Genomic DNA, 230,686 nt, shown 5'->3' on the forward strand with positions numbered 1-230,686 from the left:
ATGACACAGGAACAATGGGGCGCGTTGCAGGATGATCTGGCAAGGACTCTGGGCGAGAACAACTACAAGACGTGGATCAAACCACTGAAATTCAACGGCTGCGAAGGCGAGGTCGCGGTGCTTCAGGCGCCCACGAACTTCTTCGGCAGCTACGTGTCCCAGAATTTTGGCGATGCGATCCTGGCGCGGATCTCTACGGTCGAGCCCGGTGTGCGCCGCGTGCAGTTCCGCGTCGACACGGCGTCGCGTCCGGCCAATCAGCCGACATCCCACAGCCAGCCGCGTCCGGCCAAGGCACCGTCCCCTGTCTCGGACATCGTTCCCGACGGTCCGCTCGATGAGAACTTCACCTTCAACACCTTCGTTGTCGGCAAGCCCAACGAGCTGGCCCATGCCGCCGCGCGCCGCGTAGCCGAAGGCGGAGCAGTGACCTTCAACCCGCTCTTCCTGCATGGCGGAGTCGGCCTCGGCAAAACGCACCTGATGCACGCCATCGCTTGGGAGCTGCGCTCCCGCAATCCCGAGCTCAACGTGCTGTATCTGTCCGCCGAGCAGTTCATGTACCGCTTCGTCCAGGCGCTGCGCGACCGGCGGATGATGGATTTCAAGTCCCTCTTCCGCTCCGTAGACGTTCTGATGGTGGATGACGTGCAGTTCATCGCGGGCAAGGATTCGACGCAGGAGGAGTTCTTCCACACGTTCAACGCGCTGGTGGACCAGAACAAGCAGATCATAATCTCCGCTGATCGCGCACCCAACGATATCAAGTCGCTCGAGAACCGCATCGTCTCGCGGCTGCAATCGGGCCTCGTCGTGGATGTGCACCCGACCGATTACGAGCTCCGCCTCGGCATTCTTCAGTCGAAGTTCGAGAAAAACCGCAAACACTACCCGGATGTTCAGGTCGATGAAGGCGTGTTCGCCTTCCTCGCGCATCGCATCTCGACGAATGTGCGGGTGCTCGAAGGCGCACTCAACCGCCTCTTCGCCTTCGCATCCCTCGTCGGCAAGACCGTCGACATCTCGATGGCGCAGGAATGCCTGACCGACGTGATCCGCGCCTCCGAGCGCAAGATCAGCATCGACGAGATCCAGCGAAAGGTGGCCGAGCATTACCACATTCGTTTGTCGGACCTGATCGGTCCGAAGCGCGTACGTAATTTCGCCCGTCCGCGTCAGATCGCGATGTATTTGTGCAAGCAACTGACGGCCCGCTCCTTTCCGGAAATTGGTCGCCGCTTCGGAGGCCGGGACCACACGACCGTTCTTCATGGCGTCAAGCGCGTCGAGGATTTGATGCTGAGCGACGCGCAGATCGCGGAAGACGTGGAACTGCTGCGCTGCGCGCTTGAGGAATGAGTCCGCACCACCACAATCGCCAGCGTCCGGTGCGTGCCACGCGCACCGGCCTTGACGCTCTGACGTAGACGTCGGACAAAACGGGAAAACCAACGGTGTCGGGCCCGGCCCGAGGCCGCTTGGCGAGTCTCGGAGGGATAGGTCATGAAATTCAGCATGGAGCGCGCAGCGCTGCTCAAGGCGGTCAGCCGGGCGCAATCGGTCGTTGAGCGACGCAACACGATCCCGATCCTCGCAAACGTTTTGATCGAGGCGGAAGGCGACACGGTGCACTTCCGTGCCACGGATCTCGATATCGAGGTGGTGGACAAGGACGCCGCGCAGGTCGAGCGCGCTGGCGCCACGACCGTTTCGGCGGTGACCCTGCACGAGATCGTCCGCAAGCTGCCCGACGGCGCACTGGTCACGCTTAGCGAAGACGGGGCAGCGGGTCGCCTCACCGTCGAGGCCGGGCGTTCCAACTTCTCGCTGGCGACGCTGCCGAAAGAGGACTTCCCGGTAATGGCGTCTTCTGAGTATTCGGCCAATTTCAGCGTGAAGGCACAGGTGTTGCGCCGGCTCTTCGACAAGTCGAAATTCGCGATCTCGACAGAAGAAACGCGCTACTATCTGAACGGCGTCTACATGCACGTGGCCGAAACCGCCGACGGGCGCAGTCTGCGCTGCGTCGCGACCGATGGGCACCGCCTTGCGCGGATCGACTCCGCGCTTCCCTCGGGCGCCGAAGAGATGCCGGGCGTCATCGTGCCGCGCAAGACCGTCGGCGAGCTCCGCAAACTTCTCGATGACGACGATATGGACATCGCCGTCTCTGTTTCAGAGACCAAGGTGCGCTTTGCCACGCCTGAAATCACGCTGACATCGAAGGTGATCGACGGGACGTTCCCCGATTACACCCGCGTCATTCCGCAGAACAACACCCGCCGTCTCGAAGTCGATGCGTCCGAATTCGCCCGTGCGGTGGACCGCGTCTCGACCGTGTCTTCGGAGCGGTCCCGCGCGGTGAAACTCCAGCTCGACGAGGATCGTCTGATCCTCTCGGTGAACGCGCCCGATAGCGGGGCTGCCGAGGAAGAGCTCGCTGTGGCGTATGGAGACGAGCGGCTAGAGATCGGCTTCAACGCGAAATACCTTCTGGAAATCGCGAGCCAGGTCGATCGCGAGAACGCGGTCTTCATGTTCAACTCGTCGGGTGACCCGACGCTGATGCGCGAAGGCTCTGACGAGAGCGCCGTCTATGTCGTGATGCCGATGCGGGTGTGATGCAGCACCTCACGCAACGTGAAAGGGCCCCGCGATGCGGGGCTTTTTTGCGTGTGGCAGGCATCGCATCGCTTGGTTAGGTCTGGCTCATGGCTCTCGCGCTCGAAACCCTGACGCTTTCCCACTTCCGCTCCCACAGGCGCGCGGCGCTGCGCGTCGATGCGCGGCCGGTGGCAATCTACGGGCCGAACGGGGCGGGCAAGACGAACCTGCTCGAAGCCGTATCCCTGTTCTCGCCCGGCCGGGGGATGAGACGCGCCTCGGCCGAGACGATGACCCGCCGTCCCGAGGCCATCGGCTGGAAGATCGAAGGGCTTCTGAACGGCCCGGGCGGGCGGAACGAGATCGCGTTTTTGTCTGAGAACGGCCAGCCGCGCCAGGTTCGGATCGACGAGAAGCCGCAGCCACAGACGATGCTCGGACGCATGGCGCGGGTTCTCTGGCTCGTGCCGTCGATGGACAGACTCTGGATCGAAGGGGCCGAAGGGCGACGCCGGTTTCTCGACCGGATGACGCTGAGCTTCTTTCCCGATCATGCCGAGGCGAGCCTTGACTACGAAAAGGCCATGCGCGACCGCAACCGGCTCCTGAAGGACCAGGTGCGCGACGCGCATTGGTATCGCGCGCTCGAGGCGCAGATGGCGCGCACGGGCGCGGTGATCGATGCGAACCGACATGCCGCCCTGTCCAGGATCGCAGCGGCGCAAGAGGGCGCGGAAACAGCGTTCCCCGCAGCCGATCTGGTGCTGACCTATGCCGAAGAGCCCGCGCCCGAGGGTGAAGATGCCTTCGCCACGGCTCTTGCCGAAAGCCGCCCGCGTGACCTCATGGCCGGTCGCACGCTCGTCGGCCCTCACCGCGCCGACCTTCTGGGCACCTATGCGGCAAAGGGTGTTCCGGCCTCGGATTGCTCCACGGGCGAGCAGAAAGCGCTCCTGATCTCGCTGATCTTGTCCAATGCGCGTGCGATCGCGGCCGATTTCGGCGCGCCCCCCATCCTTCTTCTCGATGAGGTGGCAGCGCATCTGGACGCGGACCGCCGCGCGGCGCTTTATGCCGAAGTGACGGCGTTGGGCGCGCAGGCCTGGATGACAGGCACAGGGGCCGAGCTCTTCGAGGAGCTCGGAGACAAGGCGCAATACGTGGAAGTCACCGACGACAGCGGCGAGAGCCGTACGATACAGAAAGACGCACCGTGACGCTCACTGCCTCCGATCTTCTTCTTTATTCCGGCGCGCTCCTGATCCTGTTCCTGACGCCCGGTCCGGTGTGGGTGGCGCTGGTCGCGCGTGCGCTCTCGGGTGGGTTCAACGCCGCCTGGCCACTGGCGCTGGGTGTCGTCGTGGGCGATGTCCTCTGGCCTTTCCTCGCGATTCTCGGCGTCTCCTGGATCGTCTCGGTCTATGGCGGGTTCATCGACGCGCTGCGCTGGATCGCGGCGGCGACCTTCCTCATCATGGGCGCGCTGATCCTCAAGAATGCCAATGCCGATCTGTCGCGCGACAGCCGCCTCACGCGCCCCGGCATGTGGGCCGGATTTCTCGCGGGCCTTGCTGTCATCATCGGCAACCCGAAGGCGATTTTGTTCTACATGGGCATGCTGCCAGGCTTCTTCGATGTCAGCCGCGTGACCTGGGCCGACATGGCGGTGATCTCGCTCATCTCTGCCGCAGTTCCTCTGTTCGGGAACCTGATGCTGGCGCTGTCCATCGACCGGGTGAAGCGGCTTCTGTCGAGTCCGGAAGCCGTCCGGCGGACGAATATCGTCGCGGGCTGCCTTCTGATCGGCGTCGGTTTCCTGATCCCCTTCACCTGACCCGGCCTGTCGCGGCGAACGCCGCGAAGCCCCACAAAATATGGTGTCTGGATCGTGACATCCCTGCCCGGAAACCTTATAAATCCCGAGGCAATAACGAGGATAAATTCCATGGCAGAGAACGCAGGCGCTCCCGAAGAATATGGCGCGGGATCCATCAAGGTTCTCAAAGGCTTGGAAGCCGTGCGCAAGCGGCCCGGCATGTATATTGGCGATACCGATGACGGCTCCGGCCTGCATCACATGGTCTACGAGGTCGTGGATAACGGCATCGACGAGGCATTGGCCGGCCACGCGACGCATGTGCGCGTGAAGATCCATGCGGATTCCAGCGTCTCCGTCGCCGATAACGGGCGGGGCATCCCGGTCGATATCCATGAGGAAGAGGGCGTCTCTGCCGCCGAGGTCATCATGACCCAGCTCCATGCGGGCGGGAAGTTCGATCAGAATTCCTACAAGGTTTCGGGCGGTCTGCATGGCGTCGGCGTCTCGGTCGTGAACGCGCTGTCCGATTGGCTGGAGCTGCGGATCTGGCGGAACGGGCGCGAGCACGTCGCGCGGTTCGAGCGCGGCGAGACCGTCGAGCATCTGAGGGATGTCGGTGATGCGAACGGGCAGCAGGGCACCGAGGTGCGGTTCCTCGCATCGCTGACGACGTTTTCGAACCTCGACTACGATTTCCACGTTCTCGAGAAGCGCCTGCGCGAGCTCGCCTTCCTCAATTCCGGCGTCCGTATCCTTCTGGAAGACGAGCGCCCCGCCGAGCCCCTGAAATCGGAGCTCTTCTACGAAGGTGGCGTGAAGGAGTTCGTGAAGTATCTCGACCGCTCCAAGCAGCCGATGATGCCGGAGCCGATCTACATGACCGGCGAGCGGGACGGGATCGGCGTCGAGATCGCGATGTGGTGGAACGACAGCTACCACGAGACGGTGCTGCCCTTCACCAACAACATTCCGCAGCGTGATGGCGGCACCCATATGGCCGGTTTCCGTGGCGCCCTAACGCGAACGCTGACGCGCTATGCGACGGATAGCGGGATCGCCAAGAAGGAGAAGGTCAGCTTCACCGGCGACGACGCCCGCGAAGGTCTGACCTGCGTTCTGTCGGTAAAGGTGCCGGACCCAAAATTCTCGTCCCAGACCAAAGACAAGCTGGTCTCCTCCGAGGTACGCCCAGCGGTCGAGAGCATGATGAACGAGAAGCTCTCGGAATGGTTCGAGGAGAACCCCAACGAGGCGCGTATGGTCGTCGGCAAGATCGTCGAGGCCGCGCTCGCCCGCGAGGCGGCGCGCAAAGCGCGGGAGCTTACACGCCGCAAGACCGCGATGGACGTGAATTACCTCGCCGGTAAGCTCAAGGATTGCTCCGAGAAGGATCCGTCCAAGACCGAGCTGTTCATTGTCGAGGGCGATAGCGCAGGTGGCTCGGCTCAGACCGGCCGCGATCGGGGCACGCAGGCGATCCTGCCGCTCAAGGGCAAAATCCTGAACGTCGAGCGCGCGCGCTTCGACCGGATGCTATCAAGCCAGGAGATCGGCAATCTCGTCATGGCGCTCGGCACCGGGATCGGCCGCGACGAGTTCAACATCTCGAAGCTGCGCTACCACAAGATCGTGCTGATGACTGACGCTGACGTCGACGGCGCACATATCCGCACGCTTCTGTTGACGTTCTTCTACCGCCAGATGCCCGAACTCATTGACGGCGGATACCTCTACATCGCGCAGCCGCCGCTCTACAAAGTGTCGCGCGGCAAGTCGGAGGTTTACCTCAAGGATACGCCGGCTCTCGAGGATTACCTGATCCAGATGGGCACGGAAGGCGCGATCCTGCAGCAGGGCAATGGCGAGGAAATCACTGGCCAGGACCTCGTGCGCGTGGTCGAGGAAGCTCGGCAGCTCAAGCGCGTGCTCGAGGCCTTCCCGACGCATTACCCGCGCCGCATTCTCGAACAGGCGGCCATCGCCGGTGCCTTCGTGCCCGGTGCGGTCGACCAAAACCTGCAAGGCGTCGCGAACCGTGTGGCCGAACGGCTCGATCTCATCGCGCTCGAATACGAGCGTGGCTGGCAGGGCCGGATCACGCAGGATCGCGGCATCCGCCTGGCGCGAATCCTGCGGGGTGTTGAGGAAGTCCGTACCCTCGACGGCACGATGCTGCGCTCGGGCGAGGCGCGGCGCACGGGCTCCTTCACTCAGAGCCTTCAGGCCGTCTACGGCGCGCCTGCAGCGCTCCAGCGCAAGGAGCGGCGGCAGATGATCTATGGCCCGCTCGACCTCCTGAACGCTATTCTCGAAGAGGGCGAGAAGGGGAACCAGCTCCAGCGCTACAAGGGCCTAGGTGAGATGAACCCCGACCAGCTCTGGGAAACGACGCTCGATCCCGACGCGCGCACGCTTCTGCGGGTAACGGTGGACGACATGGCCGAAGCGGACGACCTTTTCACCAAGCTCATGGGCGACGTGGTCGAGCCGCGTCGGGATTTCATCCAGCAGAACGCGCTGAGCGTGGAGAACTTGGACTTCTGAGTTTTTGTAGGATTGCGCATAACCTTGCGCGGCACCCATAGTTTTGCGCGATTTTCGCAAAGGTTTGCGCTCGACACTTCCAAGCGGAGGACGGTCGCTTTCAAGGACGAACCGGCTCAAGCTTTTTCATTTGAGAAATTTGAGCCATCCAAGGCGTGGCGCCGTGATAGAAGCAGCAAGAGAAGCGCTTTGAGCTATTTTCTATACACACGCGCTTATGGCAAAACGATTAAACTGGGCGGGAAGCGGTCGTTGGCATGGTCATCGCAGCCTTGGACGGAAGCTTGGAACCGGACATTCTGCGATGTTGCACCTGTAACTATCGGACGGCAGCACTGCCTAATCTCGGCTTCACGTACCGAGGGTCCTACCTGAACGATGGCCGAGAAACTGAGCATTTGCTGACCAAAGCGGGCGCATAGTGAATAGCCCCGTGTATCGTGGACGCCTTCTTCGCTAATTTTGAGGCAAGGAGGCCATGATGAGCAGCAGCAAGTTCAGCGATGAGTTCAAGCGGGACGCGGTCGCGCAGATCACCGAGCGGGGCTACCCGGTTAGGGAAGTATCGGAGCGTCTCGGGGTCAGCCCGTATTCGCTCTACGCATGGAAGAAGAAGTTCGCGCAGGCGTCGTCTGGTGAGGCGGAGAAGGACACGGAGATCCGTCGGCTCAAGCGTGAACTCGTGAGAGTGACGGAGGAGCGGGATATCCTAAAAAAGGCGACCGCGTATTTCGCCAGGGATGCAAAGTGAGATACGCGTTCGTGGCCGAGCATCGCGGGCAGTTCTCCGTCCGGGCGATGTGCCGGTGTCTGCGCATCCAGCCGAGCGGCTTCTATGCGTGGTTGAAGGCGCCGCCCCGCAAGCGTGCCCAGGAAGACGCCCGCCAGACCGAACTGCTGAAGGAGGCCTGGGTCGAAAGCGGCAAGGTCTATGGGCACCGCAAACTTCACGACGATCTTCTCGAACAGGGCGAAGACGTCTGCCTGAACCGCGTCGCGCGCCTGACCAGGCTGGCCGGGATCACAGCACAGATCGGCTACAAGCGCCGACCCGGGAAGTATGGTGGCAAACCCTCGGTCGTGGTCGACAACACTCTGGATCGGCAATTCGACGTGGAGGCGCCGGATAAGGTCTGGGTGACCGACATCACCTACATCTGCACCCAGGAAGGCTTCGCCTACCTCGCTGTCGTAATAGACCTGTTCTCTCGGCGCGTGGTCGGATGGTCCATGCAGTCGCGCCAGACGACCGACGTCGTGCTCCAGGCTCTGCTCATGGCCACATGGCGGAGGAAGCCGAAGGCTAAGGTGCTGATCCACTCCGATCAGGGAAGTCAGTTCACCAGCATGGACTGGGCCGCTTTCCTGAAAGCCCATGACCTCGAGCACTCCATGAGCCGTCGAGGCAACTGCCACGATAACGCCGTCGCCGAAAGCTTCTTCAACCTGCTCAAGCGCGAGAGGATCAGGCGGCGCAGCTACCGCACCCGAGAGGAAGCCAGGCGAGACGTGTTCGACTACATCGAGATGTTCTACAACCCGAAGCGCAAGCACGCGCGGAACGGAATGCTGTCGCCCCTCGAGTTCGAGCGGCAGCAGAAACTGAGGAACGAGGGCGTCTAAGAAATTCGGGGCTATTCAGACCTTTCAGTCGTTCGCTACGTGCGCTCAGCTTTCACCGCGACCGCGAAGGCCACCGGCCGTGATGCCGGAAGCGGTTGTTAGGAGCTGTGTCGCGCAGTGATCCGGGCAGCGGATGCGGAACTTTGTCTCGTGCGTTAGCACATCGCGAGGGGCACCGGGGTGGCACTTCGTCGAACACCGTTCTTTGGTGCCTCGACTGCCGGATTTCGCTGTCTCAGCGCGCGAAACCTAATCTCAGCAAAGGACGTCGCGAGCTACAGCCTATGACGGCCGATTGGCGCCAGCCGGGTGGATGAACAGGGTTTAAGGGTCAGTCTGTCCGACGACTTCGGCAACGTGGCTGGAAGAGCCATCGGCGCTCAGGTTCCGCCTACGTGGGTGCGAGCGCCCGCACCGCGCATCGGATATTGGAGTTGGCCTCATCGACGATCTCGTCGAGAGTGATCTCATTTCCTGCCGTCCATTCCTGGAAAGAAAGCACGATTGCGTGTGAAACCAGGTGAGAGATCAGGTGAGCTGCGGGTTCCTGTCCGTTCCCGAAGCGCTGCGACAGAAGCGGGGCCAATTCGTGAGTGAAGTTCGTGATCATGGCGCTGAATGCCGGCTGGAGATCGGGCGTATCCCCCAGAACCGCGCCGATGGTCCGGATCACCAAGGGGTCTGGTGACGCATCGGTGATGACCTGGCGAACGAGGCATTGCAGGTCATGTAAAAGCGGCTTTTCGGAGGTCGCGAACCAATCGTAAGCATGTCCAAGCCGGTCAATTTTCGGACCGACGATAGCGTCCTGCTTGTTCTTGTAGTGATTGAAGAACGTGCGACGGCTGATCCCGGCATGCTTGGCGATCATATCGATGGTTACGGCTTTGTATCCATGATCCACCGCAAGCTGCAGGGTCGCGCGTTGGATCGCACGCGCTGTCTTTGTCCGCTTGTTGGAAGTGGCCGGTGTTTTTTGGGCGCCCATTGCGACACTCCATCACGTTTGCTTCAGATTATTGCACAGAGTGCAATTTTATGGAAGTGACGCGGCAAATCAGGGCGCGCTCGTCGGCCCGCACGAGGATTAGACATGGCCTTTCGCTTCCTGCACCTACTTACCGTCGTTTTTATTGCAAGCGCCGCGCATGCCCAGATGCCACCGCCGACCGTCGGCGTGATTGAACTCGAGGCCCAAGCTGTTCCCCGTACCATCGTTGAGCCCGGGCGCGCGATCGCTTCGGCCGAGGTGGATATCCTCCCGAGGGTCGAAGGCACCATAACGGAGATTGCCTACCAAGCAGGGCTGCCGGTCGAGGCAGGCGATGTCCTCTTCCAGATTGATTCGTCGACATACGAGGCCGATTTGCGCGCGGCAGAAGCCGACCTTGCCGCGGCCCGAGCGTCGGTGCAGGAGGCCGAAGCCGCCCTGCAGCGTTCTGAACAATTGCTCGGGACCGGAACGTCGCAGGCGCAGGTAGACACAGCCCGCAGCACGCTGGAACAGGCCAGAGCGACACTGCAATCGGCAACCGTGACCCGCGACCTCGCCCGGACGGACCTGGAGCGCACGACAGTCACCAGTCCCATCACGGGGGTCGCCGGTTTCGCGACGGTTTCGGTGGGCGATCTGGTCGCAGCCAAGCAGGCGGATGCCCTTGCGACCGTCACGCAACTCGACCCGATCGATGTCGAGATCTGGGCACCGTCGGCCCGCATTCTGTCGCTGATCGAAGATGTGTCGAGCAATCGTGTGGAGATCGCGGAGTCAATTACGGCGACCCTAACACTCGAGACGGGACGCACCTTTGACGCGGATGGGCAGATGATCGCGACGAGCCAGAGCGTCTCTGAGACAACCGGATCCCGCGCGACCAGATTTCGTTTCGAGAACCCTCGCCACGTGCTGCTGCCAGGCATGTTCGTGCGATCGGAAGTCATGCTGGGATCGACCCGGGCAATCCTCGTGCCGCAATCGGCCACCGAGCGTGCTCCAACCGGAGAATTGACAGCTTGGATCGTCGTTGACGAAACGGCCGAGCAGCGCAGCCTGCAGGAAATCGGCACGCACGAACACGGCTGGATCGTGACCGACGGCGTCGCGGCCGGAGAGCTTCTGGCCATCGACGGACTGGCGAGCCTCACGCCCGGCGCCGAGGTCCGGACGGTTCCGGCGATGCTGGACGAGGACGGCGTGGTCCGCGATCTCGAGGGCACGGATGCGCCCAGCGACGTCGAAGCGGAATAACGGCGCATCATGGCTCAGTTTTTTATTCACCGGCCCGTTTTTGCCTGGGTCATCGCCATTCTCGTGATGATCATGGGGGCGATCAGCCTTTGGCGACTGCCAATCGAACAGTACCCCCAGATCGCCCCAACAACGATCAATGTCAGTGCCAATTACGGCGGCGCCAACGCCGAGGTTGTCGCCAACTCGGTCACCACGGTGATCGAGGATGCGCTGACCGGGATCGAGGGCGTGATCTACATGACCTCATCCTCCTCTGCCGGAAGTGGCAGCGTTGTTTTGACCTTTGAGGACGGTGTCGATCCGGACATCGCGCAGGTGCAGGTGCAGAACGCGATGCAGCGCGTCACGGCGCAGCTTCCGTCAATCGTACAGCAGAACGGCGTTTCCGTACGGCGCTCGACCAGCTCGACGCTGCTGGTCGCCGCATTGGTCGACCGCGCCGGCAACAGCACCTCGCTGGAGCTGGGCGACCTGGTGACGGGCCGGATCGTGGGCCCGGTACAGCGCCTCGACGGTGTTGGCTCGGCGCAGCTTTTCGGGGCCGGCTACGCCATGCGGATCTGGATGGACCCGCTGCGGATGAACCAGTTCGGCGTGACCCCCGCCGACGTGACCGCCGCGATCTCCGATCAGAACTCCAACGTCACCGTGGGCGAGCTTGGCAGCGAGCCCATCGCCAAGGGCCAGCAGATCACGGTGGCCCTGTCGGCGCAGTCGCAGCTGAGCACCGCCGAAGAGTTCGAACGCATCCTGCTCAAGACCTCTCGGGACGGATCGACGGTTTTCCTCGGCGATGTCGCCGACATCGCCATCGGGCAGGAGGCGTACGGGACGGGCGGGCGTTACAACGGTCAGCCCGCAGCGGGCTTTTCGGTGTCGCTGGCACCAGGCTCGAACGCCGTCGCAACCGCCGATCTCGTCCGCGAGACGCTGGCCACCCTGGGTGCGGCGCTGCCCGAGGGGGTCGAGGTCGTCTATCCCTACGATACCCCACCCTTCATCGAGGAATCCATCAACCAAGTCTATCACACGCTGATCGAGGCGGTGGTTCTCGTCTTCCTCGTGATTTTCGTCTTCCTGCAAAGCTGGCGGGCCACGCTGATTCCCGTGGTCGCTGTGCCCGTGGTGCTTCTCGGGACCTTCGGCGTGCTGCTGCTCTTCGGCTACACGATCAACACCTTGACGATGTTCGCGCTGGTTCTCGCCATCGGCCTTCTGGTCGACGACGCCATCGTGGTCGTCGAGAATGTCGAACGGATTATGGACGAGGAAGGGCTGGGCCCCGTCGAGGCGACCGAAAAGAGCATGAGGGAGATCACCTCGGCGCTGATTGGGATCGTACTCGTCCTCTGTGCGGTCTTCCTGCCGATGGCCTTCATGACGGGCTCCACCGGGGCGATCTACCGCCAGTTTTCGATCACGATCATCACCGTCATGGTCCTTTCGCTGGGTGTCGCGGTCATCCTGACACCGGCCATGTGCGCGACCTTGCTCAAGCAAAGCAGCCACCGCGCCCGTTTCGCACCCGCGCGCTGGTTCAACACCTCCCTCGAACGCACCACGTCCGGCTATGGCCGCGCGGTCGGCGTTCTGATCAGGCGGCCCTTTGCCATGATGGTGGTGCTGGCCGCGATCACCGGGGGTGCGCTTTACTCCTACGACCGCCTTCCCAGTTCGTTCATCCCGCAGGAGGATCAGGGCGTCCTGCTCGTCATGGTCTCGACCCCCGACGGGTCCACGACCCCCAAGACCGAAGCGCGCGTCGCAGAGGTCGAGGACTACCTTCTGAACACACAGGGCGAGGCGGTCGACTCTGTCTTCGGCGTGATGGGCTTCAGCTTCAGCGGCTCGGGGCAATCGGCGGCCATGCTCTTTGTCAAGCTGGCCGACTACGAAGAGCGCGAGGGCACGAGCGCCGCCGATATCTCCGGGCGGATCAACCAGCACTTCTACCTCAACAACCGGGCGGGCACCGTCTACGCTTTGCAGCCGCCGGCGATCCAGGGCATGGGGGCGACGTCGGGCTTTTCGATGTACCTCGTTGACCGGGGCGGCCAAGGTGCGGAGCGCACGGCGCAGGCGGCCGACGAGGTCGTGGCGACAGCTCAGCAAGACGGACGCGTGACCAACTTGCGTGGCAACGACAACCCGATCCAGTCTTCCTTGCGCATTGACATCGACCAGCAGAAGGCGGCCGCCCTTGGCCTGGCCGTCAGCGACGTCAATGCGATGCTATCGGTGATCTTCAGTGGACGCGAGGTCGGTGATTTCCCGATGGCCGACGACCTGCGCCCGGTGATCGTGCAAGGACAGGCCGAGGCCCGCTCGCAGCCCGAGGATATCGGACGCTGGTATGCCCGCAACGACTCCGGCGAGATGGTCTCGCTCGATGCGTTCACCTCGCTGGTCTGGGACGAGCAGCCGCAATCCATCGATCGCTTCGCCGCCACGCGGGGGATTGAACTGACCGGCACTGCGGCCGAAGGCGTGTCCTCAGGCGACGCGATGCTGGTGATGGAGGAGTTCGTCTCCGACCTGGACGAGGGCTTCGGCGTCGAATGGACCGGGCTGTCGTATCAGGAGCGCCTGTCGGGCAACCAGGCACCGATGCTCTACGCTCTGTCGGCGCTCGTCGTCTTCCTCGCGCTCGCCGCACTCTACGAAAGCTGGGCCCTGCCGCTGGCCGTGATGATGACGGTCCCTGTCGGCATTTTCGGAGCCATCGGCGCGGCGCTGTTCTTCGGCCAGCTGAACGACGTGTACTTCAAGGTCGGCCTCCTGACGACGATCGGTCTGGCAGCAAGGAACGCGATCCTGATCGTCGAATTCGCTGAAGAGCAGCGCCGCGTGGGCAAGGGCCTATTGGACGCAGCGATCACCGCCTGCCGTATGCGCCTGCGTCCGATCCTGATGACGACGCTCGCCTTCATGTTCGGCGTGCTGCCCTTGGCAATCGCTTCGGGTGCAGGCGCGGCCGCACAGCAATCCATCGGCATCGGCGTGCTGGGCGGCATGACCGCCGCCGCCGTGATCGGAATCTTCCTGGTGCCGGTTTTCTACGTGGCCGTCCTTGGAGCGGTGGCTCGCGTGCGTGAGGGGGCAAAGAAGCCAGCAAAGTTGTAGGTCTGCCGCGCGGTCGCTCGCGGAGCCGAATAGCCAAAAGGGCGTGGGCTGGCGCGTCCCTTCAATTCTGTAATTGTCAACTCAGGCAGGATCGACGTCGCCGTTTTGGCCTCCGGGCAGCCATTCGTGCAGCGCTCCCTTGGCAAGATCGCCCTGCGGACATGATGTCGGTGTTGCGAATGAGGGGGCGGATCACAAACCTCCCTGCCATCCGCCTTCGGAGACCAGCCATCACCGATCATGCAGCAATTTGATGAGCGCAAGATCAGCATTGCGCGGTGTCTTTCCGACCCCTGCGCTTGTCCGATCTAAACCGTCTGGCCGGTGGTCATCGGCACCTTAGCCAGAAAAGCGAACGTTTGCGGAAGATGACAGCGAGGGCGTTCGCGAAACGTGAACGCTGACCGTTCGCCGAGCATCCAGGCATCCCTCAACTCTGACGCTTGGCGAAGGCTGCGCGGTTCTTGGCGATGGTTTCCAGATTGCGCGCCGACCAGTCGCAAAGTGCAAAGAGCGGCTCCACGAGGCTTTCGCCAAGGTGCGTGAGCGCATACTCGACCTGCGGCGGTGTCGTGGGTTTCACGGTCCGCACCACAAGGCCGTCCTCTTCCAGCGCACGCAACGTGGTCGTGAGCATCTTTTGCGATATGCTCTCGATCTCACGGCGCAACTCGTTGAATCGCTTTGGTCTTTCCGTGAGAACCAGCACGACGAGCGCCGACCACTTGTTGCCGACCCGCGACAGGATGGGCGAGATTTCGTGACAATCGCCAGGAACTTCGAGGTGACCAAGTCGCATAAACGTGCCGTCTTGTCCAAAAAATGGGAGGTGCTAACTCGCAGTCGCTAACACACTTTTCGATACTTGGATACGGAGATATACCATGTGTAGAGCCTGTGGCGATCCTACTCACCAGCCGTCACGCCGCCAGTTCCTCAAAGGGTCGGCGCTGGCCGCAACTTCCCCGCTCCTTTTCGGTGGCGGACAGGCGCAGGCGCAATCCGGCCCTCGAAACAACGTGCCCGGCGAGACAGGGCGGCGCATCCTGCTGCGTGGCGGGCATGTGATGTCCATGGATCCGACCGTGGGCAATTTCGAGACCGGCGACGTGCTCATCGAGGGGCGGCGGATCGTGGACGTGGGGGCCTCCATCGACGCAGGCGACGCCGAGGTGGTCGATGCCACAGGGCGCGTCGTCATGCCGGGCTTTATCGACACCCACCACCACCAGTTCGAAACCGCGCTGCGCGGCTGGCTGGCGGACGGCATCATGTATGATGATGGCACCGAGGCGGGCAGCCCGAATTACCTCGACGACATCCTCGGGCGCTTCGCGATGGCCTACCGTCCGGAAGATGTCTACGTCTCGGAGCTTTTCGGCGGCCTCAGCCAGCTCGATGCGGGCGTCACGACCGTTCATGACGTCTCCCAGATCCACCATTCGCCGGAACATTCCGACGCGGCCATCTCGGCGTTGTTCGATGCCGGGCGTCGCGCGGTGTTCGGCTATTTCGAGGGCTACGGCCCGCAGACGCGCTATCCAACGGACGCCACGCGCATTCGCGAACAATTCTTCGCGTCCGACGATCAGCTCTTGACCATGAGCATGGGCGCGGAGATCTACCTTGAGGATGTCGACCCCGCCGAATTGCGGCGTATCGCCGGCGATCTGGATCTGCCGGTAGCCTACCACGTCGTCGGCAGCCTTGGGATGGCGGAGTCGATGCAGGCCCTCGCACGCGAGGGTGTGATCGCGGAAAACCACATGCTCATCCACATGACGGGGATGCCAGATGATGTCTGGCGAGCCGCAGCGGATGCCGGCGCCCATGTCTCGCTGGCGGTCCCGATCGAGATGACCATGCGCCACGGAACGCCGCCAATGCTCAAAGTGTCGGAATTCGGAATGGCCCCATCGCTGTCCGTGGACGTCGAATGCACCCTCACGGCGGATTTCTTCACCCAGATGCGCGGCGCGATGACGATGCAGCGCGCGATGGTCAACGAGATGGCGCTGGATGGCGTGGAGGATCGGCCCGCACTGCTCAGAGCGCGTGACGTGATCGAATACGCGACCGTGAATGGCGCCGAGGGCCTTGGGCTGTCGCGGAAGGTCGGATCGCTCACGCCGGGCAAGGAAGCGGATATCATCCTGCTCGACGCAACCGCACTCAACGTCGCGCCGCTCAACAACGTTCCGGGGGCCGTTGTCGGTCTCATGGAGCGCACGAATGTGGAGAGCGTGATGGTGGCAGGCGAATTCCGCAAGTGGCGTGGCCAGCTCGTTGGCCATGACCTCGATGCCCTTCGCAGCCGGATCGAGGCCTCCCGCGACTACCTGTTCGACGCCGCCGGGATCGAACGTGATCTCTTCCCCCTCGATTGAGGCCCGGTCTTCAATCGGCTGCCCGGCGGAACGCGTCCGCCGGGCAGACAATGTCCTAAACCGAGAGGAGACGCCTCCGGCTACCCGACATATCGAGGACCTGCGATGATGCGATCCAGGTGATCACCGAGGCAGAGCAGCACGTCCATTCTTCCTGGGCTCGACGAATTTAGGCGAATGGCCCACAACGGCAAAAATGCTCCTCAGGCTCAGCATACATGAAGAGGGATGCCGAGGGTGCTGTCGATCGGAAGTCCGTCAATATCCCAACGCGGACACGGGACGGGATTTGGATACCCGCAAACGATTGAGATACCTTTTCGGAACCTTGCTGCTCGATCACTACCGCTTCTATTGAAATCGATCTTTCGGCACGTCGTTGTGCGCGGTCGCTCAAGAAATACAGCGGCATGCTCTGGGCATCGCGCATTCTTCCATCACCTCGGGTGCAAGCCGTAACGCACCCGAAAACCCGACACGTCGCCACAACACGTCGACATGCCGTTCAAAGGCTCTTTGTTGACGGCCTGAGCGCTATGAAGGCGATATCACACAACGAGCGCGTCAATGATCATTCGAGACAGCCCCAGCCATCTTGGCCTGTTCCTTGTCACCCAAGGCTCGATCGTGCCGCGGATCGCGCCGCTGATCGGGCTCGTTTTCGTGTTTGCTTTCACGATTTGGCTTGTTGACGGGACGCTGTTCACACTGCCGCATATCCCTCTTCAGGCCACGAGCATCTTTGGCATCGCATTGTCGCTGTTCCTCGGTTTCCGCAATAACGCCGCCTATGAGCGTTGGTGGGAAGCACGTCGCCTCTGGGGTCAGTTGGTGGCCGATTTCCGGAGTTTTGCGCGCGAGAGCGATCTTTTCGTCGAGAATGCGCAAACACGGGAGGCGCTGATCCACGAGGCTTTGTGTTTCATCCACCTGCACAAGCGGGATCTGCGCGGCGACGATATTTCGGCCGATCTGGCGCGCTGGGGCGGGCCCGGCACGCAGTTTGAACGGGCCAAGGCTTGCGATGCCTTGAACAGGGCCGCGCGCCACATTCGGGATGCGGCCCGGCGCGGCGAGATCGACGGGTTCGGATGCAAGGCGCTGAGCGAACGGCTGGCGGCGATCGCACTGGCGCAGGCGGGGTCCGAACGGATCCGGAATACGCCGCTGCCCTTCGTCTACTCGCTTCTCGTTCTGCGCACGACGTGGCTCTACTGCTTCGCCGTGCCCTTCGCGCTGATCGAGACCACGGGCGTTCTGACGCCCCTTTTTGCAGCCGTCATCGCCTACGTCTTCTTCGGTCTCGCGGCGGTCACCGACGAGCTCGAGCATCCCTTTGGCACGGCGGTTCATGCGCTGCCGCTGAATGCGATGTGCCGCACGATCGAGATCGCCCTCGCACCGCGCCTCGGTATGACCCCGCCCGATCCGCTTGTGCCCGAAGATCACGTCCTGACCTGACCGCCTCTCGGATGCGAGCGTCACGGCAGGCAACGAGGGTTTCTCGCCGGGAATGTCCTGCGGGACGTCTGTGCCGCATTCCGTGATTGGCAATATCTTGCATTTGACTGCAAAATTTCCCGAAGTCATTATTTCCCGGAGCAAGAGGCTGTGGCGGCGCATGTTCATGAGCGGAGTGGCACAATGCGGGTATCGATATTGCCTTTCATCGGGGTGGCCGTCCTGAGCGTGGGTCCGGCGGTAGGGCAGGACACGGTTTCGCTTGTCGCGGCGGGGAGCCTGCGCGCGGCGCTTGAGCAGGTCGCATCCGACTACGAAGCAATCAGTGGAACGTCGGTCGAGGCGAGGTTTGGGCCCTCCGGGCTCATGCGGCAGGACATAGAGGGCGGCGCACCGGCGCATGTCTTCGCGTCCGCGAACATGGCCCACCCCCGCCGTCTGGAAGACGCAGGTCTTGGCGGGCCGGTGGTCCTCTTTGCCCGGAACCGTCTTTGCGGGCTCGCGCAGCCGGATCTCGATGTCACGTCCGATACACTTCTCGACGTCATGCTGTCCGAGGAGACGCGCCTCGGCACGTCGACGCCCGGCGCCGATCCGTCGGGCGACTATGCCTGGGAGCTTTTCGGCAAGGCCGAGGACCTGGCTCCGGGCGCGCAGGAGATGCTCGAGCGGAAGGCAATGCCGCTGACCGGAGGCCCGGAGAGCGATCCCGCGCCAGAGGGTCGCAACACCTATGCCTGGGTGATGGAAAATGGCCGCGCGGATCTGTTCCTGACCTATTGCACCAATGCCGTACTGGCGCAGCGCGAGGTGCCGGATCTGCAAATCGTGCAGGTGCCCGAAGCGTTGTCCGTGGGTGCCGATTACGGGCTGACAGTGCTCGATGGCGCGCCGGACGCTGCGTGGCGCTTGGCGTTCCAAATCCTCTCGCCCGCTGGGCAGGCCGTTCTCGCCGAATATGGCTTCGATGCGCCGGGCTTACCGAAGGAGTGACAGAATGATCTTGCGAGCCCTCATCGCCCTTGCACTGCTTGCCGCACCCGCTTCCGCGCGGACCGTGACCGACAGCGCCGGCCGAACCGTGGAGATCCCGGACGAGATCGAGACGGTCTTTGCCGCGGGCCCGCCGGCCTCTGTGCTGGTTTACGTCGTCGCGCCCGAGACGCTCACCGGATGGCCGCGCGCCCTCAGGCCCGAGGAACGCGACTACATCGCCGAGCCTTACCGCGACCTGCCCGAGACGGGCCGCCTGACCGGGCGCGGCGGCGAGGCCAACCTCGAACGGGTTCTCGAGATCGCGCCCGACCTGATCCTCGATTTCGGATCGGTCCGGGACACGTATGTCGATCTTGCGGACCGCGTGCAGGAACAGACGGGCATTCCTTACATCCTCATCGACGGACGGTTCGAGAACACGCCGGAGGCGCTGCGCCTCCTCGGCGATGTCCTCGGCAAGCCCGAGCGCGGCGAATTGCTGGCGCAGGATGCCGAAGCGACTTTTGCCCGGATCGACGCGATCCTGGCCGAAGTCCCCGCGGACGCGCGGCCGCGCACCTACCTTGCCCGCGGGCCGGACGGGCTCGAGACCGGGATGAAAGGGTCGATCAACACCGAGATCATCGAGCGGGCGGGTGGCGCGAACGTCGCCGATGACGGCGGGCGGACGCAAGGCCTCGTGCAGGTCTCGCCCGAGCAGGTGATCGTCGCGGACCCCGAGATGATCGTGACCTGGGATCCGACATTCTACGAGCGCGTCTGGTCCGACCCGCTCTGGGCTGGCGTCGGCGCGGTCAGAAGCGGTGAGGTCTACCTCTCCCCGACGGCGCCCTTCGGCTGGATCGACCGCCCGCCCTCTCTCAACCGTATGATGGGGCTCAAATGGATGGCGAGACTTTTTTATCCCGACCGATGGGAGGGCAGCTTGCGCGATGAGACGGCTGAATTCTACGAGACGTGGTACCAGGTCGATCTCGGCGATGCAGAGCTCGACCGGCTGCTCGAATGGGCCGAGGGCCGTCCGCCCGAATGAGGGCGGGATGATGCGGACCGGGCTGAACGGCGCATTGGCGGCCGCTCTTGTCGCGCTCGCCTTCGGTGCGCTTCTCGTCGGCCCGTTCGGACTGACGCCAGCGCAGACCGTGGCGGCACTCTTCGGACGCGGTGACGCGCAGGCCCAGATCGTCGTCTGGAACATTCGCCTGCCGCGCGTGGCGGCCGCTTGCCTCGTTGGCGCCGCGCTGGCCGCGGCCGGGGCGAGCTACCAAGCGCTCTTCCGCAATCCTCTTGTCTCTCCTGATATTCTGGGGGTCTCTGCCGGGGCCGGTCTTGGCGCCGTCGCCGGGATCTTCCTGTCGCTGCCCGTCGTTCTCATCCAGCTCTCGGCCTTCGTGGGCGGACTCGCAGCGGTTGCCGTGGTCATGGCCGTCGCGTCCGCCGTGCGCGGGGGCGACCGGGTGCTGACGCTCGTGCTGACGGGCGTTGTGATCGGCGCGCTGGCGGGTGCTGCAACGTCGCTTCTCAAGGTCTTCGCGGACCCCTATGACCAGCTACCTGCAATCACTTTTTGGCTCCTTGGCTCGCTCGCCTCCGTCACGTCCGACGACATCCTGCCGGCGCTACCCGTCGTCGCACTTGGGCTGGTGCCGCTGGTGCTTCTGCGCTGGCGCATCAACGTGCTGTCGATGGGCGACGAAGAAGCGCGCGCCCTCGGCATCGAGGCGGGCCGCACGCGCCTTCTGGTCATCGCGGCGGCGACGCTGGTCACGGCCTCCGTCACCGCGGTCGCGGGCGTCGTCGGCTGGGTCGGGCTCGTCATCCCGCACATCGCACGAATGCTGGTCGGTCCGGGCTTCGGGCGCTTGCTGCCAGCATCGGCTCTTATCGGGGCGGGCTATCTTCTTCTCGTCGATACCGCCGCCCGGACGATCGCCGAGATCGAGGTGCCGCTCGGCATTCTCACTGCCGTCATCGGTGCGCCAGTCTTCGTCTGGCTTCTGGCCTCAGGCCGCAGAGGCTGGACATGAGGATCGAGGCCGAGAATCTTGCCATCGGATACGGGCGGGCGCGTATCGGCGAGGATCTGTCACTCGCGCTCGGACCCAGTGAGATCGTCTGCCTGCTGGGCCCGAACGGATGCGGCAAGACCACTCTCTTCAAGACGCTGCTGGGTCTGCTCCCGCGGCTGGGCGGCGCGCTTTCACTGAGCGGACAAGACGTCGCGGGCCTGTCCCGGCAGGACATCGCTCGCGCCATCGCCTACGTGCCGCAAGCGCATGCCCCGCCATTTCCTTTCGACGTGATCGAGGTCGTTCTGATGGGCCGGACTGCGCGGATCGGCACCTTCGCGCAACCGTCTGCGCGAGACCGCGAGATCGCAGAAGCGGCACTTGCCACGCTCGGCATCTCAGAGCTTGCCGGACGGGACTATGCACGGCTGTCAGGCGGCCAAAGACAACTGGTGTTGATTGCCCGTGCGCTGGCGCAAGAGGCACCGCTCATCGTCATGGACGAGCCGACAGCGAGCCTCGATTTCGGCAACCGCCTCGCGGTGCTGGACCGCATCTCGGCGCTGGCAGGGCCAAGCAGCGGTCGCGGCATCATCCTGTCGACCCACGATCCCGACCAGGCGCTTGCGCTATCGGCGCGTGTCCTCGCGATGTCGCACGGGAAGATGATAGCCGAAGGACAGGCGGCGGATGTGCTGACGCCTGCGCGTCTTTCGGAGATTTACGGCGTTCCGCTGACGGTCGAGCGAACCGCCAGCGGACGCCGCGTCTGTTTGCCCGAGCTTCAATCGTCGGCGGCGACCATCACATGAGACGCCTTGATGACCGCATAGGCCTCCTTGCCCTTCACGAGCCCAAGCTCCTCGACGGAATCGTTCGTGATCATCGAGGTGATGATCGTCCCGCCACCGACGTCGATCTTCACCGTGGCGTTCACGGCGCCTTTTTCGACATCGACGACCGTACCCTTGAGCGTGTTGCGTGCGCTGAGTTTCATGGAAACTTCCTCCTGGCTTGCCTCACTCTTCAAGGTCTGTTTCCGGAACCGAAGTTCAAGTCCGAAATCGCGGGAGTGGCGCAGTGACCGGTGTGCGGCATCGCTGGACGCTGTCCGAGTTCAATGGCGCACTCGGCGATACAGGGACGCTGCTGCCGCTGGTGATCGGGGCGATCACGGTCGGAGGATTGTCCGCGACACCGGTGCTGATCGGCTTTGCGATCGCATATCTTCTCACCGGTCTTGTCTACCGCCTGCCTGTCCCGGTCCAACCGATGAAAGCCATCGCGGCGCTCATAGTGGTCGGGGAGATCTCGCCCGATGCGGTTGCCCTATCCGGCGTCATGATGGGTGCTGTGCTGGTGATCCTCGGCGCCACCGGAGCGATCAACCGGCTCGCGCGTCTCGTGCCACGGTCGATCATCGCGGGCCTTCGGCTTGGCCTCGGCGCGAGCCTCGCCTGGGTCGCTACGGGCCTGATGATGGGCGAGTTCGGTCTTGCAACTGCGTCCCTCGCGCTCCTGACGATTGCGCGCATCGTCAAGGCTCCCTCTGCGCTTCTCCTGCTGGTTGCGGGGTTTGGCATCGCTGCATTTTCGGGCGCCTCCACAGTTCATGTGGAGGGGCCGCAGACACTCCTCTGGATCCTCTCGCTGGACCTTTCGCTTGTCTCGGACACATTGACCGACCTCGTCCTGCCGCAGCTGGCCCTGACGCTGACGAACGCTGTCATCCTGACGGCCCTCGTTGCCGGTGATCTCTTTGGGAACAACGCCGCACATGTGACGCCGAGACGGCTTTGCCTGACGTCCGGCGCGATGAACTGCGCGCTGGCTCCGTTCGGCGCGCTTCCGATGTGCCACGGCGCGGGCGGGCTGGCCGCGCATCATGCCTTCGGTGCCCGAAGCGGCGCGGCGGCGCTTATGATGGCGTGCCTGCTGGTGCTCGCCGCCCTTGCCGCGGACACAAGCACCAGCCTTCTTTCACGCTTTCCTGACAGCGTGCTCGGCGTCATGCTCCTCGTCGCCGCGATCGAACTCGCCAAAGATCGTCGACTGACGGACAGCCGGCCATCCTGCTATCCGGTCATCGCCATCACCGCCTTGACCTGCGTCGTTCTCGACCCGTTTGCCGGCTTGCTTGCCGGCACGGTGACCGAGGTTCTTCGCAAACTGGTTCTTCGGCTCATCCCGCTTCGCGAACCATAGCGGCCAGCGTATCGAGGTCCGCTTTTGCCTGCGCCTCCGGAACCGTTGGCACAAGCGGCGAAGGTCCGGTCTCCGCCGATTCTGTGGAAAAACACTCGTTTGCTGGCGCAGAATATCGCCGCATGGAAGGGGCACGAGCGCCTTTCGTGTCAGGCTTTTCGCGGTTGCTGCGGTGCAGGAAGGATCTTAGCCAGTTTGCGGAGGTTCTTGGCGGCTGCGGCGAGTAGGAATTCGTCGTTTGCGCCGTATGGCCCGCGTAATCGGAGCCGATTGAGGCCGAGGATTCGCTTGAGGTGGGCAAACAGCATCTCGACCTTCTTCCGTAGCTTCATCGAGATTACGTATTGGTCGGTCTTGGCGATCTCGCGGGCGACCTGGCGGGCGTCTTCATGTTCTTCACGAGTGATGGATCTGGCATCAGCGTTCGGGCAGCATTTTGCTTTGGATGGGCAGGCCTGGCAGGTCAGTTTCAGGGCACGGTACTTCGCTCTACCCTGTCCGGTCGGCCCCCGGTTCGGGTCGGAATAGTTCCTTCGGAATTGCTTCAGTTCTTGCCCCTCAGGGCAGATGTATCGGTCGTTCTCGGCGTCCCACTCGAAGTCCGCTCGGCTTCAGGTGCCGTCGGTGCGCTCGGACTTGTCCAAGACGGGAATATGCGGCGCGATCTCGCGGTCGACCAGCCAGCCCAGCATGGGCCCAGTGCCGTAGGCCGTGTCCGCGATCAGCCGTTCAGGATGCAGATCGAACCTGGCCTTCACCCGGTCCAGCATGGTCTTGGTCGAACCGACCTCGGCTTGCCGGATGGACCTGGTGGCTTCGACATCCACGATCACGCCATGATCCGTGTCGATCAGATAATTGTCGGAATAGCTGAAGAATGCCGGGCCCTTGCGGGCTGCCGTCCACTGGCTGGCGGGGTCGGAATGCGACGTGAACTTGGGCTGCACCTCGCTGGCGGCACCGAACGCTACCTCGTCCAGGGTGTCGAGATACTCGCGAACGGCCCGCGATGCGTCGGCGGGATCTGCCTGCGCCGGATTCCATTCTTCCTTTGGCGTCGAGTTCTGCTTGTTGGCATCCGCCTCGATGAGGCTTGCATCAACGGCCATGCGCTGGCCGCTGACGAGGCCTTCGTCGATGCAGCGGGCAACGGTCGTTTCGAACAGGTGGCGAAGCAATTCGCTGTCGCGGAATCGCCCGTGCCGGTTCTTCGAAAACGTCGAGTGATCCGGGACCCTGTCACTCAGATCGAGGCGGCAGAACCAGCGATATGCCAGGTTCAGATGCACCTCTTCGCACAGCCGCCGCTCTGACCGAATGCCGAAGCAATAGCCGACCAGCAGCATGCGGATCAGCAACTCGGGATCGACCGAGGGGCGGCCAGTGTGGCTGTAGAAATCTGCAAGATGGGCGCGGATGCTGCTCAGGTCGACAAAGCGGTCGATGGATCGAAGCAAGTGGTCTTGCGGGACGTGATCCTCAAGCGAGAACTCGTAGAACAACGCCGGTTGCACCTCCTGCCGCGGTCCCATCATCGCCGATCCTCCCACCCTTCACAGGAATTGAAACAGCCAGATGCCCCCCGATCAAGGACGAGTTTTTCAACGGAATACGCCCAACTCGAGCTTTGCAAGAAGCGCGGTACAAGTTGGCTTACAATAGAAAGCGTTGCGCCTGACCTGCGCGCTGCAAGCTCCTCATTCTGTGGTCAGTCTGTTGCTCCACTGAGGTATGGATGGGCAAGTGCAGCAGATTCGTCAGAGAATAGGTCGACGGTTTAGCGGCCAACCTCGGTGCACGGCGACGACGATACGCTGTAGCGGCGCCCGAGCGAATCACTGTCGAAAAGGTGGCGCGTGGAGTGCCCGACGAGGCAATCACGGCCGACTTTATGGCCGGCCGTGATTAGGCGGATTTTCAGACTTGCTTCATTCGACGCCGTAGGTCGCCGGATCGAGATTGTCGTAGATCTCGGTGCGGGCCAGTTCTGCCAGGGCTTCGATATCGGTGTGATCGACATCAGCCAGCAATTCTGCCCAACGATCCACGATGCGCTTGTAGTCTGTCAGGATCTCTTCGGGGTTCTCGACACCGCGCGATCTGGCGTTCTCGATCAGGACCGCTTCGTCCGCCTCCACGAAGGTAGCGAGTTCATCGCGCAGCTTCTGGTCAGGCTCGAAGACCTCCATGCCGCTCGCGACGGCGCTGGAGACGGCCTGCTCCACGTCAGCATCGAATGCGACGCGGTGCTGTGCGAGGTAATAGGCCATCTGGTCGAAAAGAACGGCGCGCTGCTCGGGGGGCAGGCCCTGCCAGAAGGCCTTGTTGTACCCCCATTCAAAGCCGGAGTAGTAGTTGCCTACCGCAAGTGTGTTCATAGATGTCACCACGTCCGACAGCGAGAAGCTGTCGAGCGCGTCGGCTGCAGCGACAGCGCAATCGAGCGATCCGGTGTCGAGACCGGTATACATCTCCGAGGACGGGATGGACACGGGCACGGCACCCACAAACTCGGCGAAGCGGGACCATGCGCCGCCGGCCATGCGCAAGCGTTTGCCCTGGATGTCTTCGTAGGTCTCGACAGGTGTGTTGCACATCATGACGTATTCCGAAGTGGAATAGCCGCCGCCGAACACGATGCCGTTCTCGCGCCACTCGTTCAGGGCGGCTTCATTCGTGAGACCGAATTCGGTCGAGGCGAAGGCCATGACCATGGGATCGGTGTTGTAGAATGCGGCGTTGCCCACAAGGTTGGCGATCGGCAGTTCGGACGGGGTATATGTGCCAGCGTGATAGCTGACCTGTGCGACCCCGTCGCGCAGACCTTGCAACGAAGCTGCCGGAGGTAACAGTGAGCCGCCGGAAAAGACGGTGAAGGTCAATTCTCCATCCGTCGCGTCGGCCACTTTTTCGGCGAACTCGACGTATGGTCCGCGCACCATAGAATGCCGCTCGGCAAAGAAATGGTTAGCGTTCTGGGCAGCGCTCGCCGAGCCCAGAGCGCTCGCGCATAGCACGATCATGGCGGTTTGTATCTTCATGTTATCCTCCCTTGGATTGATTTTGCCTCACTGCATCAGCGATGGCAGGAACAGGCTGATGGCCGGGAAGGCGATCAGCAGCAGCAGGGTCACGATGTCCATTGCAATGAACCAGGATGTGCCCGAGATGATGTCACGCAGCTTGACCTCTCCCGAGAGGGCGCTGTGCAGAACATAGAGGTTCAGGCCGACCGGCGGCGTCACCAGTCCGATCTCGAGAAGCTTGATGCAGATGATGCCGAACCAGATGAGGTTCACATCCGCCGCCTCGAGCACCGGCAGTAGCACCGGCAAGGTCAATAGGATCAGGCCGATCGAGTCGATGACCATGCCGAGAACAATGAAGAGCATCGCGATCATGAGGATGATGACGATCTGGTTGTCCGAAACCGCCAGCATCGCGTCAGCGAGGTATCCAGGTACACCGGAGAGGCCCATGTATCGGGTAAACATGACCGCGCCGATGGAAAGGAAAAAGATCGATGAGGTGGCCAGGGTCGTCTGTCGGATCGCAGTCTTGAGCGCATCCAACGTCAGCGATCCACGCAGGAGCGCGACGCAAAGGGCGAGGAAAGCCCCTACTGCGCCGGCCTCAGTCGGAGTAAAGAAGCCGCCGAAAATACCACCCAGAACGCCCAGCACAAGAACCGGAAACGGCCAGACCGACAACACGAGCCGTCCCAATTCGGCGCGGTCGACACGGCGGCGGACGGGCGGCGCCAGATCAGGCTGCAGCGCAGAGCGTGTCGTGATCATCGCCATGTAGACAAAAGCAGACAGGACGCCCGGAATGAGCCCCGCGACGAACAATTGCCCGATCGATTGCTCGGTGAAGATTCCGTAGAGCACCATGAGGATCGATGGCGGGATCAGTGACCCGAGCGTTCCCGACGCCGCGACCACCCCGGTCGCGAGAGAGGGGTGGTATTTCGCCCGCAACATTTCAGGGACGGCGATGCGCGCCATGGCGGCCGTTGTCGCGATCGAAGACCCCGAGGCCGCCGCGAACAGCCCGCAGGCTCCGACACTGGCCGAGGCAAGTCCGCCCGGTACGCGCGACAGAAGCACGCGAAGAAGGTCGAACGCGCCCGCCGTAAGCCCGGTATTCGCAGCAACGAACCCCATGAAAAGGAACATCGGGATCGCCGTGAGCGACCAGTCCCCGATTAGGTTGAAGGGCATCGCGCTGACGATGCCGAGTGCCGCTTGGAGGTTCAGCATCACGGTGATGCCGACGAACGAGACGATCATGAGCGCTGCCCCGATGGACATCCGCATCGCCAACAGGGCGAAGAGGACGCCAACGCCAGTCCAGCCGATTTCCAGGTTGGTCATGATGCGCCTCGCGTGTGCACCGTGCGCGCAGTAGTTCCGCCGCGAATGGCAAGCATAGCGCGTAGGAGCGAGGCCAAGGCAGCCAGCCCGAATCCAAGAGGCAGAACCATGCGCGCGGGCCAAACCACCACTTCGCGACTCCCCATCACTACCTCGCCAACACGGATGGCGCGCAGGGCGTCGAGCCCGGTGCGCCATGCCATCACCGACAGGATCATCGCGGCTCCGCATCCGGTCAGCACCAGCAGGATCCGCTGTGCCGGTTGCGGAAAGCGATCGAACAACAGGTCGACGGAAATCTGTTCGTCTTGCATTTCGACAAAGGCCATCGGCAGCATGACGAGCGCGATCATGTAATAGTAAGAGGAGATCTCGACAGTGCCCTGAATGGGCGTGTTCCAGAGAAGTTTCGACACTACATCCGCCACGATGGTGAGCATCATGAGAACGACGCCAACGCCGCCGAGCAGCATGAGCGCCGCGGTTATGCGCTGGAACAATCCGAGCATGTCTCCTCCCGCAGACAACGCGACCCTGTCGCATCAACAGTCAGCCTTCCGGATGGACGCCGTGTTGACAAATAGTGTTTCATGATCGCTTGATCGCGAACTGTTATCGCTTTGATCATGGATTGAGACATGAAGCCATCGCGCCTTGACGTAAGGCATCTCCGATATGCGATCGCGGTTGCGGATGCCGGCGGCTTCCGCCGTGCGTCCGAAGCTTTGAACGTTGCACAGCCCGCCATCTCGAAGAGCGTGAAAGATGCCGAGACCGATCTTGGCTTCGCGATCTTCGAGCGTTTCGGAACCGGGGTTGGTGTCACCGATGCGGGCCGAACCTTCCTCGAAGATGCGCGGCTGGCTGTAGCGCAGTTCGAACGCGCGATACGTGCCTCACGGCGGAACGCCGAGGGTGCGCGGGGACACATCATCGTCGGCTATTCTGCGCTCGCCACCGCTCCCCAGATATCAGAGGGGTTGGATGCGTTCCATGCGGCGGCGCCGGGCGTCCAGGTCGAGATGCATGTCATGTCGACAGATAACATCCTGAAATCCCTTCGAAGCGGCACCATCGACGTGGGTTTCCTGCTGTCCCATCCAACGGCGCAGAACCCGGCAATTCAGCAGGTGCCGGTCTGGCGGTCGCGGATTGGCGTGGTGGCACCGCACGGGGCGCTTCCGACATCGCTCGAGGCCCTCGCCGAGGCCGAGCTTATCCTGGGCGTGCGAGAGAATTGGCGATCCTGGCGGCTCTTGCTGGACGAGGCTTTCGTCCGCGCAGGGATAATGCCTCACGTGATCGAAGAGGTCTGGGACATCCAGGTCATTCTTCAACGTGTTGCCGAGGGCAGGGGGTTTACGCTTCTTCCCATGAGTTCGGCGGACAGCTTTCCGGCAAGTCTGGGTGCCCGGCAAGTGGAGGATTTTTGCGAGGAGGTCACCATTGCCATGGCGTGGGGCGCAAAGGCCGACACAGGCCTGCTGCACGCCTTTCGACGGCACTTTCTGCCGAGGTGATATAGTTTCGCTATCAGGTGATCGCGCAAGTCTATTTGTCTCTTGTGGCGCCTCCAGGCCAGATAAGGACATGACCAAGATCGAGCGATCCCGTTTCGAGGAGCCAGACGCGCAAGCCTTCCTCTTCGAGGGCAGCACGCTCGGTGTTCTTTTCCTGCATGGCTTCACCAGCACGCCCCAAAGCGTCAGGACCGTCGCGCGCCGCCTGCATGACGTCACTAACGCCACAGTGCTCGGGCCGTTGCTTTCGGGGCATGGGACGACCCCGGAAGATCTTGCGCGCACCGGGCATCTCGACTGGGTCCGCTCAGCGGAACTCGCGCTGGAGGACCTGCTCGCTCGTTGCGATCGCGTGATCATCGGCGGGCTGTCTCTCGGCGCGACGATCGCGCTGAATATCGCTGCGCGCAGACCCGACGAAATCGATGGTGTGTTCAGCATTAACGGCTCGACTGGGCTCTACCGGCCCGAAGTCGTCGCACCACTTTACGCTGAGGGCGGGCCGGATTTTGTCCCGGGTATCGGCAGCGACATCGCAAGACACGGCGTGCGCGAGATTTGCTACGACCGCATCCCGCGCGGCACCCTACAACACCGGTTTCTATTGACCAACGCGACCGGCGCGCTGCTGCCGCTTTTGCGCGCGCGCCTTCTGATAGTGCAGTCGCGAACAGACAACGTGGTAGCCCCGGCAAACGCCACGCATATCGCGAGTTCGGCAGGTTCCAACGATATCCGGATGGTCTGGCTGTCGCGGTCCTTGCATGTTGCGACGCTCGATCACGATGACGGCGTGATCGCGCAAGTCCTGTCGCAGTTCGTCACTCATGAGAACACGGAAAATGATCAACCTATGGTTGGCTGTGGAGTGCTTGGCTGCGACGTTGACCCCGTCAGGGGCCGACCCCGATGAGGTCGGTCCTTTTCGCGTTCGGCGCTGAACCGGCATTGCCACTGCCGACCCATGCCGAAAACCCGATCGACCGGATCCGGCCGGACGCCCCGGAGCGGGCCGCCAATGGCAGCTATCCGGTGGGTGTCGTAACGCACGCCCATCGCGCCGGCGTCGTCGCTGCGCAGGGGAACGAGGGCTAAATCCCCAGCACCGACCGAAAGTTGACCTCCGAAGTCTGTTATCTTGCCGCCGACGGCACTGCGGGTGGCACCACCTACGAGACCGTGCTGCACGATGGCGAAACGCCGGTGCGGCTCTCGGGGCGCGCGGCATAAACAGAATCCCGAGCGAGCCAGGCCTTCCGTTCCCAGTCAGGCCTTCGAGTTCCAAATCATCTGACGACGGACAGTCGAACTGCTGATGCCGTGCCTGCGGCCGACGTCGGCGCTCTTCGCGCCCGCTTCCTACTCCCGCAGGATCGCGATGATCTGTTATTCGCTGAAGCCCGTTCTCTTCATATTCGCGTCCTCTCGTTGGGCCGGACTCTATTATCAGATGGAGGGAAAATCGGGGGGTCACAGCAGCGCGTCTTCTCAATCCTGACTTGCCGTTTGAAATCTGGGCCGGTCAAAGCGGGAGTTTCCTTCCAAGCTCTTGACGGGAAGCGATCCGATGAGCGGTTCAGGCGCCTCGGCGTGTTCCGTCGTCCAGGCCCTCGAGGTCCATTCGCGAGCGCGGCCTGGCATCCGGGTCGTCGTCGAGCACGCCGTGCCATTGTTCCATCACGCGGAAGACGGTCGCGAGGTCTTCGGGGGCGATCGCGTCCAGAAGCCGCCGCTCGACGGCATGGGCCTTGGGAACGATATCGGCAAATATGCCGCGGCCCTTCTCCGTCAGGGAGATAGCCACCAGCCGGCCATCGAGGTCGACCGGGGCTTTGCTGACCAAGCCCTGCGCCTCGAGGCGGCTGACGGCGCGGCTCACGCGCGGCTTATCGAGGTTCACGCAGCCATGGATCTCGCGCACCGACACCGCGCCGCAGCGGGACAGATGCGCCAAGACCCGCCACTCGGCGACCGAAAGATCATGACTGCGCCCGTATTCGAACGAAAGCCGGCGGCTGACCCGCTCGGACAGAACGGCGAGGCGATAAGGCAGGAAGGTCGACAGGTGGAAGTCCGTCGGCATACTTGGTCCCAAATTCGTTGCAGACGCAACAATATTGACTTTAGCCATGGGTGCAACGATAACCGTATCGTTGCAATCGAAACGAGTTCAGCAAGAGTGCAATGACGCTCAGGAAGGAGCTGCGATATGGCCAAGGCATTCGCATCCCAGGGGGACATGACGGAGAAGAAGACCTCCTTTACCGAGATCGGCGAGGGGCTTTACGCGTTCACCGCCGAGGGCGATCCCAATTCCGGCGTCATCATCGGCGACGACAGCGTGATGATTGTCGAGGCGCAGGCCACCCCGCGTCTCGCGAACAAGGTCATCGACTGCGTCCGCAGCGTGACGGACAAACCCATTAGCCACGTGGTGCTGACCCATTATCACGCTGTGCGAGTGCTGGGGGCTTCTGCCTTCGGGGCGGGCCAGATCATCATGTCGGACACCGCCCGCGCCATGGTGGTCGAGCGAGGACAGGAAGACTGGGACAGCGAGTTCCAGCGCTTTCCGCGCCTTTTCGAAGGGCATGAAAGCATCCCCGGCCTGACTTGGCCGACCACGACCTTCAGCGACGAGATGACCGTGTACCTTGGTAACCGCAAGGTCGAGATCAAGCAGATTGGCCGTGCCCACACCGCCGGTGACGCGGTGATCTGGGTGCCCGATGCGCAGACAATGTTTACCGGCGATATCGTCGAATACCACTCCGCCTGCTATTGCGGTGACGGGCATTACGAGGATTGGGGCGGCACGCTCGACAACGTGAAGGCCTATGACCCGCAGTTCATCGCGCCGGGCCGCGGCGACGCGCTGGTTGGGCGCGAGATGGTGGATGCCGCGCTCGAGAACACTCGCGATTTCGTCGAAAGCACCTATCGCCCGGTCAAGCAGGTCGCCGCGAAAGGCGGCAGCCTCAAGGACGCGTGGGACGCCGTGCGCGAGGCCTGCGATCCGAAGTTCAAGGATTACGCCATCTACGAACACTGCCTGCCGTTCAACGTGGCCCGCGCCTATGACGAGGCGCGCGGCATCGACACGCCACGGATCTGGACCGCCGAACGCGACATCGCGATGTGGGAACAGCTACAGTCCTGACGGTCGACTGGGGAGGAGGCCAATGACATTGCAAGACCGCTATCCGCTGGCGTTCCGGCTCTACCCCTATGCCCGGTCGCCCGATCAGGACGCCGAGGCGCCCGTCCGGCACCCGGTGGTCATCGTGGGCGCGGGTCCGGTGGGGCTCTCGCTTGCTCTCGATCTTGGGCTGCGCGGCACGCCGGTCGTCGTGCTCGACGATCACGAAGGCGTCGGCCTCGGCTCGCGAGCGCTGTGTTTTGCCAAGCGGACGCTCGAAATCATGGACCGGCTTGGCGCCGGCCGGGACATGGTGGGCAAAGGGATTGTCTGGCAGAAGGGCCGTGTCTTCCGCGACCGCGACGAGATCTTCGACTTCGATCTGCTGCCCGAGGCGGGGCATGAATACCCGGCCTTCATCAACCTTCAGCAGCCGCATTTCGAGCGGTTCACGATGGAGGCGATCGCGCGAGCGCAGGCAGGCGGAGCGCCGATCGAGGTCAGGGGCAAGAACCGCGTCGATGCCGTGACCGTCACCGAGGACGGCGCGACGATCGACCTGATGACGCCCGACGGCCCCTACCGGATCGCCGCCGATTACCTGATCGCCTGCGACGGCGCCCGTTCGCCGGTGCGCTCGATGCTCGGCCTAGGCTTCGAGGGCCGCGTCTTCGAGGACAACTTCCTCATCGCCGACGTGAAGATGACGGCCGACTTCCCGACTGAACGCTGGTTCTGGTTCGAGCCGTGGTTCAAGTCGGGCGACAGCGCGCTTCTGCACAAGCAGCCCGACGATATCTGGCGCATCGACTTCCAGCTGGGCTGGGACATCGACCGCGAAAAGGAACTCAAGCCCGAGAACATCCGCGCCCGCGTCGACAAGATGCTGGGCCATTCCGACTATGAACTGGACTGGTGCTCGATCTACACGTTCCAGTGTCGGCGGATGGAGCGGTTCCGGCATGGCCGCGTTCTTTTCGCCGGCGACAGCGCGCACCAGGTCTCGCCCTTCGGGGCGCGGGGCGCGAATTCGGGCGTGCAGGACGCCGACAACCTCGGCTGGAAGCTGGCGGCGGTGCTGGCTGGTGCGCCCGATGCGCTGCTCGACAGCTACGATGCCGAGCGGGTGATGGCGGCCGACGAGAACATCCTCAACTCGTCCCGTTCGACCGATTTCCTGACGCCGAAGACGGAGGTCTCCCGCCTGTTCCGGAACGCCGTCCTCGACCTTGCGCCGCACCACGCCTTCGCCCGGCCACTGATCAATTCGGGGCGCCTCAGCCTGCCGTGTATCTACGACGGCTCGCCGCTCAACACCGCCGATGCGCTCGACGGACCGGCGGGCAGCCGTCCCGGCGCGCCTTGCCCGGACGCACCCTTTGGCGATGGCTTCCTGCTCCAGTCGCTCGGCGGCGGTTTCACCTTGCTGGCCATCGGCTGCGACGCGCCCGACAGCCTCGAGGAGACCGGGGCGAAGGCCACCCGCCTGTCTGTCGAGCGGACAGCCGAAATCCGGGATCGTTATCTCGGATCGGCGTCCGCGGCGCTTTATCTGATCCGGCCTGACCAGCACGTCGCAGGGCGCTGGCCGGAATTCGACGAAACAGCACTCCGCGCCGCGATGCGCCGCGCCATGGGATACTGACAGATGCTGAACGACACCCCGAACATCCCAGACCCCGACGGGTTCTACGCGGAGCTTCTAGGCACCCATGAGGGTCTTACGCCCGAGGAAAGCCACGCTCTCAATGCGCGGCTGATCCTCATCCTCGCCAATCACATTGGCGACCGCGAGACGCTTTCGGCCGCGCTCGAAGCCGCCCGCACATCGGGCCAGACCACAGGAGAAGCATCATGACCAAGTTCGAATCCGGCGTCACGATCCAAGCTGACGGTGGCACGACGACGCCCGGCTACATGCCCGGCTTCGGCAACGATTTCGAAACGGAGGCGCTGCCCGGCGCTTTGCCCCAAGCCATGAACTCTCCGCAGAAATGCGAATACGGTCTTTATGGTGAGCAGCTTTCCGGCACCGCTTTTACCGATGTGCGCCCCGAGCGAACGTGGTGCTATCGTATCCGCCCTTCGGTCAAGCACTCGTCCCGCTATACGCGCATCGACCTGCCCTATTGGAAGACCGCGCCGCATGTGCCGGAGAGCGTCACCAGCCTTGGGCAGTACCGCTGGGATCCGGTGCCGCATGAGGACGGGCTGACCTGGCTGACGGGCATGCGAACCATGACCACCGCCGGCGACGTGAACACGCAGATTGGCATGGCGGCGCATGTGTATCTCGTCACCGAGAGCATGACCGACAGCTACTTCTACTCCGCCGACAGCGAATTGCTGGTCGTGCCGCAGGAAGGCCGCCTGCGCTTTGCGACCGAGCTCGGCATCATCGACGTCGCGCCGCAGGAGATCGCCATCCTGCCGCGCGGCCTCGTCTACCGGGTCGAGGTGCTGGACGGCCCCTGCCGCGGCTTCGTCTGCGAGAATTACGGCCAGAAGTTCGAGCTGCCCGGCCGAGGGCCGATCGGCGCGAACTGCATGGCCAATCCGCGCGACTTCAAGGCGCCGGTGGCCGCCTTCGAGGACCGCGAGGTGCCCTCGACCCTGACCATCAAGTGGTGCGGCCAGTTCCACGAGACCCACATCGGGCACTCGCCCCTCGACGTTGTGGCGTGGCACGGCAATTACGCGCCCATGAAATATGACCTCAAGACATATTGCCCGGTCGGCGCGATCCTCTTCGACCATCCCGATCCTTCGATCTTCACCGTGCTGACAGCGCCCTCGGCGGTGCCAGGGACGGCCAACATCGACTTCGTGCTGTTCCGCGAGCGCTGGATGGTAGCCGAGAACACCTTTCGCCCGCCGTGGTACCACAAGAACGTCATGTCCGAGCTGATGGGCAACATCTACGGCCAGTATGATGCCAAGCCGCAGGGCTTTGTCCCCGGCGGCATGTCACTGCACAACATGATGCTGCCGCACGGGCCGGACCGCGAAGCCTTCGAGAAGGCGTCGAACGCCAATCTCGGGCCGGACAAGCTCGACAACACCATGTCCTTCATGTTCGAAACGCGCTTCCCGCAGCACCTGACCGAGTTCGCGGGCAAGGAGGCGCCGCTGCAGGACGATTACATCGACTGTTGGGACAGTCTTGAAAAGAAGTTCGACGGCACTCCTGGCCGGAAATGAAGCTCTACGGATACCGGCGGTCCGTCACGTCCAGGCGTGTGCGGATTGCCTGGGAACGAAGTCGATGATCGTCCGTCCATCGGCACCGCTGTCGCTGCCGAAAGGGCCGATCGTTATATTGAGCGCAATTCCGAAGCCGCTGAATTTCTCGACTTGCCGGTCTTCGATGCGACCCGAACACGACGCCAACTGGAAGGCACCGACATGACCGATCTGCTCCGCTCCTGGGTCGAAAGCGCCAACACACCTGAAACCGACTTCCCGCTGAACAACCTGCCCTACGGCGTCTTTTCGAGCGGCGAAGGCACCATGCCGCGCTGCGGGGTCGCAATCGGCGAGAAGATCTTCGATCTCTGCGCCGCCGAGGGCGACGACCTCGTGACGCCTGCCGGTCATCCGGTCTTCGACGTGCCCTTCTGGAACGACTTCATGGAGCTTGGTCCCGAGGCCTGGGGAGAGTTGCGCGCCCGGCTGACCGAGCTCTTGGCGGAGGGCGCCGAACCTTTGCCCGGCTATTTGGTCGATCAGGCAGCCGTGCAGATGCACATGCCGTTCAGGGTGTCGGAATACACCGATTTCTATGCCAGCCGAAACCACGCCTTCAACGTCGGCTCTATGTTCCGCGGGCCCGAGAACGCGCTGCCGCCGAACTGGCTGCATATCCCGATCGGCTACAATGGCCGGGCCTCATCCGTCGTGGTCTCTGGCACTCCGATCATCCGGCCGCATGGCCAGCTGAAAGGTCCGGACGACGACGCGCCACGCTTCGCCGCGTCGCAGCGTTTCGACATCGAGCTGGAGATGGGCGCCATTGTCGGCCAGCCGTCGGAAGGTCCGATCTCGGTCGAACAGGCCTTCGAGAACATCTTCGGCTACGTTCTTCTCAACGATTGGTCCGCCCGCGACATCCAGGCCTGGGAATACCAGCCGCTGGGGCCGTTCCAGTCCAAGGCGACCGCCACCACGATTTCGCCCTGGATCGTGACCGCCGCCGCGCTCGAGCCCTTTCGAACCTCCACCCCGGAGCGCGAACGGGAGCTTCTGCCCTACCTCGCCGAGCCAGCGCCAATGCTCTACGACATAGCGCTCGAGGTTGGCCTGACACCCGAGGGCGGGCGGGAAACGGTGCTCTCGCAAACGAACCTCAAAGAACTCTATTACTCTGCCGCGCAGCAACTGGCCCACCACACCAGCAGCGGTTGCCCGATGCGCGTCGGTGATTTGCTCGGCTCGGGCACGATCTCGGGTGCAGAGTCGCACGCGCGCGGCTCTCTGCTCGAGATGAGCTGGGGCGGCAAGGAGCCGGTCACGCTCGATACCGGCGAAACCCGATGCTTCATCGAGGACGGTGACACGCTGACGCTGCGCGGTGCCGCCCAGGGCAAAGGCTATCGCATCGGCTTTGGCGCCTGCATGGGTCAGATTCTGCCCGCCCGCGAGATCGGCGGCTGATAGCCGCATCCACGCATCCATCTCCGGCAGTGGTGAGGGCTTGGGCCGCGTGTGCGACTTGCTGACAATTCCGTGTTATATCGAGCTAATTCCGATCCGAAACTTGCACGACCGCGTAGCTTCCACACTCCAGAAGCTACGGAAGGCAGCGCAATTCGGTCGCTGAACACCATGGAAAATATCAATCAATCCGACGACATGACGGTCCTCATCGCCGACGATGACATTGAATTTTCGGAACGTCTTGGCCGGGCACTTGCCAGACGCGGCTTCGTGCCCACCGTGACGCAAAGCTGCTCGGACGCAAGGCGCATCGCTTCGGCCGAAAAACCTGCCTTCGCCGTCTGCGATCTGCGTCTGCAGGATGGAAGCGGTCTCGACATCGTCGAAGCTTTGAAGAAAGCGCGGCCTGATGCGCGATCGATCATTCTCACAGGGTACGGCGACACGCCGACAGTGGTTGCGGCGATCAAGCTCGGCGCATTCGACTACCTCGCCAAGCCCGCATCGGGAGATGAAATCGCTCATGCGCTGTTGGCAGACCCGGCGTCATCCAAGGGTCTGCCCGATACGATCGTCGAGCCCGAGCAGGCTCGGCTGACACATATCGCCCGGATCTTCGAGGAGGTGGACGGCAACGTCTCCGAAGCCGCGCGGCGACTTGGCATGCATCGGCGGACGCTTCAGCGCATCCTTCAGCGTGCGCGCGCCAAGGGCCACGCCAGTTTCTAACTCGCTGCGAACGCCGCTTGGGCCGAGAGCTTGGGATCAGGCGTTGAACAAGGGCGTCGAGGCCGCGATGGCCCAGGCAAGAACGATCCCGGACCCCAGACCGGCACCGTTGGGGCCTGACCGCTCTTCGACCCACCTCGCCATCGTGCCGTAAACTGCCCAGAACAGGACCAGCACGGGAAGCACGGTAAAGGTCAGGCCGAGCTCTGCCGGATGCACCGTCATCGCGAGCACCAGTGCCAATAAAAATGGCACGCGCAGCCCGATCCGCGCGAGCAAACCGCGCCCGCGGACCATGTGGCGATCCGCCAGTCCGAAGAGAAGCATTCCGGGCAGCAGAGAGAGGAAAAGGATCGCTCTCGGGCCGGTCGGAACGAATGCGGCACCATAGCGGTCGAGCGCCAGCGCGAAGGCGCCAAGTCCCCAGGCGACCATCACCAGCGCTCCACCAAGATCGCGCAGGGCCAAACGGAGATCGGCTTGCAGAAGCAGGAGCACCAAGACCCCCCAGCTTCCAAAGCTGAGCGCGAGCGCCCCGAACGCGGCCAATCCGTTCAGTGGCAGGCCCGTCATCGCCAGACCACTTGCAGGGACCGCTGATAAAGACGCCGCGATGATGGCAGGACGCAGATCCTGCGCTGTCTGCCTCCTGGCCTTGGGCAAGACGGATACGATCGGCTTGAAGAGAAGCGTGATCGACAGAAGCAACGCGAGAATCCACGGTCCCGTCGACTTGGCATCTGTCGCCCTTCCGAGCCACGCGGACACTTCGTTCAGCGTTCGTGTCGACCACAAGACGCCCACGTGCCCGACCCAAGGCGCAACGACAGCGCGTCGCGACACGCTCCCGTCCCGAGCGGTAAAGCCTTCTTCGGCACGGCCGACCTGAGCGACCGTTTCCAGTGCGACATCGCGCAACCGTCCCTCGAACATTCCCGACACGATCAACAGGCGTTCGGGATGCGACGAAGTGACTGCCTCGGAATACATCGAGATCGCGACAACAGCCTCGACCGAGGGATCTCGCTGCGCGGCGCGAACGATGACGTCGGTCGCCATCGAATGCCCGACAAGCGCGACCCGGTTCTGACCCGTCCGTGCCCTTGAGCGCTCCGTGACCTCGAGTGTCTGCCTGACGAGATCTTCGGTCGTTCCGGTCACGTTCCCGATTTCAGGCGAAAGCGCCTCCTCGTGGCGTCCGTGACCGATGTAGTCGAACGCGACCACCGAATGACCCTCCCTCGCCAATGTCAGGGAAATGGCGTCCATCATCTGGCGCGATCCTGCAAAGCCGTGGGATACGACGACAAGCATGTCGCTCGCGCCTGATGGCTCATATATCGTGGCGGGCGTGCGCCCGAGCATGACGTCTTCGGTCGCGACCGAGCGTCGCGCGCTCTCGAGTTGCAAGACCGACACGGCGCCAAGCGCGAGCGCGATAAGAGTGATCAGAACGGTCAGTCGAGAGGCGGTCATGCAGTCGTATCTGGTGTCAGACGCAACAAAGGCGATGGTTGCGGCTGTTTCTGAATGGTCCTTCTAGCAGCGCGGACTCGGGCGGATCGTCTGGAAGGCGCAGTGTCGCGCCTCTGCCGCTTGGGAAAACGTCGCCTCCAAAGGCTTGATGCCGGTTCTCGCGCGTATCACGTCGCACTTGAGATGAGTATTTGATCACGTGGCCCACAGATTGGGCGCTGCGCGAACCAGTCGCGCGCGTTGCTGCAAGCCCTCACACATGGATGGCGCAAGCCCTGCTTGCTCTCGATCCGTCAGAGAAGGGCGGCACCGCATCACCCGGACAGAGGAGAGTCCATCGATGTTGTTGTCGCAGACCATCACGCCGAACCGCTTCGGGTTTGGCACGCAAATCCGCAAATCGCCGTTCTTCGACGCCACCGTGCGCTGGGGCGCGCAGAACTTTTCCGTCTACAATCACATGTATATCCCGCGGGACTTCGGCGATCCGGAGCAGAACTTCCGGAACCTCGTGAACACCGCGATCCTGTGCGACGTCGGCGTTGAGCGTCAGGTGGAGATCACCGGACCCGACGCGGCGCGGTTCACGCAGATGCTCACACCTCGCGATCTGTCCAAGATGGCGGTCGGCCAGTGCAAATACGTGCTGATCACCAATGCCGAAGGCGGCATTCTGAACGATCCGATCGTCCTGAGGCTGAACGAGGACCGGTTCTGGCTCTCGCTGGCTGACAGCGACATCCTGCTCTGGGCTCAGGGGCTGGCGGTCAATTCCGGAATGGACGTGACGATCCGCGAACCCGACGTCTCGCCGCTGCAGCTGCAAGGCCCGAACTCCGGGCGCATCATGCAGGCATTGCTCGGAGACGAGATCCTCGATCTGCGTTACTTCTGGCTGCGTGAACTCGAGCTCAACGGGATACCCGTGGTCGTGTCGCGGACGGGCTGGTCGAGCGAGCTTGGATACGAGATTTACCTGCAGGACAGCACACGCGGTGATGAGCTCTGGGAGACGATCATGGCCGCGGGTCAGTATCATGGCCTGCAACCGGGGCATACCTCGACGATCCGCCGGATCGAGGCAGGTATGCTGTCCTACCATGCCGATATGAACGCACAGACCAACCCGTTCGAGCTTGGCCTCGATCGTCTGGTGAACCTCGATATCGATGCCGATTTCATCGGCAAAGAGGCACTCAAGCGGATCAAAGAGACGGGGGTGACCCGTCAGCAGATCGGACTGGTGCTGGAGACGACGCCGCTGCCCGGACCGAATACGGTGTTCTGGCCGATCCTCAAGGACGCGGCACGGATCGGCTATGTCACCTCGGCGGTCTATTCGCCGCGTCTTGAGAAAAACATCGCTCTCGCGATGGTCGACGCGACATACGCCGGTATCGGCAACGACGTGCAGGTGATGGTCGACAATTTGATGGTCCGCGGAGACGTGGTCGAGCGCCCGTTCTTCGATCCGAAAAAGGCACTGGCGACGGGCGCGTCGCAATTGGGATAACCGGTCATTCCGGAGAGTACGAGTTCTCCCGGACCGGGGTCACGAGGCGGCTTGGAGCGCGCGTTGACTGCGCGCGCTCACGTTTTGACCACGGACGGCTCCGCGAGCTTTTCAGGCTGAGCGGAGGGGACGGCCTCCCATCCGAGGAGCTGGGTGATCTTCAACCGTTGCCCGTAGCCAAGCAGAAGCAGGATGAGCGCTGTGCCGATAATGGGCATGTGCCCGATGAACTCCACCAGCGCGGCCTCGTTCTCGCCTTGAAGAATGAAGGCTACGTTGGAGATCGCCATCATGATCGACAGGGCGAGAACGGCGAGCCGAACAGTGACGCCCAGGATCAAGACGACGCCGATCACGGCTTCGATCATGCCTGCGGACAGAACGAAGAGCTGGTCGGTGAACACCGTGAAGCCCAACGCCTCCATGAAGTTCCACCCGTAAGCGGCGACAAACGACTGCCCGAGCGCCGACGGCGCAAGCTTCTCCCCGATCGCGAGCGCCACGAGCGAAATGCCGGTCCAGATTCGCAAGGCGGCAACCGAGTAGAGCTTGGCAATCTCGCGCCTTTCGGGGTCGTTTAGGTTGTTGAACAGGATGAAGAGCGCGATGCCGATAAAGATCGAATATTCCAGTGCCGCGCGCAGCCCGCAGGTGACCAGAACGCCCGCGTGCAACACGAGCATCAGGACCGCTGTCCATTTGAGCCATCGATTGGCGATCAGGAGAATCCCGATCCCTGCCTGCAAGAACAAAAGCGCGGTAAAGACAGGGCCTTCCATGACGTGATGCGGCGCAAGCAGAGCGCCCTCATAGGCAGTGAGCAGAAAGCTCATTCCGGTGAATACGCGGAGGATTTCGATGAAATCATGCCGGGTCTTGCTATCGACGATCCTCAGAACCGGCAGCTTCAAATCGAGCCAGACCGCGAAGAGGATGAGTCCCAAGGCGAGTGCCGACCAGACAAGAAAGGCGGGATCGGTAAAGGCATAATTCGGCGCCACGTCGCCGGGCGTATCGACGAACCAATTCACATGCCCAAGCGCTGGCGACGCAGCAAGAAACGTGGCCGCGACCAACGAGGCTCGAAACGCATTTTGCATCGTCGTCGACATCCTTTTCGTCCAGGGCGGCCTGCCACAAAACTGGCCAGAGAGGGTCGGGAGGAACAAACACCCGGCGATCGGGATGATATCTATGCGGGCAAATCGCCTTTCCCATAACAGTCGGGCGAGCGCTGCAATGTGCCGCAGGACAGACCCGCGATGCGGGGTAAGTGGCGTCCTGTAAGTCTTTTATGGGCCATTTGCCTTTGAGAGAGAGCGCCACGAGCCGCTCTTGAGACGAGGGGCAAGCCCCGCAAACGCGCAGATACGCGACACCGCCTTGCACGGCGGTGGCGGTGGACGCTGCGGCAGACTTGCGCTAGGCGCCTTCGCGAACGCGATGCGGAGGAGAGTGCATGCCCCGACTGAGGCTGCGCCGGAACGCCCCTTTCGAGGTGGTCACCCTTGGTGAGATGATCGGTAGCGCCGAGGAGATGGCGCTCGTCAATCCGAATGCTAAGTTCCCGCTGGACCCGCTGGAATGGCAGGAAAAATGGCTGAACGAGCCGGACGACAAATCGTTCTATCTCGTCGATGCCGACGGAAGCGACGTCGGCTTCTTCGCGCTTCGCGTCGGTATCGGACCCGAGGTCCGGCATCTGACCTATGCGTTCGTTGTGCCCGAAGCGCGAGGGGGCGCGGGAGAGCAGATGGCCGGACTGGTGATCGAGGCGGCGCGCAGCCTCGAGGCGCTGACCGTGACGCTGAAATGCGAGACGGACAACCTGCCCGCGCTCAACGCCTATCGCTCGGCCGGGTTCGCGACCCTGTCGGAGCGCGGCGGCATGGCGACGATGAAGCTCGATCTGGGCTAGCCAGGGGCGGACCGGAACCGGCATTGAGCCGGTCCCGGTCCGGGCGAGGGCGCGGCCCTCGCGCTCCCGCGGTATTTCCGCCAACCCAAAGAGGGGAGGTCAGACTGTCAGACCTTCCGGCTCGTCGAGGTCATGGGCCCGGCAACATGCTGTCAGGGTATTGGCCAGCAGGCAGGCGATGGTCATCGGACCGACGCCGCCCGGAACCGGGGTGATCGCGCCCGCGACCTCGCTGACCTCGTCGAACGCGACGTCGCCGAGGAGCTTGGTTTTGCCCGGTTTGTCAGGATGCGGGATGCGCGTGATCCCGACATCGATCACCGTCGCGCCGGGTTTGACCCAATCGGCCTTGACCATCTCGGCGCGGCCGACGGCGGCCACGACGATGTCGGCGCGGCGGACCGTCTCGGCGAGATCCTTCGTGCGGGAATGGGCGATGGTCACCGTGCAGTTCTCGCGCAGGAGGAGCTGGGCCATCGGTTTGCCGAACAGGTTCGAGCGGCCGATCACGACCGCGTCCAGACCCGAGAGATTGGGAATGCGGTCGCGCAGCAGCATCAGGCAGCCGAGTGGCGTGCAGGAGACGAGGCCTTTCTCGCCACTGGCCAGAAGCCCTGCATTCACGACGCTCAGCCCGTCAACGTCCTTTGATGGATCGATTCGCGCGACGATCGCACGCTCGTCGAGGTGATCCGGCACGGGGAACTGGCAGAGAATTCCGTGTACCTCTGGATCGGCGTTCAGCTTGTCGATCAGCGCGAAGAGATCTGCCTCGGAGGTGTCGGCGGGCAGCGCATGCTTGAACGAGCGCATTCCGACCTCTGTCGTCTGCTTGTGCTTGGCGGCGACGTAGACCTCGCTGGCCGGATCCTCGCCCACGAGGACGACGGCGAGGCCCGGGATGATCCCGTTCTCCTCGCGCAGACGCGTCACATGGTCCGAGATCTTCTCGCGGATGTCGGCGGCGAAGGCCTTGCCGTCGATGATGGTGGCGCTCATTTTGTTCCTTTCCCGGTCATGCCCAAGGCGTCGCGGGGCGGGGATATACCCCGCCCCCGTCGATGAACAGTCTCAGAACAGCCCTTCGATCTCGCCGGCTTCGTTGAGGCGGATGTTCTGCGCCGCAGGTGCCGAGGGCAGGCCAGGCATCGTCATGATCTCGCCGCAGATCGCGACGATGAAGCCCGCGCCGGCGGACAGGCGCACTTCGCGGACGGGGATCGTGAAGCCGGTCGGCGCGCCGCGCTGGGTCGGGTCGGTTGAGAAAGAGTACTGCGTCTTGGCCATGCAGACTGGCAGCTTGCCGTAGCCCTGATCTTCCCATTCCTTGAGCTGGGCGCGGATCTTGCCGTCCATCACCACGCCGTCGGCGCGGTAAATGCGGGTTGCGACCGTCTCGATCTTGTCCGCAAGGCCCATCTCGTCTTCGTAGAGCGGGGCGAAATCAGACACGCCGCTGTCGGCGATCTCGGCGACCTTCGTGGCAAGTTCGGTGACGCCTGCAGAGCCGTCGGCCCAGTGCTTGGCGAGGATCGCCTCGGAACCCTGCTCGGCCACGAAATCCTTCACCGCCTGCACCTCGGCATCGCTGTCGCCCGCGAAGTGGTTGATCGCGACCACGACCGGAACGCCGAAGCTTTTGACGTTCTCGATATGGCGGCCGAGGTTGGCGCAGCCGGACTTCACCGCCTCGACGTTCTCTGCTCCGAGGTCGGCCTTGGCGACGCCACCGTTCATCTTCATCGCGCGCACCGTCGCGACGAGCACCACGGCGGAGGGGGCGAGACCCGCCTTGCGACACTTGATATCGAAGAACTTCTCGGCACCGAGGTCGGCTCCGAAGCCGGCTTCCGTCACCACGTAGTCCGCCAGCTTGAGCGCGGTCTTGGTCGCGATGACCGAATTGCATCCGTGCGCGATGTTGGCGAAGGGGCCGCCATGCACGAAGGCGGGGTTGTTCTCGAGGGTTTGCACGAGGTTTGGCTGCATCGCGTCCTTGAGGAGCACGGTCATCGCGCCTTCCGCACCGATGTCACGGCAATAGACGGGGCTCTTGTCGCGGCGGTAGGCGACGATCATCGCGCCGAGGCGCGTTTCGAGATCTTTGAGATCGGAGGCCAGGCAGAGGATCGCCATCACCTCGGAGGCGACGGTGATGTCGAAGCCCGCCTCGCGCGGGAAGCCGTTCGCGACACCGCCGAGCGAGGCAGTGATCTGGCGGAGAGCGCGGTCGTTCATGTCGAGAACGCGGCGCCAGACGACGCGGCGAATGTCGATCTCGGTCTCGTTGCCCCAGTAGATGTGGTTGTCGATCATTGCCGACAGCAGGTTATGCGCGGAGGTAATCGCGTGGAAGTCGCCGGTAAAATGGAGGTTCATGTCCTCCATCGGCACGACCTGTGCGTAGCCGCCGCCTGCCGCGCCGCCTTTCATGCCGAAGTTCGGCCCGAGTGAGGCTTCCCGGATGCAGATCGCCGCCTTCTTGCCGATCGCGTTTAGGCCGTCGCCGAGGCCAACGGTCGTCGTGGTCTTTCCCTCGCCCGCAGGGGTCGGGTTGATGGCGGTCACCAGGATCAGCTTGCCGTCGGGCTTGCCCGCGAGGCTGTTGATGAAGTCCTGTCCGACCTTGGCCTTGTCATGGCCATAGGGCAGGAGCGCATCGCCGGGAATCCCGAGCTTTTCGCCGATTTCCTGGATGTATTTCTTGTTCGCCGCGCGGGCGATTTCGATATCGGTCTTAGGTGCCATTGTCCCTCGCTCTCCCGTGCGGGCGCTTCATGCCTGTGCAGGGCCGGATGACGCCCTTGCGTGTTCTGAACAATCGCGAATCCGCGCGCTCATGGCGTCTGTAAGCGACTACGGGTTTCCTTTTCGCGGCAACGGGTGCGGAAAGGGGTGGTTGCGAGCCCGTGATGGGCGCTACCTCTGGGGCAGACCCGGGAGGACGAGATGGCGAAACCGAGAATACTCATCACGCGCAAATGGCCTGACGCCTGCGAGGCCCGCGTCCGGCGCGACTACGATGTCGTGCTGAACGAGACTGACGAGCCTCTCTCTCAAGATGATCTGCAGGAGGCGCTGGGCAGGTTCGACGCGGTCTGCCCGACAGTGACAGACAGGTTCTCGGCCCACCTTCTGAGCAAAGCCGCCAAGACAAAGCTGATCGGGAATTTCGGGGTCGGCTTCAATCATATCGACGTGGACGCAGCCGAAGAGGCCGGGATCACCGTCACCAACACACCCGGCGTGCTGACCGATTGCACGGCGGATCTGGCGATGACGCTGATGCTGATGGTCACGCGCCGCGCGGGCGAGGGCGAGCGACTGGTGCGGGCGGGAGACTGGCATGGTTGGAAGCCGACGCAGCTCGTCGGCGCGCGGCTCACGGGCAAGACGCTCGGTATTGTCGGAATGGGCCGGATCGGGATCGCCACCGCGCGGCGGGCGCAAGCAGGTTTTGGCATGAACGTGGTCTACTACAATCGCTCCGAGGTCTCGCCCGAGCGTCTTGACGGGCTCAAGGCGGAGCGACTGGACGATATCGACGCGGTCTGCGAGGCGGCGGACATAGTCTCGCTGCACCTGCCGGGCGGTGGTGCGAATAGTAAGGTTCTCGATGCAGGGCGCATCGCGAAGATAGGCCCGGAAGGGTTCCTCGTGAACACCGCACGCGGCGATGTTGTCGACGAGCCAGCCTTGATCGACGCGTTGCATAGCGGCGCGCTCGGCGGTGCGGGTCTCGATGTCTACGCGGCGGAGCCGCACGTCCCCGAGCCGCTCCGCGCACTCGACAACGTGGTTCTGCTGCCGCATCTGGGATCCGCCACCGCGGAGACACGCGAGGCGATGGGGCACATGGTTCTCGACAATCTAGATGCGTTCTTCGCCGGGCGGGACGTGCCGAACCCGGTTCGCTGATCAATTCCCGGTATTCATCCGCTTGGGTTCGCCAGACGCGAAATCCGTGCCAATGTAAGGCTTTTTCGCGTCCTTCCAGGCCTGGAAGCCGCCTTCGAGATGGGCGATGACATCAAAGCCCGCTTCGATGGCGATTTTCCCCATACGCTCGGACCTGAGACCCGAGCCGCAATGCAGAACGAGACGGCGGCCTTGTTGCGGCGGCAGCGCGGTCGCATCGAAATAGGCCATCGGGAAATTCAGTGCCCCCTCGATCCGCTCGAGCCCGAATTCCTGAGGTGTCCGGACGTCGATCAGCACGATCTCGCGGGCCTCGAGTGCGGTGGCGACCTCCTCGGGCGTCCAGCGCTCGAACGTGGCCGAGCCAATCTTCTCGCTGTCCATCGGGTATCCTTTCAGAACTTGTTCGCGGGGATCTTGAGGTAAGCGCTGCCGTCGCTTTCGGGTTCCGGCAGGCGGCCGCCGCGCAGGTTCATCTGCAAAGCAAACAGCATCCGGTCAGGCAGGCCGAGGGTTGCGTCGCGCTCGTCGCGGATCTTGCGATAGTCCGCTTCGGAGATGCCTCCGCCGAGGTGCTTGTTATGTGCGCGATGCTCGGCGACACTCGCCTCCCACGCGGGGTCTGTGCGGTCGCCGACGGGCGGGTAATCGTGACCGACGAAGAGACGCGTCTCTTCGGGAAGATCGAGGATCGCCATCAGCGAGCGGTAAAGCTCCGCCGAGGAGCCGCCCGGAAAGTCGGCGCGCGTCGTTCCGGCATCTACATGCATGAACGTGTCATGCACGAAGGCCGCATCGCCCATGACATAGGTGATCGAGCCGAGCGTATGGCCGGGCGAGAGCATGACCTGCACGTCGATATCCCCAAGCCGGAAGCTGTCGCCATCCGCGAGAAGCCTGTCGAAATCGCGCGCCGGATCGAAGGCATCCGGCATGTTGTAGATCTTTCGCCAGAGGACGGCGATCTCGCGCACCTTTTCCCCGATCGCGGTCGGAGCTCCGAGCTTTTCCTTGAGATGGGCCTGCGCCATGACGTGGTCGGCATGGGGATGCGTGTCGAGGATCCATTCGACCTCGAGACCTTCACGCGCCACGAATTCGAGCACTTCGTCCGCGCTTTCGGTCGACAGTCGCGCCGAGGCGGGATCGAAATCCAGCACCACGTCGATCAGCGCGGCTTTCCGCGTCGCAGGATCTGTTGCCACGTACATGATGGAGCCGGTCGCTTGGTCATAGAATCCCGTGACCTCGGGGCTTCGGGGGCCTGTCGACGGGGATGTTCTGGTAAACATTGCGGGCATGTCCTCATTCGCTTTTGTATTCAGATAATGGAATGTGTTGGTGATGCAAGGCCCGCGGGCCGATCCTCTGGCAATCTCTGGCGCAGGCTGAAATCGTCATTTCAGAATCGCGGGCTGGCATGCTAGATATCGCGTCATGAACTCGCACAGCCCCAAGATCCGGCCCACAATCCGACAGCTTGACGACGCGGCCATCAATCGGATCGCGGCGGGCGAAGTTGTGGAGCGCCCGGCTTCCGCGGTCAAGGAACTGGTCGAGAACGCCATTGATGCGGGCGCAACCCGGATCGGGATCGACATCGCGGATGGGGGCAAGACCCTTATACGGGTCAGTGACGATGGCTGCGGGATGACCCCCGAAGAGCTGCCGCTCGCGCTGTCGCGGCACGCCACCTCGAAGATCGACGGATCGGATCTCTTGGACATCCGCTCCTTCGGGTTCCGGGGCGAAGCGCTGCCTTCGCTCGGCGCGGTGGGGCGGCTGACGATCCAGAGCCGCGCGGAAGCGGCTGACGGGGCCGAACTCTCGGTCTCTGGCGGCATCGCGGAGCTGGCGCGACCTTCCGCGCTGCGACCCGGCACGATCGTGACCTTGCGCGATCTCTTCTTCGCCACGCCCGCGCGTCTGAAGTTCCTGCGGACCGACCGGGCCGAGGTTCAGGCGGTGGGCGAGGTGGTGCGCCGTCTTGCGATGGCAGAGCCGTCCGTGGGGTTCACCCTGCGCGATGTCTCGGGCGGCTGCGAGGGGCGCGTGACCTTCCGCGCCGATCCAGTCACCGGCGATCTTTTCGAAGCATTGACCGGACGGCTGGCCCAGATCATGGGGCGCGACTTCACCGATAACGCGATCCGCGTCGATGCCGAGCGCGAGGGCACGCGGATGACCGGTCTCGCTGCGCTGCCGACCTATTCGCGCGGCTCGGCCGTGGCGCAGCATGTCTTCGTCAATGGGCGTCCTGTGAAAGACAAGCTGCTGATCGGCGCACTGCGCGGAGCCTATTCGGACTTCCTGTCGCGCGACCGGCATCCCGCTGTGGCGCTGTTCATCGATTGCGATCCGCGGCGCGTGGACGTGAACGTGCATCCGGCGAAATCCGAAGTCCGCTTCCGTGATCCCGGCCTCGTGCGCGGCCTGGTCGTGTCGGGGCTGAAACACGCATTGGCAGAAGCCGGACACCGTGCGTCCTCGACCGTGGCGGGGGCCGCGCTCGGTGCGATGCGGCCAGAAATCGTCGGACCGCGCGTCTACCAGATGGACCGGCCCTCACCGCAGGCGCTGTCCTCGGCTCGGGCGGCTCAGGCGCCGGGTTTTGCCGAGATGGAGACCGCCTGGTCCGGCCGTGTGGAAGACACCACACCCGAAACGCCGGAAACCGATCCCGCCGTCCTGCCGCTCGGCGCGGCGCGCGGACAGGTCCACGAGAATTACATCATCGCTCAGACTGAAACCGGCATGGTCATCGTCGATCAGCACGCCGCGCATGAGCGTCTCGTCTACGAAAAGCTCAAACGTCAGATGGCCGAACGCGGTGTCGCGGCGCAAGCGCTTCTGATCCCCGAAGTGGTGGATCTCTCCGCCTCCGATTGCGCGCTTCTCCTCGAGGCCGCGGACGACCTGGCGCGCATGGGCCTCACGATCGAGCCATTCGGCGGCAGCGCCATCGCGATCCGCGAGACGCCCGCGATCCTTGGTGAGGTCAATGCAGAGGCCTTGATCCGAGACGTGCTCGATGAGCTGTCCGAAGGCGGCGGCTCGCGTCTTGTTCAGGACAAGCTCGAAGCGATCCTGAGTCGCGTCGCCTGTCACGGTTCGATCCGCTCGGGCCGCCGGATGCGCGCAGAAGAGATGAACGCGCTTCTGCGGGAGATGGAAGCCACGCCGCACTCGGGCCAATGCAACCACGGCCGGCCCACCTATATCGAGCTGGGGCTCGCGGATATCGAAAAACTCTTCGGACGGGCCTGATGGACGCTTTCCTCACCGATCTGCAAACGGGCGACCCTCTCGCGCTCGGCATCGCCGCGGCGGCTGCTGTCGCCGTGTTGCTCGTGCTTCTGATGGTGCTCGCGATCCGCCGCGCCGGGCGCTCGGCGCGCGTGACCGAAGATCTGGCGCGGCATCTCTCGCGCCTTGGGCAGGACGTGCAGCAACTTGGGCAAGGGCAAACCCAGCTTGCCGGCAGCTTGCAGACCGTCTCCGAAACGGCGAGCCACGCGCAAATGCAGGTTCTGCAAACGATGGAGAGCCGGCTTGCAGAAGTGCAGCGGCAGATGGCTGACCGTCTGGCGGATAGTCAGCTCAAGCAGGCGCGCTCCATGTCCGACATGCAGGAGAAGATGGGCGAGGTGCTCAACGGGCAGGCGACCAAGACGGCGTCCTCGCTCACTCAATTGCAGGAACGCCTCGCGACAATCGACAAGGCGCAGGAGAACATCACCAAGCTCTCGGGCGACGTGCTATCTTTGCAGGACATCCTGTCGAACAAGCAGACGCGTGGGGCGTTCGGAGAGATCCAGCTGACCGATATCGTCGGCAAGGCGCTGCCGTCGGACAGCTACACGCTGCAGGCGACGCTCTCGAACGGCAAGCGCGCCGATTGTCTGATCCATCTGCCGAACCCTCCGGGGCCGATCGCGATCGACTCCAAATTCCCGCTGGAGGCCTACGAGGCGCTCCGCCGCGCCGAGACGCAGGAGCAAGCGACGCGCGCGGCGCAAGCGCTGCGGCTGGCAGTGCGAAAGCATATCCGCGACATTGCCGAACGCTACATCATCGAAGGCGAGACTGCCGAGGGCGCGATCATGTTCCTGCCATCTGAAGCGGTTTACGCGGAGTTGCACGCCAACTTCCCCGATACCGTCCGCGAAGGCTTTGCCGCGCGGGTCTGGATCGTCTCGCCCACGACCTGCATGGCGACGCTGAACACGATGCGCGCCATCCTCAAGGACGCGCGGATGCGCGAGCAGGCGGGGGCGATCCGCAAGGAGCTTTCGCTGCTTTACACCGATGTCGACCGCCTCGGCACCCGGGTCGAGAACCTCGACCGGCATTTCGGGCAGGCCTCGAAAGACATCGCCGAGATCAAGATCTCGGCCGACAAGGCGGGCCGGCGCGCGAAGCGGCTCGACAATTTCGACTTCGAGGAGTTGGCCGAAAGCGCCGAGCCGCGCGTCCTCGAGCTGAAAGACGGCCACTAAGGCCGGAAATCGGCGAAATCCTCCTGAAAAGGTTGCAAGATCGTCCGGGCCGTGGTGCGCTTCTCTTGAAGTGAGCGGTAACGGAGACACCATGTATCCGGAACCAATCATCGGGCACCGAGGTTTTTCGGTGCATCCGCGAACAGCCCCAAGGGCGGCGCGACAGGGAGGATGGCGATTTGCGAGACGTGCAGCCGCGTCATTGCGCGTTTTTGTTCAACGATGAACTAAAACGGCATGTCCTGGACGCATATCAAACTTGCGTCTCTCCGCGTATCCATGAAAATTCTGCAATGCTACATCCGGCGCTGACTATGCCGCAGCGTCAAATCGCGTCCGACATTAATGCTTCGCTTAGCGTTAAGCGAAAATATGACGACGCAGTCGCGCTCGATGAGGGAGATGCCAGATGAAAGATACCCCGAACGATATCGATCCTGTCGAATCGAAGGAATGGCAGGAGGCGATTGAAGACGTCATCCAGCGCGACGGCCCGAACAGGGCGCATTTCCTTCTCGACAAGGCCGTCAGCCAGGCTCGTGCCGCCGGCGCCAACCTCCCCTTCACGGCGACCACGCCGTATCAGAACACCATCTCCCCCGATGACGAGATCGACGTTCCGGGCGATATGGAAATGGAGTGGCGCATTCGGACCATCAATCGCTGGAACGCGATGGCGACGGTCGTGCGCGCGAACAAGGAGAAGGACGGGATCGGTGGTCATATCGCCTCCTTCGCCTCCTCGGCCGCGCTCTACGACGTCGGCCTGAACCATTTCTGGCGGGCGAAATCGACGATGCATGGCGGCGATCTGGTCTTCTTCCAGGGCCACGTGATCCCAGGCATCTACGCGCGATCCTTCATGGAAGGGCGTCTGTCCGAGGAGGATCTGAAATCCTTCCGCTCCGAAGTGGATGGTGGTCTGTCCTCCTATCCCCACCCCTGGCTGATGCCGGATTACTGGCAGTTCCCCACGGTCTCGATGGGGCTTGGGCCGATGATGGCGGTCTACCAGGCGCGCTTCATGAAATACCTGCACAATCGCGGCCTCATCGACATGGGCGACCGCAAGGTCTGGGCCTTCCTTGGCGATGGCGAGATGGACGAGCCCGAAAGCCTCGGCGCGATCTCCATCGCGGCGCGGGAAGGTCTCGACAACCTGATCTTTGTCATCAACTGTAACCTGCAGCGGCTCGACGGTCCGGTGCGCGGCAATTCCAAGATCGTGCAGGAACTCGAGGGCAATTTCCGCGGCGCGGGCTGGCAGGTGCTCAAGCTCCTCTGGGGCCGCGGCTGGGACGAGCTTCTGGAGCGCGACACCTCCGGCAAGCTGCGCCAGCTCATGGACGAGACGATCGACGGCGATTACCAGACCTTCAAATCGAAGGATGGTGCCTATATCCGCGAGCATTTCTTCGGCAAGTATCCCGAGACGGCCGAGCTTGTGAAGGACTGGACCGACGACGAGATCTGGGGCCTGCGCCGGGGCGGGCACGACATCAAGAAGGTGTACAACGCCTATCACCGCGCGACCCATACCGAAGGGCAGCCGACCTGTATCCTCGTGAAGACCGTGAAGGGCTATGGCATGGGCACGGCGGGCGAGGGCATGAACATCGCCCACCAGTCCAAGAAGATGCAGGTCGATCAGCTGAAAGCGATGCGCGACCGCTTCCGCATTCCGATCGAGGACAACGACCTCGAGAAGGTGCCGTTCGTTACGCTGAACAACGCGCAGAAGAGCTACCTTGCTGATCGCCGCAAGGAACTTGGCGGCGAGTTCCCCAAGCGCAGCGCGGACGCACCGAAGCTCGAGGTGCCCGGTCTCGACAAGTTCAAGAAGGAACTCCAGTCATCGGGCGACCGCGAATTCTCGTCGACGATGGCCTTCGTGCGGATCATGACGACGCTCCTGCGCGACAAGGAGATCGGCAAGTACGTCGTGCCCATCGTGCCCGATGAGAGCCGTACTTTCGGGATGGAAGGGCTGTTCCGGTCCGTCGGCATCTACAACCCCTTGGGGCAGAACTACACGCCGCAAGACGCCGACCAGATGGCCTATTACAAGGAGAGCAAGGACGGCCAGGTGCTTCAGGAAGGCATCAACGAGGCCGGCGCCATGTCCGACTGGATCGCGGCGGCGACCGCCTATTCCACGCACGGCGTGCCGATGATCCCGTTCTACATCTTCTACTCGATGTTCGGCTTCCAGCGGATCGGTGACTTCGCCTGGGCCGCAGGCGACAGCCGTGCGCGGGGCTTCATGCTGGGCGGCACGGCGGGCCGGACCACGCTCAACGGTGAGGGACTTCAGCACGAGGACGGGCACAGCCACATCCTCGCCGGCACGGTTCCGAACTGCATCTCCTACGATCCGACCTTCTCTTACGAGGTGGCGGTGATCGTTCAGAACGGGCTCCAGCGCATGTACGCGGACCAGGAGGATGTCTATTACTACATCACCCTGATGAACGAGAACTACGCCCATCCCGAAATGCCGACGGGCGCGGAAGAAGGGATCATCAAGGGTCTTTACCGGATGCAGAAGACCTCGCGCCCGGGCAAGAAGCACGTGAACCTCATGGGCTCCGGGACGATCCTCATCCAGGCGATCCGCGCGGCGGAGATGCTGAAGGAAGACTTCGGCGTCAGCTCCGACATCTGGTCGGCGACCTCGTTCAACGAGCTTGCGCGCGACGGTCAGGATGCGATGCGCCATAACCGGCTGAACCCGCTCGGCGAGGAGCGCGTGCCTTATGTCACGCAACTGCTCGACGGCGTGAAGGGCCCGGTCATCGCGGCCACGGACTACATGAAGAACTTCGCCGAGCAGATCCGCGCTTTCGTTCCCCAGCGTTACACGGTGCTTGGAACCGACGGGTTCGGGCGCTCGGACAGCCGCGAGAACCTGCGCCGCTTCTTCGAGGTCGACGCCAACCACATCGCGGCGGCCGCGATGGCCGATCTCTACCGCGAAGGCGCGGTGAGCGAGAAAGACCTTCAGAAGGCGCTCGACAAATACAACATCGACGGCGGCAAGCCGAACCCGCGCCTGAGCTGACACGCGGAACGAGGAGACAGACGACATGACGACCGAAGTGAAAGTTCCCGATATCGGCGATTTCTCCGATGTGCCGGTAATCACGGTTCTCGTAAGCGTGGGCGATACAATCTCGGAAGAAGATCCGCTGATCGAGCTTGAAAGCGACAAGGCGACGATGGAAGTGCCATCCTCGCATGGCGGCACGGTGAAGGAGATCAAGATCTCCGAAGGCGACAACGTCAACGAAGGCGACGTGATCCTCATCATCGAGGAAGCGTCGGGCGGCTCGGACGAGGGATCGAACGGATCCGAAGAAAAGGCCGCGCCCAAGGAGGAACCCAAGAAAGAGGAGCCCAAGGCCGAGGAAGCCCCGAAAGCGGCGGAGGCCCCCGCGCCCGTGACCGACAAGGGTTTCGGCAAGGTTCATGCCTCGCCTTCCGTCCGGGCCTTCGCCCGCCGGGTCGAGATCGACCTAGCATCGGTGAACGGCACTGGCCGGAAGGGCCGGATCCTGCGTGAGGATGTCGAGAAGGCGCTTGCTTCCCGTTCGACGCCCGCCGCATCGGGCGGCGCGCAGGCGCAGGGCGGAATGGGCATTCCGCCGATCCCGCCGGTCGACTTCTCCAAGTTCGGCCCGGTCGAGGATGTGGAGATGTCCCGGATCAAGAAGCTGTCGGGCCCCGCGCTTCACCGCTCCTGGCTCAACATCCCGCATGTGACCAACAACGAAGAAGCCGACATCACCGAGCTCGACAAATACCGCAAGGAGCTCGACACCGAAGCGAAGGAGCAGGGCTACCGCGTCACGCTTCTGTCGTTCATCATCAAGGCCAGCGTCGGCGCGCTGAAAAAGCATTGGGAGTTCAACTCGTCGATTCATCCCGACGGCGACAAGCTGATCCGCAAGCACTTCTACAATATCGGCTTCGCGGCGGACACGCCGAACGGCCTCGTCGTGCCGGTTCTGAAGGATGCGGACCGCAAGGGCATCGTCGAGATCTCGAAGGAGCTCGGCGATCTGTCCGCGGCAGCGCGCGACGGCAAGCTCAAGGGCGACCAGATGCAGGGCGCGACCTTCACGATCTCGTCCCTCGGCGGGATCGGGGGCACCGATTTCACGCCCATCGTCAACGCGCCCGAAGTGGCGATCCTGGGGCTGTCACGCTCCAAGATGGCGCCCGTCTGGGACGGCGAGCAATTCGTGCCCCGCAACATGCTGCCGCTGTCGCTGTCCTACGATCACCGGGCTATCGACGGTGCGCTCGCCGCGCGGTTCAACGCGCATCTGAAATACCTTCTGGCCGATCCGCGCCGGATCATGCTGTAAGCGAGAGGCCCGAACCCCATGGATATCAAGGTTCCCGATATAGGCGACTTCTCCGACGTGCCCGTCATCACCGTTCTGGTGAGCGTCGGGGACACCGTCGAAAAGGAAGATCCGCTGATCGAGCTTGAAAGCGACAAGGCGACGATGGAAGTGCCGTCCTCGCATGCCGGCAAGATCACGGAAATCAAGGTGGCTGAGGGCGATACCGTCTCCGAAGGCGACGTGATCATGGTGATCGAGGCCGCCGACGCGGATGCGGCCGAAGACAAAGCGGACGACGCCAAGGGCCAGGGCGGCCAGCAGGGCGGCGGCTATGGCGATCGGGGCGCGGATGCGCGCGCTGCGCCGGAAAAGGTCGAACCCGCCGGCTCTGCCTCGGGCCAAGGCGACAAGCACGCGGAAGTCGTGGTGCTGGGCTCCGGCCCCGGCGGCTACAGTGCGGCGTTCCGCGCCGCTGATCTCGGCAAGAAGGTCATCCTGATCGAGCGCTATCCCTCGCTGGGTGGTGTCTGTCTGAACGTGGGCTGCATTCCTTCCAAGGCTCTTTTGCACGTTGCCAAGGTCATCACGGAGGCGGACGAGATGGGCAGCCACGGTGTCAGCTTCGGCAAGCCCAAGATCGATCTCGACGAGCTGCGGTCCTTCAAGGACGGCGTCGTGCAACAGCTGACAGGCGGACTCGAGGGGCTCTCTAAGGGCCGAAAGGTCGAGGTCGTGCGCGGCTTCGGTAAGTTCACCGGCCCCAACATGATCGCGGTCGAGGGGGATGACGGGACGACGAACGTCTCGTTCGATCAATGCATCATCGCGGCAGGCTCGGAGCCCGTGGAACTGCCCTTCATTCCCAATGACGACGACCGGGTGATCGATTCCACCGGCGCGCTGGAGCTCAAGGACATTCCGAAGCGGATGCTGATCCTCGGTGGCGGCATCATCGGTCTCGAGATGGCCTGTGTCTATGACGCGCTCGGCAGCCAGATCACCGTCGTCGAACTGATGGACCAGATCATCCCCGGCGCGGACAAGGATCTCGTCAAGCCGCTGATGACCCGGATCAAGGGCCGCTACGAGAACATACATCTCAAGACCAAGGTGACGAATGTCGAGGCGCTGAAAAAAGGACTCAAGGTCACGTTCGAGGACGACAAGGGCGAGAGCTTCACCGACACGTTCGACAAGGTGCTGGTCGCGGTCGGGCGCAAGCCCAACGGCAAGCTCATCGACGCCGAGAAGGCCGGGGTGAAGGTAGACGAGCGCGGCTTCATTGCCGTGGACGAATTCCAGCGCACCGGCCAGAGCCACATCTTCGCCATAGGCGACGTGGTCGGCCAGCCGATGCTGGCGCACAAGGCCGTGCACGAAGGCAAGGTCGCGGCCGAGGTCGCCTCGGGCGAAAAGCGTGCCTTCGATGCCCGCGTGATTCCCTCCGTCGCCTATACCGATCCCGAAGTCGCCTGGTGCGGCCTCACCGAGACGCAGGCGAAGGAGCAGGGCATCAAGGTCGAGAAGGGCGTGTTCCCCTGGGCGGCGTCAGGGCGGTCTCTGTCCAATGGACGCTCAGAGGGCATGACCAAGCTTCTCTTCGATCCCGAGGATGACCGCGTGATCGGCGCGGCGATCGTCGGGACCAATGCGGGCGATCTGATCTCCGAAGTGGCTCTGGCCATCGAGATGGGCGCCGATGCGGTCGATCTCGGGCACACGATCCACCCGCATCCAACGCTGTCGGAAACAGTGAACTTCGCCGCGGAGATGTTCGAAGGAACGATCACAGACCTGATGCCGCCCAAGAAGAAAAAGGCGTCCTGATCCAGCGGTCCCGCGCGCATCTGCGCGCGGGTCATCTTGACCAAAGGCCCCGCGTTGCGGGGCCTTTGCCGTTTCAGGGGCGTGGCCCCTCTTGGCAGCAAGCTGCCAATTCACCCCACGGTATTTGGGCCAACCCAAGACTGAAGAGCGGGATCAGATCCCGAGGAAGGGCTGCGCGATCCGGGGCAGAAGCGCCTTGAACTGCAGGGGCGCATCGGTGACGGCAAGGCAGATGCAATCCTCGGCGATGTCGGCCACGGGCATATGGTCGAGCTCATCGGTCGCGACCTCGACATCGCCGCGGGCGAAGGTGCCGTCGGCATCTGTGAAGGCACCTTGCAAAACCAGCGTGATCTCCGTGCCGCGATGGCCGTGATCCGGCACGGCGGTCCCGGCCGGGATATGCAGAAGGCGCGCGGTGGCGGATTTGTCGGTGAGGGGGATCATTGCCTGCCGGACGCCGCGCCCGACGGGACGCCAGCGGGCCGCTTCGAGCCCGCCACCGACATAGGAGGCCAGGGGCTCGGGCAAAACCGGATCACGCGGTCGGGTTGCGACGGGTTCCGGCGCGGGGCTTTCGTCGAGGCGCGCCATCAGCGCTTCGAACGCGCCCGATGTCATCTCGACCTTGTCATCGGTCTCTTCCAGAAGCGCACCGCCGAGTGCATCGTAGCTTTCCGCCGCGGCGCGGCAGGCATCGCAGAGCGACAGATGCGTTGCGATGGCGAGGTCGAAGGCTTCGGGCAGCGTGCCCGTGGAATATGCCATCAAGAGGGAGTCTGGCAGGTGGTGACGGATCATCGGGACACTCATGAGGACATCGCATGACGCAGCCGATCGAGCGCCAGACGGATACGGGACTTGATCGTGCCGAGGGGCAGGCCGGTTTCGGCGGCGATCTCGGTATGAGTGAGATCCCCGAAATAGGCCTTCTCGACGAGCACGCGCTGCTTCTCGGGAAGTTCGCGCAGCGCTTGGCGAAGCACGTCGCTTTCCTGTTTGAGGCCGATCACCTCGGCCTGATCGGGTTCGGCCTCGGGGCCCCAGGGTAAATTTTCGGGCTCGGGGCGCGCGTGCTTTCTGAGAAAATCGATCCGGCGGTTACGTGCGATGGTGAAGAGCCAGGTCGCGACGCTCGCGCGGCGCGGGTCGAACATGTCTGCCTTCCGCCACACGGTCTGCATGACATCCTGCACGAGATCTTCGGAAACGGCAGGGGTGAGACCGGAGCGGATCAGGAAGGCTTTGAGGCGCGGTGCGAAATGGCCGAAGATCGCCGCGAAGGACGTCTGGCACCTGTCGTCACGGATCAAGAGCATCTCGGCCACCCAGTCATCGGCGCCGACTTTGTGCCCGGTCTCGGGGCGCGCGCGGAGCACGCGCGTGCCATTCGCTCTCGGCGGCTGCCGAAAAGCGGGCTCGACTTCGGCGGGAGCGGCGTCCACATAACCCATCATGAGCGGGTTACGGGGCGGGGCATCTCCCGGATCACTAATTTTTGCGATCTGGATCTTTTTCATCCGCGGATCCGTGCATCACGTAACCCAATAAGACGCACAACACCGGAGAAGTTCCCGAATGCCATTCGAATATCGACCGGCCGAGCCGAAAAAGATCGCGATCATCGGTTCGGGGATCTCCGGTCTGGGTGCTGCCGAAGCGCTGTCTGGCACGCATCGTGTCACGCTGATCGAGGCCGAGCCGCGGCTCGGAGGACATGCGCGCACGATCATCGCGGGAAAGCGCGGCGACCAGCCGGTCGATACAGGCTTCATCGTCTTCAACTACGCCAATTACCCTAATCTCGCGGAGATGTTCGCGCGGCTCGACGTGCCGGTGGTCGAATCCAGCATGAGCTTTGGTGCGTCCCTTGGCGGCGGGCGCATGGAATACGGGCTCGCGTCGCTCTCCGCCCTCTTCGCGCAACGCAAGAACGTGACCAACCCGCAGTTCTTGCGGATGATCCGGGATATCTTCCGCTTCAATGCGCGCGCCTCCTCCTCGGCGCATGATCGCTCGCAAAGCCTTGGGGATTTCCTGGAGGCGCTGCGCGTCGGGCCGTGGTTCCGCGACTATTACCTTCTGCCGCTCTCGGGCGCGATCTGGTCGACGCCGACCGAAAAGATTCTCGACTTTCCCGCCCACGCGCTCGTGCGGTTCTTCGAGAACCACGCACTTCTGAGCACGTTCGGCCAGCATCAATGGTACACGGTCGAGGGCGGGTCTGCCCAGTATGTGCGCCGCCTCGAGGCTGCCTTGCGTCGGGCAGATGTCGACATCCGGCTCGGCACGCCCGTGGCCGGAGTTCGGCGGGGTGAGATCGGCGCGGAGCTGCGTATGGAAGGCTGCGAATGGGAGCACTTCGACGAAGTGGTCTTCGCCACTCATTCCGACGACACTCTTGCGCTACTGGCGGATGCAACGCCCGAGGAAGAGGCCGCGCTCGGCGCGATCCGCTACCAGCCGAACCGCGTCGTGCTGCATGGCGATTCCGGCATCATGCCCAAGAACCGGCGCGTCTGGTCCTCGTGGAACTATACCGAGGATGCGCCCGGAGCGATGAACGCCATTGACCTGACCTATTGGATGAATTCGCTGCAGCCGATCCCGAAGGACGATCTGTGCTTCGTCACGCTGAACACGACACGCCCGATCCGCGAGGATCTGATCTGGGACGAGACGGTTCTGAGGCACCCCGTCTACGACCTCGAGGCGCTGGCCGCGCAAGGTGACGTGGCGGCGATGAACGGCCGGAACAATACCTGGTTCTGCGGGGCGTGGATGAAGAACGGCTTCCACGAAGACGGCCTCTCCTCCGCCCTCGACGTGGCCAAGGCGATCCAGCGTCGAGACCGGGTTTCCGAGGCCGCATGAGCCGCGTCGAGCATATCCAGGGCCATACGTGGCATGGCCGGAAAGGCGAAACGAAGAACGATTTTCGCTACGGTATCGACTATGTCTGCCTCGATGCCGAAGCGCAGACCGAGGGGCCTCGCTTCTTTTCCCGGAATGCTCCGAACATCCTGTCGCTTCGCGATCTCGATCACGGCGGACCTCCGAAAGAGGGACGCGGCGCGGCCTGGGCGCGCGATGTTCTGAGCCAATACCAGGTGCGCGCGGATGGCGAGCTCCTGCTCCTGGCGCAGCCGCGCATGCTCGGCCATGTCTTCAACCCGGTGAGCTTCTGGCTGGCGCATGACGCGAGCGGTGCGCTCGTCGCCGTGATCGCCGAGGTCACAAATACCTTCGGCGATCGCCATTCCTATCTCGCGCAGCGGCAGGACGGTGCGCCGATCGCGGCCAGCGACCGTCTGACCGCGCGCAAGATCTTCCACGTCTCGCCCTTCCAGCCCATCGGCGGCGGCTACGAGTTTCGCTTCGACATCCGCCCGGACCGGATCGGCATCTGGATCGATTTCGATACCGGCGACGGTGGCGGCGTGATCGCGACGCTCACGGGGCGACGCGCGCCGATGACGAATGGCTCGATCCTGCGTGCGCTCCTGCGCCGTCCCTTCGGTTCTCGCCGGGTTCTGGCGCTGATCCATTGGCAGGCGCTCAAGCTCTGGTGGAAAGGCGCACGCTATCGGCCGCGTCCCGAACCGCCGGTCGAGGACGTCTCGCGATGAGCGAGGCGCCGCGCAATCTTTGGGGATATGCGGTCTTTGCCGGGACGCTCTCGGCGGCGGGGCTGCCGATCTACATCCACGCACCGAAATTCTATGCCGACAGCTACGCAGTCGGGCTGGGCACGCTGGGCACGATCCTTTTCGCGCTGCGGCTACTGGATCTCGTGCAGGATCCGGCCTTCGGGTGGCTGGCGGAACGCTTGCGAGGTGTCAGGGGTCTGGCTGTTGCCGTGGCCGCGGCGATCATGGGCTCTGGCATGATCGGGCTTTTCGCCGTGACGCCGCCCGTCCATCCGACGCTCTGGTTCGCGATCACGTTGACGATGGTGTTCTCGGCCTTCTCTTTCATGACGATCACCTTCTACGCGCGCGGCGTGGCGAAAGCCGAGGATCTGGGCGAGAAGGGCCACCTGAAGCTTGCGAGGTGGCGAGAGACGGGCGCGCTTCTTGGGATCTGCGCAGCATCGGTCATGCCAACGGCTTTCGCGGCGGCTGGGCTGCCTGAATTCGCGGTCTTCTCTCTGGTCTTTGCCGGGCTTTGCCTTCTTGCCGTTCTCCTGATGAGGACGGAGTGGCGCGGCGGCCTCGCGGTCGGCTCGTCGGGCTTCAAGGTGATCCTGTCGGATCTTGTGGCCCGCAAGCTGCTGCTCGTCGCCTTGGCCAATGCCGCGCCGGTCGCTGTGACATCGACGCTGTTCCTGTTCTTCGTGGAAGCGCGGCTCGATGCGCCGGGCTGGGAAGGGCCGCTCCTGCTCTTGTTTTTCCTTGCCGCGGCAGCATCGGCCACCTTCTGGTCCCGTGCGGCCGAAAGGTTCGGCGGCCGGCGGACGCTCATGGCCGCGATGGTCGCGGCGATCATCGCCTTCTCTTTCGCGCTGTTCTTGCGTGAGGGCGACGTCTGGGCCTTCGCGGTGATCTGCCTCGCCTCGGGTGCGACGCTTGGCGCGGACCTGACGCTTCTTCCGGCGATCTTCGCGCAGCGGATGGAAAAGATCGCGCCCAACGCGACGGAGGGTTTCTCCCTCTGGTCCTTCGCTCAGAAATTCACGCTGGCATTCGCGGCCGCGGCGCTCCTGCCGCTTCTCGAAGCGTCGGGCTTCGAGTCGGGACAAGAGAATTCTTCTGACGCGCTGTGGACCCTCAGCCTGTTATACGCGTTCGTCCCGTGTCTCTTGAAACTTATCGCACTCGCCCTCCTCTGGGCGACCCAATTGGAAGAGTGAGGACATGGCGGCACTGTCCTTCATCATCGGCGCGTTCGTCGCGCTCATGGCAGTATGGTTTGTTCGGCGCAGGATCGGTTTCCTCGGTCAGCGTCCGGAACATTACGCAGAAGGTGGACCCACCTTCGATCTGACCCGGCACCTGAGCGGAGAGATGTTCTGCGACGGTGTCATATACGGCCCGTCAGGCCGGGTGGTGTCGCGGTTCGCGGCGGACTTCAACATCGTCTGGAACGGCGCGAAGGCGATCATGTCGGAGCATTTCCGCTACGACAGCGGGGAGACGCAGGACCGCGCCTGGCATCTTGAGCTCCGCGAGGATGGACGGTTCACCGCCAATGCGGACGATCTCATCGGTGAGGGCAGCGGCGTGCAATCGGGCCCTACGGTGTGCCTGTCTTATCGGATCAAATTGCCGCCCGATGCGGGCGGTCACGTGCTTGATGTGGTCGATTGGATGTATCTCACGCCCGACGGAACCATCATCAATCGCAGCCAGTTTCGGAAATACGGTTTTAAGGTCGCCGAGCTCGTGGCGACGATGCGTCGGAAGGAGCCTGCATGATGGAATGGACCGGAAAACGGTATTGGATCGTCGGCGCGAGCGCCGGTCTTGGCTCCGCGATCGCAGAACAGCTGAGCCGCGTCGGCACCGAGGTCGTTCTTTCGGCCAGAAGCACCGACAAGCTCGAGGAATTGAGCCAGCGCCTCGACGGGCGCACGAAGATCGTGCCGCTCGATGTGACGGATGACGAATCCTGCGCGAAGGCCGTCGAGGAGGTTGGCGATGTCGATGGCGTCATCTTCTGCGCCGGTGTCTACTGGCCGTTTGGTGCAGACGAGTGGAACGCAGAGCAGGCCGTCGCGATGGCGGAGGTCAATTACGTCGGTGCGGTCCGGTTTCTCGGACATGTCGTCCCGCGCATGATCGAGCGCGATCACGGCCATGTCGCGCTCGTCGGCTCATTGACAGGGTATCGCGGTTTGCCGGGCTCCTTTGCCTACACGTCCTCGAAAGCGGGTGTCATGTCGCTGGCCGAATGCCTCTACGCGGATTTGCACAAGACGAACGTGAAGGTGCAGCTTCTCAGCCCCGGTTTCGTCAAGACGAGGCTCACTGAAAAGAACGATTTCAAGATGCCGCAGATCATGGAGCCGAAGGACGCGGCGCGGATCGTGTTCGAGCATCTGAACTCGGACAACTTCGCACGGGCTTTCCCCAACCCCTTCGCCTGGGTGTTCAAGGTCGGACAGATTCTGCCCGAGGGCCTTTATTACCGGCTCTTCGCGCGCTGATCAGCGCAACGCACGCCCCTTGAGAATGGCGTCTGGACCGAACCGCGCGCGGATGCGATCCGTGGCGCGTTCGGCCTCGCTGCGTTTTGCGGCATCGGGATCGAGAAGGTCGGGTGTCCGATCGGCTACCTCTGCGCTGCAGAGGTCGGACAGACCGACGCCCAACAGCCGGTAGGCCCGCGCGCCTTCGACGTTATCGAACAAAGCGCGGGCTTCGCGATAGATCCGGTCCGCGATCTGTGTCGCGTCACGCAACGCATGCCGCCGCGTGATGAGCGAGAAATCGGCGCGCTTGAGCTTCAACACGACGACACGCCCCGCCAGATCCTTGGCCTTGGCGCGGTCGGCCACCTTTTCCGCCATACGCCAGAGATGTCCGTCGAGGAGGTCGGGATCGGCGGTGTCCTCGTGGAACGTGGTCTCATTGGAGATCGACTTCACGGGATTCCGGGCCGAGATGCGTCTCGCGTCCTCTCCGCGCGCGAGATGGAAAAGCCGCGTGCCCATCGATCCGAATCGGGCCGTCAGATCCCGCTCGTCCCATCGCAAGAGATCCTCGAAGGTGCGTATGCCGGCGCGATCCAGCGCCTCCTGCGTCGCGGTGCCGACGCCCCAGATCAGACGGACGGGCTTCGGCCTGAGAAAAGCTTGCGTCTCCGCCTTGCCGATCACCGCGAAGCCGAACGGCTTGTCGAGATCGGACGCGACCTTGGCGAGAAACTTGTTGTGGCTGAGCCCGATCGAGCCGGTGATGCCAAGCTCGTCCCGCATCCGCCGAACGAGCCGCGCGAGCATCACCGCGGGCGGGGCGCCGTGCAGTCGCGCGGTGCCGGTCAGATCGAGGAACGCCTCGTCGAGCGAAAGGGGTTCGACCGCAGGCGTCAGCTCTTCCATCATCGCGCGGATCCGCTGGCTGATCTCTGCATAGAGCTGCATCCGTGGTTTGATGACGATTGCGTCGGGGCAGAGGTCGAGCGCCTTGAACATCGGCATGGCGGATCGCACCCCCTTGATCCGCGCGACGTAGCAGGCGGTCGAGACGACCCCGCGGCGCCCACCGCCGATGATGACGGGCTTGTCCGCCAGCTCCGGATTGTCGCGCTTTTCGACGGAGGCGTAGAAGGCGTCGCAATCCATATGCGCGATGGAAAGATCGCGCAGCTCCGCATGAGCCACAACCCGGCGCGAGCGGCAGGACGGGCAGCGTGGCCCCGCGTCGAACTCGGTCAGGCAATCGCGGCAGAGGGCGGGCATTTCAGGAGCTTCGGGCTGTATGGATCCCTGCGAAGATGAGCGATCCTTCGCGCCGCTTCAATGGCTCGTGCGGCAGACAAAGAAGAGCCGGAGCCGGGGGAAGGGCCGGCTCCGGCAGGGGGAGGTCAAGGGACAGGGAAAAGACCTCCAAGGGAACAAGATCGAAACTCGCGGTCAGGCCGCTTTGTTCCATGCATTTCCGATAAATCTTTTGGCCGAAGTGAACAGGCTCGCGACTTCGCTCCCGTCGCTGCCGTCACCCATCGGGTGCGCCACGTGGCTCCGTAGTTCGCTGCCGTTTCGCATCTTCCGTGTTGCATCGGCGACAAGGCCCTGGCGGACCAACTGCTCCGGCGCGTCGAGCGGCGCCTCGAAACTGGCAGGCAGTCTAATCTGGCCGGTCTGCGTGTCGCAGGTTGCAAGCGCTTCGAAGGATTGGGAGGCGGCGTTGTAGGTCACGTCGCCCAATTCTGGAATCTGTGTCATGTCGTCTGCCTCGTTGCTGTTCTTGCCACAATAACGAGGAAAACCTGTGGATAGTTCCAGAAAGCCCTTGTCAGGCAATCTCTTGCAAGATGTCAGCGGCGGCGCCCCGAGGATTTGAGGCCTGCCAGATCGGACGGCCGACCACGATATGGTCGGCTCCGTCGGCGATGGCTCGAGTCGGTGTCGCGATTCGTTTCTGGTCGCCATGCGCTGCGCCGTCGGGCCGGACGCCTGGCGTCACGATGAGACGTCCGGCGGACTCTCCGAGCCCACGGATGCGCGCGGCCTCCTGCGGGGACGCGATGACGCCATCGGCCCCTGCCTCGAACGCGCGGCCCGCCCGTTCTTCGACGAGATCTGACATATCGCCGCTCTGCATCATGCACTCATCGAGATCGCCCCGGTCCAGCGAGGTCAGGATGGTCACGGCGAGGATCTTCGTCCTGGTGCCTGACGCGCCTTCCATCGCCGCGCGAACTACGTGCGGATCGCCATGCACGGTCAGGAAGTCGATGTCGAACTGCGCGAGGCCGCGTACGGCATTCTCGACGGTCTGGCCGATATCGAACAGCTTCATGTCAAGGAAGATGCGCTTGCCGTGCTCCTGCTTCAGCTCGTTGGCAAGGGCCAATCCGCCGCCTGTCAGCATCCCGAGGCCGATTTTGTAGAAGCCGACAGCATCGCCAAGCGTTTCGGCCAGTTTCAGCCCAGAGAGCGCATCCGGCACATCGAGCGCAACGATTAGACGGTCATCCGACATGACAAGGAACCTCTCTGGACTAAGTTATGCCCGGTTAAAGGGGATCGGGAACGGAATCCACCCGGCTTCGTTCCATTCATTAGGTCACAACAATTCGTTATTGGGAGTGTGAGGATGGCTGACGACAAGTCTGCAGGGAAGACCGACACCGGTCCGGCAGAGAACAAGCCCAAGGGAACACCTGCGAAGAAACCGATGAGCGTCGCACCGATCACCATCGGCGCGGGTGTCGTTGTCGCCGCTGGTATCGCGTTGACGCTCGGCCTGACCCAGGGCGGCGGCGAAGAAACGGCAAGCGCTGACGAAATGCAGATGGCCTCCGCCGACATGAGCGGCGAAGGCGACACGAGCGGCGGCGCGGCCGAAGGGAGCTCCGAGGGCGAGGCGTCTGGCGAAGCCGCATCCGCCGAAGGTGCCGGGACCGATAGCGGCGGGTCCGCCGATGCATCTGGCGAGGACACTGCATCCGCCGAAAGCGATGGCGCTTCGGAATCCGAAGATGACGCGGCGAGTGCCGAGGGCGATGCAGCAAGCACCGAAGGTGATGCGGCAGGCTCCGACGCGGAAGGCTCCGACAGCGCGGCAGCATCCACGGAAGGCGAAACGTCCTCCGAGAGCGATACGAGCGCCGAAGGCTCCGAAGACGCCAGTGCGTCGGACGGCTCCGAGACCGCAACCGCATCTGCCGACAGCGAGAGCTCCAGTGAGAGCGGTGCAGCTTCTGAAGACGCGACCGGTTCTGAGACTGAAACCGCAGCTTCCGAGGGCGATGCCTCCGGTGAGGCCGCGGAAGGCTCTGAAAGTAGCGAGGGCGGCAGCGACTCTGACGGATCTGACGCAGCAGCAGCGTCCGACAGCTCTGGTGAAGAAACTGCATCCGAAGAGAACGCATCCGACGCGAGCAGCGCGGACGGCTCCGATGCCGCGGCAGCCGAAGGCAGCTCTGAGACCGGCTCGTCCAACGAGAGCACGTCTGAGGCCGACAGCTCCGAAGCTTCGGAGACTGAGGCGGCATCTGCCGATAGCGGCTCCTCCGAGGAAACTGCCTCGTCTGACGAGGGGAGTTCTTCCGAGGAAACCGCGTCCGAGGGTGACGCGGCCCAAAGCGCGGAGAGCGGCGGTGACACCGAAGCTTCGGGCACTGAGATGGCGGCGGCCAACAGCCAGTCTTCCAGCGAAGAGAGCGGAAGCTCCGAAGGTTCGGACTCCGAGGCCGCATCCTCCGAAGGTGACACCTCCGGCGAAAGCGAGACTGCCTCGGAAGGCAGCGAGAGTTCCGAAAGCAGCAGCGACGAAGCTGAAGGCTCAGGTACTGAAACCGCATCCGCCGAAGGCGCAGCGTCGGGGCAAAGCGACTCGGGCAGCGAAGGTGGCGAAAGCACCGAAGGCCAGTCTTCCGAAGGCGATGCGTCGAGTGAAAGCGCTTCGGACGGTGGTGAAGGCTCCGAGACCGAGACCGCTTCCGCCGAAGGTCAAAGCTCGGGCGAAGGTGAAGCGGCTTCTTCCGAAGGCGAGACGTCGGACAGCGAAGGCTCGAGCGACGAGGCTGCCTCGGAAGAGACTGCAAGCGGCTCTGAGGATGAGTCCCAGCAGGGGTCCGAGACGGCCTCCGCCGAGGGCGATTCCGAAGGTCAGAGCTCTGACGGCTCCTCTGAGGAGAGCTCGGAGACCGGCAACGCGATGGCAGCCGACCTCAGCGACGAAGACCTTCAGGAGCTGACCGAAACCGCGACGCAAGCGGCACAGGCCGCCCGGTCCGCGCAAGCCGCCGCGGAAGACGCGCGCGCAGCAGCCGCGGATATCCAGGCCGCTGCCGATCAGGCCGCGCAAGCCGCAGAGCAAGCTGCGAATGCGGCAGCCGAAGCGTTCGAGCGGCTGCGCCAAGCCAGCGAGTCCATCGGCCAAGGCGGCAGCGGATCGTCGGAAGGCGGCTCCGGCTCGTCGGATAGCAGCAACTGATCGCTGCCCCTGCAAAGCTTGAAGGGCGTCTCTTCGGAGGCGCCCTTTTTTGCGTGTTGCATTCTTGCACCAACCGAAGCCGACCCCATCTATCTCTTGAGGCTCCGAAAAATTGATGTGCCGCATGACGGGCATCGCAACAGTCGGAGCGCTTTACCAAGGAGAGACCCATGAACCTAGAGAAGTTCACGGAACGTGCGCGCGGCTTCATTCAGGCCGCACAGACCATCGCGATGCGGGAAAGCCATCAGCGCATCGCACCCGAGCATCTGCTGAAAGCCTTGCTCGACGACGACCAGGGACTGGCGTCCAATCTCATTTCCCGCGCCGGCGGCGCTCCGGACCGCGTCCGGCAAGCGCTTGATCTTGCGCTCGGCAAGGTGCCGAAAGTTTCGGGTGATGCGGGCCAGACTTACCTCGACGCCGCGACTGGCCGGGTTCTTGCCGAAGCCGAGAAGCTCGCCAAGAAGGCTGGCGACAGCTTCGTGCCGGTCGAGCGGATGCTGACCGCGCTCGCGATGGTGAAAAGCCCTGCGAAAGAAGCATTGGACGCGGGTGCGGTGAACGCGCAGAACCTCAATGCCGCGATCAACGACATCCGCAAGGGCCGGACCGCTGACAGCGCCAATGCCGAAGAAGGCTATGATGCGCTTAAGAAATATGCGCTCGACCTCACCGCGCGGGCCGAGGAAGGCAAGATCGATCCGATCATCGGTCGCGACGAGGAAATTCGCCGCGCGATGCAGGTTCTGAGCCGCCGCACCAAGAACAACCCGGTACTCATCGGTGAGCCCGGCGTCGGCAAGACCGCGATCGCCGAGGGCCTCGCCCTGCGGATCGTCGATGGTGACGTCCCCGAAAGCTTGCGGAACAAGCGTCTCATGGCGCTCGACATGGGCGCGCTTATCGCTGGCGCGAAATATCGCGGAGAGTTCGAGGAACGTCTGAAGGCCATCCTGAAAGAGATCGAGGCCGCGGCCGGAGAGATCATCCTCTTCATCGACGAGATGCACACGCTGGTCGGCGCCGGCAAAGCCGATGGCGCGATGGATGCCTCGAACCTGCTGAAGCCTGCTCTGGCGCGGGGTGAGCTGCATTGTGTTGGTGCGACCACGCTCGACGAGTACCGCAAGCATGTCGAGAAGGACGCGGCCCTTGCCCGGCGGTTCCAGCCGCTCATGGTGAATGAACCTACGGTCGAGGATACGATCTCCATCCTCCGTGGCATCAAGGAGAAATATGAGCTGCACCACGGCGTGCGGATCTCGGACTCCGCACTCGTTTCGGCTGCGCAGCTTTCGCACCGCTACATCACCGACCGTTTCCTGCCCGACAAGGCGATCGATCTGATGGACGAAGCCGCCTCGCGGCTGCGAATGGCGGTCGATTCCAAGCCAGAGGAGCTCGACGCGCTCGACCGGCAGATCCTGCAGATGCAGATCGAACAGGAGGCGCTTCGGAAAGAGGACGATGCCGCGTCGAAGGATCGGTTGACCAAACTCGAGAAGGATCTCGCCGAGCTGCAGGAACGCGCCTCCGAGATGACTGCCAAGTGGCAAGCCGAACGCGACAAGCTCAGCAAGTCACGCGAGCTCAAGGAGCAGCTCGACCGGGCGCGCGCCGATCTCGAGATCGCCAAGCGCAACGGCGATCTCGCAAAGGCGGGTGAGCTCAGCTACGGCGTGATCCCGGGTCTCGAGAAAGAGCTGAACCAGGCCGAGGATGCCGGAGAGGACGTGATGGTCGAAGAGGCCGTCCGCCCCGAGCAGATTGCCCAGGTCGTCGAGCGCTGGACGGGTATCCCGACCTCCAGGATGCTGGAAGGGGAGCGCGAAAAGCTGCTGCGGATGGAAGACGGTCTGCACAAGCGGGTCATCGGACAGGATCAGGCTGTCCGTGCCGTGGCGAATGCCGTGCGGCGCGCCCGTGCGGGTCTGAACGACGAGAACCGCCCCTTGGGATCGTTCCTGTTCCTCGGGCCGACCGGCGTCGGCAAGACCGAACTGACCAAGGCTGTTGCCGAGTTCCTCTTCGATGATGATGGCGCGATGGTGCGAATCGACATGTCGGAGTTCATGGAGAAGCACGCGGTGGCCCGGCTCATTGGCGCGCCTCCGGGGTATGTGGGCTACGACGAGGGCGGCGTTCTGACCGAGGCAGTCCGGCGCAAGCCTTACCAGGTCGTGCTCTTCGACGAGGTGGAGAAGGCGCATCCGGACGTGTTCAACGTGCTTCTGCAGGTTCTCGACGATGGTGTGCTGACCGATGGTCAGGGCCGCACCGTCGACTTCAAGCAGACGCTCATCGTACTGACGTCGAACCTTGGCAGTCAGGCGCTCAGCCAGTTGCCGGAAGGCGCTGATAGCGGCAAGGCGAAGCAGGATGTGATGGACGCGGTGCGTGCGCATTTCCGTCCTGAATTCCTCAACCGGCTCGACGAGACCATCATCTTCGATCGCCTGAAGCGCGAGGACATGGGTGGCATCGTGGAGATCCAGCTGGTGCGCCTCCTGAACCGCCTTGCGAGCCGCAAGGTCACGCTCGAGCTGGACGATGCCGCGAAGGATTGGCTGGCCGACGAAGGCTATGATCCGGTGTTCGGTGCGCGGCCACTCAAGAGGGTGATCCAACGCGCTCTTCAGGATCCATTGGCCGAGATGATCCTCGCGGGCGACGTGACCGATGGCAGCGTCCTGCCGGTCTCGGCGAGTGCGGATGGACTGGTGATCGGGGACAAGGTGGCGTCGTCGAATCGCCCGCGCCCGGACGATGCCGTCGTGCACTGAGACGGATGCAAGGCAGCCCAAGCGGTAATTGACCGCAAACGCACCCGCGAAAGTTCATTTCGCGGGTGCGCTTCATTTATATTTTGAGCAGATGGCCAAACGCGACTGAACAAAGGTCGTTTTGTCACGCGAACGTCGATCATTCGATGTATGTTAAGCAAATTCGCAATAGCCGATTTGCACTACGGCTGCACAGTGAGGGGTTGCTGTGGCAAAACGTATTTTCAAATGCTCGTATTGTTCTCACCGACTCCGGTTCGGTGCGACGGAATGCTCAATCTGCGGAAGCGGAACGCCAATACTAAACCGCTCTTGGGCTCACGTACTGACGGGAACCATGCTCGTCTCGGCGATGGCATTGTTGCTTCTTTCTTTAAGGTGAAAATGCATTGTCGGCTTGGCGCGATACCTTCATGTCCGTCTCGCGGACGCATGAACGTTGCGCCGAACGGATCGGGGCGGCTTGGGGCCGCCCCGACGCCTGAACTCACTCGGACGGCATCAGCACCGAGTCAATGACATGGATCACGCCGTTCGATGCCTCGATGTCGGCGCTGGTGACGGTCGCGTCGTTCACCATGACGGTGTCGCCGTCGATGGAGACGGTCACTGTGCTGCCTTCGACGGTTTCTGCTTCCATGCCGTCGGACAGATCACCGGACATCACGGCACCCGAGACAACATGGTAGGTGAGGATCGAAGTCAGCTGATCCTGGTTCTCTTCCATGAGCAGCTCGTCCACGGTGCCTTCCGGCAGCGCCTCGAAGGCTTCGTCGGTCGGCGCGAAGACGGTGTAGGGGCCTTCTCCGGTCAGCGTCTCGACAAGACCCGCTGCCTCGGCTGCGGCGAGGAGCGTGGTGAAGTTGCCCGCATCCTGCGCGGTTTCAACAATGTTCATCTCGTCCTGAGCGAACGCGGCGGTGCCGAGCGACGTGGTAGCAGCCAACGTCAATGCGAGGTAAGTTCTGCGGAACATCAAACTCTCCTATTTTGGTGTCCGATGCAGGATCTGCATCTGGCTGACCTACGTAGCCGGACACGAAAAAGATCACCTCACGGGGCGGAGAGACGGCGGGGATCCGCGCTTGACGGAAGGGCCCGGCTCGCTAAGCCACGGCCTATTTGGTTTTCCAATGAACTCATCGTTACCCTGCGTCACTCTGGACGCGGCAAACGCGAAAGATTTCACCGAAACCACGGCAAGTTGAGCCAGCCGTGCTTGGCGTTCAAGCCGGGCCGCGCGTAGCATCGGCGAAACTTCCGGAGGTTTCATGGCGCATCGCTGGACGAACACTTTCACACGGGCCGACGCAACACCCGAGCCGATTTTCCTCAATCGCCGGCAGATCATCGCGGCCCTGGCTGCCGGCTCGGTCGCGGGGGGTCTTTTCCCCACGCGGGCGCGCGCGCAAGCGGAAGGTCTCGAGCCGAACGACTGGGAGGAGATCACCCAGTACAACAATTACTACGAATTCGGCACCGGCAAGGACGACCCGGCGCGGCTCGCCGGTCAGCTGACGACGTCGCCTTGGGCGATCGAGATCGATGGCATGGTCGAGCGTCCCGGCACCTACGACTTCGAAGATATCCTGTCCGAGATGACCATCGAGGAGCGCATCTACCGCTTCCGCTGCGTGGAGGCCTGGTCGATGGTCGTGCCTTGGAACGGCTTCGAACTGGCTGATCTTCTGGACATGGCTGGCGTTCAGGACGGCGCAAGGTACGTGGCATTCGAGACGCTGCTGCGTCCCGAAGAGATGCCGGGCGTTTCGCGCCCGGTTCTCGAATGGCCGTATGTGGAGGGTCTGCGGCTCGACGAGGCGCGCCATCCGCTCACCATTATGGCGACCGGCATATATGGGCGGGACATTCCGAACCAGAATGGCGCACCGATCCGGCTGGTCGTGCCGTGGAAATACGGGTTCAAGTCGATCAAGAGCATCGTGCGGATCACGCTCACGGACAGCGAGCCGCCGACGAGCTGGAACAAGGCCAATCCGCGCGAATACGGCTTCTATTCGAACGTGAACCCGAACGTGGATCATCCTCGCTGGTCACAGGCCACCGAGCGCGAGATCGGCGGCGGGCTCTTCAGCCCGCGCAAACCGACGCTCATGTTCAACGGTTACGAAGACGAGGTCGCCGCGCTCTATGAAGGCATGGATCTGTCGGTGAACTTCTGATGGCGTGGCGCGACAGGGTAAATGGCTGGGCTCGGCGCATTCCGACCTGGGCCGTCTACCTTGTCTACGCGTTGCCCGCGCCCTGGTTCTTCTATCTCGGGCTGACCGGCGGACTTGGCGTCGAGCCCATAGAAGCGCTGGAGCATGAATACGGCGAGATCGCGCTGCAGCTTCTGATCATCGGTCTCTGCATCACACCTCTGCGGCGTCATGCAGGTCTGAACTTCATGAAGTTCCGGCGCGCCTTCGGCCTGCTCGCCTTCTTCTACGTGGTGCTGCACCTGAGCGTGTGGGCGATCCTCGATGTGCAGGCGCTTTCGGCCGTCTGGGCCGATATCGTGAAGCGCCCCTATATCACCGTGGGCATGGCGGGCTTCCTTTTGCTCCTGCCGCTCGCGCTCACATCGAACGCTTTATCCGTCCGCAGGCTCGGCCCGCGTTGGCGCAAACTGCATCGGCTCGTCTATCCGGCGGTGCTGCTCGGTGCGATTCACTTCGTGATGCTCCGCAAGGGTCTGCAGATCGAACCGCTGATCTACCTTTTGGTGGTCGTCGCACTGCTCGCTTTGCGACTCGAAGTGCGTTCGATTCCCGGATTTGCGCGCTCACGCGGCTGAACTTGCGCTCTTCCGCTGGCTTGCCCTGTTAGCGCGGCGAGTACCGCGAAAGATCCTTGCGATCGGACGTAGGGTCCGCGACAGAATTTTCCCACAACTTACTGAAAACTAGACTGAAACCGGAAATCTGAAGAAAAATTGGATTTTCTCGTATTTTCTTCTTGCGGGTTTGGAGAGGTATCCGTAGATAGCGCTTCACCGGCGGCGCTGAGGCGCGGTTGGGGCGCCAGACGGGGCGGCGGCGAGGGCCTGAGGGTTCGAGCGGATCGCAGACGAGGCGGATAACATCTGAGGCATTGCTGGGCGGGCGCGTCGTAGGAATAGGGCGCACTGGTCTGGTTTTTGTCTCTGGCTCTTTGACATTATTGGTATCTGAAGAGATATGCGGGCGGTTTGGTCGATCAACTCGACAGACGTCCAGGCATATCGGCCTTCTAGGGTTTCGGCCCGATGATGAAGGTGTCAGCTTCACTGTTTGAGCGGCTTCGTTTCTTTTGGAGACGTAAGCACGTGAGAACAGATGGCCTTTCACTTTTAGTCGAGTGGAAGGATGTGCTTGGGTTCGAACGTCAAGAACACCTTAGGGTGTTTCAACTTGAGAGTTTGATCCTGGCTCAGAACGAACGCTGGCGGCAGGCTTAACACATGCAAGTCGAGCGAAGCCTTCGGGCTTAGCGGCGGACGGGTGAGTAACGCGTGGGAACGTGCCCTTCTGTGCGGAATAGTCCCTGGAAACGGGGTTTAATACCGCATACGCCCTTTGGGGGAAAGATTTATCGCAGAAGGATCGGCCCGCGTCTGATTAGGTAGTTGGTGGGGTAATGGCCTACCAAGCCGACGATCAGTAGCTGGTTTTAGAGGATGATCAGCCACACTGGGACTGAGACACGGCCCAGACTCCTACGGGAGGCAGCAGTGGGGAATCTTAGACAATGGGCGCAAGCCTGATCTAGCCATGCCGCGTGAGTGATGAAGGTCTTAGGATCGTAAAGCTCTTTCGCTGGGGAAGATAATGACGGTACCCAGTAAAGAAACCCCGGCTAACTCCGTGCCAGCAGCCGCGGTAATACGGAGGGGGTTAGCGTTGTTCGGAATTACTGGGCGTAAAGCGCACGTAGGCGGATCGGAAAGTTGGGGGTGAAATCCCGGGGCTCAACCTCGGAACTGCCTTCAAAACTATCGGTCTAGAGTTCGAGAGAGGTGAGTGGAATTGCGAGTGTAGAGGTGAAATTCGTAGATATTCGCAGGAACACCAGTGGCGAAGGCGGCTCACTGGCTCGATACTGACGCTGAGGTGCGAAAGTGTGGGGAGCAAACAGGATTAGATACCCTGGTAGTCCACACCGTAAACGATGAATGCCAGTCGTCGGGCAGCATGCTGTTCGGTGACACACCTAACGGATTAAGCATTCCGCCTGGGGAGTACGGTCGCAAGATTAAAACTCAAAGGAATTGACGGGGGCCCGCACAAGCGGTGGAGCATGTGGTTTAATTCGAAGCAACGCGCAGAACCTTACCAACCCTTGACATCCTGTGCTACATCGGGAGACCGATGGTTCCCTTCGGGGACGCAGTGACAGGTGCTGCATGGCTGTCGTCAGCTCGTGTCGTGAGATGTTCGGTTAAGTCCGGCAACGAGCGCAACCCACATCCTTAGTTGCCAGCAGTTCGGCTGGGCACTCTAGGGAAACTGCCCGTGATAAGCGGGAGGAAGGTGTGGATGACGTCAAGTCCTCATGGCCCTTACGGGTTGGGCTACACACGTGCTACAATGGTGGTGACAGTGGGTTAATCCCCAAAAGCCATCTCAGTTCGGATTGTCCTCTGCAACTCGAGGGCATGAAGTCGGAATCGCTAGTAATCGCGTAACAGCATGACGCGGTGAATACGTTCCCGGGCCTTGTACACACCGCCCGTCACACCATGGGAGTTGGTTTTACCTGACGACGGTGCGCTAACCTTCGGGAGGCAGCCGGCCACGGTAAGATCAGCGACTGGGGTGAAGTCGTAACAAGGTAGCCGTAGGGGAACCTGCGGCTGGATCACCTCCTTTCTAAGGATGACCTGGCAGATCGTCACGACGATCTCGAGGGTCACTTAGCAGTCCTTCATGGACATATAAGACCGAACCGTCCTCATATCTCTTCAGAACGCTGGGTCCTGCACGGATCGCCGTGCGGGGTTCCATAGCACGGGGCCTTAGCTCAGCTGGGAGAGCGCCTGATTTGCATTCAGGAGGTCAGGAGTTCGATCCTCCTAGGCTCCACCACGGCTTCTTGCGCAGCAAGGATGCCGAGTGCGCGGCAGGGCATTGCGAAGCAATGTCCCGAGAGCGTCACCCGGTAGCCATTCAGGCGCATCGGCCCCGCTGGACAGCCCTTTCGGCAGCTTTTGCTAGCAAAAGCGCCTGTCGGGCGACGCCGATTTTGCAAAGCAAAATCAGCTGGGTCGGTAGCTCAGGTGGTTAGAGCGCACGCCTGATAAGCGTGAGGTCGGAGGTTCAAGTCCTCCTCGACCCACCACTTCCTCCTGACGGGGGATTTGGTCCCAGAACTCGTCCCGATTAGATCGATCAGCCGTTTGCGAACGTCTGTTCCGTCCAATCGGACGCCTCAATGACATCGTTAAGAGAGATACAATCAACATTGCTTGGTTGCCATAAGTGTTTGGCGACCTCAGTTGGTCTCACCTCGAGTGAGCGGTATGCGCCGGGTCTAGCCGACCTTGTTCATATACCCCTTCTGAAACGAGCAATCGTTGTCCAAGTCAAGTACACTAACCACTCACTGTCTTTGCATAGAGGCAGTGAGACAAGTGCTTTATTGCGACGAAACCTTTGGTCTTGAGCGGCAATCGTCCTCAAGTAGCCGAAGGCGGTAGGACACAATAAAGCGCGGGAAAGTATGCTTTTGATCGGTAGGATACGGGCTGTGTCGCCTTGCCTTCGCGCAGGGACGGCAGAGATCCTGTCTCTTACTGGATCAAATCAAGCGCGAGAAGGGCGTTTGGTGGATGCCTTGGCAGCAAGAGGCGATGAAGGACGTGATACTCTGCGATAAGCCGCGGTGAGCCGAGAATAGGCTTTGATCCGCGGATCTCCGAATGGGGCAACCCACCTGATACTCAGTTATTATTAGCCGCAAGGTTCTTGATAATTGGGTAAAACAGGGACTTATGACCTGAATATATAGGGTTATAAGAGCAAACCCGGGGAACTGAAACATCTAAGTACCCGGAGGAAAGGAAATCAATTGATACTCCCCTAGTAGCGGCGAGCGAACGGGGACCAGCCGAGCCTTTAGAGTGACCGGAACATGGTGGAAAACATGGCCGTAGCGGGTGACAGCCCCGTACGGGAAGCTCGAGAGGACGTATTAAGTAGGGCGGGACACGTGAAATCCTGTCTGAAGATCGGGGGACCACCCTCGAAGGCTAAGTACTCCTTGCTGACCGATAGCGAACCAGTACCGTGAGGGAAAGGTGAAAAGCACCCCGACGAGGGGAGTGAAACAGTACCTGAAACCGAGCGCCTACAATCAGTCGGAGCTTGACTGGACTCTTATGACAATCTGCGGTCATGGTCCTGCCTGAGGAATTGAGCGGCATAAAGCCCTCAAGCAAAGACAGGTAGGGACGAACATGGCCGACGGGACGTTTGCAGTATTGTTGCTGGTGGCGGGATTGACCGACATGAGCGCGAATTACTGCGGAACGGGAACGGGTTGCCTTGGCAAGACGGAGACGTCGCCGCGACTGGCCTTGTCGGCCGGCTCGGTGATCGAACGCAATGCCGAGGAAAGCCCGGAGATCTATCTTCGCTACGATCCGGGATACCGGCTCGGGCCGTTCGGCACGAGCCTGGGTCTGTCGACGGGCGAGGCGGGATCGTGGATCGGTCTCGGGGCCACCTACACGGTGCCCTTCGGATCGACGCCGTTCTATGCCGAACTGCATGCGATGCCGGGTCTATATGTGGAAGACGAGTTCGATCTCGGCGGGCCGGTTGCGTTCCGCTCGGGGGTGGAGCTCGGCTACGAGATGCGGAATGGCTGGCGCGCGGGCGTCAGCTATGACCATCGCTCGAATGCGGGGATCTACGACGACAATCCCGGGATCGAGACGGTGCAATTCCGGATCTCGGTGCCATTCTAGGCGAGAGCAGATGTTATAAGTGTCCAGTCTTGTGACGGCGTACCTTTTGTATAATGGGTCATCGACTTGGTCTATCTAGCAAGCTTAAGCCGTTAGGTGTAGGCGCAGCGAAAGCGAGTCTGAATAGGGCGCCTGAGTTAGATGGATCAGACCCGAAACCGAGTGATCTAGGCATGACCAGGATGAAGGTTAGGTAACACTAACTGGAGGTCCGAACCCACACCTGTTGAAAAAGGTCGGGATGAGTTGTGCCTAGGGGTGAAAGGCCAATCAAACTCGGAGATAGCTGGTTCTCCGCGAAATCTATTTAGGTAGAGCGTCATCCGAATACCCCGGGGGGTAGAGCACTGGATGGGTAATGGGGCCCCACAGGCTTACTGATCCTAACCAAACTCCGAATACCCGGGAGTACTAGATGGCAGACACACTGCGGATGCTAACGTCCGTAGTGGAGAGGGAAACAACCCTGACCTACAGCTAAGGCCCCCAATTCATGGCTAAGTGGGAAAGCAGGTGAGACGGCCAAAACAACCAGGAGGTTGGCTTAGAAGCAGCCATCCTTTAAAGATAGCGTAACAGCTCACTGGTCTAAACAAGCTGTCTTGCGGCGAAGATGTAACGGGGCTCAAGCCATGAGCCGAAGCTTAGGATGCCGTATGGCATGGTAGCGGAGCGTAGTGTGACATAGGTTCATTCCTCCTTAGTGGGTTCGCCCACATTGGAGGAGAGAGCTTTACTGTGAAGCCGGGGCGTAAGCCATCCGGTGGAGTGATCACTAGCGAGAATGATGACATGAGTAGCGACAAAGAGTGTGAGAGACACTCTCGCCGAAAGTCCAAGGGTTCCTGCTTAAAGCTAATCTGAGCAGGGTAAGCCGGCCCCTAAGGCGAGGCCGAAAGGCGTAGTCGATGGGAACCAGGTTAATATTCCTGGGCCAGGAGATGGTGACGGATCCCGGACGTTGTCGATCCTTATCGGATTGGATCGGCAGCCAAGGGGTCCCTGGAAATAGCCCTCCATGAGACCGTACCCTAAACCGACACAGGTGGACTGGTAGAGAATACCAAGGCGCTTGAGAGAACGACGTTGAAGGAACTCGGCAAAATACCTCCGTAAGTTCGCGAGAAGGAGGCCCAGTTTCTACGCAAGTATTGGCTGGGGGCACAAACCAGGGGGTGGCGACTGTTTACTAAAAACACAGGGCTCTGCGAAGTCGCAAGACGACGTATAGGGTCTGACGCCTGCCCGGTGCCTGAAGGTTAAAAGGAGGGGTGCAAGCTCCGAATTGAAGCCCAGGTAAACGGCGGCCGTAACTATAACGGTCCTAAGGTAGCGAAATTCCTTGTCGGGTAAGTTCCGACCTGCACGAATGGCGTAACGACTTCCCCGCTGTCTCCAACGTCGACTCAGCGAAATTGAATTGCCTGTCAAGATGCAGGCTACCCGCGGTTAGACGGAAAGACCCCGTGCACCTTTACTACAGCTTCAGACTGGCATCAGGCATGTGATGTGCAGGATAGGTGGTAGGCTTTGAAACCGGAACGCCAGTTCCGGTGGAGCCACCCTTGAGATACCACCCTTCGCCTGCTTGATGTCTAACCGCGAACCGTTATCCGGTTCCGGGACCCTCTGTGGCGGGTAGTTTGACTGGGGCGGTCGCCTCCTAAATCGTAACGGAGGCGCGCGAAGGTTGGCTCAGAGCGGTCGGAAATCGCTCGTTGAGTGCAATGGCAGAAGCCAGCCTGACTGCGAGACTGACAAGTCGAGCAGAGTCGAAAGACGGCCATAGTGATCCGGTGGTCCCAAGTGGGAGGGCCATCGCTCAACGGATAAAAGGTACGCCGGGGATAACAGGCTGATACTGCCCAAGAGTCCATATCGACGGCAGTGTTTGGCACCTCGATGTCGGCTCATCTCATCCTGGGGCTGGAGCAGGTCCCAAGGGTACGGCTGTTCGCCGTTTAAAGAGGTACGTGAGCTGGGTTTAGAACGTCGTGAGACAGTTCGGTCCCTATCTGCCGTGGGTGTAGGATACTTGAGAGGAGTTGCCCCTAGTACGAGAGGACCGGGGTGAACGATCCACTGGTGGACCTGTTGTTGCGCCAGCAGCAGTGCAGGGTAGCTATGATCGGACAGGATAACCGCTGAAGGCATCTAAGCGGGAAGCCCCCCTCAAAACAAGGTATCCCTGAGGGCCGTGGAAGACCACCACGTCGATAGGCCGGAGATGTACGCGCAGCAATGCGCTCAGTTGACCGGTACTAATGGCCCGATAGGCTTGATTTGATCCAGTAAAAGGCAGGATTGCCAAACACTCGGACCAAAAGCACACAAACCCGCAATACAAAACTCGGACAACAAAGGTTGATCCCCTTCATTCCAGAAGGACACCAAAGCGCAAACGCGCTGCGGGCTTTCCTCGGTTTGGTGGTCATAGCGCGAGCAAAACACCCGGTCCCATTCCGAACCCGGCCGTTAAGTGCCGCAGCGCCAATGGTACTGCGTCTCAAGACGTGGGAGAGTAGGTCGCCGCCAAACCTAGTAAAGCCCGATCAATAACAAACGTATCTCTCATAACGATAAAATATAACAAATACCGCGGGATGGAGCAGTCCGGTAGCTCGTCAGGCTCATAACCTGAAGGTCGTAGGTTCAAATCCTACTCCCGCAACCAGTTCGAATTTAATCCAAACCGATGCAAATGCCGCCCCTTCCGGGCGGCTTTTTCGTGTTCAATCATGACTTCCATACCCAGTCGGTTCGCCGGATTCCGGCAGACCTCGCGATGATGTCTTTGCCTGACGGATATTGCCCTGTTTCGGCCTTTGAGCGCGCTTCCGGCCCGAGCCAGGACTTGCCGCCGCGGCAATCCAGCGCTTTCCTTGCGACTGCGGCGCGCTTCGTTATCATCGTAGGTTCAAACGGGGACAGGAAGCCCCGGACCAGACACAGGGAGATATCCTATGAAATCGACCGGCATTCTTGCCGTGGCGCTTCTGGCGTCCACCGCTCTGACCGCGCAGGCAGAAACGCTGCGTTGGGCGCGTGCGGGCGACAGCCTGACGCTCGACCCGCATGCTCAGAACGAAGGGCCGACGCACACCTTGTCGCACCAGATTTACGAGCCGCTCATCATCCGCGACACGTCGGGTGAATTCGAGGCGGCGCTGGCGACCGACTGGGCGCCGAGCGAGGACGACCCAAACATTTGGGTGTTCAACCTTCGCGAAGGCGTCAGCTTCCATGACGGCGCCGACTTCACCGCCGAGGATGTGGTCTTCTCGATCAACCGTGCGAAGTCCGAAGATTCGGACATGAAGGAGCTGCTGAACTCCATCACCGAAGTCCGCGCCGTGGATGACTACACCGTCGAGTTCGTGACCGATGGGCCGAACCCGATCCTGCCGGCGAACCTCACCAATCTGTTCATGATGGACAAAGGCTGGGCCGAGGCGAATGACGCCGTGGACGTTCAGGACATGGAGGGCGGCGAGACAACCTACGCCGCCACCAACGCCAACGGCACCGGCCCTTTCACGCTCGTCAGCCGAGAGCCCGACGTCCGCACCGTGCTCGAGCAGAACCCTGACTATTGGGGAATGGACCAGTTCTCGATGGAAGTGACCGAGATCATCTACACTCCGATCCAGAACGCCGCGACCCGCGTTGCCGCGCTCTTGTCGGGCGAGGTTGACTTCATCCAGGATGTTCCGGTCCAGGATCTCGGCCGCGTGAACGACACCGATGGACTCGTGGTGAAGACCGCGCCGCAGAACCGGACGATCTTTTTCGGGCTCAACCTGGGCGCGGACGATATCGCCAATGACGATGTCGAGGGCGAAAACCCGCTTGCGAACGTCAATGTGCGCCGCGCGATGAACCTCGCCATCAACCGCCAGGCCATCCAGCAGGTCGTGATGCGCGGCCAAAGCGAGCCTGCAGGCGTCATTGCACCACCCTTCGTCAATGGCTGGACCGAGGAGCTCGACGAGGTCACGACCGATCTCGAGGAAGCGCGCAGCCTGATGGAAGAGGCCGGCTACGGTGACGGTTTCTCGATCCAGCTCGACTGCCCGAACGACCGCTACGTCAACGACGAAGCGATCTGCCAGGCTTCGGTCGGCATGCTGGCGCAGATCGGCATCACTGTGAACCTCGATGCCAAGCCCAAGGCGCAGCACTTCCCGCTCATCACGAATGACGAGACCGATTTCTTCATGCTCGGCTGGGGCGTTCCGACCTACGACTCGGAATACGTGTTCAACTTCCTCGTGCACACGCGCGGCGACGAGCGTGGCAGCTGGAACGCGACCGGCTATTCGAACCCTGAGCTCGACGAGAAGATCGTCAGCCTGGCGTCGGAGACCGATCTCGAGGCACGCAACGCGACCATCGCCGAAATCTGGAACACTGTTCAGGACGAGCAGCTTTACCTGCCGCTACACCACCAGGTTCTGAACTGGGGCATGACTGACAGCGTCGGCATCGAAGTGAGCCCCGAAGATGATCCGAAGTTCAAGTATTTCGAGATGAACTGATGGGCCCGTGCGCGCAGATACGCGCGCACCGACGCTAGATACAGCCCGGCGCGGAATTCCCGCGCCGGGTCTTCCCAATCAAGAGGATTGTCGCCATGAGGACCTCTCTCGTAATTGCTGCGCTTGGCATGTTGGCCGCTCCGGCTTCGGCCGAAACCTTCCGCTGGGCGGGGCAGACGGATCCCAACACGATGGATCCTCATGCCGGAAATTCCGCGCCTGTCCTGGGTTTTCTAAACAACGTCTACGAAGGGCTCGTTCGGCGCGATCGGAACATGGCGATCGAACCAGCGCTCGCGACCGAGTGGGAGCCGCTCGAGGACGGTGCCGGCTGGCGGTTCCATCTGCGCGAGGGCGTGACCTTCCACGATGGCGCGGACTTCACCGCCGATGACGTGATCTTTTCCTACGAGCGTGCGTCTTCCGCGGAGGCCGATACGGCAAGCTGGTTCGCCGGTGTGACCGAGGTCACCGCGCCGGACGAGTACACCGTCGAGATCCGCACCGACGCGCCGAACCCGATCTTCCCCGATTCCATCGCCAACTGGATGATGATGGATCGCGGTTGGGCCGAGGCGAACAACGCGACCCGGCCCAATATCGAGCAGGGCAATTACGCGACTCTCAACACCAACGGCACCGGCGCCTACCGGATCATGGAGCGAGAGCCGGCTCTGCGTACGGTCCTTGCGCCGTTCGAAGAATGGTGGGGCGACGATCGCGGTAATGTCACCGAGGGGATCTTCACGCCCATCGAAAATTCCGCGACCGGCGTCGCGGCGCTTCTGTCGGGCGAAGTCGACATGATCGAACCCGTGCCTGTGCAGGACGCCGAGCGGATCGACAACGCAGAAGGCGTCGATCTTCAGCGTGGCGTCGAGGCTCGGGTGATGATGTATGGCTTCAGCCAGGACAAGGACAGCCTTGTCGGCGGCGACGGAGTAGAGGGAAATCCGTTCCAGGATCCGCTGGTCCGCCAGGCCGTGGCCCATGCGATCAACGTCGATGCCATCCGCCAGACGATCATGCGCGGCTCGGCCGAGCCCGCGGCGCAGCTCGTGAGCGCTGCGATGCGCGGCTATTCCGAGGGTCTCTCCGAACGCCCCGCCTATGACCCCGAACGTGCCCGCGAACTTCTGGCCGAGGCGGGATACGAGGACGGTTTCTCGTTCCTTCTGAAATGCCCCAACGATCGTTACATCAACGATGAATCGGTGTGCCAGGCCACGGTCTCGATGCTCGCGCAGGTCGGCCTTGACGCGCAACTCGATGCGATCCCGGTGCGGAATTACTGGCCGGAACTGCGCGCCGACGAGTACGACATGTATCTCCTCGGTTGGTCGCCGGGCACCTTCGATGCGGAACATCCGTTCCGCTTCCTGGTCCACACGCCGCAGGAAAATATCGGAACGTGGAATTTCGGCGGCTATTCCAACCCGCGCGTTGACGAGCTGATCCCCGCGATCCAGTCCGAGATCGACGACTCGGCCCGGCAGGAGATGCTCGACGAGATCGCTGGCATCGTGCAGGACGAGATGGTTTACGTGCCGCTCTACGTGCAGCCGCTCCTCTGGGGGACGGCCGAAAATATCGAGCTCACCCAACGCGAGGATAACTTCTTCATCCTGCGCTGGGTCACGGTGAACTAGGGAAAACATGCTCGCCTACATCATCAGACGGGTCGCGCAATCTGTCCTCGTGCTTCTGGTCACGGGATTCGTTGCCTTTTCCATGTTCAGCTTCGTGGGCGATCCGATCGACAACATGCTCGGTCAGGAACGCACGCAGGCCGACGTGGAGCGGCTGCGAACCCAGCTTGGCCTCGATCAGCCGTTCCCGGTCCAGTACTACAAGTTCCTCGAACAGGCGGTGCAGGGCAATTTCGGGCTGAGCTACCGGCAAGGGCGGCCCGTCTCCGAGATCCTTGTCGAGCGCCTGCCCGCGACGCTGGAACTTGCAGCCGTGTCCGGACTTCTGGCGCTTGCTGGCGGGATCGGATTCGGCATCTTCACGGCGATCCGAAGGCGCGGCCCGTCGGCGAGCACGATCATGACGCTCTCGCTGATCGGGGTCTCGCTGCCGACCTTCCTGATCGGGATCCTGCTGATCTACCTTTTCTCGGTGGAGCTTGGCTGGCTGCCCTCCTTCGGACGGGGGCAAGTCGTCGATCTCGGCTGGTGGAGCACGGGTTTTCTGACCGAAAGCGGCCTCAAGGCCCTCATCCTTCCGGCGATCACGCTTGGCCTTTACCAGATGACGCTTATCATGCGGCTGGTGCGGACCGAGATGCTCGAGGTTCTCAGGATGGACTATATCCGCTTCGCCCGCGCGCGCGGCATCCGCGAGAAATCCATCAACTTCCGCCATGCGCTCAAGAACACGCTGGTGCCGGTCATCACGATCACGGGCTTGCAGCTCGGCTCGATCATCGCCTTCGCGATCATCACCGAGACGGTGTTCCAATGGCCGGGCGTCGGGCTTCTCTTCATCAACGCGATCCAGTTCGTCGATATCCCGGTGATGGCCGCCTATCTGATGATGATCTCGGTCATGTTCGTCGGCATCAACCTCATCGTCGACATGCTTTACTTCGCGATCGACCCGCGTCTGCGCGTCGACCGCACGGCAGGAGGACACTGAGATGTCCGAGCTTCAGACAGAAATCGAGACGAAAGCGAAGACGAGTCCCAGCCGGCTGGCCCGAGCCTGGGATAGCGATCTGGCCTATTCGTTTCGGAACAATCCCGTCGCGATGGTCTCTGCCTTCGTCGTGTCCCTCCTGATCCTCGCGGCGATTTTCGCGCCTTTGATTGCGCCGCACGATCCGTTCAATCCCGCGACGCTGAACCTGATGAACGGCTTCACACCTCCGGGGCAGGCAAACCAGTTTACGCAAGAATATTTCCTCCTCGGCACCGACGATCAGGGCCGGGACGTGTTCTCAACAATCCTCTACGGGATGCGGATTTCGCTCTTCGTTGGCTTTGCCGCTGTCATGCTGGCGCTGGTTATCGGTGTGCTGCTGGGGCTTCTCGCAGGCTATCTCGGCGGCTGGGTCGAGACGATCATCATGCGGATCGCCGATATTCAGCTCACCTTCCCGGCGATCCTTGTCGCGATGCTGATCTTCGGTATCGCCAAAGGGATTACGCCGCCCGAATACCGCGACCAGATGGCGATCTGGGTTCTGATCCTCGCCATCGGCCTGTCAGACTGGGTGCAGTTCGCCCGCGTCGTGCGCGGTGCAACACTGGTCGAGAAGAACCGTGAATACGTTCAGGCCGCACGGCTGATCGGGCGTTCGCCCTTCTCGATCATGGTGCGGCATATCCTGCCGAACGTGCTCAACCCCGTGCTCGTGATCGCCACGATCAGCCTAGCGCTCGCGATCATCGCCGAGGCGACGCTGTCCTTCCTTGGGGTCGGCGCGCCGCCGACGAAGCCCTCGCTCGGCACGCTCATCCGGATCGGGCAGGAATTCATGTTCTCCGGCGAGTGGTGGATCCTCTTCTTCCCCGCCGTCACGCTTCTCGCGCTGGCCCTGTCGATCAACCTTCTGGGCGACTGGCTGCGCGATGCGCTCAATCCGAAACTGAGGTGATCCGATGACCACCCCCGTCCTGTCCGTCCGCGATCTCGTGGTGGAGATCCCGACCCGACGCGGTGTGCTGCGACCCGTCGACCAAGTGAGCTACGACATCCATGCCGGCGAGATCCTCGGCGTTGTCGGCGAGTCCGGCGCGGGCAAGTCGATGACCGGAAACGCGGTGATCGGACTTCTCGATCGGCCGGCCCGGATCGTCTCGGGCGAGGTGCTTCTGTCCGGCGAGCCGGTGCATGCGCTGATAGGCGAGCGGCTGCGCAAGCTGCGGGGCAAGAAGATGGGCATGATCTTCCAGGATCCGCTGACCTCGCTCAATCCGCTGCTGACCATTGGCGAACAGCTCACCGAGACGATCCTCGAGCATCTCGATGTCACCCAGTCCGAAGCGCGCGAGCGTGCGATCGCCGCGCTCGACGAGGTGGGTATCCCGGCGGCGCGGCAGCGGATCGGCTCATACCCGCACGAGTTTTCCGGCGGCATGCGGCAGCGCGTGGTGATCGCGCTCGCCCTCTGCGCCGAGCCTGACCTCGTCATCGCCGATGAGCCGACCACCGCGCTCGACGTCTCGGTTCAGGCGCAAATCGTTGCGCTTCTGAAACGGCTTTGCCGCGAGAAAGGCGTCGCGGTTATGCTCGTGACGCACGATATGGGCGTGATCGCGGAGGCTGCCGACCGCGTCGCGGTGATGTATGCGGGCCGTCTTGCAGAGCTGGGCCCGGTCCGCGAGGTCATCACCAACGCGCGGCATCCCTATACGGCGGGGCTCATGGCCTCGACGCCGGTTGCGAGCCAGGGCCATCGCCGCCTCAGGCAGATCCCCGGCGCGATGCCGCGTCTCGACAACCTGCCTTCGGGCTGCGCCTTCCATCCGCGCTGCGACCGCGCTGAGCCGCGCTGCCGCGAAGAGCCGGGGCCGAGCCTCGAAGCCTGCGACGGCCGCGCCGCCTGCTGGTTCCCCCTGACCGAAAAGACCGAGGTCTCCGCATGAGCGCCATCGTCAAGGTCGAGGATCTCACGCGCATCTTCGACGTCTCCAAACCCTGGCTGAACCGGGTGATCGAACGCAGCCCGCGCGCGCTTCTGACCGCCGTCTCAGAGGTCAGTTTCGAGATCGAGGAGAACTCCGTCTACGCGCTCGTGGGCGAGTCTGGCTCCGGCAAGTCGACCATAGGCAAGATCATGGTCGGGCTGGTTCCGCCAAGCCGCGGCCGCGTGGAAGTTGATGGCGTGGATCTTGCCACCGAGACCGACCGCGCCAAGGTCGATGCGGTTCGGGCAGATATCCAGATGATCTTCCAGGATCCCTACGCCTCGCTCAATCCTCGATGGACGGTCCGCGACATCATCAATGAGCCGGTCTCGATCAAGGGCGGCGACACCAAGGGGCTCGCCGAACGGCTGCTTGAACAAGTCGGCCTCTCGGCGGTCGATGCGGGCAAGTATCCCCACGAATTCTCGGGCGGGCAGCGCCAGCGTATCTGCATTGCGCGCGCGCTGGCGGCCGGACCGCGTATCATCGTCTGCGATGAGCCGACATCGGCGCTCGATGTCTCGGTGCAGAGCCAGGTTCTCAACCTCATGTCCGACTTGCGCGAAGAGCTCGGGCTGACCTATCTCTTCATCAGCCACGATCTAACCGTCGTGCATCACATGGCTGACAAGATTGGCGTGCTCTATCTCGGCGGTCTTGTCGAGGAGGCGCCGCGCGACCGGCTCTTCGATGCGCCGAAGCATCCCTACACCCAGATGCTGTTCGATGCCGCACCGCGCATGGACGCGTTCGGGCGTGAAGTCGATCCGCCGAAAGGCGAGATTCCGGACGCGATCAACCCGCCGCCCGGCTGCCCCTTTCATCCGCGCTGCCCTATCGCGGTCGACCGCTGCCGCGAAGAACGTCCCCGCCTGCGCCCCATCGGCGAGACCCGCGTGGCGTGCCACTTGGCGGAATAGACCTCTGCAACGCGCGGATTGGTTAACGCGCGTTAACCACCGCACGCGAGCCTGATCCTCGATGTATCCGTCGATGAGGTCTCGCGCATGTTCACGTCCGCCGCTCTCGGGCTGCCTTTCATGGCACCGTCCCAGGCTCAGAAACACGTCACGTTCAACGAAGCGCTCCGGCGGCTTGATCTTGTCGTGCAGCTCTCCGTTCAAGGCCGCGACGACGCGCCTCCGGAAGCGCCTTCGGAGAATACTCGCTTTATCGTCGGTGCGTCCCCCTCGGGCGCATGGATCGGCCACGCGAATGACATCGCCATTTTCGAGCCAGGCGGTTGGACCTTCACCGCGCCACAGCAAGGTTGGCAGGCTTGGATCGCGTTGGAAGGACGCTTCGTCGTATGGACCGGCGGCACATGGCAGGCGCTCGAGCCCGAGCTTCAAAATCTGCCCGGTCTTGGTATCAACGCGACGAGCGATGCGAATAATCCGCTGATCGTGGCGGGGCCGGCTTCGTTGTTCAACAATGTGGGCGGCGGCCATCAGGTCAAGATCAACAAGGCGGCACCCGGCGAGACTGCGAGCCTCTTGTTCCAGACCGGTTGGGGCGGCCGCGCAGAGATGGGAACGACAGGGTCGGACGCGTTCACCATCAAGGTCAGCGCCGATGGCGGCACGTGGCACGACGCGCTGGTCTTCGATCCGGCGACAGGCCATGCAGGCGGTGCGGCGGTTCAGTCACAGCCGGATGATACGACGCCGGGTAGGCTGATGAGGGCCGATTGGGGATATGGTCCGGGCACTCTTCTCGGGCAGGTCGCGCAGGCCTCCGGCAAGCCGACTGGAGCGGTTCTTGAGGCAGGCGTGACCTACCTCCGTCTCGCCTGCGGCACGCAGATCGTCTGGGATACCGTGGCCCTCACGCGGAGCGATGCCGCGACCCTGTCCGCGCACTGGACCTTTCCGCAGATGTTCGCCGGGCCGGCCTTCGTGTCCGGCAGCCTCGATCCGGGCACCGCGAACATCACTCCCGGTCTCGATGCACTTGGCGCTGTGACCTGCACTGGCGGCGATGGAGCGGGCACCACGATTTCGCTGCGCCGCATTGCCGGACAGACCGATTTTGCCGCCGTCGATACCTGCACGCTGCGGATGACGGCGATTGGTCGCTGGTTCTGACTTCGTGGTAAACGAGCGCTTGCCGGACTCCTGACGATTGGCCCGAAACGCCCGGTTTCAGCCAGGATCGCGCCCCGCCGCTTCCCTCGTTCGACCAGAGCTTCAGAGCTCGGGTTGAGTGGATAAAGGGTGCGCCGATGCAGGCGGTCTTTTCGCATGACGGTACGGTCTTCGCCTCCAGCGCGGGGCAACTCGATGGAGTGCGGAGTCTCGCGCTGCACCAAGGACCGGACGGGGTCACTGTCCAGGTCCTCTCCGGTGAAGATGGCGCAACCCGTTTGACGAGCTGGGATCTGCGGGGCGGCGCGCCGATAGCCGAGGCGACATCGATGCTTACCGCCGGACCGGTGGCAGGCGTTGCGCCGGACATCACGCCTGCCGTGCTGCCATCAGGTCAGGAGGTCGCGCTCTTGACCGGTGTGGCCGGCGGTCTCGCGATGGTTCGCATCAATGCCGACGGCTCGTTTGGGGCGCCCGTTGCGATCAACGCCGCCGCGGCTGGCGTGCCGGCTGACCTGTCCGATATCGCCGTCATGGACAGCGGGGAGGGGCTCTTTCTTTACGGGATCGCGCCGGGCAGCCGCAGTCCGATGGTCTGGGAAATCGGACCGACCGGGACGCTGACGGTGCTGTCCTCGGGGTCTCGCGGCAGCGCGGACGGGCCAGGTTTGACCGATATCGAGATCGCGAATGGCATGCTTGTCGCCGCTGGATCCGACGCGACATTCTTAACGATCTACGACATCCAGCCCGACGGGCGGCTTTCGATGGCGGCGCAGCTTGGCGAAGCCGACAACCCCGGCATCGCAGGGTCAATCACGCTCGAGACCTTGCAGATCGGAGAAACCTCCTTTGCCGTATTGGGGGCAGCCGGGTCGGGCACGCTCACGGTCTATGGCCTCGAGAGCGGGAGGCCTCGACTGACCGACCATGTCATTGACACGCGAGACAGTCGGTTCGCGAATGTGACCACACTCGACAGCGCCGTTTTGCAGAACGATGCATTTCTCGCTGCTGCTGGCTCCGACAATGGCGTGAGCCTGTTTCGCCTGACCGCTGACGGCCAACTCGTTCACCTCGGCGTCGTGGCGGACAGCGTGTCGACGGCGGTGTCAGGCGTTTCGGATCTCGAGCTGTATATCGAAGGCGGCTCCCTGCATCTTGTGACGCTTGGCGTGTCCGACCAGGGCCTCAGCGCCTTTTCAATCGCTCTGAGCGGGATATCCCACATGGATGGGACCGGTGCCGACACGCTGATCGGGCAGGCGGGAGCGGACCTGTTCGTGATGATCGCGGACGCCGATCCCGACCGTATCGTTGCATTCGATGCGAGCGAGGACCGGCTCGATCTATCCGGCTGGGCGTTTTACCGCGATCCGTCGCAACTTTCGATCAGCCCGACCGCAAGCGGTGCAGAGATCCGGTTCATGTCCCTTGTCGGCGTGGAGGTCCTCGTGCTGGAGAGCGCTGGGGGCGGCCCGCTTTCGGCTGATGCCGTGATCGCGGCGATCCTTCCTCAGCCGGACCGCTTCCTGCCTGACTGGCTGACGCCGGTTCTGACCCTCGAGCCCGCCGATCCGCCGCAGGAGCTGTCGGGAACGCCCGGAAACGACAGTATCGAGGGCGGCTCTGGTAACGATACGATCACAGGGCGCGGCGGATCGGACCTGATTTCGGCTGGGGCGGGCAATGACACGATCAATGCCGGGATCGGCGCGGATACGATCTTCGGCGGAGCGGGCGCCGATACGGTCACGGCGCTCGACGGCCATGACTGGATCGAGGGAGGAGACGGCGATGATCACTTGTCCGGTAATGCGGGCTTCGACACGATCTTCGGTGATGCCGGAGACGATCACATTCTGGGTGGCAACGCGCCCGACTTGCTGAATGGCGGTGGCGGCAATGACCGGATCTCCGGCGATGACGGCGCAGACACGCTGCAAGGGGGGGAGGGCGACGACTTTCTGACGGGCAATGCCGGCACGGACCTCGTAATGGGCGAGACCGGATCGGACACGATCTGGGGCGGGATCAACCACGACACGCTGGATGGCGGGGAGGGCCGTGATTTGCTTTACGGCGAAGGCGGCAACGATGTCTTGCTGGGTTCGGGTGACGCGGATGAGCTGTGGGGGGGTGGCGGCCAGGATGACCTCAGTGGCGGAGGCGGTGACGACACGCTTGATGGCGGGCTCGGTCATGACACGCTTCAAGGCGATGCCGGCAACGACCGGCTGATCGGGAAAAACGGCTCTGACATTCTCGATGGTGGCGCCGGGGATGACACGCTTTTCGGAGGCTCCGGAAACGATACGCTGTCGGGTGGCGGCGGCAACGACATCCTCGACGGTGGCGACGGCGCCGATGTCTTCATCTTCGCCGAAGGTGTCGCGGTCGTGACTGCATTCCAGAACGACGTCGACATGCTGCTTCTGGATCCTGCGCTTTGGGGCGGAGCGGCGTATGATGCGGCGGCGATGCTGTCTTTTGCAGAGGCAGTCGATGGCGCAACGGTATTCACTTTTCCCGGCGGCGAACGCCTGGTGATCGAAGGTCTGGTCAATCCGGACGCGCTGCTGAACGACATCGGGCTTTTGTAAGCTAGCGCTCGAAGAGGTCCCGTTGCATGAGGCGCAGGAGCACAAGCCCGAAAAGACAAAGACACCCCGAGACCGCCAAGACGTAGCCCGGATTGACATAGGCTGCACTGTAGCCGGGATAGGCCGCCTGCCGCGCAAGACCGGTCGCATGAACGAGCGGGTTCCATTCCAGCCAGCTGCGCCACGGATCGGGCAGTTTCTCGTGCAAGAGGATCACGCCCGAGACGATGACCAAGGGACGGGTCAGTACGGACCAGATGCTTTGCCACATGGGATGCGCGGTGACCGGCACCGCCAGCGCGACACCGGTCGCAAGGCCGAAGCTCATCGCCAGAACGTAGGACATCCCGAGCGGTAGAATGTCGATCCGCGTCATCGGGGCGAGCGAGATGACGAGCGCGCCCAGGATAATCACGCCGACGATGAGCTGTGTCAGTGCGGCAAGGCAAGCTGCACTGATCAGCGGATCCAACAGGCTGACCCTCGGATAGCCGAGGAGCGGCCGGGAGCGGTTGAGTGCTTGTGCGACTGCGTTGCTGACCGTCAGGAATGCAAAGAACGGCAAGATGCCCGTCGCGTAGAATAACGCAAAGCTCGTTCCGAGCGGCGGCGCACGGAAGCCAGCCTGAAATACGAGGCAGAGAAACGCAATCCCGGCGGCTGGTTCGAGCACAGCCCAGAGATAGCCGCCCGGATTACGACCATATCGCGTTGCCATCTCGCGCAGCATGAGCGCGCCGATGGATCGGAACGTCGCGGAGAGAAGCGGTGGATGCGACCCAAGAGTGGCTGTGGAGATTTGATCGACGCTTCGGTTCATGGCTCGTTATCCACTGAAAATGCTAACGTTTGCTTTCCCAAGCCACGGCAGCAGCATCAGATCAGCACGAAATCCGCCTCGATTTCGGTGAGCGTTCGTATCCCGTCAAAGGTGATTTCGCCGCCATCCGCGAGTATTAACACAAGATCATTGCCCACGGTTTCGGCATCGAGGTCGGCGACGCCGCCCGGTGCGAGGCTTGCCTCGAGGTGAATGACGTCGATGCCCGGCTGGTAATGCACGATCACATCCTGTCCTCCACCCGGTGCGAAGACGAAGACATCGGTACCGATACCGCCGTGCAAAAGATCGTCGCCGTCACCGCCGACCAGCGTGTCGTTCCCTGCTTGCCCGAGAAGCGTGTCGTTGCCTTCGCCGCCATCGAGTCGATCGAAGCCGTCCCCGGCTTCAAGCCGGTCGTTTCCCGCCCCGCCCAGCAGCACGTCGCGATTGATCCCGCCTTGCAGCAGATCGTGCCCCGGCCCGCCATCCAGCGTGTCTGCACCTGCCTGGCCCGAGAGCGTGTCCGAACCATCGTGACCTTGAAGAAAATCCGCTCCATCACCTGCCTCCAGCCAATCATCGCCGCTGCCGCCCATCAGCGCGTCCGGGCCTATGCCGCCTTTCAGCACGTCGTCCCCTGTGTTTCCCGATAATGAATCCGCACCTGCCTGCCCCAGGATCGTGTCATCGCCCGCACCGCCCGAGACGGTGTCGAAGCCGCCCGCGGCCTCGATCCAGTCCGCCCCGTCGCCGCCGTGGATCTCGTCGAACCCTGTGCCGCCGAAGATCGTGTCATTCCCCACTCCGCCCGAGAGGCTGTCATTTCCGCCGCGTCCCTCGATCACCTCGGCGCGCGCGTCGCCTGCCAACAGGTCCGCACCGCCACCGCCCATCAGGGCCGCGGGTCGCAGCACCGCATCGTCCGCTTCCACGTCGAGCCCGACATTGCTGGCCGCGATCGTGACCGTTTCGGTGATCTCGCCTTCGAGCCCGCCGCCTGAGAAGGTGACGACATAAGTTCCGGGCGGCAGCTGCATCTGGTAGCCGCCGGACGCCCAACTGGTCGTCACGTAGGTTTCGCCGCCGCCGCTGGCCGTAACGGTCACGCCGCCCAGTCCCTCTCCCGGATCGTAGAAGTCGTCACCGTCCCGATCGTCGATCACGACGCCGACGATCTGCGCCTCCGGCGACCAGGTTGTTCCGAAATGCTGGGTGACGATCTCGGTTCCGACGCGCGTGTCTGAATCGGCATCCGTCACGATCCCGATCCCGATCTCCGTATAGGTCGGGCTGAGGATCGCGATGCGATGTCCTGCGGGCGATTGCATGCCGCCCGGACCATAGCCCCAGTCGATCAGGAAGGCGGCATGCCCGTGAAGCGGCCCGTCAGAATAGGCATAGACATTTTCGGCCAAGGCGCGGGCATCGTCATAGCCCGCCTCCACGATCCGTTGATAAAGCCCTGGCTCCCCTGGCAGGTTGTGCGATTGCTCGTCGTATTCGACGATGAGAAGCGAATGCCGCTCAGCCGAGATGGCGAGCGACGCGTTCCAGGCCAAGGGCGGTACGGGAGGAAACGCGGCAAGCTGATCCTCGAGCAGTGACAGGGACACGCCGAAGTAAGCGAGCGCCGCCTCGGTGCCGGGAGTCGCCTCTGCAAGGAGGCGGTCATAGGCGCCGGCGGGGTCGGCCCGATCGCGGTTGATCAGGCACAGGTAATATTGTTCCGCCACGCTGGGCGTCACGTCGGGTTGCGGAATGTAGATCGGCATCGCCTTCGCACCTGGACAGATCCCGCGAAGGCTAGCGTACTACGATCTAACGCCCGGTTGAGAAAACCGTTTCCGTTTTACTCAAACCGGGCGCGGTTTCAGTCCGGATAGCCGGGGCGGCCGATCGCGGAATAGGCCTCGAAGCCCGCCTCTCGGGCATCCTCGGCCGAGTAGATGTTACGCAGATCGCCGAGGCGGGGCGTCTTCATGCCGTTCGCGATCTGCTTGAGATCGAGGGCGCGAAACTCGTTCCATTCCGTCAGGATCACCAGAAGATCGGCGTCTTTCGCGGCGACATAGGGATCGCTCTCCCAGGTGACGCCGGGCAGAAGCGCCTCGCCCTCGCGGCGACCTTGCGGATCGACGACACTGACCTTGGCGCCACCTCCGACCATCGCTGGGATGATCGTGAGCGACGGCGCATCGCGCATATCGTCCGTATTGGGTTTGAACGTCACGCCCAGAACGGCGATCTTCCGGTTGTTGAAGCTGCCATCCGACAGGTCCAGCAACTTGTCCACCATCCGCCGCTTGACCTCGTCATTGATCTTGATGACGGCTTCGGTGATCTGCATCGGCATGGCGTGATCCTGGCCGATCCGTGCCAACGCCTTGGTATCCTTCGGAAAGCACGAGCCGCCATAGCCGGGACCCGCATGCAGGAACGTCTTGCCGATCCGCCCGTCGAGACCCATTCCCTTGGAGACCTGTTTCACATCCGCGCCGACCTTTTCGCACAGCGCGGCGATCTCGTTGATGAACGTGATCTTCGTCGCGAGAAACGCATTGGCCGCGTATTTGATCATCTCCGCGGATTCGAGATCCGTCACCACGATCGGGAAATCGCGCAGATAGAGCGGGCGGTAGATTTCTTCCATGACGCGGCCCGCGCGCTCGGACTCGACGCCGACGACAACGCGGTCGGGCTTCATGAAATCGTCGATTGCCGCGCCTTCGCGCAAAAATTCGGGGTTCGAGGCCACATCGAACTCAAGATCGGGATTCGCCGCGGCCATCGTGTCGCGAACCTTGGCGTTGGTCCCGACCGGCACGGTCGATTTGGTGACGACGACGATGTAGTGATCTGCCGCTTTCGCGATCTCCTCGGCAGCGGCCATGACGTAGGTCAGGTCCGCATGTCCGTCGCCGCGGCGCGTGGGCGTGCCCACGGCGATGAAGACCGCATCCGCGCCGTCGATGGCAACCGCGATGTCGCGGGTAAAGGACAGCCGTCCTGCATCGACGTTCTTGGCCAGAAGGGTTTCGAGGCCGGGCTCGTAAATCGGCACTTCGCCGCGCTCGAGCATCTCGATCTTGCGCGAATCCTTGTCGACACAGACGACTTCGTGTCCGAAATCCGAAAAACAAACCCCCGAGACCAGACCAACATATCCCGTCCCGATCATCGCGATTTTCATGTGCAATGCCCTTTGTCTAAAAGCTTTGAGGTCTTCCTTGCGGCAGCGGACCAGTGCTGTCAACGAAGGCGCAGCGACTGCGCCGCGCTCACAAGCGATATGTCGCGTTCGCCACGCAGAGCTGCCATACGCCTCGGGCGGCTGGACGGGCTCGAGGCGCGCGCAGTAGCGTCCGGCCAATCTTTTGCTCGTCTGTCTCTCGCACGTCCAAGGAGTTTCCCATGCAGATCGATCATACCGCGCTCGACGGCGTTTTGATGCTGACGCCTCGGCGTTTCGGCGATCATCGCGGCTTTTTCGAAGAGACCTGGAACAGCCGACTGCTGGCGGACGAGGGAATCACGACGAGCTTCGTGCAGGACAATCACTCGATGTCCGCGATGCCCGGAACGGTGCGGGGTCTGCATTTCCAGGGGCCGCCCTCCGCTCAGGCCAAGCTCGTGCGCTGCGGGCGCGGCGCGCTCTTTGACGTGGCCGTCGATATTCGCGAAGGCAGCGCGACCTACGGGCGATGGGTCGGCGTCGAGTTGACCTTCGAGAATGGCCGACAGCTCTTGATCCCTGAAGGCTTCGCTCACGGGTTCATGACACTGACCACTGACACCGAGATCGTCTACAAATGCTCCGATTACTACGCGCCCGAGACTGAGGGGAGCCTGCGATGGAACGATCCCGATATAGGCATCGACTGGCCGGATGCGGGTCATGCGCCCACGCTATCCGAGAAAGACGCGGCCGCACCGGGTCTTGTGGAGTTCGTTACACCCTTCAAGCGGTGAGCGGCGGTGTGTCTGCCGATGGCTCCTCATTCGTCACCGCGGCCACGCTGCGCCACGCGTCGGGTACGCGCGCGCCGAAACGTTCGCGAACAAAGGCATATTGCGGTGCGAACGCTTCGCGGAACGCGTGATCCAGATCGGGGGGGATCGCGATGGGGATGCCTTCGTTGACACGGCGAGAGAGATCCGGATCGATCCGGTCGATACCGAGGAATTCGGAAAGCGCATGAATGGGCGCAGGGGACGAGACCATCTCTTCGTAGAACATGACGTGCAGACGGTCCGGCGCGACGGCTTGATCCAGGTTGCCAAAAGTCCGGGCGTAATCGGCGCGTTCGACCTTGGGGAGTCGGCCGGTCGCGATGAGCGACTCCGCCTTGGCGCGCGCGAGCGCCAGTATTGCCTCGCTTGAGGCAGCGGTCCCAGCCTCGACCTGCGCCGCCATGCGAAGCTGCGACCACATCCGCGAGACGGGATCGCGAAGAATGAAGATGAAACGCGCGTCTGTGAATGCGGCCATATCGGCAAAATCGCGGGCGGGCAGGATGGCGTAGGCGGGGGTGACATCCGCGATGAGCGGCTCGCCCTGCCAGCCTTGAAGTAGGTACGTCGTGTAGGCTGAGTGCCGCGACGGTCCCGTGGCCCCGAGCGGTTCAGAGTTCTGCATCCCGACAAGATCGGTGGCGCGGCGCAGGCGGGCGCAGCGATCGGGTGAAGGCCCATTTGTCGCCAGCGCTTCCGCCGCGCGCGACACTTCCCGGCAGCGCGCAGCGAAGGCCAGCTTCCCCACGCCGCGTCGAATGTCGAAATAGTGCAGCTCTTTGACATTCGGCAGGAAAACCTCGGCACTTTTACCGAATGCCTTGTGCAGGAAGGTCGTCCCCGCCTTTTGCGCGCCGATCACGAAGACCATGCGCGCCGTTTTCGGAAACGCAACGGATGCAAACTCGGGCTGAGGCTGAGCTCTCATGCTGCCGCTCCTCTCTCATAGATCGCGATGGCGTCCTCCAGATCGTCGTAGAGACGAAGCTGTCCGTTTTCGAGAACGGCACCCATGCTGCAGAGTTTGCGTACCTGGCCCATTGCGTGACTGACGATGATCGCGCCGGCGCCCTGCAGCCGTGACGACAACAGCGCGCGCGATCTGCGGATGAACTCGGCATCCCCGGCTGCCAGCGCTTCGTCGAGCAGGTAGGTGTCGAACTCCATCGCCATGTTGATTCCGAAGGCGAGACGCGCCTTCATGCCGCTGGAATAGTGCCTGACAGGTTCATGAAATGCTGCACCCAGCTCTGCGAAATCGGCGACGAACGCGCAGACATCCTGACTGGAGGTGCCGTACAGGCGTGCGACGAAACGGGCGTTCTGCGCGCCTGTCAGATCCCCGTGCAGCGCGCTCGCAAGGCCCACGGGATAGGAGATCCGGCCCGATGTCAGGATCCGTCCGCGATCGGGTCGCGCGGTACCGGCGATCATACGCAGAAGCGTCGACTTGCCGGCACCGTTTCTGCCCAGAAGCGCGATGGAAACACCCCCCGGCAGGGTCGCGTTGATGCAATTCGCCACTCTGACGCGGCAGTCTTTGCGCAGATAGGATTTCTCGACATTCTCGAGCACGATCATCAGCGGCGATCCCGTAGGGCCGCGACGACCATCGCGAGCAGCGACCAGATCAGACCAAGCCACGAGGCGATGAGCGCGAGCGTTTCCCATCGGGCCGGGCGGAGCGCGGCCTCGGGCAAGGTGGGCGCGATATGCAAGGCGAGGTATCGGTCCCGGCGGTCCGCTTCAGCCAGTGCAGCTTCCAGATTGGCGCGGGCAAGCGTATAATTTTCCTCGGCAAAACGCAGATCCGTCGCCAAGGTCTCGAACATGCCCATAAGGTCCGCGAACGCCGGATCGGTGCCCGGCCCGTTTGCGCCTGCTCCAAGTCGGGCCTGCTCTTCCGAGATCCGCGCCGCGATCACCGCGACGCGGCCTTGTGCCGCCTCGATCCGGAAGCGTGCATCCGGGGCGGATTGGCGCAGAAGGTCGAGCTCGATCAAGGCCTCGGCAAGTTGCTCCTGAAGCGATGTCATGACTCCCATCCGAACCGCCAGCGCGGTCACCGGGTCGACAATTTGCGTTTCGTTGCGAAACCGCGTGAGTGCGACCCGTGCCGCGACAAGCTGGGCCTTCGCGCGATCGCGTTCGGCCCGCGCCTGACCGATCCGGTCCTCTCGCGCCAAGGCCGAGAGGCGATTGATGAGATCGGAACTCTCCGCGACGATGGCGTTCGCGACCGCTTGTGCCTCCGCCGGAGAGAAGGCTTCGACCGTCAGCGACAGAAGGCCGGTGCCAGCCAGTCTGTCCACTCGAACACGCCTGTTCCAGTAACGCCTCAGGGTCTCGATATCGCCCGGTCCGGCGAAGGCGAAGATCGGATCGCTATCGGGATCGGACCAATCCGCCCCCGGCCCCGCCCAGAGACGGCGCAAGTCGAGCGCCTTGTCGACCCGGGCCACCAGGTCCGGGCTCGTGATGAAGTCATGCAGGATATCGGTATCCGAGGAGGATGAGGTCGACAGATCCGCCATACCGCCAAGGAGTTCAACGGCGCTGTTCGCCTCCTCGGTTCGTACCGAAAAGCCCGTCTCGGAGAGAAAGCGTGGCGCGGCGCGGTTCCAGAGATACGAGGACGCGAGCAGAACGGGTAAAGCGATCATCAAGGCGGCGGATAGGCCGAGGGCTGCCATTCGCGGAAATCTGCGCGGCGTGCTTGTCTTGGGACGCATGATCCGAGGGGCGGGCACGCCCTCGCTCTCGCTCTCACGAAGCCGTGCGAACAGGGCGGCACGGCCTTCGTGTCTCGGCGTCAGGCTGATGTCGGATAGGGCGCTCATGCAGCGGCTCCTCTGGGCGTGGCGGAGATCTTTGGTGGCGCGAGGCCGAGGCGGGCCATCAACGCCTGGTCCGGCGCGACCCAATCGGCGAGCCGTGCTGCGCCATCCGGTGAGAGGACCGCGGCGAGATCCGGCCAGCGCGGACCCGTCCCCGGCCCGCGGTTGACCTCCGTGAGACGAATTTCCGTGCCCAGCCAAAGGGACAGATCGACCTCGAGAGTGCCGAGGTCGCGCTGATCGTAGACACCGTCGAGCTGCCGCGCCGCAAGCACTGCGCGGCTGATGAGATCGGGCCGAAGGAGATGCGCGATCTGAGAATGGCCCCGGATCCGCCGGGTCACGAGGTAGCTGCAATAGGGTGCGCGATAGTGATCGGCGATGAAGCGCCGCCACTCTTTGTCACCGCCGAAGAAATACGCCTCGGCTGACCAGCGCAGGGCGCGCGAGAGTCCCGTGTGCTGCCCGTGCTCGAGCGCGCTTGCGTCCATCTGCGATGCCTTACGCCGCAGGTAGAAATAGAAGGACGCAATCCGTTCGAGCGGATCACGCAGAACCGTGAACGTGCGTGTCCCGGGCCCAAGCATTTCCAGCGATTCCCAGTCGATATGGCCGCTATAGACCCGGTATCCGGGTGGAAACTGAGCCCGCCCGCGGCCCGCTTGGCTATGCACCCGCACTGGAGATATCGCGGGTGCGCCGACCGCCTGCGCGATCGCTTGATGAACGGCCTGTCCCGCCGTCTTCGGAATATGCAGGAAAACGAGTTTGCGCGCGGTCTGATCGGCGTGGAGGCTCATTCGGGTACCTTCGAAAGATCAAGGACATCGCAGTCGAACGGGGGCTCTGATGTCATTGCACCAAGCCCCTCAAGGAACGTGCGAGGATCCGAGGGGTCGAGGTGCGACAGCTGCCACGGCGCCCATTGCCACCATCGATGTTCGAGAAGACCTGCAACGATTTCCGGCGCGTGTCGCATCCGGATCAAGCGCGCAGGTGCGCCGGCAACGATGCCGTAGGCGGGAACGTCGCGGGTCACGACGGATCCCGCCCCGATCACCGCCCCGTCGCCAATCGTGACCCCCGCGGTGATGATCGCGCCATGTCCGATCCAGACATCATTGCCGATCATCGTGATCTCGAGGCGGGTCGGCGGGCCGTTGGAGCAGCGCGGCGGCGTGGAGTTGCGAAATTCTTCGGCACCGCTGAAGCCGCGCTTGAGGTCGAAGAGGCGAGAGCCGAGATAGAAGGCGGGGCTCGTCGACACCCAATCCAGTGGATGGTTCTGCCGGCCGATCTGAACGTCCTCGCCGATCGAACAATAACGGCCGATCCGAGCGGCGCAGGCATATCCCGACACTTGGTAGGAAAAGGCACCGAGTTCGAGCATCTGCTCGAACCGGGTCCATTTCAGGCTGGACGGCGCTTCGATCCGGCCGGTATCTGGAAGACGAACTCGGCCGCCCGGTCGCGGCAGCGCCTCTATTCCGCGCGCGGCGAGCCAGTCTATGCCGACCTCGCTCATCCGTCTGTTCCGGTCGCCGCGGCACGTGGCAGCTTGTGCCGTAGCGCGGCGGGAGAGCGATGCATATGTGTGATGCCGGCGTGTCGTTCAGCGAGGGCGCAGGTCGCAAGCGCGGATATAACAGCACGCGCCATCGCTTGAGGGTCATCCGGAAGGAACGGCAAGACATGCCCGTTCCAGGCAGAGGCGAGGGTCTCGCCCTGCGCTCCGAGGTCGAACCCGTAGACCGGGCGGCCCGTGGCAAGCGCCTCGTGCAAGGCGTAGCAGAACGTCTCCGGCCAGATCGACGGGATGAGCCAATGGGTCACGCCGTGCTGTTCGGCAAGACTTTGAATCTCTTCGGGGCGATAGGGGCCGGTCTGTAGAATGTCCGGCGGCAATGAGAAACCGGGTGCGATCCTGCCGATCATGACGAGACGCGGATGCCCGGTTTCGGCACACAGACTTGCCAGGGCCGAGACGATGGCCGCACCTTTCTGAGGTCCGATCGCGCCGAGGATACCGAGGGTGGGCGGCCTGTTCGGATGCCTGACCACCGGCACTTGTGACGGCAGCCGAAGCCCGTGTGGCGCAACCGTGATCGCCGGTACCAGGTCCGGCCATGCGCCGCGCACAAGTTTTGCCGAAGCTTCGGAGAAACAGGTAATCGAAGCTTGTTTCGCAAATCCATGCCAAGCCGCGCGCCATGCGGCAAGCGACACGTCGCAACCGTCCGGCCGCCGAATGCGATGGGCGCGATCGCGGGAGGTGAGGCTCGGCAGGCCGTGAAAGACGCCGTGGCTGTCCAGAAGCGTGTAGGACGGCGAGAGAGGAAAGTAGTCGTGAACCTCGAGCTCGGCGGTATCTGCAGGCCCGATCAAACTCCTCAGGATGGCAGGCAGCTCCACCGGGTCGCGGTCGCCGACGCCGCAGGCATAGACGATGTGCTTGCGGGGCAGGATCGACAGCAGTTCGGTGATGGTGGACGTGTCATCGCATGCACCCTCGCTCTCTCCCCAGGGTGTGATAAGCCTCAGCGTCCACCGCTGCGCGCCGCCGACGTCGAGCCGTATCACGGCCCGCCCCGACGCAAGACCGCGCGCCACCCGGTCTCTTATGGCGCGCTCGACGCCGCCGCCGAGGCTATGCCCAAGGATGACCTCCACTGGCGCCAGCGGTGTCGCTGCGCCCGCCCAAGCCAGCCCCAGCGCAAGCCGTGCCGTGCGTAGCGGATCTGTGCTTTTGAAGGCGGCGACCGCGGCTTCATAGCCGGGATAACGCACACCGAGGCGGACATTGTTCCGCCTCAGCAGCGAGGCCTTTTCGGCGCCGAAGCTTGCGCCGCCCTGGTGTTCCACGAAGACCCCCATATGCCCAAGGTGCCGCCCCCCCATCGCGAGGATGCGGCGGCACCAATCGACTTCCTCGCCATAGCCGCGCCCGAAGGTTTCGTCGAAGCGCGGGCAACGCGACAGCCAGGCCCGTGAAATCGCCATACAAAAGCCGATGCCGGTCGGCAGATCAGCCAGCGCCCCATCTGGGTCGAGCCGCGCGGCGACCTGGTCGATCGCCTCTGCCATGTCCGCGCGCAGGGGAACGTCGCGGCAGATGACGGGGGCCGACAGGATCTCCGCGGCATTCGAGGCGGGCGTCACGCTCGCGACGCGTTCATGGGCGGCGAAGGGACGCAGCAGCCGTGTGGCCCAATGCGCCGGCAGCATCGCGTCCGAGTTCAGCAGGAGGATCGGTCCGGTCTCCTTCCGGGCCAAAGCCGCGCGGAAGCCGCGATTCACCGAGCGGATAAATCCGACATTCTCGCGGTTCTCCAGCAAGGTGACGCGTGAAAGGCGCGCTGGCTCCGTCGCCCAGTCCTGCAGAAACGGCCGCACGCGCACATCAGTCGAGCAATCCTCGATCAAGATGAGATGCCAGGGAATGTCGGTATGCGCCTCGATTCGCGTCAGCACGTCGAGCAAGAGATCGAAGCCGTTATACACGGGCAGCACGATGGTCACGTCGGGCGCCGTGATCGGGGGATCATGCGGTTCGGACCGGATCATGCCGGGGAGAAGCGGCCCGGGGCGCGCCACCTCCGAAAACCCGAGCAACGCTTTCACGCGCGCACGCTGATGGGGATTGCGGGTCAAACGCCAGCCGATCGCGGCGGGCATGGCACGCAGAAGGCGCAGCGCAAAGCCTGGGACAAGGTGCCAACGTCCAAGCGGCGGTCTGGGCAAACTGAGATTATTGATGCCCGCCTCGAGCCCGCCGGTCTCGAAGATCAGGCCGGGCGGTGCGCTGCGCCGGAGATTGCCCGGCATCGCCGGAACGGACAGGCAAAAGCCAGCTCCCGACAGACCGGAGGCGGCGACATCGGCCCGTTGCAACGTTGCCGGGCAGGACACGCTGGCTGCGCCGTGAACGAGCCGAACCGCTTCGGCTGCGACCCAGCCTTCCACCACGAGCCGCCCGTCCGCATAGGCAATTCTGTCGACATGTCCGACCCGTGTCCCACCGCGATCGTGTATTGCGGGTCCATCGCAGCTGGCTTGCAACTGCCGCGCCGCATAGAGATCGAACAAGGCCGCTAGTCGTCGCAACATGGCGTTCTGCCCCCGGCAAGAGAATCTGACCGGACCACCAAAACGCACGGAGCCTTAAGCCCCGGTTTATGCGGATCACATCGCCTGCAAAAACCGCCTGCGGCACGTGGATTGGAACGTTCGCTTGGGCATCCTGTGCCAAGAGCGGGGATTTTCACGCAGAGAACTTCTACCAAACGCACCAGCGCGCCAGACACGCAAGAAGCGTGCAGCGCCGGTCTGCTGACGTTCCTCAGGGTCAATCCCGTGCGGGATTCCGTCCGAAGGGTCGCCCGGATCGGTTCAGAAGGCCCGCCGGCGATGCTGATCTTGGTCGCAACCCCGTGCGTCCGGTCTTCAAACGGGCGAAAACGGTGCCCTTATTCGGCTCAGCGCGCCTTGGTCAGCCGGTCGATCGCGGCGAGGCCCTCCAAAAGCGGTTGCAGCTTGTCGATCGGGACCATGTTCGGCCCGTCGCTCGGGGCATTGTCAGGGTCTTCATGCGTTTCGATGAAGACCGCCGCGCAGCCGACGGCGATGGCCGCGCGCGCCAGAGGCTCCACGAATTCGCGCTGTCCGCCCGTGGAGGTGCCTTGCCCGCCCGGAAGCTGAACCGAATGCGTCGCATCGAACACGACCGGGTAGCCGGTCTCGCCCATGATCGGCAGTGACCGCATGTCCGAGACCAGCATGTTGTAGCCGAAACTCGCCCCCCGCTCGCAAAGCATGATGCGCTCGTTGCCCGTCGAGGCGATCTTGTCGGCGACATTGCCCATGTCCCAGGGCGCAAGGAACTGACCCTTCTTGACGTTGATCGCAGCGCCGGTCTCTCCTGCGGCGAGGAGAAGGTCGGTCTGCCGCGACAGGAAGGCGGGGATCTGGAGGATATCGACCACCTCGGCCACCGGCGCGCAATGTTCGGGCGCATGAACGTCGGTCAGGACGGGCACGTCGAATTCCGCTTTGATCGTGCCTAATATCTCCAGCCCGGCCTCCATGCCGAGCCCGCGCTTGCCACCAAGCGAGGAGCGGTTCGCCTTGTCGTAGCTCGCCTTGAAGATCCAGGGCACGCCTGCCGCATCCGCCGCGTCGGCGATCCGGGACGCCAGCATCCGCGCGTGATCGAGGCTCTCGAGCTGGCATGGCCCGGCGATCAGGGCGAACGGCGCCGAATTGGAGAGTGTTAGCTTGCCGACAGAGACGTCTTTCATGACAGACCTTCCTTGGCGAGCACGGCTTCGATCCGTGCCACGTCGATGGGGTTGTTGAGTTCCCAGAACACCCGGCCCCGCGCCTCGACCTCGACGCAGGTCACGGGCCAGCCATTCTCGAGGAATCGTAATTGTTCGAGCCCTTCGGCTGCCTCGAGCGGGCCTTCCGGCCAGCCGGCATAGGCGTCGAGCGCGGCGGGCCGGTAGGCGTAGACGCCCACATGGTGCCAGACCTCGGGCGGCGCTTCGAGACTGGCCACGTAGGGCAGCACCTCTTTGGAGAAATAAAGCGCGGTGCCGTCCGCGCGCATGACCGCCGTCGTGCCGCCGACGCGGCCCTCTTTGCGGTCGGTGACGAAATTGGCGAGCGTGTCGGCCTCCGTGCGCAGGACGGGCGTTGCCATCTGCACCCGCTCGTCCGCCATCGCCGCGATGAGCGCATCGAGGAACCAGACGGGCGTCAGCGGCGCGTCGCCTTGCAGGTTCACCACCACGTCAGGCGGCGTGCCAAGCTGGGCGAGACCCTCGGCGCAGCGTTCGGTGCCGTTCCGGGCAGCCGAGCTCGTCATCAGCACCTCGGCCCCGAACCCTTCCGCCGCATCGCGGATGCGCGCATCGTCGGTCAGGACATAGACCGCATCGACCCCGGCGACGCCCTGTGCGGCCTCCCAGCTGCGCTGGATCAGGGTCTTTTTCTCACCCGTCGCACCCGTCAGCTCGACCAGCGGTTTGCCGGGATAGCGCGAGGAGGCGTAGCGCGCGGGAATGAAGACGACGGTCTTCATGCGACCCCCGCCCGCAGCGCGTCATGGATATGGACAAGACCCTGGAGCGCGCCGGTCTCATCGACCACGAACAGCGCCGAGATCTTGCGTGCGTTCATCACGCCCAAAGCCTCGACCAGAAGCGCGTCGGGCAGGATCGTGGTCGGCGTCTTGGTCGCCACCTCGCCGGCTTTGCGGGCCATCAGCCCGTCGAGATTGCGGCGCAAGTCGCCGTCGGTGATGACGCCCTTCAGAGCGCCGTCCTCGACCACGGCCGCAACGCCGAAGCCCTTCGCGGTCATCTCGATCAACGTCTCGCCCATATCCGTATCGGGCGCGACGACCGGCAGCTCGGTGCCTTTGTGCATGACCGCGGCCACGCTCAGAAGCTGCGCGCCGAGGGTTCCGCCGGGATGGAACGAGTGGAAACTATCCCGGTCGAAGCCGCGCGCCTCCATCAGCGCCACCGCCAGCGCATCGCCGAGGGCCAGCGTCATGGTCGTCGAGGTGGTCGGGGCGAGCCGCAGCGAGCAGGCCTCGGGCGCGTCCGGCAGCACCAGCAGGAAGTCCGATTGCCGCGCCAGCGTCGATTGCGCGTTGCGGGTGATCGCCACCATCGGCACGGCGAAGCGGCGCGTATGGGCGATGATATCCACAAGCTCGCGCGTCTCACCGGAATTGGAGATCAGGATCACCGCATCCTCGCGCGTGATCATGCCGAGATCGCCGTGACTGGCCTCTCCGGGATGCACGAATTGCGCGGGACTGCCCGTCGAGGCGAGTGTCGCGGCGATCTTCGCGGCGATATGGCCCGATTTGCCCATGCCGGAGACGATGATCCGGCCCGGTATCTCCAGAAGCCGCGCGACCGCCGGGGCGAAATCCGCCGACAGCTCGTCGGCAAGCAGCGACAGGCCGGCGCTTTCGGTTCGCAGCACGTCGCGCGCGATCTCCGCTGAGCAGCGGGTCAGGTCCGCCGGGTCTCGGGAAGCTGCTGTCATCTCGTGGCCTTTCGCGATCCCGCTCTCTTGCGCTGGTGATAACCCTGCCGCAAGCGGGTGTCCACGCGCGGGGCCCGATGCCTCATTCGTGATGCCTCGGCCCGATTGCGGCAGGGCGGGCGATCAGCCTAGAGTGCGGCTTGGTTTACTGCCAGTCTGGAGTTCCCTGTGTCCGTCTCGTCCCGTCTGATCGCCGCCCTTTGCCTGGCATTGCTGGCCGCGCCGTCCCTTGCCGCGCGCGACACTGTATTCGGACAGGAACCGGGGCCGATCCCCGCGACCCTGTGGCTCGCACAGGCGCAGACCGAGACCCCCCGCGAGGTTGCCGCAGAGGCTGCGTCCCGGGCACCGGCGCTGGCGATGGGGCTCAACGGGATACACGATTGGTCGCCTCAGCAGCCCTTCCTCGACATCTTCAAGACCTCGCGTCCCTGGATCGGACATCTGCCCGGCCAATGGGGCGGGATCGAGACGGATGTCCTGCGGGCCGGTGGTCACATCGATGCGCGTGGCTGGCCGCTCTCCATCCCGGACGAGGCCGAGCGGATCGAGGCGCTTGTTCTCACTGACAGGCCCGAAGAGGCGCAGGAACTGCGCGGCGCCTACGTTCTGACTTACGAAGGGGAGGGCGAGATTTCCGTGACGGGTCTCGCACGCCGCGTCGATGCCGCGCCGGGACGCATCCGCTTCTTCTACGAGCCGGGTCCGGGTGCGGTCGGCGTCTCGATTGCCGCCCTAGATGCGGACAACCCCATCCGTGACATCCGGCTATTTCGGGAAGAACACGAGCCGCTTCTCGAGGCCGGCGCGCTCTTCAACCCGGCCTGGCTTGCGCGGATCGCGGATATGCGCGTTCTGCGCTTCATGGACTGGATGGAGACGAACAATTCGCCCGTCACCGATTGGGACAGCCGCCCGCGCGTCGAGGATGCCACCTATGCCGCCTGGGGCGTGCCGCTGCCGGTGCTCCTGCGGCTGGCGAACGAGGTCGGCGCCGATCCCTGGTTCACGCTGCCGCACATGGCGGACGACGCTTACGTCCGCGCCTTTGCGGAGTCGGTACGGGACGGGCTCGATCCGCGCCTGAAGGCCTATGCGGAATACTCGAACGAAATGTGGAACGATATTTTCGAGCAGGCGCGCTGGGCCGATCGGCAGGCCGAGGAGCTTTGGGGGCCAGGCGACGACCTGCGGATGCAGTTTTATGGAAAACGCGCCGCCGAGGTCATGGATATCTGGGCTGATGTCTTCGACGATGCCGCCGAGGCGCGGCTTGTCCGGGTCTTCGCGACCCATACCGGCTGGGCAGGCCGCGAGGCACGGGCCCTGGCCGCGCCGCTGGCGTTCCTGACGCTCGGCAAGATGCCGCAGGACAGTTTCGACGCTTATGCCGTGACAGGCTACTTCCTGTTCGACTTCGAGGCGCAGGGCGATGCGCTCCTCGCGGATCTCGACGACGCCGAGGCGGCGGCGCAAGAAGCGGGGGAAGCTCAGGGCCTTGCCCGCGTCGCCTTGCGCGAGCATGTGCGCGAGACGCGTTTCAACGAGGCTTTCGGGCCGTTCGCGGAGCGTCTGGAGCCCAATGTCGCGCGCCTCACCGACGAGGTATTTCCCTACCATGCCCAGGCTGCGGAGCAGGCAGGGCTCGACCTCATCATGTATGAAGGCGGCGCGCATCTCGTTCCGGCAGGCCATCCCGAAGCCGAACGTCTGGCGGAATTTCTCAGCGCCTTCGGCTACTCGGATGCGATGGCGGGTCTCTATGATCAGCTTCTCTCCGGCTGGTCTGCGGCAGGCGGAACCCTCTTCAACGCCTTCGTCGACATGGGCCGGGCTTCGCAATGGGGCATCTGGGGCCATTTACGCCATCCTTGGGACGACAATCCGCGCTGGCAAAGCCTCGTGTCCTACAATGACGCGGCTCCTGTACCGGATGCGCGCGGGGCCGCCGTCTTCGCGAACGGCGCTGTCGCGGCGGGAACCAACGGTGATGACGAGATTCGCGGATCTGGCGAGGAGGATCTCATCCTTGCCGGTCCGGGCGACGATCTGGTGATCTCGGGCGGCGGTGCCGACCTTCTGCACGGTGGGGCGGGCGAGGACGAGGCGCGTCTGCCGGGCGTTCAGAGCGACTGGACGATCAGCCGCGACGCAGCCGGGCGCACGCTGGTGCAGTCAGGCTGGCTGATCGTGCGCCTGACCGATTTCGAGCTTTTGAGCTTCGAGGGCACGACCGGCGAAGCCATTTCCTTGCCGTGACGCGCAACCTTCTTTTGGCCATTTTTTCGTGCTTCTGGACGAGTAGCGCGGGACAAGACCCAATCGCCCGCGACCGAGCAGGACCATGAGTGCGACCGACCTGAGCATCATCATACCGGCCAGCAACGAGGCCGCACGTCTCGGCGCTTGCCTCACCGCACTGGCCCGTTCGGACTGGACGCGAGAGGCCCGGCCCGAGGTGATCGTGGTCGAGAACGGCTCCGTCGATGCCACGGCGGAGGTGGCGCGAACCTCCGGGGCATCGCTGTCGAAAAGAGGCTGGTCGTTCGCGGTGATCGAAAGCGCACCGGCCGGAAAGCCGACAGCCCTCAACGCGGGCGATAGGGTCGCGGGGAGCGCCCGGCGCGTGTATCTCGATGCCGATGTCACGGTGTCGCCCGCGCTCCTGTCCGAGATCGCCGAGGCGCTCGATACCCCGGAACCACGGTTCGTTACCGGCACTCTCAGGATCGCCGCGCCTGATAATGCGATCAGCCGGGCCTATGCGCGCTACTGGGCGCGTGTACCGTTCATGTCCGATGCTGTTCCGGGATGTGGTCTGTTCGCGGTCAACTCAGCGGGCCGCGCCCGCTGGGGCGCCTTCCCCGACATCATCTCGGACGATACCTTCGTGCGGCTTTCCTTCGCGCCGCATGAGCGGATCGCCGTCCCCGCGGCTTACGATTGGCCGGTTGTCCGCGGCTTTGGCGCGCTTGCGCGGGTCCGCGCCCGTCAGGATCGCGGGGTCGCCGAGGTGGCACGGCTCTACCCCGCACGCATGGACAACGACGATCATCGCCCGTTTCCCTTGACGCGTAAGCTGCGCCTCGCCTTGCGCGATCCTTTCGCCTTCGCCGTCTATTCCGCCGTGGCCGCCTCGGCACGGCTCAGGCCCGGACAGGGCTGGAGCCGCGGGCGATGACGACATTCGGCCTCTCCCGTCTGCGCGGCGCATCGCTTGGCGCGCGGGCGATCCGCTCTTCGATCTGGACGACGGCGGCCTTTGTCGCCGGTCAGGCCATCCGGCTTGGCGGCAATCTCGTCCTGACCCGGTTGCTCTTTCCCGAGGCCTTCGGCCTGATGGCGCTGGTGGCGGTCATCATGCAGGGCCTGACGAATTTCTCCGATACCGGCGTGCTGCAATCCATCATGCAGCATCGGCGGGCCGAAGATCGGCGGTTTCTCGACACGGCCTTTACCATTCAGGCGATCCGGGGCGTACTTCTCTGGCTCGCCGCCTGCCTTCTGGCCTGGCCCCTGTCGCTCCTCTTCGGCGCCCCACAACTGACCGCGATCCTGCCGGTCGCGGGGCTCTCACTGATTCTCCTGGGCCTCAATCCGATGCGGATCGCTTTGGCGCATCGCAACCTCTTGCTCGGGCGGGTCGCGGGACTTGAACTCGCGGCGCAGACCGGGGGGCTGGTGATCGGCATCGTCCTTGCGTGGCTCACAGGTTCGGTCTGGGCGCTGGTCGTCAGCGGGGTTCTCGGAACCGCGCTTCAGGTCGGTCTGAACTGGGCGCTTCTGCCCGGCGAAGGCGAGCGGCTGAGCTGGGACGCCGAAGCTGCGCGCGAGCTGACCTCCTTCGGAAAATGGATTTTCCTCGCCACGATATGCGGCTTCATCGCAGCGCAGGGCGACCGGATCCTGATCGGTCGTTTCCTCGCGCTGGGCGCATTCGGCGTCTACAATATCGGCTACTTCCTTGCGTCATTTCCCAACATGCTGGGGCGGTTGGTGGCATCCAAGGTGCTGATCCCGATTTACCGCGAAGCGCCTCCGTCCGAGAGCCGCGCCAACTTTCTCAAACTGCGCCGGATGCGCATGATCGTCAGCGCGGCGCTTGTGGGCATGGTCGCGATCATGGGCCTCATCGGTGTCTGGCTCGTCGAGCTTCTATATGACGTGCGCTACGAGCAGGCCGGGCCGGTCACCGTGTTGCTCGCGATTATGTGGATTCCGCAAATCGTGACGCTGACCTACGATCAGGCGGCGCTCGCCCGGGGAGACAGCCGGAACTTCTTCTTGCTGACGCTCGTGCGCGCCGTCGCGATTCTTGTCTGCGTCAGTCTCGGGCTCGCTTTCGCGGGGCTGCCCGGTGCCATCGTCGGGCAGGGCGTTGCGGGACTTCTGACATACCCGGCCGAGGTCTGGCTGTCCCGGAAATCGGGCGCGTGGGATCCGGTGCATGATGTCGTCTTCGGCGGCGTCGGACTTGCCGTTGCCGGAGGGGTGATATGGTTTCACGCCGGTGACATCGCCGCGCTTGCGAGCGCCACGATGTGACGCAGCCGGAAAGGCAATTTGACACGGGACATGTGATAAACTCCGTTTGCCTCAATTTGCCCCAATTCCGGGGCTACAGGATGAGGCCAGGAAAGAGCAGGACGATTCATGACAGACCCGGCCGATCTCCACGGAACCGGCGAAGCCGACATTGCGATTGTCGGCATGGCCGCGCATTTGCCCGGTGCGAACTCTGTCGAGCGGTACTGGTCGAACCTGCGCGCGGGCCTCTCGTCGATCCGCCGTCTCAGCGAGGATGAACTTCTCGAAGCGGGCGAAGCGCCCGGCATGATCCGCCGGAAGGATTACGTGCCATTCGCGGCCCCGCTCGACGGCTACACGATGTTCGATGCGGAGTTCTTCGGCTTCTCGCCGAAGGAGGCCGCGATTCTCGATCCTCAGCACCGCCGCTTCCTCGAGGTCGCATGGGAGGCGATGGAAAGTGCCGGCCACGTTCCGCAGAATTTCCCCGGCGCGGTCGGCGTCTATGGCGGCTGCGGGATGGGGTCGTATTTCTATTTCAACATCTGTTCGAACCCGGATCTCGTCGATCAGACCGGAATGTTCCTTCTGCGCCATACCGGCAATGACAAGGACTTCCTGACCACCCGCGCCAGCCATGTGTTCGACCTGAAGGGTCCGTCGATGTCGTTGCAGACGGCCTGCTCGACCTCGCTCGTGGCCACCCACTACGCGGCGCAGGCTCTTTTGGCGGGCGAGTGCGACATGGCGCTCGCGGGGGGCGTGACGATCGAGCTGCCGCAGGGTCGCGGCTATGTCTTCAAGGAAAACGAAATCCTGTCACCCGACGGTGAATGCCACGCCTTTGACCATCGTGCCGCGGGCACGGTCTTCGGATCGGGCGCTGGCGTCGTGGTGCTGCGCCGCCTCGAGGATGCGCTGGCCGACGGCGATTACATCTGGGCGGTCATCAAGGGCACGGCTGTCAACAATGACGGGGCGGACAAGGCCGGCTATCTCGCGCCTTCCGTGGGAGGGCAGGCCGCAGCGATCTCCGAGGCGCAGGCCATCGCGGATATCGACGCGCGCAGCATCGGCTACGTCGAATGCCACGGCACGGGCACCTATCTTGGCGATCCGATCGAGGTGTCGGCCCTGACGCAAGCGTTCCGCGAGACGACGGATGAAACCGGCTTCTGCCGGATCGGTTCGGTCAAGACCAATATCGGCCATCTCGACACCGCAGCGGGCGTTGCGAGCCTGATCAAGGCCTCCCTTGTGCTGCACCATGCCGAGATCCCGCCCAGCCTTGGCTACGAGGCGCCGAACCCGGCCATCGATTTCGATCACTCGCCATTCCGCGTCAACGACCGCCTGACCCCGTGGCCCGAAACCGGGCATCCGCGCCGCGCCGGGGTCAATTCGCTGGGCGTCGGCGGCACGAATGCCCATGTCGTGCTGGAAGCTGCGCCGGAACGTCCGACCTCGGACGAGGCGGAGTTCCCGTTCCAGATCCTGACGCTCTCGGCGCGGAAGAAAGCAGCGCTCGACGGCAATGCCGCACGTTTGACGGAGTGGTTGCGGACCCATCCCGAGGTGCCGCTCGCCGATGTGGCCTACACGCTCAAGGAAGGCCGCGCGGCTTTCGCAGAGCGGCGCATCGTCGTCGCCGAGAGCCACGAAGAGGCTGCGCGACTTCTCGAAAGCGGTGACCGTCGGCGCGTTCATAGCCACAAGGCACTGAGCGATCCCGACGTCGCTTTCCTTCTGCCGGGTGGTGGCGCGCAATATCCGCAGATGGCAAAGGGTCTCTACGAGACAGAGCCGGTCTTTGCCGAATGGATGGACCGGGGTCTCGATCATCTCTCTGCACTTACCGGCAGCGATCCGCGCGCCGCGTGGCTTGCCGCGCCGGGCGCTGAGGCGGAGAAGACCCTTCTTGTCCCGTCGGTGCAGCTGCCTCTTATCCTCGTGACCGAGATCGCCCTCGCGCGGCTCTGGGAAAGCTGGGGCGTCGTACCCTCGACGCTGATCGGCCATTCGATGGGCGAGAACGCGGCGGCTTGCCTCGCGGGCGTCATGACGTTCGAAGAGGCCATCGGCCTCGTTCACAAGCGCGGCTCGCTCTTCGATACCGTGCCCCGCGGGGGAATGCTTTCGGTCGCGCTCTCCGAGGCGGCGCTTGTCCCGCATCTCGGAGGAGATCTCGATATCGCCTCGATCAATGGCGCGCAGCTCACGGTGGCAACCGGCCCCGATGCCGCGCTCGACGCGCTTGAGAAACGACTGACGACCCAGGGGATCGAATGCCGGCGTATCGGGATCGACATCGCAGCGCACAGCCGGATGCTCGACCCGATCCTGCCGGAGTTCCGCGCGCATCTTGAGACGCTCGACCTGCGCCCGCCCGAGATTCCGATCCTGTCGAACCGCACCGGAACCTGGCTCACCGACGAAGAGGCGACGGACCCTGAATATTGGGTCGGACATCTGCGCAATACGGTGCGCTTCGCCGATGGCGTCGCGCGCGTGGCAGAGACCGAGAACCGTGTCCTTTTGGAAGTCGGGCCGGGTCATGCGCTCTCGGCGCTCGCCCGCCAGCAACCCCAGATCGGCGGCAACCGCGTCGTTGCCAGCTTGCGTCATCCCGACGACGCCATCGCCGATGACCGCTACTTCCACGAAGTGCTTGGCCGCCTCTGGGCGCTCGGTGTCGAGGTCGATTGGGATCAGGTCTGGGGCGAGGCACGGCGGCACCGCGTGCCATTGCCGACCTACGCCTTCCAGCATGCCTCCTACTTCATCGAACCGGGGCAGGCGGCTTCGGCCGATATCGCGGATCGCTATCCCGCACGCCGGGACGATATGGCCGAGTGGGGCGCGGCCCCTGTCTGGCAGCCGCGCGCGGCGGAAGTGCCGGTCGATCCGCACTACGACCTGCACCTACTCGACCCCGAAACCTGGCTCGTCTTCGTGGACGATGCAGGTCTCGCGGCGGCGTCGCTGGCGCCGCTTCGCGCCGCGGGCCATACGGTCGTGGAGGTTCGCCCCGGTGACACCTTCGCAAGACGGGGTGAGCACGAGTACATCCTCGCGCCGGAACGCGGGCGGGAGGGGTATGATCTTCTCCTCGCCGACCTCTCCGCGCGTGGCCTTGTCCCGACGCGCATCGCCCATTTCTGGCTGGTGACCAACGACGAGGCGCACCGTCCCGGTTCCAGCTTCTTCCACCGGCTGCAGGAGCAGGGTTTCTATTCGCTGTTGTTCCTCTCGCAGGCGCTCGTCGATGAAGGCATGTCGGGCCTGCATCTGCAGATTTTCACGAACGGGGCGGTGCAAGTGCGCGATGAGCCCGTGCCATGCCCGGTCAAGGCGACCATCGCCGGCCCTGTCCGAGTGATCCCGCGCGAAGTGCCGGGGCTGACCTTCGGCACGCTCGACGTGACACTTCCCGCCGCTGGCGGAAGCCGCGCCATGTTCGGACGCCGAAAGGTGGATCAGAACAGCATCGCGACGCTTGCAAGCTTTGTCACCGAGGAGCTTCTGATCCCGCCGGGCGCCCGCGAGGCCGCCCTGCGCGGCGGTCGCCGGTTCGAGCGCGCCCTCGCGGACAGGCTCTTGCCTCATACGCCGGACGTGAGCCTGCAAGGCACCATCCTGATCACGGGCGGCTTTGGCGGGATCGCGCGAACGCTCGGCCTGGCTGCCGCGAAGAACGGCGCGAAGCTGGTGCTGGTCTCGCGCACCGTATTGCCGGATCGGTCTGACTGGTCCGAATACCGCCGCCGGCACGCGCCGCACGATCCCGTGAGCCGCGCCATCGCGCATGTGGAGGCGCTCGAAGCGGTCGGGGCCGAAGTCATGGTCGCGACCGCCGATATCTGCGACCTCGCGGCGATGCAGGATCTCGTGCGATCCGCCGAAGACCGGTTCGGCCGCATCAACGGCGTGATCCATGCCGCGGGCCGCCTGTCGGACCAGCCCTTTCTGGCGCTTGGTCCCGCGGATGTGGAAGACACCTTCGCGCCCAAGCTTCACGGGGCCAACGCGGTCAATACGCTGTTTCCGGACGGCTCGGTCGATTGGATCGCGCTCTTCTCCTCGGTCTCGACGATGGCCGCGGCGGCGGGCCAGCTCGATTACGTGGCGGCGAACGAGTATCTCAACGCGATGGCGGCCGCGCGGTCGGGCGGTGCAACGCGTGTCGTGGCGTTGAACTGGGGGATATGGGCGGAAACCGGCATGGCCGCCGACGCCTTGGCCCGGCGAACCGGAGCGACCGAAGAAAGCGCGCCCGAGCCTGCGAACAGACCGCTCCTCGACACGATGCGCTTCGATGCAGCCGGTCGGCGCGTCTTCGCGAAGACATTCTCGACATCGGATTGGATCATCGACGAGCACCGCACCCGCAATGGCACGGCGCTTTTGCCGGGTTCTGCCGTGGTCACGCTCGCCGCTCATGCGCTCGATGCGGCGGGCGAGGGGCACAGTTTCGAGATCCGGGATCTCGCCTTCCTGCGCCCCTTCATCGTGACATCCGGCCAGGGTCGCAAGATGACGTTGCGCCTGTCCCGGACCGAGGCGGGCTATGAGATGTACCTTCTCGAAGATGCGCGCGTGCAGGGCAAGGAGGGGATGCTTCGCTTTGCCGAAGCGGACATCGCGCTCCGTGCGCCCGGGTCTGCGCCGCGTCTCGACCTGGCGGCAATCCGGGCCCGCATGTCGAAGCGCGAGACCGCAGCACCCGGCGAAACGCTCGTCACCGGCCAGGAGACGCATCTTGAGTTTGGTGCCCGCTGGCGGGTCCTTGAGGCGCGCGGGCTCTCGTCGGAGGAAGGACTTGCGGAGCTTGCGCTCTCGCCCTCGGCCTCAGAGGATGGATGCCTCGTTCATCCCGCGCTCTTCGACATCGCCACCGGCTGGGCGATGGATCTCATCTCGGGCTACGAGGCGCGCCACCTCTGGGTGCCGCTGTCCTATGCGAGCATCAAGGTTTATGGCCCCTTGTCGGACAAGGTTCTGAGCTGGGTCCGGCCTAGCGGCGAGGCCCGCGCCGACAGCGAGAGTGCCAGTTTCGACATCTCGCTCGCGTCGCCGGACGGCACGGTGTTGGTCGACATCCGGGGCTTCGCGATCCGCCGGCTCGACGATCCCGCGCAGCTTGCCCGCGCGCCCCGCGCGACCGCGGCGGAGCTGATTTCCGAGGAAGGCGAGGCAGCCGCGCCGCTGTCTCCGGGTGAAGAGCTGTTGCAGCACAATCTCTCCCAGGGGATCCGACCGGAAGAGGGCGCGGAGGCGTTCGCGCGCGCGATGGCGACAGGCGTCCCCGTTCTGGCGGTGAGCCCGATCCCGGTCCATGCACTGAAGGCGCAAGCCGATACCGCCGCACGGGCGGAGACGAGCAACCAAAGCTTCGAGCGCCCGGATATGGACGGCGAGTTCGCAGCGCCCGAGACCGAGGTTGAAAAGCGACTTGCCGGGTTCTGGGCCGAGCTTCTGGGCGTGCGGAATGTCGGGATCGACGACAGCTTCTTCGATCTTGGGGGGCATTCGCTGATCGCGGTGCGGCTGTTCTCGATGGTCAAAAAGGCCTACCGCGTCGATTTTCCGATCTCGATCCTCTTCGAGGCACCGACAATCCGGCAATGCGCGGCGTTGATCGCGGAACGGGCGGGCATCTCGGATGGCCCGGTGGCGGAGGTGCCGGACCGCCCCACGCAAACGCGGCCGGAGCGGCGCTTTTCGCATATCGTCCAGATGCACGAAGGCGGGGCAGGGTCAAAGACTCCGTTCTTCCTCGTGGCCGGCATGTTCGGCAACGTGCTGAACCTGCGCCATCTGGCCTTGCTGCTTGGACGGGACCGGCCGTTCTACGGCCTCCAGGCCAAGGGTCTCTACGGTGATGAGGCCCCGCATGGCACCATCGAGGACGCCGCGCGTGACTACATCGCGGAGATGAAGCAGGTGCAGCCGGACGGCCCGTATCTGGTTGGCGGCTTCTCGGGCGGCGGCATCACCGCCTACGAGATCGCCCGGCAATTGACCGCTCTCGGTGACGAGGTCGCGCTTGTGGCGATGCTCGACACGCCGCTGCCGCAGAAGCGCCCGCTCGCGGCGATCGACCGCGCGGTGATCCAGCTGCACGAAGCGCGGCGCAAGGGGCCCCTCTATCCGGTGATCTGGGCGCGCAACCGTGTGCGGTGGGAGATCGAGAAACGCCGCGACAAGGGCGCGACCGAAAGCGCGGAGACGTTCCACAACGTCGAGATCGAAGCGGCGTTTATCGAGGCGATCGGCCGCTACCAAGTCGCACCATATGGCAGGCGCGTCGCGCTCTTCCGTCCGCCGCTCATGGCCAAATGGCGCGTCGCCGGTGGCCGCCTCGTGAACCATGAACGCGCCTATCTCACCCATGACAATGAATGGGGCGGCTGGGCATCTGAGCTCGAGGTCGTCGAGGTGCCGGGCGATCACGATTCGATGGTGTTGGAGCCCAATGTCCGGGTGCTGGCCGCGGCGCTGAAAAGGATCATCGAGGATGCGGAACGCGGAAGCGCGACCAGTCATGTGACACCTTTCAAGCGCACCGAGGCCGCGGAATGAGCCAGCCGATCGAGACGGTTCTCGCTGTCGTCCTGAACTGGCGCAGCGCCGAGATGACGGAGCGCGCCATGCGTGCCCTGGCCCGGGCGCTGGACGGTCTCGATGCGGAGATCGTCGTGGTCGACAACGACAGCCGGGACGGCTCCGAAGAGGCGCTGCGCCGAGCGGTTGAAAACGGGCAGTGGCCGGTTCCCGTGCGCGTCGTGCAGTCGGGCCATAATGGTGGCTACGGCTTCGGGAACAATGTCGGTATCCGCGCGGGTCGCAGTGACGGCAAGCGCCCGGATGCGGTGTATATCCTCAATTCCGATGCGTTTCCCGACAAAGACGCGATCCGCGCGCTCATCCACTATCTCGATGCACATCCCGAGGTCGGCCTTGCGGGATCTCAGCTTTACAACGATGAAGATCCGCACCATTCGAGCGCGTTCCGGTTCCCGACCCTCGCGGGCGAGTTCGAGCAGACCGCGCGCACGGGTCCGATCTCGAAGCTCCTCTGGGAAAAGCGGATCGTGATCGCCGATCTCACGCGGACGCGGCAGGTCGACTGGCTGGCCGGCGCCTCGGCCATGATCCGGCAGGACGTTCTCGATCAGATCGGCCTCTTCGACGAGGATTTCTTTCTCTATTACGAGGAAACCGAGCTTTTTCTGAGGGCGCGACGGGCCGGCTGGGCGACGATGTACGTCACCGAGAGCCGTGTGCGGCACCTCGGGTCGGTCTCGACCGGCATGAAGGACTGGCACGAGTTCCCGGATTACTGGTTCGAAAGCCGCTGGATGTATTTCGAGAAGGCACATGGGCGCGGCTATGCCGCCGCCGCGACGCTGGCGCGTGGCGCGGGCCTTCTGGTCTGGAAACTGCGCCGCCTTCTGGGTGCGCCGCGTCTCGATGCGCCGGGCATGTTTCGGCGCCTCATGGTGCACGGTCTGCGCCGGTTCTTCGGCACCAGCGCGCGCGGCACCCATCCCCTTACCGCAGAACCTCGAAGGAGCGAGCCATGAGCTTCACGGCGATCCTGATCGGCAACGACCGTCTCACCCGCGAGGCCGGGGTCAAGTTGCGCGCTGCGGGTCACACGCTCACCGCCTGCGTGACGCGCGATGGGGATGTCGCGGACTGGGCGTCGAAGGAAGGCGTGCGGGTTATCGCACCCGGTCCAGGTCTTGCCGAGCGGCTCGAGGGTTGCGCGGCGGACTGGCTCCTGAGCGTCGCCAACCTTGATCTTCTGCCTCCCGAGATCCTGCGGCTCGGACGCAAGGGCGGCGTCAATTTCCACGATGGCCCGCTGCCCGCCTATGCCGGCGTCAACGCGCCGGTCTGGGCTATCCTGAACGGCGAGACGCGGCATGGCATCACTTGGCACATGCTCGACGAATGCGTCGATCGCGGTGACATCCTCGTCGCGCGCTCGGTCGAGATCGCGCCCGAGGATACCGCGCTGACGCTCAACACCAAGTGCTTCGCCGCCGCGCTGGACAGTTTCGACACGGTGATTGCCGAACTCGAGGCGGGTGCCCAGAACCGCGCGCCGCAAACCTCGGACCAACGGAGCTATTTCGGGCTGAAGGATCGCCCCGCGCATCACGGAACGCTCGATTTCTCGCAGACCTCGGCGCAAATTCTGCGGCTCGTCCGGGCGCTCGACCACGGCGGCTATCCCAACCCCGTCGCTCTGCCGAAGCTCCGGACGGACGGTGCGCTCTTCGCCATCGGGCAAGCGCAGACTGCCGAAGGGCGCGGCCAGCCAGGCGAGGTTCTCTCGGTCGCTTACGAAACGATCACCATTGCCACAAGCGACGGCGCAGTGCGGCTTTCGGGCCTGCAGCGCCTCGACGGATTAGGCGAGCTGCCCAACGCTGGCACGGTTCTGCCTGAACCGCCTGAGGACGATCTGTCGGATCTCGCGCGCGGAGAGTTTCACTGGCGGCGTGCGTTGAGCGGCTACATTCCGGCGCGGCTGCCGGGCTTCGGAGCGCCGACCGGGGAGACGGCGCAGATGACGGTGTCGGACATCCCGCCTCATGCGCTGGCGGCGCTCGCGGCGCGCCTTGCTCCCGAAGGACGGGCGGACATCGCTCTCGTGACCCTCACGAGCGTGCAGCGCGCGGCTTCGGGCCTCGCGCTGCCCTGGATGCCGATTGCCGCGCATGCCGAAGGACCGGCGGATGCGTTCCGGGAGCAGATGACGGTCAAATTCAACGCGGCGCGCAACGCCGGTCCGCTTGCACGCGATCTGGGGCACCGCCTATCGCCAGCCATGTCGCTCGCGACGCCCGCGTTGGCGTTAAGCGAAGGCGCCGGGCCTCTGCCGGGTGCGCTTTTGACGTTGGAGACCGGCGCGGTTCAACGCTTGCATTATGACGCTGGGGCGATGACCGCGTCTATGGCGGAGCTCCTCGCGGCACGTCTGAACCAGCTTGCCGAATGGTCCGGCGACATGGCCGATGCGCCGCTTCTGAGCGAAGCGGAGCGCGCGCTTACGCTGGAGACCTGGAACGCGACGGAGACGCCGCTTGCCGACCGGACGATGCTCGACCGCTTCGAGGCAACGGCGCAGGCGCACCCCGAACGCGTGGCCGTTGTCTTCGAAGATCAGTCGCTGAGCTATGCCGACCTCGACGGGCTCGCCAACCGGATCGCGCACCTGTTGCAGGGTGCAGGCGCCGCAGAGGGCGCAATTGTCGGGCTGCATCTGGAACGCGGACCGCGCCTCGTGGCTGCGGCTCTCGGCGTTCTGAAGGCCGGCGCGGCATATTTGCCAATCGACCCCGCCTATCCCGCGGAGCGGCAGGCGCATTACCTCTCCGACAGCGGCGCGGCGATCGTTCTGACCGAAAGCGCGATCGCGCGGTCACTCCCTCGCCATGCCGCGAAGGAAATCCGTCTCGATATCGAGCCCAAGCTGTTCTCGGTCCCCGCCACGCGGCCCGATCCCGGCCCGGACGCCGAGGCGCTCGCTTATCTCATCTACACATCCGGCTCTACCGGCACGCCAAAAGGCGTGATGGTCGAACACGCGCAGGTCGCCAATTTCTTCACCGGCATGGATGCCGTCGTGCCGGACGCGGGCGGCACATGGCTCGCGGTGACGAGCCTCAACTTCGATATCTCGGTGCTGGAGCTCTTCTATGCACTCTCGCGCGGCTACAAGGTGGTCATGGCCTCCGAGAACGTGGCGAGCGGCGTATCCTCCGGCGCGCGGCGCGCCTCGGGCATGGCGATGTCGCTCTACTACTGGGGCAACGACGACGGGACAGGGCGCGACAAATACCGCACGCTCCTCGAAGGCGCGAAATTCGCGGACGCGCACGGGTTTACCGCCGTCTGGACGCCGGAGCGGCACTTTCACGCGTTCGGCGGTCCCTATCCGAACCCCTCGGTGACAGGCGCGGCGGTGGCCGGCGTCACCAGCCGGATCGGCGTGCGTGCCGGCTCCTGCGTCGCACCGCTGCACCATCCTGCCCGCGTGGTCGAGGAATGGGCGGTGATCGACAACCTCACCGAAGGCCGCGCGGGCCTGGCCATCGCGAGCGGCTGGCAGCCCGATGATTTCGTGCTCCGCCCCGAGAACGCGCCGCCGGACAACAAGCGCGCGATGATAGAGTCGATCGACCAGATCCGCCGGCTCTGGCGCGGTGAAGCGGTGGCCTTCCCGCGGGCCGACGGCTCCCTGCACGAGGTCGTGACGCAGCCGCGTCCGATGTCGAAGGAGCTGCCGCTCTGGATCACGACGGCGGGCAATCCCGAGACCTGGAAAGAGGCTGGGCGTCTCGGCGCTAACGTGTTGACGCACCTTCTGGGGCAAAGCATCGACGAGGTCGCCGAGAAGATCGCGCTCTACCGACAAGCGCGGGCAGAGGCAGGGTTCGATCCGAAAACGGGTGAAGTGGCCCTGATGCTGCATACCTACCTTTCCGAGACGCGAGACGCGGCACGCGAGATCGCGCGCGAGCCGATGAAAGATTACCTGCGTTCGGCGGCGGGTCTCATCAAGCAATATGCCTGGGCCTTCCCGGCCTTCAAGAAGCCCGCGGGCGTCACGAACCCGATGCAGCTCGACCTTGGCGCGCTCGAGCCGGATGAGCTCGAGGCGATCCTCGATCATGCCTTCGAGCGCTATTTCAACGAAAGCGGCCTTTTCGGCACGATCGAGGATGCCGAGGCACGCGTCGCCGAAGTGCAGGCCATCGGCGTGAGCGAGATCGCCTGCCTCATCGATTACGGCATCGCGCCGGACACGATCCTAGAAGGGCTGCATCCCTTGGCCGAAGTCGTCTCGCGCGTGACGGGGCCGGACCTTCCGGCGGAGGACGATTTCTCCGTCGCGGCGCAGATCCGGCGGCACGATGCGACGCATCTGCAATGCACGCCGTCGCTGATGCGGCTGATGCTGGCAGATGACGGCGCCCGGGCGGCGCTCGGTAGCCTCAGCCATGTCTTCCTCGGCGGTGAGGCGCTTCCCGGACCGTTGGTTGCGGCGCTGGGCAAAGCGACGGATGCGTGCGTCACGAACATGTATGGCCCGACCGAGACGACGATCTGGTCGGCTTGCGGCCCTGCATCACCTGGGGACGGTGTGGTGCCTGTAGGCGCGGCCATCGCCAATACGCGGCTCTACGTTCTCGACGACGCGATGGAGCCGCAGCCTATTGGCGTGCCCGGCGAGCTTTGGATCGGTGGCGCCGGCGTTGCGCGCGGCTACTGGAAACGCGCGGCGCTGACCGAAGAGCGCTTCCGCCCGGACCCGTTTCACGGGGGACGCATGTATCGCACCGGCGATCTCGTCGCGCGCCGGGCCGATGGATGTCTCGACTTCCTCGGCCGCGCCGATGGCCAGGTCAAGCTGCGCGGCATGCGGATCGAACTTGGCGAAGTCGAGGCCCGTCTCGAGGCATTGGAGGGCGTGCGGCAGGCCGCCGCCGTGGTCCGCGACAACCGGCTTCTGGCGTTCGTCACGGGGGATGCGGGCGATGAAATCCAGATGAAGGCGACGCTCGAAGCACGGCTGCCTGCCCATATGGTCCCGGCGCGGATCGTAACGCTCGACGAGCTGCCGCTCACCCCGAACAAGAAAGTGGATCGCGCGCGGCTGCCCGAACCGACAGAGCCCAAAACGACCCGGCCCGCGCCGATACCGAAAGACGCACGCCCCGTGCGCCCCGCTCAGGCGGGAGACGCGGCAACGCTGGCAGAGCTGGGCGAGGTCTGGTCAGCAGTGCTCGGTGTCTCGCAGATCGGCGGGTCCGACAATTTCTTCGCCCTTGGTGGTCATTCGCTTCTGGCGGTCGAGCTCTTTCGCGCGGTCCGGGACCGTTTCGGCGTGACCAGCTTCGCGATCACCGATGTCTTCCGGTTCCCGACGCTGGGCGGCATGGCCGGACGCATCGGCGAGTTGCGGGGCGATGTTCCGGCACCGGCGGTGCGGGCCGCCGAGACGCCCGCAAGCCCCGCCCGGAATGCGCGGGCGGAAGCTCGCCGCGCGGCGATGGCGCGGCGACGGCAGATGCGCGCGCGGCAGGACGGGTGACCCCATGCCCGCAGCGGTTCTGGAGAAGATGATCGCGGGGCTCGGCTCCGCATGGCCGGCCGGAGTGGCTGTGGCGATCTGTCCGCCGCAGTCCGAGCCCGGCGATCTCTACCCGGTCGAGGAAGCAGCGGTCAGCCGGGCTGTCACCGGGCGGCGCGCGGAATTTGCGGGCGGGCGCCGAGCTGCCCGCCGCGCCCTTGCCGCACTCGGCCACCCGGAGGTGGCAATTCCCATGGCGGAGGACCGCAGCCCGATCTGGCCCGAGGGCATTGTCGGCAGCGTCTCGCATTGCGATACGGCCTGCATCGCCGTGGTCGCGCGGCAAACCGATTACATGGCGCTTGGTGTCGACATCGAGCCTTTCAACCCGCTGCCCGAGGACATCCTGCCAGAGATCGGCCTCGCATCCGAGCTCGACGCGGTCGGTCCGGACCGCAGGCTTGCCGGACGTCAGCTCTTCTCGGCCAAGGAGGCGGCCTACAAGGCGCAATATCCGCTTTCGCGGACGCTATTCGGGTTCGATGCGCTGCGCTATGACGGGGCCGTGCGGGCGCTGCGTTTCGCCCGTCCGGTGCCCCCCTTCGCGAAGGGCCAGACGATCCCGGTCAGTCAATGGACCGGCGACGGCCTCTGCCTGTCGCTATCGGCATTATCCCGCACCTGACCTGCCCAATTGCGGCGAAAACATGGCCGTGATTTCCGAAATCGGGATGGTTTGTTTCGCCACCTGAAGGGTCGCAAAAGTGGCAACATTCGGGCGAAGCGTCTAGATTGTGTCGAGGACGGGCCGCGCCCCAAGTGCGATTCGTCTCTGTGCAGTGGGGGCCCAACTGCCGGAGTGACGACATGTTGCAGATCCAGAGCAAGGACGAGCTGTTCGCAGCGTTGCGTCGCCGTATGCCGATCATGGCGGGCATCATCCTCCTCGGCTGCGTGCTGTCGGTGCTGTTCGCGCTGGGACAGCAGAAGCTTTATATGGCAACGGCTGTCGTTCAGGTCGAAAATGCACGCATATCCGCGCCCGAGGAGGGGATCGGCGTGACGTCCGACGCCGTGCGCCGGATCGAGCTGATCAAGCAGCGGATGACATCCTCCAAAAACCTACTTCGCATCGGCGAGCAGATCGGTATGTTCGACGTTGAGGACTCCTCCGAGGAGCTCAGCCGTACTTCGCGGCTGATCATCATGCGTGAGGCGATCCAGATCCGTGAGATCGCCGACGACCGGATCAACCAGCCGCGCACCGCGCCTTATGCCCTCATCATCGAGGCGACAACGGACGATCCGGTTCGCGCCGCGGCGCTTGCCAACGAGGTGATGCAGGCGGGAATAGAAGAAGCGCGCCAGCAGAACCTGTCGCGCGCCGAGGACGCCTTGGCTTTCTTCGACGAGGAAGCCGCGCGGCTCGAAGCGGCCATCGAAGAAAAAGAGGCTGAGCTTGCTGTCTTTCGCCGGGAGAACGACCAGGCGCTTCCCTCCTCTGTCGGAGCGCTTCGTACGCGGCTGACCTCTCTGGAGGAAACAGCCTTCGGCATCGACCGCGATATCGCCGAGTTGCAAACCACGAGCACGCGCCAGCGCGATGAGGTGCGCCAGCAGGAGATCGCCCTTCTCGAGGACCAGAAAGCGCTCGTGGAGACGCGCATGGCCGAGATCGAAGAGGCCATCGCGCGTGCGCCGCAAGTGGCGCAGGAGCTGGCGCTGATCGAACGGCAGATCGGCAACCTGCAGGAGCAGTACCGCACGGTCGTGAGCCAACGCTCCGATGCGGAGCTCGAACAGGTGCTGGAGGCGCGCGATCAATCCGACCGGCTGACCGTTCTGGAACGGGCCGTGCCTGCGGACGAGTCTATCTCGCGCAGCCGCCGCTCGATCGCGACCATCGGCGCAGCGCTCAGCGTGGCTCTTGCACTTGGCGTCGCCTATGCGGCAGAGGCGTTCAATCCCGCGATCCGCACTGCCGCGCAGCTCGAGCGTCGCCTTGGCATCACGCCGGTCATCACGGTTCCGGTGGTTGAGCGCCGCAAATCGGGTTGGGGCAGCCGCCTCGGCATTCTCGCCGCGCTTGCAGCCTTGGCAGCCGCCGTCGCGGCGGCGGTTCAGTTCTTCGGAACTCGGCTGCTCGACCCGGCGCTCTGGGAGCGGTTTCTGCCCCGAAGCCTCGCGGACTAATCTCTAGTAGGTGTATTTTCGCGCGGTGGAGCCTTCCGCGCGATTGAGTACGACGCCCAGCAGCGGGGTCTCGGTCCCGAGGCGCGCTTCGACTTCGCGGATCTCGCGCTCGCTTGTCAGGCCGCCGCCGACCACAAGGATCACCGCGTCGATATGCGGCCGCATTGCGATCACGTCGTCACCGTAGAGGGCAGGCGGCATGTCGAACAGCATCACGTCGGGCCTGTAACGTTCCTGAACGTGGTTCAGCGAATGACCCGTGCGCGGATCCTGCAAGAGCTCCGACGCGTAGGTCTCCGGCGCATCGTTGAACGCGATGGCGAGGTTCTGCGAAGCGTGGATGGCGTTCGGTCCGAGCCGCAGCAGATGGTCTTCGGGGCCGCTCGCGCCCCGCAAAAGGTTGCCGATCGGACCCATCCCGCTCAGTCCGAACACCTTCGACAGAGAGGGATTCCGCAAATCAGTGTCGAACAGGATCGTGCGGCAGTTTTCCTGTCGCGCGAGGCTTATCGCGAGGTTCGCGGCGGTGAACGTCTTGCCGCATCCCTGTGTCGGTGAGGTGATGGCGATACGGGTCCATCCACGCTCCGCAAGCGCCTGCAGGAGCCGTGTACGGAGAACGTCGAACGAGGAATGCGCCGGGTCGTAGCGGCTTGCCGTAATGATCCGGTTGCGATCGAGAAGGCGCTCGTCCACGCGAAACGTGTCGAGCGCGCGCCAGTTGGCGTCCTGATCCGCGGCGCTCTCGGAAAGGCTTCGCGTCACGGGCGTTGCCGTCCGTTCCGCCGGAGGTGCCATCGCCGGAGCGGTTGCCGGACCGTCATTCAACTCGTCAGCGCGCGTCAAGGCAGCCGGCTCCTGAGCCTCGGCCATAGACGGCGGCGTCTCTTCCGGCGCTGCGTCTGTCGGCGCGTCCTGGCGCATCTCGGGCTCAAGGCGGACTGGCGGTTTGGTCAGCGTTTTCCGGGGAACGTCCGGTTCCTTGTCAGCCGGGTCCGGCCGCGCTTCGGGCGCACCCGCAGGGCGCTGTGCCTCCGGCGTTCGGCGCGGCGGATTCTTGCGGCGAAAGGTGCGCGGCTTGTCCCTTGCCTCGCCACTCTCCACGGAAGCGGGGGGCGCCGCATCTTGCGGGACACGATCCTTCGGACGCTCCAGTGGCGCGACGGGGCGCATGTCATCCTCTTCGCGGGCGCGCACCGGGCGGTTCTTCCGGCGGAAGGTCCGGTCAGCACTCATCGCGCGCTCCATTCGGGACGGAACGCGGTGCTCGGTGGCTGCTGCCACGCTGAGGATAGGCCTGCCTGCATCAATATGCCTGGTCTCAAGTTTGGTGTCTTCTGCTCCACGTTGGTTAAAGACGACGATTCTGTCGAAAATTGGGTCGAAAAGCGGGGATTGTTTACGGGCCGCATTGGGTGCGGGTGCCGCTACGCCCGATCTTTTCGATACTCGATCAGCCGCATGTCTCGCCGCAGCATCGACCGAAAATAAAAACGGAGCATTCCGACCAGAACCGGCGCTTTCGCCAACGTGAAGAGCGTGGCGAAGGCGCGGGCGTCGGCAGGTCGTGTCCCGGTGTTGCGGAGTGTGCGGTAGCCGCTCAGCCAGCTGCGTCCGTAGATCGCGGGCGGGAGGATGACGAGCGGCCACCAGAGCACCGCGAGAACCAGCGTTGCGACGGGGAGCGCCAATCCGTAGAGCCATGCGCGCCAGCGTTCCGTGTGCCTGCGGCCCGGATGTTTCGCGCCCAGCTGCGCGAGCCCATGACCCGCCCGTTCAGTGCGCCGCCACCATTCCGAAAGCCGGGTCATGCCGGCGTCGTGTGTGACCATCTCTTCGGGCAGCCGCTCTAGGGCCCACCCATCGCTGGCAAGCCGGGCACAGAGGTCTTCCTCCTCCGAGGCGATGAAGCCCCGATCGAAGCCGCCGACCGCATCGAAGCTCGACCGGCGCACCATCAGGTTTCCAGAGCAGGCGTCGATAGGGCCGGCCGGCGCGCGCCATTCCCAGTCGATGAGACGGTTGAAGACAGAGTGGTCCGGCTGCTCTTCCCGTGCCCACCCGGTCACGAGGGCGTGGCGCTGGTGCTGAGCGAGAAAGTCCTTCGCAGTCTCGATCCAGCCTGGCGCCAACACGCAATCGGTATCGACGAATTGCAGATACGGGGCGGGATCGTGCAAAGCGGCTGCGCCGGCATTGCGCGCGCGGGCTGCGGTGAAGGGACGGGACATGTCGAGCCGCACAACCTCCGCCCCCATCTCCTGCGCGATCTCCGGGCTGCCGTCGCTGGAGCCCGAATCCACGTAGACAAGTCGCGCGCCGCTCCTCTTGGCGGCAGCAAGTGCCGCCGGCAGGCGTTGGGCTTCGTTGCGCCCGATCAGAACGATATCCACGTCGCTCATCGGGCGGCCTCGATATGCGCCGAAAGCTTGCGTGCTTCGATGCGCGCGTCGAACTCCGCCGCGACGCGCGCACGGGCGGCCTCTCCCATGCGGCGCGCTGCATCCCGATCCGAGAGGCACGCCTCCAGCGCATCCGTCAACGCGCCGAGATCGCCCGGCGGCACCAGCCGGCCGCTGACACCGTCCTCGATAAGCTCTGGGATGCCCGCGATGCGCGAGGTGACGACTGCACGCCCGGCGGCCATCGCCTCCATGAGCACGACGGGCACGCCCTCGGCGAAGCTCGGCAGGCAGAAGACATCCGCGTCCGCCAGTGCCTCGGCCACCTTCTCGGGCGGCTGATATCCCAGAAACCGAACACGCTCCGCGAGGCCCGTCTCGCGCGCCAGCGTCTCGAGCGCCACGCGGTCCGGGCCATCGCCCACATAAGTCAGTGTCGCGTCCGGATGCGTCCCGGACAGCTGCGTCAGCGCACGCAGCAAAAGGCGCGGCCCTTTCACCCCGACAAGTCTGCCGACAAAGAGGAGGCGGGCCCCTTCTGTCTCTGGAGCCGTGTAAGCCTCTGGATAGACGCCGCAATGCACGATCTTCAGCTTGTCCCAGTCGGCGGGATCGGCAAAGCACATCAGCTGCGAGCGCGCGAAATGCGAAATGCACGAGACGAAGGCTGCACGGCGCGTCTTCTCGGCAAGATGCCAACGGGGCGCTTCGAAGAACGTATCCGGCCCATGGATCGTGAAAGAGTAGGGGATGCCGGATAGCGCCGAGGTAAGCATTGCCACGTTGCAGGATTGCGATGCGAGGTGGTTGTGCAGATGTGCCACCTTTTCGCGTTCGAGATGCCGGGCAAGGACGGCAGCCTCAAGGAAATAGAACAGCTGCCAGAGCAGGGCGCGCGGTCCGTCAGCGGAGGTGCGGACTGCGAGGTGGAGCGTCTGCCACCAGCGTCTCGGATGATGTCTCAGGTAATGCCAGTGCGCGCCGAGAAGCGTTGCAGGGCGCTTTGCAGCTTCGATCACATGCCAGGTTCGCGCTTGCTCGGCCTCTTGTGCGGGGCCGGACAGCTCCGACCGGGCGGTGCGCCGTATGGAGCAGGTCTGGACCTCGTGTCCGACCGCGCGCAAACCCTCGATCTCGCGCTCGATGAAGGTATGCGAGACGCGCGGATAGTGTCCGGTGAGGTAGGCCACGCGCTTCATCCTGGGCACCTCGCGGGCAGACAGGACACGGGCGGCATGCACCGAAGTCGAGCGACGCGCATTTGTCCTGCACGCCGCGGGCCACTGATGCTATGAGCGCAGCGATGGGACAGGACATGACATTCGAATACGCGGGCACGCGCGTTGCCGTGAATGTCGCGGATCACGACGCGCTGTCGGCCGCCGTCCGCGACCGTCTCTCCGAGGGACGGGGCTTTGCCGTGGCGACGCTCAATCTCGATCACATGGTCAAGCTCCGAAGCGATCCCGAATTCCGCGCGGCCTATGCGAGCCATGACTTCGTGACGGCCGACGGCAACCCTGTCGTTTGGCTCTCGCGTCTTGCCTCGCGTCCCGTCGACTTGGTGCCTGGCTCGGATGCGATCCTGCCGCTCTGCCGTGTCGCGGCCGAGCTTGGCGCGGCAATCGGCCTTTATGGCAGTACGGAAGAAACGCTCGGTCGCGCAAAAACCTATCTCGAAGCCGAGGTGCCGGGCCTCAGGATCGCCTTTGCCGAAGCCCCGCCGATGGGGTTCGATCCTGATGGCGACGCCGCACGCGATGCGCTCGGACGTATGCAAGCCGAAGGAGCGCGCCTTGTCTTCCTGGCTCTTGGCGCCCCGCGTCAGGAGTGCTTCGCTGCACGCGGACGCGAGATCGCGCCGGATATCGGCTTCGTCTCCATCGGCGCGGGTCTCGATTTCTTCGCCGGTCACCAGAGACGCGCGCCGAGACTCGTCCGGAAGCTGGCGCTCGAATGGCTCTGGCGAATGCTGAGTGACCCGCGACGATTGGCCCCGCGCTACGCGAAATGCGGCGCGATCCTGCCTCTGGAGGTCATACGCGCGCTCAGGCAACGCCACTCTCCGTGATCCGGTGCGGGCGCAGAGTTTGGCAAGGGCGGGGTCGCCATCCATCTTGCCAGTGTGTAGGCACCCGCGCCCGCCTTCAATCAGCGCGCGTTCGAACGTGCCGCCGACCACCACCGCGTCCCGGTCTTCCTGCAATGAGGGATAGGTCATGACCCTGCCTCGTAGGATGAAGGCGTCTCTGCGAAAAAGTTCGGCGCCGGGCCCTCTCTGCCCGCCAGCACCCAGCGATAGACCTCGTCGATCTGTCGCGCCTTCGCCGGCCAGGTGAAATGCCGCGCGACCTTCGCCGCAGCCCGAGCGCCCTTGGCGGCGAGGACGTCAGGCTCCGCGACGATGCGTTCGAGCGCTTCGCGCAGCGCAGGCACCAAGCCCTCGGGCGGAAGGCAGGGCACCTTGTAACCGGTGGTCTCGTCCACGAGCTCTCCGGGCCCGGCATAATCGACCACGAGCGGTGGCAATCCGAGGGCCATCGCCTCAAGTACCACGCCGCCGCCGAACTCACGGATCGACGGGAAGGCGAGGACGTCGCCTCCGAGCAGGATGTCCTGCACCGCGCCATGCGCCTGCCAGCCGTGGAAGGTGATGCCAGCCCCGAGAGGGTCGGCAAGGGTTTTGAGGCGGGGCATTTCGGGGCCGTCACCGACGATATCGATGACCAGCTCTCCGCGTTCGATCAGGGGGCGTGCGGCCTCGATCAGCATGTCGACACCCTTGAGCGCGACGAGTCGCCCGACAAACACCGCGCGGAAGGGCGCACCACGCTTGCCCGGGCTCGCGCGACCCGAGAAGCGTGTCGTGTCGATCGCGTTCTCGGGCAACCAGATCGTCTTGTTCGCAACCGACTTCGGCAGCTCCGCCGCGGTCAGGCGCGAGCCCGTGAGGATGACGCTGGCATGTTTGAGCGTGGCGGACCGGCCCGGCACGAGCTTGTGCACATCGCGGATGTAACCCAGCCATTCGCGTTCCGCGCGGCGCACATGGCCGTAGCCTTCCGGCCAGGGCACGCCGCCATTGATGGGTCCGACGACGAACGGCACGTCAATCGCTGCGAGCTTGGCAGCCAGGGGCGATGTCGCGGTCGGCGACAATGGCGTGATCCTGTGCACGAGGTCATAGCGCCCCGCCTTGAGATCCGCGCCGAACCGCTCCCAAACCTTGCGCTCGAACCATGGATAGGTGAGCGCCTGCGCGGCCTGGATCATCGTCCAGCCTTTGCCCTCGCCCATGCGAAGCATCTCGGCGACGCGGTACGCGGGTCGGGCGAGCGCCTCTGTGTCGATCGCGGTGAACTCGTCACCTTCGATCATGCCTGCCCGCAGGATCGCCTGCCGGTTGCGGATCTGCGTGACGAGGTGGACATCAGCGACCTCCCGCAGCGCCTGGGCCATCGACCAGCCGACAAGCGGCACCGACACCCATTCGGGATTGGCCGCCTCGGCGATGGCGAGGACGCGCGGGCGGGATGCTTCAACGCTCAAAGGATCGGCTTCCAGCGCAACGGCGCAGGCCCTCTTGGCGTCGCATCAGGTGAATCGGTTGTGCTCCGCCGCTCGGGCCGCTCCGCATGCGCGAGGAGCACACCGGCCAAAAGCCAAGTGATCGGTGTAAGCGTGGCGTTCGGAATGAGGTCGAAGATATTGAGCGATAGCAAGAGCGCGAGCGGCGGCGCATAGGGTGAGAAGCGCTCGGGGTCGCGCGCGATTCCAGCGGAAAGGAGCAGGAAGATCGGCATGAGCAAGAGGCCGAATTCCGCAACCAGTCCGACCGCGCCCAGCACGCCCAGGGTTAGAACCCAGCGGCCATCGGTGATCGTCTCCCATTCGCCGCTGGCGGAGTTCATCACGTGATTGCGCCCCCAGCTGCCCCACCCGAAAAACGGCCGCTCGAGCGCGCGTTCCATCAGCACATTCTCGTTCGCCATCCGGAATTCGAGCGAATATGCTCGTTCGGCATCGATCTCGGCTATATTGGCGAGAAGCTTTTCTTCCGGCACGATGCCGCTCGTCTTCGAGAGCGGATAGGCCAGCGCGAGACAGGCAATGAGTATCGCAGCGCCTGTCTGGATGCGCCGGCCGGTCAGGACAAGAAGCGGGACCACCGTGAGCGCCATAAGAAGCGCGCCGAAGGATTTCATTGCCAGAAGTGTTCCCAGAAGAAGAAGCGCGGCGAACAGCAATTTCGTGCGCCCGCTCGACTCGCTCCGCCAAAGCGTGAAGGCACATAGCGTGGCCGACAGCGTGAAGAACGCCACCCAAAGGCCGTGCTGTAGAAAGACGACGGGGCGATACGTGTCTCCACGTTCCGCCTGGCTCTCGAGCGCCTGCTGGAATCCGTAGAACCCTTCGTTAAGGATCGGGCCGAGCGGCACCTCGACCAGCATCAAAGGCACGTAGGCGAGGCCGCCAAGCGTCACCACCAAGGCGACGTCCCGCAGCGCGCCGCCTGAGGCGAGATGCTGACGCGCCAGCAGGAATGGCAGGATGGTGAGCGCATGTCGGAGGGCTAACCCCACTCCGTCCTTCAGGCTCATTGCCGGTACCTCGAAGCGGCCCCAGCGCACGGGATCGAGGTTCATCACTGCGGTCATGAGCGGGGTCGCGAGATAGAGGGTCAGCAGAAGGCCAACCAGGGGCGATTCAGGCCAGAAGGATCGGGCCGATTGGTTGCGGAACGCGACGAGGCAGGCCAGGCACACCACGCCGGGCAAGGTGACCTTGTCGAGACCCGGCAGAAGCGGCAGATCGAATGCGGCGGGTTCGGGAGGCAGCAGAAGGTATCCTCCGATCACCGACACCAGCAGCGCCCGGCCCGGCGGAAGGAGCCGGAACGCCGCAAGCGTGACAATCGGCCAGAAGCCGAGCATCAGATATGCGATGGCGTTGGGCATGTTGCGTTCTGCCGACCTCGATCTTCTGCGCCTGCGCCGCGAGCTTACCAGCCGCGTCCTAGCCTGTCGCGCGCTGCCGCGCCATCGTGATACCGGACCCCGTCAGAGGCCAAGCTGCGCGCGGGCCTCGCTTTCGGACATGAAGTCGAAATTGGCGGCGTCCATCTCACCCGGCGCGACTTCGGGCAGGAAACAGACGCAGCGCTCGCCCTGAGGCGTCTTCAAGGTCACCTCGGTCTCATCGTGCTCCTCGTCATAGGCAAAGCTCAGATCCGAAAGGCTGGCGCTGCCCATGCTGTCCGGGAAAACGACGACAACCTGGTCGACCATCGGGTCGAAGTTCTCGAACCAGGGCTCCTCGGCGCTGATGACGGGAAGTCGTGGCGCATCGGCGGGATCGGCCGCGGCCGCTGCCTCGGGGCCGGCCTCCTCGAGGTCGTCAGCCTCGTCCAGACCGGGAAGAAACGCACTGAGCGTCCCGCCCAAAACGGCGACGCCCAGAGCCGCAATCGTCTCAAACATCGAAACTGCCCTCTTGCTGACCGTTGCGGCCCCGGTCTGATCGCCAGGGTCCACACTTGAGCAGAGTAGAGGGGGATTTCGGCCCGTTTATGGCAGAATTGGCAACAAAAGCGGCGCGGTCAGCGCCCGCGCACCCAGTCCGTCACCCGCTTGCGCCGGGATTTGAGGCCATGTGCCGCGTCGTCGAAACTGTCCGCGGCTTCGCTCAGGACCGGATCGATCCGCGCCGCGCGAAAGCGCCGCCAGCGAACCCAGATGGCCCAGAACACCGCGAAGAGGACGATGAGAATGAAGATCGCGCGCCAGGGAATGATGCGGACATCCGGGCCCTCCACCGACTTCAGCGCCACGGCGTTCGGGAAGATCGACAGGAACTCCGCGCGCCAGCCGTAATGGCGGATCGCGACCCAGTTGGGCTCGCTTCCGGTCGAGCGCAGATCAGCGGCCTCGGCCTGCAGGTTCGAGCTGTTGAACTTGAAATAGGGCGGCCAGCCCCAGCCGGTATCCTCGTTGCGATAGACCATGATGTCGTCGCCCGCGCGCCGCGTCTGGATGAAGAACACATCCCGGCTGTCATTCGGGCTCGCCCCGGCATCGCCGCGCGTCCAGAACAGGCTGTTCGCGCCGATATCCTCGCGTTTTTCGTAGGTATCGGTGATCCGCACGATATCGTTCTGCGGCAACGTATAGTGCAGGAAGGACAGAAGAACCGCCCAGAAGAGGATGATGAAGGTCCATTTCACATAGGCCATCGGGCGGGCACCTCGTTACCTTGTTCTGCGCGGTGACATTGCCCCAACCGCGGGGGCGATCCAAGGCCTCACTCTGTCTTCGGAAGAAGCGCCGAGCGCAACTGCCTAAGGCCATTTTGCAATTCGCCGATCTCCCGCTGCGACATGCCGAGCGCCTCGGTGATGCAGGCAGGCACATGCGCGGCCTTGGCACGAAGCGCGCGACCCTCCGGCGTCAGGTACAACAAAACGCGCCGGTCATCTGCCGCGTCCCGGTCGCGCCGGATGCGCCCGGCGTCTTCCAGCCGTTTCAGCAGAGGCGTGACCGTGTTCGTCTCGAGCCCCAGCCGCTGCCCGATCTGTCCGACGCTGAGCGGCTCTCCGGCCCAGAGCGTCGTCATGACCAGATACTGCGGATAGGTCAGGCCCAGAGGTTCCAGCAGCGACTTGTAGAACCGCCCCATCGCGTTCTGCGCGGCGTAAAGATCGAAGCAGAGCAGGGCCTCGAGCCCCGTTTCCGGAAGCGTATCGGTCATTCCTTTGAGGTAGGAGCGCGATAGGGGAACGGCAAGCGCACTCTCCTTAGCCCAAAAGCGCTTCGGTTATCCGGCTGTCCTCGCTCTCGAGCCCCGCGATCACATCGAAATGGTGCTTGCCGGGTTCGATCACGTGCTCGGCATCCCAGGCTTCGGCAAGCCAGCGCGCCTGATCGAGGAAGGCGGGCCGCTCGTCCGCGCCGACCCAGACGGTCACGCGGGCGCTCGGTTTCGGCTGATGAATCGGGCTTTCGGCGCGAGCCATCTCTGCATCGAGTTTGAGATCCTCGTTGATCGAGGTTCGCAGAAGCGGCTCCAGGTCGGACACGGGTGAGATCGGCATGACGTGATCGATCCGGCTTGCGACATCCTCCGGCAGCCGGCCGGGCTCCAGCATTCGGGCCACGAGATGCCCGCCTGCCGAATGCCCCGCGAGTCGGATCGGCACCTCCGTCACTTCCCGCGCGGCCGTGGTCACCGCATCGGTGATCTGCCGGGTGATGTCCGCCACGCTGACACGCGGGCACAGATCATAGGACGGCATGGCGACCGCCCAATGCCGCCGCAGCGCGCCTTCGGACAGATGCGACCAGTCTCCGCGGCCGAAGCGGCGCCAATAGCCGCCGTGAACGAAGATCAAGAGGCCCTCGGCCCGCCTCAGCGGCAGGAACAGATCGAAGACGTTTCGCGTTCCGTGTCCGTACATGAGACCAAGCCGTGCCCGGTTCGCCGCCCCCAGTCTTTTACGCAAATCTTGCGCCTTCTCCGCCCAAAACGGCGGGAAGCTCGCGGCGTCGGGAATGTGGTCCTGATTGTTGTAGTCGTCGTCCAGATCCATAAGCTCTCTCCGGGGCGTTTCTGGCGACAATATCGAGATGAATCCGCGGGTCCAACCGGATTGCCCGCATCAGACAGGAGAGAGACATGCTGGATCGGACGACGGACCTGAAGGCGATGCTGAGCGACCCGTCGCTCCTTGAGGCACGCGCCTATGTGAACGGGCAGTTCATCGACGGCGACGACGGGACGTTCGAAGTGACGAACCCCGCGCGCGGCGACGTCATCGCGGAGGTGGCTGACCTGTCGCGCGCGCAGATCGGCAAGGCCGTGGACCACGCTTTCGAAGCGCAGAAAGAATGGGCCCGCTGGACCGGCAAGGAGCGTTCGCAGGTGCTGCGCAAATGGTTCGACCTGATGATGGAGAACCAGGACGACCTTGGGAAGATCATGACCGCAGAACAGGGCAAGCCGCTGGCCGAAGCCAAGGGCGAGATTGCCTATGGCGCGTCCTTCGTCGAATTCTTCGCGGAAGAGGCCAAGCGCGTTCTCGGTGAGCAGATTCCGGGTCATGCGCGCGACAAGCGCATCCTGGTGATGAAGCAGCCCATCGGGGTCGCGGCCTCGATCACGCCGTGGAATTTCCCGAATGCGATGATCACCCGCAAGGCCGGACCTGCACTGGCAGCGGGCTGTTCCTTCGTCGCGCGTCCCGCCTCCGAAACGCCGCTCTCGGCGATCGCACTCGGCGTTCTGGCAGAGCGGGCCGGACTTCCGGCGGGTGTCTTCAATGTGGTGCCGACCTCGTCTTCCTCCGAGGCGGGCAAGGAGTTCTGCGAGAACCCCAAAGTCCGCAAGCTGACCTTCACCGGATCCACCGAGGTGGGCCGGATCCTATTGCGTCAGGCCGCGGACCAGGTGATGAAATGCTCGATGGAGCTGGGTGGCAACGCGCCCTTCATCGTCTTCGATGACGCCGATATCGACGCGGCCGTGGAAGGGGCGATCGCCTGCAAGTTCCGCAACAATGGCCAGACCTGTGTCTGCGCGAACCGCCTCTACGTGCAGGACGGCGTGTATGACGAGTTCGCCGAGAAGCTGAAGGCGCGGGTGCAGCAGCTCAAGGTGGGCGACGGTCTTGCCGAGGACGATGTCGATCTCGGCCCGATGATCACCCGCGATGCCATAGACAAGGTGCAGGCGCATATCCGCGACGCCAAATCCAAGGGTGCGAAAGTCATTCTCGGCTCCGATCAGGAAGATCTCGACGGCAATTTCTTCAAGCCCGCCATCGTCACCGGCGCGACGCAGGAGATGGATTTTGCCACCGAAGAGACATTCGGTCCCCTCGCGCCGCTCTTCCGGTTCACGGATGTCGACGACGTGATCGCAATGGCGAACGACACGATCTTCGGGCTAGCCTCGTATTTCTATGCCAAGGATCTGAGCCGGGTCTGGAAGGTCGCCGAAGAGCTCGAATACGGGATCGTGGGCGTGAATACCGGCCTCATCTCGACCGAAGTCGCGCCCTTCGGCGGCGTCAAGCAATCCGGCCTCGGTCGCGAGGGCTCGCATCACGGGATCGATGAATATCTCGAGATGAAATACGTCTGCCTGACGGTATAAGACGAAAAACGCCCCGGCCATCGGGCCGGGGCGTTCGCGAGGTCATCCAGTCTTGGCAGGCAGGATCAGTTCACCTTGTCAGCATCGACGACGTCTTTCGCCTTCGCTGAGTTCTCGATCTTGCGGATCTCGACCCGGCGCGGTTTCAGCGCTTCGGGGATTTCGCGCTCGAGATCGATATGCAGCATTCCGTCTGCATAGCTCGCTCCGATCACGCGCACATGGTCAGCGAGATGGAAGCGACGCTCGAACGCACGGGTTGCGATGCCGCGATGGAGGTACGTGCGGCCATCATCTTCGTCGGCCTTGCGAGCCGAGACGACGAGCGCATGGTCCTTGACGTCGACGGACAGGTCGTTTTCCGAGAAACCGGCGACCGCGATCGAGATGCGATATGAATCGTCGGCGGTCTTCTCGATGTTGTAGGGCGGATAGGTGGGCTGGGTGACATCATTGGCGAGCACCCTGTCCATCATGTCGGCGATTTGGTCGAAGCCGACGGTGGCTCGGTAGAGCGGTGCGAGATCGAAACTACGCATGGATTATCCTCCTTTGAGCGATACCATATGTTGTATGCCTTCCCGTTTCGGGACAGACAGCGTTCAGTCAATCGGGACCCATAGAGGCGTCCCAGGCAGAAATTTGGGGAGCGTGTTCAGCGCTTTCAAGATCTCTCAGGGCCGGACGAATTTCGCTCCTCCGGCACGCGCGCCGTCGCTGACCCGCAGCCGCCGCGCGCCTTCGGAAACCGGCGGCCGAGCGCCCTCGTTCCGCAGCTCGCGCATCAGGTCCGGCACCTTGGCCGACAGGTCCATCCCGTAGGCGGCGCCGCCGCCCCCGCCCGAGACGAGCGAGACGATATGCCGACTGCCGAAGCTCGTTTCGAAAACAGGCGCGCCCGATGAGCCGAAGGTCACGTCGCAATCGAAGGCGAAGATGCCGCCGCGATACGCCTCGGTCATCTGGCAAATGGCTTGCCGAGAGAGGGTTGTCTCCCGGCCTCGCCCGTAGGACAGGACGCTGAGGTCTGTGCCGCGTCCGGGCGGCGCGCCCACGCGGAAGGGGCTGGCCTCGGCCGACGTGATGGGCGTTTCAAGTTGAAGCAGGGCAATATCGCTGCTGATCTTTTCGGCGCTTTGCCCGCCATCCCCGGCCCCCGGATAGGCGGGATCGAGCGCCATACGCGAGATCCGTCGAGCGGCGATTGCGTGATTTCCCGTGAGACCGGCGCGGAACGTGACGCCAGCGGACGAGGCAAGTTCGGAGACGCAATGCGCGGCGGTCAGGACAATGTCGGAGGCGATGAGGGTCGCTGTGCAGAACCCCTCAGGCGTATCGAGCCGGCCGACCCCTTCCCAGCTCAGCACTTCGTCCCTGCGGTCGAGCGCGTCCAGCGGCGTCGCGCCCTGAGCTGCGGCGAGACAGGGCAGCAGGAGGAAGGCGAGGGCCGCACGGATCATGGCCGGAGGAACTTCGCGTCGGAGTCCGCGGAGCCCGATTGCGTGACCGTCTTCACCCCCGGCAAGCGGGCATTGAGGCTGTCGGCCTCAAGCGCGTCACGCAGCGTCGGCAACGCGGCTTCGACAGAAACGCCAAGGGAGACCGGCACGCCGTCAGATTCGGCCTTTGCAGAGACGATGGACACCACGCGCGGCGTGCCTGTCTCGAAGGAGAAGACGGGCGAGCCCGAGGCGCCGAAATCCACTTTGCAGGACATCACTATTACGCCGTCCTGCAAGGATAGCACTTCGCAGCGCTCTTGCAGCGACGGCGCGTCCTCGCCATCGGCGGCATAGGACACCGCGCCGATCCGGTCGCCGCGTGCGGGGTCGGTATCTGTCTCGAAGGGCGTAATCGTGGTGTTCTGGATCGGATGCTGCAGCTTGAGCAGCGCGATGTCACGCTCGACCCGCTCCGGGCTCGAAGGGCGGTTCGGGTCGTAATCGGGATGCGCCACGGCGCGGCGCACATGGCGGTAGGCGGCCGCCCGGCCGTTGCGCCAGCCGGCGAGGAACTGCACCTCGTCAACGGGAACGCGCGCGCCGGTCTCTCGGTCGAAGAGGCAATGGGCGGCTGTCAGAACGAGTTCCGGTGCGATCAACGCTCCCGTACAGAACGCCTTGCCGCCGACCTCGAGCCGACCCACCCCGTCCCATGCGCCGCCGGAGGCCGATGAGCCGAGCGAAAAGATTCCCTGGGCGGGGCTCTGCCCGGCGGCGAGCATGAAAAGGGCGGCTAGGATAAGACGACGCGGCACTCAGGTCTCCTGCAGGTTCGGATCAGTCCGATCTAGCGATGCGGCATGACGGGAATGCGGCACCGATGGGGCAATGGGTCGCCGTCCTGCGATCAGAGTGTTTCCATGAGTTTCGCCGGTTTCGGCCCGCCTGTCGCCCAATCCAGTAGCTCGACCGTGTGCACGACCGGGATCTCCGTGCCCGAGCCGATCTGCATCATGCAGCCGATATTGCCGGCTGCGATGATGTCGGGGCTTTTGGCCTCGAGCGTACGCACCTTGCGCGTCTTGAGCTGACCCGAGATCTCGGGCTGCATCAGGTTGTAGGTGCCTGCAGAGCCGCAGCAGAGGTGGCTGTCGGCAGGTTCGACCACTTCGAACCCCGCCTGTTTCAACAGTGCCTTCGGATGCGTCTTGATCTGCTGTCCGTGCTGCAGCGAGCAGGCCGCGTGATAGGCCACGCGGAACGCGCCACCCCGCGTGGCCTGTGGCGGCGCAAAGACGCCGTGACCGGGCGCGGCATCGATGCCCGCGATCCCGTCGCGCGCTTCCTGCGCCGTCTGCGTGGGCGGCTCGTTCATCAACTCGGCCAGCACCTCCGAGACATCGCGCGCAATGGCGGACACTCGCGCGGCATCTGCCGCCAGCGGCTCGGTGCGGAACATGTGCCCGTAATCCTTGACCGTCGTACCGCAGCCCGAGGTGTTGATGGCGATGGCGTCGAGCCCGTCCCCGTCCATCTCGCCGCACCAGGCGCGGATATTGCGCGCCGCCGTGCCGTGCGCCTCGTCCGTCTTCCCCATGTGATGGGTCAGCGCGCCGCAGCAGCCCATGCCGCGCGCGATCACCACCTCCGCGCCAAGCCGAGTCAAAAGCCGGATCGTCGCGTCGTTGATATCGGTATCGAGCGCCTTCTGCGCGCAGCCGGTCATCAACGCGACCCGCATCCGGCGCGCGCCCTCTGCCGGAAAGACCTGGGGGTCGTCGTTGCGGCTGACCGGCGGGATCGTGGCCGGCGCCATGTCCAGCATCGCGCGCAGCCGCTTGTCCGGCATCAGCCCCTTGAAGGGCCGCCCGATCTTCGCGCCGAGCAGCGCAAGGCGGAACCGCGCCGGATAGGGCAGGATCCGCGCCAGCACCCAACGCAGGGCACGGTCCTGCCATGGGCGCTGGTAATTTTCTTCGATATAGGTCCGGGCGTGATCGACGAGATGCATGTAATGCACGCCCGAAGGGCAGGTCGTCATGCAAGCGAGGCAGGACAAGCAGCGGTCGATATGCTTGACCGTCTTCTCGTCCGGCACGCGCTCGTTCTCGAGCATGTCCTTGATGAGATAGATCCGCCCACGCGGCGAATCGAGCTCGTCGCCCAGCACCTGGTAGGTCGGGCAGGTCGCGGTGCAGAAACCGCAATGCACGCAAGCGCGCAGGATCTCGTTCGATCGCTCGAAATCGGGGTTCTGCAATTGCTCGGGGCGAAATTCGGTCTGCATGATGGTCCTTGATCGGGTCAGGAAGTGAGGAATTGCGCGGTGGCGAGGCCGAACCACGGCAAGGTGGTCGCAAGGCTTCCGGTCACGCGGGCCCATTTGCGGAGTGGCGCGGACCTCATCGCGCGCATCGCCGCATGGGCCGTGAAGGCGACAGCACTGACCCAGGCGAGCCAGAGACACGCCACGGCCGCGAACGGCGCGCGATCCACAAGGCTCGACCCCGCGACCATCAACGCCAGCGCACCGATGGCCAAAGCGGCCATAAGCGCGACCGAAGGTTCGGCCCGCGTCAGGATGAGAAACAGGAGGGGTCCGGCGCCAAAGGAAATCGCGAAGGCCAGAAGAAGCTCTGTCGTCATGCCGTCACGGGCTCCGACCGGAAGAGGCCTCTGGGGTCGAATTTCCGGCGCAGCCCATCGGTCAACTTCGCGATGGCCGGCGGTTCCGGCTGAAAGCGCGGGAGCTTTGCAAGGTCGGCGGGATCTGCGCGCACCAATGTCGCGTGACCGCTGATGCCGGTAAGCGCATGGCGGGCATCGTCGCCGCGCCGCAGGCACGCCCAGACGAGACCGCCGCCCCAATCGAAGAAATGCGCCTTCGCGCCAAGCCGCTCCGCGACGACCGGGCCCTCGCTCGGCTTGACCGAGATCCGCCAGATATTCCCCGCGCTTTCGGCGAGGTGTTCGGCATCCCGGATCGCTTGCCAGAGGATCGCGTTCTCGGCCGAATCGACAATCCGGTCCTGCGCCGCCTCGGCAAAGAGCTGGCCGAGCGCCTCAAGGCGATACTGCACCGAGCGTTCGAACCCCTCGATCCTGAGACAGGTGCGCCCGCTGGCGGGCAGATGCGCGGCTCCCGTCACCTCGTAGGGCGAGCCGAGCGCGCGCGACATCGCCGCAACGGCGTCCCTGTCGTTGAGTCCGTGAAGCACCAGTGTCGCTTGCATCTCGGGGACCGGCAGCACCTTGAGCGAGATTTCAGTCAGAACCCCGAGCTGGCCCCAGCTTCCCGCCATCAGCTTCACGAGATCGTAGCCGGTGACGTTCTTCATCACCCGCCCGCCATTCTTGACGATGGTCCCGTTGCCATCGACGAAACGCACGCCCAGCATGAAATCCCGCGCCGCCCCCGCCTGGATCCGCCGCGGGCCGGAAATATTGCCCGCCGCAACGCCGCCCAAAGTCGGCTTGCCGCGCGTGCCCAGAAGCGCGCGATGGTCCATCGGCTCGAAGGCAAGTCGCTGGTTCTCACGGGCCAGCGCGTCCTCGATCTCCGACAGCGGCGTGCCGGCGCGCGCCACGAGCGTCAGTGCGCCCGGCTCGTAGAGCGTGATTCCCGACAGGCCACCGGTCTCGATCACCTCGCCGGTGCCAAAGCCGCCCCGAGTTCCGCCCCCCACGATCCTGACCGGGCCGGACGCCGCGCGGATCGCCTCGCTCATCTCCTGTTCGCTGCCGGGTCTCATCGGGCGGCCTCATGCTCTTTGGGTTGGGACAAATACCGTCGGGGGAGCGCGAGGGGGCAGACGGCCCCCTCGCTCATTCGGCTGCGATCTTCACGCTCCGCCTGGCATCCGAGGCGTCGAGCGGGAAGACCTTGGCCGGGTTCAGTAGCCAGCCGGGATCGAACACGTCCTTTACCGCCATCTGCGCCTCGAGATCCTCCGGCGCATATTGCGTGTGCATCAGGTCGCGCTTCTCGATGCCGACGCCGTGTTCGCCGGTCAGGCAACCGCCGACCTCGACGCAAAGCTTCAGGATATCGGCGCCGAGCGCTTCGCACTTTTCCAGCTGACCGGGTTCGTTGGCATTGAAGAGGATCAGCGGGTGCATGTTGCCGTCGCCCGCATGGAAGACATTCGCCACGTCGAGCCCGTACTCCTTCGACATCTCGGCGATGCGGCTCAGAACGCGGGGCAGTTCGGATACCGGGATCGTGCCGTCGAGACACATGTAATCGTTGATCTGGCCCATCGCGCCGAAGGCCGATTTCCGCCCGAGCCAGATCCGCCCGGCCTCGTCGGCATCCTTGGCCTCGCGCAGCTCGACCGGGTCGTGCCGACGCGCGATCTCCATGATGAGGCTCAGCTGGTGATCGATCTCGGCATCCGATCCTTCGACCTCCACGATCAGAAGCGCCTCGCAATCGGGATAGCCGGCCTTTGCGAACGCCTCGCAGGCGCGGATGCAGGGCCGGTCCATGAACTCGATCGCGACGGGCAGGACACCGGCCTTGATGATATCCGACACGCAGGCTCCGGCCACCTCATTCGAACCGAAACCCATCAACACCGGCCGTGCGCCTTCGGGTTTGCGCAGGATCCGCAATGTGGCCTCAGTCACGACGCCAAGCTGCCCTTCGGATCCGCAGATCACGCCCAGAAGATCGAGCCCGCCCGCATCGAGATGCGCGCCGCCGAGTTCGACAACGGTCCCATCCATCTGCACCATCGTGACGCCGAGAAGGTTGTTCGTCGTCACGCCGTATTTGAGGCAATGCGCGCCGCCCGAATTCATCGCGATATTGCCCGCGATGGCGCAGGCCAGCTGCGAGGACGGGTCGGGGGCGTAGAAGAACTGCTCTTCCTCGACGGCGCCCGTCACCGACAGGTTGGTCCGCCCGGTCTGCACCCGGATGAAGCGGTTGTCGTAGTCGGTTTCGATCACTTCATTGAGGCGCGCGACGCCGAGGATCACGCAATCGGCAGTCGGCAGCGCGCCCCCGGCAAGGGAGGTGCCCGAGCCACGCGGCACGACCGGCACGTCCATCTCGTGGCAGATCCGCAAGACGTCCGAGACCTCTTCGGTGGAAGCGGGCAGCACGGCTGCAAGCGGCGGGCATTTATAGGCGGTCAATGCGTCGCATTCGTAGGCGCGTGTTTCGGCCACATCCGCGATCACGGCATCCGCAGGCAGAACCTTTCGCAGTCGCGCGACGATCTCGTCCTTGCGGGACAGAACGGCACTGTCGGGTGTCGGCATATCCATGGCGCGGCCCTCCTCTGACGCGCGGGAAACATCTAGCATACGGGGCCTCAAGTCCAGTGCGCCGCATCTGTCATCTCGCCGCATCGCCCGCGCGACATTAGCCTTGCGCGGACCTGTCCGATCGCTCAAACGAGAGACATGACCTGGATCAAGATCGTCCATATTCTCTGCGTGATGGGCTGGATGACCTCCATCTTCGCCGTGCCGCGCGCGCTCATCTACTGGAAGCGCGAATATGCACGCCTCGGAGAGTTCGGTCCTTTGGGCGACCTGACGATCCGGCTCTACCGCTTTTCGCTGGGCCTTGGAGTGATCGCGCTCATTACCGGGCTCTGGCTCGGCGGGCTTCTGGCCATGCCGGACTGGGTCTGGCTGAAGCTCGCGCTGGTGATCCTTCTGGCCGCGCATTACGGGTGGACCGGCCGCATGGTCCTGCGCGCACGCAAGGGCACCTTCACCGAGAGCGACCGCTTCCTGCGGATCTTCAACGAGGCGAGCGTGTTCGGGGTCATCGCGATCCTCTGGGTCGTCGTCGCGAAGCCGTTCTGACCCATGCCGAGCGTCCTCGACCTTCTGACCTGGCTCGACTGGCTCGCTCTCGCGCTTTTGCTGATCGCCTGGCTCGCTACGACCCGCGCGGTCGAACATCCGCCTTCACGGCGGCCCTCGACCTCGTCCTTGATGGCTTCCTACCGGCGTGCCTGGATGGTGCATTTCGTGACGCGTCAGCCGCGCATCTTCGACAGCCAGATTGTCGGTATCCTGCGGCAGGGCACGGCGTTCTTCGCTTCGGCCAGCATGATCGCGATCGGCGGCGGGCTCGCGCTGATCGGCAATGCCGATCAACTGCGCGGGCTGGCGAGCGATCTTGCGCTGGGCACCGATCCGGTCGTCCTGTGGGAGCTGAAGGTGATCCTGATGCTGCTTTTCGCGATCAATGCCTTTCTGAAATTCGTCTGGTCGCACCGGCTGTTCGGCTATTGCGCGGTGCTTATGGCTGCGGTGCCGAACGATATCGCCGATCCGGGCACGTTCGAGAGGGCGCGGCAGGCAGGAGAGATCAACGTGACCGCCGCGCGCAGTTACAATCGCGGCCTCAGGGCCGTCTATTTCGGGATCGCCTCCACCGCATGGCTGGTCGGGGCCTGGGCGCTGATCCTCGCCACGGCTCTGACGACGGCGGTGATCCTGCGACGCGAGTTCCTGTCGGACAGCCGCGAGGTGCTGTTGTCGAACCTGCCGAAAGACACGGAAAAATGAGCCCCGTTTCATCGCGTCGGTGCTAGCTAGAGACACATGAAATCACTGCTCCTGCCACTCCTCCTCGCCACCACCGCTGCTCAGGCCGATCCGGTCACGATCGTCGATGCGTCGATGGAGAAGACGGGCATGGATTGGCGTGTCTCCGTAACGCTTGAACACCCCGATACCGGCTGGGATCATTATGCCGATGGCTGGCGCGTGGAGACCGAGGACGGACAGGTTCTCGGAACCCGGACCCTTCACCATCCTCACGTGACCGAGCAGCCCTTCACCCGGTCCTTGTCATCGGTTCAGGTGCCCGATGGCGTCTGGACAGTCTTCATCCGCGCGAAATGTTCGGTCGACGGTTGGGGAGAGGAGCGGCTGGCCGTGAAGGTGCGCCCCGAGCTGTAAGCCCGGAGCGCTTGGGGTCGTCTCGTTTTCGTGCCCAGCCCTTAGCGCCGTCCCTCGCGAAGCCACGCGCCCAGGATCAGCGCCGAGGCCAGCAGCAGCGTCAGCCAAGCCGGCAGCAAAGGCACGTTCCGCACATCCAGCGTCTGATAGGCGTCACGCGGCGTGATACCGATCCAGCCACGTCCCGCTGCCGGGCGCCCCTCTGCGACTTCGCGAATACGCGGCAGACCTTCTTCGAGGCGGAGGATTCCGCCGTCCCGGCTGTCGATCACCGGCTGCATGGCCTCGCCCGAAGCGATGGTTTCCTCGAATTCGCGCGGCGCGGCGGGGCCGAGGCCGACCACGGCCTCCTGCTCGCCTTCCGCAAGCCGGTAGAGCCCGATCTCCGGCCCTTCGTAAAGGGCCTCGAACCGGCCGGGGCTGACCTCTTCCAGCGTGATCTCCTCGGTCTCTCCGTTGGGTCGAGTGACCGTCACGGCACCAACTTCGTCACCCAGGGTCCGGCGGATGATCCGCATGGTCTGGCCGGTCGCCTCGGCGTAGAGCGTCTCTTCCTCGAGCTCGGGCTCTTTCATCATCCAATGGGCGAGACGGCGCAGAAGCTCGAGCTGCGGGCCGCCGCCCTCGTAACCGCGCGACCAAAGCCAGGCCTGATCGGACGCCATGAGCGAGATACGCCCCTCGCCGACTCGGTCGAGCACCAGAAGCGGGCGGTCGCCCACGCCGGACATCAGGGTATCCCCCGCATCGGCACTCGTTTCGATCTCGATCTGCCTGAGCCAGCGTCCCCAGGTCTCCTCACCCAGAAGGCCCGCCGTCACCGGATGCTTGTCGCCGAGATCCGTGATCTGCGGGCGGAAGCTCTCATCGATGACCCGAGCGGTCGGCGTGCCTGGCACGATGTCCCCGAGCGGCGATCGGAAGAGCGAATCCGCCGAGGCGAAATCCGGCCCGGCCGAGATCAGAACCGCGCCACCTTCCTCGACATAGTTGCGAACGTTGTCGAGATAGATCGCCGGCAGGATGCCGCGCCGCTTGTAACGGTCGAAGATTATGAGGTCGAAATCCTCGATCTTGTCGAGGAAGAGCTCGCGCGTCGGGAAGGCGATCAGCGAAAGCTCGTTGACCGGCACGCCGTCCTGCTTCTCCGGGGGGCGCAGGATGGTGAAGTGAACAAGGTCGACCGAGCTGTCGGATTTCAGAAGATTTCGCCAGGTCCGACCGCCCGCATGCGGCTCGCCTGAGACAAGCAGCACCCGCAGCCTGTCGCGCACGCCGTTGATCTGCACGAGCGCGGAATTGTTGCGGTCTGTGAGCTCGCCCTCTGCGGTGGGCGTCGTGAACTGGATCACGTTGAGCCCGCCGTGGGGCAGGGTGATCGGCAGCTCGATATCCTCGCCCACTGGAACGGTGAAGGTCTGCGGCTCGGCCCCGTCGACCGAGATGTCGAGCGGCACGGTCCCCGCATCGGGCGCCGCGCCGTCATCCTCGAGCCGCACGGTCAGTGTCACCGGCTCGTCGAGGATCGCGAAGGCGGGCGCGTTCTTGACGATGAGACGTCGATCCCAGTCGTCCTCCTGCCCGGTCAGCAGAAGATGCATCGGTGCGGGCAGGTCGGGCGCACGATCGAGATCGTGCAGACGTCCGTCCGACGCGGTGATGATCCCCGCGATCCGGCCGCGCGGCTCTTCGGCGAGCGCCGTGTTGAGCGCCGTCATCAGGAGCGTGCCCTGATCCTCCTGGCCGTCGCCGACTGCGACGCGGCGAACCTCTGTATTGGGACGATCGGCAAGCTCGGCCTCGATGGCGTCAAGCGCGCTTGCGGTCGTACCTTCCCGTTCGGCCAGCCGCTGCGAGGCTGACCGGTCGTCAAGAAGGATCACGATATCCGACAGCGGCGCGCGGTCCTCGTCCTGCAGCGAAGGCTGCGTCAGCGCGGCGATGAGGACCAGTGCGGCGAGGCCCCGCAAGGCCCATCCCGCCAGTCCCCGGAACACCGCGACGACGAGGCCGGCAAAGGCGATTGCGGCCAGAACGCCGATGGCGATCCAGGGCAGAAGCGGGTCGAAGATGATGCCGTCGATCATTGGCCAAGCCTGTCCAGAAGGGCGGGCACATGCACCTGGTCGGATTTGTAATTGCCGGTCAGCACATGCATCACGAGGTTGACCCCGAAGCGGTAGGCGATCTCGCGTTGACGCTCACCGGAGAAGCCGCTGCCAATCGGGCGCAGGGGCTGCCCGGATTGATCGACCGCCCATGCGGAGGCCCAGTCATTTCCGCCGATCACCACCGGGGTCACGTTGTCGTTGAGGTTGCGGAAGGGCATTCCCTCGATCTGTTCGGCATCGGGCGGCGCGGCCTCGACCCAGACATCGCGGCTTGCGTAGCGCCCGGGGAAATCCTGCAAGAGATAAAAGGTGCGCGTTAGAACATGGTCCTCGGGCACTGGCTCGAGCGGCGGCACGTCGAGCGGCTGCGCGAGTTCCTGCAGCTTGCGACCGTTGGGCGAGGAAGCTCCGAAACTCGCGATATCCGCATCGCGCGTATCGAACAGGATCATCCCGCCAGAGCGCAGGTATTCGTTGAGCTTGGCATAGGCGGCGGGCGAGGGCGTCGCCTGATCCGGCGTGACCGGCCAGTAGAGCATCGGGAAGAATGCCAGCTCGTCCTCTTCGAGATTCACGCCCACCGGATCACCGGGCTCCACCGAGGTGCGATAGAACAGCGTGTCGGAGAGGCCGCGCAAACCGGCCTGAGCCACGCGGTCGATCTCCTCGTCGCCGGTCAGAATGTGCCCGAGAGTCAACTCGGCGGTCACATCGATTGCAAAGGCGGTCTCGCCCTGAGGCTCGCTGCTCTCCTGAGCGCGCGCTTGCGGCACGGCAAGCGTCATCGCGGCAAGCACGACAGCCGCGGCCCGCGCCGCTATCAGGCGGCCCGAGAGCGCGAGAGAGGCGAGAATGTCCGCGACCAGTAGCAGCGTCGCGAGGGCCAGAAGATACCCTGCGAGCGGCGTCTCCTCGGCGCGGTCCAGCCCCTCCACGGTGATCCGGTCGGGCCAGGCCGCCGGTGTCAGCTCCGCATCGCGTGGCGTCACGTTGCGCGACAGGCTGCGCTCGTCGCCTTGGTAGAGGCCGGGTCTCAGATCGGGGCCGAGCGGATCCTCGATCAGGGTCTCGCCGGATACGCCGGGCAGGTTCCCGGCCTCGCCAAGCCCGCCGAATGCATCGAGTACGCGCACCGGCTGCCAGGTCGTGCCCTCTAGCTCGCTCGCCTCCGGCTCGGCGGGCATCGAGGACACGGCGAGCCGTTCAAGCATCTGCACGAAGAGGCCCGAGAGCGGCAGGGTCGACCATTCTGCATTCGCCGTGACATGGAAAAGCACGACCTGCCCCTGGCCTTCGCGCTTGCGGGTCACGAGCGGCGTGCCATCTGTCAGCTGCGCGATCACGCGGGAGGCCAGCGTCGGGTCGGGCTGCGCCATCACCTGCGCGGTGACCGTGACATCCTCGGGAAGTTCAAGGCCGAAGAACGGGCTTTCAGCGTCAAACGGCGCGAGCGTCTTGGGCTCGCCCCAACTCATCGCGCCGCCCACCGTGCGGCCCCCGGCGCGCAGTCGCACCGGCATCAGCGCGTCTTCCGTCGCGCGGCTCACCTCGCTTGCGGCAAGGCGGGGACCGGCAAAGCGCAGGAGCATGCCGCCGCCCTCGACCCATTCGAGCAGCGCCTCTTTTTCGGCCTCGCTGACCGTGGCGACATCGGCAAGCACGATCACGTCGGGATTGGCGGGCAGGACATCGAGAAGTCCGCCGTCGATCAGGTCGGCGGTCGGCTCAAGCGCGCGGTTGAGATAGTGCAGCGGCGAGAGCAGCTCGAGCCCCTCGCGGTTTTCCGAGCCCGCGATCAGCGCGACCTCGCGGCGGCGCAGGCTGTCGTCGGGCAGCGTGACCGCCCCGGCGGACGACGAGGCTTCGACCTCGAACCGCTCGACGCGGGCGCGAAGCTCGGCGGGCAACGACAATGCGCCCTCGGCCGTGGTCGCGCCATCCTCGAAGGTCATCGGCAGGCGGGCCAGCACGGCAGGGTTGCCAGACGGATCCCGCCCCTCGGCCACGATGCCGACTTCCGCTTCTGCGCCGGCACGCAGACGATGCAGCGTCAGCGCGACCTCGCCATCTTCGAACCGGGCAGGCTCGAGCGCATAGACCGGCGCGGGACTCTCGAAGACTGTCACCTGCCCGCGCGCCTCGAGTGCGTCCAGCACGTCGCTCCGGCTGTCGCGGGCGAGCCCGTCCGAGAACCAGAATGTGTCGAAATCGCCCTCCGGCAACGAGGCCAGCGCGGTTTCTACGCGCGCTGTATCCGGCTCCCAGGGCTGCGGCGTGAGGCCCGACAACCTGTTGCGCAAGGTTTGCGCGCCTTGAAACGTTGCGGCTTCCGGGCTCGCGAGGTTCAGCGTCGCCACAGGCCTGTCGTTCCGTCCCGCCTCGGCCAAAAGCCCATCCAGCGCCAGCATCTTCGCGCGCCAGTTCTGCGCCGACGCCCAGGAACCGTCAAAGAGAACGAGAAGCGGCGCGTCGCCATCGGCCGCCGTCTCTTCGTCCGGATTGAGGATCGGCCCGGACAAGCCGATGATGATCGCCGCCACGGCAAGCATCCGCAGCAGGAGAAGCCACCAGGGCGTGCGGTCGCTGACCTGCTCGTCGTCTTTCAGGCCCATCAGCAGCACGACGCCGGGGAACATCCGCCGCACCGGGGCGGGCGGGACAGCGCGCAGGATCACCCAGAGGATGGGAAGGGCCAGAAGACCCAGAAGCAGCCACGGCGTCGTGAAGCCGAGGATCCCGAACAACGTCATGCGGCGCCTCCGTCAATCGCGCGCCAAAGCCACAGAAGCGCGGATTGCGCCGTCGACGAGGTGTGATGGCATTCGTAGTGCCACCCTGTCAGCCGCGCGAGATGGGACAGACGGTCTTTCCGCTCGGCCAGCCGCTCAAGGTAGCGATCGCGCAGATCGTTGGCCTTGAGCGTCTCGTGCGCCATCGCCCCGCCGACCGATTGAAAGATGGTGCGCCCGCGATAGGGAAAGGCTTCTTCGGCGGGGTCCAGAACCTGCAGGAGCACGCCCCGCACGCCGCGATCCGCAGCCTTTGTCAGCGCTGCCTCGACACCTTCGAAATCCCCCATGAAATCCGAGATGAAGACGGCCCGTGCATGCGGGATCATGCCCCGCGCCTCCGGAGCGGCATATTCCTCGGCGTCCTCGTCCGAGAAATATTCGGCAAGCCGCAAAAGCTGTTCCGACCCGCGCCGGGGCGGCAGTGTGAAGCCGGTCAGGCCCACGCGCTCCCCGCCGCGATTGAGCAGGATCGCGACCGCGAGGCCGAGAAGGCGCGCCCTGTCGGCTTTCTGGGGCAGTTTTTCCTCGGAGGCGAAGCGCATGGATGCCGCGCGGTCCACCCACAGAAGTACGCTCTGCGCGATTTGCCATTCGCGGTCCTTAACGAATTGCGAGTCCCCGCGCGCCGAGCGCCGCCAGTCGATCGAGCGGTAGCTGTCGCCCGGCATCAGCGGGCGGTACTGCCAGAAATCGTCGCCGAGCCCGGCGCGCCGGCGACCGTGATCGCCCAGGAGGACCGTTCCGGCGAGCTTTTCGGCGCGCGCGAGCAGCGGCGGGAGCCGCGCGGCCTCGGCCTCGGCGCGGGCGCGGAGGGCGAGTTCTGGTGTCAAGCGGCGGCCTCGCTCCGCAGGAGCCCGCCTGCAACCTCTTCGATGAGCGCGCCGAGATCCTCGCCACGTGCCCGGGCCGAGAAGGTCAGCGCCATCCGGTGAACAAGCACCGGCCGTGCCAGCGCCGTCACGTCCTCCATAGAAGGAGCGAGCCGACCTTGCAGAAGCGCGCGTGCCCGCACCGTCAGCATCAGCGCCTGCGCGGCGCGCGGTCCCGGCCCCCACGCCACGATATCGCGCACACGCTCGGGCGAGGACGGGTCCGCAGGCCGGAACGCGCGGACGAGATCGAGGATCGTCTCGACCACGGTGTCACCCACGGGCATCCGCCGCAGAAGGCGCTGCGCCGCGATGAGGCTCGCGGGATCGAAGACCTGGTAGGCCTCGGCTTCCTCGGCGCCGGTCGTGGCCAGAAGGATGTCCTTTTCGGTGTCCCGATCCGGGTACGCCACGTCGATCTGCACCAGAAAACGGTCGAGCTGCGCCTCGGGCAGGGGATAGGTGCCTTCCTGCTCGATCGGGTTCTGCGTGGCGAGAACGTGGAACGGTGCTTCGAGCGCGCGGGTTTCCCCGGCGACAGTCACGACTTTTTCCTGCATGGCCTGAAGGAGCGCCGATTGCGTGCGCGGCGAGGCGCGGTTGATCTCGTCCGCCATCAGGAGCTGGCAGAAGATCGGACCTTCGATGAACTTGAACGCGCGGCTGCCATCCGCGCCCGTCTCGAGCACTTCGGAGCCGAGAATATCGGCGGGCATGAGGTCGGGCGTGAACTGCACGCGATTCCCGTTGAGGCCCATCACGGTCGAAAGCGTCTCGACGAGTCGCGTCTTTCCGAGGCCCGGCAGACCGATCAGCAGCGCATGCCCGCCGCAGAGCATGGACGCGAGAGTAAGGTCCACAACCTGCTCCTGGCCAATGAAACGGCGGGTGATCGCGGCCTTGGCCTCGGAGAGCTTCGCCTCTAGCACTTCGATCTCGGCGACAAGGTCTTCTGCGTCGGCCATGGCATTGCTCCTCGGTGCGGCTACGTTTGTGCTGAGAGTATCCTTCGACACGGAAATGGCAAAACCAATGACGTCACAAAATCGCGGGCAACCGTCGGCGGACGGGATCGCGGCTTCTGCGAAGGCAGCCGCCAAGGGCAAGGGCCTGCCGCCCGTTGAGACGTGGGATCCGCCCTTCAGCGGCGATCTCGACATGCGTATCGCGCGGGACGGGACATGGTTCTACAACGGCTCGCCCATCAATCGCCGGGGGCTCGTGAAGCTCTTCTCCTCTATCCTCAAGAAAGAGGGCGACGCCTATTTTCTGGTCACACCGGTGGAGAAAGTCGGCATTACAGTCGAAGACGCGCCCTTCGTCGCCGTCGATTTCGAGGCGGAGGGCGAGGGCGAGTCGCAGATCCTGACCTTCGTGACCCATGTCGACGATACGGCCACGGCCGGACCTGATCACCCGATCCGCGTCGAACGCGACCGCGAGACCGGAGAGCCTGCCCCCTATATCCTCGTGCGCCGGAATCTCGAGGCGCTGATCGACCGCAAATCGTTCTACCGCTTGGTGGAACTTGGAGCGGAGCGCGAGGTGGGCGGCACGGCCTGGTTCGGCCTCTGGTCCTCGGGCGAGTTCTTCCCGATGATCCCCAGCAGCGAATTGCCCGGCTAGGTCAAATCCCTATTGAAAAGCGAAAAAAGTGCTACGCTGATAAAATGAGGATCGCAGCGAACATCACCTTTCTGGACTTCGGCGTGCCGCTTGCCGGCCGCGCCCGGCTCGCGCATGAGGCTGGTTTCGACGGTGTGGAGTGCCTGTTCCCCTATGCGCTCAGTACCGGAGAGATGAGCCGTGCGCTCGACGAGATGCCGCTCGCACTGATCAACACGCCGGTCGACGATTGGGAGGATGGCGCTCGCGGCCGGGCCGCGGTGCCCGGCGAGATGGCGACCTTCGCCGCCGAGATGCAGCGCGCGCTCGACTACGCGAAGGCGCTCGGCGTGCCGCGCATCCATGTGATGGCGGGAAAGGCGAGCGGCGCGCGGGCGCGGGACCGGTTCGAAGCCAACCTTCGCGCGGCCTGCCTTGCCGCGCCTGAGGTCACGATGCTGATCGAACCGATCAATTCTCATGATGCGCCGGGCTATTACCTGAACGATTTCGACCTGGCAGCGGATATCGTCGAGCGGATCGGGCTGCCGAACCTGAAGCTGCAATTCGACACTTGGCACGCCCGGCGCATTCACGGCGATCCCCTGGCCGTCTGGCAGCGTCATGCGCGGCTTGTAGGCCATGTGCAGATTTCCGGCTTCGAGAACCGAGGCGCGCCGCGTCCTGACACCGCCGAGGAGGCGGCGTTCTACGAAGCGGTGACCGCGTCGGGCTACGAGGGCTGGCTCAGCGCCGAATATCACGATCGCGGCGAAGGGTTCGGATGGCTTTCGGAGCTGCGAGACAGGCTTGGCCGGGTGACGATGGCCGAAGCGTAAGGCGACCTAGTCGCCGAGCTTGGCGTGCACTTCATCAAGATCGATCTCACCCGTGGGCATCTTGTTGCCGGGGTTCTCGAAATCGTATTTGAAGAGCTCGAAGTCGCGTTTGTAGATCTCATAGACAAGGTGCATCGACAGATCGTCGAAATAGTCTTCGACCGGATGCGCGCGCTTCGGCCCGTGTCCCTCGCTCTCGTTGAAGCGGGGCACGTCCTTGAGCTTTACCTTCTTCGGAGTTTCGATGTCGTTCAGAACCTGCTGCATGCCGTCGTTGAAGGCTTCGGTCCAGAAGATGCGATCGTAACGGCCGCCATTCACGATGAAGGTCGAGACATGGCCCGACATGGCCGACCAATGGATGTCGGGCTCCATCGGGCGGCGCCAGCGGATCGTGTCGCGGGCGAACAAGAGGAAGCGGCGGAACGACCTGATCTGGTCGAACTCCTCCGTCCCGTCGTCGCCGCCGACCTCGATTCCGTATTTCTGGATCAGAAGCGGCACCAGATTGCCGCGGTACCGCTTCCCGTTGCGCTGGATGCCGCAGATCTTGTCGAAGAAGGACGACAGGATGCGCGTGTAAGGGTTCCGCACGCAGGTAAACGCGTAGGAGGAGCGGGTCTTCACGTTGGCACGGATGAGCGGCTGGCTTTCCTCGCGGGCCCATTTGTGCAGCCCTTCGGTCGCATCGTGGATGTCCCCGTCGAAGAATTTACCGTGGTCGGAATAGTACATGATCTGACCGATGGTCGAGCAGGCGCATTTCGGCACCACGCGATAAACCACGCTTTCGCTTTCGGTCATCCAGGTTCCGGGAAAGCCCATATTTCTGCTCTGCCTCTTGATCGCGCGCTTGCCTCGCGCGCCGGGTTTGAGCCAAACAAGCAAACAAACCGTGTTCTTTCAATCTAAGTTTAGGGTATCAACCTAGACAATCGGGCAAAAAATGGGCGCTGTGTTTCCTTAATGGCAAAGATCGCCTTCATTCTGCTGTGTCACAAGGACCCCGAGGCGATTGTCCGTCAGGCGCAATCGCTCACAGCCGTGGGCGACTACATCGCGATCCATTTCGACCGGAGCGCCTCGCCGACCGCCTATCGCCAGATCCGCGCGGCGCTGGCCGACAATCCAGGCGTCGTCTTCGCCAAGCGCCGCGTGCGCTGCGGCTGGGGCGAATGGAGCCTCGTGGAAGCCACGCTCGAGGCGCTGAAAGCCGCGGTCGATGCATTCCCGCGCGCCACGCATTTCTACATGCTTTCGGGCGATTGCATGGCGATCAAGACCGCGGAATACGCGCATGATTTCCTCGACCGGCGTGAATGCGACTACATCGAGAGCTTCGACTATTTCAAATCCGACTGGATCAAGACTGGCTGGAAGGAAGAGCGGCTGATCTACCGCCACTGGTTCAACGAGCGGACCCAGAAAAAGCGCTTCTACGCGATGTTCGAGCTGCAAAAGCGGCTCGGCATCACGCGGCCGATCCCGCCCGACCTCGATATCATGATCGGCAGCCAATGGTGGTGCCTGCGGCGGCGCACTGTGGAATGGGTGCTCGACTTCACGCGGAGGCGGCCCGACGTTGTCTCTTTCTTCCGCACGACCTGGATCCCGGACGAGACCTTTTTCCAGACGCTGGTCCGCCATCTCGTGCCCGAACGGGAGATCGACAGCCGGACGCTGACCTTCCTGATGTTCACCGACTACGGAATGCCGGTCACGTTCTACAACGATCATTACGACGTGCTCTTGAGCCAGGATTTTCTTTTCGCGCGCAAGATCAGCCCCGAGGCGGCTGACCTGAAGCGCCGCCTCGGCGCGCTCTACTCGGCGGAGGGCGTGAAGTTCGACATCTCGAACGAGGGCCGTCAGCTCTTCAAGTTCCTGACCGAACGGGGCCGGATCGGGCGCAGGTTCGCGCCGCGATTCTGGGAGACGGAAAGTTCGCTCGGCCGGGAGCGCGAGCTTCTGATCGTCGTCTGCAAGAAGTGGCATGTGGCCAAACGGCTCCTCGACCGCATACGGCAGATGACCAACATTCCCTGCATCGAGTACCTCTTCAACGAGGACAACACGGCGCTGCCCGATCTCGGCGGAATTCAGGCCACGATGTCCAAGCGGCATCGGCACCGTCGCGCGCTGATGCGGATGCTGTTCGAATATTTCGAGAGCGAACGCATGATCATCTGCATGGACCCTGGCAATCTCGACCTTCTTGAGGATTTCTGCCGCGACCGCGCGCTGACGCGAATCCTCGAGGTAGAATGCCATTTCTCCGACGAATACCTGATCGGCCACGCGATGCGCGTCGGCCTTGCCGGGGACAACACCCCGCCCGAGACATTGCAGCGGCTGTTACCGACTATCCGCAACGACATGCTGCACGAAAGCGACCGGATCCGGGATGCCGAGTTCGACAACCATTTGCGTATCCGCGAGACCGATCCGCCCGAAGTGAACGCCCAGGCGATTGCGGCCTTTCTCTCGGTCGGGCAGGACAAGGCGCGCGAGATCGCGCGCACCGATCACCTATTCGCCGACTGAGGAGCCGCCATGCCCTTCGACTACGATGACCAGAACATCTTCGCCAAGATCCTGCGAGGCGAGATCCCGAACGACACGGTTCTCGAGACAGAGCATTCCCTCGCGTTCCGAGACATCCAGCCCCAGGCGCCCGTCCACGTGCTGGTGATCCCGAAGGGGCCGTATGTGTCTTACGACCATTTCGCGCAGGAAGCGACCGAGGCGGAACTCGTCGATTACGTCCGCGCCATCGGAGAAGTCTGCCGCATGGAAGGCGTCGAAGAGGATGGCTTCCGGCTGATCTCCAATGCGGGACGGAATGGCGTGCAGGAAGTGCCGCATCTGCACGTGCATATCCTTGCAGGCCGTCCCCTGGGCCGAATGCTCGCCAAAGCCTGATCCGGCGGAGCGGGCGGCAGGGCCGCCCGCGCATCTTGTGTCGTCCGGGGCCGGTGGCCCCGGCCTCCGGTATGCCTCCGGCGGGAGTATTTACGGCCGGCTCATACCAGGGGCGAGCGCCTCAGCCATGCGCGCCTTTCGTGAGGGCGAGGAAGACATCTTCGAGGTCCGGCTGCTCGGTTCGCACGTCGGAGATGCGGATGCCTGCGGCGCGGACCGCATCGAGCACATCCTCGGCCCGCATCTCGCGGGCATGATAGGTCAGCGCAAGGATGCCGCCGCCGCGCTCTTCCACCTCGACCCCTTCGAGGTCGGGGAGGGTTTCGGGCGTCGCCTCGGGCTCGATCACCATCGTACGCGCGTCAAGTTCGCCCAGAAGCGCCGATGTCGTGTTGCGGGCGACCAGTTCACCCTCGTTGATGATCGCGATCTCGTCGCACATCTCCTCGGCTTCCTGAAGGTAATGCGTGGTCAGGATGATCGTCATCCCTTCCTCGCGATTGAGGCGTCGCACATTGTCCCAGAGCATCTGGCGCAGCTCGATATCGACGCCCGCCGTGGGCTCGTCGAGCACGAGGATGTGCGGGCGATGCACGAGCGCCTTGCCGAGAAGAAGCCGCCGGCGCATGCCGCCCGAGAGCGTTCGCGCATAGGCTTCGGCCTTGTCGGCAAGGCCGACCATCTCGAGAATCTCGTCCGAGCGCCGCTCGCCTTTCGGCACGCCGTAGAGGCCGGCCTGCACTTCGAGCGCGCCGCGCGGCGTAAAGAACGGATCGAGGTTCAACTCCTGCGGCATCACCCCGATTGAGGCGCGCGACTGGCGCGGATTGCGGTCCTGATCGAAGCCCCAGATCTCCACGCTGCCGGCGCTTTTGAGAACGAGGCCCGCGAGTATATTGATGAGCGTCGACTTGCCTGCGCCGTTGGGGCCGAGCAGCCCGAAGACGGAGCCTTGCGGGATGGTCAGATCGATCCCCTTGAGCGCCACTTTCTCGGGCGCTTTGCCTTGCCCCCCATAGGTTTTCCTGAGGCCCTCTATCCGGATCGCGTCGCCTGCCATGCCTGCCTTGCTCCTTGGTCTGTCATCGGACATAACGCGCATAAGGCAAAGGCAACCGAATGGGAATTCGCAGCATGGCTCCGGACGCGCCAGAAACGAAGATCGTGGACAGCTACCGTGTCGCCTGCGACGGCGGCGAAGGGGCGCTCGGCCATCCGCGCGTCTGGCTCTCGATTCCCGAAGATCGCGGCTGGGTCGAATGCGGCTATTGCGATGCGCGGTTCGTCCATCGCGATTTCGCGGAGACGGACGGGAAGTAAGCCCCCGTAGCCCCGCGCGCTCGCGATATGAGCGTTCTACGATACCCCTCCGACCTTTTCAGAGACGGACGGGCGCTGGTCACCGTGCCTGCCGCGCGATATGTCCTCGGGCAGAAACGACTCCGGTAAGGGAAGGCGGCGCCCATGAGTTTCGGCAAAGGCTCTCATCTGCATCTGATCGACGGCTCGGCCTTCATCTTCCGCGCCTTCCATGCCCTGCCGCCGCTGACGCGCAAGTCGGACGGGCTGCCGGTGGGCGCGGTGCAGGGTTTCTGCGACATGCTGCGCCGCTACATAGCGAAGGATCACGGACGCGATGCGCCCACCCATATCGCGGTGATCTTCGACAAGGGCAGCCATACCTTCCGCAATGATCTTTACGATCAGTACAAGGCCAACCGCGACGAGATGCCGGAGGATCTGCGCCCGCAGATTCCGCTGACGCGCCGCGCGACCGAGGCTTTCAACATCGCCTGCAAGGAAGTCGAAGGCTACGAGGCCGACGACATCATCGGAACGCTCGCCTGCCAGGCGCGCGACGCGGGCGGCCGCGTCACGATCGTCTCCTCGGACAAGGATCTCATGCAACTCGTCGGTGACGGCGTCGAGATGTTCGACGCGATGAAGAACCGGGTGATCGACCGCGAGGGCGTGATGGAAAAGTTCGGCGTCGCGCCCGAACGGGTGGTGGACGTGCAGGCGCTTGCGGGCGACAGCGTCGACAATGTGCCCGGCGCTCCGGGGATCGGGATCAAGACGGCGGCACTTCTGATCAACGAGTACGGCACGCTCGAAGACCTTTTGGATCGTGCCGAAGAGATCAAGCAGCCCAAGCGCCGCGAGACGCTGATCGAAAAGCGCGAGCAGATCGAGCTTTCGAAGCGCCTGGTGCAGCTCGATCTCGACACGCCGCTCGATTTCACGCTCGAGGATCTCGAACTGCGCGACCCCGATCCGGACACGCTGCTGGGTTTTCTCGCGGAGATGGAGTTTCGCAGCCTCTCGCGCCGCATCGCCGAGACGCTGGGCGAGGAGGCGCCGGTCATCCCCGAGACAGCGCCCGAAGCCGCCGATGCCGGGGACGCGCCCGAACAGCCGGATTTCGCCGAGGCGAGCTACACGACGATCCGTGATGTAGAGACGCTGCAGACCTGGATCGACGCCGCGTTCGAGCGGGGGCACATCGCGTTCGACACTGAAACGACCGGCCTTGACGAGATGCGGGTCGCGCTTGTCGGCCTGTCCTTCTGCATCGAGGCCGGGACGGCGGGCTATCTTCCGCTTCTCCACCGGGCCAAGGATGATGGCGATCTCTTCACTTCGGACGCGCTGCTGGACGGACAGATGGACCGGGACGAGGCGCTTGCGATGCTGAAGCCGCTTCTGGAAGATCCGAGCGTCATGAAAATCGGCCAGAACGTGAAATACGATGCCAAGATCCTGGCCCGGGTCGGCATCGATGTCGCGCCGATCGATGATACCATGCTCATGTCCTACGCGATGCATGGGGGCTTGCACGGGCACGGGATGGATCAGCTCGCCGAGCGGTATCTCGGCCATCAGCCCATTCCGATCAAGGAGATCATCGGCACCGGCAAGAGCCAGATCACCTTCGACCGCGTGCCCATCGACGATGCGACCAAGTATGCCGCAGAGGATGCGGACATCACTCTGCGCCTGTGGCACCTTTTCAAACCGCAGCTCCATCGCGCACGCGTCACCCGCGTCTACGAGACGATGGAGCGCCCGCTCGTTCCGGTTCTCGCGGACATGGAACGTGCCGGCATCAAGGTCGACCGCAACACGCTCTCGCGCATGTCAGGGGCCTTTGCCCAGAAAATGGCGGCGCTCGAGGAGGAGATCCATGAGCTTGCAGGCGAGAAGTTCAACGTCGGCAGCCCCAAGCAGCTTGGAGAGATCCTCTTCGACAAGATGGGGCTCGAGGGCGGCAAGAAGGGCAAGACCGGCGCCTATGCCACGGGCGCGGACGTGCTCGAGGATCTGGCGACCGAACACGATCTGCCCGCCCGGGTTCTCGACTGGCGGCAGCTCTCGAAGCTGAAATCGACCTATACCGACGCGCTGCAGGAGCATATCCATCCCGAGACGGGGCGGGTGCATACCTCCTACGTGATTTCCGGGGCAAGCACCGGGCGGCTCGCCTCGACCGATCCGAACTTGCAGAACATTCCCGTCCGCTCCGAGGAAGGGCGCCGCATCCGCGAGGCCTTCATCGCCGAGGAGGGGAAGGTGCTCGTCAGCCTCGACTATTCCCAGATCGAGCTCAGGATCCTCGCGCATATCGCCGGGATCGACGCGCTGAAAGAGGCCTTCCGCGACGGGCAGGACATTCACGCCGCCACCGCATCGGAGATGTTCGGAGTGCCGCTCGATGAGATGACGCCCGAGGTGCGCCGTCAGGCCAAGGCGATCAATTTCGGCGTGATCTACGGGATTTCAGGCTTCGGCCTTGCACGGAACCTGCGTATCCCGCGCGCCGAAGCGCAGGGTTTCATCGACCGTTATTTCGAGCGCTTTCCCGGCATCAAGGATTACATGAACGAGACGACCGCGTTCGCCAAGGAGCACAAGCGCGTCGAGACCCTGTTCGGCCGGGTCATCCATACGCCCGAGATCAGCGCGAGCGGTCCGCGCGCCGGCTTCGCCCGCCGTGCCGCGATCAACGCGCCCATTCAGGGCACTGCGGCTGACATCATCCGGCGCGCCATGGTGCGGATGCCGGACGCGATCGCGAACCTGCCGGCCCGGATGCTGTTGCAGGTGCATGACGAGCTGATCTTCGAGGTGGCCGAAGATTCCGTCGACGAGCTGGTCGACGCAGCGCGCGCCGTCATGGAAGGCGCGACCGATCCGGTTCTGAAGCTCGACGTGCCGCTTGTCGTCGATGCCGGACAAGGCGCGAACTGGGCCGAGGCGCATTGAAACGCGCAGCCGGACAGGTCGCGGCATGAGCCTGCCACGGGATACGATCCCGGCGAGCTTGAGCGCCACGCCACACTCTTTGGATTGGGAGAAATACCGGCGGGGGAGCGCGAGGGGGCAGCCGGCCCCCTCGCTCTAGCTCATCAGCCCGTGCTGGCGGAAGAGATCGGGGAGCGACGTCTCCGGACGCGGCCCCATATGGCTGATCACCTCGCGCGCGGCGGCGTGGCCCATCTTGCCCGCAATCTCCATATCCGCCCCGGTGACGAGCCCATAGAGGAAGCCAGCGGCGAACTGGTCGCCCGCGCCGGTCGCATCGACGGGCGTGATATGCTCCACCGGCACATCCGTGCGCACGCCGTCGCGGATAATCGAGCATCCATGACCCGAGCGGGTGCAGATCACCAAGGGGCAGATCGCGGCGACGGCCGCGAGATCTGCATCGAGATCATCGTTCTGATACAGCGCCCGGATCTCGGCCTCGTTGCCGATCACGTAATCGAGGTCGTGTTCGATGAGCCGCAGGAAATCCTCGCGATGCCGTTCCACGCAGAACGGATCGGAGATCGCGATCCCTGCGCGGCCCCCGGCGTTGCGGCAGGCGCGCGCCATCTTCTGGAAGGCATCCTTGCCCTTGTCCTTGTCGAAGAGATAGCCCTCGAGGAAGACCACCTCCGCGTCTGCGGCCACGCTCTCATCCACATCGTCGGGGCCAAGCTCGGCGGAGATCCCGAGATAGGTGTTCATCGACCGCTCCCCGTCGGGCGAGACGAAGATCATCGATCGCGATGTCGGCAACTCGCCTTCGGCTTTCGGCGGATTGACGAACGCGGTGCCGATTTTCTCCATCTCCTCGGCGTAGAAGCGGCCCAGTCCGTCATCTTTCACACGGCCGACAAAGGCCGTGCGCAGGCCAAGATTTCCAAGGCCCGCGAGCGTGTTCGCGACCGAGCCGCCCGGTGCCTGCACGCGGCCTTCCATCGCACCGTAGAGAACCTCGGCCCGTTCCCGCTCAACGAGCTGCATGATGCCCTTCTCGATGCCCATATTGTCGAGGAAGCTGTCCTCGGCCCGGGTCAGCACGTCGACGATGGCGTTGCCGATCCCGGCAACCTGGTAGGTCTTGCTCATAAGGTCTTGTCCTCGAATTGGCAGAGGTCGCGGATCAGGCAGGCGGGGCATTTCGGCTTGCGCGCGACGCAGGTGTATCGCCCGTGCAGGATCATCCAGTGATGGGCGTGAAGTTGGTAATCGGCGGGCACATTGTCCTCGATGGCCCGCTCGACGGCGACGACATCCTTCCCGGGCGCTATGCCCGAGCGATTGCCGAGACGGAAGATATGCGTGTCGACCGCCTGCGCCGGGTAGCGCCACCACATGTTGAGCACGACGTTCGCGGTCTTGCGTCCGACACCCGGCAAGCTTTCAAGAGCGGCGCGGGAATTCGGCACAACGCCGTCATATTGCTCGACCAGAATGCGGCTCAGCTTGATGACATTCTTGGCCTTGTTCCGATACAGGCCAATCGTCTTGATATGCTCGATCACCCCCTCTTCGCCGAGTGCCAGCATCTTCTCGGGCGTGTCGGCGATCTCGAAAAGGGCGCGGGTCGCCTTGTTCACCCCCGCATCGGTCGCCTGTGCCGAGAGCGCGACCGCGACCACGAGCGTATAGGCGTTCACATGCTCGAGCTCGCCCTTGGGCTCGGGCTCCGCTTCATGGAATCGGCGGAAGATCTCGCGGATCGTCTTGTAGTCGAGCTGCTTGGCCATCCCGCTTCTCTTGCCCGCTGCCTGACGGATACGCAACAATCGGGTCGCCGGGACAGGCGCGGCCGCTGTAAAAAGGGGCGCAGGAGACACGCGGAGCCACGACAATGACCGATCAGACCCCTATCGCAGGCCGCAGCGCCTACCATTTCGAGGTCATGCGCCGGGCGATCGTGCTCGTGGACGAGCTCGGTCCCGGCGCGCGGCTCGACGATCTGGCGCGCGAGATGCAGATGAGCCCCGCGCATTTCCAGCGCGTCTTTTCGGAATGGGCCGGGGTCAGCCCGAAGCGCTACCAGCAATACCTGACGCTCGGCCATGCCAAGGCGCTTCTGCGCGAGCGGTTCACGACGCTCGAGGCAGCCCATGCGTCGGGGCTGTCTGGCACCGGGCGGCTGCACGATCTCTTCATGCGCTGGGAGGCGATGAGCCCGGGCGATTTCGCCAAGGGCGGCGCGGGTCTCAACATCACTTGGGGTATGGCTGACAGTCCGTTCGGCCCGGCGCTCCTGATGGCGACGGATCGCGGCATCTGCGGTATCGCCTTCACCGCCGAGGCCGGTGAGGCGGCCGCGTTCGAGGATCTGAGGTCTCGCTGGCCGGATGCACGCTACACCGAGGATGCCGCGCGCATTATGCCTAAGGCCGAGGCGATCTTCGGGCAGGGCGGTGAGGTGCCTCTGCATTTCATCGGCGCGCCGTTCCAGATCAAGGTCTGGGAGGCACTGATGCAGGTTCCCTCCGGCCACGTGACCACCTATTCCGAGATCGCCGCGGCGATCGGCCATCCCAAGGCTGTGCGCGCGGTCGGAACGGCGGTCGGGCGCAATCCGATCTCCCTGCTGATCCCATGTCACCGTGCGCTTCGGAAAAGCGGAGCGCTGGGCGGCTATCACTGGGGTCTGCCGGTCAAGCGCGCGATCCTCGCCTGGGAATCGGTGCGGGCCGACGCGTGACGCCGGTGTCGGCGGAGCCCCGCCTATGCTTTCGGCAATGTTTTTGGATAACACGTGGCATGCGCGCTATGACCAGCGTGTCATTCCGACGAAAAACGTCAAACGGACGAGGACCTAATGATCCGAGCAAAGACTTCCCTGATCCTGTCGGCTGCAAGCCTGATTGCCATCACTGCTTGCGCGCCGCTGAACGATCCCAATAACCCCAACCGCCAGGCGCAAACCGGCGCGTTGATCGGTGCCGGTGTCGGCGCGCTTGCCGGTGCCGCCGCGGGCAACGATCCCGAAGAGCGTCGCCGCAACGCCGCTGCGGGCGCCCTTATCGGTGCGGCCGGTGGCGCGATTGTCGGCAACGAGCTCGATAAGCAGGAAGCCGCGCTGCGCCAGCAGATCGGCAACAACAATATCGACATCCAGAACACCGGTGACCGTCTCATCGTGACGCTGCCGCAGAACATCCTGTTCGCGACCGACTCGACCGCGGTCAGCCCCTCGATCCAGGGCGACCTGATCGCCGTGGCGCGGAACCTGCAGCAATACCCGGACACCAACGTCCAGGTGATCGGTCACACCGACAATACCGGCGATGCGTCCTACAACCAGGGTCTTTCGCAGCGCCGCGCGCAGGCAGTGGCCTCCATCCTGACTTCGAACGGCGTGCCGAGCTTCCGTGTCTCGTCGATCGGACGTGGCGAGGACCAGCCGGTTGCGTCGAACCTCACGCCCGAAGGCCGCGCGCAGAACCGCCGCGTCGAGATCGTGATCCTGCCGACGACTTGATCACGCACCTTTGGTGAAACGTACAGGAACACGCCGCGGCTTGCCGCGGCGTGTTTTCGTTGTAGCTCCTGCGCGGAACGCACCGCACCACGAAGGATCGTCCTATTCATGTCCGAATTGAAGCTGCTCACGATTTCCGGCTCTCTCCGCGCGGCCTCCACCAACCGCAAATTGGCCGCTGAAGCCGCGCGCCGCTTCGGGCCGGCCGAGGTGACCATCGCGGATATCGTCTTTCCGGTTTACGATGGGGACATCGAAGACGGTGAGGGCATACCGGCGCCGGTGCAGCTTCTGGCGGACCAGATTGCAGAGGCGGATGCCGTCGTGATATCGACACCCGAATACAACAAGGGCATCTCCGGCGTCCTGAAGAACGCGCTGGACTGGATCAGCAGGACGGAGGGCAATCCCTGGCGGGACAAGCCGGTCGCGCTGATATCCTCGGCTGCCGGGCGCGCAGGAGGCGAGCGGTCGCAGAACATGGCCCGGCTGTGTCTCAACCCGTTCCGCCCCTATTTGCTGCCGGGGCCTGAGGTGATGGTGGGCAACACGTCCCAGCATTGGGACGACGAGGATCGCTTGACCGACGAGCGCGCGATCAAGCTGCTTGACGAGCTGATGACGCTCCTGAGGGAAGCGGCGCAGTCGCGCCGCGCCTGATCAGCAGCCAGTGCCCTTGATGACGACTCGCACGGTCCGCAGCATCACCGACAGATCGGTCGCGAAGGACAATTCGCGCAGGTAGCTCGCATCGAAGCTCGCCCGTTCGACGAAGCTCGACTCGTTGCGGACGGAGGTTTGCCAGAACCCGGTGATCCCGGGACGCATCGCGTAATAGGCAGAGCCCGGATAGAGTTCTGCCTGTTCCACCATGATCGGGCGCGGGCCGACAATCGACATATCGCCCGTCAGCACGTTCCAGAGCTGCGGCAACTCGTCGAGTGAAGTCTTGCGGATCATTCGGCCGATCGGAGTGATCCGGGGGTCGTTGCGGAGCTTCTGGGTGCGGTCCCATTCCGCGGCGGCCAGCGGATCCTGCGCCAGGTGCTCGGCAAGACGCGCATGGGCGTTCGGCACCATGGAGCGGAGCTTCAACATCCAGAAGATCTCGCCGTTTCGGCCAAGTCGCTTCTGGCGATAGAACGGAGAGCTGCCGTCGAGCGAGATCAGCGCAAGGAGCGGCAGCACGATCAGAAGCGCAGGCAGCGCGGCGATTGCGACCAGGGCGATATCCAGCGCGCGCTTGCCCGCACGCCAATACAGGCCGCCGGACTGCGGCGCGTGCAGGCGACGCGCGAGGTCGCGGTCGAAATCTGCCAGCGAGAATGAGTTCCGAATATGCAGCGTCACGTTGCCGTCCCCGAGTTTACGAACGCAGTCGTCGACCGGCGCAGATCACAGCGATCTGCACAGCCGCGTCTCCGCGATGCGTTCAAAAGGTGAGGCACCAACCCCCAGGTGCGTTCGTTACAAGATGGCGGCTTTGGGACCGCCCCCTTGCATCCGGAAGATATGCAAATGCGGCCTTTTTTAGTCAATGCGCTTGCAAGGGCGTGAGTGGCGTTAGGGCCTGCGAAAACAACGCAAAGCTCAATCTATGCGTGTGCGATTTCGTGGGTTGAGCGCGGGTTTGCGCCGCGAGGCTGCTTTCCGTGACGATAGTCGCCACTTTGAGAGCAACGAATTTCGCGAAGTATTGTTTCGGAAAGCTCTGGAAATCTCAGCTTTCGACAGAAATTTCAGAGTATAGTTTCCAAAATTAACGCAAAGGCTCTTGGCTTGATGCGAGACTGTAGAATTGTGCTGATCGCCTTTAGCGAAAGCACCGAGAGATGACTCCGCGCGCGAAGTCGTGATTGCTAATGCCGCCAGGCTCGACGTCCAAATTCGGCCATATATCTCAACCGTTCCGATTTGCGCCACAAAGAGAGCCGTATTGGCGCCATTGTTCGCCCGAACTTCGCCACAATTCGCCCGATTCGCGCCATGAGTGTCCTCGATCCGCCGCTGTCCGGGCGTTGCGCGAGGCAAGCGCTGCCTCTATGTCCGGTTCAAACGCAGCGTTGAGCCGGAGGTCCAATGGCCAACCATCTCTACAAGGGCGATCTGCCCGACGGCCTCGATCTCGGTCCCGAGGTCGCGATCGATTGCGAAACGATGGGTCTGAACCCGCATCGCGACCGGCTGTGCGTGGTGCAGCTTTCGGGCGGCGACGGCGACGCGCATCTCGTTCAGATCGAGCGCGGCCAGACGCGTGCGCCCAATCTCGAAGCGCTGCTGACCGATCCCGACACGCTGAAGCTGTTTCACTTCGGCCGTTTCGATATCGCGGCCATGTACAATACGCTCGGCGCGCTTGCGGCGCCGGTCTATTGCACGAAGATCGCCTCGCGGCTCGTGCGGACCTATACGGACCGCCATGGGCTCAAAGCTTTGCTGCAGGAACTTGTCGGCATCGACATCTCGAAACAGCAACAAAGTTCCGACTGGGGCGCAGCATCGCTGAGCGAGGCGCAGATGGAATATGCGGCGTCGGACGTTCTCTATCTGCATCGCCTGCGCGACGTGCTGAACGAGATGCTCGAGCGCGAAGGCCGCCTTGAGATGGCGCAGGCCTGCTTCGATTTCCTGCCGATGCGGGCGCAGCTCGATCTGGCCGGATGGCCCGAGACCGACATCTTCGCGCATTCCTGAGCCATGGCGCGCGCGGCGGGAACCTATAGCCGGATCGTTGCGGGGCTGAAGGTGCTGCTGCCTTTCTTGGCCCTGGCGCTCCTGTCGACGCTGTTCCTGTTCGCGCGGAGCACGGATCCGACGCGCAATCTGCCCATGTCGACCGCCGAGGATCTCAGGGACCGGCAATCTCAAAGCGCGACCGGCGCGGTCTATACGGGCGTTGCGGACAACGGCGCGGAGGTCACGATGCGCGCCGAGATGACCCGACCCGATCCAGAGGCGGAGAACAACCTGCTCGCGGACCGCTTCGGGGCGACGCTCGACTTCCCGGATGGCAGCCGGATCGATCTATCCGCGCCGAGCGCGGCGATGGACAACTCTGCCGCGGCGACACGGCTGACCGGTGGCGTCGTCATCGAAAGCTCCACAGGCTACACGGTGCGGACCGAAACACTGAATTCCGCGATGGATCGCATCGACGTCGAGAGCGACGGCACGGTCGAGGCCGATGGTCCGGCCGGGCGTCTTACCGCTGGCAAGATGCGGATCCTGCCTGCCGAAACCGAGACCGGCGAGGAGGGCGACGTGCAACTGCTTTTCACGGACGGCGTTCAGATGGTATACGAGCCGCAACAACAAGACTGAGTGCGATCTATGGTGACGACCCGAACTCTGGCCCTCTTGGGGTGCCTCATTCCATTCGCGGCCTTCGGACAGGGCGCGGAAGTGGCGTTCGGGACCATGCAGCAGGACAGCTCGCTGCCAGTCGAGGTCAGTGCGGACCAGCTTTCGGTCAATCAGTCGAGCGGCACTGCGATCTATACCGGCAATGTCGTGATCGGGCAGGGCGATATGCGTCTCGCCGCGCCGCGGGTTCTGGTGGTCTACGCTGAAGGCGCAGGTCAGATCGACCGTCTCGAAGCGACGGGCGGTGTGACGCTCGTTTCTGGTGAGGAGGCGGCAGAGGCCGACCGCGCCGATTACAATGTCGCCGACGGGACGGTCGTCATGATCGGCAACGTGCTGTTGACGCAAGGCGAGAATGCGCTGACCTCGGACCGCATGGTCGTGAACCTCGACGATGGCACGGCGCAGATGGACGGTCGCGTGCGGACCGTCTTCCAACCTGACGAGGAAGCGCCGCAAGGCGAGGGCCAATAGGGTGTCCCGTCCCGAGCTGAACGTCACCGAAGGTCAGGCCGGCCTGACGGTTTCGCATCTTCGCAAGAGCTACAAGAAGCGCGTGGTGATCCGCGATGTCTCGATGTCGCTCAAGCGCGGCGAGGTCGTGGCGCTGCTCGGTCCGAACGGCTCGGGCAAGACGACCAGTTTCTACGCCATCGCCGGGCTGGTGAACCCCGAGGGCGGCTCGGTGATGATCGACGGAATCGATGCGACCTATCTGCCGATGTATCGACGCGCCCGGCTCGGTATCGGCTATCTGCCTCAGGAAATGTCGATCTTTCGCGGCCTCTCGGTCGAGGACAACATCTCGGCCATTCTCGAGATCGCGGTTGACGACCACTCCCGGCGGCGCGAGCGTCTCGAAGACCTGCTGTCCGAGTTTTCGATCGAACATCTGCGCCGTGCGCCCGCGCTTGCGCTCTCGGGTGGTGAGCGGCGCCGGGTGGAGATTGCGCGCTGTCTCGCTGCCGATCCCAAGTACCTTCTTCTCGACGAGCCGTTCGCGGGGGTCGATCCGATCAGCGTTGGCGATATCCGGGCTCTTGTCGCGGATCTCAAGACACGGGGCCTCGGTGTTCTCATCACCGACCACAACGTGCGCGAAACGCTCGAGATCGTGGATCGCGCCTACATCCTGCACGATGGACAGGTCCTGATGTCGGGCTCGCCCGACGAGGTTGTTCGCAACGAGAATGTGCGCCGCGTCTATCTCGGCGACAGCTTCAAGATCGGCTGATCGAACGCCCAGCGAAAACGCGCCGGATTCGATTGACAGCCCCCCCGGCTCTGCCCTCAAATAGTTTCATGATGCCGCGCGCCTTCGCAGTTTCGAACCAGAGGACCCTTGCCAAAGGGAGTGCCGCTCACAAGCCGCCGCGCCGGCATCATGTTCCGGCATTTGCCCCGTTCGTTTCCTAGAGATCGATCGCAATCGACCGGACGGGTCGTGCCTCCCATAAGAAGGACAACACCTCATGCGCTACCAGATTTCCGGAAAACAAATCGACATCGGTGCAGCTCTGCAGACCCATGTTCAGACCGAACTGGGCAATGTGGTCGAAAAGTATGCCGGTCGCCCCACCGACGCGATGGTGGTGTTTTCCAAGTCCGGCCATGAGCATGTCTGCGAAGCCACAGTCCACCTGTCTACCGGGCTGACCTGCACGGCCAAGGGGAAAGCCCCTGAAATATATGGATCTTTCGACGCTACGATCGAGAAGATGGACAAGCAGCTGCGTCGCTACAAGCGCCGCCTGAAGGATCACCACAAGGAACGGACGACCCCGGTTGAACTCATTGGCGCTTCTTCGTATATCCTCGCCGGATCAGAAGACGCCGACGACACCGCTGAGCCTGACTCGCTTCAGCCGATCATCGTCGCCGAAATGGAAACCAAGATTCCTTCGCTCTCCGTGGGTGAGGCGGTCATGCAGATGGAACTCGCAGGCGCACCGGTGCTCGTGTTCCGGAACGACAAGAAAGACGGTGTTAACGTTGTATACCGCAGAGACGACGGGAATATCGGCTGGATCGACCCGTGACACGGTACTACGGCAGATCACCTGAAGCGATCTAACGTCTGAGCAGAAAAGTCGAGATACATGAAATTCGTCGATCTCCTGGTCCCGCAGGCGGTGAAAGTGTTCAGCGCGTCATCGAGCAAGAAACGCGTCATGCACGATCTCGCCGACGTGGTCGAAAGCGCTTATGACCTGCCGGCCTCCGGCGTGGTCGAGGCGCTGATCGAGCGCGAAAGCCTTGGCTGCACGGGCGTTGGCCACGGCGTCGCGCTGCCGCATGCGCGCCTCGACGGCATCAATGAGGTCAAAGGCGCGTTCCTGCTTCTCGAAAAGCCCGTCGACTTCAACGCGATCGACCGGCAGCCGGTCGACGTGATCTTCGGTCTTTTCGCACCGGAAGATGCAGGGGTCGAGCATCTGAAGGCGCTGGCGCTTGTCAGCCGGACGTTGCGTAATCCGGCCTTCTGCGACAAGCTCCGGGCAAATCCCGATCCGGCGAAGCTCTATACCATCCTGACCGAGGCGCAGTCCGTCCAAGCCGCCTGAGCGCGGCCGGTCAGCCCCAATCTGAAAAACCGAACATCGTATAGTCGCGGGAATAGGCGTCCTGCGCCAGTTCCTCGAGCGTATCGTCGTAGATCTGCGCGAGGCCGAACGGGGCATCCGTGGCCTGCGCCACCGGGTCGGGCGGCGCCGTATGCCCAACCTGCATCGCCAAAGCTGGCAGGAAGACACTCATTTCTTCCTCGCGCACGACTATGTCCGGAAAGGTGAAATCCGCCATTCCGACAAGCGTCTGGCTTTGGCTCGCCCAATGTCCGTCGACGCGGATCGGGGTCTGGCCGGAGAGGTTCGCCTTGCAGAAGCGCAGGAAGCCGGTGAAGGCCTCGCGGTGATCCTCGAGCGTATAGGCGGACTGGTCGTCCTTCAGCGGAAGATCGTAGGCCTTGATGAGATGCGCGCGGATCTTGCCGAATGATCCGGGGCCCGTAGCGAGGATCTTGCTGCAGAAGGCGTCATGTGCGCGGGCCAGCGGATGGCGGATCACGGTGAAGCTGCGGTGGCCGGGCCGTTCGCGCTTCCATTGGCGCAGGCTGTTCTGGCTGAACTTGGTGAGAAGCGCGTCTTCCGCGACCGAGTCGAGCCGCGCCAGCCAATGCAGGACGCTCGCCTCGGGGCCCGAGCGGATCGGCATGTAGAGGAGAGCCGAGTCTGCAGCCGCCACGTAGCTCGGCACAAGCGGTCCCCGGCGGGGCTCGAAGTTCGGCGTGCGCGCGAGGTTGAATCCGTCGAGCCGGATGAGCGCCTCTTCCATCTCCTTGAAGTTCGCCACCTTCTCGGAGAGCGGCTTGGGGTTTTGAACCTTCAGCGACCGGTCCAGCGCCTCGAGCCGGTCGGGCACACCGAGCCAGGCGGCCAGACCGTTCATCACGTCCAGATCCTGCAGATCTTCGTAGGCGAGGTAGAAGGCCGTCTGCCCCGCCTTCTGGAGCGCGTTCAGGATCGTCGTTTGGAAGCCCTGCAATTCGGCCAAATGTCGCTCGAACTCGTCGGGTTTGAAGATCGCTTTCTCTTCCACGCGCCTGCGGACATTGGTCAGTTTCCACTGACCCGTCTGCTGCGCGATCTTCCAGCTGACGTAGGACTCGACCGGATTGCGGGTCAGCACGATCTTCGCGCAGCGCGGATCTGCCAGGATCGCGTCCAGCACGCGCGGATCATGGTCGTGGAAATAGCGGAAACCGCCCATGCCCTGTGTCGCCCTGCGGATCTGCTGCAAGAGCCGCTCGGGCTTCCGGTCACGCTCGTCACGGGTGATGCCGAGGATCTCTTCGGAATTGGGATAGCCGATGAAATGCGGATTGAACGCCTCGCCGTGGCAGGTGATCGCGGGCAAGGCGTTCAGGTTCGTCTCGAGAAAGTTGGATCCGGTCCGCATCTCCGCGAACACCACGAAATAGTCGAAACGTTCGCTCATCGGGACCTATTTCTTCACCAGGTAGGGTTTGCGCTGCGGCCTCTGGCCGTGCCGCGGCGCGGGATCGACCGGGAAGTCGCCCATCAGGTAGGGGTGCATCCCGTGGTTCTTGAGGTTCTGCAGGAACTGACCGAAGCCGGTCAGATCCTCGAGCCGCGGCGCCTCGGTCAGCCGGCGTGACGGGCGCTGGCCGATCTCGTCGATGATGAGCTGCAACGGCTCCATCGGGGCCTCGATGAACTCCGCCATCGTCCAGATGCGGATACGCGCCTTGGCGTCGGGAGAGCGCAGCTCGTCCAGCATCTTCGCCTCGATCTTCTGCAGCGCCGCCGCCTCCTGCCGCAGATCCGCGAAGTCGCGGTTCGACTTGAAGAGCGGCACTGCCCAGGCGCCGGAGATTACCGAGAATTGCGCGTTGGGATCGCGCGAGATCTGCCAGTTGATCTTGGTATTGTCGGCGGGCCCGAACTGAAAGCACTGTCGCTCGCCGCGTGTGTTCCAGATCAGGTTCGTCAGAAAGGCGCGGGGGTCGTAGTCCCGCAGCGCGGCACAGTCGGAAAGCGCCCCGTTCAGGATACGCTGACCACCTGCGAACTCCGCACGCTCTGGCGCGAAGAGATGCCCGTGAACCTGGGCGCCGGTGGCCTTGGCAAGCCAAGGCTCGAAGCCTTGGAACAGCTCGGCGAAGCCTTGGAAGACGGAGTATTTGCCGGCAGTCACGCCATTCTCCCAGCCCATGTTGGGATAGCGCGATTGCATGTAGAGACCGGCGCGCCCCCGCGTCCGGCGGTCCACGGCGCGGGCGAAGATGCGGTCGATCTTGCCGGGATTGGGTTCCATGCGGTTTTTCTGGCGGGCCGCATCGGTCAGGAAGGCGTCGTAGATCCGTTCCGCATGGGGCCAGATCTTGCGGGCGACGAAGCAATCCGACCGCCGCAGAAGCTGGAGGTGATCGTCGTAGAAAATATGCGGTTTGCCCTGGAAATCGAATTTCGACAGCGTCAGGGACCGGCTCTCGATATTGGTCGAGTAGAGCCGCGCAAGCGTCTGGAAATAGGACTCGTCCGGGATCCAGACGGAGCGGAAATACGCATCATACTTCTGGCGCTTGGGGTCTTGCAGGATCGCTGTCAGCGTTTGGCGCGTGAGGCACCACCATTGGCTGCCCATGTGCGGCACGATACCGGTAGGGATACGGCGGCGGTAGCCGACCGCGCGCTGCAATTCCACGAACCGGTCGAAGAGATAGCGCTGCCTCCGCCAGGAGAACGGAAAGCGCATGGTGAAGCGCTCCTCATCGAGCCCGCCGACCGTCCAGGGCACATCCGCCGTTGTCGCGCTCTCGATGAAATCGGTCCGGGGCCGTTCTGCAAGATAGGCGATCAGCTCCTCGACGGGACGCAGCGGCAGGCAGGAGCCCGAAGCGAGGTAGACATGGCGCACGTCGGGATGGGCCGCGAGCATCATCTCGCTGGCATCCTGGCTGGCCTGCACGAGCGCCCAACTGCCCCATTCGCATCGATACCGGCGCGAGAAGCGGATCATCGGATCGATCTCGAGCGCGTCCCGGAACGTTTCGTAAGCGGCTTTCGGCACCTTGCTGTCGACATGGATGACCACGGGGCAGCCCGCGGCGGTCCAGTGGCGGGCGACCTGCTCGGCGCGCCCGAGCGCGGTATGGACCAGCATCACGATCCCGACGCTCATGCCCAGTTGCCCTTGGACATGAGGCCCAGAATCTCGAGTTGGCGCCAGTTGATGTATTTCTCGGACCACTTGCACCAGAGGTCGGGGTTATCCTTCAGCCCCTCGGCATAGGCGATATATTCCTTGGAGCCGCCGTAATGCTGCCGGCGGTCCAGCTCTTCTTCGGCCTTCACCGAGAACGTGTCGAGGAACTTCGTGTGCAGAAGAACCCCGCTCGCCTTCTCGCCGCCCCACTCGTCGTAGACGAGGTTCAGGCCGCGCGGAAGCAGGTTGTGGGTGGAGCTGACATACGCGTAGCGCCGGTTCCATTTGACCAGCGGGATCTTGTTGAGCGCGGGTGCGCGCGCGGGCTCCTCGGTGAAGAACATGCGCGCGCGGGGGCCGCCCTGAATCCACAGGTTTCCGAAGCGAGGGTTCTTCGAGATCGTGTAATTGCCGGCGTCGAACCAAGACGCGATCTCGAGCGGATCCTGGCCGGGGCTGTAGGGCGCGGCGTCGATACGGCCCTTGGGATACATGTCGAGAAGCATCGCTCCGAAGGACTTGATCGAAGAGGCATCGAGCCAATCTGTCAGCGCCCGGATCGGACGCGTGTCACAGAACGGGTAGAGAAACAGCTCATCGGGATCGACCGTCAGGCACCAGTGGTCGTGCCCGTATTTCATCTGCAGCCAGTTCATCCAGTCGACGCCGAAGCGCGCGCGCTTGTAGCTGGCACGCGTCGTCCAGACCGAGACATCCGGCTGCCGCGCGAGATAGTCGAGCGAGCCGTCGGTGGAATCGTTGTCGACGATCAGGAAGTGATCGACCCCCATCTCCCTGTAATACTTCAGGAAATAGGGCAGGCGTACACCTTCGTTGCGCTGCGTGGAGAAGAGCAGGATATCGGAGCTGCGGATCTGGTCGGTCCGGTTCGAGATCGCGCGAAGGTTCCGGCGTTTGCGGAAAGCGCGGATGCGCCAGCGCCGACGCTGCAATCTCAGCATGTATGATCGCCAGACGCCCAACCTGCGCTCTGCCCCGCTTTCCCCTCAAAGGCGGCATGCCGCCCGGTTCTTGTTCCGGCTATCAGACGTAGCTTAAGACGGTCTTGAAATGCGCATCCCAGCCGGGCGGAGCCCATTCCGCCGGCTGGCTGTCACGATCGTCCTGCCGCGCGAGCCGCATTATATGTTCGCGCCAAAGATAACCGTCTGCCACATCTGCGTAAATGCCCTTGTCGCCGAGCACTTCGCGCGTGACGGGCAGATCGTTGCAGAGGGCCGGAACTCCGAGCGCGGCTGCCTCGAGAGGCGGCAACCCGTAGCCTTCTGCGAGCGAGGGAAAGACGAGGCCCCGCGAAGCCGCGAGAAGCGCGAAGACCTCGGGATCTTCAAGTCCGGGCAGCTCGTGGATGTGGGGCGGTGCGGCGTCGAGACGGGCAAAGACCCTCTCGTTCCTCCAGCCGCGTGATCCGAGGATCAAGAGATGCGGCGCGTCCGCTCCGTGTTCGGCCACGAGGCGCTCCCAGAGGTCCAGCAAAAACCCGTGGTTCTTGCGCGGCTCGATCGTGCCGAGGGCGACGAAACAGGGTGCGCGTGACCAGGGCCCTATGGGCGGCGTCCCGAGCCGAGGCTGCGACACGCCGAGATGCGCCGCGATGACACCGTCGCGCCGTCCGCTGTGGCGGGCGATATCGGCGGCGGTCGCGCGAGAGTTGGCGATGATCGTATCGGCCTCTGCCGCAACGCGGTCGAACAGCATCTGGAAGCGGGTGACGCTCCCCTCCCGCTGCATTTCCGGCAGATCGAGCGGGATCGTGTCGTGGATCATTACCCCGATGCGAAGACCGGGCACCGCGCGAAGCCCGGACAGCGTGTCACGGCCGAGATTCGTGTGCCCGACATTGATGTAGCTTGTGCCTTCTGGCAGGTGCCGCCGCAGCATCGCGCCAAGCTTGCGCGGCCGCGCGCGCCCCACCGCATCTCGCCTCAGATCGCTTTCCATGCCTGCGCGGGCGGGATCGCCGCGGCGCGCGAGACGCGAAAAGAGGGTGGGCCTGCCGATCTCGCCGGCCCCGAGCCGGGACGCGAAGGCGCGGCAGCCAGCATGGTCGATCAGAAGATAGCCGAGCGCTGTTCGGACCAGTCCGAAGAGCGGCGCACTTTGATGCGAAAGGTGCTCCAGATAGGCCCGCTCGACCCGGTCGACCCCCGTCGCCTGCCGCCCGGCGCGGCTGACAAGGCGCGTCAGGTCGAGACAGCGCGCTGGCGACTCAGCGCGCGTAATGGCCGTGCTGCTGCCAGCGCCAGGCATCTTCGATCATCCGGGGCATGGTGGAGCGGTCGGGCGTCCAGCCGAGCGCGCGCGCCGCGCGGTCCGAGCCCGAGACCAGCTTGGTCGCATCGCCTGCGCGGCGGGGGCCTTCGGTCATCGGCACCTCGCGGTTGGTCACGCTGCGCGATGCGTCGACCACCTCGCGGACCGAGAAGCCCGTCCCGGTCCCGAGATTGAACAGCGCGCTTTTATTGCCGTCTTCGAGCCATTTGAGGCCGAGGACGTGGGCATCCACGAGATCCGAGACATGCACATAATCGCGGATGCAGGTGCCATCGGGCGTGTCGTAGTCGGTGCCGTGAATGGTGAGCGCCGGACGCTTGCCCTGGATCGCCTCGAGCATGACGGGAATGAGATGTGTCTCCGGGCGGTGATGCTCTCCGATCTCGCCCTCGGGGTCGGCGCCGGCCACGTTGAAATAGCGGAAGATCACCGAGCGCAGACCATGCGCGGCCTCGAAATCGCCGAGCATATCCTCGATCGCGCGCTTCGATTTGCCATAGGCGTTGAGCGGCTCTTGAGGCGTCGTCTCGTCGAGGACGACATTGTCGTGCTCGCCATAGGTCGCGCAGGTCGATGAAAAGACGATCTGGTCGCAGCCATGCGCGACCATCGCCTCGAAGAGGTTGAGCGCGCCCATCACGTTGGTGCGCCAGTAGAGGCCCGGATTCTCCATTGCCTCGCCCACGAGCGACAGCGCGGCGAAATGCAGGACCGCCTTGGGCCGATGCGTCTCGAAGGCCGCATCGAGACTGGCGCGGTCGAGCAGGTCGCCCTCGGCCAGCGGGCCGAACTTCACCGCGTCGCGCCAGCCTGTCGCGAAATTGTCGAAGGTCACCGGAGTATACCCGGCGCGGGCAAGCGCCTTGCAGGCGTGACTGCCGATATAGCCCGCGCCGCCGGTGACTAGGACCGTGCCTGACACGTCGCGCTACCCCGCGGCCTTGTCTTCCGCGACAACCTCGTGGAGGAAGGCGCGCAAATCGTCCCGCAGATCCGGACGGCTCAGGCCGAACGCGACGGTCGCCTGAAGGAAGCCCGATTTCGAGCCGCAATCGAAGCGCTCGCCCTCGAAGCAGAGACCATGGACGCCTTCGGCGTCGATCTCCTGTGCGATGGCGTCGGTGAGTTGCACCTCGCCGCCGGCGCCCGATTTCATCTTGTTGAGGTTCTTCAGAACCTGCGGCGTAAGGATGTATCGGCCGATCACGGCAAGGTTCGACGGCGCCTTGTCGGCATCGGGTTTCTCGACCATGCCCTTGACCTTCACCAGCGGGTCTGCGCCCCGATCGGCGTCGAGGATACCATAGGCCGAGGTCTTCTCCTGCGGGACTTCCATCGCCGCGACCATGTTGCCGCCAGTCTCCGCATAGGCTTCGACCATCTGCTGCAGACACGGTTTCTCGGCGGCGATGACGTCATCCGGCAGCATGACGGCGAAGGGCTCGTCACCGATCAGACGGCGCGCGCACCACACGGCGTGACCGAGGCCGAGCGCCTTGTGCTGGCGGGTATAGGCGATCTCGCCCGATTCCATGTTGGTCGATTTCAGGATCTCGAGAAGCTCGTCCTTGCCCTTCTTCTTCAGCTCCTGCTCGAGCTGAGGGGCGTGGTCGAAGTAATCCTCGAGAGCGCCCTTGCCGCGTGACGTGATGAAGATGAATTCCTTGATCCCCGCCGCACGCGCCTCGTCGATGGCGTATTGTACGAGCGGACGGTCCACGAGGGTCATGATCTCCTTCGGGACCGACTTCGTCGCTGGAAGGAACCGCGTTCCCATCCCCGCGACCGGAAAGATCGCCTTGGATACCTTTTTCTTCATGACCTCTGTCCTCTGTAAATTCTTTCAATAGTGCCGCGTCTCGGTGCCTGCTGCATGGCGGCTTTCCAGCACAAAATCTCAAACATTCCGGAATTTCGAGAGGCGTCGTCCCTCGAGCGCGATTCTTCGCTTCAGTGTGGCTAACCGGAAGAGCGGGCCGCTGCGCTCCGCCCGGCCATATTGTCCGCCGATCTGCCGCCAGATGCCGTCCTCGCCGAAGCGCAGCGTATGAAAGAGCGCGGTCGGACTGAGCGACAGGACGGTCGCCGTCTCGCCGGCGATCACAGCGGCGCGGGCCTCGTCTTCGAGTCGCTGGCGCACCCAGCTTCGTCCGGCATGGATGCGGTGCTTCGCACCGGGTCTCGCGGTGAAGGGGCGAAAGCCCTCGGAGGCCGCGGGCAGGGCGGACATGCGGGGGAGATCGCGTCCCGCGCCTTCCGCGATGCCCGCATCAAGGCTTCGCATGATGCGGAACACGTCACCGGCATCGAGCGGCCCGTCCCGCATCGCCCGCAGGAGGCGGGCTTTCTGCTCTGCCCGAAACCGCGCCAGCGCGCGCTTGTGCTCGTCTGGAGCGATGTGCTTGCGCAGAAACACCATCTTCGAGGCCCCGATCTCGTGCAGATCGCGCGGCGTCCGGTCGGCCGCGCGGCGGGCACTCTCGGCGACGCCGTGATGCACGCGCGCCATCGGGGCGAGCGCGGTGGCATGATCGCGCGCGGCAAGGCGCAGATTCAGATCGGTCTCGTCGAGATAGAACCTGAAGGCCGGATCGAAGCCGCCCATCTCCGCCAGAATAGAGCGGCGCACGGCCATGTTCGTGCCTTCGGTCTTGATCGCGCGGTCGTTCTGGGGATGCAGGGTGACGGGCTCTTCGCCCTCCAGAGACAGCGCGCGGCGCTCACCCGACGCATCGACGGTGCCAGCCCCCCACTGCAACGAGAAGCCGTTCCGTCCGATCACGTACCCGCCGACAGCCGCGACCTCCTCGTGCTCGAAAGGCGCGGTGAGCCGAGACAGCCAGGAGGGTTCCGGCACCGCGTCATCGTCGATGAAAGCGACGATCTCGCCGGCGGCCGCCGCGATGCCGCGATTGCGCGCTGCGGAGATATTGTCCTGATCGTAGGCAACGAGCTTGATTTCGTCCGCTTTGGGATGCGCCCGGACCGCCTCGCAGCCGGCGGGGCAGGCCACGACGACCACCTCGAAGGGACGGTGGTCGAGCTGCGCGATCCCGGTCAGGCAGCGTGCCAGCCAGCGCGGTCGCGCGCGGCTGACGACGACAACGCTGACCGGAACGGGCTCCATTGGCTCAGCCGTCCTTCAGCGTCACGCCGGGTGCGTGGGCAAGAAAGAACGGGTTGGCGAAGCCCGGTTTGCCGTAGGTGAGCGGCGTGTGGTCGTCGAACCGAACGACCCGTCCGCCCGCGCCTGCCAGAACCGCTTGGCCCGCGGCGGTGTCCCATTCCATCGTGCGCCCGAGCCGCGGATAGAAATCCGCCTCACCCGTCGCCACAAGGCAGAATTTCAACGATGAGCCCGCAGACCGCGAATCCTTTACGTCGTACTTGCCGATATATTCGTCGGTGGCCGCGTCCCGGTGCGATTTCGATGCAACAACCATCAATGCGGAATTGTCCGGCTCGGAGACATGGATCGGCTTGGTTGAGCCTGCCTCGTCGCTATCGAAGGGACCTTCCTCCTCGACCGCGCCGCCCACGCTGTCGGTATAGAACATCCGCTCTCGCGCCGGGGCGTAGACGATCCCCCGCGTCGGCAGGCCGTTTTCCACGAGCGCGATATTCACGGTGAAGTCGCCGCGACGGTTGATGAACTCCTTGGTGCCGTCGAGCGGATCTACGATGAGGAACGTGCTCACCTCCTGGCGGTGGCTGTCGGCTTGCTCCTCGGTGACGAGCGGAATGTCGGGGAAGGCAGCGCGCAGCCCGGCGGAGATAAGGGCATCGGCGGCCTCGTCCGCCTCTGTCACCGGGCTGGAATCGGACTTCGTTTTCACAGCAAAATCGTCGGCGTTGTAGATCTCCATGATCTTTTCGCCGGCTTCGAGCGCGAGACGCCGCATGACCTTCGTCAATTCGGAATAATTCAAACTATTGCCTTTCCCGGGGCACATTTCCCGCGTTCATTGATTTGAAATCGCCCCGACCTTATGATCCGCCGTGAAAGCGCGGGCAAGCACGAGGGGCCCGCCACAGAGGCAAAGCAGGCCCGATGTTCGAAAAAGTCCAACCGCGCAGCAAGACGGCTGGTGCAATCCAGATCGCGGAGCTGATTTTTCACAACGCGGTTCGCTCCGTGCGCTCGGGCCACGCGAACGCGATCCTCGCTGTGGTGATGAACATGGCACAGGCGGTGATTTTCACGCTGGCCTTCTATTTCATGTTCCAGCTTCTGGGAATGAGGGGCTCGCCTATCCGGGGCGACTACCTCATCTTCATCATGTCCGGCGTCTTTATTTACATGACGCATATCAAGACGATCGGCGCGGTGAAGAGCGCGGGCAACGCGCTCGGCCCGATGATGCAGCACGCGCCGATGAACACCGCGATCACCATTCTCTCCGCGATGCTGTCCACGCTCTATATCCAGACACTGTCGCTGATCGCGATCCTGTTCGTGTACGATGTTGTCGTCGCGCCGGGGGCTCTGGCTTCGATTCACGATCCGATCGGCGCCTACGGAATGCTGCTGCTCGCCTGGATGTCAGGGGCTGCGATCGGCCTCGTTTTCATGGCCCTCACGCCGTGGGCGCCGACGCCGATGGGTATCATCTCTACCGTCTACACACGGGCGAACATGATCGCGTCCGGCAAGATGTTCGCGGCCAACATGCTCACGCCGTCGATGCTGGCGATGTTCGACTGGAACCCGCTCTTTCATGCCATCGACCAGGCGCGCGGTTTTGCCTTTCTGAATTACTGGCCGCGCAACTCGTCGATCACGTATCCGGTCTGGGTCATCATCACCCTGGTGATGATCGGCCTCATGCTCGAATTCTACACGCGGCGACGGATCTCCGTCTCCTGGGGCGCACGTCGATGAGGGGGCTTGGCCTGCTCGCGCTGCTTATGGCCGGACCGCTGGCCGCGCAGGATTTGCCGGCGCTATACGATGTCTCGGACGTGGCGGATTACGACGTTCTGAACGTGCGCGTCGCCCCCGATGCGAGCGCCGAGATGATCGGCGAGCTTGCCCCTGATTCGACCGGGATCGAGGTCACCGCTGCGGATGACGGCTGGGGCCGGGTCAACGTGAACGGCCAATCGGGCTGGGCATCGCTCTCGTTCCTGACCCGCGTTGCGGATCAGTGGCCTGACGGTCAACCTGCCCCTGAGAGCTGTTTCGGAACGGAACCGTTCTGGACGCTTTCCTTCGACGGCCCGGACATGACGTTCGAGCAGATCGACGCCGAGGGACAAACCGGCCTCGTGACCCACCGCGCGCGATCGGTGAACCGCACCGACCGCTTCCTCATCGCGGGCGATTTGGAGGGCGCGCATATGACAGCGACCCTCTCTCAACAAAGCTGTAGCGACGGAATGTCCGACCAGCTCTTCGGATTGTCCTCCGAGATCGTCATCGGCGGGACGCTCTATTCCGGCTGCTGCACGATGCAGAGCCGCTAGGTCACGACGCGCAGGGTCAGATTGATCCGGCCGCCCTGCGGCAGAAGACTGGAAGAGCCGTGCCGGATCCGGTCGATCCCGTGATAGCGCAGCCGCGCCTCCCCGCCCATCACCGCAACGTCGCCTGAACGGAGCCAGATCGACTCGGTCTTGCCGCCGCGCGTGTCGTTGCCGACACGGAAAAGCGCCTCGTCGCCGAGCGAGATCGAAACGACAGGCTCCGAGAAATCGATCTCGTCGCGGTCCTGGTGCAGACCCATCTTCGCTCCGTCACCGTACCAGTTGATGAGACAGCATTCGGGCGCGCGTGCCGATCCCGAGACCGCATTCCAGATCTCGAGAACGTCGTCCGGAATTTCGGGCCAAGGCATTCCGTCCGGATGCCGTTCCTCGTAGCGGTAGCCTTTGCGGTCCGTCACCCAGCCGAAGCGCCCCGCCGCCGACATCGCGACGGACATACGCTTGCCGCGCGGAGTAACGGGATGAAACAGGGGCGCTTGCCGCAAACAGCCGCGCAGGCTCTCTACCAGCGACTCTTGTCGAGCGCGGTCGAGAAAGCCGGGATGCACCCGGACACCTCTGAGGAGAACCTCGGTCATATGCAGAACCTGCCCGTCCTGCGCGCCGAAGAAAACAGCGCTCGGAGAAGACGAAGCAAATTGCCTGGATTCTTTGCGTCCGTGGCGCTTGCAGCCCCAAAACGCCCTTCTTATATACCCCACGACCGCGTGATCGGGTGTCCCGGTCCGCAACAGCCATCCGGGCACGGAATGCCATAAAGGGTCCGCGCCCCGGAGTATCGCCTTGAATTGAAGAAGGGATCGAAAATCATGGGTAAAGTGATCGGTATCGACCTCGGCACCACCAACTCCTGCGTCGCCATCATGGATGGCAGCCAGTCCCGAGTGATCGAGAACGCTGAAGGCGCACGCACGACGCCGTCCATCGTGGCATTCACCGATGACGAGCGTCTCGTCGGCCAGCCGGCCAAGCGCCAGGCAGTGACCAACCCCGAGAACACGATCTTTGGCGTGAAGCGCCTTGTCGGCCGCCGGTTCGACGACGCGGATCTTGCCAAGGACAAGAAGAACATGCCGTACGATATCATCGACGGCGGCAACGGAGACGCATGGGTCTCCGCCAAGGGTGACAAGTATTCGCCCTCCCAGATTTCCGCCTTCATCCTGCAGAAGATGAAGGAAACCGCCGAAAGCTATCTCGGCGAAGAGGTCACGCAGGCGGTCATCACCGTCCCGGCCTATTTCAACGACCAGCAGCGTCAGGCCACGAAGGATGCCGGCAAGATCGCGGGCCTCGAGGTCCTTCGCATCATCAACGAGCCGACCGCGGCGGCGCTGGCCTACGGCCTCGACAAGAAAGAGACCAAGACGATCGCGGTCTACGACCTCGGCGGCGGCACGTTCGACGTGACCATCCTCGAGATCGATGACGGCCTCTTCGAAGTGAAGTCCACCAACGGCGATACGTTCCTCGGCGGTGAAGACTTCGACATGCGGATCGTCAATTACCTCGCCGACGAGTTCAAGAAAGAGAACCAGGTCGACCTGACGCAGGACAAGATGGCGCTCCAGCGCCTCAAGGAAGCGGCCGAAAAGGCGAAGATCGAGCTGTCGAGCGCAAGCCAGACCGAGATCAACCAGCCGTTCATCTCGATGGGCTCCAACGGCTCGCCGCTGCACATGGTGATGAAGCTGACCCGCGCGAAGCTCGAAAGCCTCGTGGGCGATCTTATCAAGGCGTCGATCAAGCCGTGCCAGGCCGCTCTCAAGGACGCAGGTCTCTCGACCGACGATATCGACGAGATTGTCCTCGTTGGCGGTCAGACCCGGATGCCGAAAGTGGTCGAGGAAGTGACCAAGTTCTTCGGCAAGGAGCCGCATAAGGGCGTGAACCCCGACGAGGTCGTCGCGATGGGCGCCGCCATTCAGGCGGGTGTCCTGCAGGGCGACGTGAAGGACGTGGTCCTTCTGGACGTCACGCCCCTGTCGCTCGGCATCGAGACGCTGGGCGGTGTCTTCACCCGCCTCATCGACCGCAACACCACGATCCCGACGAAGAAGAGCCAGATCTTCTCGACCGCAGAGGACAACCAGTCCGCGGTGACGATCCGTGTTTTCCAGGGTGAGCGGGAGATGGCCTCCGACAACAAGATGCTCGGCCAGTTCAACCTCGAGGAGATCCCGCCCGCACCGCGCGGCATGCCCCAGATCGAGGTGACCTTCGACATTGACGCCAACGGCATCGTCTCCGTCGGCGCGAAGGACAAGGGCACCAACAAGGAGCAGAAGATCACCATCCAGACCTCTGGCGGTCTGTCCGACGAGGACATCGACAAGATGGTCAAGGACGCCGAGGAGAACGCGGATGCCGACAAGAAGCGCCGCGAACTCGTCGAAGCCCGGAACCAGGCGGAAAGCCTGATCCACGCCACCGAGAAATCGGTCGAGGAGCATGGCGACAAGGTCGATCCGTCCACCGTCGAGGCGATCGAGCTTGCGGTTGCCGCGCTCAAGGACGAGCTTGAGAACGACGATGCCGAGAAGATCAAGTCCGGCATCCAGAACGTGACCGAGGCGTCGATGAAGCTTGGCGAGGCGATCTACAAGTCGCAAGCCGACAGCTCCGACGGCGATGACGGCTCCGAAAGCGGCGGCGGCAACAGCTCGGACGACGATGTCGTCGATGCCGATTTCGAAGATCTCGGCGAAGATCGGAAGCAGGGCTGAGCCCGGTGCGAAACGCCTGAGAGAGGGCCGGTCCGGATGCCGGGCCGGCCCTCTCCGCGTTTTGCCATGCGCGAAGGAGGCTTAGATGTCCAAACGCGATTATTACGATGTGCTCGGCATCTCCAAGGGCGCGTCGGCTGACGAGATCAAGAAGGCTTATCGCCAGAAGGCGAAGGAGCTGCACCCCGACCGCAACGCCGACAACCCCAACGCCGAGACCCAGTTCAAGGAAGCCAACGAGGCTTACGATGTTCTGAAGGACGCCGAGAAGAAGGCGGCTTATGACCGCTTCGGCCATGCGGCCTTCGAAGGCGGCATGGGCGGCGGAGGCGGCGGCCGTCCCGGCGGTGGTTTCCACGGTCAGGGCGACTTCGCCTCGGCATTCTCGGACGTGTTCGACGATCTCTTCGGCGATTTCATGGGCGGCGGCCGGGGTGGTCGCAGCCGGGCGGCGCGCGGCGCGGATCTGCGCTACAATCTGCGGATCACGCTCGAAGAGGCGTTCCAAGGCCTGCACAAGACGATCCAGGTGCCGACGGCGGTACAATGCGGCTCGTGCAATGGCACCGGCGCCGAGGGCGGCGCCGAGCCGACGACCTGTCCGACCTGCTCCGGCATGGGCAAGGTGCGCGCAACGCAAGGCTTCTTCACGGTCGAGCGGACCTGCCCCACCTGTTCGGGTCTCGGCCAGACGGTCAAGAACCCCTGTGGCACCTGCCATGGCGCGGGCCGTGTCGAAAAGGAGCGTGCGCTGTCGGTGAACATCCCCAAGGGTGTCGAAACCGGGACGCGTATCCGTCTTGCCGGAGAGGGGGAAGCCGGGATGCGCGGCGGACCTCCGGGAGATCTCTATATATTCGTGGAGGTCACCAGCCATCCGATCTTTGACCGTGACGGCGTGAACCTGCAATGCCGGGTGCCGGTCTCGATGACGGCGGCCGCGCTTGGCGGCGACATCGAGGTGCCGACGATCGACGGCGGGCGCAGCCGGGTTAAGATCCCCGCGGGCTCGCAATCGGGCCGGCAGATGCGCCTCCGCGGCAAGGGCATGCCGGCGCTTCGCGGCGGCGGATCGGGTGACATGTTCATCGAGCTTGCGGTCGAAACGCCCGTCAACCTGACCTCTAAGCAGAAGGAGCTTCTGCGCGAGTTCGAGGAGATGAGCGAAGACAACAACCCCGAATCGAAGAGCTTCTTCCGTTCGGTGAAAAGCTTCTGGGACAGCATGAAGAGCTGACAATCGCGAGGACGCCTGACCGGACCGGGGAGCAGCTCCTCGAGTCCGGTCGGGCTCTCCTCGCGCTCTGACGCGACGTTGGGCATGACAGTCCAGCGCCCGTCATGTGAACTCCTGCGCGAACAGGGAGGCCCACATGACCGATTATCCGCATCTCCTCGCCCCGCTCGATCTGGGCTTCACCACGCTGCGCAACCGCGTGCTCATGGGGTCCATGCACACCAACCTCGAAGAGAGGGGCGACTGGAACCGCGTCGCTGAATTCTACGCAGCGCGCGCCCGCGGCGGGGCTGGTCTCATGGTTACCGGCGGCATGGCCCCGAACGAGGAAGGCGGTGTCTTCCCCGGCGCGGCTGGCCTCTTCTCGCCGCAGGACATCGCCAATCACCGCGTGGTCACGGACCGTGTCCACGAGGCGGGCGGCAAGATCGCCATGCAGGTTCTGCATGCGGGCCGCTATGCCTACGGGCCGAAATGTGTCGCACCGTCCGCGATCAAATCCCCGATCTCGCCCTTCGCGCCGAACGAGCTCGACGAGGCCGGGATCGAGAAACAGATTGCCGACATCGTCACCTCCGCTGCCCGCGCGCGCGAAGCCGGTTATGACGGCGTCGAGATCATGGGCTCCGAGGGATACTTCCTGAACCAGTTCCTCGTCACGCACACCAATAAGCGCGAGGATCGTTGGGGCGGCTCCTACGAGAACCGGATGCGCCTGCCGCTCGAGGTCGTGCGCCGCGTTCGTGAAGCCGTCGGGCCAGATTTCATCCTGATCTACCGTCTTTCGATGATCGACCTCGTGCCAAATGGCTCGACCTACGACGAGGTCGTCGAACTGGCAAAACGGGTCGAAGCGGCGGGCGCGACGATCATCAACACCGGCATCGGCTGGCACGAGGCGCGGGTGCCCACCATCGCAACCTCGGTGCCGCGCGCCGCCTTCGCCTGGGTCACGAAGAAGCTGATGGGTCAGGTCTCGATCCCGCTCATCACATCCAATCGGATCAACACGCCGGACGTCGCCGAAGAGGTGCTCGCCACGGGCTGCGCCGACATGGTGTCGATGGCGCGGCCCTGGCTCGCCGACGCGGAGTTCGTGACCAAGGCCGCCTCCGGCCGGACGCGCGAGATCGCACCCTGCATTGCCTGCAACCAGGCCTGCCTCGATCACACCTTTCAGGGCAAGGTTTCGTCCTGCCTGGTGAACCCGCGCGCCGCCTTCGAGACCGAGATCGTCATCGAGCCCGCCGCGGCGCCGCGTCGCATCGCGGTCGTTGGCGCCGGGCCCGCCGGTCTCTCGGCGGCGATCACCGCGGCGGAGCGTGGGCATCAGGTGACGCTCTTCGACAAGGCCGAAGAGCTTGGCGGCCAGCTCAACATGGCGAAGGTCATCCCCGGCAAAGAGGAGTTCCGCGGTCTCGTCGACTGGTTCGCGCACATGGTCGAGATCCGCGGTATCGAGACCCGCCTCGGCACCGAAGCGACGTCCGAGACGCTTGCCGGCTTCGACGACGTGATCGTCGCCACGGGCGTTCTGCCGCGTGATCCGGGCATTCCCGGCCAGGAGGGCGAGAACGTTCTCGGCTATGTCGACGTCCTGCGCGGTAAGGCCCCGGTCGGTGCCCGTGTGGCCGTGATCGGCGCAGGCGGTATCGGCTTCGACGTCTCCGAATTCCTCGTCACCGATGACAGCGCCACCGAAAGCCTGCCCGACTGGATGCGCGAATGGGGCGTCGTCGATACATCCGACGCGCGCTCGGGCCTTGATCCGGACGGGCCGAACCCGCACCCGGCGGTGCGGCAGGTCACGCTTCTTCAGCGCAAATCCGAAAAGCCCGGCAAGCGGCTCGGCAAGACCACCGGATGGATTCACCGGGCCGGGCTCCAGATGAAGGCGGTCGAGATGAAGGCGGGCGTCAATTACGAGAAGATCGACGCCGAGGGGCTGCACATCTCTTATGGCGAGGCGCGCGAGCGTCCCGAGGTGATCGCCTGCGACAGCATCGTTCTCTGCGCGGGGCAGGTGAGCGAGCGCAGTCTGGCCGATGCGTTGGAGGCGAAGGGTGTGAGCGTTCACGTGATCGGCGGCGCGGACGTCGCGGCCGAACTCGACGCCAAGCGCGCCATCGACCAGGGCGTGCGGCTTGCCGCGACACTCTGAGCGACGCGCCTGCGATAAGGCTCGGCCATTTCGGTATTTTTGCCAACCCAAAGACAGGGTCCGCGCGCCTGCCTGCAGGAATCGCTTTCGGGGAGCGTGAGGCCGCGCTAGGATTTGATCAAATCCTGTGCGGAGGCGCGGTCCCATGAAAGACGACAATTTCCTCAAAGAAGAAAACGCCCGGCATCTCTGGCATCCGATGGGTCATCCGGCCGCGTTGCGCGAGACCCCGCCGCGGATCATCCGTTCGGCGCAAGGCGTCTCGATCACGGATCAGGAGGGGCACAGCGCGGTCGACGCGGTGGGCGGTCTCTGGTGCGTGAACCTTGGCTATTCCAACCAGAAGGTTAAGGACGCGATTGCGGCCCAGCTTCAGGATCTGCCCTATTATTCAGCTTTTGCCGGCACCACGAATCCCTCCGCGATCGAGGCAAGCCATGCGGTCTGCGAGTTCTTCGCCGAAGACGGCATGGCGCGGGCCTTCTTCACCTCGGGCGGGTCGGATTCGGTCGACACCGCGCTTCGGCTTGCGCGCCAATACCATCGCCTGAACGGCGCACCGCAGCGCACCAAGTTCCTGTCGCTGAAGAAGGGGTATCATGGCACCCATTGGGGCGGCGCCTCGGTCAACGGCAACAACCGTTTCCGCATCGGCTACGAGCCGCTTCTGCCGGGCTGCTTCCATCTGCCGTCGCCCTACACCTACCGCAATCCCTTCGACGAGACCGACCCTGCGACGCTCGCCCAAAAGATCGCCGCGGCGATGGAGGACGAGATCGCCTTTCAGGGCGCGGAGACCATCGCGGCCTTCATCATGGAGCCGATCCAGGGCGCGGGCGGCGTTATCGTGCCCGACGCCTCCTTCATGAAACTCATGCGCGAGATCTGCGACCGGCACGGCATCCTCCTGATCTCGGACGAGGTCATCACCGGCTTCGGACGCACGGGGCATTGGTCGGGCGCGCGGCACTGGGGCGTGAAGCCCGACATGATGACCACGGCGAAGGGCATTACTTCGGGGTATTACCCGGTGGGCGCGACGCTCGTTTCGGACAAGGTCGCAGGGGTTTTCGAAGGCGCGGGTGCGGAAGGCGCGATCTGGCACGGCTACACCTATTCGGCGCATCCCGTCGGCGCGGCAGCGGTCGTGGCGACGCTGAAAGAGACGCTGCGGCTCGATCTTGCAAGCAATGCGGCCGCACGCGGCGATCAGCTTTTCAAGGGGCTGCAAGCGCTGGCCGAGCGTCACGAGATCATTGGCGATATGCGCGGCGGCCATGGCCTGATGGCCGGGTTGGAGATCGTGTCGGATCGCGGGTCGAAGACGCCCATGGACGCCGCCGGCATGGCGCGTATCCATGCGGCGACCTACGAGGCGGGCGCGATGGTGCGGCTGGGGATGCACAACATCCTGATGTCGCCGCCTCTCGTCATTACCGAGGCCGAGATCGACACGATCCTGACCGCGCTCGACACGGGCCTGGCCGCCGCCTGAGTTCAGCCGCGCTTTCGGGCGCGGCGGATCAGCATGTCCCGCTTGATCTTCGACAGGTGATCGAAGTACATCCGCCCGTTCAGGTGGTCGATCTGGTGCTGCACCGACGTCGCCCAGAGACCCACGAGGTCGCGCTCCTCGGTCTCGCCGTCCGCGTTCAGGAACCGCACGGTCACGGCGCGCGGGCGGGCGATGACAGCCGAGACGCCGGGCAGACAGGGGCTCGCCTCGTCATGCTCGCGCGGCTGGATGCTGGCATGAAGGATTTCGGGATTGGCCATGCGGATCGCCTGGCCCCGCGCCTCGGAGGCATCCACGACCGCCAGCCGCAGCATCACGCCAATCTGGGGCGCGGCGAGGCCGACGCCGGGCATCGCCTCCATCGTGGCGATCATGTCGTCCCAATGCGCGCACACCTCGTCAGTGATCTCCGCCACCGGCTCGGCCGCGGTACGAAGCCGCTTGTCGGGCCAGCGCAGGATCGTCCGGACGCTCATTGAGCGGTATAGATCGACAGGATGTCGGCGCGCACGGCCTCGTCCACGCGATCGAGTGTCACGAGACCGTCGAGATGATCGATCTCGTGCTGCGCGATCAGGGCCTCGGCGCCGGTCAGCTCCTCCTCGATCCGCACGCCCGCGGCACTGGTATAGGCCAGCCGGATCGTGGTGGGGCGGGTGACCGGCACGGATACGCCAGGAATCGACAGGCAGCCTTCCTTGGCCTCGCCGCTCTCATCGGAGCGCCAGATGATCTCGGGATCGATGCAGGCGCGGGGCGTCATGGTGCCATCTTTCCAGCCAGCATCCATCACGAAAACGCGCTGCATCACGCCAACCTGCGGCGCGGCGAGCCCGCGTCCGGGCGCATCGTACATCGTCTCGAACAGGTCACGGATCAGATCCTCGGTGACGCCCTCGGCGCCAACCGGCTCGCAACGCGTCGAAAGCCGTGGATCGGGCCAGATCAGGATCGGCAGAAGGCTCACGCGCGGGCCTTCTCGCGCTTCAGCTTCTGCATCTTGCGCGTGATCATCTGCCGTTTCATCGGCCCGAGATAATCGATGAAGAGCTTGCCGTTGAGGTGATCGATCTCGTGCTGCACGCAGGTCGCCCACAGCCCGTCGAACGTGTCTTCCTGCAACCGGCCGTCGCGATCGAGCCAAGTCACGGTCACCTCGGAGGGCCGTTCGACATCGGCGTATTGATCGGGGATCGACAGGCAGCCTTCCTCGTAGACGTTCCGCTCGTCCGAAGCGGCCTTCACTTCGGGATTGAACATCACGGTCGGCCGCGGATCGGCATCTTCGTTCTTCTCACAGTCGAGAACGATCAGCCGCGACATCACGCCGACCTGTGGCGCGGCGAGCCCGATACCCGGCGCGTCGTACATCGTCTCGAGCATATCGTCCGCAAGCCGGCGCAGATCGTCCGACAGATCGGCGACCGGATCGCAGACCTTCTTGAGGCGCGGGTCGGGGTGAAGAATGATCGGTCGCTTGGCCATGCGCGCGATTTAAGCATCTCGCCGCCGGGGCGCAACTGAAAGGGCGCTTTGGCCGACCGGCGCTTTCGACTTGCCGCCCGCGCTCTATCTGGCAGTCTTCGCGCGACCAACTTGCGAAGGGCTGTCATGAGTTTCGACGACATCATCGACCGTGTGGGTACGGGCTGCATGAAATGGGATGGCATGGAGGGCATCTACGGCGTTCCAGCCGATGACGGGCTCGCCATGTGGGTCGCGGACATGGATTTCGCGGCGCCGCAAGTGGTGCAGGACCGGCTGAAAGAGCTGATCGCGCACGGCGTCTACGGCTATCCCGGCCCGGATGGCGCATACCGCGACGCCATCACATGGTGGATGCGCGAACGCCACGGCTGGCAGGTTTCGCCCGACTGGATCTTCTCGACCCACGGGCTCGTCAACGGCACCGCCATGTGCGTCGAGACCTGGACCGAGCCGGGCGATGGCATCGTGCTCTTTACACCCGTCTACCACGCCTTCGCAAAGGTCATCCGCGCGGGCGGCCGCGAGGTCGTGGAATGCCCGCTCACCCTGACGGACGGGCGCTACGAGATGGATTTCGACGCATATGACGCTCAGATGACCGGGCGCGAAAAGATGGTCGTGCTCTGCTCGCCGCACAACCCCGGCGGGCGCTGCTGGAGTGAAGCCGAGCTGAAAGGCGTCGCGGACTTCGCGAGGCGGCACGACCTGATCCTCGTCTCCGACGAGATCCACATGGATCTCGTGATGCCCGGCCAGACCCACAAGGTCTTCGACACGATCGACCACGGCATCCGCGACCGCCTGGTGATGATGACCGCGGCGACCAAGACCTTCAACATCGCGGGCGCGCATATCGGCAACGTCATCATTCCAGATCCCGACCTGCGCCGCGCTTTCGCGGGAAAGATGGCCGCGCTCGGCATGTCGCCGGGTCTCATGGGGCGCGAGATGGTGACGGCAGCCTATTCGCCCGAAGGGGCGGCCTGGGTCGATGAACTTTGCGCTTATCTCGACGGCAACCGGAAGATCTTCGACGCGGCGATCGCGGACATTCCGGGCCTTGCGTCGATGCCGCTCGAGGCGACGTATCTGTCCTGGGTGGATTTCTCTGGCACCGGCATGGCGCCCGGCGAGTTCCGCAAGCGCGTCGAACAGGATGCCTTGATCGCCGTGAACCACGGAGAGACCTTCGGGACGGGCGGCGAAAGCTTTCTGCGGTTCAACATCGCAACGCCACGCGCGCGTATCGAAGAGGCCGCGACGCGCCTGCGCGCGGCCTTCTCCGATCTGCAATAGCGCGAACTACCACTCCGGTGGCTGATGCGTCAGTCCGTAGCTCTCGAAGATCGCGGCGATGCGTCCGTCCGCGAGCGCGGCGTTGATCGCATCATCGACCTCGTAATAGAGCGGCTTCCACGCGAAATGCACGGCAAGCCCGATCTTCCAGCGTGACTTGGCGAAGCCCGCGAGTGGCGGCTCGTGCAGCCCGATTCCCTCGTCCGCGCCGTATTCCAGCTGCGCGCGCGGGCCCATAGCCGCCATGGTCTCGCCCTCGCGCAGCGCCTCCATGCCAAGCGCAAGCGAGGGATAGCGGCGGATACCGCCCTGAAGCTGGCCGCCCGCGAAGTTCGACAGATAGAAATCCGAGATCGAATCGTTCTCGACCGCGACCGTATCGAAGCGGAAATAGGCCGGGACGGGTTTTTCGTCGGGATAGCTCTCCGCGTCATAGGCGATGGCGATGGATTCCTCGCCATAGATCCCGCCGAAGCTGACCTGCTCGATCCGGCAGGCGAAGGAGGGATCGAAGGGTACGCGCATCATCACATTGGACACCGCGCCGCCGACGATCGGCCCTTTCCAGATGTGGTTTCGCAGATCCGCATCGAGGTTCTCTCCCGCGGTCACGAACGAAAAACGTGGCTCGACACCGATGGCCTCGGCGATGAGGCGCGCGATCTCCACGTCGACACCTCGCGCCTTCCCGCCCTCTTCCCAGGAATAGGGCGGATAATCCTCATAGAGCGCGAAGGTCATGAATCCGCGCTCGCGGATCTCGTCGACGCTCTGGCCGATAATGTCCCGCGCGGTGTTCTGCGGTTTCGGCTGCGGCGTGTAATCGGCGCAGGGGTCGGCTGCGCGCACGGGCGCGGCGGCAAGCCCGAAAGCCGCCGCCGCTCCGATAATCAGACCCCGAAGGACCTGTCTCATGGGTCAGTTCGCTGCCGAAAGGCCGATGGTCAGCGTCTCGGCGGCCCTGTCCTGGGTCTCGCCGGCGGCGAGCTGGTTGGCCGCGCGATAGGCAATGGAATCGGCCACCGGAGCGCCGGACATGGTCTCGATCTCACCGGCGATCTCCGCAAGGCGGGCCTGCACGGCGTCGGCATCGGCATTTCCCGCCTCCAGCTCGTCACGGATCGAGGCGAGCTCGTCGTTGAAACCCTCCATCGTCGCGCCATCGGGGCGCGTCTCGATATAGGTGCGGATCGCCCAGGCGGCCTCCTGGCCCAGAAGCTCGCCGAAGGCGGGCATCTTGGTCGTTCCGTTCTGGGTGTAGCCGTGGATGAAGCGCTCCATATACCATTCGTCGCCGTATTCCTCGGCCTCGAGGAAGCGCAAGTCGGGGGCGAGCCCGCCCGAGATCACCTCGAGACCGTGGCAGCGCGCACAGTTCTGATTGTAGCCCGACGCACCGATACGAACCGCCTCGGCCCAGACCTCTTCGCCGGCGGCTTCCGCGCGGTAGGGGTTCTCCGTCAGCCATTCTTCGCCGAGTTCGGGCAGGTTGCCCGTGTCGACAGGTTGCGGGGCGACATCGCCGTGGGCCAGCGCGAAGCTCGCGCCTGCGATGATCGCGGCGGCGCTCGCGAGGCTTTGAATCGTGGTGCGGTTCATTGGGTCCCTCCCTTGGACGCAATCGAATGGATTGGCTTGACCTCTTTCATAGGCAGGGGAACCGGGGCCGAGATATTGGACTTTCGTCCGCAAACGGTCTCTCCGCGCCCCGACATAGGTCGTATTTCCCGCTTTTTCCGCACCGATATCGTCCGTGGCAGGAGGAGACATCATGATCACACCGGCGTTTCGAGCGGCGGCTTTCTTGGCGCTTGGGTCCGTTGCCGCGGTCGCGCAAGAGCCCGTCACGCTCGACATTCAGTACCTGCGGCAGGACGTGCCGCCACCGCCCGTCCTGTCGAACCTCGATCCGATCCCGGAGGATCTCGGGATTGCAGGGGCCGAGGTCGGCCTTGCAGACAACGCAACGACCGGCCGCTTCATGGGCCAGGACTGGACCTTGACCGTTACCTCCGTGCCCGAAGGCGGCGACTGGGCGGGCGCGGTCGAGACGGCGCTGGCCGCAAGCTCGCTTCTCCTGATCGACGCACCGCGCGACGCGCTCCTTGCCGCCTCGGACATCGCCGAAGGCAGTAATGCGCTTCTCTTCAACGTCGCGGTGGAGGACAGCGATCTGCGCGCGGGTGCGTGCCGAGCGAACCTCTTTCACACGATCCCGTCCTATTCGATGCGAACCGATGCGCTCGTCCAGATGCTGCGGGTCAAACGCTGGGAGGATCTGGCGCTCGTGGCGGGCCAGAATCCCGAGGATCAAGCCTATGCCGAGGCGCTGCGCGGCTCCCTGACGAAGTTCGGCATGGAGCTTGGCAGCGAGACGGAGTGGAGTTTCGATGCCGACATGCGCCGCTCGGCGAGCGCCGAAGTGCCGCTCCTGACCCAAGACTTGGGCGAGTATGACGTCCTTCTGGTTGCGGACGAGCGCCACGATTTCGGTCGCTACATTCTCTACAACACCTGGCTGCCACGGCCCGTCGCCGGCTCCGAAGGGCTGACCGCCGAAGCCTGGTCCCCCGCGGTGGAGCAATGGGGCGCGGCGCAGCTGCAATCGCGCTTCACCGAACATGCAGGCCGCGACATGGCGCCCCGCGATTACGCGGCCTGGGCCGCGTTGCGGAGCATTGGCGAGGCGGTGACGCGCACGGGCAGCCCCGACGCGCAGGATCTGCGCGCCTACCTTCTTGGTGAAGATTTTGAGCTTGCAGGCTTTCTGGGCCGGCCGCTGACCTTCCGGCCCTGGAACGGCCAGTTGCGCCAGCCGATCCCCATCGTGCAGCCCCGCGCGCTCGTCGCGCAGGCGCCGCTCGAAGGCTTCCTTCACCAGACCAACGAGCTCGACACGCTGGGCCAGGATCGCGGCGAGGCCGAATGCAGCGCCTTCGACTGACCCCCTCTTTGGGTTGGCCCAAATACCGTCGGGGAGCGCGAGGGGCTGGCCCCTCGCTCCCCCATTGCAACAAGGAAAAAACCATGAAGTTTACCGCTACGCTTGCCACCTTGTCCCTCGTCGCCGCCCCGGCGCTGGCGGACGAGATCTGGGTCTCCAACGAGAAGGACAACACGCTGAGCGTCATCGACCTCGACACGCTCGAGGTGACGCGCACGATCCCGACCGGGGAACGTCCGCGCGGGATCACCTTCGCGCAGGATCACTCCGTGCTTTATATCTGCGCCTCCGATTCGGACGCAGTTCAGGTCATGGACCCTGAAACCGGCGAGATCCTGCATGATCTGCCCTCCGGTGAAGATCCCGAGCAGTTCGTGCTGCATCCCGACAACCGCCGCCTCTACATCGCCAACGAGGACGACGCGATCACCACGGTGGTCGACACGGAAACCCGCGAAGTCATTGCCCAGATCAATGTCGGGATCGAACCTGAGGGCATGGCGGTCTCGCCCGACGGGTCCATCGTGATTACCACGTCCGAGACGACCAATATGGCGCACTGGATCGACACGGAGACGCAGGAGCTGATCGCGAACACGCTGGTCGATTCGCGTCCGCGCCACGCCGAATTCGTCAAGGGCGGCACCGAGCTCTGGGTCTCCTCCGAGATCGGCGGCACGATCACCGTCTTCGATGTCGAGACCAAGGCGGAAATCGGTAAGATCAATTTTGAGATCCCCTCGATCAACCCTGCGAACGTGCAGCCCGTCGGTTTCGAGTTCACGGAAGGCGACAGCCATGCCTTCGTCGCTCTCGGCCCCTCGAACCATGTCGCCGTGGTCAACGCCGAGACCTACGAGGTCGAGGATTACATCCTCGTGGGCCGACGCGTCTGGCACATGGCCTTCAATGGCGACCGCTCGAAGCTCTTCACAACGAACGGTGTCTCGGGCGACGTGACGATGGTCGATGTCGCCTCGCGCAAGGCGGAGAAGACGATCAAGGTCGGCCGCTTTCCCTGGGGAGCCGCCTTCCGTCCGACGAACTAAGCGCAACCCCCAGATTTTTACTTAAAAATCTGGGGGTTGAGGATTGGTTTCTGCTTTTGACGCGCTGCCATGCTATGTCAGCTTTCAGGAGGATCACATGAAACACATCCTGATCGCGACGCTCGCTGTGTCTCTGCCCTTCGCCGCGTATTCCGAAGAAGACGCGCACGGCACGCTCAACCCCGACGAGATGACCTGGGAATCGATGCTCGACCGCGCCGAGAAGGGCGAGACCGGCATGGTGCTCTGCTCCACCGGCTACATGCTCACGAAGTCGGGCAAGCACGGCGCGGCACGGGCGCTTTTCGAAAATTGCGCCAATGCGGGCTATACCGGCGCGATGACCTGGATGGGCCAGCTCGACAACAACGGGCTCGGCGGAGACTACAATCCCGATGCCGCCGCCGAATGGGACCGCAAGGCCGCCGAGGCGGGTGATCCCGTGGGCAAGTTCAACTACGGCCTCGCGCTCCTGCGCGGACACGGCGTTGCTCGGGATGAGGAGCGGGGTCGCGCGCTGATCGACGACGCCGCGGGCGAAGGGCTCCAGATCGCGCAGCGCATGCAGGCTGCGGACTACGATCTTGACGAGGTCACGCCCGACGCGGACGATTGGAAATACGCGCCACTCTTCTGATCGTCTTGGCCTAGACCGAGCCTGACGGGCGACGTCTTTCCGAATCGCCGAATCATTCTCTGTCAAGCGGCTTTGGGTCTTACGACCAAAGCGGCGTATGGCCGCGCAGCGGCTTCCATATACTCCCTAAGCGAAGGAATCCCGGGTCCGGGCGCGGAGGAGCGCCAAGCGGCTGACAGGGGTCCCGATCCAAGGGAGGACCGAATGAACAAGTTCATCGCCGCTGTCACACTCGCGCTTGTGGCCACCGCTCCGGTGGCCCACGCGCAGGTGACCGAAGAGATGCTGGCAAATGACCAGGCGACGACCGATCAGATCGTCACCAACGGCATGGGCCGGGACCTCCAGCGCTATTCGCCGCTGGAGATGATCACGAAGGAAAACGTGGACAACCTCGTGCCCGCATGGGCCTTCTCGCTCGGTGGCGAGAAGCAGCGCGGCCAGGAAACCCAGCCGCTCATCTATGACGGCATGATGTATATCACCGGCTCCTATTCGCGCCTCTACGCGATCGACCTCGCGACGGGTGCGGAAGTCTGGCAGTACGATGCACGTCTGCCCGAGGGCATCCTGCCCTGCTGCGACGTCGTCAACCGCGGCGGCGCGATCTGGAACGACAAGATCATCTTCGGCACGCTCGACGCGCAGCTCGTGGCGCTCGACCTCAAGACCGGCGACGTCGTCTGGCGCGACAAGATCGCCGACTACAAGGCAGGCTATTCCTACACTGCCGCGCCGCTCATCGTGGACGGCATGGTATATACCGGCAATTCCGGCGGTGAGTTCGGGATCGTCGGCGAAGTACAGGCGCGCAACGCCGATACCGGCGAGCTTGTCTGGACCCGTCCGGTGATCGAAGGCCACATGGGCACGCTCAACGGCGAAGAGAGCACCATGACCGGGGAGCTCAACGCCTCCTGGCCGGGCGATATGTGGAAGACCGGCGGCGGGGCGACCTGGCTCGGCGGCTCCTACGATGCCGATACCGACACGCTCGTCTTCGGCACCGGCAACCCCGCGCCGTGGAACTCTTGGCTGCGCAACGCCGGCCAGATGAACGATGGTTCAGGCGACAACCTCTACGCCGCATCACGCCTCGGCATCGATCCCGATACGGGCGAGATCAAGTGGCACTTCCAGACCACGCCACGCGAAGGCTGGGACTATGACGGCGTGAACGAGGTCGTGGCCTATACCGACCGCGACGGAAACATGCGCTACGCGACCGCCGACCGGAACGGCTACTTCTACGTGCTGAACCGCGAAGACGGTGCCTTCGTCTCCGCCACGCCCTTCGTGAAGGACATCTCCTGGGCGAACGGCATCGACGAGAACGGGCGTCCGATCTTCAACGAGGAGTTCCGCCCCGGCGATCCGACCGAAGCGGCTGACGGCCAGAAGGGCGAGGTCATCTTCGCATCGCCGTCCTTCCTCGGCGGCAAGAACTGGATGCCGATGGCGTTCAGCCAGAAGACCGGCAACTTCTATATCCCCTCGAACGAGTGGGGCATGGATATCTGGAACGAGCCGATCACCTACAAGAAGGGCGCGGCCTATCTCGGCGCGGGCTTCACCATCAAGCCGAACTACGAGGATTATATCGGCTCTCTCAAGGCGATGGACCCCGATACCGGTGAGCTCGTCTGGGAATACAAGAACGACGCACCGCTCTGGAGCGGCGTGATGACCACCGCGGGCGGCCTGGTGTTCTTCGGCACGCCCGAGGGCAAGTTCCTGGCGCTCGACGACGAGACCGGCGAAGAGCTGTGGTCCTTCCAGACCGGCTCGGGCATCGTCGGCCAGCCCGTCACCTGGGAGCAGGATGGCGAGCAGTATGTCTCCGTCATCTCCGGCTGGGGCGGCGCGGTGCCGCTCTGGGGCGGCGAGGTCGCGAAGAAGGTGAACTACCTCAACCAAGGCGGCATGCTCTGGACATTCCGCCTTCCCAAAGAGCTGGCCGCCGCCGAGTAACTCTCCCGCTCTGACGGCCAGTCAGGAAACGCCCGGCCATTTCGGCCGGGCGTTTTCGTTTGAATAGAGCTGTGTCATCATTCCGGTGGGGGCCAGAGTGCATATGATGCAAGCGAGGCTGGTATGGAATTTCTTGAAGGAACGACCGGATACGAGGCCGCTCTGACGGATCTGTTCGCAACCACCTTCGAAGACGCCGAGGGGCCAGAGGAAGGCCAGGTGATCGGCGGCCTCGTGAGCGATCTTGTATCGGACACGCCGAAGGTCGATATCCGGGTCTTTCGCGCTGAACAGGATGGCGCGATCATCGCGGCAGCGATCTTCACCAACTTGAGCTTCCCGCAAGATCCGAATCGGGTCGTTTTGCTCTCGCCGATGGCCGTCGCGACGGCGCATCAACGCAAGGGGATCGGGCAGGCGCTCTTGCGGCACGCGTTGCATGCGCTGCGCGAGGGCGGCGCGGATGTCGCGATCACCTATGGCGATCCCGAATATTACAAGCGGGTGGGTTTCCAGCCGATCACCGAGGCGCAGGCGGCCGCGCCCCTGCCGCTCAGCATGCCGCAGGGGTGGCTCGGCCAGAGCCTGACAGGCACGGATATGCCGAAGCTGGTCGGCGCGTCCCGCTGCGTTGAGGCGCTTCACCGCAAGGATGTCTGGTAGGCTCTGTCCTGCACGGGAGGCGCCGCTACCGACATCGCCGCCGTTTCTCAGGTGACTTCGCGCGCCCGCTTGCGTATCACTTGGGGCAAGATGCGCCGGAAGGGCCGCGAAGAGGCAGGGACATGTCGATACTGGAGCGCTGGAGGGCCCGGTCGAGCCTCCTGATGAACCGCTATCATGCACGCCGCGCCGCACGCTCGCGCGCGGCGACCGGTTTCGTCTCTCGTCCCGAGCCGCGCACAGTAGGGTCTTTCGCGCGGGGACGGCAGCTCGCGGCAGGCAATCTCCTTTTCGCAGGGCATCTCGTGCAGGCTCCGGGGCATCTGCCTTGGGATCTCGACGCGCCTGACGCCGCCTTCGAGGAGGAGCTCCACGGCTTCGGCTGGCTCGATCATTTTGCCGCGGTGAGCGATCCCAAGGCGCGCCGGGCCGCGCAGGATTGGGTCTGGGGTTGGAATGCGCGCTACGGGCGCGGCACCGGTCCCGGCTGGACGCCAGAGCTGGCCGGATGCCGAATCCTTCGCCTCGTGCATCACGCGCTCTTCCTTCTGTCTGGCCGCACGTCCGAGCAAAGCGCGGAGTTCTACGCCATGCTGACGGCGCAGGCGGTGTTCCTGTCGCGTCGCTGGAAAGCGTCGAGGCCCGGGCTCAGCCGTTTCGAGGCGCTGACAGGGCTGCTTTATGCCGGGCTTTCGCTCAAGGGCATGGAAGATCAGGTTGCCCCAGCGTTGGCCGCGCTCGAACGCGAATGCGGGCGCCAGATCGATGAGACCGGGGGACTGCCGACGCGCAATCCCGAAGACCTTCTGGCGGTGTTCACCCTGCTCACCTGGGCCAAGACCGCGCTGGACGAAGCGGGCCACACCGAAAGCCCGGCGATCGAGGCCGCGCTTGGGCGCGTCGCGCCGACGCTGCGGGCGCTTCGGCATTCCGACGGCGGGCTCGCGCGGTTTCATGGCGGGGGGCGCGGGCTAGACGGTCAGCTCGACCAGGCCCTCGCGGCAAGCGGCGTCAAACGGCGGCGCACCGACGAGCTTGCGATGGGCTTTGCCCGGATGTCGGCGGGACGCACGAGCCTCGTCGTCGACGCGGCGCCGCCTCCAACCGGCGAGGCCTCGCTCAACGCACATGCCTCGACGCTGGCATTCGAGGTCACCTCGGGCCGCCGTCCCTTGATCGTGAATTGCGGCTCCGGCGCGATTTTCGGGGAAGGCTGGCGCAAGGCGGGACGCGCGACGCCGTCGCATTCGACGCTCAGCCTCGATGGGTATTCCTCTGCCCGACTTGGACCCTTGGGCAAGATCGGCGCGGCGGCGCGCGAGCATCTGGTCGACGCGCCGACCCATGTGCCGACCGAGTTTTCTCGCGCGCCGGACGGTCTCAGCTTCCAGGGAGGGCATGACGGCTACGTATCCACGCACGGTCTGACCCATGCCCGCACGCTCGAGATGACTTTCGACGGACGCGCCGTCGCGGGCGAGGATCTCCTCCTCGCGGTCGAGCCCTCCGAGAAAGCCCTCTTCGACCGCCGTATGGATGCGGTGTCGCTTTCGGGTCTGCCCTACCAGATCCGGTTCCATCTGCATCCCGAAGTCGACGCCGAGATCGACCTGGGCGGCGCGGCGGTGTCGCTGGGCCTCAGGTCGGGCGAAATCTGGGTGTTCCGGCACAATTCTTCCGCCGATCTGGCGCTGGAGCCATCGGTTTACCTCGAAAAAGGGCGGCTGCGGCCACGTGGCAGCCAACAGATCGTTTTATCCGGCCGCGCGATGGAGTATGCGACCCGCGTCCGCTGGTCGCTCGCCAAGGCGCAGGATACGGCAATTGCCATCCGGGATCTGGCGCGAGACGACGACGAGGACGACACGACCGAGCCATATCAGGACCAGACATGACCGATCTCACCCCCGTCCGCCGCGCCCTCCTTTCCGTCTCCGACAAGACCGGTCTGGTCGAGCTGGCCAAGACGCTCGCCGCCCGGGGGATCGAGCTCGTCTCCACCGGCGGAACGGCGCGCACCATGCGGGAAGCGGGTCTCGAGGTGCAGGATGTCTCCGATCTCACGGGCTTTCCCGAGATGATGGACGGACGCGTGAAGACGCTGCATCCCGGCGTGCATGGCGGGCTTCTGGCGCTTCGGGACGATGACGCGCATGTCGCCGCGATGAAAGAGCACGGCATCGGTGCGATCGATCTGCTTGTCGTGAACCTCTACCCGTTCGAACAGACAGTCGCGCGCGGCGCGGGCTATGACGAGGCGATCGAGAATATCGACATCGGCGGCCCTGCGATGATCCGCGCCGCGGCCAAGAACCATGCATTCGTCAACGTCGTGGTCGATGTCGAGGATTACCAGCCGCTGCTCGACGAGCTCGAGGCCCATGACGGACGGACGAGCTACGCCTTCCGCCAACGCCTTGCGCTCAATGCCTATGCGCGCACCGGCGCTTACGATGCGGCGGTGTCGGCCTGGATGGCGGACACGCTGGGCGAGACGGCGCCGCGCCGCCGGGTCTTTGCCGGAACGCTCGCACAAACCCTGCGCTACGGCGAGAACCCGCATCAGGGCGCGGCCTTCTATACCGATGGCACCGCGCGCGCCGGGATCTCCACCGCCGAACAGCACCAAGGCAAGGAACTGTCCTACAACAACATCAACGACACCGACGCGGCCTTCGAGCTTGTGAGCGAGTTCCTGCCCGAGGACGGCCCGGCCTGCGCGATCATCAAGCATGCCAACCCTTGCGGCGTCGCACGTGGCGCGAGCCTGACCGAAGCCTATTCCCGCGCCTTCGACTGCGACCGGACCTCGGCTTTCGGCGGGATCGTCGCGCTCAACCAGCCGCTCGACCGGGCGACCGCCGAGGCGATCGCGGAGATCTTCACCGAAGTCGTGATCGCGCCCGGCGCGGACGAGGGCGCGCGCGAGGTCTTCGCGGCGAAGAAGAACCTGCGGCTGCTGACAACGGATGGGCTTTCGGATCCGGCTGCGGGCGGTCTTGCCGTGCGGCAGGTCTCGGGGGGCTTTCTCGTGCAGGACCGCGACAACGGGCGCATCGGCGAATGGGAGCTGAAGACCGTCACCAAGCGCCAGCCCACGAGCGAGGAGCTGGCCGATCTGCTGTTCGCCTGGAAAGTTGCCAAGCACGTGAAGTCGAACGCCATCGTCTACGTCAAGGACGGCGCGACCGTGGGTGTCGGCGCGGGCCAGATGAGCCGGGTCGATTCCACTCGCATCGCCGCGCGCAAGAGCCAGGACATGGCCGAAGCGCTGGGCTTGTCCACGCCGCTCACGCAAGGTTCCGTCGTGGCGTCGGACGCCTTCTTCCCTTTCCCCGACGGGCTTCTGACCGCCGCCGAAGCCGGCGCCACGGCGGTGATCCAGCCAGGCGGCTCCATGCGGGACGACAAGGTGATCGAGGCGGCCGACGAGGCGGGCCTTGCGATGGTCTTCACCTCCATGCGTCATTTCCGGCATTGACCTTCCACCTATGCACAGGAGGACGGCCATGAAGCTGCTCTGGTCCGTTGCCGCGGTCACTTTCGTGCTCGATCAGCTTACGAAATGGCTGGTCGTTCACGTCATGGGGCTCGCGCAGAAGGGCGAGATCCTGGTCTTTCCGCCCTTCCTGCAATTTCGCATGGCGTGGAATTACGGCATCAATTTCGGCCTACTGTCCGGCGAGCGCGATATTACCCGCTGGGTGCTGATCGCGGTGGCCATCGGCATCGTGCTTCTGGTTCTCGTGTGGCTCAGGCGCGATCCGCCGGGGCGGATGGGCTTTGTTTCGGCGGGCCTGCTCATCGGCGGCGCTGTCGGCAACGTGATCGACCGTCTGCTCTACGGGGCGGTGGCAGATTTTCTCAACATGTCCTGCTGCGGCATCAACAATCCTTTTGCCTTCAACGTCGCGGATATCGCGATCTTCGCAGGCGCGATCGGGCTTGCGTTGATGCCGGGAAAACCCGAAGGAAAAAACGGCTCGTGACCTCGGCCCGGACATCGGCTAATCAGGGGCGAGTGACACGGAGGTGGCCCATGCGCCGCGCGCAATTCGCAATGTTGATCTCGGTTCTGGCTCTCGGCGCTTGTGGCGACGGGACGCTGAGGACCTTCGGCAGCGACGACCGCTCCCCCGAGGAGTTCGACATCGTGCCGAACCAGCCTCTCGAGACGCCCGTGAACTTCGCAGAGCTGCCCGCGCCGACGCCTGGCGGGGCGAACCGCGCTGATCAGCAGCCGCTTGGCGCGGCGGTCGCGGCCCTCGGTGGCAACCCGGCGGCGCTTTCGGCGACCGGCGTGCCCTCGTCCGACGCGGCGCTGGTGAACGCGGCCAGCCGCTTCGGGCGGTCCGCTGGCATCCGTACGACACTCGCGCAGGAAGACGCGGAGTTCCGCCGTCGCAAGAGCCTCTTCAACTGGCGGCTCGTGCCGGACAACGAATACAATCGCGCCTATCGCTCCCAGTCGCTCGACGCCTACACCTGGCTGCGGAACGTCCGTCAGCCCGGCAGCAACGTCGCGACACCGAGCGCGCCGCCGCAAGAGCGCTGATCCGCCGATTACATTTGCGAAACCTTCGTTGAAGTCGCGGCGGAACAGGGTAGCTTTCCCGTCAGCTCTGACCAAGAGGAGGTAGCTTCATGAGAATCGCTGCGGCGATGCTGAGCGCGGTCGCGCTTTGGGCGATGCCCGGACAGGCGCAGTCCATCGACGAGGCCGTGACGACCTTCACGCTCGACAACGGCATGGACGTCGTCGTGATCGAGGACAACCGCGCCCCGGTGGTCACGCATATGGTCTGGTACAAGGCAGGCGCCGCCGATGAAGAGCCCGGCGTCTCTGGAGTGGCGCATTTCCTCGAGCACCTTCTCTTCAAGGGCACCGATAACATGGAGCCGGGAGAGTTTTCCGAGGTGGTCGCGGCCAATGGTGGCGATGACAACGCCTTCACCAGCTACGACTACACTGGCTATTTCCAGCGCGTTGCGGCCGACCGGCTTGGCCTGATGATGCAGATGGAAGCCGACCGGATGGTCAACCTGAACCTCGACGAAGAAGACATCCTGACCGAGCGCGACGTCATCATCGAGGAGCGCAACCAGCGGGTCGAGAACAGCCCCTCGGCGCTCTTCGGCGAGCAGCGCAATGCCGCGCTCTATCTCAACCATCCTTACGGCACGCCGATCATCGGCTGGCGGCACGAGATGGAGGCCCTCGATCTCGATGACGCGCTGGCCTTTTACGAGCGCCATTATGCGCCGAACAACGCCATCCTCGTCGTGGCGGGCGACGTGACGCCGGACGAGGTGCGCGATCTTGCCGAAGAGCATTACGGACCGCTTGCGGCAAATCCTGAGCTCGGGCCGCGTGAACGCCCGCAAGAGCCGCCCCAGACGGCGCCGCGCCGGCTGACCTTCGAGGATCCGCGCGTCTCGCAACCCTACGTGATCCGCAGCTACCTCGCACCCGAACGCGATCCCGGCGCGCAGGAAGAGGCCGCTGCATTGACGATACTCTCCGAGATCCTCGGCGGCGGTCAGACATCCGTCCTGTCCCGCGATCTGCAATTCGAAGAGCAGGTCGCCGTCTACAGCTCGGCCTTCTACTCGGGGACGTCCTATGACGACGCCTCTTTCGGGTTGATCGTCGTGCCGCAAGACGGCGTGACGCTGCAGGAGGCCGAAGATGCGATGGATGCAAGTCTCGCCCGCTTCCTCGAAGAAGGTGTCGATGCCGAGCAACTTGAACGGATCAAGTTCCAGCTCAGGGCGCAACAAATCTACGCGCTCGACAGCTCGGGCGGCATCGCGCGCCTTTACGGCACCGCGCTGACCTCGGGCCTTGGCGTCGACGATGTCGAGGCTTGGCCGGATATCCTCCAGGCCGTGACGGAGGAGGACATCCTGTCTGTCGCTCGAAATGTGCTCGACCTCGACCGGTCCGTCACGGGCTGGCTGATGGCGCCCGAGCCGCAAGCCGACGCAGCAGAAGCGCAACCGGAGGTGACCCAATGATCCGCATCGTTCTGACCGGCATCGCCTGCCTCTGGGCGGCCTCTGCCACCGCCGCGATCGATATCCAGGAAGTGACCTCCGAGAACGGGCACGAGGCCTGGCTCGTGGAGGAGCCGTCGATCCCCTTCGTCAATCTCGAATTGCGTTTCGAGGGTGGGGCGTCGCTCGACCCCGAGGGCAAGCGCGGTGTGACCAACCTGATGGTCGGTCTGCTCGAGGAAGGCTCGGGGGAGATGGACGCCCGCGCCTTCATCGCCGCGCAGGAAAGCCTCGCCGCGTCGTTTTCCTACGATGTGGGCGACGACATGGTGACGGTCTCGGCGCGGTTCCTGACCGAGAACATGGACGAGGCCATAGCCCTCCTGCGCCAGAGCCTTGTCGAGCCCGCGTTCGATGATGCGTCGATCACGCGGGTCAAAGGTCAGGTGCTTTCGGCCATCCAGGCCGATTCCACCGACCCCGACACGATTGCCGCGAAGGCGTTCACCGCGCGGGTTTTCGGCGATCACCCTTATGGCAGCATGATCCAGGGCACCGCCGAGAGCGTCGAGGCGATCACCCGCGAGGATCTCGTCGCTGCCAAGGAGGCAGCCATAGTCACAAGCCGCGCCCATGTGGGTGCAGCGGGCGATATCTCCGCAGAAGAGCTGGGCGAGCTGATGGATACGCTCTTCGAAGGTCTGCCCGCTGACGGTCCGCCGCTGCCGGAGGCGGTAGAGGTCGAAACGGAAGCCGACACAGAGATCGTGCCGTTCGACACGCCGCAATCCGTTGCCGTCTTCGGTCACGCGGGTATCGACCGCGACGATCCCGACTACTTCGCGGCCTACGTGATGAACCAGATCCTCGGCGGCGGCGGCTTCGAGGCCCGGCTTATGACCGAGGTTCGCGAAAAGCGCGGCCTGACCTACGGGGTCTATTCCTACCTCGCGGACAAGGATCACGCCGATCTCGTGATGGGGCGCGTTGCTTCGGCCAACGACCGTATCGCCGAGGCGATTGAGGTCATCCGCGCCGAATGGCGGCGTATGGCCGAGGAGGGCGTCACGCAAGACGAGCTCGATCAGGCGAAGACCTACCTGACCGGCGCCTATCCGCTAAGGTTCGACGGGAACGCGCCCATCGCGAACATCATCGTCGGGATGCAGACCCAGGGTCTTGATCCGAATTACGTGAACACGCGCAACGATAAGGTCGACGCGGTCACGATCGAGGATGTCCGACGCGTCGCCGCCCGGCTTCTGAAGCCGGAGGAGCTGCTGTTCGTGGTGGTCGGTCAGCCCGAGGGTCTGGGGGCCGAGGTCAGCCAGTAAGGCGCCATAGGCAAAAACGAATGCGGAGGCCTTGGGGCCTCCGCACATCGCGGTATCAGTTGACGAGACCGGCGTAGCGCAGCGCGTCATCCACCTTGGCACGGGTCTCGGGCGTCAGCGGCACGAGGGGCGGACGCACCTCTTCGCCGCAGAGACCAAGCTGCGACATGGCGTATTTCGCCCCGCAAAGACCCGGTTCGGTGAAGATCGCGTGATGCAACGGCATCAGCCGGTCCTGCACCTTCAGCGCATGGGCGTAATCGCCTGCAAGGCATGCATCCTGCAACTCGGCGCACATGGCCGGCGCGACATTGGCCGTGACCGAGATGCAGCCCACACCGCCTTGCGCGTTGAAACCATGCGCCGTGGCATCCTCGCCAGAGATCTGAAGGAACTCGGTGCCGCAGGTGATCCGCTGGGCGCAGACCCGCGCGAGATCGGCGGTTGCGTCCTTCACACCGACGATCCGCGGCAGCTTGGCAAGCTCACCCATCGTGATCGGGGACATGTCCACCGCCGAGCGGCCGGGAATGTTGTAGATGATGATGGGCAGGTTCGTCTCGTCGTGCAGCATCTTGAAATGCGCGTAGAGACCGGCCTGCGTCGGCTTGTTGTAATAAGGGGTGACGACGAGCGCGCAATCGGCGCCCACGGACTCCGCATGCTTGATGAAGCGCAGCGCCTCCGCCGAATTGTTCGACCCCGCCCCGGCAATCACCGGCACGCGACCTGCGGCCTGCCGCACCACGGTCTCCACGACCGCCTCATGCTCTTCGTGGCTGAGCGTCGGGCTCTCGCCCGTTGTGCCGACCGGCACCAGCCCATGCGTGCCCTGTTCGACATGCCAGTCCACGAGACGTTTGAGCGTGTCGAAATCCACAGCGCCGTCCTTGAACGGCGTCACCAGGGCAACCATCGACCCCTTGAACATGACACGCTCCTTTCCCGTTTCACGAGGCACTCTGCGCCCCACCCGAAGAGGATTCGAAAATTCCCGCGAAAGTGAGTTGCGGGTGCCGCTCTTGGCCATATCCTCAGGGGCGTGTCTATCCATCCTCAGCGCGGAAATTGCAAGACGATGCTCAGCCGGTTCTTCATGGCCAGCCTGGCCGTTTCTCTTTGGCTCACCGCACCTGCGGCGCATGCTCAGGCGGCTCTCGCCCGGGCGATGTCCGACATGCGTGACGGCAACTGGGCCGCTGCCATGATCGAGGCGCGCGGCGACGGTCAGGCAGCGCTCGACATCATCCTATGGCATTACCTGCGCGACGGGCAGGGCGACGCGTCGCAGGTGCTCGACTTCGTGCAGCGGAACGCGGATTGGCCCGGTATGCCCTATCTGCGCGAGAAGAGCGAAGAGGCCGTCACCGCCGCAAGCCACGAGGATGTGCGCGATTTCTTCGCTGACAACCGCCCCCAGACCGGCACCGGCGCGCTGTCGCTGGCGCGGGCCTACCGCCATTTCGGTGATGAAGGCGCAGCGGATGCGGAGATCGTGCTCGCCTGGCGCACGCTGTCGATGTCGAGCGAAGAGCACGCGACCTTCCTCGCCAATCACGCCGACCTTCTGCGACCGCATCATAACGCGCGGCTCGACATGGCGCTCTGGCAGGGCTGGGAAGTCAATGCCCGCCGCATGCTGCCGCTCGTCTCGGACGGCCAACGCGCGCTCGCCGAGGCGCGGCTTGCGCTCTATGACGAAGCGCCCGGCGTCGATACGCTGATCGAGGCGGTGCCCGATGAGCTGGCGAACGATCCCGGCCTCGCCCATGCGCGATTCGTCTGGCGCGCGCGAAAAGGCCGCGACGCCGACGCCATCGAGATGCTGCTCGAGCGCTCGGGCAGCGCCACCGATCTCGGAGAGCCGGCTGCCTGGGCGAACCGCCGGCAAGACCTTGCACGCGAGCGGATGCTCGATGACGCGCATCAGGAAGCCTACCGCATCGCGTCTTCGCATCACCTTCTGGGCGGCAGCGACTTCGCGGCGCTGGAATGGCTGTCAGGCTACATCGCGCTCACTTTCCTCGACGATGCCGAAGCCGCGACGCGTCATTTCATGGCGTTCCGCGGGGCGGTCGACACGCCTATCTCCCTCGGCCGCGCCGGCTACTGGCTGGGCCGTGCCCGCGAGGCGGCGGGCGATGTCACCGGCGCGGACGATGCCTACACATTCGGCGCGCAATACCAGACCTCGTTCTACGGGCTTCTGGCTGCGGAGCGCGCGGGGCTCCCGCCGGAGCCGCGCCTCGATGGCAACGAGGATTTCGGGGATTGGGAAAGCGCGGACTGGACCGACACATCGGTTTACCGCGCGGCGATGCTCCTGATGGAGAACGGCGAGGATTGGCTTGCCGAGCGTTTCCTGACGCATCTTGCCGAACGGCTCGACCGGCAAGGGATCGGCCAGATGGGCGACATGCTCGCCGAAATGGACAAGCCGCATATCCAGGTGATGCTCGGCAAGCGGGCAGCGCAGGCGGGCCTTGAGGTCTATGGCCCCTATTACCCGCTGCATCCGCTGGTGGATCGCGACCACCCGGTGCCGACCGAGATGGTGCTCGCCATCGCCCGCCGCGAGTCGGAGTTCGATCCGAGCGTCATATCGGGCGCGGGCGCGCGTGGTCTCATGCAGCTCATGCCGGGCACCGCGCAGGAAGTGTCGGGCTGGCTCGGGGAGAATTACGCGCTCGAGCGGCTCACGCGGGAGCCGGTCTACAACTCCCGGCTCGGCGCGGCTTATCTCGCGAACCTGGCCGAGCAATTCGACGGCAACGTTGTCATGGTCTCTGCCGGCTACAACGCGGGCCCCTCGCGGCCCATCGGCTGGATGCGCCTCAACGGGGATCCGCGCCGCGGTGAGATGGATGTGGTCGACTGGATCGAGCACATCCCCTTCGACGAGACGCGCAATTACGTCATGCGCGTCGCCGAAAGCCTGCCGGTCTATCGCGCGCGGCTTGGCAAGGACCCGCACCCGGTGCCATTCTCGGAGGAGCTCAGGGGATCGACGCTCGGCTCGGGGTCATGACGCGCGGCGCGCACGGGCGAGAGTGAAGAGACCCGCCGCCACGATGATCGCCGCGCCGATCGCCACGTTGAGGCGCAAGGTCTCGCCGAAGACGAAGATGCCGAGCGCCGAGGCGAAAGGCAGCTGCAGGTAGGCGAAGGGCTGAACCGCGCTGGCCTCCGCCGCCTCGTAAGCCTTGATGAGCGTCCAATGCGCGAAAGACGCGGTGAGGCAGAGAAGCCCCATCCACGCCCAATCGCCGCTCGTCATCGGTTCCCACCGCCAGATACCGAGCGCGGTCGTCACCACCGCGCCGACGACGCCCGTCCAGAAAAAGGTTGTCGCCGCCGTGTCGCGACGCGCAACGTAGCGGTTCAGAAGTCCATAGAGCGCGAACATCAACGCTGCGAGCAGCGGTATCGCCGCGTAGGGCGAGAAGACACCGCCGGACGGCTGCAGGATGATGATCACCCCGACAAAGCCGACCGCAATCGCGAGCGCGCGCCGCCAGCCGACATACTCGCCAAGAACCGGGCCGGCGAAGAGCGCGATCATGAGCGGGTAGACCGCGAAGACCGCATGGCTTTCGACGAGGCCAAGATAGACGAAGCCCTGAACCATCACGAGAACTTCGAGCGCGAGGAGCGCGGCGCGGAACACCTGCACCCACGGCTGCGCGCTTCGGGCTGCGGCCTTGATCGACCCGGCCTGCACCCGCGCCAACCCGATCACGAAGGCTGCGAAGAACCAGTAGCGGATCATGATGACCATGTAGGTGTTGTACGTCTCGGCGAGGTGCCGCGAGATGCCGTCCTGCATGGCGAAGACGAAAGTGGTCACGACCATCAGGCCGATGCCGCGCGTTGTGTCGTTGCTGGTCATGGGATCTCTTTCCGGGCCACGCTCATGTGCCGCTTCCGCCCGTATCCCGGCACGCGGGAGACTGCAAATCCCGCCGCGGCAAGCGCGCGGCGCACCTCGCCCGCAGCGGAATAGGTCGCGGCGGTGCCGCCCTGTGCGGTATGCTCCGCGACCGATGCCAGAAGCGCAGGTTCCCAGAGCTCGGGGTTCTTGGCGGGCGAGAAACCGTCGAGGAACCACGCATCGGCGATGCCGTCCCACGCCGTAAGCGTCGTCCGCGCATCGCCGGCGCGCATCTCGAAGATCAGCTCATCGGTCTCAAAACTTGTTCGGCCGTCACGCCACATCGGCTCCAGCGTGGCGGCGATCTCCGCCAGCTCAGGGAAGACGCCCTGCGCGCGGATCATGTCCTCGGGCGCCATCGGGAACGCCTCGAAGGTGGTGAAGCGCAACGGGCCTGCGGTGCCGCTCGCCCGCCAGGCCTCCAGTGCCGCCAGAAGATTGAGGCCGGTGCCGAAACCCAGCTCGGCGATGCGGAAGCCTGGCGTGAACCGCTCGGGCAGGCCGTTGCCCGCAAGAAAGACATGCCGCGTCTCCGAGAGGCCGTCATCGAGCGAGAAATACGGATCGTCGAACCGGGTCGAGACGGGCACCCGCCCGTCCCGCCAGTCGAGCTCGGCATGCTTGTGCATGGGGCAGGGCCTCGATAGCAGAACGGCACGACACTGCGACGAAAGGCACGGCGATGACAAGAGACGCGACCGTGATGGGGGCGGGGATCTTCGGCCTGAGCATCGCCTGGGCAATGGTCCAGCGCGGAGCGCGCGTGGCGGTGATCGATCCGAACGGGCCGGGCGCCGGATCCTCGGGCGGGATCGTCGGGGCCCTGGCTCCGCATGTGCCCGAGAATTGGAACGCCAAGAAGGCGTTTCAGCTGGGCAGCCTGCTGATGGCCGAGGCGTTCTGGTCCGAGGTGGCGGAGGCCGGAGGCGAAGCGCCCGGCTATGCCCGGCTCGGGCGTCTTCAACCCATCCCGGACGAGGCCGCACTGGCATTGGCCGAGGCGCGCATCGAAACCGCAAGGGTGCTCTGGAACGGTCACGCCGACTGGACGATCATCGATCGCGTTGATGCGGATGACTTTGCGCCGCACTCGCCTACGGGCAAGCTCATCTTCGACACGCTGACGGCGCGTGTTCATCCGGCCCGAGGCTGCGCGGCGCTCGTGGCGGCATTGGAGGCGCGGGGCTGTCCGGTTCTGCGCGAAGGCGCCTTGCAAGGTTCGGTGGTCTGGGCGACCGGCTGGAACGGTCTTGAGGCCCTCTCCGAGAGGTTCGGCAAGCGGGTGGGCGCGGGCGTGAAGGGGCAGGCTCTTCTTCTCGATCACGACGCGAGGCATGCACCGCAACTCTTCGTGGACGGGTTGCATATCGTGCCGCACGCGGATGGAACGACGGCCATCGGGTCCACGACGGAGCGCGACTTCGATGCGCCAGGCAGCACCGACCACGCCGCCGACGCGCTTCTGACCCGCGCGGTCGCCGCTGTGCCGGAGCTTCAGAGCGCCCGCATCCTGCGCCGCTGGGCGGGGGTGCGTCCACGCGCCAAGAGCCGCGCGCCGATGCTCGGGGCCTGGCCGGACCGGCCGGGGGACTTCATCGCGAATGGCGGTTTCAAGATCGGCTTCGGCATGGCGCCAAAGGTCGGAGACGTCATGGCCGATCTGGTGTTGGACGGGTGCGACGCGATCCCCGAGGGCTTCCGCGTCGAGGACAACCTCTAGGAGCGCAACCGCCCCTAGAGGTCTTTCTCTTAGCTTGAGACCTGTTCGCGCAGGATAGATGCCGTGAGCGAGATCATCAGATAGATGCCGGCGAAGATCAGGAACGCCAGGATCGTGTTCTCGAAACTCCGCGGGTAGCTGGGATCCTCGGAGGCCACGGGAACGACGGAGGTGGTCAGGTAGCGCGCCTGGCTGTCGGCCTCGCGGCGCGCGCTTTCCAGTCGTTCGAGCGCCGATTGCAGCATCAGATCGCGCGTGGCGAGGTCCGCTTGGGCCAGCTGCGTTCGGATCGCGATCTCGGCGAGGTTGCCGTCGCCGGTCGTCTCGGTGGTCATGCGCTCGTTGAGCTGGCCGAGCATGTTGTTGATCCGCCGGATATCGCCTTCGACACCTTCAACGCGGCTCTGGTTCGGGCGCGGGTTATCGAGCAGCGCTTGCCGCTGCAACTGTTTCTCCTGAAGCTGCACTTCGAGGGAGCTGATCTGGCTACGCAGGGATGCGATCTTGGCCTCGGGGTCGAGCAGCGCGTTCTCCTGCTGGAGACGCACCAGCATCTCCTGCGCGTCGACGCGCTTTTCTTCGGCTTCGGCGAGGCCCTCTTCGGCATCGACCACAGCGGTCTCGCGCTTGCGCTGGGTGAGATTGTCGACCCGCTCTTCGGCGTAGTCGATCAGCGCTTCGGAGAATTGCTTTGCGAGCAGCGGATCCGCGGCGCGGACTTCCATCCGTACGACACCCTCGGTCGGATCGTAACCGATCTCCACGTTGCGCTTGTAGACCTTGTAAGTGTCTTCCATCGACGCATCGGCATCGAGACGCTGAATGGGGTCGATATCGTCCTGCATGAAATGCTCGCGGAACCCGACATCCTGGTCGAGCCTCAACATCGCATCCTTCGAGGAAAGGTAGGATTGCACCGCAATGGCGTCCTGGTTGGTGGCGAACTGGGTGCCGGACAGGAGGCCGCCCATGCCGCCCGATCCGCCGCCACCGCCGTCGTTCTTCAGGATAAGGAACTCGGACTTGGTGGCATACATCGGGGTCGCCACGGCGTAGAAGTAATAGCCCGCGATGAGGGTCGGCAGCATCACGAAGAAGGCGAGGCGCGCCATCATCAGCGCGAAGCGGCGGCGCCGACGCTTGCCGAGCTCGCGCTGCACCTTCGCCACTTCCATCGCGCGGCGCTCGGCGGTGCTCATGGTCTCCGTCGAGGGGACCTGCTGCTTCTTCAACGGAATCGTCTGCGGCAGTTTCACACCGTCACCGTCACCGACACGGGCCGGATCGACCGGATTGGCGCGGGTCGGAAGGCCCGGCTCAACGGCGCTCTGCCCGTCGGACTCGTCGCGCCCGACGACGAGCTCGAGCATGTTGGCGCGCTGGAACGGGTCGATCCCCTTGGCGCGCAGGAGCCGCACCGCATCGAAATCCGAGGTCGGCGCGAGGCCGTGTTTCTGCGCCATGCGCCGCGCCATGCGTAGCTGCCGGCCGGTCAGACCTTCCTGGCGGATCTTCTGCATGTCCGTCTCGCCCGCGACCTGCCCGGCGCTGGATACTTCCCCCGAGCGTGGCTGAGGCGCGGAGGACGCTTCGGTCTGACGCGAGGCATCCTCACGCGGCGCGGTCGCGCGCTGCTCGGAACTTTGCGGCGGTGCGCTCATGCGGGTCTCGGGCTGGGCGGAGGGCGGTGTGTCCTCACGACCCTGTGCAGCCTCCGGTGCCGGCTGCGCCGATCCCTCGTTCCGGCGGATGCGGAACTTCTTAGCTTTGGGTTTCGTAGTCATAGAGCCGCTTGGCCTCTTCCAGGGTATCGAACATGTGCAGGTGGCCATCCATGAGGACACCGGCCTTCTTCGCAAACTTTTCGAGCAGGGCGGGCTGGTGCGACACGATCACGAGCGTCGAGCGCTGGAGCCGTTCGGCCAGAAGGTCGCCCGCCTTCTTGTTGAATTCCACGTCGGTCGAGTTCGGCATCCCTTCGTCGATGAGATACATATCGAAGTCGAGTGCCAGAAGCAGCGAAAACGTGAAGCGGGCCTTCATGCCCGAGGAATAGGTGCCGAGCGGCTGATCGAAATACTCGCCGAGCCCGCAAACCCAGCGCGAGAATGCCTCGACGTAATCGGGATCGAGGCCGTAGATCTTCGCGATGAAACGGGAATTTTCGGCAGCCGAGATCCGGTTGACCACGCCGCCCATATATCCCAGCGGGAAGGAGATGCGGCCTTCGCGTCGGATTGCGCCCTCATCGGGCTTTTCGAGCCCGGCCATCATGTTGACGAGGGTCGTCTTGCCGGTGCCGTTCGGCGCGAGAATCCCGATCGCGTCGCCCATCTCCACGCGGAAGGACGCCTGGTTCAGGATCACCTTGTGATGCGATCCGGTCCAGAAGGATTTGCTGACGCTTTCGAACTCCAACATTGGCGCTATCCGAGACTGCTCTGCCGTTCTGCTAAGAGGCTTATGACGGCTTTGCACCACCATTGAGATGAAAATTTGGTCAGATTATGGCCCATGCAGGAAACAAAATCCAAGCTTTCAGGTGCGCTGTCTCCATTTCCGGAACCCTGCGCGGCAGGCATGTGAATTGAAGCCCGCGCCGGGCGATCTACCTCCGCAGCGACGCCACGATAACGTCATGCAACAGGAGGTCTCCCATGACACAGACGCGCAGAACCTTCCTCGTCAGCGCCGCAGCACTCGCCGGAGGAACGACGATCATGCCCTTTGCAGCGATGGCACAGGACCAGACGTCGAACACGTTCGAGACCGAGGCCGGCCCGGTGACGGTACACCCGGTGGAGCATGCCTCCTTCGTGCTCGAAACGCCGTCCGGCACGATCTATGTCGACACGGTCGGAGATGCGGACCTGTATTCGGACTTCCCTGCGCCAGACCTCATCCTGATCACGCATGAGCATGGCGACCATTACAACGCGGAGACACTGACCGCGCTTGCGGGCGAGGAAACGCAGATCGTCACCAATCCCGCAGTCTTCGACATGCTGCCCGAGGAGCTTGCATCCAGAGCAACTTCGATGGCCAATGGCGACAGCGGCGAGATGATGGGCATCGCGATCGACGCGATCCCGGCGCACAACACCACCGAGGACCGGATGAACTTCCACCCGGAGGGCCGCGACAATGGTTACGTCCTCGATTGGGGCGGGTTCCGGATGTACATCTCCGGGGATACCGAGGTGACCGACGAGATGCGCGCGCTCGAGAATATCGACGTGGCCTTCGTCTGCATGAACCTGCCTTTCACGATGGGTGTGGAACAGGCCGCCGAGGGCGTGAACGCGTTTCAACCGGCGGTCGTCTACCCCTACCATTACCGGGGCCGCGACGGCGGCACGCAGGATCCCGAAGAATTTGCGTCGATGGTCGACGGCTCCGAGGTCCGCATGGGCGAATGGTATCCCAACGGTATGGGCTGATAGCACCGTGTTGTGACGAGCATGGCCCCCGGCTGAGTGCCCGGGGGCTTTCTTATGCCGCGGTCCGCAGGCGGCTGAAGCTCATGGAGATATGCGCCCGGCGCACGAGCGCCGCAGCCTGCACGTCGCCTGCCTCGAGGGCGGCCAGCGTCTCCCGGATCTCGGCCTCGAAACTCTCGCATTCGCGCATGAGATCGAGCTCTCCGATCCGTGCAAGCCAGATCCGTGCCGTCTTGAGGTAAAGCCGCTCTGCTACCTCGATGAGAGGGCCGTTGCCGGTCAGTCGCAGCCCGAGGCGGAAAAAGGCGGCGTTGAGTTCGGCAAAGGCGCGCGGATCCGGTGCAGCGGAGAGGCGTTCGGCGTCGGCCAGCATGTCTTCCGCGGACGCGACGATGTCTTCCGTCACGGGCCTTGGCGAGAGATGGCCGATCAGTTCGGCAAGCTCCATCCGGAGCGCGTAGATATGGGCGAGTTCCGATGGCTCCACATCGGTGACAAGCGTGCCGACACCGTGCCGCGTCTCGACGAGCCCTTCATCGGACAGACGCGCTAGAACCCGGCGAAGGGGTGTGCGGGAGACGCCGAACTCGGCCGCAAGCGCCTCCTCGCCCAGTTTCGTGCCCGGCGGATAGTCAAGCAGGCAGATCCGCGTGCGTAGCACGTCGTAAAGCTGGTGATGCCGGGTCTCCGCCTCGCTCATGCCGAAAGCTGCGCACCGAGGCCGTGCAGCATGTCGATGCATTGGCTGAGCTGCTCGCGGGTGACGAACTCGTCGGGCTTGTGCGCCTGCGCGATGGAGCCGGGACCGCAGACCACGACCGACATGCCGATCTCTTGGAAGAGGCCCGCTTCGGTGCCGAACGGCACGAGCTCGGCCTTCGTCGCGCCGGTCAGTTCCGCCATGAGATCACGCGCGGCGTTCTCTGACATGGGCTCAAGCCCCGCGACTTCGCCGATCACCTCGGTCACGATATCCGCGTCAGGATGCACCTCGCGCATCGCGGGCAGGAGATCGCGTTCGACATAGGCGCGGATATCGTCCTTCACGAACGCGGCGTCGCTGCCTTGCACGGGCCGCATCTCCCATTGCACCTCGGCCCAGCCGGGGATGACATTGTGCGCGTGACCGCCCGCAAGACGGCCGATATTGATCGTGGTCCAGGGCGGATCGAACTTGGACGTCTCGGGCGCGCGCCCGCGCAGCTGATCGGCCAGCAGCAAAAGCCGCGTGACGTAGAGCACCGCATAAGACACCGCGTTCACGCCGCGGTCCGGGGCGGAGCCGTGCCCTTCGAGCCCAGTAAAGGTTGCGGTATATTCGCAGCAGCCCTTGTGCCCTTCGATGATCCGCATCTCCGTCGGCTCGCCCACAATGGCGATGGCGGGCCGGATCTCGCGCTCTGCAAGCTCGGGCACCAGCGCCTGTGCGCCGAGGCAGCCAACCTCCTCGTCATGGGTGAAGCAGAAATGCACCGGCCGCTTCAGGGTCTTGTGCGAGAATTCACGCGCCATCGCGAGGCTCGCGGCGATGAAGCCCTTCATGTCGCACGCCCCGCGCCCGTAAAGAGCATCCTCCCAGGCAGACATGCGGAATGGATCTGTGGTCCAGTTCTGGTCGGTCACGGGCACGACGTCGGAATGCCCCGAGAGCACGACGCCACCCGACCGCTCCGGCCCGAGCGTCGCGAAGAGATTCGCCTTCGCGCCGGTCGGATCCGCATAGACATCGACCTTCGCGCCGGCATCGTCGAGGATGTTGGCCATGTGGTCGATCAGGGCGCGGTTCGGCTCTGAAGAGACCGTCGGGTGCGCGATCAGATCGGCAAGGATGGTTTCTGTGGCCCAGAGATCGCTCATGTCTTCACGAACATCTTGCGGGGCCGGTTGCAGAAGGTTTCGGCCGGGCCGTCTTCGGTGATGAGGATCGACTCGGTGATCTCTAGCCCCCAATCGGCCATCCAGAGGCCGGGCATGAAGTGAAATGTCATGCCGGGTTCAAGCTCGGTCTCGTCCTCGGAGCGCAGGCTGATCGTCCGCTCGCCCCAGTCGGGCGGATAGGACAGCCCGATCGGATAACCGCAGCGCGCGCCGCGTTCGATGCCCGCGCTTTCGAGAGGCGCGGCCAGCGCGTTGGCGATGTCACAGGCACGGTTGCCCGCCCGCGCGGCGTCGAGCCCGGCCTCCAGCCCTTCGACAAGCGCCGCTTCCGCGCGCTTGAAGATGTCCGAGGGCTCGCCCAGAAAGATCGTCCGGCAGAACGGCGCGTGATAGCGGCGAAAACAACCCGAGATCTCGAAGAAGGTCGCCTCGCCCTGGTTGAAGGGGCGTCCATCCCAGGTGAGGTGCGGCGCGGCCGCGTCAGAGCCCGAGGGCAGCAGCGGAACGATCGCGGCATAATCGCCCCAATGGCCGTCCACGCCCGACAGCGCGTCGCGATACACCTCGGCCACCACCTCGTTCTTCGGCACCCCCGGCTCGACCCGTTCGACGAGCCCGTCGATGATCTTTTCGGAGATCTTCGCCGCGCGGCGGATGAAGACGAGTTCCTCTTCCGATTTCACCGCGCGCTGCCAGTTCACGAGCGCCGTCGCGTCGATGAAGGTGGCGTCCGGCAGTTCCTCGGTCAGCGATTGGTAGGCCTTGGCCGAGAAGTAGTAATTGTCCATCTCGATGCCGATCCGCACCTTGTCGAGCCCCATGCCGATCACGCGCTGGGCAAGGTCCTGCATCGGGTGTCGTTCGGTCGACTGGACGTAATTGTCGGCATAGCCGATGACGCGGTCGTCGCCCATCCAGACGGTCCGCACCGCGCCGTTCGAATCCTGGTTCCTGCCCCACCAGATCGGATCCGCGTCGGGAAAGACCAGGACGCCCTGGTGCACGTAGAAGGACCACCCGTCATAGCCTGTCAGCCACGCCATATTGGACGGGTCGGTGACAAGCAGAAGCTCGACGCCCGCGCGGTCCATTGCGCGCCGGGTCTTGTCGAGCCGCCGATTGTACTCGGCCTCGGAGAAAGGAAGGTCCTTCGAGAAGCGGTGAAATACCATGGGCAAGCCTTTCCGAAACGGATGTCGTTACCCTGTCATCTGTGCCCCTTTGTGTACAACGGGGCCTCACCAAAAACGACATGCGCGCGCGCAATCTTGCATTTGAACGACAATTTGCTGCTGTGCTCGGCAGAGACGGGCAACTTTTCGGCAGGATGTATACATCCAAAGGCTGGGCACCGCGCGATTCGTCCTCGCCCGATCTTCAGGCTTCCTGACGTTCTCTCGTCCTCAGTCACGAGGAGATTTGCCCGAATCTTCGCTTTTCGCAGTTCAAATGCCGCAAATGCCTAGCGGTTGACGCGCAAAGGGCCTTCTTCTTGGGTTTCTGAGCGACCCCACGGTCAAGACAGTTGCAAGTGAGGTCCTCACCATATTTAGTTCTTCAGTGACAAGCGGAGCCATAACCGCGTGAACGACAATCAGGGAGCCGAGATGGCGCAAGCGGCTGAGACCGACTCGTTCGTAGCATTCGAGCGAGTTCAAAAAAGCTATGATGGCGAGACACTCGTCGTTAAGGACCTCAATCTCTCCATGCCGAAAGGCGAGTTTCTGACGATGCTCGGGCCTTCGGGATCGGGCAAGACAACCTGCCTGATGATGCTTGCCGGTTTCGAGACGGCAACGCATGGGGCGATCAAGCTCGACGGCGTGTCGATCAACAATATCCCGCCGCATAAACGCGGGATCGGGATGGTATTTCAGAACTACGCGCTCTTTCCGCACATGTCGGTGGCCGAGAACCTCTCCTTCCCGCTGGAAGTTCGCGGCATCTCCAAGTCGGATCGCGAGGAGAAGATCAATCGCGCGCTCGACATGGTGCAGATGCGCAGTTTCGCCGGCCGCCGCCCGGCCCAGCTTTCAGGTGGCCAGCAGCAGCGGATCGCGTTGGCGCGCGCGCTTGTTTTCGAGCCCGAACTGGTCCTGATGGACGAGCCGCTCGGTGCGCTCGACAAGCAGCTGCGCGAGACCCTGCAATTCGAGATCACCAACCTGGCCCACGAGCTCGGCATCACGGTGGTCTATGTCACGCACGACCAGACCGAGGCGCTGACCATGTCTGATCGCGTCGCGGTCTTCGACGACGGACGCATCCAGCAGCTCGCGCCGCCGGACGAACTTTACGAGAGGCCGCAGAACAGCTTCGTCGCCCAGTTCATCGGCGAGAATAACACGCTCGATGGCGTGGTCGAAAGCATCAACGGCAATCAATGCACCGTTCGGCTCGATTCCGGCGACATCATCGACGCGCTGCCGGTCAACGTCGCAAACAAGGGCGAGCGCACGGTCGTGTCGATCCGGCCCGAGCGGGTGGAGTTCAACAAGGAGCGCCTCCAGGAAGGCGCACACCTGCTGAAGGCCGAGGTCAAAGAATTCATCTACATGGGTGACATCTTCCGCACCCGCCTTTCCGTGGCGGGGAACGACGATTTCATCATCAAGACGCGAAACGCGCCCGACCAGCGGCGTCTCAAGCCTGGCGAACAGCTCGAGATCGGCTGGCTCGCCGAGGATTGCCGCGCTCTGGACGCATAAGCACCGAATACCTCGACGCGCGCCCGGTTCGGGCCCGCGCGTCGGGGGTGCCATGAGGGTTCGAACGTCCGACCCGTGACGCGGGCCCCTCAAACCAAAAGACGGGCAATGACTAGGGAGACTGTAATGAAGTTCTCGAAGACACTTATGGCAACGACGGCTCTGACCGTTGCAGCCAGCGCGACCGCGTTCGCGCAGGATCAGGAAATGGCCGACAGCATGACGCTGGTCAGCTGGGGCGGTGCCTACCAGAACAGCCAGCAGCAGGCATATGTCGTACCCTACCTCGAGATGAATCCCGACGTATCCGTGAGCTGGGACGAAAGCTCCGCGGAAGCGGTCGCGCGTCTGCGCGCGATGAACGAAGCGGGCAACATCACCTGGGATCTCGTCGACGTCGTGGCTTCTGACGCCATCCGTCTGTGCGACGAAGGTCTGGCGATGGAGATCGACCACGACGAGATGCTCGAAGCCGCGCCCGACGGCACCGAAGCGTCCGACGATTTCGGCGACCTGATCGTCTCCGACTGCTACATCCCGCAGATCGTCTACTCCACAACCTTCGGCTACCGCACCGACATGGTGCCGGAAGGCGTCGAGGCCCCGAACGACATCTGCGACGTCTGGGATCTTGAAACCTATCCGGGTCAGCGCGCGCTGGAGCGTCGTCCGATCAACAACATGGAATGGGCTCTGCTCTGCGACGGTGTCGCGAAGGACGAGATCTATGACGTGCTCGCGACCGAAGAGGGCCAGGATCAGGCGCTCGCCAAGCTCGACGAGATCAAGGACCAGGTCGTGTGGTGGAACGCAGGCGCAGACACGCCGCAGCTTCTGGCCGACGGCGAAGTCTTCATGGGTTCGACCTATAACGGCCGCCTCTACTCGGCGATCGAAGAGCAGGACCAGCCCATCGGCATGATGTGGGACGCGCAGGTGTTCGACCTCGATGGTTGGATCATTCCCGAAGGTCTGCCGGAAGACCGTCTGGCACGCGTGATGGACTTCGTCCGCTTCGCGACCGACACGCAGCGTCTGGCCGATCAGGCAAACTACATCTCCTACGGCCCGGCGCGCCAGTCCTCGGCTCCGCTGGTTCCGGAGGACATGAAGCAGCACATGCCGACCGATCCCGAGAACTCGGCCAACACGTTCCTCTACAACTACGAGTTCTGGGCTGACTATCGCGACGATATCGACGCGAAGTTCCAGTCCTGGCTCGCACAGTAAGGACGAGATTCCGGGCGATGCGTCAAAGCACGTATCGCCCGGTGTGATACCGATGGGATGCGCCGCAGAGGCGCATCCCGCCAACCAAGAACGAGCGGCAATAAGACCGCGGCAGGGATGGGACCAAGCGACATGCCCAAGGGCTACATCATCGCCCATATCACCGTTGAGGATCCGGAGGCGTATCGCGAATACGTCGAGAAGGACACGCCCATCCTCACCGGCCTCGGTGGACGCTTCATCGTTCGCGGCGGCCCGTCCGAGGTCGTCGAAGGCGCATCCCATGACCGGCACGTCGTCATCGAATTCGACGATTACGCCAGCGCAGAGCGCGCATACCGCGACCCTGAATACCAGGCTGTCGCCGATATTCGCCGCCGCACCGCGCAAAGCACAATCATCCTCGCAGAAGGGGTCTGAGCCATGAGCGACGCCAGTACCGATCCGGACAAGATCGAGGGTCCGACGCCCGACAATGCGATGCGCGCCGCCAAGGCCGCCGATGACGGTCCGATGCTCGCGGCGGACGGAACGCCGCTCAAGAAATCGCTCGCCAAATCGCTGCGGGTGCAGAAGATGCGCGCGCTTATCCTGATCGCTCCGCTTCTGATCTTCGTTCTGGTCAGCTTCATCGCGCCCATCGGCGACATGCTCTTCCGCTCGGTCGAGAACCAGATCGTCTCGGACACGCTGCCGCGCACTACCGCGCGGATCGACGAGTGGGATTCGGCATCCGGCGAGACGCCGGAGGAGGCGTTGTACGAAGCACTGTTCTACGATCTCTTCGTCGCCGAAGCCCGGCGGGAACATACCCGTCTCGGCACCCGTCTCAATTACGAGATGACGGGCATGTCTTCGCTCTTCCGCCGCTCGGGTCGGAGCCTCGATGACATCTCGGACGTCTATCTCGACCAGTTCGAAGACCTCAATGAAGCCTGGGACGAGGCTCTGCCGTGGGCCGAGCTGATGGGCGATCCCGACTGGATCGCGGAGCAGCAGGCGTTCGACGAGGCTGGCGAAGATGGCCGGATGCCGCGGTTCGAGCTGCGCGAGGGCGCGATCAACGAATTCCCGAACGCGGCTGCCGCCTACGAGACCTTTGCGCGCTTCTCGCAAACCGAAGAAGAAGACAGCCCGCTGGAAGAAGAGCCTTACGGACTTGTCCATGTGGCGCTCTACAAGGATCTGACCGAAAACGGCTACAGCCAGTATGACGGCCCGCGCGCGGATCTCGTGCAGGAAGCTGATGCCGCGGTCGACGGGTTCGAGAGCATCGGCTTCAAGGAAGGCATGATCGAGATCGACGAGGATTGGGGAAATCCCGAGATCTGGACCACGCTGCAGATGTATTCGCCCGACTATACCACGGGCTACTTCCTGAACTCCGTGGACATGCAGAAGACCGCGGATGGTCCTGCGCTCCGCGATGCTGATGAGCGGATCTATGGCCTGTTGTTCCAGCGCACGCTCTTCATGTCGCTGGTCATCACCTTCAGCTGCATCGCGCTCGGCTATCCGGTGGCGTATCTGTTGTCGAACCTGCCGGCGCGTACGGCGAACCTCCTAATGATCCTCGTTCTGCTGCCGTTCTGGACGTCGCTTCTGGTTCGAACCTCGGCCTGGAAGGTGATGCTGCAGCAACAAGGCGTGATAAACGACGTACTGGTCTGGCTCGGCATGATCGGTGACGGCAGCCGGCTCGTGATGATCAACAACCAGTTCGGTACGATCGTGGCCATGACCCACATCCTGCTGCCATTCATGATCCTGCCGATGTATTCGGTGATGTCGACGATCCCGCCCTCCTATGTTCGGGCGGCCAGGTCTCTTGGTGCGACGCCGACGACGGCGTTCCGGCGGGTTTACTTCCCACAATCGATCCCGGGGATCGGCGCGGGCTCTATCCTCGTCTTCATCCTGTCGATCGGCTACTACATCACGCCCGAGATCGTCGGCGGCACCACCGGTACGTTCATCTCGAACCGGATCGCCTATCACATCTCGTCGTCTCTCAACTGGGGCCTCGCGGCGGCGCTGGGTACGATCCTGCTTGTGGTCGTGCTGGTGCTCTACTGGGCCTATGACCGCATCGTCGGCATCGACAACGTGAAACTCGGGGGCTGAGCCATGAATGACGTCGTTCTGACCGAAACCAAGGATCAGCCGCTCTGGTTCACCGCTTCCGTGATCGGCGCGGCGGGAGCCTTCTTCGGGCTCTTCGTCGGCACCGCGCAGGGCTCTGGGCTCGGCGGTGTGATCGTCGGCTTCCTGATCGCTGCCGCGCTCGGCGTCGCGGCGATCAAGCTCCTGGGCACGGAGATGGAGAAGACCTTCAAATATGGTCTGATCGCCATCTTCCTCGTCGCAGGCTTTGCCTTCGGCGGCCTCGCAGGCCTCATCGTCATGGGGCTCTTCGCGTGGTTCCTCGGCTGGTTCATCTACTGGATCGGCCGGCAACGATACCGCGAGTTCCTGCCGCCTTACCTGACCGCTCGTGAGGTCTTGTGGCATTACACCTTCCGGGTGCTCTGCGGCGCGGTACTCGTTTTCCTCATCACCCCGATCCTCGTGGTGATGCCGCTCTCGTTCAACGCCGAGAACTTCTTCACCTTCACGCCCGAGATGCTGCGCCTCGATCCTGACGGCTACAGCCTCAGGCATTACCGCGACTTCCTGACTAACCCCGAATGGACGAACGCGGTCTGGAACTCGGTCCGGGTTGCCCCGGTCTCCACACTGATCGCGGTGACGCTGGGCACGCTCGCGGCGATCGGCCTCAGCCAGAGCCACGTTCCCGGACGGCAAGCGATCATGGCGATCCTGATCTCGCCGATGATCGTGCCGCTCATCATCTCGGCGACGGGGATGTACTTCTTCTATTCGAAGATCGGCATCGTCGGCACCTATTGGGGCGTCGTACTCGCCCATGCGGTGCTCGGCATTCCCTTCGTCATCATCACTGTGACTGCAACGCTCGTCGGTTTCGACAAGTCGCTGGTGCGCGCCTCTGCCAATCTTGGCGCGAACCCGGTGCGGACGTTCTTCAAGGTGCAGATGCCGCTTATCCTGCCCGGCGTGATCTCCGGCGGTCTTTTCGCCTTCATCACGTCCTTCGACGAGGTGGTGGTGGTGATCTTCATCGGCTCGGCCGAGCTGCAGACGCTGCCCTGGCAGATGTTCACGGGCCTGCGGGAACAGATCTCTCCGACGATCCTCGCCGCGGCGACGATCCTCGTCTGTATCTCCATCGCGCTTCTGTCGACGGTCGAGATCCTGCGGCGTCGGTCGGAGAAACTGCGCGGGCTGAGCCCGAGCTGACATGGCGAAGGCAGCGCTCGCGAGGGTTCTTTACCCGGTCGAGCGCTGGCTCGACCGCCTCCGCCCCAAGCGGCGGACGGATAACCTCGTCATCGACCCTTATCTCGGCTACGCGACGGCCTCGGAGATCATACTCCGGGGCCGCGTCCTGACGGCCCTCCGGCGAACCAATCCGTCGCCCGAAGGGTCGTGGTGGACGAACCTGCGGCAGATGCTGTCGCTGTTCCTGACCCGCGAGGTCGCCGACATAGGCGTCACCGCTGGCGGGACCGAAGCCCGCACCGACGAGGAGGGCTATTTCGACCTGCATCTTCCTCGCGAGGATGCCGCTCCGGGCTGGGTATCGGTGCCTGTCACGGTCGAGGACGGTGAGACGCGCGAGCTGGAAGCCCTCGTTCCGCCGCATGATCCACCCTTCGCGGTGATCTCCGATATCGACGACACGGTGCTCCAAACTGGGGCCTATTCGCTTCTTCGCAATCTGTGGACGTCGCTGACCGGCAATGCGCTGACCCGCCACATCTTTCCCGATGCCGTCGCCTTGGTGCGCGGGTTCGAGGCAGCGGGCGCGCCAGTCTTCTTCGTCTCGTCCTCGCCGTGGAACCTGCACTTCTTCCTGCGCCGCATCTTCGAGCGGCACCATATGCCGAAGGCGCCGATGTTCCTGCGCGACCTCGGAATGTCGCGCACGCAGCTCATCTCGGGCACGCATGGCGACCACAAGGGCGGCTCCATCGACGTGCTGTTGGCCGCCCTGCCGGAGACGCCGTTCGTTCTGGTCGGCGATACCGGCCAGCACGATCCGCAGGTCTATCTCGACGCCGCGAAGCGACATCCGGGCCGCATTACCCGCGTGATCCTCCGCGAGCCGGGCAAAGGCGCGGGTGCCAAGGACAAGGCGGCGATGAAGGCGCTGGAAGCGATCGACGTGCAGGTGGAAAGCGCCAGGGATTTCTCGAAGATCTCGCCGGTCGGTTAAAACGCGGAGACGAGGTCCGATCCCATCCGGATCGCTGTTGCCAGGAGGAACAGCCCGAAAGCGAGCCGCAAGGCGCGGCGCGGGATGGCATGGGCGATCATCACCCCGACCCGTGCGAAGGTGGTCGAAAGCGGGATGATCACCGCGGCAAGAAAGAGGTTCACATAGCCCAGTGAGAAGGGCGGCAGGCCCTCGGCGCCGAACCCGGTGGCGGCGTAGATCAGCGCGCCGGGAAGGCCGATGATGAAGCCGATCGCGGCCGAGGTGCCGACCGCCTTGCGGATGTCGTAGCCGAGAAAGCTTAGGAGTGGGACGCAGACCGTGCCGCCGCCGATCCCCATCATCGCCGAGATTGCCCCAGCGACAACGCCGAGCCCCGCCCAGACCGGGCGTGAGAAGCTGCGCGGATTGGGCTCGGGGTTCGGGCTTCGCAGGATCATGTCGGCCGCCACGGCGAGCGCGACGACCGTGAAGACGGCGATCAGGGCATAGCCCGACACGACCCCGCCCAGAATGCCGCCGATGACCACGCCAACAAGGATCGCCGGGGCCCAGAGCTTCAACACCGAGAAATCGATCGAGCCCTTCTTGTAGTGCCCCCAGCCAGAGGAGAGCGAGGTGAAGACGATGGTCGCAAGCGAGGTGCCGACTGCCACCTGCATGATCAGCGCGGGGTCCATGTCGGTCAGTGACAACGCGATATAGAGCGCAGGGACAATGACGATGCCGCCGCCGACGCCGAGTAGGCCCGCGAGCACGCCGCCCACGACCCCGGCCCCGGCCGCGACGCCTGCCAGCGTCAGAAGCGTTGTCATGTCGAGACCGTCCATGCGTGACCTCTTGCTCTCAAGAAAAAATGCCCGCGCGAAATGGCGCGGGCTGGGCCGGTGCCGACCCTAGACCGGGGTCACCCGGAAAGACAAGGCGCTCAGGAGCGTACCTTGTCCTCGTAGGCCTGCGCGATCTCGCGGGTGATGCCGCCGACCTCGAAGGTGTAGTCGCCGATCTGGCCGACAGGCGTGACTTCAGCGGCGGTGCCAGTGAGCCAGCATTGCTCGAAGCTCTCGAGTTCCTCGGGCATGATGTGCCGCTCGTGCACCTTGATCTGGCGCTCTTTCAGCATCCCGATCACGGTCTGCCGCGTGAGGCCGTTGAGGAAGCAGTCGGGATCGGGCGTGTGCACCTCGCCATCCTTCACGAAGAAGATGTTCGCGCCGGTCGCTTCTGCGACGTAGCCGCGGTAATCCATGAAGAGCGCGTCCGAGCAGCCCTTGGCCTCGGCGGCATGCTTCGACGTCGTGCAGATCATGTAGAGACCGGCGGCCTTGGCATGAACCGGGATCGTCTCGGGCGAGGGGCGCTTCCACTTCGAGATATCGAGCTTGGCGCCCTTCATCTTCGCGTCGCCGTAATAGCTGCCCCATTCCCACGCCGCGATGGCAAGGCGGACTGGGTTCCGCGCGGAGGCGACACCCATATCCTCGCCGGCACCGCGCCATGCGACAGCACGCACGTAAGCGTCCGTCAGGCCGTTTGCCTTCAGCACCTCGGCCTTGGCGGTCTCGATCTGGTCGACGGAGAACGGAATGTCGAAATCGAGGCAGCTGGCGGAGTAGTGAAGCCGTTCCGAATGGTCCCGGCTGAGGAAGATCTTGCCGTTATAGGCCCGTTCGCCCTCGAACACCGAACTGGCATAGTGCAGCCCGTGCGTCAGCACATGCACATTCGCCTCGCGCCAATCCACCATCCGGCCATCCAGCCAGATCTTACCGTCGCGGTCGTCATAACCTCCGGCCATCGCGAGACTCCTCATTCGCGTTTTCATTTGTTGCGTGGGATACGTCCGGTTCGGACATAAAGTGTCCCAAAATCTGCGAGTCGCTACCAGTTCATGGTTGGAATGTCAACAAGACTGACTTAATGTCCTGAAAAAGACTTGAGGGACACACATGGCCGATCAGGACCACGCCTCACCGGCCGGCGGGGAGACGCTTCTCTTTCTGACGGACGAACAGCTTCGTCAGGGGATCGAGGCGATGTTCTTTGCCTATCGTGGCTTCACCGCCGACCCGGACATGATCCTTGCCGATTACGATTACGGTCGCGCGCATCACCGGGCGCTGCATTTCATCAACGGGGCCCCCGGAACGAACGTCAACAACCTGCTCGCCATCCTCGGTGTTACAAAACAATCGCTTAACCGTGTCTTGCGCACTCTGATCGGAGACGGTCTTGTTGAAAGCCGGGTAGGGCGGTCGGACAAGCGCGAGCGGCATCTCTACCTGACCGAGAAGGGAGCGGCCCTCGAGCGGGCCTTGTCGGACGCGCAGCGCGCGCGGATGCGCAAGGCTTACCGGGATGCCGGGCCCGAGGCGGTGGCGGGGTTCAAACGCGTTCTCGAGGCGATGATGGATCCCGAGATGCGGCGCAGATATCATGCGCTCAGGGAGGGAAGGGGATGAGCGATCCAGACGCACATCTGCTGATCGTCGATGACGACGAACGCATACGCGGGTTGTTGCAGAAGTTTCTCGTACGCCACGGGTTTCTCGTAAGCGCGGCGCGCGATGCGGCCCATGCGCGACGTCTCTTGCAAGGGCTCGAATTCGACATGATCGTGCTCGACGTGATGATGCCGGGCGAAGACGGCGTGAGCCTGACGCGGCATATCCGCGAAAGCGCTCTGACGCCGATCCTGCTTCTGACCGCCAAGTCCGAGACCGAAGACAGGATTTCAGGGCTGGAGGCCGGGGCGGATGATTACCTCACCAAACCCTTCGAGCCGAAAGAACTTCTCTTGCGGATCAACGCGATCCTGCGGCGGATGCCCGAACCTGCAGCGGATGCGGCCAAGCCGAAATTCATCACGCTCGGGCCGATCCGCTACGATATCGACCGGGGCGAGATGTGGCGCGGCGAGGAGGTCGTGCGGCTCACCGCCACCGAAACGCAGCTCATGCGGATCTTTGCGAAAACTCCCGGCGAGGCGCTGACCCGATCGCAACTGGTCGAAGACCTTGGCCGCGACAAGGGCCAGGCGCAGGAGCGCGCGGTCGACGTGCAGATCACGCGGCTCCGCCGGAAGATCGAGGTCAATCCGAAAGAGCCGCGCTACCTGCAGACCGTGCGGGGCGCGGGCTACATGCTCTCGCCCGACTGAGGCTCAGAGCTTGTCCATCGCCTGTGCGAGGTCGGTGTCTCGGTCGGTCAGTCCGCCCACGTCATGGCTTGTCAGCGTGACGGTCACGCTGTTGTAGACATTGGACCATTCGGGGTGATGGTCCATCTTCTCGGCATGGATTGCCGCTTTCGACATCCAGCCGAATGCACCCACGAAATCCTCGAACTTGAAGGTCTTGGTGATGCCCTTGCCGTCATCGGTCTTGGACCATCCGGCGTCGAGCACGGGCTTGAGATCGGCGTCGCTGAGTGTGTCGGTCATTCCTGCTCCTCTGGGTTGGCTTTGCGGAACGGGCCGTAGGAGGTGAGCACTTCGATATCCTCCTCGATGGCCCGGCGCTCTGCCTCAAGGTAATTCGCGACAGCGCCCGAGAAACCCTCGTCGGCAATCCAGTGCAAGGAATGCGTCTCGGTCGGCATGTAGCCGCGCGCGAGCTTATGCTCGCCCTGGGCGCCCGCTTCCACGGTGGCGAGGCCATGCGCGATGGCATAGTCGATAGCCTGGTAGTAGCAGGCCTCGAAATGCAGGCAGGGGTGGTGTTCGGTGCAGCCCCAATACCGGCCATAGAGCGCATCGCGACCGATAAAATTGAGCGCGCCGGCGACGTAGCGCCCCTCGCGCTCGGCCAGAACCAGCATCACGTCCTCGCGCATCGTTTCCTGTACAAGGTCGAAGAAGGCGCGCGTGAGGTAGGGCGTGCCCCATTTCCGCGCGCCGGTATCCTGGTAGAACTGCCAGAAGGCATCCCAATGCTCGGGCCGCAGGTCATCGCCGGAAATCTGGTGGATCGTGCCGCCGAAGTCCTGCGCCTGCCGCCGCTCTTTCCGCATGGTTTTGCGCTTGCGCGAGGAGAGCGAGCCGAGGAAATCGTCGAAACTCTCATAACCGTCGTTCCGCCAGTGAAATTGCTGGGTCACGCGGTGCAGAAGCCCCATATCCGCGCCGCGCAGAGCCTCGTCTTCGGTGCAGAAGGTGACGTGCAAAGAGGACAGCCGGTTCTCCGCGCCGATCTGGATCGCACCCTGAAGAAGCGCACCGAAGCCCACCTCTTCCATGCCCGGCCGCGTCAGAAGCCTCCGTCCCGTCGCGGGAGTGAACGGCACGGCGATCTGTAGCTTGGGATAGTAGCGCCCGCCCGCGCGCTCATAGGCATGGGCCCAGTTGTGGTCGAAGATGTATTCGCCCTGGCTGTGCCCCTTGGCATAAAGCGGGGCGACCGCGATCACCTGCCCGTCGATTTCGGCGACAAGATAACGCGGATCCCAGCCCGTCCCGGTGCCGACGGAACCGGATTGCTCCAGCGCATAAAGAAAACGATGCGTCGTGAACGGATCGTTCGGCGGTCCGCCATCCGATGTCTCCGGACAGGCGCAGGCATCCCAGACCTCCGGCGCGATATCGCCGAGGCTCTGGTACAGGCTTACGGAAATGCTGCGGTCGGTCTGCCCGTCATCCATGGCGCCCAATCCCCTTTCCGGCCAGTATCTGGCCCGGCGTTCAGGTCGATCAAGCGTCGTATCCCTCGAAGGTCACGTTGTCGGCAACGCTGCGGGCGTCTGCCTCCTCTTCGGGTGATCGGATCGTCCAGCACAGGATCGGCAGACCTGCGCGTTTGATCTCGGCGATCCGCGGACTTCTCAGCCCCTTTCTGTCATGGCTGACGAAACTCGCGCCGACGTTTTCAAGATCGGGGATGGCCGCAAGGCGCTCGCGGGTGGCGGCGGGAAGGATGGGCCAGTCGGATTGCAGGAAGGCGCAGGTCGTCAGGCCGCGCGGAATGTCCGGCAGAAGGTCGGCGCACCGGGCGACGCTGTGAGGATTGAACGACATGAGCGCGACCGGTCCGTCATAGCCCGCAAGCGCAGCCGCTGCGGCGTCCTCCAGAGGGCCGACATCGGGGCCCATTGCGCCGTCTTGATCCTTGATCTCGATCAGCAGTGGGGCACGCCCGTCGACGAGCGACAGGATGTCGGCCAACGTCGGTATCGGCTCGTCACCGTAAAGGAGCGGGATCGTCGTCAGGTCCGAGCTGTCGGTCTGGCGAAGCGGGCCGCATTGCCCGGTCAGCCGCCGCAGGTCGTAATCATGAAAGACCATCGCCACGCCGTCGCGCGAGAGCTGCAGATCGAGTTCTATGCCGTAGCCCTTCGCGATGGCGGCCTCGAAGGCCGCGCGGCTATTCTCGGGCCGCGAAAGGCGCGCGTCGTGGAACCCGCGATGCGCGATCGGGCGATCGAGGAAGGCGCGCGGCAGGGGCGGCATCGGTCAGGCGATCTCGAAGATGCCTTCGATCTCGACCGCGACGCCCATCGGCAGGGACGCCGCCGAGACCGCCGACCGCGCGTGCCGCCCAGCCTCTCCGAAGACCGCGACCATCAGGTCGGACGCGCCGTTCACGACCTTCGGTTGATCGGTAAAATCGGCGGTGGAATTTACGAAGCCCACGAGTTTCACCACCCGTTTGACACGCCCCAGATCGCCGCTGCAGGCCGCCTTGGCCTGCGCGATCAGCGACAGCGCGCAGCGCTCCGCCGCCTTTGCCCCGGCGGCGACATCGAGATCCTGACCGAGTTTGCCGGTGATGAGGCCGTCCGCATCCATGCTGATCTGGCCCGAGATGTGAAGAAGCGGCCCGGCCATCACGTACGGCACGTAATTCGCGGCAGGTGCGGGGGCGTCGGGCAGACTGTGGCCAAGCTCGGCCAGGCGGGTCTCGATATCATTGGGCATTGGTGGTCTCCGATCACGTCTTTGAAAGGACGCTAGTCGCGACAAGGGCGCTGCGAAAGGGCGTTTTTGAAAGACGGGCTTCGCGGAATGCGCGCGTCATGTAATCGGTGAGCGGCTTCAGCAGATAGGCAAGGGGCGTGCGCGCGCCGGTCTT

The 230,686-nt window shown here is 63.9% G+C and carries 192 protein-coding genes, 3 tRNA genes, 3 rRNA genes and 1 pseudogene (1 of these 199 cut by a window edge); 113 read left to right on the top strand and 86 right to left on the bottom strand.

What is annotated here, in order from left to right:
• From dnaA to FIU91_RS00030, 6 genes are all read left to right on the top strand, one after another.
• Positions 1-1,359: a chromosomal replication initiator protein DnaA gene (gene dnaA, locus FIU91_RS00005; RefSeq protein WP_152460921.1), complete on the top strand. Its 1,359-nt coding sequence runs from the start codon at positions 1-3 to the stop codon at positions 1,357-1,359.
• A 144-nt stretch (positions 1,360-1,503) separates the two neighbouring features.
• Entirely contained in the window at positions 1,504-2,622 is a 1,119-nt protein-coding gene (gene dnaN / locus FIU91_RS00010; RefSeq protein ID WP_152460922.1) for a DNA polymerase III subunit beta, read from the top strand.
• Between the two features lie 89 nt (positions 2,623-2,711).
• Positions 2,712-3,821 carry a DNA replication/repair protein RecF gene (gene recF, locus FIU91_RS00015; protein WP_152460923.1) on the top strand — a complete coding sequence of 370 codons (1,110 nt, stop codon included), beginning with the start codon at positions 2,712-2,714 and terminating at the stop codon, positions 3,819-3,821.
• On the top strand, positions 3,818-4,438 hold the full coding sequence (locus FIU91_RS00020) for a LysE family translocator (protein WP_093009196.1): 621 nt from the start codon (positions 3,818-3,820) through the stop codon (positions 4,436-4,438). Before recF ends, FIU91_RS00020 begins: the two co-directional genes overlap by 4 nt.
• A gap of 111 nt (positions 4,439-4,549) precedes the next feature.
• Positions 4,550-6,967, top strand: a complete 2,418-nt coding sequence (gyrB, locus tag FIU91_RS00025) for a DNA topoisomerase (ATP-hydrolyzing) subunit B (RefSeq protein ID WP_152460924.1) — start codon at positions 4,550-4,552, stop codon at positions 6,965-6,967.
• A gap of 481 nt (positions 6,968-7,448) precedes the next feature.
• Positions 7,449-8,590 (top strand): IS3 family transposase gene (locus FIU91_RS00030; RefSeq protein ID WP_172974885.1). Its coding sequence is split into 2 segments (ribosomal slippage): positions 7,449-7,689 and positions 7,689-8,590, totalling 1,143 coding nucleotides; the frame shifts between segments, so codons are not numbered across the junction.
• Between the two features lie 391 nt (positions 8,591-8,981).
• Here FIU91_RS00030 and FIU91_RS00035 read toward each other — a convergent pair.
• Positions 8,982-9,578 (bottom strand): TetR/AcrR family transcriptional regulator, encoded by a 597-nt coding sequence (locus FIU91_RS00035; protein ID WP_152460925.1) that lies wholly within the window; start codon positions 9,576-9,578, stop codon positions 8,982-8,984.
• Between the two features lie 105 nt (positions 9,579-9,683).
• Here FIU91_RS00035 and FIU91_RS00040 point away from each other — a divergent pair, with 105 nt between their 5' ends.
• Positions 9,684-10,838: an efflux RND transporter periplasmic adaptor subunit gene (locus tag FIU91_RS00040; RefSeq protein WP_254702006.1), complete on the top strand. Its 1,155-nt coding sequence runs from the start codon at positions 9,684-9,686 to the stop codon at positions 10,836-10,838.
• A gap of 9 nt (positions 10,839-10,847) precedes the next feature.
• Complete coding sequence (locus FIU91_RS00045) at positions 10,848-13,964, top strand: multidrug efflux RND transporter permease subunit (RefSeq protein WP_152460926.1); 3,117 nt, start codon at positions 10,848-10,850, stop codon at positions 13,962-13,964.
• A 430-nt stretch (positions 13,965-14,394) separates the two neighbouring features.
• Here the strand turns inward: FIU91_RS00045 and FIU91_RS00050 are convergent, their stop codons facing one another.
• Entirely contained in the window at positions 14,395-14,763 is a 369-nt protein-coding gene (locus FIU91_RS00050) for a helix-turn-helix domain-containing protein (protein WP_152460927.1), read from the bottom strand.
• 85 nt (positions 14,764-14,848) lie between these two features.
• Here FIU91_RS00050 and FIU91_RS00055 point away from each other — a divergent pair, with 85 nt between their 5' ends.
• From FIU91_RS00055 to FIU91_RS00080, 6 genes are all read left to right on the top strand, one after another.
• The gene (locus tag FIU91_RS00055; protein ID WP_152460928.1) at positions 14,849-16,351 is read left to right on the top strand and encodes an amidohydrolase family protein; all 1,503 of its coding nucleotides are present in this window, start codon (positions 14,849-14,851) and stop codon (positions 16,349-16,351) included.
• A 567-nt stretch (positions 16,352-16,918) separates the two neighbouring features.
• Positions 16,919-17,812 carry a bestrophin family protein gene (locus FIU91_RS00060; RefSeq protein ID WP_152460929.1) on the top strand — a complete coding sequence of 298 codons (894 nt, stop codon included), beginning with the start codon at positions 16,919-16,921 and terminating at the stop codon, positions 17,810-17,812.
• Positions 17,813-17,995: 183 nt separating this feature from the next.
• On the top strand, positions 17,996-18,805 hold the full coding sequence (locus tag FIU91_RS00065; protein WP_152460930.1) for a molybdate ABC transporter substrate-binding protein: 810 nt from the start codon (positions 17,996-17,998) through the stop codon (positions 18,803-18,805).
• Positions 18,806-18,809: 4 nt separating this feature from the next.
• The gene (locus FIU91_RS00070; protein ID WP_152460931.1) at positions 18,810-19,841 is read left to right on the top strand and encodes an iron ABC transporter substrate-binding protein; all 1,032 of its coding nucleotides are present in this window, start codon (positions 18,810-18,812) and stop codon (positions 19,839-19,841) included.
• 7 nt (positions 19,842-19,848) lie between these two features.
• Positions 19,849-20,835, top strand: coding sequence for an iron ABC transporter permease (locus FIU91_RS00075; RefSeq protein WP_216651617.1), 987 nt, complete (start codon positions 19,849-19,851; stop codon positions 20,833-20,835).
• Positions 20,832-21,629: an ABC transporter ATP-binding protein gene (locus FIU91_RS00080; RefSeq protein ID WP_152460932.1), complete on the top strand. Its 798-nt coding sequence runs from the start codon at positions 20,832-20,834 to the stop codon at positions 21,627-21,629. Before FIU91_RS00075 ends, FIU91_RS00080 begins: the two co-directional genes overlap by 4 nt.
• Here the strand turns inward: FIU91_RS00080 and FIU91_RS00085 are convergent.
• Entirely contained in the window at positions 21,602-21,814 is a 213-nt protein-coding gene (locus FIU91_RS00085; protein WP_152460933.1) for a molybdopterin-binding protein, read from the bottom strand. The two genes, FIU91_RS00080 and FIU91_RS00085, sit on opposite strands and share 28 nt — an antisense overlap.
• 83 nt (positions 21,815-21,897) lie before the next feature.
• Here FIU91_RS00085 and FIU91_RS00090 point away from each other — a divergent pair, with 83 nt between their 5' ends.
• Positions 21,898-23,022, top strand: coding sequence for a putative sulfate/molybdate transporter (locus FIU91_RS00090; RefSeq protein ID WP_152460934.1), 1,125 nt, complete (start codon positions 21,898-21,900; stop codon positions 23,020-23,022).
• Positions 23,023-23,171: 149 nt separating this feature from the next.
• Here FIU91_RS00090 and FIU91_RS00095 read toward each other — a convergent pair.
• The 4 genes and pseudogenes from FIU91_RS00095 to FIU91_RS00110 all read right to left on the bottom strand — a co-directional run bounded on the left by FIU91_RS00095 (position 23,172) and on the right by FIU91_RS00110 (position 27,907).
• Positions 23,172-24,557, bottom strand: a pseudogene (locus FIU91_RS00095) (transposase).
• 393 nt (positions 24,558-24,950) lie between these two features.
• Complete coding sequence (locus FIU91_RS00100) at positions 24,951-26,063, bottom strand: C4-dicarboxylate TRAP transporter substrate-binding protein (RefSeq protein WP_152460935.1); 1,113 nt, start codon at positions 26,061-26,063, stop codon at positions 24,951-24,953.
• Between the two features lie 27 nt (positions 26,064-26,090).
• Positions 26,091-27,398 carry a TRAP transporter large permease gene (locus FIU91_RS00105; protein ID WP_152460936.1) on the bottom strand — a complete coding sequence of 436 codons (1,308 nt, stop codon included), beginning with the start codon at positions 27,396-27,398 and terminating at the stop codon, positions 26,091-26,093.
• Positions 27,395-27,907 carry a TRAP transporter small permease subunit gene (locus tag FIU91_RS00110; protein ID WP_152460937.1) on the bottom strand — a complete coding sequence of 171 codons (513 nt, stop codon included), beginning with the start codon at positions 27,905-27,907 and terminating at the stop codon, positions 27,395-27,397. The genes FIU91_RS00105 and FIU91_RS00110 overlap by 4 nt, the downstream gene beginning before the upstream one ends.
• A 129-nt stretch (positions 27,908-28,036) precedes the next feature.
• Between FIU91_RS00110 and FIU91_RS00115 the strand changes: the two genes are divergently transcribed.
• The 3 genes from FIU91_RS00115 to FIU91_RS00125 all read left to right on the top strand — a co-directional run bounded on the left by FIU91_RS00115 (position 28,037) and on the right by FIU91_RS00125 (position 30,013).
• Positions 28,037-28,918, top strand: a complete 882-nt coding sequence (locus FIU91_RS00115) for a LysR family transcriptional regulator (protein WP_152460938.1) — start codon at positions 28,037-28,039, stop codon at positions 28,916-28,918.
• Between the two features lie 70 nt (positions 28,919-28,988).
• The gene (locus FIU91_RS00120; RefSeq protein WP_152460939.1) at positions 28,989-29,831 is read left to right on the top strand and encodes a carboxylesterase; all 843 of its coding nucleotides are present in this window, start codon (positions 28,989-28,991) and stop codon (positions 29,829-29,831) included.
• Entirely contained in the window at positions 29,828-30,013 is a 186-nt protein-coding gene (locus FIU91_RS00125; RefSeq protein ID WP_152460940.1) for a hypothetical protein, read from the top strand. The genes FIU91_RS00120 and FIU91_RS00125 overlap by 4 nt, the downstream gene beginning before the upstream one ends.
• Positions 30,014-30,494: 481 nt before the next feature.
• Here FIU91_RS00125 and FIU91_RS00130 read toward each other — a convergent pair whose 3' ends face one another.
• Complete coding sequence (locus tag FIU91_RS00130) at positions 30,495-31,001, bottom strand: MarR family winged helix-turn-helix transcriptional regulator (RefSeq protein WP_152460941.1); 507 nt, start codon at positions 30,999-31,001, stop codon at positions 30,495-30,497.
• A 126-nt stretch (positions 31,002-31,127) separates the two neighbouring features.
• On the opposite strand from FIU91_RS00130, the gene FIU91_RS00135 reads away from it, so the two are divergent.
• The 6 genes from FIU91_RS00135 (at position 31,128) to FIU91_RS00160 (ending at position 37,442) form a co-directional block, all read left to right on the top strand.
• Positions 31,128-32,078 (top strand): MBL fold metallo-hydrolase, encoded by a 951-nt coding sequence (locus FIU91_RS00135; protein ID WP_152460942.1) that lies wholly within the window; start codon positions 31,128-31,130, stop codon positions 32,076-32,078.
• A 22-nt stretch (positions 32,079-32,100) separates the two neighbouring features.
• Positions 32,101-33,702: an FAD-dependent oxidoreductase gene (locus FIU91_RS00140; protein ID WP_152460943.1), complete on the top strand. Its 1,602-nt coding sequence runs from the start codon at positions 32,101-32,103 to the stop codon at positions 33,700-33,702.
• A 3-nt stretch (positions 33,703-33,705) separates the two neighbouring features.
• A complete protein-coding gene (locus FIU91_RS00145; RefSeq protein WP_152460944.1) occupies positions 33,706-33,915 on the top strand; it encodes a DUF2783 domain-containing protein in 210 nt (69 codons plus the stop codon).
• Positions 33,912-35,258 (top strand): homogentisate 1,2-dioxygenase, encoded by a 1,347-nt coding sequence (hmgA, locus tag FIU91_RS00150; RefSeq protein WP_152460945.1) that lies wholly within the window; start codon positions 33,912-33,914, stop codon positions 35,256-35,258. The genes FIU91_RS00145 and hmgA overlap by 4 nt, the downstream gene beginning before the upstream one ends.
• A 204-nt stretch (positions 35,259-35,462) precedes the next feature.
• Entirely contained in the window at positions 35,463-36,710 is a 1,248-nt protein-coding gene (gene fahA / locus FIU91_RS00155) for a fumarylacetoacetase (RefSeq protein WP_152463599.1), read from the top strand.
• 171 nt (positions 36,711-36,881) lie between these two features.
• Positions 36,882-37,442: a response regulator transcription factor gene (locus FIU91_RS00160; RefSeq protein ID WP_152460946.1), complete on the top strand. Its 561-nt coding sequence runs from the start codon at positions 36,882-36,884 to the stop codon at positions 37,440-37,442.
• A 36-nt stretch (positions 37,443-37,478) separates the two neighbouring features.
• On the opposite strand, the gene FIU91_RS00165 is transcribed toward FIU91_RS00160, so the two are convergent.
• Positions 37,479-38,918, bottom strand: a complete 1,440-nt coding sequence (locus FIU91_RS00165) for an alpha/beta fold hydrolase (protein WP_152460947.1) — start codon at positions 38,916-38,918, stop codon at positions 37,479-37,481.
• Between the two features lie 340 nt (positions 38,919-39,258).
• On the opposite strand from FIU91_RS00165, the gene FIU91_RS00170 reads away from it, so the two are divergent.
• The gene (locus tag FIU91_RS00170; RefSeq protein ID WP_152460948.1) at positions 39,259-40,431 is read left to right on the top strand and encodes a glycine cleavage T C-terminal barrel domain-containing protein; all 1,173 of its coding nucleotides are present in this window, start codon (positions 39,259-39,261) and stop codon (positions 40,429-40,431) included.
• Positions 40,432-40,508: 77 nt separating this feature from the next.
• Here the strand turns inward: FIU91_RS00170 and FIU91_RS00175 are convergent, their stop codons facing one another.
• Positions 40,509-41,531, bottom strand: coding sequence for a hypothetical protein (locus FIU91_RS00175; protein WP_152460949.1), 1,023 nt, complete (start codon positions 41,529-41,531; stop codon positions 40,509-40,511).
• A 359-nt stretch (positions 41,532-41,890) separates the two neighbouring features.
• On the opposite strand from FIU91_RS00175, the gene FIU91_RS00180 reads away from it, so the two are divergent.
• On the top strand, positions 41,891-42,349 hold the full coding sequence (locus FIU91_RS00180) for an N-acetyltransferase (RefSeq protein ID WP_152460950.1): 459 nt from the start codon (positions 41,891-41,893) through the stop codon (positions 42,347-42,349).
• A 99-nt stretch (positions 42,350-42,448) separates the two neighbouring features.
• Here the strand turns inward: FIU91_RS00180 and folD are convergent, their stop codons facing one another.
• Together folD and FIU91_RS00190 are read right to left on the bottom strand one after the other, a co-directional pair.
• Entirely contained in the window at positions 42,449-43,348 is a 900-nt protein-coding gene (folD, locus tag FIU91_RS00185; RefSeq protein ID WP_152460951.1) for a bifunctional methylenetetrahydrofolate dehydrogenase/methenyltetrahydrofolate cyclohydrolase FolD, read from the bottom strand.
• Positions 43,349-43,420: 72 nt separating this feature from the next.
• Positions 43,421-45,097, bottom strand: coding sequence for a formate--tetrahydrofolate ligase (locus tag FIU91_RS00190; RefSeq protein ID WP_152460952.1), 1,677 nt, complete (start codon positions 45,095-45,097; stop codon positions 43,421-43,423).
• A gap of 201 nt (positions 45,098-45,298) precedes the next feature.
• On the opposite strand from FIU91_RS00190, the gene FIU91_RS00195 reads away from it, so the two are divergent.
• The gene (locus FIU91_RS00195) at positions 45,299-46,267 is read left to right on the top strand and encodes a D-glycerate dehydrogenase (RefSeq protein ID WP_152460953.1); all 969 of its coding nucleotides are present in this window, start codon (positions 45,299-45,301) and stop codon (positions 46,265-46,267) included.
• Here the strand turns inward: FIU91_RS00195 and FIU91_RS00200 are convergent, their stop codons facing one another.
• The gene (locus FIU91_RS00200) at positions 46,268-46,651 is read right to left on the bottom strand and encodes a rhodanese-like domain-containing protein (protein ID WP_152460954.1); all 384 of its coding nucleotides are present in this window, start codon (positions 46,649-46,651) and stop codon (positions 46,268-46,270) included.
• An 11-nt stretch (positions 46,652-46,662) separates the two neighbouring features.
• A complete protein-coding gene (locus tag FIU91_RS00205; protein ID WP_371418222.1) occupies positions 46,663-47,559 on the bottom strand; it encodes an MBL fold metallo-hydrolase in 897 nt (298 codons plus the stop codon).
• A 145-nt stretch (positions 47,560-47,704) separates the two neighbouring features.
• On the opposite strand from FIU91_RS00205, the gene mutL reads away from it, so the two are divergent.
• From mutL to lpdA, 5 genes are all read left to right on the top strand, one after another.
• On the top strand, positions 47,705-49,534 hold the full coding sequence (gene mutL, locus FIU91_RS00210) for a DNA mismatch repair endonuclease MutL (protein ID WP_152460956.1): 1,830 nt from the start codon (positions 47,705-47,707) through the stop codon (positions 49,532-49,534).
• Positions 49,534-50,766: a DNA recombination protein RmuC gene (locus tag FIU91_RS00215; protein WP_152460957.1), complete on the top strand. Its 1,233-nt coding sequence runs from the start codon at positions 49,534-49,536 to the stop codon at positions 50,764-50,766. The genes mutL and FIU91_RS00215 overlap by 1 nt, the downstream gene beginning before the upstream one ends.
• 409 nt (positions 50,767-51,175) lie before the next feature.
• The gene (aceE, locus tag FIU91_RS00220) at positions 51,176-53,827 is read left to right on the top strand and encodes a pyruvate dehydrogenase (acetyl-transferring), homodimeric type (protein ID WP_152460958.1); all 2,652 of its coding nucleotides are present in this window, start codon (positions 51,176-51,178) and stop codon (positions 53,825-53,827) included.
• Between the two features lie 25 nt (positions 53,828-53,852).
• Positions 53,853-55,136: a dihydrolipoyllysine-residue acetyltransferase gene (aceF, locus tag FIU91_RS00225; protein ID WP_093009216.1), complete on the top strand. Its 1,284-nt coding sequence runs from the start codon at positions 53,853-53,855 to the stop codon at positions 55,134-55,136.
• A gap of 18 nt (positions 55,137-55,154) precedes the next feature.
• The gene (gene lpdA / locus FIU91_RS00230; protein ID WP_152460959.1) at positions 55,155-56,945 is read left to right on the top strand and encodes a dihydrolipoyl dehydrogenase; all 1,791 of its coding nucleotides are present in this window, start codon (positions 55,155-55,157) and stop codon (positions 56,943-56,945) included.
• Between the two features lie 153 nt (positions 56,946-57,098).
• On the opposite strand, the gene FIU91_RS00235 is transcribed toward lpdA, so the two are convergent.
• A complete protein-coding gene (locus FIU91_RS00235; RefSeq protein ID WP_254702007.1) occupies positions 57,099-57,746 on the bottom strand; it encodes a ChrR family anti-sigma-E factor in 648 nt (215 codons plus the stop codon).
• Positions 57,747-57,754: 8 nt separating this feature from the next.
• Complete coding sequence (locus FIU91_RS00240; RefSeq protein ID WP_254702120.1) at positions 57,755-58,264, bottom strand: sigma-70 family RNA polymerase sigma factor; 510 nt, start codon at positions 58,262-58,264, stop codon at positions 57,755-57,757.
• A 259-nt stretch (positions 58,265-58,523) separates the two neighbouring features.
• Between FIU91_RS00240 and FIU91_RS00245 the strand changes: the two genes are divergently transcribed.
• From FIU91_RS00245 to FIU91_RS00265, 5 genes are read left to right on the top strand one after another with little or no spacing between them, the layout of a single operon-like run.
• Positions 58,524-59,819, top strand: a complete 1,296-nt coding sequence (locus FIU91_RS00245; protein ID WP_152460961.1) for an NAD(P)/FAD-dependent oxidoreductase — start codon at positions 58,524-58,526, stop codon at positions 59,817-59,819.
• Positions 59,816-60,574: a DUF1365 domain-containing protein gene (locus FIU91_RS00250; protein ID WP_152460962.1), complete on the top strand. Its 759-nt coding sequence runs from the start codon at positions 59,816-59,818 to the stop codon at positions 60,572-60,574. Before FIU91_RS00245 ends, FIU91_RS00250 begins: the two co-directional genes overlap by 4 nt.
• Positions 60,571-61,797 (top strand): MFS transporter, encoded by a 1,227-nt coding sequence (locus FIU91_RS00255; RefSeq protein WP_152460963.1) that lies wholly within the window; start codon positions 60,571-60,573, stop codon positions 61,795-61,797. Before FIU91_RS00250 ends, FIU91_RS00255 begins: the two co-directional genes overlap by 4 nt.
• A 4-nt stretch (positions 61,798-61,801) precedes the next feature.
• A complete protein-coding gene (locus FIU91_RS00260; RefSeq protein ID WP_152460964.1) occupies positions 61,802-62,362 on the top strand; it encodes a DUF3833 family protein in 561 nt (186 codons plus the stop codon).
• Positions 62,359-63,093: an SDR family oxidoreductase gene (locus FIU91_RS00265; protein ID WP_152460965.1), complete on the top strand. Its 735-nt coding sequence runs from the start codon at positions 62,359-62,361 to the stop codon at positions 63,091-63,093. Before FIU91_RS00260 ends, FIU91_RS00265 begins: the two co-directional genes overlap by 4 nt.
• On the opposite strand, the gene FIU91_RS00270 is transcribed toward FIU91_RS00265, so the two are convergent.
• From FIU91_RS00270 to pyrF, 3 genes are all read right to left on the bottom strand, one after another.
• Complete coding sequence (locus FIU91_RS00270) at positions 63,094-64,347, bottom strand: DNA polymerase IV (RefSeq protein WP_152460966.1); 1,254 nt, start codon at positions 64,345-64,347, stop codon at positions 63,094-63,096. It abuts the gene before it with no gap.
• Between the two features lie 174 nt (positions 64,348-64,521).
• Positions 64,522-64,833, bottom strand: coding sequence for a hypothetical protein (locus FIU91_RS00275; protein WP_152460967.1), 312 nt, complete (start codon positions 64,831-64,833; stop codon positions 64,522-64,524).
• A 70-nt stretch (positions 64,834-64,903) separates the two neighbouring features.
• Positions 64,904-65,593, bottom strand: a complete 690-nt coding sequence (gene pyrF, locus FIU91_RS00280) for an orotidine-5'-phosphate decarboxylase (RefSeq protein WP_152460968.1) — start codon at positions 65,591-65,593, stop codon at positions 64,904-64,906.
• A 114-nt stretch (positions 65,594-65,707) separates the two neighbouring features.
• Here pyrF and FIU91_RS00285 point away from each other — a divergent pair, with 114 nt between their 5' ends.
• Positions 65,708-67,552 carry a hypothetical protein gene (locus tag FIU91_RS00285; RefSeq protein ID WP_152460969.1) on the top strand — a complete coding sequence of 615 codons (1,845 nt, stop codon included), beginning with the start codon at positions 65,708-65,710 and terminating at the stop codon, positions 67,550-67,552.
• A 170-nt stretch (positions 67,553-67,722) separates the two neighbouring features.
• Positions 67,723-70,338 carry an ATP-dependent chaperone ClpB gene (gene clpB, locus FIU91_RS00290; protein WP_152460970.1) on the top strand — a complete coding sequence of 872 codons (2,616 nt, stop codon included), beginning with the start codon at positions 67,723-67,725 and terminating at the stop codon, positions 70,336-70,338.
• A gap of 487 nt (positions 70,339-70,825) precedes the next feature.
• Here clpB and FIU91_RS00295 read toward each other — a convergent pair whose 3' ends face one another.
• Positions 70,826-71,314, bottom strand: coding sequence for a fasciclin domain-containing protein (locus FIU91_RS00295; RefSeq protein WP_093009229.1), 489 nt, complete (start codon positions 71,312-71,314; stop codon positions 70,826-70,828).
• A gap of 295 nt (positions 71,315-71,609) precedes the next feature.
• Here FIU91_RS00295 and msrP point away from each other — a divergent pair, with 295 nt between their 5' ends.
• The 16 genes from msrP to FIU91_RS00375 all read left to right on the top strand — a co-directional run bounded on the left by msrP (position 71,610) and on the right by FIU91_RS00375 (position 91,152).
• The gene (gene msrP, locus FIU91_RS00300; protein ID WP_152460971.1) at positions 71,610-72,521 is read left to right on the top strand and encodes a protein-methionine-sulfoxide reductase catalytic subunit MsrP; all 912 of its coding nucleotides are present in this window, start codon (positions 71,610-71,612) and stop codon (positions 72,519-72,521) included.
• Positions 72,521-73,138: a protein-methionine-sulfoxide reductase heme-binding subunit MsrQ gene (msrQ, locus tag FIU91_RS00305; protein ID WP_093009231.1), complete on the top strand. Its 618-nt coding sequence runs from the start codon at positions 72,521-72,523 to the stop codon at positions 73,136-73,138. The genes msrP and msrQ overlap by 1 nt, the downstream gene beginning before the upstream one ends.
• A 591-nt stretch (positions 73,139-73,729) precedes the next feature.
• A 16S ribosomal RNA gene (locus tag FIU91_RS00310) occupies positions 73,730-75,191 on the top strand.
• Positions 75,192-75,331: 140 nt separating this feature from the next.
• A tRNA-Ala gene (locus FIU91_RS00315) sits at positions 75,332-75,407 on the top strand.
• A 176-nt stretch (positions 75,408-75,583) separates the two neighbouring features.
• A tRNA-Ile gene (locus FIU91_RS00320) sits at positions 75,584-75,660 on the top strand.
• A gap of 462 nt (positions 75,661-76,122) precedes the next feature.
• Positions 76,123-79,576: ribosomal RNA gene (locus tag FIU91_RS00325) — 23S ribosomal RNA — on the top strand.
• Between the two features lie 137 nt (positions 79,577-79,713).
• Positions 79,714-79,828, top strand: a 5S ribosomal RNA gene (gene rrf / locus FIU91_RS00330).
• The 16S, 23S and 5S rRNA genes sit together here with 3 tRNA genes alongside, the layout of an rRNA operon.
• A gap of 59 nt (positions 79,829-79,887) precedes the next feature.
• Positions 79,888-79,964: transfer RNA gene (locus tag FIU91_RS00335), tRNA-Met, on the top strand.
• A gap of 289 nt (positions 79,965-80,253) precedes the next feature.
• Positions 80,254-81,828 (top strand): ABC transporter substrate-binding protein, encoded by a 1,575-nt coding sequence (locus tag FIU91_RS00340; RefSeq protein WP_093011836.1) that lies wholly within the window; start codon positions 80,254-80,256, stop codon positions 81,826-81,828.
• Between the two features lie 95 nt (positions 81,829-81,923).
• The gene (locus tag FIU91_RS00345) at positions 81,924-83,477 is read left to right on the top strand and encodes an ABC transporter substrate-binding protein (RefSeq protein WP_152460972.1); all 1,554 of its coding nucleotides are present in this window, start codon (positions 81,924-81,926) and stop codon (positions 83,475-83,477) included.
• A gap of 7 nt (positions 83,478-83,484) precedes the next feature.
• The gene (locus FIU91_RS00350) at positions 83,485-84,468 is read left to right on the top strand and encodes an ABC transporter permease (protein ID WP_093011842.1); all 984 of its coding nucleotides are present in this window, start codon (positions 83,485-83,487) and stop codon (positions 84,466-84,468) included.
• Between the two features lies 1 nt (position 84,469).
• Positions 84,470-85,429 (top strand): ABC transporter permease, encoded by a 960-nt coding sequence (locus FIU91_RS00355; RefSeq protein ID WP_152460973.1) that lies wholly within the window; start codon positions 84,470-84,472, stop codon positions 85,427-85,429.
• 4 nt (positions 85,430-85,433) lie between these two features.
• Positions 85,434-86,420, top strand: coding sequence for an ABC transporter ATP-binding protein (locus FIU91_RS00360; RefSeq protein WP_152460974.1), 987 nt, complete (start codon positions 85,434-85,436; stop codon positions 86,418-86,420).
• Positions 86,417-87,382, top strand: coding sequence for an ABC transporter ATP-binding protein (locus FIU91_RS00365; RefSeq protein ID WP_093011851.1), 966 nt, complete (start codon positions 86,417-86,419; stop codon positions 87,380-87,382). Before FIU91_RS00360 ends, FIU91_RS00365 begins: the two co-directional genes overlap by 4 nt.
• 87 nt (positions 87,383-87,469) lie before the next feature.
• Entirely contained in the window at positions 87,470-88,549 is a 1,080-nt protein-coding gene (locus FIU91_RS00370) for a DUF2793 domain-containing protein (protein ID WP_152460975.1), read from the top strand.
• A 137-nt stretch (positions 88,550-88,686) separates the two neighbouring features.
• The gene (locus FIU91_RS00375) at positions 88,687-91,152 is read left to right on the top strand and encodes a calcium-binding protein (RefSeq protein ID WP_152460976.1); all 2,466 of its coding nucleotides are present in this window, start codon (positions 88,687-88,689) and stop codon (positions 91,150-91,152) included.
• 1 nt (position 91,153) lies between these two features.
• Here FIU91_RS00375 and FIU91_RS00380 read toward each other — a convergent pair whose 3' ends face one another.
• The 3 genes from FIU91_RS00380 to FIU91_RS00390 all read right to left on the bottom strand — a co-directional run bounded on the left by FIU91_RS00380 (position 91,154) and on the right by FIU91_RS00390 (position 95,165).
• On the bottom strand, positions 91,154-91,972 hold the full coding sequence (locus FIU91_RS00380) for an ABC transporter permease (protein WP_152460977.1): 819 nt from the start codon (positions 91,970-91,972) through the stop codon (positions 91,154-91,156).
• A 56-nt stretch (positions 91,973-92,028) separates the two neighbouring features.
• A complete protein-coding gene (locus tag FIU91_RS00385) occupies positions 92,029-93,747 on the bottom strand; it encodes a CAP domain-containing protein (protein WP_152460978.1) in 1,719 nt (572 codons plus the stop codon).
• Positions 93,748-93,845: 98 nt separating this feature from the next.
• Positions 93,846-95,165, bottom strand: coding sequence for a UDP-glucose/GDP-mannose dehydrogenase family protein (locus FIU91_RS00390; RefSeq protein ID WP_152460979.1), 1,320 nt, complete (start codon positions 95,163-95,165; stop codon positions 93,846-93,848).
• A 221-nt stretch (positions 95,166-95,386) separates the two neighbouring features.
• Here FIU91_RS00390 and rfbC point away from each other — a divergent pair, with 221 nt between their 5' ends.
• Positions 95,387-95,944 carry a dTDP-4-dehydrorhamnose 3,5-epimerase gene (gene rfbC, locus FIU91_RS00395; protein WP_152460980.1) on the top strand — a complete coding sequence of 186 codons (558 nt, stop codon included), beginning with the start codon at positions 95,387-95,389 and terminating at the stop codon, positions 95,942-95,944.
• Here rfbC and FIU91_RS00400 read toward each other — a convergent pair.
• The 9 genes from FIU91_RS00400 to FIU91_RS00440 form a co-directional block, all read right to left on the bottom strand.
• The gene (locus FIU91_RS00400) at positions 95,934-96,914 is read right to left on the bottom strand and encodes a sulfotransferase (RefSeq protein ID WP_152460981.1); all 981 of its coding nucleotides are present in this window, start codon (positions 96,912-96,914) and stop codon (positions 95,934-95,936) included. The genes rfbC and FIU91_RS00400 overlap by 11 nt on opposite strands.
• Positions 96,911-97,567 (bottom strand): ABC transporter ATP-binding protein, encoded by a 657-nt coding sequence (locus FIU91_RS00405; protein ID WP_152460982.1) that lies wholly within the window; start codon positions 97,565-97,567, stop codon positions 96,911-96,913. The genes FIU91_RS00400 and FIU91_RS00405 overlap by 4 nt, the downstream gene beginning before the upstream one ends.
• Entirely contained in the window at positions 97,567-98,826 is a 1,260-nt protein-coding gene (locus FIU91_RS00410) for a capsule biosynthesis protein (protein ID WP_152460983.1), read from the bottom strand. Before FIU91_RS00410 ends, FIU91_RS00405 begins: the two co-directional genes overlap by 1 nt.
• Positions 98,823-99,623: a sulfotransferase family 2 domain-containing protein gene (locus FIU91_RS00415; protein ID WP_152460984.1), complete on the bottom strand. Its 801-nt coding sequence runs from the start codon at positions 99,621-99,623 to the stop codon at positions 98,823-98,825. The genes FIU91_RS00410 and FIU91_RS00415 overlap by 4 nt, the downstream gene beginning before the upstream one ends.
• Positions 99,620-100,348 (bottom strand): CatB-related O-acetyltransferase, encoded by a 729-nt coding sequence (locus tag FIU91_RS00420; protein ID WP_152460985.1) that lies wholly within the window; start codon positions 100,346-100,348, stop codon positions 99,620-99,622. The genes FIU91_RS00415 and FIU91_RS00420 overlap by 4 nt, the downstream gene beginning before the upstream one ends.
• Positions 100,345-102,930, bottom strand: a complete 2,586-nt coding sequence (locus tag FIU91_RS00425; protein ID WP_152460986.1) for a glycosyltransferase — start codon at positions 102,928-102,930, stop codon at positions 100,345-100,347. The genes FIU91_RS00420 and FIU91_RS00425 overlap by 4 nt, the downstream gene beginning before the upstream one ends.
• A 368-nt stretch (positions 102,931-103,298) precedes the next feature.
• Entirely contained in the window at positions 103,299-104,120 is an 822-nt protein-coding gene (kdsA, locus tag FIU91_RS00430; RefSeq protein WP_152460987.1) for a 3-deoxy-8-phosphooctulonate synthase, read from the bottom strand.
• On the bottom strand, positions 104,117-104,905 hold the full coding sequence (locus tag FIU91_RS00435) for a 3-deoxy-manno-octulosonate cytidylyltransferase (RefSeq protein ID WP_152460988.1): 789 nt from the start codon (positions 104,903-104,905) through the stop codon (positions 104,117-104,119). The genes kdsA and FIU91_RS00435 overlap by 4 nt, the downstream gene beginning before the upstream one ends.
• Positions 104,902-105,885 carry an SIS domain-containing protein gene (locus FIU91_RS00440; protein ID WP_152460989.1) on the bottom strand — a complete coding sequence of 328 codons (984 nt, stop codon included), beginning with the start codon at positions 105,883-105,885 and terminating at the stop codon, positions 104,902-104,904. The genes FIU91_RS00435 and FIU91_RS00440 overlap by 4 nt, the downstream gene beginning before the upstream one ends.
• Positions 105,886-106,053: 168 nt before the next feature.
• Here FIU91_RS00440 and FIU91_RS00445 point away from each other — a divergent pair, with 168 nt between their 5' ends.
• From FIU91_RS00445 to FIU91_RS00480, 8 genes are all read left to right on the top strand, one after another.
• Positions 106,054-108,144 carry a hypothetical protein gene (locus FIU91_RS00445; protein ID WP_152460990.1) on the top strand — a complete coding sequence of 697 codons (2,091 nt, stop codon included), beginning with the start codon at positions 106,054-106,056 and terminating at the stop codon, positions 108,142-108,144.
• A gap of 85 nt (positions 108,145-108,229) precedes the next feature.
• On the top strand, positions 108,230-109,066 hold the full coding sequence (locus FIU91_RS00450) for a glycosyltransferase family 2 protein (RefSeq protein ID WP_152460991.1): 837 nt from the start codon (positions 108,230-108,232) through the stop codon (positions 109,064-109,066).
• Entirely contained in the window at positions 109,063-110,430 is a 1,368-nt protein-coding gene (locus tag FIU91_RS00455; RefSeq protein ID WP_152460992.1) for an oligosaccharide flippase family protein, read from the top strand. Before FIU91_RS00450 ends, FIU91_RS00455 begins: the two co-directional genes overlap by 4 nt.
• Before the next feature lie 108 nt (positions 110,431-110,538).
• Positions 110,539-116,994, top strand: a complete 6,456-nt coding sequence (locus FIU91_RS00460) for a type I polyketide synthase (protein ID WP_152460993.1) — start codon at positions 110,539-110,541, stop codon at positions 116,992-116,994.
• On the top strand, positions 116,991-117,998 hold the full coding sequence (locus FIU91_RS00465; RefSeq protein ID WP_152460994.1) for a glycosyltransferase family 2 protein: 1,008 nt from the start codon (positions 116,991-116,993) through the stop codon (positions 117,996-117,998). The genes FIU91_RS00460 and FIU91_RS00465 overlap by 4 nt, the downstream gene beginning before the upstream one ends.
• Positions 117,995-122,524, top strand: a complete 4,530-nt coding sequence (locus tag FIU91_RS00470) for a MupA/Atu3671 family FMN-dependent luciferase-like monooxygenase (RefSeq protein WP_152460995.1) — start codon at positions 117,995-117,997, stop codon at positions 122,522-122,524. The genes FIU91_RS00465 and FIU91_RS00470 overlap by 4 nt, the downstream gene beginning before the upstream one ends.
• A 4-nt stretch (positions 122,525-122,528) precedes the next feature.
• On the top strand, positions 122,529-123,188 hold the full coding sequence (locus FIU91_RS00475; protein WP_172974886.1) for a 4'-phosphopantetheinyl transferase: 660 nt from the start codon (positions 122,529-122,531) through the stop codon (positions 123,186-123,188).
• Positions 123,189-123,370: 182 nt separating this feature from the next.
• The gene (locus FIU91_RS00480; RefSeq protein WP_152460997.1) at positions 123,371-124,696 is read left to right on the top strand and encodes a chain-length determining protein; all 1,326 of its coding nucleotides are present in this window, start codon (positions 123,371-123,373) and stop codon (positions 124,694-124,696) included.
• Between the two features lie 3 nt (positions 124,697-124,699).
• On the opposite strand, the gene FIU91_RS00485 is transcribed toward FIU91_RS00480, so the two are convergent.
• From FIU91_RS00485 to FIU91_RS00495, 3 genes are all read right to left on the bottom strand, one after another.
• Complete coding sequence (locus FIU91_RS00485; RefSeq protein ID WP_152460998.1) at positions 124,700-125,932, bottom strand: CpsD/CapB family tyrosine-protein kinase; 1,233 nt, start codon at positions 125,930-125,932, stop codon at positions 124,700-124,702.
• Between the two features lie 191 nt (positions 125,933-126,123).
• Positions 126,124-127,098 (bottom strand): glycosyltransferase family 2 protein, encoded by a 975-nt coding sequence (locus FIU91_RS00490; protein ID WP_152460999.1) that lies wholly within the window; start codon positions 127,096-127,098, stop codon positions 126,124-126,126.
• Positions 127,095-128,297: a glycosyltransferase family 4 protein gene (locus FIU91_RS00495; protein ID WP_152461000.1), complete on the bottom strand. Its 1,203-nt coding sequence runs from the start codon at positions 128,295-128,297 to the stop codon at positions 127,095-127,097. The genes FIU91_RS00490 and FIU91_RS00495 overlap by 4 nt, the downstream gene beginning before the upstream one ends.
• Before the next feature lie 116 nt (positions 128,298-128,413).
• Here FIU91_RS00495 and FIU91_RS00500 point away from each other — a divergent pair, with 116 nt between their 5' ends.
• Entirely contained in the window at positions 128,414-129,169 is a 756-nt protein-coding gene (locus FIU91_RS00500) for a WecB/TagA/CpsF family glycosyltransferase (protein WP_152461001.1), read from the top strand.
• 146 nt (positions 129,170-129,315) lie between these two features.
• Here FIU91_RS00500 and FIU91_RS00505 read toward each other — a convergent pair whose 3' ends face one another.
• From FIU91_RS00505 to FIU91_RS00530, 6 genes are all read right to left on the bottom strand, one after another.
• Positions 129,316-130,647 (bottom strand): glycosyltransferase family 4 protein, encoded by a 1,332-nt coding sequence (locus FIU91_RS00505; RefSeq protein ID WP_254702008.1) that lies wholly within the window; start codon positions 130,645-130,647, stop codon positions 129,316-129,318.
• The gene (locus FIU91_RS00510) at positions 130,644-132,056 is read right to left on the bottom strand and encodes a hypothetical protein (RefSeq protein ID WP_152461002.1); all 1,413 of its coding nucleotides are present in this window, start codon (positions 132,054-132,056) and stop codon (positions 130,644-130,646) included. Before FIU91_RS00510 ends, FIU91_RS00505 begins: the two co-directional genes overlap by 4 nt.
• A gap of 102 nt (positions 132,057-132,158) precedes the next feature.
• The gene (locus tag FIU91_RS00515; protein WP_152461003.1) at positions 132,159-132,578 is read right to left on the bottom strand and encodes a hypothetical protein; all 420 of its coding nucleotides are present in this window, start codon (positions 132,576-132,578) and stop codon (positions 132,159-132,161) included.
• Positions 132,579-132,697: 119 nt separating this feature from the next.
• On the bottom strand, positions 132,698-133,330 hold the full coding sequence (locus FIU91_RS00520) for a DUF1523 family protein (RefSeq protein ID WP_152461004.1): 633 nt from the start codon (positions 133,328-133,330) through the stop codon (positions 132,698-132,700).
• Between the two features lie 68 nt (positions 133,331-133,398).
• Positions 133,399-133,845 (bottom strand): MarR family winged helix-turn-helix transcriptional regulator, encoded by a 447-nt coding sequence (locus FIU91_RS00525; RefSeq protein ID WP_093011934.1) that lies wholly within the window; start codon positions 133,843-133,845, stop codon positions 133,399-133,401.
• 46 nt (positions 133,846-133,891) lie between these two features.
• Complete coding sequence (locus FIU91_RS00530) at positions 133,892-134,683, bottom strand: alpha/beta hydrolase (protein ID WP_152461005.1); 792 nt, start codon at positions 134,681-134,683, stop codon at positions 133,892-133,894.
• 86 nt (positions 134,684-134,769) lie between these two features.
• On the opposite strand from FIU91_RS00530, the gene FIU91_RS00535 reads away from it, so the two are divergent.
• Entirely contained in the window at positions 134,770-136,248 is a 1,479-nt protein-coding gene (locus FIU91_RS00535) for an NAD-dependent succinate-semialdehyde dehydrogenase (protein WP_152461006.1), read from the top strand.
• 65 nt (positions 136,249-136,313) lie between these two features.
• On the opposite strand, the gene FIU91_RS00540 is transcribed toward FIU91_RS00535, so the two are convergent.
• From FIU91_RS00540 to FIU91_RS00570, 7 genes are all read right to left on the bottom strand, one after another.
• Positions 136,314-136,787, bottom strand: coding sequence for an Hsp20 family protein (locus FIU91_RS00540; RefSeq protein ID WP_152461007.1), 474 nt, complete (start codon positions 136,785-136,787; stop codon positions 136,314-136,316).
• 135 nt (positions 136,788-136,922) lie between these two features.
• Complete coding sequence (locus FIU91_RS00545; protein ID WP_152461008.1) at positions 136,923-137,708, bottom strand: serine protease; 786 nt, start codon at positions 137,706-137,708, stop codon at positions 136,923-136,925.
• Positions 137,705-138,505: a serine protease gene (locus tag FIU91_RS00550; RefSeq protein ID WP_254702009.1), complete on the bottom strand. Its 801-nt coding sequence runs from the start codon at positions 138,503-138,505 to the stop codon at positions 137,705-137,707. The genes FIU91_RS00545 and FIU91_RS00550 overlap by 4 nt, the downstream gene beginning before the upstream one ends.
• Positions 138,506-138,597: 92 nt before the next feature.
• Complete coding sequence (glcF, locus tag FIU91_RS00555; protein ID WP_152461009.1) at positions 138,598-139,977, bottom strand: glycolate oxidase subunit GlcF; 1,380 nt, start codon at positions 139,975-139,977, stop codon at positions 138,598-138,600.
• Between the two features lie 17 nt (positions 139,978-139,994).
• Positions 139,995-140,336 carry a hypothetical protein gene (locus FIU91_RS00560; protein ID WP_152461010.1) on the bottom strand — a complete coding sequence of 114 codons (342 nt, stop codon included), beginning with the start codon at positions 140,334-140,336 and terminating at the stop codon, positions 139,995-139,997.
• Positions 140,333-141,442: an FAD-binding protein gene (locus FIU91_RS00565; RefSeq protein ID WP_152461011.1), complete on the bottom strand. Its 1,110-nt coding sequence runs from the start codon at positions 141,440-141,442 to the stop codon at positions 140,333-140,335. Before FIU91_RS00565 ends, FIU91_RS00560 begins: the two co-directional genes overlap by 4 nt.
• Positions 141,443-141,515: 73 nt before the next feature.
• Positions 141,516-142,964 carry an FAD-linked oxidase C-terminal domain-containing protein gene (locus tag FIU91_RS00570; protein ID WP_152461012.1) on the bottom strand — a complete coding sequence of 483 codons (1,449 nt, stop codon included), beginning with the start codon at positions 142,962-142,964 and terminating at the stop codon, positions 141,516-141,518.
• A 138-nt stretch (positions 142,965-143,102) separates the two neighbouring features.
• On the opposite strand from FIU91_RS00570, the gene FIU91_RS00575 reads away from it, so the two are divergent.
• The 3 genes from FIU91_RS00575 to FIU91_RS00585 are packed head-to-tail and all read left to right on the top strand — an operon-like array spanning position 143,103 to position 144,620.
• Positions 143,103-143,513, top strand: coding sequence for a CopD family protein (locus tag FIU91_RS00575; protein WP_093011952.1), 411 nt, complete (start codon positions 143,103-143,105; stop codon positions 143,511-143,513).
• A 3-nt stretch (positions 143,514-143,516) separates the two neighbouring features.
• Positions 143,517-144,224, top strand: a complete 708-nt coding sequence (locus tag FIU91_RS00580; protein WP_093011954.1) for a DUF599 domain-containing protein — start codon at positions 143,517-143,519, stop codon at positions 144,222-144,224.
• Between the two features lie 36 nt (positions 144,225-144,260).
• Positions 144,261-144,620 (top strand): hypothetical protein, encoded by a 360-nt coding sequence (locus FIU91_RS00585; RefSeq protein ID WP_152461013.1) that lies wholly within the window; start codon positions 144,261-144,263, stop codon positions 144,618-144,620.
• A 41-nt stretch (positions 144,621-144,661) separates the two neighbouring features.
• Here FIU91_RS00585 and FIU91_RS00590 read toward each other — a convergent pair whose 3' ends face one another.
• The 4 genes from FIU91_RS00590 to FIU91_RS00605 are packed head-to-tail and all read right to left on the bottom strand — an operon-like array spanning position 144,662 to position 151,357.
• Positions 144,662-146,707: a hypothetical protein gene (locus tag FIU91_RS00590; RefSeq protein WP_152461014.1), complete on the bottom strand. Its 2,046-nt coding sequence runs from the start codon at positions 146,705-146,707 to the stop codon at positions 144,662-144,664.
• On the bottom strand, positions 146,704-149,481 hold the full coding sequence (locus FIU91_RS00595; protein ID WP_152461015.1) for a DUF4159 domain-containing protein: 2,778 nt from the start codon (positions 149,479-149,481) through the stop codon (positions 146,704-146,706). The genes FIU91_RS00590 and FIU91_RS00595 overlap by 4 nt, the downstream gene beginning before the upstream one ends.
• The gene (locus FIU91_RS00600) at positions 149,478-150,353 is read right to left on the bottom strand and encodes a DUF58 domain-containing protein (protein ID WP_152461016.1); all 876 of its coding nucleotides are present in this window, start codon (positions 150,351-150,353) and stop codon (positions 149,478-149,480) included. Before FIU91_RS00600 ends, FIU91_RS00595 begins: the two co-directional genes overlap by 4 nt.
• The gene (locus FIU91_RS00605; RefSeq protein ID WP_152461017.1) at positions 150,350-151,357 is read right to left on the bottom strand and encodes a MoxR family ATPase; all 1,008 of its coding nucleotides are present in this window, start codon (positions 151,355-151,357) and stop codon (positions 150,350-150,352) included. Before FIU91_RS00605 ends, FIU91_RS00600 begins: the two co-directional genes overlap by 4 nt.
• Positions 151,358-151,424: 67 nt before the next feature.
• Between FIU91_RS00605 and FIU91_RS00610 the strand changes: the two genes are divergently transcribed.
• Positions 151,425-152,018: a DUF1285 domain-containing protein gene (locus FIU91_RS00610; protein ID WP_152461018.1), complete on the top strand. Its 594-nt coding sequence runs from the start codon at positions 151,425-151,427 to the stop codon at positions 152,016-152,018.
• Between the two features lie 44 nt (positions 152,019-152,062).
• The gene (locus tag FIU91_RS00615; protein ID WP_152461019.1) at positions 152,063-152,836 is read left to right on the top strand and encodes a hydroxypyruvate isomerase family protein; all 774 of its coding nucleotides are present in this window, start codon (positions 152,063-152,065) and stop codon (positions 152,834-152,836) included.
• Between the two features lie 6 nt (positions 152,837-152,842).
• Here FIU91_RS00615 and FIU91_RS00620 read toward each other — a convergent pair whose 3' ends face one another.
• On the bottom strand, positions 152,843-153,661 hold the full coding sequence (locus FIU91_RS00620; protein WP_152461020.1) for a sulfotransferase family protein: 819 nt from the start codon (positions 153,659-153,661) through the stop codon (positions 152,843-152,845).
• Between the two features lie 141 nt (positions 153,662-153,802).
• Between FIU91_RS00620 and FIU91_RS00625 the strand changes: the two genes are divergently transcribed.
• Complete coding sequence (locus tag FIU91_RS00625) at positions 153,803-155,380, top strand: DUF5928 domain-containing protein (protein ID WP_152461021.1); 1,578 nt, start codon at positions 153,803-153,805, stop codon at positions 155,378-155,380.
• 9 nt (positions 155,381-155,389) lie between these two features.
• Positions 155,390-155,758: a histidine triad nucleotide-binding protein gene (locus FIU91_RS00630; RefSeq protein ID WP_093011972.1), complete on the top strand. Its 369-nt coding sequence runs from the start codon at positions 155,390-155,392 to the stop codon at positions 155,756-155,758.
• Between the two features lie 121 nt (positions 155,759-155,879).
• Here FIU91_RS00630 and FIU91_RS00635 read toward each other — a convergent pair whose 3' ends face one another.
• Complete coding sequence (locus tag FIU91_RS00635) at positions 155,880-156,818, bottom strand: ABC transporter ATP-binding protein (RefSeq protein ID WP_093011973.1); 939 nt, start codon at positions 156,816-156,818, stop codon at positions 155,880-155,882.
• A 74-nt stretch (positions 156,819-156,892) separates the two neighbouring features.
• Here FIU91_RS00635 and FIU91_RS00640 point away from each other — a divergent pair, with 74 nt between their 5' ends.
• Both FIU91_RS00640 and polA read left to right on the top strand, forming a co-directional pair.
• On the top strand, positions 156,893-157,078 hold the full coding sequence (locus FIU91_RS00640) for a zinc-finger domain-containing protein (RefSeq protein WP_152463603.1): 186 nt from the start codon (positions 156,893-156,895) through the stop codon (positions 157,076-157,078).
• Between the two features lie 144 nt (positions 157,079-157,222).
• Complete coding sequence (polA, locus tag FIU91_RS00645) at positions 157,223-160,021, top strand: DNA polymerase I (RefSeq protein ID WP_152461022.1); 2,799 nt, start codon at positions 157,223-157,225, stop codon at positions 160,019-160,021.
• 135 nt (positions 160,022-160,156) lie between these two features.
• On the opposite strand, the gene FIU91_RS00650 is transcribed toward polA, so the two are convergent.
• The gene (locus FIU91_RS00650; RefSeq protein ID WP_152461023.1) at positions 160,157-161,152 is read right to left on the bottom strand and encodes an adenosine kinase; all 996 of its coding nucleotides are present in this window, start codon (positions 161,150-161,152) and stop codon (positions 160,157-160,159) included.
• Positions 161,149-161,793 carry an endonuclease III gene (gene nth, locus FIU91_RS00655; protein WP_152461024.1) on the bottom strand — a complete coding sequence of 215 codons (645 nt, stop codon included), beginning with the start codon at positions 161,791-161,793 and terminating at the stop codon, positions 161,149-161,151. Before nth ends, FIU91_RS00650 begins: the two co-directional genes overlap by 4 nt.
• 104 nt (positions 161,794-161,897) lie before the next feature.
• Between nth and FIU91_RS00660 the strand changes: the two genes are divergently transcribed.
• The 3 genes from FIU91_RS00660 (at position 161,898) to FIU91_RS00670 (ending at position 164,186) form a co-directional block, all read left to right on the top strand.
• Entirely contained in the window at positions 161,898-162,746 is an 849-nt protein-coding gene (locus FIU91_RS00660; RefSeq protein ID WP_152461025.1) for a bifunctional helix-turn-helix domain-containing protein/methylated-DNA--[protein]-cysteine S-methyltransferase, read from the top strand.
• Between the two features lie 117 nt (positions 162,747-162,863).
• Positions 162,864-163,526: an OmpA family protein gene (locus tag FIU91_RS00665; RefSeq protein WP_152461026.1), complete on the top strand. Its 663-nt coding sequence runs from the start codon at positions 162,864-162,866 to the stop codon at positions 163,524-163,526.
• Between the two features lie 108 nt (positions 163,527-163,634).
• Positions 163,635-164,186 carry an NADPH-dependent FMN reductase gene (locus tag FIU91_RS00670; RefSeq protein ID WP_152461027.1) on the top strand — a complete coding sequence of 184 codons (552 nt, stop codon included), beginning with the start codon at positions 163,635-163,637 and terminating at the stop codon, positions 164,184-164,186.
• Here FIU91_RS00670 and FIU91_RS00675 read toward each other — a convergent pair whose 3' ends face one another.
• Positions 164,187-164,876, bottom strand: coding sequence for a sugar transferase (locus FIU91_RS00675; protein WP_371418225.1), 690 nt, complete (start codon positions 164,874-164,876; stop codon positions 164,187-164,189). It lies immediately after the preceding gene.
• 729 nt (positions 164,877-165,605) lie between these two features.
• On the opposite strand from FIU91_RS00675, the gene FIU91_RS00680 reads away from it, so the two are divergent.
• The 6 genes from FIU91_RS00680 to FIU91_RS00705 all read left to right on the top strand — a co-directional run bounded on the left by FIU91_RS00680 (position 165,606) and on the right by FIU91_RS00705 (position 169,453).
• A complete protein-coding gene (locus tag FIU91_RS00680) occupies positions 165,606-166,220 on the top strand; it encodes a ribonuclease D (RefSeq protein WP_152461028.1) in 615 nt (204 codons plus the stop codon).
• Positions 166,221-166,223: 3 nt separating this feature from the next.
• Positions 166,224-166,847, top strand: coding sequence for an LPS export ABC transporter periplasmic protein LptC (lptC, locus tag FIU91_RS00685; RefSeq protein ID WP_152461029.1), 624 nt, complete (start codon positions 166,224-166,226; stop codon positions 166,845-166,847).
• A 9-nt stretch (positions 166,848-166,856) separates the two neighbouring features.
• Positions 166,857-167,363, top strand: coding sequence for a lipopolysaccharide transport periplasmic protein LptA (gene lptA / locus FIU91_RS00690; RefSeq protein ID WP_152461030.1), 507 nt, complete (start codon positions 166,857-166,859; stop codon positions 167,361-167,363).
• A gap of 1 nt (position 167,364) precedes the next feature.
• The gene (gene lptB / locus FIU91_RS00695) at positions 167,365-168,123 is read left to right on the top strand and encodes an LPS export ABC transporter ATP-binding protein (protein WP_093011983.1); all 759 of its coding nucleotides are present in this window, start codon (positions 167,365-167,367) and stop codon (positions 168,121-168,123) included.
• Positions 168,124-168,361: 238 nt separating this feature from the next.
• Complete coding sequence (gene hpf / locus FIU91_RS00700) at positions 168,362-168,928, top strand: ribosome hibernation-promoting factor, HPF/YfiA family (protein ID WP_093011984.1); 567 nt, start codon at positions 168,362-168,364, stop codon at positions 168,926-168,928.
• A 60-nt stretch (positions 168,929-168,988) separates the two neighbouring features.
• Positions 168,989-169,453 (top strand): PTS sugar transporter subunit IIA, encoded by a 465-nt coding sequence (locus FIU91_RS00705; protein ID WP_093011985.1) that lies wholly within the window; start codon positions 168,989-168,991, stop codon positions 169,451-169,453.
• A gap of 10 nt (positions 169,454-169,463) precedes the next feature.
• On the opposite strand, the gene FIU91_RS00710 is transcribed toward FIU91_RS00705, so the two are convergent.
• From FIU91_RS00710 to cysQ, 8 genes are all read right to left on the bottom strand, one after another.
• Complete coding sequence (locus tag FIU91_RS00710) at positions 169,464-170,885, bottom strand: sulfotransferase family 2 domain-containing protein (protein WP_152461031.1); 1,422 nt, start codon at positions 170,883-170,885, stop codon at positions 169,464-169,466.
• A gap of 6 nt (positions 170,886-170,891) precedes the next feature.
• Positions 170,892-172,592, bottom strand: a complete 1,701-nt coding sequence (locus tag FIU91_RS00715) for a beta-1,6-N-acetylglucosaminyltransferase (protein ID WP_152461032.1) — start codon at positions 172,590-172,592, stop codon at positions 170,892-170,894.
• Positions 172,589-173,578: a glycosyltransferase family 2 protein gene (locus tag FIU91_RS00720; RefSeq protein WP_172974887.1), complete on the bottom strand. Its 990-nt coding sequence runs from the start codon at positions 173,576-173,578 to the stop codon at positions 172,589-172,591. The genes FIU91_RS00715 and FIU91_RS00720 overlap by 4 nt, the downstream gene beginning before the upstream one ends.
• An 82-nt stretch (positions 173,579-173,660) precedes the next feature.
• Entirely contained in the window at positions 173,661-174,887 is a 1,227-nt protein-coding gene (locus FIU91_RS00725; RefSeq protein WP_152461034.1) for a glycosyltransferase family 1 protein, read from the bottom strand.
• Complete coding sequence (galE, locus tag FIU91_RS00730; RefSeq protein ID WP_152461035.1) at positions 174,847-175,833, bottom strand: UDP-glucose 4-epimerase GalE; 987 nt, start codon at positions 175,831-175,833, stop codon at positions 174,847-174,849. The genes FIU91_RS00725 and galE overlap by 41 nt, the downstream gene beginning before the upstream one ends.
• A 6-nt stretch (positions 175,834-175,839) precedes the next feature.
• Positions 175,840-176,730, bottom strand: coding sequence for a UTP--glucose-1-phosphate uridylyltransferase GalU (gene galU / locus FIU91_RS00735; protein WP_152461036.1), 891 nt, complete (start codon positions 176,728-176,730; stop codon positions 175,840-175,842).
• Between the two features lie 78 nt (positions 176,731-176,808).
• Positions 176,809-178,038, bottom strand: coding sequence for a glycosyltransferase family 2 protein (locus FIU91_RS00740; RefSeq protein ID WP_152461037.1), 1,230 nt, complete (start codon positions 178,036-178,038; stop codon positions 176,809-176,811).
• A 4-nt stretch (positions 178,039-178,042) separates the two neighbouring features.
• A complete protein-coding gene (gene cysQ / locus FIU91_RS00745; RefSeq protein ID WP_371418282.1) occupies positions 178,043-178,813 on the bottom strand; it encodes a 3'(2'),5'-bisphosphate nucleotidase CysQ in 771 nt (256 codons plus the stop codon).
• Between the two features lie 149 nt (positions 178,814-178,962).
• Here cysQ and FIU91_RS00750 point away from each other — a divergent pair, with 149 nt between their 5' ends.
• The gene (locus FIU91_RS00750) at positions 178,963-179,793 is read left to right on the top strand and encodes an ABC transporter permease (RefSeq protein WP_152461039.1); all 831 of its coding nucleotides are present in this window, start codon (positions 178,963-178,965) and stop codon (positions 179,791-179,793) included.
• Entirely contained in the window at positions 179,790-180,377 is a 588-nt protein-coding gene (locus FIU91_RS00755; RefSeq protein ID WP_152461040.1) for a COG3650 family protein, read from the top strand. The genes FIU91_RS00750 and FIU91_RS00755 overlap by 4 nt, the downstream gene beginning before the upstream one ends.
• On the opposite strand, the gene FIU91_RS00760 is transcribed toward FIU91_RS00755, so the two are convergent.
• The gene (locus tag FIU91_RS00760; RefSeq protein WP_152461041.1) at positions 180,374-180,976 is read right to left on the bottom strand and encodes an alpha-ketoglutarate-dependent dioxygenase AlkB; all 603 of its coding nucleotides are present in this window, start codon (positions 180,974-180,976) and stop codon (positions 180,374-180,376) included. The two genes, FIU91_RS00755 and FIU91_RS00760, sit on opposite strands and share 4 nt — an antisense overlap.
• Before the next feature lie 231 nt (positions 180,977-181,207).
• On the opposite strand from FIU91_RS00760, the gene dnaK reads away from it, so the two are divergent.
• The 4 genes from dnaK to FIU91_RS00780 all read left to right on the top strand — a co-directional run bounded on the left by dnaK (position 181,208) and on the right by FIU91_RS00780 (position 188,017).
• On the top strand, positions 181,208-183,124 hold the full coding sequence (dnaK, locus tag FIU91_RS00765) for a molecular chaperone DnaK (protein WP_152461042.1): 1,917 nt from the start codon (positions 181,208-181,210) through the stop codon (positions 183,122-183,124).
• Between the two features lie 85 nt (positions 183,125-183,209).
• Entirely contained in the window at positions 183,210-184,361 is a 1,152-nt protein-coding gene (gene dnaJ / locus FIU91_RS00770; RefSeq protein WP_093012015.1) for a molecular chaperone DnaJ, read from the top strand.
• A 136-nt stretch (positions 184,362-184,497) separates the two neighbouring features.
• Entirely contained in the window at positions 184,498-186,522 is a 2,025-nt protein-coding gene (locus FIU91_RS00775) for an NADPH-dependent 2,4-dienoyl-CoA reductase (RefSeq protein WP_152461043.1), read from the top strand.
• 145 nt (positions 186,523-186,667) lie between these two features.
• On the top strand, positions 186,668-188,017 hold the full coding sequence (locus FIU91_RS00780) for an aminotransferase class III-fold pyridoxal phosphate-dependent enzyme (protein WP_152461044.1): 1,350 nt from the start codon (positions 186,668-186,670) through the stop codon (positions 188,015-188,017).
• A 2-nt stretch (positions 188,018-188,019) separates the two neighbouring features.
• Here FIU91_RS00780 and def (FIU91_RS00785) read toward each other — a convergent pair whose 3' ends face one another.
• From def (FIU91_RS00785) to def (FIU91_RS00795), 3 genes are read right to left on the bottom strand one after another with little or no spacing between them, the layout of a single operon-like run.
• A complete protein-coding gene (def, locus tag FIU91_RS00785; RefSeq protein WP_152461045.1) occupies positions 188,020-188,514 on the bottom strand; it encodes a peptide deformylase in 495 nt (164 codons plus the stop codon).
• Complete coding sequence (gene def / locus FIU91_RS00790) at positions 188,511-189,005, bottom strand: peptide deformylase (RefSeq protein ID WP_152461046.1); 495 nt, start codon at positions 189,003-189,005, stop codon at positions 188,511-188,513. Before def (FIU91_RS00790) ends, def (FIU91_RS00785) begins: the two co-directional genes overlap by 4 nt.
• Positions 189,002-189,523, bottom strand: a complete 522-nt coding sequence (gene def, locus FIU91_RS00795; RefSeq protein WP_152461047.1) for a peptide deformylase — start codon at positions 189,521-189,523, stop codon at positions 189,002-189,004. Before def (FIU91_RS00795) ends, def (FIU91_RS00790) begins: the two co-directional genes overlap by 4 nt.
• Positions 189,524-189,649: 126 nt before the next feature.
• Between def (FIU91_RS00795) and FIU91_RS00800 the strand changes: the two genes are divergently transcribed.
• A complete protein-coding gene (locus tag FIU91_RS00800; protein WP_152461048.1) occupies positions 189,650-190,822 on the top strand; it encodes a MalY/PatB family protein in 1,173 nt (390 codons plus the stop codon).
• Between the two features lie 6 nt (positions 190,823-190,828).
• On the opposite strand, the gene FIU91_RS00805 is transcribed toward FIU91_RS00800, so the two are convergent.
• Both FIU91_RS00805 and pedF read right to left on the bottom strand, forming a co-directional pair.
• Positions 190,829-191,737 carry an ABC transporter substrate-binding protein gene (locus FIU91_RS00805; protein ID WP_093012036.1) on the bottom strand — a complete coding sequence of 303 codons (909 nt, stop codon included), beginning with the start codon at positions 191,735-191,737 and terminating at the stop codon, positions 190,829-190,831.
• 3 nt (positions 191,738-191,740) lie between these two features.
• Positions 191,741-192,421, bottom strand: coding sequence for a cytochrome c-550 PedF (pedF, locus tag FIU91_RS00810; protein ID WP_093012039.1), 681 nt, complete (start codon positions 192,419-192,421; stop codon positions 191,741-191,743).
• A 172-nt stretch (positions 192,422-192,593) separates the two neighbouring features.
• On the opposite strand from pedF, the gene FIU91_RS00815 reads away from it, so the two are divergent.
• From FIU91_RS00815 to FIU91_RS00865, 11 genes are all read left to right on the top strand, one after another.
• Positions 192,594-193,766: an ABC transporter substrate-binding protein gene (locus FIU91_RS00815; RefSeq protein WP_152461049.1), complete on the top strand. Its 1,173-nt coding sequence runs from the start codon at positions 192,594-192,596 to the stop codon at positions 193,764-193,766.
• Positions 193,767-193,849: 83 nt separating this feature from the next.
• Positions 193,850-194,815, top strand: a complete 966-nt coding sequence (locus tag FIU91_RS00820; protein WP_152461050.1) for a YVTN family beta-propeller repeat protein — start codon at positions 193,850-193,852, stop codon at positions 194,813-194,815.
• A 97-nt stretch (positions 194,816-194,912) separates the two neighbouring features.
• Complete coding sequence (locus tag FIU91_RS00825) at positions 194,913-195,452, top strand: tetratricopeptide repeat protein (protein ID WP_152461051.1); 540 nt, start codon at positions 194,913-194,915, stop codon at positions 195,450-195,452.
• Positions 195,453-195,656: 204 nt separating this feature from the next.
• Positions 195,657-197,423 (top strand): PQQ-dependent methanol/ethanol family dehydrogenase, encoded by a 1,767-nt coding sequence (locus FIU91_RS00830; protein ID WP_152461052.1) that lies wholly within the window; start codon positions 195,657-195,659, stop codon positions 197,421-197,423.
• A gap of 123 nt (positions 197,424-197,546) precedes the next feature.
• Complete coding sequence (locus tag FIU91_RS00835) at positions 197,547-198,086, top strand: GNAT family N-acetyltransferase (protein ID WP_152461053.1); 540 nt, start codon at positions 197,547-197,549, stop codon at positions 198,084-198,086.
• Between the two features lie 122 nt (positions 198,087-198,208).
• Positions 198,209-199,981, top strand: a complete 1,773-nt coding sequence (locus tag FIU91_RS00840) for a heparinase II/III family protein (protein WP_254702010.1) — start codon at positions 198,209-198,211, stop codon at positions 199,979-199,981.
• Positions 199,978-201,567, top strand: coding sequence for a bifunctional phosphoribosylaminoimidazolecarboxamide formyltransferase/IMP cyclohydrolase (gene purH, locus FIU91_RS00845; protein WP_152461054.1), 1,590 nt, complete (start codon positions 199,978-199,980; stop codon positions 201,565-201,567). Before FIU91_RS00840 ends, purH begins: the two co-directional genes overlap by 4 nt.
• Before the next feature lie 28 nt (positions 201,568-201,595).
• Entirely contained in the window at positions 201,596-202,075 is a 480-nt protein-coding gene (gene lspA / locus FIU91_RS00850; RefSeq protein WP_152461055.1) for a signal peptidase II, read from the top strand.
• Positions 202,076-202,125: 50 nt separating this feature from the next.
• Positions 202,126-202,641 carry a DUF3035 domain-containing protein gene (locus tag FIU91_RS00855; RefSeq protein ID WP_152461056.1) on the top strand — a complete coding sequence of 172 codons (516 nt, stop codon included), beginning with the start codon at positions 202,126-202,128 and terminating at the stop codon, positions 202,639-202,641.
• 89 nt (positions 202,642-202,730) lie between these two features.
• The gene (locus tag FIU91_RS00860) at positions 202,731-204,104 is read left to right on the top strand and encodes a pitrilysin family protein (protein WP_152461057.1); all 1,374 of its coding nucleotides are present in this window, start codon (positions 202,731-202,733) and stop codon (positions 204,102-204,104) included.
• Positions 204,101-205,417 (top strand): pitrilysin family protein, encoded by a 1,317-nt coding sequence (locus FIU91_RS00865; RefSeq protein WP_152461058.1) that lies wholly within the window; start codon positions 204,101-204,103, stop codon positions 205,415-205,417. Before FIU91_RS00860 ends, FIU91_RS00865 begins: the two co-directional genes overlap by 4 nt.
• A gap of 55 nt (positions 205,418-205,472) precedes the next feature.
• Here the strand turns inward: FIU91_RS00865 and dapA are convergent, their stop codons facing one another.
• Complete coding sequence (gene dapA / locus FIU91_RS00870; protein WP_093012070.1) at positions 205,473-206,348, bottom strand: 4-hydroxy-tetrahydrodipicolinate synthase; 876 nt, start codon at positions 206,346-206,348, stop codon at positions 205,473-205,475.
• Between the two features lie 165 nt (positions 206,349-206,513).
• Here dapA and FIU91_RS00875 point away from each other — a divergent pair, with 165 nt between their 5' ends.
• Positions 206,514-208,445, top strand: a complete 1,932-nt coding sequence (locus FIU91_RS00875; RefSeq protein ID WP_152461059.1) for a lytic transglycosylase domain-containing protein — start codon at positions 206,514-206,516, stop codon at positions 208,443-208,445.
• Here the strand turns inward: FIU91_RS00875 and FIU91_RS00880 are convergent.
• Both FIU91_RS00880 and mnmD read right to left on the bottom strand, forming a co-directional pair.
• Complete coding sequence (locus FIU91_RS00880; protein WP_093012073.1) at positions 208,440-209,306, bottom strand: DMT family transporter; 867 nt, start codon at positions 209,304-209,306, stop codon at positions 208,440-208,442. The genes FIU91_RS00875 and FIU91_RS00880 overlap by 6 nt on opposite strands.
• On the bottom strand, positions 209,303-209,977 hold the full coding sequence (mnmD, locus tag FIU91_RS00885; protein WP_152461060.1) for a tRNA (5-methylaminomethyl-2-thiouridine)(34)-methyltransferase MnmD: 675 nt from the start codon (positions 209,975-209,977) through the stop codon (positions 209,303-209,305). Before mnmD ends, FIU91_RS00880 begins: the two co-directional genes overlap by 4 nt.
• Positions 209,978-210,030: 53 nt before the next feature.
• Between mnmD and FIU91_RS00890 the strand changes: the two genes are divergently transcribed.
• On the top strand, positions 210,031-211,068 hold the full coding sequence (locus FIU91_RS00890; RefSeq protein WP_152461061.1) for an FAD-binding oxidoreductase: 1,038 nt from the start codon (positions 210,031-210,033) through the stop codon (positions 211,066-211,068).
• Positions 211,069-211,097: 29 nt separating this feature from the next.
• Here the strand turns inward: FIU91_RS00890 and FIU91_RS00895 are convergent, their stop codons facing one another.
• Complete coding sequence (locus tag FIU91_RS00895; protein ID WP_152461062.1) at positions 211,098-212,852, bottom strand: capsule biosynthesis protein; 1,755 nt, start codon at positions 212,850-212,852, stop codon at positions 211,098-211,100.
• Positions 212,830-213,489 carry an ABC transporter ATP-binding protein gene (locus FIU91_RS00900; protein ID WP_093012085.1) on the bottom strand — a complete coding sequence of 220 codons (660 nt, stop codon included), beginning with the start codon at positions 213,487-213,489 and terminating at the stop codon, positions 212,830-212,832. The genes FIU91_RS00895 and FIU91_RS00900 overlap by 23 nt, the downstream gene beginning before the upstream one ends.
• Positions 213,490-213,725: 236 nt before the next feature.
• Between FIU91_RS00900 and FIU91_RS00905 the strand changes: the two genes are divergently transcribed.
• Complete coding sequence (locus FIU91_RS00905) at positions 213,726-214,508, top strand: MBL fold metallo-hydrolase (protein WP_152461063.1); 783 nt, start codon at positions 213,726-213,728, stop codon at positions 214,506-214,508.
• 52 nt (positions 214,509-214,560) lie between these two features.
• Here the strand turns inward: FIU91_RS00905 and FIU91_RS00910 are convergent, their stop codons facing one another.
• The 3 genes from FIU91_RS00910 to doeA are packed head-to-tail and all read right to left on the bottom strand — an operon-like array spanning position 214,561 to position 217,558.
• Positions 214,561-215,208, bottom strand: coding sequence for a GntR family transcriptional regulator (locus FIU91_RS00910; RefSeq protein ID WP_152461064.1), 648 nt, complete (start codon positions 215,206-215,208; stop codon positions 214,561-214,563).
• Positions 215,205-216,365, bottom strand: a complete 1,161-nt coding sequence (argE, locus tag FIU91_RS00915; RefSeq protein ID WP_152461065.1) for an acetylornithine deacetylase — start codon at positions 216,363-216,365, stop codon at positions 215,205-215,207. The genes FIU91_RS00910 and argE overlap by 4 nt, the downstream gene beginning before the upstream one ends.
• Positions 216,362-217,558 (bottom strand): ectoine hydrolase DoeA, encoded by a 1,197-nt coding sequence (gene doeA / locus FIU91_RS00920; RefSeq protein ID WP_093012096.1) that lies wholly within the window; start codon positions 217,556-217,558, stop codon positions 216,362-216,364. Before doeA ends, argE begins: the two co-directional genes overlap by 4 nt.
• Positions 217,559-217,993: 435 nt before the next feature.
• Here doeA and FIU91_RS00925 point away from each other — a divergent pair, with 435 nt between their 5' ends.
• The 6 genes from FIU91_RS00925 (at position 217,994) to FIU91_RS00950 (ending at position 224,621) form a co-directional block, all read left to right on the top strand.
• Positions 217,994-219,094: an ABC transporter ATP-binding protein gene (locus tag FIU91_RS00925; protein WP_152463605.1), complete on the top strand. Its 1,101-nt coding sequence runs from the start codon at positions 217,994-217,996 to the stop codon at positions 219,092-219,094.
• A 126-nt stretch (positions 219,095-219,220) separates the two neighbouring features.
• Positions 219,221-220,324, top strand: a complete 1,104-nt coding sequence (locus tag FIU91_RS00930; RefSeq protein WP_152461066.1) for an extracellular solute-binding protein — start codon at positions 219,221-219,223, stop codon at positions 220,322-220,324.
• Positions 220,325-220,456: 132 nt separating this feature from the next.
• Complete coding sequence (locus FIU91_RS00935) at positions 220,457-220,744, top strand: DUF1330 domain-containing protein (protein ID WP_152461067.1); 288 nt, start codon at positions 220,457-220,459, stop codon at positions 220,742-220,744.
• Between the two features lie 3 nt (positions 220,745-220,747).
• Positions 220,748-222,448: an ABC transporter permease gene (locus tag FIU91_RS00940; RefSeq protein ID WP_152461068.1), complete on the top strand. Its 1,701-nt coding sequence runs from the start codon at positions 220,748-220,750 to the stop codon at positions 222,446-222,448.
• Between the two features lie 3 nt (positions 222,449-222,451).
• The gene (locus FIU91_RS00945; RefSeq protein WP_093012103.1) at positions 222,452-223,642 is read left to right on the top strand and encodes an ABC transporter permease; all 1,191 of its coding nucleotides are present in this window, start codon (positions 222,452-222,454) and stop codon (positions 223,640-223,642) included.
• Position 223,643: 1 nt separating this feature from the next.
• Entirely contained in the window at positions 223,644-224,621 is a 978-nt protein-coding gene (locus tag FIU91_RS00950; RefSeq protein WP_152461069.1) for an App1 family protein, read from the top strand.
• Here the strand turns inward: FIU91_RS00950 and FIU91_RS00955 are convergent.
• Entirely contained in the window at positions 224,618-225,451 is an 834-nt protein-coding gene (locus FIU91_RS00955; protein WP_152461070.1) for a sulfite exporter TauE/SafE family protein, read from the bottom strand. The genes FIU91_RS00950 and FIU91_RS00955 overlap by 4 nt on opposite strands.
• Before the next feature lie 98 nt (positions 225,452-225,549).
• Positions 225,550-226,419 (bottom strand): branched-chain amino acid aminotransferase, encoded by an 870-nt coding sequence (locus FIU91_RS00960; RefSeq protein WP_093012112.1) that lies wholly within the window; start codon positions 226,417-226,419, stop codon positions 225,550-225,552.
• A 151-nt stretch (positions 226,420-226,570) separates the two neighbouring features.
• On the opposite strand from FIU91_RS00960, the gene FIU91_RS00965 reads away from it, so the two are divergent.
• Together FIU91_RS00965 and FIU91_RS00970 are read left to right on the top strand one after the other, a co-directional pair.
• Entirely contained in the window at positions 226,571-227,083 is a 513-nt protein-coding gene (locus FIU91_RS00965; protein ID WP_093012115.1) for a MarR family winged helix-turn-helix transcriptional regulator, read from the top strand.
• On the top strand, positions 227,080-227,781 hold the full coding sequence (locus FIU91_RS00970; RefSeq protein ID WP_093012119.1) for a response regulator: 702 nt from the start codon (positions 227,080-227,082) through the stop codon (positions 227,779-227,781). Before FIU91_RS00965 ends, FIU91_RS00970 begins: the two co-directional genes overlap by 4 nt.
• A gap of 3 nt (positions 227,782-227,784) precedes the next feature.
• Here the strand turns inward: FIU91_RS00970 and FIU91_RS00975 are convergent, their stop codons facing one another.
• The 5 genes in view from FIU91_RS00975 to FIU91_RS00995 are tightly spaced (at most 49 nt apart) and all read right to left on the bottom strand, a layout consistent with a single transcriptional unit that may run on beyond the window.
• Positions 227,785-228,063: a 4a-hydroxytetrahydrobiopterin dehydratase gene (locus FIU91_RS00975; RefSeq protein WP_152461071.1), complete on the bottom strand. Its 279-nt coding sequence runs from the start codon at positions 228,061-228,063 to the stop codon at positions 227,785-227,787.
• Positions 228,060-229,259, bottom strand: coding sequence for a GNAT family N-acetyltransferase (locus FIU91_RS00980; protein WP_152461072.1), 1,200 nt, complete (start codon positions 229,257-229,259; stop codon positions 228,060-228,062). Before FIU91_RS00980 ends, FIU91_RS00975 begins: the two co-directional genes overlap by 4 nt.
• A gap of 49 nt (positions 229,260-229,308) precedes the next feature.
• Entirely contained in the window at positions 229,309-230,064 is a 756-nt protein-coding gene (locus tag FIU91_RS00985) for a glycerophosphodiester phosphodiesterase family protein (protein ID WP_152461073.1), read from the bottom strand.
• Between the two features lie 3 nt (positions 230,065-230,067).
• A complete protein-coding gene (locus FIU91_RS00990; RefSeq protein ID WP_152461074.1) occupies positions 230,068-230,532 on the bottom strand; it encodes a RidA family protein in 465 nt (154 codons plus the stop codon).
• 13 nt (positions 230,533-230,545) lie between these two features.
• Positions 230,546-230,686, bottom strand: partial view of an HlyD family type I secretion periplasmic adaptor subunit gene (locus tag FIU91_RS00995; RefSeq protein WP_152461075.1) — the end only. It continues 1,212 nt past the right edge of the window; 141 of the gene's 1,353 nt are visible here — the last part of the coding sequence; its start codon lies off the right edge, out of view; the stop codon is at positions 230,546-230,548.

The sequence above is a fragment of the Roseivivax sp. THAF30 genome (genome assembly GCF_009363575.1).
Taxonomy (GTDB): domain Bacteria; phylum Pseudomonadota; class Alphaproteobacteria; order Rhodobacterales; family Rhodobacteraceae; genus Roseivivax; species Roseivivax halotolerans.

Bases quoted from the DNA above. Each gene is read 5' to 3' on its own strand.
- FIU91_RS00480 (WP_152460997.1), top strand. From the start codon at position 123,371: ATGTTGCAGATCCAGAGCAAGGACGAGCTGTTCGCAGCGTTGCGTCGC.
- FIU91_RS00260 (WP_152460964.1), top strand. From the start codon at position 61,802: ATGGCGGCACTGTCCTTCATCATCGGCGCGTTCGTCGCGCTCATGGCA.
- FIU91_RS00720 (WP_172974887.1), bottom strand. From the start codon at position 173,578: ATGCTGAGATTGCAGCGTCGGCGCTGGCGCATCCGCGCTTTCCGCAAA.
- FIU91_RS00530 (WP_152461005.1), bottom strand. From the start codon at position 134,683: ATGGATCTGGACGACGACTACAACAATCAGGACCACATTCCCGACGCC.
- FIU91_RS00580 (WP_093011954.1), top strand. From the start codon at position 143,517: ATGCCGAGCGTCCTCGACCTTCTGACCTGGCTCGACTGGCTCGCTCTC.
- FIU91_RS00875 (WP_152461059.1), top strand. From the start codon at position 206,514: ATGGCCAGCCTGGCCGTTTCTCTTTGGCTCACCGCACCTGCGGCGCAT.
- FIU91_RS00670 (WP_152461027.1), top strand. From the start codon at position 163,635: ATGTCCGAATTGAAGCTGCTCACGATTTCCGGCTCTCTCCGCGCGGCC.
- FIU91_RS00160 (WP_152460946.1), top strand. From the start codon at position 36,882: ATGGAAAATATCAATCAATCCGACGACATGACGGTCCTCATCGCCGAC.
- FIU91_RS00295 (WP_093009229.1), bottom strand. From the start codon at position 71,314: ATGTTCCGCAGAACTTACCTCGCATTGACGTTGGCTGCTACCACGTCG.
- FIU91_RS00830 (WP_152461052.1), top strand. From the start codon at position 195,657: ATGAACAAGTTCATCGCCGCTGTCACACTCGCGCTTGTGGCCACCGCT.
- FIU91_RS00250 (WP_152460962.1), top strand. From the start codon at position 59,816: ATGAGCCGCGTCGAGCATATCCAGGGCCATACGTGGCATGGCCGGAAA.
- FIU91_RS00880 (WP_093012073.1), bottom strand. From the start codon at position 209,306: ATGACCAGCAACGACACAACGCGCGGCATCGGCCTGATGGTCGTGACC.
- FIU91_RS00565 (WP_152461011.1), bottom strand. From the start codon at position 141,442: ATGAGACCCGGCAGCGAACAGGAGATGAGCGAGGCGATCCGCGCGGCG.
- FIU91_RS00760 (WP_152461041.1), bottom strand. From the start codon at position 180,976: ATGACCGAGGTTCTCCTCAGAGGTGTCCGGGTGCATCCCGGCTTTCTC.
- FIU91_RS00525 (WP_093011934.1), bottom strand. From the start codon at position 133,845: ATGACCGATACGCTTCCGGAAACGGGGCTCGAGGCCCTGCTCTGCTTC.
- rfbC (WP_152460980.1), top strand. From the start codon at position 95,387: ATGCAGATCGATCATACCGCGCTCGACGGCGTTTTGATGCTGACGCCT.
- FIU91_RS00750 (WP_152461039.1), top strand. From the start codon at position 178,963: ATGTTCGAAAAAGTCCAACCGCGCAGCAAGACGGCTGGTGCAATCCAG.
- FIU91_RS00950 (WP_152461069.1), top strand. From the start codon at position 223,644: ATGGCGAAGGCAGCGCTCGCGAGGGTTCTTTACCCGGTCGAGCGCTGG.
- FIU91_RS00180 (WP_152460950.1), top strand. From the start codon at position 41,891: ATGCCCCGACTGAGGCTGCGCCGGAACGCCCCTTTCGAGGTGGTCACC.
- FIU91_RS00755 (WP_152461040.1), top strand. From the start codon at position 179,790: ATGAGGGGGCTTGGCCTGCTCGCGCTGCTTATGGCCGGACCGCTGGCC.
- doeA (WP_093012096.1), bottom strand. From the start codon at position 217,558: ATGGTATTTCACCGCTTCTCGAAGGACCTTCCTTTCTCCGAGGCCGAG.
- lptA (WP_152461030.1), top strand. From the start codon at position 166,857: ATGGTGACGACCCGAACTCTGGCCCTCTTGGGGTGCCTCATTCCATTC.
- FIU91_RS00285 (WP_152460969.1), top strand. From the start codon at position 65,708: ATGGCTGACGACAAGTCTGCAGGGAAGACCGACACCGGTCCGGCAGAG.
- FIU91_RS00470 (WP_152460995.1), top strand. From the start codon at position 117,995: ATGAGCTTCACGGCGATCCTGATCGGCAACGACCGTCTCACCCGCGAG.
- FIU91_RS00085 (WP_152460933.1), bottom strand. From the start codon at position 21,814: ATGAAACTCAGCGCACGCAACACGCTCAAGGGTACGGTCGTCGATGTC.
- FIU91_RS00510 (WP_152461002.1), bottom strand. From the start codon at position 132,056: ATGCCCAACGCCATCGCATATCTGATGCTCGGCTTCTGGCCGATTGTC.
- FIU91_RS00895 (WP_152461062.1), bottom strand. From the start codon at position 212,852: ATGACTACGAAACCCAAAGCTAAGAAGTTCCGCATCCGCCGGAACGAG.
- FIU91_RS00435 (WP_152460988.1), bottom strand. From the start codon at position 104,905: ATGAAGACCGTCGTCTTCATTCCCGCGCGCTACGCCTCCTCGCGCTAT.
- nth (WP_152461024.1), bottom strand. From the start codon at position 161,793: ATGGCCAAGCAGCTCGACTACAAGACGATCCGCGAGATCTTCCGCCGA.
- FIU91_RS00940 (WP_152461068.1), top strand. From the start codon at position 220,748: ATGAGCGACGCCAGTACCGATCCGGACAAGATCGAGGGTCCGACGCCC.
- FIU91_RS00240 (WP_254702120.1), bottom strand. From the start codon at position 58,264: ATGCTCTTGATCCGTGACGACAGGTGCCAGACGTCCTTCGCGGCGATC.
- FIU91_RS00660 (WP_152461025.1), top strand. From the start codon at position 161,898: ATGACCGATCAGACCCCTATCGCAGGCCGCAGCGCCTACCATTTCGAG.
- FIU91_RS00420 (WP_152460985.1), bottom strand. From the start codon at position 100,348: ATGAGCGAGGTCGGCATAGACTGGCTCGCCGCGCGCGGAATAGAGGCG.
- FIU91_RS00125 (WP_152460940.1), top strand. From the start codon at position 29,828: ATGAGGTCGGTCCTTTTCGCGTTCGGCGCTGAACCGGCATTGCCACTG.
- FIU91_RS00925 (WP_152463605.1), top strand. From the start codon at position 217,994: ATGGCGCAAGCGGCTGAGACCGACTCGTTCGTAGCATTCGAGCGAGTT.
- def (WP_152461045.1), bottom strand. From the start codon at position 188,514: ATGAGCGTCCGGACGATCCTGCGCTGGCCCGACAAGCGGCTTCGTACC.
- FIU91_RS00990 (WP_152461074.1), bottom strand. From the start codon at position 230,532: ATGCCCAATGATATCGAGACCCGCCTGGCCGAGCTTGGCCACAGTCTG.
- FIU91_RS00500 (WP_152461001.1), top strand. From the start codon at position 128,414: ATGACATTCGAATACGCGGGCACGCGCGTTGCCGTGAATGTCGCGGAT.
- FIU91_RS00450 (WP_152460991.1), top strand. From the start codon at position 108,230: ATGAGTGCGACCGACCTGAGCATCATCATACCGGCCAGCAACGAGGCC.
- FIU91_RS00715 (WP_152461032.1), bottom strand. From the start codon at position 172,592: ATGAGCGTCGGGATCGTGATGCTGGTCCATACCGCGCTCGGGCGCGCC.
- aceE (WP_152460958.1), top strand. From the start codon at position 51,176: ATGAAAGATACCCCGAACGATATCGATCCTGTCGAATCGAAGGAATGG.
- FIU91_RS00045 (WP_152460926.1), top strand. From the start codon at position 10,848: ATGGCTCAGTTTTTTATTCACCGGCCCGTTTTTGCCTGGGTCATCGCC.
- FIU91_RS00235 (WP_254702007.1), bottom strand. From the start codon at position 57,746: ATGATCCGTCACCACCTGCCAGACTCCCTCTTGATGGCATATTCCACG.
- FIU91_RS00200 (WP_152460954.1), bottom strand. From the start codon at position 46,651: ATGGACAGCGAGAAGATTGGCTCGGCCACGTTCGAGCGCTGGACGCCC.
- cysQ (WP_371418282.1), bottom strand. From the start codon at position 178,813: ATGCGGCGTCTCGCGCTCGAAGCCGGCGAAAAGATCATGGAGATCTAC.
- purH (WP_152461054.1), top strand. From the start codon at position 199,978: ATGACCGATCTCACCCCCGTCCGCCGCGCCCTCCTTTCCGTCTCCGAC.
- FIU91_RS00540 (WP_152461007.1), bottom strand. From the start codon at position 136,787: ATGCGTAGTTTCGATCTCGCACCGCTCTACCGAGCCACCGTCGGCTTC.
- mnmD (WP_152461060.1), bottom strand. From the start codon at position 209,977: ATGCACAAGCATGCCGAGCTCGACTGGCGGGACGGGCGGGTGCCCGTC.
- FIU91_RS00415 (WP_152460984.1), bottom strand. From the start codon at position 99,623: ATGAGCCTCCACGCCGATCAGACCGCGCGCAAACTCGTTTTCCTGCAT.
- FIU91_RS00055 (WP_152460928.1), top strand. From the start codon at position 14,849: ATGTGTAGAGCCTGTGGCGATCCTACTCACCAGCCGTCACGCCGCCAG.
- FIU91_RS00490 (WP_152460999.1), bottom strand. From the start codon at position 127,098: ATGAGCGACGTGGATATCGTTCTGATCGGGCGCAACGAAGCCCAACGC.
- FIU91_RS00070 (WP_152460931.1), top strand. From the start codon at position 18,810: ATGATCTTGCGAGCCCTCATCGCCCTTGCACTGCTTGCCGCACCCGCT.
- def (WP_152461047.1), bottom strand. From the start codon at position 189,523: ATGGCCAAGCGACCGATCATTCTTCACCCCGACCCGCGCCTCAAGAAG.
- FIU91_RS00520 (WP_152461004.1), bottom strand. From the start codon at position 133,330: ATGGCCTATGTGAAATGGACCTTCATCATCCTCTTCTGGGCGGTTCTT.
- FIU91_RS00560 (WP_152461010.1), bottom strand. From the start codon at position 140,336: ATGACGACAGAGCTTCTTCTGGCCTTCGCGATTTCCTTTGGCGCCGGA.
- recF (WP_152460923.1), top strand. From the start codon at position 2,712: ATGGCTCTCGCGCTCGAAACCCTGACGCTTTCCCACTTCCGCTCCCAC.
- FIU91_RS00195 (WP_152460953.1), top strand. From the start codon at position 45,299: ATGGCGAAACCGAGAATACTCATCACGCGCAAATGGCCTGACGCCTGC.
- FIU91_RS00380 (WP_152460977.1), bottom strand. From the start codon at position 91,972: ATGAACCGAAGCGTCGATCAAATCTCCACAGCCACTCTTGGGTCGCAT.
- FIU91_RS00265 (WP_152460965.1), top strand. From the start codon at position 62,359: ATGATGGAATGGACCGGAAAACGGTATTGGATCGTCGGCGCGAGCGCC.
- FIU91_RS00985 (WP_152461073.1), bottom strand. From the start codon at position 230,064: ATGCCGCCCCTGCCGCGCGCCTTCCTCGATCGCCCGATCGCGCATCGC.
- FIU91_RS00965 (WP_093012115.1), top strand. From the start codon at position 226,571: ATGGCCGATCAGGACCACGCCTCACCGGCCGGCGGGGAGACGCTTCTC.
- FIU91_RS00590 (WP_152461014.1), bottom strand. From the start codon at position 146,707: ATGATCGACGGCATCATCTTCGACCCGCTTCTGCCCTGGATCGCCATC.
- FIU91_RS00835 (WP_152461053.1), top strand. From the start codon at position 197,547: ATGGAATTTCTTGAAGGAACGACCGGATACGAGGCCGCTCTGACGGAT.
- FIU91_RS00630 (WP_093011972.1), top strand. From the start codon at position 155,390: ATGCCCTTCGACTACGATGACCAGAACATCTTCGCCAAGATCCTGCGA.
- FIU91_RS00910 (WP_152461064.1), bottom strand. From the start codon at position 215,208: ATGAGCGAGGCGGAGACCCGGCATCACCAGCTTTACGACGTGCTACGC.
- hmgA (WP_152460945.1), top strand. From the start codon at position 33,912: ATGACCAAGTTCGAATCCGGCGTCACGATCCAAGCTGACGGTGGCACG.
- FIU91_RS00465 (WP_152460994.1), top strand. From the start codon at position 116,991: ATGAGCCAGCCGATCGAGACGGTTCTCGCTGTCGTCCTGAACTGGCGC.
- FIU91_RS00425 (WP_152460986.1), bottom strand. From the start codon at position 102,930: ATGTTGCGACGACTAGCGGCCTTGTTCGATCTCTATGCGGCGCGGCAG.
- FIU91_RS00960 (WP_093012112.1), bottom strand. From the start codon at position 226,419: ATGGCCGGAGGTTATGACGACCGCGACGGTAAGATCTGGCTGGATGGC.
- FIU91_RS00725 (WP_152461034.1), bottom strand. From the start codon at position 174,887: ATGCCTGGCGCTGGCAGCAGCACGGCCATTACGCGCGCTGAGTCGCCA.
- FIU91_RS00275 (WP_152460967.1), bottom strand. From the start codon at position 64,833: ATGACACAGATTCCAGAATTGGGCGACGTGACCTACAACGCCGCCTCC.
- FIU91_RS00400 (WP_152460981.1), bottom strand. From the start codon at position 96,914: ATGAGAGCTCAGCCTCAGCCCGAGTTTGCATCCGTTGCGTTTCCGAAA.
- FIU91_RS00215 (WP_152460957.1), top strand. From the start codon at position 49,534: ATGGACGCTTTCCTCACCGATCTGCAAACGGGCGACCCTCTCGCGCTC.
- FIU91_RS00595 (WP_152461015.1), bottom strand. From the start codon at position 149,481: ATGACGTTGTTCGGGATCCTCGGCTTCACGACGCCGTGGCTGCTTCTG.
- FIU91_RS00355 (WP_152460973.1), top strand. From the start codon at position 84,470: ATGTCCGAGCTTCAGACAGAAATCGAGACGAAAGCGAAGACGAGTCCC.
- pedF (WP_093012039.1), bottom strand. From the start codon at position 192,421: ATGAACCGCACCACGATTCAAAGCCTCGCGAGCGCCGCCGCGATCATC.
- FIU91_RS00710 (WP_152461031.1), bottom strand. From the start codon at position 170,885: ATGAGCGAACGTTTCGACTATTTCGTGGTGTTCGCGGAGATGCGGACC.
- lspA (WP_152461055.1), top strand. From the start codon at position 201,596: ATGAAGCTGCTCTGGTCCGTTGCCGCGGTCACTTTCGTGCTCGATCAG.
- FIU91_RS00245 (WP_152460961.1), top strand. From the start codon at position 58,524: ATGCCATTCGAATATCGACCGGCCGAGCCGAAAAAGATCGCGATCATC.
- dnaA (WP_152460921.1), top strand. From the start codon at position 1: ATGACACAGGAACAATGGGGCGCGTTGCAGGATGATCTGGCAAGGACT.
- FIU91_RS00375 (WP_152460976.1), top strand. From the start codon at position 88,687: ATGCAGGCGGTCTTTTCGCATGACGGTACGGTCTTCGCCTCCAGCGCG.
- FIU91_RS00135 (WP_152460942.1), top strand. From the start codon at position 31,128: ATGGCCAAGGCATTCGCATCCCAGGGGGACATGACGGAGAAGAAGACC.
- FIU91_RS00115 (WP_152460938.1), top strand. From the start codon at position 28,037: ATGAAGCCATCGCGCCTTGACGTAAGGCATCTCCGATATGCGATCGCG.
- FIU91_RS00740 (WP_152461037.1), bottom strand. From the start codon at position 178,038: ATGGAGCCCGTTCCGGTCAGCGTTGTCGTCGTCAGCCGCGCGCGACCG.
- FIU91_RS00360 (WP_152460974.1), top strand. From the start codon at position 85,434: ATGACCACCCCCGTCCTGTCCGTCCGCGATCTCGTGGTGGAGATCCCG.
- FIU91_RS00485 (WP_152460998.1), bottom strand. From the start codon at position 125,932: ATGAGTGCTGACCGGACCTTCCGCCGGAAGAACCGCCCGGTGCGCGCC.
- FIU91_RS00035 (WP_152460925.1), bottom strand. From the start codon at position 9,578: ATGGGCGCCCAAAAAACACCGGCCACTTCCAACAAGCGGACAAAGACA.
- FIU91_RS00345 (WP_152460972.1), top strand. From the start codon at position 81,924: ATGAGGACCTCTCTCGTAATTGCTGCGCTTGGCATGTTGGCCGCTCCG.
- pyrF (WP_152460968.1), bottom strand. From the start codon at position 65,593: ATGTCGGATGACCGTCTAATCGTTGCGCTCGATGTGCCGGATGCGCTC.
- FIU91_RS00075 (WP_216651617.1), top strand. From the start codon at position 19,849: ATGATGCGGACCGGGCTGAACGGCGCATTGGCGGCCGCTCTTGTCGCG.
- fahA (WP_152463599.1), top strand. From the start codon at position 35,463: ATGACCGATCTGCTCCGCTCCTGGGTCGAAAGCGCCAACACACCTGAA.
- FIU91_RS00890 (WP_152461061.1), top strand. From the start codon at position 210,031: ATGACAAGAGACGCGACCGTGATGGGGGCGGGGATCTTCGGCCTGAGC.
- FIU91_RS00945 (WP_093012103.1), top strand. From the start codon at position 222,452: ATGAATGACGTCGTTCTGACCGAAACCAAGGATCAGCCGCTCTGGTTC.
- FIU91_RS00165 (WP_152460947.1), bottom strand. From the start codon at position 38,918: ATGACCGCCTCTCGACTGACCGTTCTGATCACTCTTATCGCGCTCGCG.
- FIU91_RS00110 (WP_152460937.1), bottom strand. From the start codon at position 27,907: ATGCTCGGATTGTTCCAGCGCATAACCGCGGCGCTCATGCTGCTCGGC.
- FIU91_RS00140 (WP_152460943.1), top strand. From the start codon at position 32,101: ATGACATTGCAAGACCGCTATCCGCTGGCGTTCCGGCTCTACCCCTAT.
- FIU91_RS00800 (WP_152461048.1), top strand. From the start codon at position 189,650: ATGAGTTTCGACGACATCATCGACCGTGTGGGTACGGGCTGCATGAAA.
- FIU91_RS00495 (WP_152461000.1), bottom strand. From the start codon at position 128,297: ATGAAGCGCGTGGCCTACCTCACCGGACACTATCCGCGCGTCTCGCAT.
- lptC (WP_152461029.1), top strand. From the start codon at position 166,224: ATGGCGCGCGCGGCGGGAACCTATAGCCGGATCGTTGCGGGGCTGAAG.
- FIU91_RS00575 (WP_093011952.1), top strand. From the start codon at position 143,103: ATGACCTGGATCAAGATCGTCCATATTCTCTGCGTGATGGGCTGGATG.
- msrP (WP_152460971.1), top strand. From the start codon at position 71,610: ATGGCGCATCGCTGGACGAACACTTTCACACGGGCCGACGCAACACCC.
- galU (WP_152461036.1), bottom strand. From the start codon at position 176,730: ATGAAGAAAAAGGTATCCAAGGCGATCTTTCCGGTCGCGGGGATGGGA.
- FIU91_RS00040 (WP_254702006.1), top strand. From the start codon at position 9,684: ATGGCCTTTCGCTTCCTGCACCTACTTACCGTCGTTTTTATTGCAAGC.
- FIU91_RS00665 (WP_152461026.1), top strand. From the start codon at position 162,864: ATGATCCGAGCAAAGACTTCCCTGATCCTGTCGGCTGCAAGCCTGATT.
- FIU91_RS00635 (WP_093011973.1), bottom strand. From the start codon at position 156,818: ATGGCAGGCGACGCGATCCGGATAGAGGGCCTCAGGAAAACCTATGGG.
- folD (WP_152460951.1), bottom strand. From the start codon at position 43,348: ATGAGCGCCACCATCATCGACGGCAAGGCCTTCGCCGCCGACATCCGC.
- FIU91_RS00865 (WP_152461058.1), top strand. From the start codon at position 204,101: ATGATCCGCATCGTTCTGACCGGCATCGCCTGCCTCTGGGCGGCCTCT.
- aceF (WP_093009216.1), top strand. From the start codon at position 53,853: ATGACGACCGAAGTGAAAGTTCCCGATATCGGCGATTTCTCCGATGTG.
- FIU91_RS00970 (WP_093012119.1), top strand. From the start codon at position 227,080: ATGAGCGATCCAGACGCACATCTGCTGATCGTCGATGACGACGAACGC.
- argE (WP_152461065.1), bottom strand. From the start codon at position 216,365: ATGAGCGATCTCTGGGCCACAGAAACCATCCTTGCCGATCTGATCGCG.
- FIU91_RS00535 (WP_152461006.1), top strand. From the start codon at position 134,770: ATGCTGGATCGGACGACGGACCTGAAGGCGATGCTGAGCGACCCGTCG.
- FIU91_RS00350 (WP_093011842.1), top strand. From the start codon at position 83,485: ATGCTCGCCTACATCATCAGACGGGTCGCGCAATCTGTCCTCGTGCTT.
- FIU91_RS00130 (WP_152460941.1), bottom strand. From the start codon at position 31,001: ATGCCGACGGACTTCCACCTGTCGACCTTCCTGCCTTATCGCCTCGCC.
- dapA (WP_093012070.1), bottom strand. From the start codon at position 206,348: ATGTTCAAGGGGTCGATGGTTGCCCTGGTGACGCCGTTCAAGGACGGC.
- FIU91_RS00605 (WP_152461017.1), bottom strand. From the start codon at position 151,357: ATGGCCGACGCAGAAGACCTTGTCGCCGAGATCGAAGTGCTAGAGGCG.
- FIU91_RS00815 (WP_152461049.1), top strand. From the start codon at position 192,594: ATGATCACACCGGCGTTTCGAGCGGCGGCTTTCTTGGCGCTTGGGTCC.
- FIU91_RS00855 (WP_152461056.1), top strand. From the start codon at position 202,126: ATGCGCCGCGCGCAATTCGCAATGTTGATCTCGGTTCTGGCTCTCGGC.
- FIU91_RS00625 (WP_152461021.1), top strand. From the start codon at position 153,803: ATGGCAAAGATCGCCTTCATTCTGCTGTGTCACAAGGACCCCGAGGCG.
- msrQ (WP_093009231.1), top strand. From the start codon at position 72,521: ATGGCGTGGCGCGACAGGGTAAATGGCTGGGCTCGGCGCATTCCGACC.
- FIU91_RS00390 (WP_152460979.1), bottom strand. From the start codon at position 95,165: ATGAAAATCGCGATGATCGGGACGGGATATGTTGGTCTGGTCTCGGGG.
- FIU91_RS00340 (WP_093011836.1), top strand. From the start codon at position 80,254: ATGAAATCGACCGGCATTCTTGCCGTGGCGCTTCTGGCGTCCACCGCT.
- FIU91_RS00050 (WP_152460927.1), bottom strand. From the start codon at position 14,763: ATGCGACTTGGTCACCTCGAAGTTCCTGGCGATTGTCACGAAATCTCG.
- FIU91_RS00100 (WP_152460935.1), bottom strand. From the start codon at position 26,063: ATGAAGATACAAACCGCCATGATCGTGCTATGCGCGAGCGCTCTGGGC.
- FIU91_RS00385 (WP_152460978.1), bottom strand. From the start codon at position 93,747: ATGCCGATCTACATTCCGCAACCCGACGTGACGCCCAGCGTGGCGGAA.
- kdsA (WP_152460987.1), bottom strand. From the start codon at position 104,120: ATGAAAGACGTCTCTGTCGGCAAGCTAACACTCTCCAATTCGGCGCCG.
- FIU91_RS00980 (WP_152461072.1), bottom strand. From the start codon at position 229,259: ATGGATGACGGGCAGACCGACCGCAGCATTTCCGTAAGCCTGTACCAG.
- FIU91_RS00205 (WP_371418222.1), bottom strand. From the start codon at position 47,559: ATGTTTACCAGAACATCCCCGTCGACAGGCCCCCGAAGCCCCGAGGTC.
- FIU91_RS00905 (WP_152461063.1), top strand. From the start codon at position 213,726: ATGACACAGACGCGCAGAACCTTCCTCGTCAGCGCCGCAGCACTCGCC.
- FIU91_RS00255 (WP_152460963.1), top strand. From the start codon at position 60,571: ATGAGCGAGGCGCCGCGCAATCTTTGGGGATATGCGGTCTTTGCCGGG.
- FIU91_RS00370 (WP_152460975.1), top strand. From the start codon at position 87,470: ATGTTCACGTCCGCCGCTCTCGGGCTGCCTTTCATGGCACCGTCCCAG.
- FIU91_RS00065 (WP_152460930.1), top strand. From the start codon at position 17,996: ATGCGGGTATCGATATTGCCTTTCATCGGGGTGGCCGTCCTGAGCGTG.
- FIU91_RS00170 (WP_152460948.1), top strand. From the start codon at position 39,259: ATGTTGTTGTCGCAGACCATCACGCCGAACCGCTTCGGGTTTGGCACG.
- FIU91_RS00820 (WP_152461050.1), top strand. From the start codon at position 193,850: ATGAAGTTTACCGCTACGCTTGCCACCTTGTCCCTCGTCGCCGCCCCG.
- FIU91_RS00570 (WP_152461012.1), bottom strand. From the start codon at position 142,964: ATGGATATGCCGACACCCGACAGTGCCGTTCTGTCCCGCAAGGACGAG.
- dnaK (WP_152461042.1), top strand. From the start codon at position 181,208: ATGGGTAAAGTGATCGGTATCGACCTCGGCACCACCAACTCCTGCGTC.
- polA (WP_152461022.1), top strand. From the start codon at position 157,223: ATGAGTTTCGGCAAAGGCTCTCATCTGCATCTGATCGACGGCTCGGCC.
- FIU91_RS00080 (WP_152460932.1), top strand. From the start codon at position 20,832: ATGAGGATCGAGGCCGAGAATCTTGCCATCGGATACGGGCGGGCGCGT.
- FIU91_RS00680 (WP_152461028.1), top strand. From the start codon at position 165,606: ATGGCCAACCATCTCTACAAGGGCGATCTGCCCGACGGCCTCGATCTC.
- FIU91_RS00515 (WP_152461003.1), bottom strand. From the start codon at position 132,578: ATGTTTGAGACGATTGCGGCTCTGGGCGTCGCCGTTTTGGGCGGGACG.
- lpdA (WP_152460959.1), top strand. From the start codon at position 55,155: ATGGATATCAAGGTTCCCGATATAGGCGACTTCTCCGACGTGCCCGTC.
- dnaN (WP_152460922.1), top strand. From the start codon at position 1,504: ATGAAATTCAGCATGGAGCGCGCAGCGCTGCTCAAGGCGGTCAGCCGG.
- FIU91_RS00955 (WP_152461070.1), bottom strand. From the start codon at position 225,451: ATGGACGGTCTCGACATGACAACGCTTCTGACGCTGGCAGGCGTCGCG.
- FIU91_RS00780 (WP_152461044.1), top strand. From the start codon at position 186,668: ATGAAAGACGACAATTTCCTCAAAGAAGAAAACGCCCGGCATCTCTGG.
- dnaJ (WP_093012015.1), top strand. From the start codon at position 183,210: ATGTCCAAACGCGATTATTACGATGTGCTCGGCATCTCCAAGGGCGCG.
- FIU91_RS00190 (WP_152460952.1), bottom strand. From the start codon at position 45,097: ATGGCACCTAAGACCGATATCGAAATCGCCCGCGCGGCGAACAAGAAA.
- FIU91_RS00460 (WP_152460993.1), top strand. From the start codon at position 110,539: ATGACAGACCCGGCCGATCTCCACGGAACCGGCGAAGCCGACATTGCG.
- FIU91_RS00455 (WP_152460992.1), top strand. From the start codon at position 109,063: ATGACGACATTCGGCCTCTCCCGTCTGCGCGGCGCATCGCTTGGCGCG.
- FIU91_RS00935 (WP_152461067.1), top strand. From the start codon at position 220,457: ATGCCCAAGGGCTACATCATCGCCCATATCACCGTTGAGGATCCGGAG.
- glcF (WP_152461009.1), bottom strand. From the start codon at position 139,977: ATGCAGACCGAATTTCGCCCCGAGCAATTGCAGAACCCCGATTTCGAG.
- FIU91_RS00650 (WP_152461023.1), bottom strand. From the start codon at position 161,152: ATGAGCAAGACCTACCAGGTTGCCGGGATCGGCAACGCCATCGTCGAC.
- FIU91_RS00610 (WP_152461018.1), top strand. From the start codon at position 151,425: ATGACGTCACAAAATCGCGGGCAACCGTCGGCGGACGGGATCGCGGCT.
- hpf (WP_093011984.1), top strand. From the start codon at position 168,362: ATGCGCTACCAGATTTCCGGAAAACAAATCGACATCGGTGCAGCTCTG.
- FIU91_RS00620 (WP_152461020.1), bottom strand. From the start codon at position 153,661: ATGGGCTTTCCCGGAACCTGGATGACCGAAAGCGAAAGCGTGGTTTAT.
- FIU91_RS00860 (WP_152461057.1), top strand. From the start codon at position 202,731: ATGAGAATCGCTGCGGCGATGCTGAGCGCGGTCGCGCTTTGGGCGATG.
- FIU91_RS00900 (WP_093012085.1), bottom strand. From the start codon at position 213,489: ATGTTGGAGTTCGAAAGCGTCAGCAAATCCTTCTGGACCGGATCGCAT.
- FIU91_RS00105 (WP_152460936.1), bottom strand. From the start codon at position 27,398: ATGACCAACCTGGAAATCGGCTGGACTGGCGTTGGCGTCCTCTTCGCC.
- FIU91_RS00120 (WP_152460939.1), top strand. From the start codon at position 28,989: ATGACCAAGATCGAGCGATCCCGTTTCGAGGAGCCAGACGCGCAAGCC.
- FIU91_RS00930 (WP_152461066.1), top strand. From the start codon at position 219,221: ATGAAGTTCTCGAAGACACTTATGGCAACGACGGCTCTGACCGTTGCA.
- FIU91_RS00365 (WP_093011851.1), top strand. From the start codon at position 86,417: ATGAGCGCCATCGTCAAGGTCGAGGATCTCACGCGCATCTTCGACGTC.
- FIU91_RS00545 (WP_152461008.1), bottom strand. From the start codon at position 137,708: ATGATCCGTGCGGCCCTCGCCTTCCTCCTGCTGCCCTGTCTCGCCGCA.
- FIU91_RS00615 (WP_152461019.1), top strand. From the start codon at position 152,063: ATGAGGATCGCAGCGAACATCACCTTTCTGGACTTCGGCGTGCCGCTT.
- FIU91_RS00440 (WP_152460989.1), bottom strand. From the start codon at position 105,885: ATGACAGCAGCTTCCCGAGACCCGGCGGACCTGACCCGCTGCTCAGCG.
- mutL (WP_152460956.1), top strand. From the start codon at position 47,705: ATGAACTCGCACAGCCCCAAGATCCGGCCCACAATCCGACAGCTTGAC.
- FIU91_RS00175 (WP_152460949.1), bottom strand. From the start codon at position 41,531: ATGCAAAATGCGTTTCGAGCCTCGTTGGTCGCGGCCACGTTTCTTGCT.
- FIU91_RS00585 (WP_152461013.1), top strand. From the start codon at position 144,261: ATGAAATCACTGCTCCTGCCACTCCTCCTCGCCACCACCGCTGCTCAG.
- FIU91_RS00840 (WP_254702010.1), top strand. From the start codon at position 198,209: ATGTCGATACTGGAGCGCTGGAGGGCCCGGTCGAGCCTCCTGATGAAC.
- FIU91_RS00405 (WP_152460982.1), bottom strand. From the start codon at position 97,567: ATGATCGTGCTCGAGAATGTCGAGAAATCCTATCTGCGCAAAGACTGC.
- FIU91_RS00060 (WP_152460929.1), top strand. From the start codon at position 16,919: ATGATCATTCGAGACAGCCCCAGCCATCTTGGCCTGTTCCTTGTCACC.
- FIU91_RS00805 (WP_093012036.1), bottom strand. From the start codon at position 191,737: ATGAGACAGGTCCTTCGGGGTCTGATTATCGGAGCGGCGGCGGCTTTC.
- FIU91_RS00640 (WP_152463603.1), top strand. From the start codon at position 156,893: ATGGCTCCGGACGCGCCAGAAACGAAGATCGTGGACAGCTACCGTGTC.
- FIU91_RS00270 (WP_152460966.1), bottom strand. From the start codon at position 64,347: ATGCCCGCCCTCTGCCGCGATTGCCTGACCGAGTTCGACGCGGGGCCA.
- FIU91_RS00775 (WP_152461043.1), top strand. From the start codon at position 184,498: ATGACCGATTATCCGCATCTCCTCGCCCCGCTCGATCTGGGCTTCACC.
- FIU91_RS00410 (WP_152460983.1), bottom strand. From the start codon at position 98,826: ATGAGCGCCCTATCCGACATCAGCCTGACGCCGAGACACGAAGGCCGT.
- FIU91_RS00705 (WP_093011985.1), top strand. From the start codon at position 168,989: ATGAAATTCGTCGATCTCCTGGTCCCGCAGGCGGTGAAAGTGTTCAGC.
- FIU91_RS00475 (WP_172974886.1), top strand. From the start codon at position 122,529: ATGCCCGCAGCGGTTCTGGAGAAGATGATCGCGGGGCTCGGCTCCGCA.
- FIU91_RS00145 (WP_152460944.1), top strand. From the start codon at position 33,706: ATGCTGAACGACACCCCGAACATCCCAGACCCCGACGGGTTCTACGCG.
- gyrB (WP_152460924.1), top strand. From the start codon at position 4,550: ATGGCAGAGAACGCAGGCGCTCCCGAAGAATATGGCGCGGGATCCATC.
- FIU91_RS00975 (WP_152461071.1), bottom strand. From the start codon at position 228,063: ATGACCGACACACTCAGCGACGCCGATCTCAAGCCCGTGCTCGACGCC.
- FIU91_RS00825 (WP_152461051.1), top strand. From the start codon at position 194,913: ATGAAACACATCCTGATCGCGACGCTCGCTGTGTCTCTGCCCTTCGCC.
- clpB (WP_152460970.1), top strand. From the start codon at position 67,723: ATGAACCTAGAGAAGTTCACGGAACGTGCGCGCGGCTTCATTCAGGCC.